The organism is Micromonospora sp. WMMD754, assembly GCF_049315235.1.
In the GTDB taxonomy this organism is placed as follows: Bacteria; Actinomycetota; Actinomycetes; order Mycobacteriales; family Micromonosporaceae; genus Micromonospora; species Micromonospora sediminicola.
On record NZ_CP186058.1, the window covers coordinates 5099307 to 5329992 of the forward strand.

At 74.3% G+C, this 230686-nt stretch carries 167 protein-coding genes and 1 pseudogene (2 of these 168 only partly in view); 84 read left to right on the forward strand and 84 right to left on the reverse strand.

The features are described from left to right. The 8 genes from ACN27B_RS24085 to ACN27B_RS24120 form a co-directional block, all read left to right on the forward strand. Positions 1-11822, forward strand: partial view of a type I polyketide synthase gene (locus tag ACN27B_RS24085; RefSeq protein ID WP_422741586.1) — the 3' portion only. It extends 2317 nt beyond the left edge of the window; 11822 of the gene's 14139 nt are visible here — the last part of the coding sequence; its start codon lies off the left edge, out of view; its stop codon occupies positions 11820-11822. Between the two features lie 44 nt (positions 11823-11866). Further along, a complete protein-coding gene (locus ACN27B_RS24090) occupies positions 11867-22864 on the forward strand; it encodes an SDR family NAD(P)-dependent oxidoreductase (protein WP_422741587.1) in 10998 nt (3665 codons plus the stop codon). Between the two features lie 33 nt (positions 22865-22897). Then, positions 22898-27871, forward strand: coding sequence for a type I polyketide synthase (locus ACN27B_RS24095; protein ID WP_422741588.1), 4974 nt, complete (start codon positions 22898-22900; stop codon positions 27869-27871). Continuing rightward, positions 27868-37275, forward strand: coding sequence for a type I polyketide synthase (locus ACN27B_RS24100; protein ID WP_422746059.1), 9408 nt, complete (start codon positions 27868-27870; stop codon positions 37273-37275). The genes ACN27B_RS24095 and ACN27B_RS24100 overlap by 4 nt, the downstream gene beginning before the upstream one ends. A gap of 49 nt (positions 37276-37324) precedes the next feature. Beyond that, positions 37325-43078, forward strand: a complete 5754-nt coding sequence (locus ACN27B_RS24105; protein WP_422746061.1) for a beta-ketoacyl synthase N-terminal-like domain-containing protein — start codon at positions 37325-37327, stop codon at positions 43076-43078. 85 nt (positions 43079-43163) lie between these two features. Continuing rightward, entirely contained in the window at positions 43164-44198 is a 1035-nt protein-coding gene (locus ACN27B_RS24110; protein ID WP_091574836.1) for an ABC transporter ATP-binding protein, read from the forward strand. After that, complete coding sequence (locus ACN27B_RS24115; protein WP_091574832.1) at positions 44195-45031, forward strand: ABC transporter permease; 837 nt, start codon at positions 44195-44197, stop codon at positions 45029-45031. The genes ACN27B_RS24110 and ACN27B_RS24115 overlap by 4 nt, the downstream gene beginning before the upstream one ends. Before the next feature lie 12 nt (positions 45032-45043). Next, positions 45044-46399, forward strand: a complete 1356-nt coding sequence (locus ACN27B_RS24120) for a glycosyltransferase (protein WP_099161130.1) — start codon at positions 45044-45046, stop codon at positions 46397-46399. 89 nt (positions 46400-46488) lie between these two features. Here ACN27B_RS24120 and ACN27B_RS24125 read toward each other — a convergent pair whose 3' ends face one another. Then, positions 46489-49299 (reverse strand): helix-turn-helix transcriptional regulator, encoded by a 2811-nt coding sequence (locus tag ACN27B_RS24125; protein WP_422741589.1) that lies wholly within the window; start codon positions 49297-49299, stop codon positions 46489-46491. 476 nt (positions 49300-49775) lie between these two features. Next, positions 49776-52532 (reverse strand): AAA family ATPase, encoded by a 2757-nt coding sequence (locus ACN27B_RS24130; protein ID WP_422741590.1) that lies wholly within the window; start codon positions 52530-52532, stop codon positions 49776-49778. Positions 52533-53755: 1223 nt separating this feature from the next. On the opposite strand from ACN27B_RS24130, the gene ACN27B_RS24135 reads away from it, so the two are divergent. Continuing rightward, the gene (locus tag ACN27B_RS24135; RefSeq protein WP_099161127.1) at positions 53756-55141 is read left to right on the forward strand and encodes an AMP-binding protein; all 1386 of its coding nucleotides are present in this window, start codon (positions 53756-53758) and stop codon (positions 55139-55141) included. A gap of 50 nt (positions 55142-55191) precedes the next feature. After that, the gene (locus tag ACN27B_RS24140; RefSeq protein ID WP_099161126.1) at positions 55192-55854 is read left to right on the forward strand and encodes a 4'-phosphopantetheinyl transferase family protein; all 663 of its coding nucleotides are present in this window, start codon (positions 55192-55194) and stop codon (positions 55852-55854) included. A gap of 9 nt (positions 55855-55863) precedes the next feature. Here the strand turns inward: ACN27B_RS24140 and ACN27B_RS24145 are convergent, their stop codons facing one another. Beyond that, entirely contained in the window at positions 55864-57273 is a 1410-nt protein-coding gene (locus ACN27B_RS24145) for an acyl-CoA synthetase (RefSeq protein ID WP_422741591.1), read from the reverse strand. Between the two features lie 353 nt (positions 57274-57626). Between ACN27B_RS24145 and ACN27B_RS24150 the strand changes: the two genes are divergently transcribed. The 4 genes from ACN27B_RS24150 to ACN27B_RS24165 all read left to right on the forward strand — a co-directional run bounded on the left by ACN27B_RS24150 (position 57627) and on the right by ACN27B_RS24165 (position 60163). Continuing rightward, positions 57627-58559 (forward strand): ABC transporter ATP-binding protein, encoded by a 933-nt coding sequence (locus tag ACN27B_RS24150; RefSeq protein WP_098744947.1) that lies wholly within the window; start codon positions 57627-57629, stop codon positions 58557-58559. Next, positions 58556-59296: an ABC transporter permease gene (locus tag ACN27B_RS24155; RefSeq protein ID WP_174528033.1), complete on the forward strand. Its 741-nt coding sequence runs from the start codon at positions 58556-58558 to the stop codon at positions 59294-59296. The genes ACN27B_RS24150 and ACN27B_RS24155 overlap by 4 nt, the downstream gene beginning before the upstream one ends. 240 nt (positions 59297-59536) lie before the next feature. Further along, on the forward strand, positions 59537-59770 hold the full coding sequence (locus ACN27B_RS24160) for a DUF5988 family protein (protein WP_253866477.1): 234 nt from the start codon (positions 59537-59539) through the stop codon (positions 59768-59770). Between the two features lie 18 nt (positions 59771-59788). Next, positions 59789-60163, forward strand: a complete 375-nt coding sequence (locus tag ACN27B_RS24165; RefSeq protein ID WP_099161122.1) for a VOC family protein — start codon at positions 59789-59791, stop codon at positions 60161-60163. Between the two features lie 69 nt (positions 60164-60232). Here the strand turns inward: ACN27B_RS24165 and ACN27B_RS24170 are convergent, their stop codons facing one another. After that, the gene (locus ACN27B_RS24170; protein WP_157779055.1) at positions 60233-61069 is read right to left on the reverse strand and encodes a glycosyltransferase family 8 protein; all 837 of its coding nucleotides are present in this window, start codon (positions 61067-61069) and stop codon (positions 60233-60235) included. Positions 61070-61237: 168 nt separating this feature from the next. On the opposite strand from ACN27B_RS24170, the gene ACN27B_RS24175 reads away from it, so the two are divergent. Together ACN27B_RS24175 and ACN27B_RS24180 are read left to right on the forward strand one after the other, a co-directional pair. After that, positions 61238-62365, forward strand: coding sequence for a CaiB/BaiF CoA transferase family protein (locus ACN27B_RS24175; RefSeq protein WP_099161120.1), 1128 nt, complete (start codon positions 61238-61240; stop codon positions 62363-62365). A gap of 176 nt (positions 62366-62541) precedes the next feature. After that, positions 62542-63588, forward strand: coding sequence for a hypothetical protein (locus ACN27B_RS24180; RefSeq protein ID WP_422741592.1), 1047 nt, complete (start codon positions 62542-62544; stop codon positions 63586-63588). Positions 63589-63598: 10 nt separating this feature from the next. On the opposite strand, the pseudogene ACN27B_RS24185 reads toward ACN27B_RS24180, so the two are convergent. Then, positions 63599-63727, reverse strand: a pseudogene (locus ACN27B_RS24185) (DNA-binding response regulator); the annotation flags it as partial. Between the two features lie 61 nt (positions 63728-63788). Here ACN27B_RS24185 and ACN27B_RS24190 point away from each other — a divergent pair. Continuing rightward, positions 63789-64730, forward strand: coding sequence for an inositol-3-phosphate synthase (locus ACN27B_RS24190; protein ID WP_099161118.1), 942 nt, complete (start codon positions 63789-63791; stop codon positions 64728-64730). 6 nt (positions 64731-64736) lie between these two features. On the opposite strand, the gene ACN27B_RS24195 is transcribed toward ACN27B_RS24190, so the two are convergent. Further along, positions 64737-65153: an ASCH domain-containing protein gene (locus tag ACN27B_RS24195; RefSeq protein WP_422741593.1), complete on the reverse strand. Its 417-nt coding sequence runs from the start codon at positions 65151-65153 to the stop codon at positions 64737-64739. A gap of 25 nt (positions 65154-65178) precedes the next feature. Further along, positions 65179-66198, reverse strand: coding sequence for an aldo/keto reductase (locus ACN27B_RS24200; RefSeq protein ID WP_422741594.1), 1020 nt, complete (start codon positions 66196-66198; stop codon positions 65179-65181). A 148-nt stretch (positions 66199-66346) separates the two neighbouring features. Here ACN27B_RS24200 and ACN27B_RS24205 point away from each other — a divergent pair, with 148 nt between their 5' ends. Further along, the gene (locus tag ACN27B_RS24205) at positions 66347-66922 is read left to right on the forward strand and encodes a TetR/AcrR family transcriptional regulator (RefSeq protein WP_422741595.1); all 576 of its coding nucleotides are present in this window, start codon (positions 66347-66349) and stop codon (positions 66920-66922) included. 10 nt (positions 66923-66932) lie between these two features. Here ACN27B_RS24205 and ACN27B_RS24210 read toward each other — a convergent pair whose 3' ends face one another. Then, complete coding sequence (locus ACN27B_RS24210; protein WP_422741596.1) at positions 66933-67811, reverse strand: alpha/beta hydrolase family protein; 879 nt, start codon at positions 67809-67811, stop codon at positions 66933-66935. A 113-nt stretch (positions 67812-67924) separates the two neighbouring features. On the opposite strand from ACN27B_RS24210, the gene ACN27B_RS24215 reads away from it, so the two are divergent. Then, positions 67925-68461 carry a GNAT family N-acetyltransferase gene (locus ACN27B_RS24215; RefSeq protein ID WP_099161114.1) on the forward strand — a complete coding sequence of 179 codons (537 nt, stop codon included), beginning with the start codon at positions 67925-67927 and terminating at the stop codon, positions 68459-68461. A 1-nt stretch (position 68462) separates the two neighbouring features. Here ACN27B_RS24215 and ACN27B_RS24220 read toward each other — a convergent pair whose 3' ends face one another. Beyond that, positions 68463-68873, reverse strand: coding sequence for an MmcQ/YjbR family DNA-binding protein (locus tag ACN27B_RS24220; protein WP_422741597.1), 411 nt, complete (start codon positions 68871-68873; stop codon positions 68463-68465). Between the two features lie 163 nt (positions 68874-69036). Between ACN27B_RS24220 and ACN27B_RS24225 the strand changes: the two genes are divergently transcribed. From ACN27B_RS24225 to ACN27B_RS24240, 4 genes are all read left to right on the forward strand, one after another. Then, entirely contained in the window at positions 69037-70152 is a 1116-nt protein-coding gene (locus tag ACN27B_RS24225) for a WD40/YVTN/BNR-like repeat-containing protein (RefSeq protein ID WP_099161112.1), read from the forward strand. Beyond that, on the forward strand, positions 70149-70445 hold the full coding sequence (locus ACN27B_RS24230) for a MoaD/ThiS family protein (protein ID WP_422741598.1): 297 nt from the start codon (positions 70149-70151) through the stop codon (positions 70443-70445). Before ACN27B_RS24225 ends, ACN27B_RS24230 begins: the two co-directional genes overlap by 4 nt. A gap of 49 nt (positions 70446-70494) precedes the next feature. Further along, positions 70495-72435: a beta-propeller domain-containing protein gene (locus tag ACN27B_RS24235; RefSeq protein WP_422741599.1), complete on the forward strand. Its 1941-nt coding sequence runs from the start codon at positions 70495-70497 to the stop codon at positions 72433-72435. A gap of 63 nt (positions 72436-72498) precedes the next feature. Beyond that, the gene (locus tag ACN27B_RS24240) at positions 72499-72924 is read left to right on the forward strand and encodes an integrase (RefSeq protein ID WP_099164595.1); all 426 of its coding nucleotides are present in this window, start codon (positions 72499-72501) and stop codon (positions 72922-72924) included. Positions 72925-72944: 20 nt separating this feature from the next. Here ACN27B_RS24240 and ACN27B_RS24245 read toward each other — a convergent pair whose 3' ends face one another. From ACN27B_RS24245 to ACN27B_RS24275, 7 genes are all read right to left on the reverse strand, one after another. Further along, complete coding sequence (locus ACN27B_RS24245) at positions 72945-73445, reverse strand: HAD domain-containing protein (protein WP_422741600.1); 501 nt, start codon at positions 73443-73445, stop codon at positions 72945-72947. A gap of 153 nt (positions 73446-73598) precedes the next feature. After that, the gene (locus tag ACN27B_RS24250) at positions 73599-73958 is read right to left on the reverse strand and encodes a hypothetical protein (protein WP_396823510.1); all 360 of its coding nucleotides are present in this window, start codon (positions 73956-73958) and stop codon (positions 73599-73601) included. A gap of 49 nt (positions 73959-74007) precedes the next feature. Continuing rightward, positions 74008-74595 (reverse strand): adenylate kinase, encoded by a 588-nt coding sequence (locus tag ACN27B_RS24255; RefSeq protein ID WP_253866474.1) that lies wholly within the window; start codon positions 74593-74595, stop codon positions 74008-74010. A 20-nt stretch (positions 74596-74615) separates the two neighbouring features. Next, positions 74616-75794, reverse strand: a complete 1179-nt coding sequence (locus ACN27B_RS24260) for an SGNH/GDSL hydrolase family protein (protein ID WP_422741601.1) — start codon at positions 75792-75794, stop codon at positions 74616-74618. A gap of 82 nt (positions 75795-75876) precedes the next feature. Further along, entirely contained in the window at positions 75877-76716 is an 840-nt protein-coding gene (locus ACN27B_RS24265; RefSeq protein ID WP_422741602.1) for a sugar phosphate isomerase/epimerase family protein, read from the reverse strand. Beyond that, the gene (locus ACN27B_RS24270) at positions 76713-77876 is read right to left on the reverse strand and encodes a dihydrodipicolinate synthase family protein (RefSeq protein WP_422741603.1); all 1164 of its coding nucleotides are present in this window, start codon (positions 77874-77876) and stop codon (positions 76713-76715) included. Before ACN27B_RS24270 ends, ACN27B_RS24265 begins: the two co-directional genes overlap by 4 nt. Continuing rightward, complete coding sequence (locus ACN27B_RS24275; protein ID WP_355518964.1) at positions 77873-79024, reverse strand: Gfo/Idh/MocA family protein; 1152 nt, start codon at positions 79022-79024, stop codon at positions 77873-77875. Before ACN27B_RS24275 ends, ACN27B_RS24270 begins: the two co-directional genes overlap by 4 nt. A gap of 136 nt (positions 79025-79160) precedes the next feature. Here ACN27B_RS24275 and ACN27B_RS24280 point away from each other — a divergent pair, with 136 nt between their 5' ends. Together ACN27B_RS24280 and ACN27B_RS24285 are read left to right on the forward strand one after the other, a co-directional pair. After that, positions 79161-80174 carry a LacI family DNA-binding transcriptional regulator gene (locus ACN27B_RS24280; RefSeq protein ID WP_422741604.1) on the forward strand — a complete coding sequence of 338 codons (1014 nt, stop codon included), beginning with the start codon at positions 79161-79163 and terminating at the stop codon, positions 80172-80174. Positions 80175-80241: 67 nt separating this feature from the next. Further along, positions 80242-80751, forward strand: a complete 510-nt coding sequence (locus ACN27B_RS24285) for a pyridoxamine 5'-phosphate oxidase family protein (RefSeq protein WP_422741605.1) — start codon at positions 80242-80244, stop codon at positions 80749-80751. A 19-nt stretch (positions 80752-80770) separates the two neighbouring features. On the opposite strand, the gene ACN27B_RS24290 is transcribed toward ACN27B_RS24285, so the two are convergent. From ACN27B_RS24290 to ACN27B_RS24300, 3 genes are all read right to left on the reverse strand, one after another. Beyond that, complete coding sequence (locus ACN27B_RS24290; protein WP_099161102.1) at positions 80771-81388, reverse strand: class I SAM-dependent methyltransferase; 618 nt, start codon at positions 81386-81388, stop codon at positions 80771-80773. A gap of 123 nt (positions 81389-81511) precedes the next feature. Continuing rightward, on the reverse strand, positions 81512-82453 hold the full coding sequence (locus tag ACN27B_RS24295; RefSeq protein ID WP_422741606.1) for a sugar phosphate isomerase/epimerase family protein: 942 nt from the start codon (positions 82451-82453) through the stop codon (positions 81512-81514). A gap of 22 nt (positions 82454-82475) precedes the next feature. After that, positions 82476-84587, reverse strand: coding sequence for a PQQ-dependent sugar dehydrogenase (locus ACN27B_RS24300; RefSeq protein WP_422741607.1), 2112 nt, complete (start codon positions 84585-84587; stop codon positions 82476-82478). A 151-nt stretch (positions 84588-84738) separates the two neighbouring features. On the opposite strand from ACN27B_RS24300, the gene ACN27B_RS24305 reads away from it, so the two are divergent. Continuing rightward, positions 84739-85149: an NUDIX hydrolase gene (locus ACN27B_RS24305; protein WP_091574725.1), complete on the forward strand. Its 411-nt coding sequence runs from the start codon at positions 84739-84741 to the stop codon at positions 85147-85149. Here the strand turns inward: ACN27B_RS24305 and ACN27B_RS24310 are convergent. The 7 genes from ACN27B_RS24310 to ACN27B_RS24340 form a co-directional block, all read right to left on the reverse strand. Further along, the gene (locus tag ACN27B_RS24310) at positions 85146-86042 is read right to left on the reverse strand and encodes an arginase family protein (RefSeq protein ID WP_422741608.1); all 897 of its coding nucleotides are present in this window, start codon (positions 86040-86042) and stop codon (positions 85146-85148) included. The genes ACN27B_RS24305 and ACN27B_RS24310 overlap by 4 nt on opposite strands. A gap of 280 nt (positions 86043-86322) precedes the next feature. After that, positions 86323-87066 carry a class I SAM-dependent methyltransferase gene (locus tag ACN27B_RS24315; protein ID WP_422741609.1) on the reverse strand — a complete coding sequence of 248 codons (744 nt, stop codon included), beginning with the start codon at positions 87064-87066 and terminating at the stop codon, positions 86323-86325. Between the two features lie 105 nt (positions 87067-87171). Beyond that, complete coding sequence (locus ACN27B_RS24320; RefSeq protein ID WP_422741610.1) at positions 87172-88071, reverse strand: hydroxymethylglutaryl-CoA lyase; 900 nt, start codon at positions 88069-88071, stop codon at positions 87172-87174. Continuing rightward, entirely contained in the window at positions 88068-88694 is a 627-nt protein-coding gene (locus tag ACN27B_RS24325) for an isochorismatase family protein (RefSeq protein WP_422741611.1), read from the reverse strand. The genes ACN27B_RS24320 and ACN27B_RS24325 overlap by 4 nt, the downstream gene beginning before the upstream one ends. Then, on the reverse strand, positions 88691-90562 hold the full coding sequence (locus tag ACN27B_RS24330; protein WP_422741612.1) for a hydantoinase B/oxoprolinase family protein: 1872 nt from the start codon (positions 90560-90562) through the stop codon (positions 88691-88693). The genes ACN27B_RS24325 and ACN27B_RS24330 overlap by 4 nt, the downstream gene beginning before the upstream one ends. A 2-nt stretch (positions 90563-90564) precedes the next feature. Continuing rightward, complete coding sequence (locus ACN27B_RS24335) at positions 90565-92640, reverse strand: hydantoinase/oxoprolinase family protein (protein WP_422741613.1); 2076 nt, start codon at positions 92638-92640, stop codon at positions 90565-90567. 9 nt (positions 92641-92649) lie between these two features. Then, positions 92650-93849, reverse strand: coding sequence for a CaiB/BaiF CoA transferase family protein (locus ACN27B_RS24340; protein ID WP_422741614.1), 1200 nt, complete (start codon positions 93847-93849; stop codon positions 92650-92652). 157 nt (positions 93850-94006) lie between these two features. Here ACN27B_RS24340 and ACN27B_RS24345 point away from each other — a divergent pair, with 157 nt between their 5' ends. Beyond that, positions 94007-94681 (forward strand): GntR family transcriptional regulator, encoded by a 675-nt coding sequence (locus tag ACN27B_RS24345; protein ID WP_355519010.1) that lies wholly within the window; start codon positions 94007-94009, stop codon positions 94679-94681. A gap of 29 nt (positions 94682-94710) precedes the next feature. Here the strand turns inward: ACN27B_RS24345 and ACN27B_RS24350 are convergent, their stop codons facing one another. The 9 genes from ACN27B_RS24350 to ACN27B_RS24390 form a co-directional block, all read right to left on the reverse strand. Next, the gene (locus ACN27B_RS24350; protein WP_422741615.1) at positions 94711-95163 is read right to left on the reverse strand and encodes a DUF4190 domain-containing protein; all 453 of its coding nucleotides are present in this window, start codon (positions 95161-95163) and stop codon (positions 94711-94713) included. After that, a complete protein-coding gene (locus tag ACN27B_RS24355) occupies positions 95160-95564 on the reverse strand; it encodes a hypothetical protein (protein ID WP_422741616.1) in 405 nt (134 codons plus the stop codon). Before ACN27B_RS24355 ends, ACN27B_RS24350 begins: the two co-directional genes overlap by 4 nt. Further along, a complete protein-coding gene (locus ACN27B_RS24360) occupies positions 95561-98035 on the reverse strand; it encodes an AAA family ATPase (RefSeq protein ID WP_422741617.1) in 2475 nt (824 codons plus the stop codon). Before ACN27B_RS24360 ends, ACN27B_RS24355 begins: the two co-directional genes overlap by 4 nt. Positions 98036-98444: 409 nt before the next feature. Beyond that, complete coding sequence (locus ACN27B_RS24365; RefSeq protein WP_422741618.1) at positions 98445-99131, reverse strand: hypothetical protein; 687 nt, start codon at positions 99129-99131, stop codon at positions 98445-98447. Positions 99132-99183: 52 nt separating this feature from the next. Continuing rightward, the gene (locus ACN27B_RS24370; protein ID WP_422741619.1) at positions 99184-99711 is read right to left on the reverse strand and encodes a DUF4352 domain-containing protein; all 528 of its coding nucleotides are present in this window, start codon (positions 99709-99711) and stop codon (positions 99184-99186) included. A 464-nt stretch (positions 99712-100175) separates the two neighbouring features. Further along, a complete protein-coding gene (locus ACN27B_RS24375) occupies positions 100176-103385 on the reverse strand; it encodes a type I restriction endonuclease subunit R (RefSeq protein WP_422741620.1) in 3210 nt (1069 codons plus the stop codon). Between the two features lie 27 nt (positions 103386-103412). After that, positions 103413-104651 (reverse strand): restriction endonuclease subunit S, encoded by a 1239-nt coding sequence (locus ACN27B_RS24380; protein ID WP_422741621.1) that lies wholly within the window; start codon positions 104649-104651, stop codon positions 103413-103415. After that, complete coding sequence (locus ACN27B_RS24385; protein ID WP_422741622.1) at positions 104648-106261, reverse strand: N-6 DNA methylase; 1614 nt, start codon at positions 106259-106261, stop codon at positions 104648-104650. The genes ACN27B_RS24380 and ACN27B_RS24385 overlap by 4 nt, the downstream gene beginning before the upstream one ends. Positions 106262-106281: 20 nt before the next feature. Next, positions 106282-108351, reverse strand: a complete 2070-nt coding sequence (locus ACN27B_RS24390; RefSeq protein ID WP_422741623.1) for an SAM-dependent DNA methyltransferase — start codon at positions 108349-108351, stop codon at positions 106282-106284. Between the two features lie 194 nt (positions 108352-108545). Between ACN27B_RS24390 and ACN27B_RS24395 the strand changes: the two genes are divergently transcribed. The 6 genes from ACN27B_RS24395 to ACN27B_RS24420 all read left to right on the forward strand — a co-directional run bounded on the left by ACN27B_RS24395 (position 108546) and on the right by ACN27B_RS24420 (position 113586). After that, a complete protein-coding gene (locus ACN27B_RS24395; RefSeq protein ID WP_422741624.1) occupies positions 108546-109070 on the forward strand; it encodes a hypothetical protein in 525 nt (174 codons plus the stop codon). Between the two features lie 478 nt (positions 109071-109548). Next, positions 109549-110682 (forward strand): hypothetical protein, encoded by a 1134-nt coding sequence (locus tag ACN27B_RS24400; protein ID WP_422741625.1) that lies wholly within the window; start codon positions 109549-109551, stop codon positions 110680-110682. Between the two features lie 31 nt (positions 110683-110713). Then, entirely contained in the window at positions 110714-111358 is a 645-nt protein-coding gene (locus ACN27B_RS24405; protein WP_422741626.1) for a DUF6308 family protein, read from the forward strand. Between the two features lie 192 nt (positions 111359-111550). Beyond that, positions 111551-111799: a hypothetical protein gene (locus ACN27B_RS24410; protein WP_357628075.1), complete on the forward strand. Its 249-nt coding sequence runs from the start codon at positions 111551-111553 to the stop codon at positions 111797-111799. 90 nt (positions 111800-111889) lie between these two features. Next, the gene (locus tag ACN27B_RS24415) at positions 111890-112783 is read left to right on the forward strand and encodes a phospholipase D-like domain-containing protein (RefSeq protein ID WP_422741627.1); all 894 of its coding nucleotides are present in this window, start codon (positions 111890-111892) and stop codon (positions 112781-112783) included. A gap of 77 nt (positions 112784-112860) precedes the next feature. Continuing rightward, on the forward strand, positions 112861-113586 hold the full coding sequence (locus ACN27B_RS24420; protein ID WP_422746063.1) for a CBS domain-containing protein: 726 nt from the start codon (positions 112861-112863) through the stop codon (positions 113584-113586). Between the two features lie 105 nt (positions 113587-113691). Here ACN27B_RS24420 and ACN27B_RS24425 read toward each other — a convergent pair whose 3' ends face one another. Then, on the reverse strand, positions 113692-114174 hold the full coding sequence (locus ACN27B_RS24425; RefSeq protein ID WP_422741628.1) for a hypothetical protein: 483 nt from the start codon (positions 114172-114174) through the stop codon (positions 113692-113694). Between the two features lie 139 nt (positions 114175-114313). Between ACN27B_RS24425 and ACN27B_RS24430 the strand changes: the two genes are divergently transcribed. From ACN27B_RS24430 to ACN27B_RS24450, 5 genes are all read left to right on the forward strand, one after another. Continuing rightward, entirely contained in the window at positions 114314-114904 is a 591-nt protein-coding gene (locus tag ACN27B_RS24430) for a DUF7019 family protein (protein WP_422741629.1), read from the forward strand. 9 nt (positions 114905-114913) lie between these two features. After that, a complete protein-coding gene (locus tag ACN27B_RS24435) occupies positions 114914-118372 on the forward strand; it encodes a protein kinase domain-containing protein (protein ID WP_422741630.1) in 3459 nt (1152 codons plus the stop codon). Positions 118373-118378: 6 nt separating this feature from the next. Then, positions 118379-118993 carry a hypothetical protein gene (locus ACN27B_RS24440; RefSeq protein ID WP_422741631.1) on the forward strand — a complete coding sequence of 205 codons (615 nt, stop codon included), beginning with the start codon at positions 118379-118381 and terminating at the stop codon, positions 118991-118993. A gap of 117 nt (positions 118994-119110) precedes the next feature. Next, positions 119111-125041 (forward strand): DUF4011 domain-containing protein, encoded by a 5931-nt coding sequence (locus ACN27B_RS24445; protein ID WP_422741632.1) that lies wholly within the window; start codon positions 119111-119113, stop codon positions 125039-125041. Positions 125042-125203: 162 nt separating this feature from the next. Then, entirely contained in the window at positions 125204-125902 is a 699-nt protein-coding gene (locus tag ACN27B_RS24450; RefSeq protein ID WP_099164593.1) for a hypothetical protein, read from the forward strand. Positions 125903-125948: 46 nt separating this feature from the next. Here the strand turns inward: ACN27B_RS24450 and ACN27B_RS24455 are convergent, their stop codons facing one another. From ACN27B_RS24455 to ACN27B_RS24475, 5 genes are all read right to left on the reverse strand, one after another. After that, positions 125949-126197: a DUF4926 domain-containing protein gene (locus ACN27B_RS24455; protein WP_216642337.1), complete on the reverse strand. Its 249-nt coding sequence runs from the start codon at positions 126195-126197 to the stop codon at positions 125949-125951. Positions 126198-126667: 470 nt separating this feature from the next. Beyond that, on the reverse strand, positions 126668-127141 hold the full coding sequence (locus tag ACN27B_RS24460; protein WP_422741633.1) for a hypothetical protein: 474 nt from the start codon (positions 127139-127141) through the stop codon (positions 126668-126670). A 13-nt stretch (positions 127142-127154) separates the two neighbouring features. Beyond that, positions 127155-128456, reverse strand: a complete 1302-nt coding sequence (locus ACN27B_RS24465; protein WP_422741634.1) for a hypothetical protein — start codon at positions 128454-128456, stop codon at positions 127155-127157. Further along, on the reverse strand, positions 128453-128773 hold the full coding sequence (locus ACN27B_RS24470) for a type VII secretion target (RefSeq protein ID WP_422741635.1): 321 nt from the start codon (positions 128771-128773) through the stop codon (positions 128453-128455). Before ACN27B_RS24470 ends, ACN27B_RS24465 begins: the two co-directional genes overlap by 4 nt. Then, the gene (locus tag ACN27B_RS24475; protein WP_099161061.1) at positions 128760-129161 is read right to left on the reverse strand and encodes a YbaB/EbfC family nucleoid-associated protein; all 402 of its coding nucleotides are present in this window, start codon (positions 129159-129161) and stop codon (positions 128760-128762) included. The genes ACN27B_RS24470 and ACN27B_RS24475 overlap by 14 nt, the downstream gene beginning before the upstream one ends. Positions 129162-129325: 164 nt before the next feature. Here ACN27B_RS24475 and ACN27B_RS24480 point away from each other — a divergent pair, with 164 nt between their 5' ends. Genes ACN27B_RS24480 through ACN27B_RS24500 form a run of 5 tightly spaced genes read left to right on the forward strand, consistent with a single transcriptional unit; the run spans position 129326 to position 131883 of the window. Continuing rightward, complete coding sequence (locus tag ACN27B_RS24480; protein ID WP_422741636.1) at positions 129326-130147, forward strand: hypothetical protein; 822 nt, start codon at positions 129326-129328, stop codon at positions 130145-130147. A gap of 19 nt (positions 130148-130166) precedes the next feature. Beyond that, positions 130167-130493, forward strand: coding sequence for a hypothetical protein (locus ACN27B_RS24485; protein ID WP_099161059.1), 327 nt, complete (start codon positions 130167-130169; stop codon positions 130491-130493). A gap of 1 nt (position 130494) precedes the next feature. Then, a complete protein-coding gene (locus ACN27B_RS24490; RefSeq protein WP_422741637.1) occupies positions 130495-130989 on the forward strand; it encodes a hypothetical protein in 495 nt (164 codons plus the stop codon). A gap of 28 nt (positions 130990-131017) precedes the next feature. Next, entirely contained in the window at positions 131018-131467 is a 450-nt protein-coding gene (locus tag ACN27B_RS24495) for an EndoU domain-containing protein (RefSeq protein ID WP_157779051.1), read from the forward strand. Between the two features lie 2 nt (positions 131468-131469). Beyond that, entirely contained in the window at positions 131470-131883 is a 414-nt protein-coding gene (locus tag ACN27B_RS24500) for a hypothetical protein (protein WP_099161056.1), read from the forward strand. On the opposite strand, the gene ACN27B_RS24505 is transcribed toward ACN27B_RS24500, so the two are convergent. Further along, complete coding sequence (locus tag ACN27B_RS24505; protein WP_422741638.1) at positions 131811-132473, reverse strand: pyridoxal-dependent decarboxylase; 663 nt, start codon at positions 132471-132473, stop codon at positions 131811-131813. The two genes, ACN27B_RS24500 and ACN27B_RS24505, sit on opposite strands and share 73 nt — an antisense overlap. Before the next feature lie 185 nt (positions 132474-132658). Here ACN27B_RS24505 and ACN27B_RS24510 point away from each other — a divergent pair, with 185 nt between their 5' ends. Further along, on the forward strand, positions 132659-133588 hold the full coding sequence (locus ACN27B_RS24510; protein ID WP_422741639.1) for a hypothetical protein: 930 nt from the start codon (positions 132659-132661) through the stop codon (positions 133586-133588). On the opposite strand, the gene ACN27B_RS24515 is transcribed toward ACN27B_RS24510, so the two are convergent. Continuing rightward, positions 133557-135539, reverse strand: coding sequence for an AfsR/SARP family transcriptional regulator (locus tag ACN27B_RS24515; protein ID WP_422741640.1), 1983 nt, complete (start codon positions 135537-135539; stop codon positions 133557-133559). The genes ACN27B_RS24510 and ACN27B_RS24515 overlap by 32 nt on opposite strands. A gap of 73 nt (positions 135540-135612) precedes the next feature. On the opposite strand from ACN27B_RS24515, the gene ACN27B_RS24520 reads away from it, so the two are divergent. After that, a complete protein-coding gene (locus ACN27B_RS24520; RefSeq protein WP_422741641.1) occupies positions 135613-136491 on the forward strand; it encodes an alpha/beta fold hydrolase in 879 nt (292 codons plus the stop codon). Between the two features lie 41 nt (positions 136492-136532). On the opposite strand, the gene ACN27B_RS24525 is transcribed toward ACN27B_RS24520, so the two are convergent. Both ACN27B_RS24525 and ACN27B_RS24530 read right to left on the reverse strand, forming a co-directional pair. Next, complete coding sequence (locus ACN27B_RS24525; protein WP_422741642.1) at positions 136533-137504, reverse strand: transmembrane transport protein; 972 nt, start codon at positions 137502-137504, stop codon at positions 136533-136535. Then, complete coding sequence (locus tag ACN27B_RS24530) at positions 137501-138349, reverse strand: ABC transporter ATP-binding protein (RefSeq protein WP_396823474.1); 849 nt, start codon at positions 138347-138349, stop codon at positions 137501-137503. Before ACN27B_RS24530 ends, ACN27B_RS24525 begins: the two co-directional genes overlap by 4 nt. A gap of 119 nt (positions 138350-138468) precedes the next feature. Between ACN27B_RS24530 and ACN27B_RS24535 the strand changes: the two genes are divergently transcribed. The 6 genes from ACN27B_RS24535 (at position 138469) to ACN27B_RS24560 (ending at position 145697) form a co-directional block, all read left to right on the forward strand. Continuing rightward, on the forward strand, positions 138469-139590 hold the full coding sequence (locus tag ACN27B_RS24535) for a sensor histidine kinase (protein WP_422741643.1): 1122 nt from the start codon (positions 138469-138471) through the stop codon (positions 139588-139590). Next, the gene (locus ACN27B_RS24540) at positions 139587-140234 is read left to right on the forward strand and encodes a response regulator (RefSeq protein ID WP_099161049.1); all 648 of its coding nucleotides are present in this window, start codon (positions 139587-139589) and stop codon (positions 140232-140234) included. The genes ACN27B_RS24535 and ACN27B_RS24540 overlap by 4 nt, the downstream gene beginning before the upstream one ends. A gap of 69 nt (positions 140235-140303) precedes the next feature. Next, positions 140304-141275, forward strand: coding sequence for an ATP-binding cassette domain-containing protein (locus tag ACN27B_RS24545; protein WP_422741644.1), 972 nt, complete (start codon positions 140304-140306; stop codon positions 141273-141275). Then, complete coding sequence (locus ACN27B_RS24550; RefSeq protein WP_253866460.1) at positions 141272-142099, forward strand: ABC transporter permease; 828 nt, start codon at positions 141272-141274, stop codon at positions 142097-142099. Before ACN27B_RS24545 ends, ACN27B_RS24550 begins: the two co-directional genes overlap by 4 nt. Before the next feature lie 2 nt (positions 142100-142101). Continuing rightward, the gene (locus ACN27B_RS24555) at positions 142102-144873 is read left to right on the forward strand and encodes a DEAD/DEAH box helicase (RefSeq protein WP_422741645.1); all 2772 of its coding nucleotides are present in this window, start codon (positions 142102-142104) and stop codon (positions 144871-144873) included. Next, on the forward strand, positions 144870-145697 hold the full coding sequence (locus tag ACN27B_RS24560) for an SWIM zinc finger family protein (RefSeq protein WP_422741646.1): 828 nt from the start codon (positions 144870-144872) through the stop codon (positions 145695-145697). Before ACN27B_RS24555 ends, ACN27B_RS24560 begins: the two co-directional genes overlap by 4 nt. A 10-nt stretch (positions 145698-145707) precedes the next feature. Here ACN27B_RS24560 and helR read toward each other — a convergent pair whose 3' ends face one another. Beyond that, positions 145708-147858: an RNA polymerase recycling motor ATPase HelR gene (gene helR, locus ACN27B_RS24565; protein WP_422741647.1), complete on the reverse strand. Its 2151-nt coding sequence runs from the start codon at positions 147856-147858 to the stop codon at positions 145708-145710. A 274-nt stretch (positions 147859-148132) separates the two neighbouring features. On the opposite strand from helR, the gene ACN27B_RS24570 reads away from it, so the two are divergent. Both ACN27B_RS24570 and ACN27B_RS24575 read left to right on the forward strand, forming a co-directional pair. Then, a complete protein-coding gene (locus ACN27B_RS24570) occupies positions 148133-148903 on the forward strand; it encodes a TetR/AcrR family transcriptional regulator (protein ID WP_099161045.1) in 771 nt (256 codons plus the stop codon). Positions 148904-148912: 9 nt separating this feature from the next. Then, on the forward strand, positions 148913-149224 hold the full coding sequence (locus ACN27B_RS24575) for an NIPSNAP family protein (protein WP_396759600.1): 312 nt from the start codon (positions 148913-148915) through the stop codon (positions 149222-149224). 13 nt (positions 149225-149237) lie between these two features. On the opposite strand, the gene ACN27B_RS24580 is transcribed toward ACN27B_RS24575, so the two are convergent. The 3 genes from ACN27B_RS24580 to ACN27B_RS24590 all read right to left on the reverse strand — a co-directional run bounded on the left by ACN27B_RS24580 (position 149238) and on the right by ACN27B_RS24590 (position 154224). Further along, positions 149238-149594, reverse strand: coding sequence for a CU044_2847 family protein (locus tag ACN27B_RS24580; RefSeq protein WP_099161043.1), 357 nt, complete (start codon positions 149592-149594; stop codon positions 149238-149240). Continuing rightward, positions 149582-153130: a trypsin-like peptidase domain-containing protein gene (locus ACN27B_RS24585; RefSeq protein ID WP_422741648.1), complete on the reverse strand. Its 3549-nt coding sequence runs from the start codon at positions 153128-153130 to the stop codon at positions 149582-149584. Before ACN27B_RS24585 ends, ACN27B_RS24580 begins: the two co-directional genes overlap by 13 nt. A gap of 95 nt (positions 153131-153225) precedes the next feature. Then, on the reverse strand, positions 153226-154224 hold the full coding sequence (locus tag ACN27B_RS24590; protein WP_422741649.1) for a helix-turn-helix transcriptional regulator: 999 nt from the start codon (positions 154222-154224) through the stop codon (positions 153226-153228). Positions 154225-154314: 90 nt separating this feature from the next. On the opposite strand from ACN27B_RS24590, the gene ACN27B_RS24595 reads away from it, so the two are divergent. Both ACN27B_RS24595 and ACN27B_RS24600 read left to right on the forward strand, forming a co-directional pair. Beyond that, the gene (locus tag ACN27B_RS24595; protein WP_099161040.1) at positions 154315-154899 is read left to right on the forward strand and encodes a DinB family protein; all 585 of its coding nucleotides are present in this window, start codon (positions 154315-154317) and stop codon (positions 154897-154899) included. 39 nt (positions 154900-154938) lie between these two features. Further along, complete coding sequence (locus ACN27B_RS24600; RefSeq protein ID WP_422741650.1) at positions 154939-156036, forward strand: winged helix DNA-binding domain-containing protein; 1098 nt, start codon at positions 154939-154941, stop codon at positions 156034-156036. Between the two features lie 7 nt (positions 156037-156043). Here ACN27B_RS24600 and ACN27B_RS24605 read toward each other — a convergent pair whose 3' ends face one another. Next, positions 156044-157249, reverse strand: coding sequence for a MalY/PatB family protein (locus ACN27B_RS24605; RefSeq protein WP_099161038.1), 1206 nt, complete (start codon positions 157247-157249; stop codon positions 156044-156046). Positions 157250-157282: 33 nt separating this feature from the next. On the opposite strand from ACN27B_RS24605, the gene ACN27B_RS24610 reads away from it, so the two are divergent. Continuing rightward, positions 157283-157870, forward strand: coding sequence for a GNAT family N-acetyltransferase (locus ACN27B_RS24610; RefSeq protein WP_099161037.1), 588 nt, complete (start codon positions 157283-157285; stop codon positions 157868-157870). Here the strand turns inward: ACN27B_RS24610 and ACN27B_RS24615 are convergent. Genes ACN27B_RS24615 through ACN27B_RS24630 form a run of 4 tightly spaced genes read right to left on the reverse strand, consistent with a single transcriptional unit; the run spans position 157857 to position 161913 of the window. Then, entirely contained in the window at positions 157857-158873 is a 1017-nt protein-coding gene (locus tag ACN27B_RS24615; RefSeq protein WP_157779050.1) for a PQQ-binding-like beta-propeller repeat protein, read from the reverse strand. The two genes, ACN27B_RS24610 and ACN27B_RS24615, sit on opposite strands and share 14 nt — an antisense overlap. Next, positions 158858-159679: an MOSC domain-containing protein gene (locus ACN27B_RS24620; protein WP_422741651.1), complete on the reverse strand. Its 822-nt coding sequence runs from the start codon at positions 159677-159679 to the stop codon at positions 158858-158860. Before ACN27B_RS24620 ends, ACN27B_RS24615 begins: the two co-directional genes overlap by 16 nt. A 9-nt stretch (positions 159680-159688) precedes the next feature. Beyond that, positions 159689-161317, reverse strand: a complete 1629-nt coding sequence (locus tag ACN27B_RS24625; RefSeq protein WP_099161034.1) for an isovaleryl-CoA dehydrogenase — start codon at positions 161315-161317, stop codon at positions 159689-159691. Then, a complete protein-coding gene (locus ACN27B_RS24630; RefSeq protein ID WP_099161033.1) occupies positions 161314-161913 on the reverse strand; it encodes a TetR/AcrR family transcriptional regulator in 600 nt (199 codons plus the stop codon). Before ACN27B_RS24630 ends, ACN27B_RS24625 begins: the two co-directional genes overlap by 4 nt. Before the next feature lie 142 nt (positions 161914-162055). Between ACN27B_RS24630 and ACN27B_RS24635 the strand changes: the two genes are divergently transcribed. The 6 genes from ACN27B_RS24635 to ACN27B_RS24660 are packed head-to-tail and all read left to right on the forward strand — an operon-like array spanning position 162056 to position 169262. Next, positions 162056-163594 (forward strand): ABC transporter substrate-binding protein, encoded by a 1539-nt coding sequence (locus ACN27B_RS24635; RefSeq protein WP_099161032.1) that lies wholly within the window; start codon positions 162056-162058, stop codon positions 163592-163594. After that, entirely contained in the window at positions 163594-164538 is a 945-nt protein-coding gene (locus ACN27B_RS24640; RefSeq protein WP_091574562.1) for an ABC transporter permease, read from the forward strand. The genes ACN27B_RS24635 and ACN27B_RS24640 overlap by 1 nt, the downstream gene beginning before the upstream one ends. Continuing rightward, positions 164535-165416 carry an ABC transporter permease gene (locus ACN27B_RS24645; RefSeq protein ID WP_422741652.1) on the forward strand — a complete coding sequence of 294 codons (882 nt, stop codon included), beginning with the start codon at positions 164535-164537 and terminating at the stop codon, positions 165414-165416. Before ACN27B_RS24640 ends, ACN27B_RS24645 begins: the two co-directional genes overlap by 4 nt. Next, positions 165413-166447, forward strand: coding sequence for an ABC transporter ATP-binding protein (locus ACN27B_RS24650; protein ID WP_422741653.1), 1035 nt, complete (start codon positions 165413-165415; stop codon positions 166445-166447). The genes ACN27B_RS24645 and ACN27B_RS24650 overlap by 4 nt, the downstream gene beginning before the upstream one ends. Then, positions 166444-167460, forward strand: a complete 1017-nt coding sequence (locus ACN27B_RS24655) for an ABC transporter ATP-binding protein (RefSeq protein ID WP_099161029.1) — start codon at positions 166444-166446, stop codon at positions 167458-167460. The genes ACN27B_RS24650 and ACN27B_RS24655 overlap by 4 nt, the downstream gene beginning before the upstream one ends. An 11-nt stretch (positions 167461-167471) precedes the next feature. After that, a complete protein-coding gene (locus ACN27B_RS24660) occupies positions 167472-169262 on the forward strand; it encodes a gamma-glutamyltransferase family protein (RefSeq protein WP_422741654.1) in 1791 nt (596 codons plus the stop codon). A 155-nt stretch (positions 169263-169417) separates the two neighbouring features. Here ACN27B_RS24660 and ACN27B_RS24665 read toward each other — a convergent pair whose 3' ends face one another. Then, entirely contained in the window at positions 169418-170047 is a 630-nt protein-coding gene (locus tag ACN27B_RS24665; protein ID WP_099161027.1) for a class I SAM-dependent methyltransferase, read from the reverse strand. 73 nt (positions 170048-170120) lie between these two features. Continuing rightward, complete coding sequence (sthA, locus tag ACN27B_RS24670; protein WP_422741655.1) at positions 170121-171524, reverse strand: Si-specific NAD(P)(+) transhydrogenase; 1404 nt, start codon at positions 171522-171524, stop codon at positions 170121-170123. A gap of 83 nt (positions 171525-171607) precedes the next feature. On the opposite strand from sthA, the gene ACN27B_RS24675 reads away from it, so the two are divergent. Continuing rightward, a complete protein-coding gene (locus ACN27B_RS24675) occupies positions 171608-173080 on the forward strand; it encodes a M1 family metallopeptidase (protein ID WP_422741656.1) in 1473 nt (490 codons plus the stop codon). Positions 173081-173128: 48 nt separating this feature from the next. Here ACN27B_RS24675 and ACN27B_RS24680 read toward each other — a convergent pair whose 3' ends face one another. Beyond that, complete coding sequence (locus ACN27B_RS24680) at positions 173129-174502, reverse strand: glycosyl hydrolase family 18 protein (protein ID WP_422741657.1); 1374 nt, start codon at positions 174500-174502, stop codon at positions 173129-173131. Between the two features lie 137 nt (positions 174503-174639). Between ACN27B_RS24680 and ACN27B_RS24685 the strand changes: the two genes are divergently transcribed. Next, positions 174640-175875: an ROK family transcriptional regulator gene (locus tag ACN27B_RS24685; RefSeq protein WP_355519148.1), complete on the forward strand. Its 1236-nt coding sequence runs from the start codon at positions 174640-174642 to the stop codon at positions 175873-175875. A 116-nt stretch (positions 175876-175991) separates the two neighbouring features. Here ACN27B_RS24685 and ACN27B_RS24690 read toward each other — a convergent pair whose 3' ends face one another. From ACN27B_RS24690 to ACN27B_RS24760, 15 genes are all read right to left on the reverse strand, one after another. Further along, entirely contained in the window at positions 175992-177881 is a 1890-nt protein-coding gene (locus ACN27B_RS24690) for a ricin-type beta-trefoil lectin domain protein (RefSeq protein WP_422741658.1), read from the reverse strand. 153 nt (positions 177882-178034) lie between these two features. Then, positions 178035-179444, reverse strand: a complete 1410-nt coding sequence (locus tag ACN27B_RS24695; protein ID WP_422741659.1) for a GH1 family beta-glucosidase — start codon at positions 179442-179444, stop codon at positions 178035-178037. Between the two features lie 36 nt (positions 179445-179480). Next, complete coding sequence (locus tag ACN27B_RS24700) at positions 179481-180488, reverse strand: ABC transporter ATP-binding protein (protein ID WP_099161021.1); 1008 nt, start codon at positions 180486-180488, stop codon at positions 179481-179483. Beyond that, a complete protein-coding gene (locus ACN27B_RS24705) occupies positions 180485-181537 on the reverse strand; it encodes an ABC transporter permease (RefSeq protein WP_422741660.1) in 1053 nt (350 codons plus the stop codon). The genes ACN27B_RS24700 and ACN27B_RS24705 overlap by 4 nt, the downstream gene beginning before the upstream one ends. Positions 181538-181540: 3 nt before the next feature. Then, entirely contained in the window at positions 181541-182518 is a 978-nt protein-coding gene (locus ACN27B_RS24710; RefSeq protein ID WP_099161019.1) for an ABC transporter permease, read from the reverse strand. Further along, positions 182515-183606 (reverse strand): ABC transporter ATP-binding protein, encoded by a 1092-nt coding sequence (locus tag ACN27B_RS24715; RefSeq protein WP_422741661.1) that lies wholly within the window; start codon positions 183604-183606, stop codon positions 182515-182517. Before ACN27B_RS24715 ends, ACN27B_RS24710 begins: the two co-directional genes overlap by 4 nt. Positions 183607-183690: 84 nt before the next feature. Further along, complete coding sequence (locus ACN27B_RS24720; RefSeq protein WP_099161017.1) at positions 183691-185370, reverse strand: ABC transporter substrate-binding protein; 1680 nt, start codon at positions 185368-185370, stop codon at positions 183691-183693. Positions 185371-185491: 121 nt separating this feature from the next. Further along, complete coding sequence (locus tag ACN27B_RS24725; protein WP_091574512.1) at positions 185492-186493, reverse strand: LacI family DNA-binding transcriptional regulator; 1002 nt, start codon at positions 186491-186493, stop codon at positions 185492-185494. 231 nt (positions 186494-186724) lie between these two features. Then, the gene (locus ACN27B_RS24730) at positions 186725-187495 is read right to left on the reverse strand and encodes an FkbM family methyltransferase (protein ID WP_422741662.1); all 771 of its coding nucleotides are present in this window, start codon (positions 187493-187495) and stop codon (positions 186725-186727) included. 693 nt (positions 187496-188188) lie between these two features. Continuing rightward, positions 188189-188569 (reverse strand): YccF domain-containing protein, encoded by a 381-nt coding sequence (locus ACN27B_RS24735; RefSeq protein ID WP_098744876.1) that lies wholly within the window; start codon positions 188567-188569, stop codon positions 188189-188191. Between the two features lie 98 nt (positions 188570-188667). Next, entirely contained in the window at positions 188668-191463 is a 2796-nt protein-coding gene (locus tag ACN27B_RS24740) for a hypothetical protein (protein ID WP_422741663.1), read from the reverse strand. After that, positions 191460-192575 (reverse strand): ATP-binding protein, encoded by a 1116-nt coding sequence (locus ACN27B_RS24745; protein ID WP_098744873.1) that lies wholly within the window; start codon positions 192573-192575, stop codon positions 191460-191462. The genes ACN27B_RS24740 and ACN27B_RS24745 overlap by 4 nt, the downstream gene beginning before the upstream one ends. Positions 192576-192588: 13 nt before the next feature. Next, entirely contained in the window at positions 192589-193914 is a 1326-nt protein-coding gene (locus ACN27B_RS24750) for a VWA domain-containing protein (RefSeq protein WP_422741664.1), read from the reverse strand. After that, positions 193911-195308: a hypothetical protein gene (locus ACN27B_RS24755; protein WP_422741665.1), complete on the reverse strand. Its 1398-nt coding sequence runs from the start codon at positions 195306-195308 to the stop codon at positions 193911-193913. The genes ACN27B_RS24750 and ACN27B_RS24755 overlap by 4 nt, the downstream gene beginning before the upstream one ends. Then, positions 195308-195778, reverse strand: a complete 471-nt coding sequence (locus tag ACN27B_RS24760; RefSeq protein ID WP_172967982.1) for a hypothetical protein — start codon at positions 195776-195778, stop codon at positions 195308-195310. The genes ACN27B_RS24755 and ACN27B_RS24760 overlap by 1 nt, the downstream gene beginning before the upstream one ends. A gap of 256 nt (positions 195779-196034) precedes the next feature. On the opposite strand from ACN27B_RS24760, the gene ACN27B_RS24765 reads away from it, so the two are divergent. Genes ACN27B_RS24765 through ACN27B_RS24785 form a run of 5 tightly spaced genes read left to right on the forward strand, consistent with a single transcriptional unit; the run spans position 196035 to position 200218 of the window. Further along, a complete protein-coding gene (locus ACN27B_RS24765; protein ID WP_253866455.1) occupies positions 196035-197129 on the forward strand; it encodes an FUSC family protein in 1095 nt (364 codons plus the stop codon). A 49-nt stretch (positions 197130-197178) separates the two neighbouring features. Further along, positions 197179-198288: a M24 family metallopeptidase gene (locus ACN27B_RS24770; RefSeq protein ID WP_422741666.1), complete on the forward strand. Its 1110-nt coding sequence runs from the start codon at positions 197179-197181 to the stop codon at positions 198286-198288. Further along, entirely contained in the window at positions 198285-199427 is a 1143-nt protein-coding gene (locus tag ACN27B_RS24775) for an acyl-CoA dehydrogenase family protein (RefSeq protein ID WP_099161009.1), read from the forward strand. The genes ACN27B_RS24770 and ACN27B_RS24775 overlap by 4 nt, the downstream gene beginning before the upstream one ends. Before the next feature lie 9 nt (positions 199428-199436). Next, a complete protein-coding gene (locus ACN27B_RS24780; RefSeq protein WP_091574488.1) occupies positions 199437-199652 on the forward strand; it encodes a DUF433 domain-containing protein in 216 nt (71 codons plus the stop codon). A 59-nt stretch (positions 199653-199711) separates the two neighbouring features. After that, positions 199712-200218 carry an Lrp/AsnC family transcriptional regulator gene (locus ACN27B_RS24785; RefSeq protein ID WP_099161008.1) on the forward strand — a complete coding sequence of 169 codons (507 nt, stop codon included), beginning with the start codon at positions 199712-199714 and terminating at the stop codon, positions 200216-200218. Here the strand turns inward: ACN27B_RS24785 and ACN27B_RS24790 are convergent. After that, positions 200148-200762 (reverse strand): histidine phosphatase family protein, encoded by a 615-nt coding sequence (locus ACN27B_RS24790; RefSeq protein ID WP_099161007.1) that lies wholly within the window; start codon positions 200760-200762, stop codon positions 200148-200150. The genes ACN27B_RS24785 and ACN27B_RS24790 overlap by 71 nt on opposite strands. Before the next feature lie 156 nt (positions 200763-200918). On the opposite strand from ACN27B_RS24790, the gene ACN27B_RS24795 reads away from it, so the two are divergent. Next, the gene (locus tag ACN27B_RS24795; RefSeq protein WP_098744865.1) at positions 200919-201113 is read left to right on the forward strand and encodes a CsbD family protein; all 195 of its coding nucleotides are present in this window, start codon (positions 200919-200921) and stop codon (positions 201111-201113) included. A gap of 61 nt (positions 201114-201174) precedes the next feature. On the opposite strand, the gene ACN27B_RS24800 is transcribed toward ACN27B_RS24795, so the two are convergent. After that, complete coding sequence (locus tag ACN27B_RS24800; RefSeq protein ID WP_091574483.1) at positions 201175-202581, reverse strand: KamA family radical SAM protein; 1407 nt, start codon at positions 202579-202581, stop codon at positions 201175-201177. Positions 202582-202737: 156 nt separating this feature from the next. On the opposite strand from ACN27B_RS24800, the gene ACN27B_RS24805 reads away from it, so the two are divergent. The 6 genes from ACN27B_RS24805 (at position 202738) to ACN27B_RS24830 (ending at position 209522) form a co-directional block, all read left to right on the forward strand. Continuing rightward, positions 202738-203787 (forward strand): zinc-binding alcohol dehydrogenase, encoded by a 1050-nt coding sequence (locus ACN27B_RS24805; protein WP_172967981.1) that lies wholly within the window; start codon positions 202738-202740, stop codon positions 203785-203787. A 4-nt stretch (positions 203788-203791) separates the two neighbouring features. Beyond that, a complete protein-coding gene (locus ACN27B_RS24810) occupies positions 203792-205372 on the forward strand; it encodes an amidohydrolase (protein ID WP_422741667.1) in 1581 nt (526 codons plus the stop codon). Continuing rightward, positions 205369-206928: a lysine 5,6-aminomutase subunit alpha gene (locus ACN27B_RS24815; protein ID WP_422741668.1), complete on the forward strand. Its 1560-nt coding sequence runs from the start codon at positions 205369-205371 to the stop codon at positions 206926-206928. The genes ACN27B_RS24810 and ACN27B_RS24815 overlap by 4 nt, the downstream gene beginning before the upstream one ends. Then, positions 206928-207680 (forward strand): OAM dimerization domain-containing protein, encoded by a 753-nt coding sequence (locus tag ACN27B_RS24820; protein ID WP_422741669.1) that lies wholly within the window; start codon positions 206928-206930, stop codon positions 207678-207680. The genes ACN27B_RS24815 and ACN27B_RS24820 overlap by 1 nt, the downstream gene beginning before the upstream one ends. Next, the gene (locus ACN27B_RS24825; RefSeq protein WP_172967784.1) at positions 207677-208075 is read left to right on the forward strand and encodes a hotdog domain-containing protein; all 399 of its coding nucleotides are present in this window, start codon (positions 207677-207679) and stop codon (positions 208073-208075) included. Before ACN27B_RS24820 ends, ACN27B_RS24825 begins: the two co-directional genes overlap by 4 nt. Before the next feature lie 112 nt (positions 208076-208187). Next, positions 208188-209522: a glutamate mutase L gene (locus ACN27B_RS24830; protein ID WP_422741670.1), complete on the forward strand. Its 1335-nt coding sequence runs from the start codon at positions 208188-208190 to the stop codon at positions 209520-209522. Positions 209523-209933: 411 nt separating this feature from the next. On the opposite strand, the gene ACN27B_RS24835 is transcribed toward ACN27B_RS24830, so the two are convergent. The 3 genes from ACN27B_RS24835 to ACN27B_RS24845 all read right to left on the reverse strand — a co-directional run bounded on the left by ACN27B_RS24835 (position 209934) and on the right by ACN27B_RS24845 (position 214892). Continuing rightward, positions 209934-210716 (reverse strand): ABC transporter permease, encoded by a 783-nt coding sequence (locus tag ACN27B_RS24835; RefSeq protein WP_245666399.1) that lies wholly within the window; start codon positions 210714-210716, stop codon positions 209934-209936. Beyond that, positions 210713-211690, reverse strand: coding sequence for an ATP-binding cassette domain-containing protein (locus tag ACN27B_RS24840; RefSeq protein WP_099161002.1), 978 nt, complete (start codon positions 211688-211690; stop codon positions 210713-210715). The genes ACN27B_RS24835 and ACN27B_RS24840 overlap by 4 nt, the downstream gene beginning before the upstream one ends. A 67-nt stretch (positions 211691-211757) precedes the next feature. Continuing rightward, positions 211758-214892 carry an ATP-binding protein gene (locus ACN27B_RS24845; protein WP_422741671.1) on the reverse strand — a complete coding sequence of 1045 codons (3135 nt, stop codon included), beginning with the start codon at positions 214890-214892 and terminating at the stop codon, positions 211758-211760. 171 nt (positions 214893-215063) lie between these two features. On the opposite strand from ACN27B_RS24845, the gene lnt reads away from it, so the two are divergent. From lnt to ACN27B_RS24860, 3 genes are read left to right on the forward strand one after another with little or no spacing between them, the layout of a single operon-like run. After that, entirely contained in the window at positions 215064-216599 is a 1536-nt protein-coding gene (gene lnt / locus ACN27B_RS24850) for an apolipoprotein N-acyltransferase (RefSeq protein ID WP_422746066.1), read from the forward strand. Positions 216600-216625: 26 nt separating this feature from the next. Continuing rightward, entirely contained in the window at positions 216626-217417 is a 792-nt protein-coding gene (locus tag ACN27B_RS24855; protein WP_422741672.1) for a polyprenol monophosphomannose synthase, read from the forward strand. A gap of 55 nt (positions 217418-217472) precedes the next feature. Next, entirely contained in the window at positions 217473-217988 is a 516-nt protein-coding gene (locus ACN27B_RS24860) for an FxsA family protein (RefSeq protein ID WP_099160999.1), read from the forward strand. A 71-nt stretch (positions 217989-218059) separates the two neighbouring features. On the opposite strand, the gene ACN27B_RS24865 is transcribed toward ACN27B_RS24860, so the two are convergent. Further along, complete coding sequence (locus tag ACN27B_RS24865) at positions 218060-218401, reverse strand: RNA polymerase-binding protein RbpA (protein ID WP_046564157.1); 342 nt, start codon at positions 218399-218401, stop codon at positions 218060-218062. Between the two features lie 224 nt (positions 218402-218625). Between ACN27B_RS24865 and ACN27B_RS24870 the strand changes: the two genes are divergently transcribed. Beyond that, positions 218626-220107, forward strand: coding sequence for a peptide MFS transporter (locus tag ACN27B_RS24870; RefSeq protein WP_099164588.1), 1482 nt, complete (start codon positions 218626-218628; stop codon positions 220105-220107). A 7-nt stretch (positions 220108-220114) separates the two neighbouring features. On the opposite strand, the gene ACN27B_RS24875 is transcribed toward ACN27B_RS24870, so the two are convergent. Genes ACN27B_RS24875 through ACN27B_RS24885 form a run of 3 tightly spaced genes read right to left on the reverse strand, consistent with a single transcriptional unit; the run spans position 220115 to position 223268 of the window. Continuing rightward, a complete protein-coding gene (locus tag ACN27B_RS24875) occupies positions 220115-220705 on the reverse strand; it encodes a pyridoxamine 5'-phosphate oxidase family protein (protein ID WP_422741673.1) in 591 nt (196 codons plus the stop codon). Between the two features lie 58 nt (positions 220706-220763). Continuing rightward, positions 220764-221903 (reverse strand): hypothetical protein, encoded by a 1140-nt coding sequence (locus tag ACN27B_RS24880; RefSeq protein WP_422741674.1) that lies wholly within the window; start codon positions 221901-221903, stop codon positions 220764-220766. 12 nt (positions 221904-221915) lie between these two features. Then, the gene (locus ACN27B_RS24885) at positions 221916-223268 is read right to left on the reverse strand and encodes an MFS transporter (RefSeq protein ID WP_422741675.1); all 1353 of its coding nucleotides are present in this window, start codon (positions 223266-223268) and stop codon (positions 221916-221918) included. A 70-nt stretch (positions 223269-223338) separates the two neighbouring features. Between ACN27B_RS24885 and ACN27B_RS24890 the strand changes: the two genes are divergently transcribed. Genes ACN27B_RS24890 through ACN27B_RS24905 form a run of 4 tightly spaced genes read left to right on the forward strand, consistent with a single transcriptional unit; the run spans position 223339 to position 226696 of the window. Continuing rightward, on the forward strand, positions 223339-223989 hold the full coding sequence (locus ACN27B_RS24890; protein ID WP_422741676.1) for a TetR/AcrR family transcriptional regulator: 651 nt from the start codon (positions 223339-223341) through the stop codon (positions 223987-223989). Positions 223990-224044: 55 nt separating this feature from the next. After that, positions 224045-225355: a flavin-containing monooxygenase gene (locus ACN27B_RS24895; protein WP_422741677.1), complete on the forward strand. Its 1311-nt coding sequence runs from the start codon at positions 224045-224047 to the stop codon at positions 225353-225355. Continuing rightward, on the forward strand, positions 225352-226176 hold the full coding sequence (locus ACN27B_RS24900; RefSeq protein ID WP_422741678.1) for an SDR family NAD(P)-dependent oxidoreductase: 825 nt from the start codon (positions 225352-225354) through the stop codon (positions 226174-226176). The genes ACN27B_RS24895 and ACN27B_RS24900 overlap by 4 nt, the downstream gene beginning before the upstream one ends. Before the next feature lie 10 nt (positions 226177-226186). Then, on the forward strand, positions 226187-226696 hold the full coding sequence (locus ACN27B_RS24905) for an NUDIX hydrolase (protein WP_422741679.1): 510 nt from the start codon (positions 226187-226189) through the stop codon (positions 226694-226696). A 7-nt stretch (positions 226697-226703) separates the two neighbouring features. Here the strand turns inward: ACN27B_RS24905 and ACN27B_RS24910 are convergent, their stop codons facing one another. From ACN27B_RS24910 to ACN27B_RS24920, 3 genes are all read right to left on the reverse strand, one after another. Then, on the reverse strand, positions 226704-227729 hold the full coding sequence (locus ACN27B_RS24910) for a LacI family DNA-binding transcriptional regulator (RefSeq protein ID WP_357961307.1): 1026 nt from the start codon (positions 227727-227729) through the stop codon (positions 226704-226706). After that, the gene (locus tag ACN27B_RS24915; protein WP_422741680.1) at positions 227726-230146 is read right to left on the reverse strand and encodes a glycoside hydrolase family 3 C-terminal domain-containing protein; all 2421 of its coding nucleotides are present in this window, start codon (positions 230144-230146) and stop codon (positions 227726-227728) included. The genes ACN27B_RS24910 and ACN27B_RS24915 overlap by 4 nt, the downstream gene beginning before the upstream one ends. A 233-nt stretch (positions 230147-230379) precedes the next feature. After that, positions 230380-230686 carry the 3' end of an ROK family transcriptional regulator gene (locus ACN27B_RS24920; protein WP_099160992.1) on the reverse strand. Its footprint extends 911 nt past the window's final position, so only the last 307 of its 1218 coding nucleotides appear in the window; the start codon falls outside the window, past its right edge; it ends in the stop codon at positions 230380-230382.

A 230686-nucleotide genomic window follows, 5' to 3' on the forward strand; every position in this document is an offset into this window, starting at 1 on the left:
GGTTCCGCGCCGTCCTGGACCGGCTGACGTTCGCCGCCCCGACGCTGCCGGTCGTGTCGAACGTGACCGGCGACCTGGCCGACCCGGACGAGATCCGCACCCCCGAGCACTGGGTGCGGCACGTCCGCGAGGCGGTCCGCCACGCCGACGGGGTCCGCGCGCTGCGCGCCACCGGCGTCGACACGTTCCTGGAGATCGGGCCGCGCGCGGTGCTCACCCCGCTGACCGCCGACATCCTGCCCGACGAGCCGGTCCGCGCCGTCGCCGTCCAGCGCGGCGACCGCGCCGAACCCGAGGCGCTGCTGGCCGCCCTGGCCGACCTGCACGTCCACGGCCACCCCGTCGCCTGGCCCACCTGGTTCACCGGGGCCGGCGCCCGCCGGACCGACCTGCCCACGTACGCCTTCCACCGCCACCGCTACTGGGCCGGCGACGGCAGCGTCCCGCCCGCGCCGCCCGCCGAGGGCGCCGACGGCGACTTCTGGACCGCCGTGGAGCGCGGCGACCTGCCCGCCGTGGCGTCCCACCTGGCCGTGCAGGACGACCCGGAGGCGGTGGCCGCGCTCGCCCCGGCCGTACCGGTGCTCTCCTCCTGGCGGCGGGCCCGGCACCGCGACGCCGCGCTGGACGGCTGGTCGTACCGGGTGGTCTGGGAGCCGGTGCACCCCACCCCGGCGCCGGCCCTGACCGGCCGGTGGCTGGTCGTCGCGCTCGACGACCCCGCGCCGTGGGCCGCCCCGCTGGCCCGGGCCGGCGCCGACGTCGACCTGCTCACCGTGCCCGCCGACGCCGACCGGGCCGCCCTGGCCGACCTGCTGCGCGGCCACCCCGAGCCGGGCTGGCGCGGGGTGCTCTGCGTCCTGCCCGCCCCGGACGCGCCGCGACCCGACGCGCCCGCCGTACCGGCCGGGACGGCGCTGCTGCTCACGCTCACCCAGGCGCTCGCCGACACCGGCCGGTCGGGCCGGCTGTGGTGCCTGACCCGGGGCGCGGTCACGGTCGGCGGCGGGGAACCGCTCACCGACCCGTACGCGGCCGCCGTCTGGGGACTCGGCCGGGTCGTCGCGCTGGAACAGCCCGACCGCTGGGGCGGACTGGTCGACCTGCCTGCCGGCGACACCCCGGACCGGGCCAGTGCCGACGCGCTGCTCGCGGTGCTCGCCGACGGCGGCCACGACGAGGTCGCCGTCCGGGCGCACGGCACCTTCGGCCGCCGGCTGGTCCCCGCCGCCCCGCCCGCCGGACCCGGCTGGCGGCCCACCGGCACGGTGCTGGTCACCGGCGGCACCGGCGCGCTCGGGCGGCAGGTCTGTCGCTGGCTGCTCGACGCCGGCGCGACCGACGTCGTGCTCGCCTCCCGGCGCGGCCCGGACGCGCCCGGCGCCGCCGACCTGGTCGCCGAGCTGCCCGGGGCGCGGGCGGTCCGCTGCGACGTCACCGACACCGCCGCGGTCGCCGCGCTGGTCGCCGACCTGCCCGCGCTGACCGCCGTGGTGCACGCCGCCGGCACCGTCGACGACGGCATCCTCGACGGCCTCGACCTGCCCCGCACGCAGGCGGTGCTGGACGCCAAGGTCCGCGCCGCCCGGGCGCTGCACGACGCCACCGCCGGCCGGGACCTCGACGCGTTCGTGCTCTTCTCCTCGCTCGCCGGCGTGATCGGCAGCGCCGGGCAGGGCAACTACGCGGCGGCCAACGCGTTCGTGGACGCGTTCGCCACCTGGCGCCACGACCTCGGGCTGCCCGCCACCGCGGTCGCCTGGGGCGCCTGGGCCGCCGAGGGCATGGCCGCCGCCAGCGCCGACCTCACCGCGCGGCTGGTCCGGGGCGGCGTGCACCCGCTCCCCGCCGAGCAGGCCGCCGCCGCGCTCGGCCGGATCGTCGGCGCCGGAGCGGCGGTCACCGTCGCCGACGTCGACTGGGGACGCCTCGCCGCCACCCGGGGCCGGCCCGCGCCGCTGCTCACCGGGCTGCCCGGCGTGCCGGCCGGACCCGCCGTGGTGACCCCGGCCGTGGTGGTGGGCCGGTCCCTGTCGCAGCTCACCGAACTGGTCCGGGCCCAGGTCGCGTTGGTGCTCGGCCACCCGGCCGGCCGGCCGCTGCCCGACCGCACGTTCCGCGACCTCGGCTTCGACTCGCTCACCGCGGTCGAGCTGCGCAACCGGCTCGCCGCCGAGACCGGCGCGACCCTGCCCGCCACGCTCGTCTTCGACCACCCCACGGTCGCCGAACTCGCCGCCCACCTGCACGGCCTCACCGCCGACCCGACCGGCGGCGCGGTCGTCGCCGCCGACGCCGACCGGCACCGCGAGCCGGTGGCCATCGTGGCGATGAGCTGCCGCTTCCCCGGCGGCGTCGCCACCCCCGAACAGCTGTGGGACCTGGTGGCCGGCGGCACCGACGCGCTGTCGCCGATGCCGCAGGAACGCGGCTGGAACGTCGCCGAGCTGTACCACCCGGACCCGGAGCACCTCGGCACCAGCTACGTGCGCGAGGGCGGCTTCCTGACCGGCGCCGGGGAGTTCGACCCGGCGTTCTTCGGCATCAGCCCGCGCGAGGCGGTGGCCATGGACCCCCAGCAGCGGCTGCTGCTGGAGACCGCCTGGGAGGCGTTCGAACGCGCCCGCCTCGACCCGGCCGGGCTGCGCGGCAGCCGCACCGGCGTCTACGTCGGCACCAACGGGCAGGACTACGGCTCGCTGCTGCTGGCCGCCGGCGACGGCGACGAGAACTACCTCGCCACCGGCGTCTCCGCCAGCGTCATCTCCGGGCGGCTCGCGTACACCTTCGGGCTGCACGGCCCGGCCGTCACGGTCGACACGGCCTGCTCCGCGTCGCTCGTCGCGCTGCACCTCGCCGCGCAGGCGTTGCAGGCGGGGGAGTGCGACCTGGCCCTCGCGGGCGGCGCCACCGTGATGGCCACCCCCGGCATCTTCGTCGGCTTCTCCCGCCAGCGCGGCCTCGCCGCCGACGGCCGGTGCAAGCCGTTCGCCGGCGCCGCCGACGGCACCGGCTGGGGCGAGGGCGTCGGCCTGCTGGTGCTGCAACGGCTCTCCGACGCCCGCCGCGACGGCAACCCCGTCCTCGCCGTGGTGCGCGGCAGCGCGGTCAACTCCGACGGCGCGTCCAACGGGCTGACCGCGCCCAACGGGCCGGCCCAGCAACGGGTCATCCGGCAGGCGCTGGCCAACGCCGGACTCGCCCCCGACCAGGTCGACGCGGTCGAGGCGCACGGCACCGGCACCACGCTCGGCGACCCGATCGAGGCGCAGGCGCTGATCGCCACCTACGGCCGGGACCGCGACGCCGACCGGCCACTGTGGCTCGGCTCGGTCAAGTCGAACCTCGGCCACACCCAGGCCGCCGCCGGCGTCGCCGGCGTGATCAAGATGGTCCTCGCCATGCGGGCCGGCGTGCTGCCGCCCACCCTGCACGTGGACGAGCCCACCCCGCACGTCGACTGGTCCGCCGGCACGGTCGCGCTGCTCACCGAGGCCCGGCCCTGGCCGGCCGGCGACCGGCCCCGGCGCGCCGCCGTCTCCTCGTTCGGCATCAGCGGCACCAACGTGCACACCGTCCTGGAACAGGCGCCGCCGGAGGAGCCCGCGCCGCGCGACGCCGTACCCGCCGGGGAACTGCCCTGGACGCTGTCCGGACGCGGCGCCGCCGCGCTCGCCGCCCGGGCCCGCGACCTGCGTGCCCACCTGGAGACCGTGCCCGACGCCGCGCTGCCCGACCTGGCGTGGTCGCTCGCGACCACCCGGACCGCCCACGAACACCGCGCGGTCGTGCTCGCCGCCGGCCGCCACGACCTGGCCGCCGCGCTGGACGCGCTCGCCGCCGGCCGTCCCGCGCCGCACACCGTCACCCGCGCCCCGGGTACGGGCGGCGACGTGGTCTTCGTCTTCCCCGGCCAGGGTTCGCAGTGGGTGGGCATGGCCGCCGACCTGCTCGCCACCGCCCCGGTGTTCGCCGAGGCGTTCACCGCGTGCGAGCAGGCGCTGCGCCCCCACCTCGACTGGTCCCCGGTCGACGTGATCCGGGGTGCGCCGGACGCGCCGTCGCTGGAGCGGGTGGACGTGGTGCAGCCGACGCTGTTCGCGGTCGGGGTGTCCCTGGCCGCGTTGTGGCGCTCCTACGGCGTGCATCCGTCGGCGGTGGTCGGTCACTCGCAGGGTGAGATCGCCGCCGCGTACGTGGCCGGCGGGCTCAGCCTGGACGACGCCGCCGCCGTGGTGGCGCTGCGCAGCCGGGTCATCGCCGAGATCGCCGGCGACGGCGGCATGGTGTCCGTGGCGACCACCGCCGACGAGGCCACCGAGACGATCGGCCGGTGGGACGGGCGGGTCGCGCTCGCCGCGGTCAACGGGCCGACGTCGGTGGTGGTCTCCGGCGACGCCGCCGCGCTGGACGAGCTGATGGCGCACTACCAGGGTCGCGACGTGCGGGTACGGCGGGTGCCGGTGGACTACGCCTCCCACTCCGCGCACGTCGAACCGCTGCGCGAGCGACTGCGTGACCTGCTCGCCGGCCTGCGCCCGCGCACCGGCGACATCAGGTTCCGGTCCACCGTGACCGGTGACTGGACGGACACCGCCGGCCTCGACGCCGACTACTGGTACCGCAACCTGCGGCAGACCGTCGGCTTCGACGCGGCGATCCGCGACCTGGCCGCCACCGGCCACCAGACCTTCGTCGAGGTCAGCGCCCACCCGGTGCTCACCATGGCGATGCAGGAGAGCGTCGAGGCGGCCGCCGCCGACCCGACCGCGGTCACCGTCACCGGCACGCTGCGCCGCGACGAGGGCGACCTCGCCCGGTTCCACCGGGCGCTCGCCGAGGCGTACGCCGGTGGGGTCGCGGTCGACTGGCGACCCGCCTTCGCCGGCCGCGCCGCCCACCGCCTCGACCTGCCCACCTACCCGTTCCAGCGGCAGCTCTACTGGCCGCGCCCGGCCGCCGTCCCGGTGGCCGCCGCCCCGGCCGAGCCGGACGAGGTCGACGCCCGGTTCTGGGCCGCCGTCGAGGCCGAGGACCCGGCCGCGGTCGGCGCCGAGCTGGCCGACACCGCCGACGTGCCCGCCGACGCGCTCGCCGCGCTGCTGCCGGCGCTGGCCGCGTGGCGACGCCGCCACCGCGACCAGGCCACCGTCGACTCCTGGCGCTACCGCGACGGCTGGCTGCCGGTCACCCCCGACGCCGTCGACCGGCCGACACTCGACGGTGACTGGTGGCTGGTCACCGGCCCCGGCGACGTCGGCGTCGACGCGGCGGACGTCGTCGCGGACGCGTTGCGCCGACACGGCGCCACCGTCGTCCCGCTCGCCCTGACCGACGAGCGCACCGACCGGGACGCGCTCACCGCCCGGCTGCGCGACCGGCACGCCGACGCCCCACCCGCCGCCGTGGTCTCCCTGCTCGCGCTGGACGAGACGCCGCTGCCCGCCCACCGGCACGTGCCGGCCGGCTACGCCGGCACCGTCACCCTCACCCAGGCCCTCGGCGACGCCGGGATCCGCGCGCCGCTGTGGACGCTCACCCGGGGTGCGGTCTCCACCGGACCCACCGACCCGCTGCCGCACCCCACCCAGCAGCTCGCCTGGGGGTTCGGCCGGATCGCCGCGCTGGAACACCCCGACCGCTGGGGCGGCCTGGTCGACCTGCCCGACACCGTCGACGACCGCACCGCCACCCGGCTGGCCCGGGTCCTCGCCGGCGCCGACGGGGAGGACCAGGTCGCGTTGCGCCCCACCGGCGCGTACGGCCGGCGGCTGCTGCGTGCACCGCTCGGCGACACCCCCGCCCCGCGCGAGTTCCGGCCCACCGGCACCGCGCTGGTCACCGGAGGCACCGGCGCGCTGGGCGGGCACGTGGCCCGCTGGCTCGCCGCCCACGGCGCCGACCACCTGGTGCTGCTCAGCCGGCGCGGCCGCGACGGCGACGGCGTCGACGAGCTGGAGGCCGAGCTGACCGCGCTGGGCGCCCGGGTCACCGTGGCCGCCTGCGACGCCGCCGACCGGGACGGGCTCGCCGCCGTGCTCGCCGGACTGCCCGCCGAGCACCCGCTCACCACCGTCGTGCACACCGCCGCCGTGCTCGACGACGCGGTCATCGGCGCGCTCACCCTCGACCGGATCGACCACGCGCTCGGCGCCAAGGTCACCGCCGCGGTCAACCTGCACGAGCTGACCCGCGACCACGACCTCGACGCGTTCGTGCTGTTCTCCGCGATGGCCGGCACCGTCGGCAGCTCCGGCGTCGGCAACTACGCCCCCGGCAACGCCTACCTCAACGCGCTCGCCGAGCACCGGCGCGGCCTCGGCCTGCCGGCCACCTCGATCGCCTGGGGCGCCTGGGGCGGCGGCGGGATGGCCGACGGGGAGTTCGGCCGGATGCTGCACCGCCACGGCGCGCCCGAGATGCACCCCCGCCTCGCGATCGCCGCGCTGCACCAGGCGCTCGCGCACGACGAGACGTACCTGACCGTGTCCAACATCGCCTGGGACCGGTTCCGGGTCGCGCTCACCGCCACCCGCCCGGCCCCGCTGATCGCCGAGATCCCCGAGGCGCGGCAGCTCGCCGCCGACCGGGAGCCGGACGAGACGGCCGAGGCCGCGCCGGCCGGCGCGTTCGCCCGGATGGCGTCCGACGAGCGCCGGGAGGCGCTGCTCGACCTGGTCCGCGACCAGGCGGCCACCGTCCTCAAGTACGCCGGCGGCGAGGCCGTCGACCCGCACCACGCGTTCCGCGACCTCGGCTTCGACTCGGTCACCGCGGTCGAGCTGCGCAACCGGCTCGCCACCGCCACCGGCCTGCGGCTGCCCGTCACGCTGGTCTTCGACTACCCGACCGCCACCGTGCTGGCCCGGCACCTGCACACCGAACTCGGCGGCGTCGCCGAGGCCGGCCCGGCCGCCGGACCGACCCCGCTCGCCGACGACGAGCCGGTCGCGATCGTCGCCATGTCCTGCCGGTTCCCCGGCGGCGTCACCGACCCGGAGCGGTTCTGGCAGCTGCTGCACGCCGGCCGCGACGCGGTCTCGGACCTGCCCGGCGACCGCGGCTGGGACCTCGACGGGCTCTACGACCCCGACCCCTACTCCGCCGGCACCTCCTACGTCCGCACCGGCGCGTTCCTCTACGACGTGGCCGACTTCGACGCCGGTTTCTTCGGCATCTCACCCCGCGAGGCCGTCGCCATGGACCCGCAGCAGCGCCTGTTGCTGGAGACCTCGTGGGAGGCGATCGAGCGGGCAGGGGTTGATCCGGGTGGCTTGCGGGGTTCACGAACAGGGGTGTTCGTCGGCACCAACGGCCAGGACTATGGGGCCCTGTTGATGGTGTCCGCGGACGAGGTCGAAGGGTTCGCGAGCACCGGGAACGCGGCGAGCGTGGTCTCGGGGCGGGTGGCGTACGTGTTGGGGTTGGAAGGACCGGCGGTCTCGGTGGACACGGCGTGTTCGTCGTCCCTGGTCGCGCTGCACCTCGCGGCGGCGGCGCTGCAACGCGGCGAGTGCGACCTGGCCCTCGCCGGCGGCGTGACCGTGATGGCCACCCCCGGGCTGTTCGTCGAGTTCTCCCGCCAACGCGGCCTCGCCCCCGACGGCCGGTGCAAGGCGTTCGCCGCCGCCGCCGACGGCACCGGCTGGGGAGAGGGAGCCGGGATGCTGCTGGTCGAGCGCCTCTCCGACGCCCGCCGCAACGGCCACCCGATCCTCGCCGTGCTGCGCGGCAGCGCGGTCAACCAGGACGGCGCGTCCAACGGGCTCACCGCACCGAACGGGCCGTCGCAGCAACGCGTGATCCGGGCGGCCCTCGCCGCCGCGCGACTGTCCCCGGCCGACGTGGACGTGGTGGAGGCGCACGGCACCGGCACCACGCTCGGCGACCCGATCGAGGCGCAGGCGCTCATCGCCACGTACGGGCAGGGCCGCGCCGACGTCGAACCCCTGCTGCTCGGTTCGGTGAAGTCGAACATCGGCCACACCCAGGCCGCCGCCGGCGTCGCCGGGGTGATCAAGATGGTCCTCGCCATGCGGGCCGGCGTGGTCCCGCCCACCCTGCACGTGGACGCGCCGTCGCCGCACATCGACTGGTCGGCCGGCGCGGTCGAGCTGGTCACCGAGAACCGGGCCTGGCCCGCCGCCGGACCGCGCCGGGCCGCCGTCTCGTCGTTCGGCATCTCCGGCACCAACGCGCACGTCATCCTCGAACTCCCCGACGCGACGCCCACCGGCGCGGACACCGCCCGGCCGGGGCTGCCCGCCGGCGCGGACGACGCACGGCCCGGGCTGCTCGACGGCGCGCTCGCCTGGCCGCTGTCGGCGCGGACCCGCGACGGGGTGGCCCGGCAGGCCGGGCGGCTCGCCCGGCACCTGCGCGCCCACCCGGCCGACCCGGCGGCGGTCGCCTGGTCCCTGGCGACCACCCGGTCGGCGTTCGACCACCGCGCCGCGGTGGTCGGGTCCTCGGTCGAGGACCTGCTGTCCGGGCTGGACGCGCTGGCCGCCGGCACGCCGTCGCCGGCCGTGGTGACGGGCACGGTGGCGGGGCGCGGCGCCGGCCCGGTGTTCGTGTTCCCGGGGCAGGGCGCGCAGTCGGCGCGGATGGCTGCCGGTCTGGTGGGTCGGACGCCGGTGTTCGACGCGGCGCTGTCCGAGTGTCAGGTGGCGTTGGCCCCCTATCTGGACGTGGACCTCGTGTCGGTGTTGACCGGCGACGACGAGTCGTGGTTGGACCGGGTCGAGGTGGTGCAGCCGGTGCTGTGGGCCGTGGGCGTCGCCCTCGCGGCGGTGTGGCGGCACGTCGGGGTCACCCCGCAGGCGGTGATCGGTCACTCGCAGGGGGAGATCGGCGCGGCGTGTGTCGCGGGGATCCTGTCCCTCGATGACGCGGCGAAGACGGTGGCGTTGCGGTCGCGGGCGCTCGTCACGCTGCGGGGGACCGGGACGATGGCGTCGGTGGACCTGCCCGCCGACGAGGTGACGGCGCGGCTGGAGGCCGACCGCGCGACAGGCGGTGCTGTCGGACCCGACGCGGTGGCACCGGGTGACACCGACGGCCCGGGTCGGTTCTCCGGCGTGGGGGTCGCGGCGGTGAACGGTCCGTCGACGGTGGTGGTGTCCGGTCCGCCGCAGGCGGTCGCCGACTTCGTGGACGCGTGTCAGGCCGACGGTGTCCGGGCGAGGTTGATCCCGGTCGACTACGCCTCCCACTCCTCTGCGGTCGAAGAGGTCGCCCAGCGGTTGCGTACCGACCTGGCCGACGTGACGCCGCAGCAAGGCCACACCCGACTGGTGTCCACGTTGACCGGCGACTGGGTGGACCCGTCGACCATGACGGCCGATTACTGGTACGACAACCTGCGGCAGACCGTCCGCTTCGACACCGCCGTGCGGACCGCGATCGACGCGGGGCACAGCACGTTCGTGGAGATCTCCCCGCATCCGGTGCTGGCCATGCCGGTCACCGCGATCCTCGACGACACCGCCACCACCGGCCACGTGCTGTCCACGCTGCGTCGAGGCGACGACGACCCGACCCGGCTGCTGACCAACCTGGCCACCGCGCACACCGTCGGCCTGCCCGTCGACCTCACCCGCGTCCTGCCCGAGACGACCGCCGTCGACCTGCCCACCTACGCCTTCGACCGGGCCCGCTACTGGCCCCGCACCCGCACCGTCGACGCCGCCGACGTCCCGACCGGGGCCGACGCCGCGTTCTGGGCCGCCGTCGACAACGAGGACCTCGCCGCCCTGGCCGACCTCACCGCGCAGGACGCCACCGAGTCCCTCGACCGCCTCGGGGCCGCGCTGCCGCTGCTCGCCGACTGGCGACGCCGCCAACGCGACCGGTCCACCCTCGACGACCTGCGCTACCGGGCCGTCTGGCAGCCGTACGCCGGGGTTCCGGTCGCGTTCCTCACCGGCGCCTGGTGGGTCGTGGCGGACCCGGACGGCGTCGCCGAGGCGGAGACGGCCGTGGCCGAACTGACCCGGCGCGGCGCGGACGCCCGGCTGGTCCTGCTGCCCGAGGACGCCACCGACCGCGCCGCCGTCGCCGCCCGGCTCACCGCCGCCGCCGGCCCGGTCGACGGGGTGCTGTCCCTGCTCGCCCTCGCCGACACGCCGGTCGACGCCCCGGTGCCGCCGTTCCTGGCCCGGTCGCTGGCCCTGCTCCAGGCGCTCGGCGACCTGGACGTGCCCGCGCCGCTGTGGTGCGTCACCCGGGGCGCCGCCGGCACCACCCGCGACGGCGGCGTCGGCCGGGCCGAGCAGGCGCTGCTCTGGGGCCTCGGCCGGGTCGCCGCCCTGGAACACCCGCAGCGGTGGGGCGGCCTGGTCGATGTGCCGGCCACCCTCGACGACCACGGCTGGGACCTGCTCTGCGCCGCGCTGTCCGCCCCGGACGGTGAGGACCAACTCGCCGTCGACGGCGTCACCCTGCTGGTCCGCCGCCTCGTCCGGGCCCCCGGCGGCGGTGCCGACCCGGCGGACGGGCATCCCGGCACCACGCTCGTCACCGGCGGCACCGGCGCGCTGGGCGGGCAGGTCGCGCGCTGGTTCGCCGACCGGGGCGCGGCCCACCTGCTGCTGGTCAGCCGGCGCGGCGCCGACGCGCCGGGCGCGGCCGACCTGGTCCGCGACCTCACCGACCGGGGCGCCCGGGTCACCGTCGCCGCCTGCGACGTGGCCGACCGGGCCGCGCTGGCCAAGCTCCTCGACGACGTGCCGGCCGACGCGCCGCTGACCACTGTGGTGCACGCCGCCGGTGTTCTCGACGACGGGGTGCTCGACGGCCTCACCGCCGACCGGATCGCCGACGTGCTGCGGCCCAAGGCGCTCGGCGCGCTGCACCTGCACGAGCTGACCGCCGAGAAGGACCTGCGGGCGTTCGTGCTCTTCTCCGCGCTGCCCGGGCAGCTCGGCGCCGCCGGCCAGGGCAGCTACGCCGCCGCCAACGCCTACCTGGACGCGCTGGCCGAGCAGCGGCACCGGCAGGGCCTGCCGGCCACCTCCGTCGCCTGGGGGCCCTGGGCCACCGGCGGCATGGCCGACGCCGACCCCGCCGTGGCCGAGCGTCGCCGGCGCAGCGGCGTCACCCGGCTCGACGCCGACCTCGCCCTCACCGCGCTCGCCGGCTGCCTCACCGGCCGCGAGCCGGTCACCCTGGTCGCCGGCGTCGACTGGGCCCGGTACGTGCCCGGCTTCACCGCGGTGCGGCCCAGCCCGCTGCTCACCGGGATCCCCGAGGCGCGCCGCGCCGCCGCCGAGCGCGCCGAGGAGGGCGGCCCGACCGCCGACTCGCTCGCCGCGCTGCTCGCCGGGCAGACCGACGCCGAGCGGCGCCGGACGTTGCTGGACCTGGTCCGCGGGCAGGCCGCGGCGGTGCTCGGACACGCCTCCGACGCCGCCGTCGAACCGGACCGGGCGTTCCGGGACCTCGGCTTCGACTCGCTGACCGCGGTGGAACTGCGCAACCGGCTCACCGCCGCCACCGGCGTACGGCTGCCCGCCACCGTCGTGTTCGACTACCCGACCGCCGCGCTGCTCGCCGAGTACGTCCGCGCCGCCGTCGTCGACGGGGGAGTGGCCACCGCGACGCCGGTCTTCGGCGAGCTGGAACGGCTGGAGGCCGCGCTGGCCGGCGCCGCGCCCGACCGGGGCGCCCGGCTGCGGATCACCGAACGACTGCGCACGCTGCTGGCCTCGCTCAACGAGGTGGACGCCCCGGCCGACGGCGACGGTGTCGCCGGCAAGCTCCAGGACGCCACCCCGGACGAGGTCTTCGACTTCATCGACCGCGAGCTGGGGGTGTCCTGACGTGACCGGTGCCGGTTCGGGTCGACACAGGGGATGGGCGGACCATGGCTGACGAGGCGAAGCTTCTCGACTACCTGAAGCGGGTCACCGCCGACCTGCACCAGGTGCGGCAGCGGCTGCGCGAGGTGGAGGCCGGTGAGCAGGAACCGGTCGCCATCGTCGGCATGAGCTGCCGCTTCCCCGGTGGGATCGACACTCCGGAGCGGCTGTGGGAGGTGGTCGCCGCCGGCCGGGACGTGCTCACCGAGTTCCCCACCGACCGGGGCTGGGACCTCGGCGCGCTGCACGACGGCGACCCGGAGCAGGACGGCACCTCGTACGCGCGCCGGGGCGGCTTCGTCACCGACCTCGCCGAGTTCGACCCGGGCTTCTTCGCCATCTCGCCCCGCGAGGCGCTGGCGATGGACCCGCAGCAGCGGTGGCTGCTGGAGACCACCTGGGAGGTCTTCGAGCGGGCCGGCATCGACCCGCACACGCTGCGCGGCAGCCGCACCGGCGTCTTCGCCGGCAGCACCGGGCAGGACTACGGCACGGTGCTGATGAGCGCCGCCGCGCAGGGCCTCGAGGGCCACCTGATGACCGGCAACGCCGGCAGCGTGGTGTCCGGCCGGCTCGCCTACACGTTCGGCCTGGAAGGGCCGGCGGTCACCGTCGACACCGCCTGCTCCTCGTCGCTGGTCGCGATGCACCTGGCCGGGCAGGCGCTGCGGCAGCGCGAGTGCACGCTCGCCGTGGTCGCCGGCGTCACCGCCATGTGCACCCCCGGCGCGTTCGTCGAGTTCTCCCGCCAGGGCGGCCTGGCCGCCGACGGGCGGTGCAAGGCGTTCGCCGAGGCCGCCGACGGCACCGGCTGGTCCGAGGGCGTCGGCGTGCTGCTGCTGGAACGCCTGAGCGACGCCCGCCGCAACGGCCGCCGGATCCTCGCCGTGCTGCGCGGCAGCGCGGTCAATCAGGACGGCGCGTCGAACGGGCTCAGCGCCCCGAACGGGCCGGCCCAGCAGCGGGTGATCCAGCAGGCACTGTCGAACGCGGGCCTCGCCGCCGGCGGCGTGGACGTGGTGGAGGCGCACGGCACCGGCACCCGGCTCGGCGACCCGATCGAGGCGCAGGCGCTGCTGGCCACGTACGGGCAGGACCGGGGCGACGCGGCGCCGCTGCTGCTCGGCTCGGTCAAGTCGAACCTCGGGCACACCCAGGCCGCCGCCGGCGTCGCCGGCGTGATCAAGATGGTGCAGGCGATGGCGCACGGCGTGGTGCCGCCCACGCTGCACGTGGACGCGCCGACCTCGCAGGTCGACTGGGACGCCGGCGCGGTCACGCTGGTCACCGAGGCCACCGCGTGGCCGGCGGTGGACCGGCCGCGCCGCTCGGCGATCTCCTCGTTCGGCGTCTCCGGCACCAACGCCCACACCATCCTCGAACAGGCCCCGCCGGACGAACCCGGCCCGGCCGACGCCGCGCCGGCGGCCACCCGACCGGTCGTACCGGTGGTCGTCTCCGCCCGCGACGACGCCGCGCTGGCCGCCCAGGCCGGCCGGTGGGCCGACCGGATCGCCGCCGACCCCGACCTCACCGCGCCCGACGTGGCCTTCTCGTCGGTCACCGCCCGGGCCGCGCTCGACCGGCGGGCCGTGCTCCCCGCGACCGGCCGGGACGACCTGCTGGCCGCGCTGCGCGCACTCGCCGCCGGCACGCCGCAGGCCGGCACCGTGACCGGGCAGGCCACCGACCGGCAGGGCGTCGCCGTGCTCTTCTCCGGTCAGGGCGCGCAGCGCGCCGGCATGGGCCGGGACCTGTACGCGGCGTTCCCGGTGTTCGCCGCCGCGCTCGACGAGGTGTGCGGTCACCTCGACCCGTTGCTGCCGCGACCGCTGAAGCCGGTGCTGTTCGGCGACGGCGACCTGCTGGACCGCACCGAGTTCACCCAGGCCGGCCTGTTCGCGGTCGAGGTGGCCCTGTTCCGCCTGGTCGAGTCGTTCGGGGTGACCCCGGACGCCGTCGGTGGCCACTCGATCGGTGAGATCACCGCCGCGCACGTCGCCGGGGTGCTGTCGCTGCCGGACGCCGCCGCGCTGGTCGCGGCCCGGGGCCGGTTGATGCAGGCGCTTCCCGAGGGCGGCGGGATGCTCGCGGTCGCCGCGCCGGAGTCCGAGGTGGCCGCGTCGGTCGCGGCCCGGACGGACGTGGGGATCGCGGCGGTCAACGGCCCGGCGTCGGTCGTGGTCTCCGGCCCGGTCGACGCGCTGACCGCGCTGGAGCACACCTGGCGCGACCGGGGCGTCCGGGTCCGCCGGCTCACCGTGTCGCACGCGTTCCACAGCCCGCTGATGGAACCGATGCTCGCCGACTTCCGCACCGTCCTGGACGGGTTGACGTTCGCCGCGCCGACCCTCCTGGTCGTGTCCAACGTGACCGGTGCGGTCGCGGACCCGGCGGAGCTGACCACCGTCGACTACTGGGTGCGGCACGTCCGCGAGGCGGTCCGGTACGCCGACGGGATCACCGCCCTGCGCGACGCCGGGGTGGACACGTTCCTGGAGATCGGCCCGCAGAGCGTGCTCACCGCGCTCACCGCCGAGATCCTGCCCGCTGACGACGCCGTGCTCGCCGTGGCCGTCCAGCGCCGCGACCGGGATGAGACCGCCGCGCTGCTGGCCGGCCTGGCCGAGCTGCACGCGCACGGCGTCCCCGTCGACTGGTCGCCGTGGTTCACCGGCACCGGCGTCACCCGGGTCGACCTGCCCACCTACGCGTTCCAGCACCAGCGCTACTGGCCGGAGGCCGGCGGCGGCTGGACCGGCGACGTCACCGCGGTCGGTCTGCGGCCCGCCCGTCACCCCCTGCTCGGCGCCGCCGTCGGCGTCGCCCACGCCGAGGGTTTCCTGTTCACCGGCCGACTGTCGAGGCGCACCCACCCGTGGATCGCCGACCACGTCGTCTTCGACACCGTGCTGCTGCCCGGCACCGGCTTCGTCGAACTCGCCCTGCAGGCCGGCGCGCACGTCGGCGCCGACCACGTCCGCGAGCTGACCCTCGAAGCGCCGCTGATCCTGCCCGAGACCGGCGGCGTGGACATCCAGCTCTGGATCGGCCCGGCCGACGAGACCGGCTGCCGCTCGGTCTCCCTGCATTCGACGCCCGACGACGAGCACGCCGACCGGGACCCCGCCGACGGCGACCACCGGGCCTGGACCCGCAACGCCAGCGGCGTCCTCGCCGACGGCCCGGCCAGACCGGGCGTGCCCGGCTGGTCCGACCTGGCCACCTGGCCGCCGCCGGACGCCACCGAGGTGCCCACCGACCGGCTCTACCCGCACCTCGCCGCCCAGGGCTACGACTACGGCCCGTCCTTCATCGCGCTGCGTACCGCCTGGCGGCGCGGCGACGACCTCTTCGCCGACCTGGCGCTGCCCGAGACGCCGGCCGGCGAGGCCGGCGGGTACGGCGTGCACCCGGCACTGCTCGACGCCGCCCTGCACACACTCGGCCTCACCAGCGCCGCCGGCGACCCCACCGGTCCCGGCCTGCCCCCCGGCCACGGCCGGCTGCCGTTCTCCTGGAACGACATCGCGCTGCACGCCGCCGGGGCCGCCGCCGCCCGGGTGCGGGTGCGGCACACCGGCGCCGACAGCGTCTCCCTGCTCCTCGCCGACGTCACCGGCGCCCCGATCGCCTCGGTCGGCTCGCTCGTGCTGCGCCCGGTCACCGCCGACCAGCTCCGCACCGCCGGCGGCGGCGGACCCGAGTCGCTGTACCGGGTGGACTGGACGCCGCTCGCCCTGCCCGCCGCGCCGTCGACCGCCGCCTGGGCGGTCCTCGACACCGACACCGCGCTCGCCGACGCGGTCGCCGCCACCGGGACCGCCGTCACCGCGTACCCCGGTCTCGCGGCCCTGACCACCGCGCTGGACGAGGGCGCGGACGCGCCCGGCGTGCTGGTCGCGCCGTTCCTCGACCCGCCGGGCGGGCGCGACGTGCCTCGGTGGGTCGCCGAGGTGACCCACCGGGCGCTCGACCTGCTGCAACGGTTTCTCGCCGACGACCGCTACGACGCCACCCGCCTGGTCGTGCTCACCCGCGGCGCGGTCGCCACCGACGCCGACGCCGACCTCACCGACCTGGCCGGCGCCGCCGTCATCGGCCTGCTGCGCTCCGCCCAGTCGGAGAACCCCGGCCGCTTCGTGCTCGTCGACACCGACGACCCGGCCGGCGCGGCCGGCGCGCTCGTGGCGGCGCTGGACACCGACGAACCGCAGGTCGTCGTCCGGGCCGGCGTCGCCTCCGGCGCCCGGCTGGCCCGGGTGCCCGCGCCCGCCGACCCGACCGGCACGCCGTTCCACGCCGACGGGACGGTGCTGGTCACCGGCGCCACCGGCACGCTCGGCCAGCTGATGAGCCGGCACCTGGTGACCCGCCACGGCGTGCGGCACCTGCTGCTCACCAGCCGGCGCGGCCGCGACGCCGCCGGCATCGGTGAGCTGTGCGCCGAGCTGACCGCGCTCGGCGCCACCGTCACGGTCGCCGCCTGCGACGTCGCCGACCGGGACGCGGTCGCCGCGCTGCTCGCCGACCTCCCCGCCGACCACCCGCTCACCGCCGTGGTCCACGCCGCCGGGGTACGCGACGACGGCGTCATCTCCTCGCTCACCCCGGACCGCGTCGACGGGGTGCTGCGCCCGAAGGTCGACGCCGCCTGGCACCTGCACGAGCTGACCGCCGACCTCGACCTCACCGCGTTCGTGTCGTACTCCTCGCTCGCCGCCACCGCCGGCGGCCCGGGCCAGGGTAACTACGCCGCCGCGAACGCGTTCCTCGACGGGCTCGCCCACCACCGCCGCGCCCGGGGACTGGCCGCGCTCACCCTGGCCTGGGGCCTCTGGGCCGACCGCAGCGGCATGACCACCGAACTGGACGACGTCCACCTCAACCGGATCTCCCGCTCCGGCGTGTCCGCGATGGAGGCGGAGGAGGGCCTCGCGCTCTTCGACGCCGCCTGCCGCGTGCCGGCCGCCGCGCTGGTGCCGGCCCGCCTCGACCTGGCCGCCATGCGGGCCCAGTTCGCCGGCGCCGTCCCGCCGCTGTACCGGGCGCTGATCCGGGTCGGCCGGGGCGCCGCCGCGCCGGCCACCGGCGCGTCCCTGGTGCAGCAGCTCGCCGCGCTCGGCGACACCGACCGCCGTACCGCGCTCGTGGAGATCGTCCGGGGGCAGGCCGCCGCCGTGCTCGGCTACCCCGACCCGGCCGCCGTCGACCCGCGCCGGGCGTTCAGCGACCTCGGCTTCGACTCGCTCACCGCCGTCGAGATGCGCAACCGGCTCGGCAACGCGTTCGGACTGCGGCTGCCCGCCACGCTCGTCTTCGACCACCCGAGCCCGCACGACCTCGCCGCGCACCTGGACAGCGAGATCGCCGGCACCCCCGTCCCGGCCCGGCCGGCCGCCGCGCCGGTCGCCGTCGCCGACGACGAACCGCTGGCCATCATCGGGATGGCCTGCCGGCTGCCCGGCGGTGTGGCCAACCCCGACGACCTGTGGCGGCTGGTCGCCGACGGGGTCGACGCCGTCACCGACCTGCCCGGCGACCGGGGCTGGGACCTGGACACGCTGTACAGCCCCGACCCGGACGCCACCGGCACGTTCTACGCCCGCGGCGGCGGCTTCCTCGCCGACGTCGACCGCTTCGACCCCGGCTTCTTCGGCATCAGCCCGCGCGAGGCCCTGGCGATGGACCCGCAGCAGCGGCTGCTGCTGGAAACCACCTGGGAGACGTTCGAGTCCGCCGGCATCGACCCGACCTCGGTACGCGGCAGCAGCACCGGCGTGTTCGTCGGCACCAGCGGGCAGGACTACGGCTCGCTGCTCGCCTTCGCCCCGGAGGAAACCTCCGGATACGCGCTCACCGGCATGACCAGCAGCGTCATCTCCGGCCGGGTCGCCTACACGTACGGCCTGGAGGGCCCGGCGGTGTCGCTCGACACGGCCTGCTCCTCCTCCCTCGTCGCGCTGCACTGGGCCGGTCAGGCGCTGCGCCGGGGCGAGTGCGACCTTGCTCTCGCGGGCGGCGTCATCGTGATGGCCACCCCCACCGCGTTCGTCGAGTTCTCCCGGCAGCGCGGCCTGGCCGCCGACGGCCGGTGCAAGTCGTTCGCCGCCGCCGCCGACGGCACCGGCTGGTCCGAAGGTGTCGGCCTGCTGCTCGTGCAGCGCCTGTCCGACGCCCGCCGGCAGGGCCGTCACGTGCTCGCCGTGGTCCGCGGCAGCGCGGTCAACTCCGACGGCGCGTCCAACGGGCTCACCGCCCCCAACGGACCGTCGCAGCAGCGGGTCATCCGGGCGGCCCTGGCCGCCGCGCGGCTCGGCCCGGCCGACGTGGACGTGGTGGAGGCGCACGGCACCGGCACCACGCTGGGCGACCCGATCGAGGCGCAGGCGCTGCTCGCCACCTACGGGCAGGACCGGCCCGAGGACCGGCCGCTGCTGCTCGGCTCGATCAAGTCGAACATCGGGCACGCCCAGGCCGCCGCCGGCGTCGCCGGCGTGATCAAGATGGTGCAGGCCATGCGGCACGGCACCGTCCCGCGCACGCTGCACGTGGACGCACCGTCCCCGCACATCGACTGGGACGCCGGCGCGGTCGAGCTGGTCACCGAGGCGCGCCCGTGGCCGTCGGCGTCGCGCCCGCGCCGGGCCGCCGTGTCGTCGTTCGGCATCTCCGGCACCAACGCCCACGTCATCGTCGAACAGGGCGACGAGCCCGCCGCCGCGGCCCCGACCGCCGCCGGCCTGCTGGACGCCGCCGCGACGGTGTGGCCGGTGTCCGCGCGCTCGCGTGCCGCGCTGGCCGGGCAGGCCGCCCGCCTGGCCGGATACGTCCGGTCGCGCGGCGAGGTGGACCCGGCCGCCGTGGCGTGGTCCCTGGTGGCCACCCGGTCGGCGTTCGACCACCGGGGCGCGGTGGTCGGGTCCTCGGTCGAGGAGTTGCTGTCCGGCCTGGACGCGCTGGCCGACGGGTCGCCGTCACCGCACCTGGTCACCGGCACCGCGTCCGCAGCCGGTCCGGTGTTCGTGTTCCCCGGTCAGGGTGCGCAGTCGGCGCGGATGGCGGCCGGTCTGGTGGGTCGGACGCCGGTGTTCGACGCCGCGCTCGCCGACTGTCAGGCGGCGTTGGCGCCGTTCCTGGACGTCGACCTGCCGTCGGTGTTGACCGGTGAGGACGAGTCGTGGCTTGAGCGGGTCGAGGTGGTGCAGCCGGTGCTGTGGGCCGTCGGGGTCGCGCTCGCGGCGGTGTGGCGGCATGTCGGGGTCACCCCGCAGGTGGTGATCGGGCATTCGCAGGGGGAGATCGGCGCGGCGTGTGTGGCGGGGATCCTGTCGCTGGAGGACGCGGCGCGGACGGTGGCGTTGCGGTCGCGGGCGCTCGTCGCGCTGCGGGGGACCGGGACGATGGCGTCGGTGGACCTGCCCGCCGACGAGGTGACCGCCCGCCTCGGTGTCGCAGCCGGGACGGCCGGCGGCGTCGACGGGGCCACGGCCGACTCCGCCGGCTCCGGTGCTGCCGACAACCGGTTCGCGGGTGTCGGGATCGCGGCGGTGAACGGCCCGTCCACGGTGGTGGTGTCCGGTCCGCCGCAGGCCGTGGCCGACTTCGTCCAGGCGTGTCAGGCCGATGAGATCCGGGCGCGGTTGATCCCGGTGGACTACGCCTCGCACTCCGCCGCCGTGGAGGACGTCGCCCAGCAACTGCGCGCCGACCTGGCCGACGTGACGCCGCAGCAAGGCCACACCCGTCTGGTGTCGACGTTGACCGGGGACTGGGTGGACCCGGCCACCATGACGGCCGACTACTGGTACGACAACCTGCGCCGCACCGTCCGCTTCGACACGGCCGTGCGGACCGCGATCGGCGCCGGGCACAGCACGTTCGTGGAGATCAGTCCGCATCCGGTGCTGGCGATGCCGGTCGCCGCGATCCTCGACGACACCGCCACCACCGGCCACGTGCTGTCGAGCCTGCGCCGCGGTGACGACGACCCGACCCGGCTGCTGACCAACCTGGCCACCGCCCACACCGTCGGCCTGCCCGTCGACCTCACCCGCGTCCTGCCCGAGACGACCACCGTCGACCTGCCCACCTACGCCTTCGAGCAGCACCGGTTCTGGCTCGACCCGCCCGCGCACCGGGCGCACGACGTCGCCTCCGCCGGCCTCCAGGACGCCGGGCACCCGTTGCTCAGCGCCGCCGTCACGTTCCCCGACAGCGAACGGATGGTCTTCACCGGCCGGCTGTCCGTGCGTACCCACCCGTGGCTCGGCGAGCACCGGGTGATGGACGCGATCCTGCTGCCCGGCACCGCCTTCGTCGAACTGGCCGCCCACGCCGGCGAGCAGGCCGGCGCGCCGGTGGTCGAGGAACTCACCCTGCTCGCCCCGCTCGTGCTGCCCGAACTGGGCTCGCTGCAGATCCAGCTCACCGTCGGCGACCGCGACGACGCCGGCCGCCGACCGGTGCAACTGCATTCCCGCCCCTACCGGGACGGGTCCGACGAGATCCTCGCCGACGTGGCCTGGACCTGCCACGCCACCGGCCAGCTCGCCCCGCGCGCCGCCGTCGCGCCCGCGTTCGACCTCGGCGTGTGGCCGCCGCCCGGCGCCACCGAGGTCGACTCCGACGCCTTCTACGCCGGCATCGAGTCGACGGTGTTCGGCTACGGGCCGGCCTTCCGGGGCCTGCGCGCCGCCTGGACCCGCGGCGACGAGGTGTTCGCCGAGGTGGCGCTCCCCGCCGACCACCACGCCGAGGCCGGCCGGTTCGGCATCCACCCGGCGCTGCTCGACGGCGCGCTCCAGGCCATGTCCATCGGCGGTTTCCTCGGCCGGATGGGCGACGGCGCCGACGCCACCGTCCCCCGCCTGCCGTTCGCCTGGACCGGCGTCACGCTGCTCGCCGCCGGCGCCACCGCGCTCCGGGTCCGCGTCGCCTCCGCCGGCGACGTCGGCGTCACCTTCCAGGTCGCCGACGCCACCGGCGCGCCGGTCCTGCACGCCGAATCGCTGATCATGCGCCGGGTCACCGGGGACGCGCTCGGCGCCGCCCGCTCCGGCCGGCACGAGTCGCTGTTCCGGCTGGACTGGCCGGCGCTGGCCGTGCCCGCCGCGCCGACGCCCGCCGCCGGCCGCTGGGTGGTCCTCGGCGACGACCTCGCGCTCAGCGCCGCCGGGGAGGCGGCCGGCGCCCGGACCCGCACCGACCTCGCCCCCGAGTCCTTCGCCGACCTGCTCACCGGCGGCGAGGCCGCCCCCGAGGTGGTCGTCGTGCCGGTCGCCGCGCTCGGCGACGGCACCGGCGCCGAGCTGGCCGCACAGGCCCGCGCCACCACCCACCGCGTGCTGGACCTGGCGCGGGCGTGGCTCGCCGACGACCGGTTCGCCGACACCCGACTCGTCCTGGTCACCCGCGACGCGGTGGCCACCGGGGAGCAGGCCGAGGTCAACCTGCGGCAGGCCCCCGCCTGGGGGCTGATCCGCACCGCCCAGGTCGAACACCCCGGCCGCCTGCACCTGCTCGACCTGGACGCCGACCCGGCCAGCGCCGCGCTGCTCGCCGCCGCGATCGGCACCGGCGAGCCGCAGCTCGCCGTGCACGCCGGTCAGGTACGCACGCCGCGCCTGGCCCGCGTACCGGCCGGACTGGAACCGCTGCCCGGCGGCGTCGACCCGGACGGCACGGTGCTCGTCACCGGCGGCACCGGCGTGCTGGGCCGGCTGCTGGCCCGCCACCTGGCCACCACCCACGGGATGCGGCACCTGCTGCTCGCCGGCCGGCGCGGCGCGACCGCCGACGGCGTCGCCGAGCTGGTCGCCGAGCTGGCCGAGGCCGGCACCGAGGTCACCGTCGCCGCCTGCGACGCCGCCGACCCCGACGCGCTCGCCGCGCTGCTCGACGGCATCCCCGCCGCGCATCCGCTCACCGCCGTGGTGCACGCCGCCGGCGTGCTCGACGACGGCGTGCTGGAGTCGCTCACCCCGGACCGGGTCGACGCGGTCGCCGTACCCAAGATCGACGCGGCGTGGCATCTGCACCGGCTCGCCGCGGGCCGGGACCTCGGCGCGTTCGTGCTCTTCTCCTCGGCCGCCGGCACGCTGGGCAGCGCCGGTCAGGCCAACTACGGCGCCGCGAACGCGTTCCTCGACGCGCTCGCCGCGCACCGGCGGGCCCAGGGGCTGCCCGGCATCTCGCTGGCCTGGGGACTGTGGGAGCAGGCCAGCGGCATGACCGGTCACCTCGCCGACGCCGACGTGCGCCGGATGGCCGAGCAGGGCGCCGGCGGGCTCCCCACCGAGCAGGCGCTGCACCTGTTCGACGCGGCCTGGCGGCTGGACGCGGCCGCCGTCGTACCCATGCGCCTGGACGTGGCGGCGCTGCGCGCGCAGGCCGAGTCCGGCGCGCTCGCCCCGCTGCTGCGCGGCCTGGTCCGGGTGCCGCTGCGCCGCTCGGTCGACGCCGGCGCCGCCGCGACCGGCGGCGTGCCGCTCGCCCAGCGGCTCGCCGGCCTGTCCGACGACGAGCGGCGCCGGGTGCTCCTCGACGTGGTCCGGGCCAACGTCGCCGCCGTGCTCGGTCACACCGGACCGGAGGCCGTCGACCCGGGCCGGCTCTTCACCGACCTGGGCTTCGACTCGCTCACCGCGGTCGACCTGCGCAACCGGCTCAACACCCTGTCCGGGCTGCGGCTGCCCGCCACGCTGGTCTTCGACTACCCGACGCCGCAGGCGCTGGCCGGGAAACTGGCCGGCGAGATCGCCGCCGACGCCGCCCCCTCCACCCAGCCGCTGTTCCAGGGCATCGACGCGGTGGAGTCGCTGCTCACCACGCTCGCCCTCGACCCGGAGACCCGGGACCGGTTCACCACCCGGATGCGGGACCTGCTCGCCAAGGCCACCGACCTCGCCGGCCCGGCCGCCGAACCGGACCGGCCCGACCTCGACGCGGCCAGCGACGACGAGATCTTCGACTTCATCAGCAAAGAGTTTGGAATCTCCTGACATGACCGAACCGCGGATCGAGGCAGGGACGCGATGAGCGACGACGACAAGCTGCGGTACTTCCTCAAGCGGGTGACCGCCGACCTGCACGACACGAAGCGCAAGCTGCAGACCGTCGAGGCGCGGGACGCCGAACCGCTCGCCATCGTGTCGATGAGCTGCCGGTTCCCCGGCGGCGTCCGGTCCCCGGAGGACCTGTGGGACCTGGTCGCCGGCGGCCGGGACGCGCTCACCGAGTTCCCCGACGACCGGGGTTGGGACCTCGACGCGCTCTACGACCCCGACCCGGACAAGCCGGGCAAGAGCTACACCCGGGTCGGCGGGTTCCTCGACGCCGCCGGTGACTTCGACCCGGCCCTGTTCGGCATCTCGCCCCGCGAGGCCCTCGCCATGGACCCGCAGCAGCGGCTGCTGCTGGAGACCTCGTGGGAGGCGATCGAGCGCGCCGGCATCGACCCGCTGTCGCTGCGCGGCAGCCAGACCGGCGTCTTCGTCGGCCTCAGCACGTCCAACTACGGCATGGGCCTGCCGCACGTGCCCGACGGCGTCGACATGTACCTCGGCACCGGCAACACCACGAGCGTCGCCTCCGGCCGGATCTCGTTCACCCTCGGCCTCAACGGGCCCGCCGTCACCGTCGACACCGCCTGCTCGTCCTCCCTGGTCGCGCTGCACCTGGCCGGGCAGGCGCTGCGCCGCGGCGAGTGCGACCTGGCCGTCGCCGGCGGCGTCACCGTGATGGCCACCCCCGGCGTCTTCGTGGTCTTCTCCCGCCAGCGCGGCATGTCCGTCGACGGGCGGTGCCGGGCGTTCGCGGCCGGCGCCGACGGCACCGGCTGGGGCGAGGGTGGCGGCGTGGTCGTGGTGGAACGACTCGCCGACGCCGAACGCCTCGGCCACCCGATCCTCGCCGTGATCCGGGGCAGCGCCCTGAACCAGGACGGCGCCTCCAACGGTCTCACCGCCCCCAACGGGCCCTCCCAGCAGCGGGTGATCCGGGCCGCGCTGGCCAACGCGCGGCTCGGCGCGGCCGACGTCGACCTGGTCGAGGCGCACGGCACCGGCACCACGCTCGGCGACCCGATCGAGGCGCAGGCGCTCATCGCCACGTACGGGCAGGACCGTCCCGCCGACCGGCCGCTGCTGCTGGGCTCGGTGAAGTCGAACATCGGCCACACCCAGAGCGCCGCCGGCGTCGCCGGGCTGGTCAAGATGGTGATGGCGCTGCGGCACGGCACGCTGCCGGCGACGCTGCACGTGGACGAGCCGTCGCCGCACGTGGACTGGTCCGCCGGCGCGGTGGAGCTGATCACCGAGAACCGGCAGTGGCCGGAGCTGGGCCGCCCCCGCCGGGGCGGCGTCTCCTCGTTCGGCGTCAGCGGCACCAATGCCCACGTCATCGTCGAGGAGTACCGCCCGGCCCCCGCCGAGCCGGCCGCCGACGACAGCGCCGAGCCCGCGCCGCGCCGGCCCGGGCTGCTCGCCGCCGCGCCCACCGTCTGGCCGGTCTCCGGTCGCACCCGCGCCGCGCTCGCCGGCCAGGCCGCGCGGCTCGCCGCGCACCTGCGTGGCCGGGCGGACGTCGACCCGGCGGCGGTGGCCTGGTCCCTCGCGACCACCCGCGCCACGCTCGACCAGCGCGCCGCCGTCGTCGGCGCGGCGCCGGCCGAGCTGCTGGCCGGCCTGGACGCCCTCGCCGCCGGCCTGCCGGCGGGCAACCTCGTCACCGGCACGGCGACCGCCGCCGGCGCCGGCCCGGTGTTCGTCTTCCCCGGTCAGGGCGCCCAGTCCGCCCGGATGGCCGCCGGTCTGGTCGGCCGGTGCCCGGTCCTCGACGCGACGCTGGCCGAGTGCCAGGCGGCGCTGGCCCCCCACCTGGACGTCGACCTCGTGTCGGTGCTGACCGGCGACGACGAGTCCTGGCTGGACCGGGTCGAGGTGGTGCAGCCGGTGCTCTGGGCCGTCGGGGTCGCCCTCGCCGCCGTGTGGCGCGCGGCCGGTGTGCTGCCCGACGCCGTCATCGGTCACTCCCAGGGCGAGATCGCCGCCGCCTGCGTCGCCGGCATCCTCTCCCTCGACGACGCGGCCCGCGCGGTGGCCCTGCGGTCCCGGGCGCTCGCCGCGCTGCGGGGGACCGGGACGATGGCGTCGGTCGACCTGCCCGCCGACGAGGTGACCGCCCGTCTGCCCGGGTTCGACGGGGTCGGGGTCGCGGCGGTGAACGGTCCGTCGACGGTGGTGGTGTCCGGTCCGCCGCAGGCGGTCGCCGATTTCGTGGCGGCCTGTCAGGCCGAGGAGGTGCGGGCGCGGTTGATTCCGGTGGACTACGCGTCGCATTCCGCGGCCGTGGAGGACGTCGCCCAGCGGTTGCGCGCCGACCTGGCCGACGTCGCCCCGCAGCAAGGCCACACCCGTCTGGTGTCGACGTTGACCGGGGACTGGGTGGACCCGTCGACCATGACGGCGGACTACTGGTACGACAACCTGCGCCGCACGGTCCGCTTCGACACCGCGGTGCGGACCGCGATCGGCGCGGGGCACAGCACGTTCGTGGAGATCTCCCCGCATCCGGTGCTGGCGATGCCGGTCACCGCGATCCTCGACGACACCGCCACCACCGGCCACGTGCTGTCGAGCCTGCGTCGCGGTGACGACGACCCGACCCGGCTGCTGACCAACCTGGCCACCGCCCACACCGTCGGCCTGCCCGTCGACCTCACCCGCGTCCTGCCCGAGACGACCACCGTCGACCTGCCCAGCTACGCCTTCGACCACCAGCGGTTCTGGCTCGACGGCAGCGGCGCACCCGACCTCGCGGCCCTGCCGCCCGACCAGAGCACCGGGCCGGACGACAGCGGCTTCTGGGCGGCCGTGGAACGCGACGACCTGCCCGCCCTCGCCGAGGTGGTCGCCGGCGAGGACACCCCCGCCGGGACGGCGCTCGACGCGCTCGCCCCGGCGTTGCCCCTGCTGCACCGCTGGCGCCGGCAGCGCCGCCGCCAGTCCGACATCGACAGCTGGCGCTACCAGGACACGTGGAAGCCGCTCACCGGCATCACCAACCGCGGCATGGCCGGCACCTGGCTGGTCGTGCTGCCCACCGGCGACATCGTCGAACCGTGGCAGGACGCGAGCGTGGCGGCGATCGCCGCCGCCGGCGCCACCGTCGTCCCGGTGCCGGTCAGCACCACCGACGCCGACCGCGACCTGCTCGCCAAACTGCTGCGCGAGGCGATCACCACCGGCGCCGACGACACACCGGCCGAGGTGACCGGAGTGGTGTCGCTGCTCGCGTTCGACGAGCTGGTCCACCCGATGCACCCGTCCGTACCCGGTGGCTTCGCCGCCACCGTCGCGCTGGTCCAGGCGCTCGGCGACATCGGCCTCGCCGCCCCCCTGTGGGCGGTCACCTCCGGCGCCGTCTCGGTCGGCCGGGCCGACCTGCTCCGCTCGCCCGGTCAGGCCATGGTCTGGGGCTTCGGCCGGGTCGCCGCACTGGAACACCCGCAGCGCTGGGGCGGCCTGGTCGACCTGCCCGAGGCGATCGACGAGCGCAGCGCCGGCCTGCTGGTCGCGGCGCTCACCGCCGCCGGCGAGGAGGACCAGATCGCGGTACGCCCCGCCGGCCTGCTCGGCCGCCGGCTCACCCGGGTCCCGCTCGGCGACAGCCGACCCGCGCACCCGTGGCAGCCCTCCGGCACCGCCCTGGTCACCGGCGGCACCGGCGCCCTCGGCGGACACGCCGCCCGCTGGCTGGCCCGCAGCGGCGTGGAGAACATCGTCGTGGCCAGCCGGCGCGGCCCGGCCGCACCCGGCGCCGCGCAGCTCGTCGAGGAGCTGACCGCGCTCGGCGCCACCGCCAGCGTGGTCGCCTGCGACGCCGCCGACCGGGACGCCCTGGCCGCGCTGATCGACGACATCCCCGCCGACCGTCCGCTGCGGGTGGTGGTGCACGCCAGCGCGGTGCTGGACGACGCGCTCATCAACGAGCTGCGCGTCGACCAGATCGAACGGGTCCTCGCCGCCAAGGTCGACGTCGCCTATCACCTGCACGAACTGACCCTCGACCTCGACCTCGCCGCGTTCGTCATGTTCTCCTCCTTCGCCGGCTCGGTGGGCAGCTCCGGCGTCGGCAACTACGCCCCCAGCAACGCGTTCCTCGACGCGCTCGCCCAGCACCGGCGCGGCCTCGGCCTCCCCGGCACCTCCATCGCCTGGGGCGCCTGGGCCGGCGGCGGCATGGCCGAAGGGCCGTTCGGTGAGCTGCTGCACCGGCACGGCGTACCCGAGATGCCGCCGGAGGCCGCGATCGCCGCGCTGCACCAGGCCGTCGACCACGGCGAGGCGTTCCTCACCGTCGCCGACATCGCCTGGGAGCGGTTCTCCGTCGCGTTCACCGCCACCCGGCCCGGACCGCTGATCAACGACCTGCCCGACGTCCGCCGGTTGCGCGCCGCCGAACGCGTCACCGGCGGCGAGACCCCCGACGGCCCGGAGTCGCTGCACGACCGGCTCGCCGGGCTGCCCGCCGCCGACCGGATGGCCGTGCTGCTGGCCCTCGTCCGGGGACAGGTCGCGGCCGTGCTCAACTACCCGTCCGGGGAGTCGGTGGACGAGCACCGGGCGTTCCGCGAACTGGGCTTCGACTCGGTCACCGCGGTCGAGCTGCGCAACCGGCTCGGCCTGGCCACCGGGGTGGCGCTGCCGGTCACCCTGGTCTTCGACTACCCGACGCCGACCACGCTCGCCGAGTACCTCTACGCCGAGGTCGCCCAGGACGACGTGGCCACCCCCACCGCGCTGCTCGACGACCTCGACCGGATCGCCGACGGGCTCGACGTGGTGGCCCGCGACGAGGCCGCCCGGGTCCGCGCCACCGTTCGCCTCCAGGCCATGCTCACCCGTCTCGGGCAGGGCGGCGGCGGCGACGACCTCGGCCGGCACCTCGGCGACGCCACCGACGACGAGCTGTTCGCCATGGTGGACCGCGACCTCGGTCTGTCCTGACCGCACCGGCTCACTCCCCGTCCCCTGCGAGGAAGCGGCACCCGATGGCCAATGAAGACAAGCTCCGCGACTACCTCAAGCGGGTCATGGCGGACCTGCACGACACCCGCCGCCGGCTCAGCGAGGCCCAGTCCCAGGAACTGGAGCCGGTGGCGATCGTCGCGATGAGCTGCCGGTTGCCCGGTGGCGTCCGCGACCCGCGGGACCTGTGGGAGCTGCTGCGCGACGGCCGGGACGCGGTCGCGCCGTTCCCCGACGACCGGGGGTGGGACCTCGACCGGCTCTACCACCCCGACCCCGACCACCCCGGCACCTCGTACGCCCGGGAGGGCGGCTTCCTCGACGGCGCCGGGGACTTCGACGCGGCGTTCTTCGGCATCAGCCCGCGCGAGGCGCTCACCATGGACCCGCAGCAACGGCTGCTGCTGGAGACCGCGTGGGAGGCCGTCGAGTCCGCCGGGATCGACCCGGCCACGCTGCGGGGCAGCCGCACCGGGGTGTTCGTCGGCACCAACGGACAGGACTACGGCACCCTGCTGATGATGTCCCCGGACGCCGACGAGGGGCACTCGATGACCGGCGGGGCGGCGGCCGTCGCCTCCGGCCGGGTGTCGTACACGCTCGGCCTGGAGGGGCCGGCCGTCTCCATCGACACCGCCTGCTCCTCCTCCCTGGTCGCGCTGCACCTCGCCGCGCAGGCGCTGCGGGCGGGGGAGTGCGAGCTGGCGCTCGCGGGTGGCGTCACCGTGATGGCCACGCCCGGCCTCTACATCGGATCGAGCCGGCAACGGGCCCTGTCCCCGGACGGGCGGTGCCGCTCCTTCGCCGCCTCCGCCGACGGGGCCGGATTCTCCGAGGGCGTCGGCTGGCTGCTGGTGGAACGGCTCTCCGACGCCCGCCGCAACGGCCACCCGGTGCTCGCGGTGCTGCGCGGCAGCGCGGTCAACCAGGACGGCGCGTCCAACGGGCTCACCGCCCCCAACGGCCCGTCCCAGCAGCGCGTCATCAGCCAGGCGCTCACCGCCGCCCGGCTCGCCACCGCCGACGTCGACGTCATCGAGGCGCACGGCACCGGCACCAACCTGGGCGACCCGATCGAGGCGCAGGCGCTGCTGGCCACGTACGGGCAGGACCGCGGCGACGCCGGGCCGGCGCTGCTCGGCTCGGTGAAGTCCAACATCGGGCACGCCCAGGCCGCCGCGGGGGTCGCCGGGGTGATCAAGATGGTGCTCGCCATCCGGCACGGCCTGGTGCCGGCGACACTGCACGTGGACGAGCCGTCCCCGCACATCGACTGGTCCGCCGGCGCGCTGGAGCTGGTCACCGAGGCCCGCCCCTGGCCGGACCGGGACCGCCCGCGCCGCGCCGCCGTCTCCTCGTTCGGCATCTCCGGCACCAACGCCCACGTCATCGTCGAGCAGGCCCCGGACGAGCTCGCCCCCGCCGCCGACCCGCCGACCCCGGGGCTGGTGGCCGCCGACGTCACCGCCTGGCCGCTCGCCGCCCGCACCCGCGCCGCGCTCGCCGGGCAGGCCGCCCGGCTGGCCGCGCACCTGCGCGCCGCCCCGGCCGACCCGGCGGCGGTCGCCTGGTCCCTGGCGACCACCCGGACCGCGTTCGAGCAGCGGGCCACCGTGGTCGGCGCGTCCGCCGAGGATCTGCTGTCCGGGTTGGACGCGCTGGCCGCCGGCACGCCGTCGCCGACGGTGGTGACGGGTACGGCGTCGCGGACGGCCGGTCCGGTGTTCGTGTTTCCGGGTCAGGGCGCCCAGTCGGCGCGGATGGCTGCCGGTCTGGTGGGTCGGACGCCGGTGTTCGACGCCACGCTCGCCGAGTGCCAGGCGGCGTTGTCGCCGTTCCTGGACGTCGACCTGCCGTCGGTGCTGACCGGGGACGACGAGTCCTGGCTGGACCGGGTCGAGGTCGTGCAGCCGGTGCTGTGGGCCGTCGGCGTCGCCCTCGCGGCGGTGTGGCGGCATGTGGGAGTGGTGCCGCAGGCGGTGATCGGGCACTCGCAGGGTGAGATCGGCGCGGCCTGTGTGGCGGGGATTCTGTCTGTGGAGGACGCGGCGCGGACGGTGGCGTTGCGGTCGCGGGCCCTGTCGGTGCTGCGCGGCACAGGGACGATGGCGTCGGTCGACCTGCCCGCCGACGAGGTGACAACCCGTCTCGACGGGATCGCCGGCGTCGGAATCGCGGCGGTCAACGGCCCGTCCACGGTGGTGGTCTCCGGCCCGCCGCAGGCCGTGGCCGACTTCGTGGACGCCTGTCAGGCCGACGAGATCCGGGCCCGGTTGATCCCGGTCGACTACGCGTCGCACTCGGCGGCCGTCGAGGACGTCGCCCAGCAGCTTCGCGCGGACCTGGCCGACATCACGCCGCAGCCCGGCCATACCCGTCTGGTGTCCACCCTGACCGGCGACTGGGTCGACCCGGTCTCCATGGAGGCCGACTACTGGTACGACAACCTGCGGCAGACCGTCCGGTTCGACACGGCGGTGCGGACCGCGATCGGCGCCGGGCACACGATCTTCGTGGAGATCTCGCCGCATCCGGTGCTGACGATGCCGGTCACCGCGATCCTGGACGACACCGCCACCACCGGCCACGTGCTGTCCACGCTGCGCCGGGGCGACGACGACCCGACCCGGCTGCTGACCAACCTCGCCACCGCGCACACCGTCGGCCTGCCCGTCGACCTCACCCGCGTGCTCGCCGAGACGACCACCGTCGACCTGCCCACCTACGCCTTCGACCACCAGCGGTACTGGCCCGCACCGCCGCGCTTCGTCACCGACCGCGACGGCGAACCCGACCCCGACCGCTGGCACTACCGGATCACCTGGACACCCCGGCCCGACCTGCCGCTCACCCGCCTCGGCGGGACCTGGCTGCTGCCCGTACCCGCCGACCTGACCGACGCCCCGCTCGTCACCGACGTGCTCGCCGCGCTCGGCAACGTCGGCGCCGACGCCGTACCCGTGCCCGTCGACCCGGCGGACGACCCGGCCGCGCTCGCCGAGCGGCTGCGCGCCGCGCTGCCCGACGGCGGACCCTCCGCCGTGCTCTCCCTGCTCGGCCTCGACGGGCGTCCCCACCCCGACCACCCGGCCACCACGCTCGGTGTCACCGGCACCGCCCACCTGGTCCAGGCGCTCGGCGCGCTCGGCGTCGAGGCGCCGCTGTGGTGCGCCACCCGCCGCGCCGTCACCACCGGCGACGCCGACCCCGCCCCGGAGCCGGCCGCCGCCGCCGTGTGGGGCCTCGGCCGGGCCGTCGCCCTGGAACACCCCGCCCGCTGGCGCGGCCTGGTCGACCTGCCCGACCGGCTCGACGCGCGCGCCGCCGCCCTCCTCGGCGCGGTGCTCGGCGCCGACGACGGCGAGGACCAGATCGCCGTCCGCGACACCGGCGTGCACGTCCGCCGGCTCACCCGGCTCACCCACCCGGCCGACCACGACGTCCGCCTGCGCGACACCGTGCTGATCACCGGCGGCACCGGCGGCCTCGGCGGGCACCTGGCCCGCTGGGCCGCCCGCGCCGGCGCCGCGCACGTGCTGCTGGCCAGCCGCCGCGGCCCCGACGCCCCCGGCGCCGGCGACCTCACCGCCGAGCTGACCGACCTCGGGGTACGCGTCACCGTCGCCCGGTGCGACGTCACCGACCGCGACCAGCTCGCCGCGCTGCTCGCCGACCTGCCCGACGACGCCCCGCTGCGCGCCGTGCTGCACACCGCCGCCGTCCTCGACGACGGCATCGTGGACACCGTCACCCCGGCCCGCCTGCACACCGTCGCCGCGCCCAAGAGCGCCGCCGCCGACCACCTCGACGCGCTCACCCGCGACCACGAGCTGGACGCGTTCGTGCTCTTCTCCTCCGTCGCCGGCACCACCGGCAACGCCGGCCAGGGCGCGTACGGCGCGGCCAACGCCCACCTCGACGCGCTCGCCCACCGGCGGCGGGCCGACGGCCTCCCGGCGCTCGCCGTCGCCTGGGGCGCCTGGGACGGCGCCGGCCTGCCCGCCGACAACGAGCGCGCCCAGCAGCGGCTGCGGCGCGGCGGCATGGTGGCCATGGACCCCGAGCTCGCCGTCGCGGCACTGACCCGGGCGCTGGGCGGCGACGACGCCGCCACGATGGTCGCCGACGTCGACTGGACCCGCTTCGCCCCGGCGTTCACGCTCGTCCGCCCCAGCCCGCTGCTCGGCGACCTGCCGGAGGTCCACGAGGCGCTGCGACCCCCGCAGACGCCGGCCGCCACCGAACCGGCCGGTGAACCCGGCTCGGCGCTGGCCCGGCAGCTCGCCGGCCGCTCCGCCGCCGAACGGACCGAGACGCTGCGCGACCTGGTCCGCCAGTGCGCCGCCGGCGCGCTCGGCTACCGCTCCGCCGACGACGTTCCGGTCAACCGGCCCTTCCGCGACCTCGGCCTGGACTCGCTGACCGCCGTCGACCTGCGCAACCTCCTCGCCACCGCCACCGACCTGCGGCTGCCCGCCACGCTCGCGTTCGACTACCCGAACCCGGCCGTGCTCGCCGGGCACCTCGACGAACTGCTCACCGGCGCCGGCGCGGCGGTGACCGGCCCGGCAGCCGTGGCCACCCCCGACGAGCCGCTCGCCGTCGTCGCGATGAGCTGCCGCTTCCCCGGCGGCGCCGACGACCCGGAGCGGCTGTGGCAACTGCTCGCCGCCGGCGGCGACGCCATCGGCGACTTTCCCACCGACCGGGGCTGGGACCTCGACCGGCTCTTCGACGCCGACCCCGCCGTCGAGGGCACCAGCTACGCCCGGCAGGGCGGCTTCCTGCCCGACGTGGCCGACTTCGACCCCGGCTTCTTCGGCATCAGCCCCCGCGAGGCGCTCGCCATGGACCCGCAGCAGCGGCTGCTGCTGGAGACCTCGTGGGAGGCGATCGAGCGGGCCGGCATCGACCCGCAGGCGCTGCGCGGCAGCCCCACCGGCGTCTTCGTCGGCACCAACTACCAGGACTACCGCAACCTCATGCTCACCGCCGAGGGCGCCGAGGGACACCTGATGACCGGCAACGCCGGCAGCGTCCTGTCCGGCCGGGTGTCGTACACGCTCGGGCTGGAGGGACCGGCCGTGTCGGTGGACACCGCCTGCTCGTCGTCGCTGGTCGCGCTGCACTGGGCCGGGCAGGCGCTGCGCGCCGCCGAGTGCTCCCTGGCGCTCGTCGCCGGCGTCACCGTGATGGCCACCCCCGGCGTGTTCGTCGGGTTCAGCCGCCAGCGCGGCCTCGCCCCGGACTGCCGGGTCAAGGCGTTCGCCGCCGGCGCCGACGGCACCAGCTGGGGCGAGGGCGTCGGCGTGCTGCTCGTCGAGCGGCTCAGCGACGCCCGCCGCAACGGCCACCCGGTGCTCGCGGTGATCCGGGGCAGCGCGGTCAACCAGGACGGCGCCTCCAACGGCCTCACCGCCCCCAACGGGCCGGCCCAGCAGCGGGTCATCCGGGCCGCGCTGGCCAACGCCCGCCTCGACGCCGGTGACGTCGACGCGGTGGAGGCGCACGGCACCGGCACCCGGCTCGGCGACCCGATCGAGGCGCAGGCGCTGCTCGCCACGTACGGGCAGGGCCGACCCGAGGACCGGCCGCTGCTGCTCGGCTCGATCAAGTCGAACATCGGCCACACCCAGGCCGCCGCCGGTGTCGCCGGCGTGATCAAGATGATCCTCGCGCTGCGCCACGGCTACCTGCCGCCGACGCTGCACGTGGACGCGCCCAGCGACCAGGTGGACTGGAGCACCGGCGCGGTCGACCTGCTCACCGAGGGCCGGCCGTGGCCGCTGACCGGCCGCCCGCGCCGCGCCGCCGTCTCCTCGTTCGGCATCAGCGGCACCAACGCCCACACCATCCTCGAACAGGCCCCCGAGCCGCCCGTCCCGGCCGGCGAACCGGCGCACCCGCCGGTGGTGCCGGTCCTGCTCTCCGCCCGCACCGCCGGGTCGCTGGCCGCCCAGGCGCAGCCGTGGGCCGACCGGCTCACCGGTCCGCAGGCCCCACCGCTGGTCGACGTCGGCTGGACCTCCGCCGTGTCCCGGGCCGCGCTGGAGCACCGCGCGGTGGTGCTCGCCACCGACCGGCGCACGCTGCGCGCCGGGCTGCGCGCGCTGCGCCGGGGCGACGACTCACCGGCGCTGGTGACCGGTGCGGTGACCGCCCGGCCCCGGGTCGCGTACCTGTTCTCCGGGCAGGGCGCGCAGCGGCCCGGCATGGGTCGCGAGCTGGCCGCCGCGTACCCGGCCTACGCCGACGCGCTGACCGAGGTGTGCGCCGCGCTCGACCCGCACCTGTCCCGGCCGCTGCGCCCGCTGCTCGACGCCGACCCCGGCACCCCCGAGGCGGCGCTGCTGGACCGCACCGAGTTCACCCAGCCGGCCCTGTTCGCCGTGGAGGTGGCGCTGTTCCGGCTGCTCACCGCCTGGGGGCTGCGCCCCGACGCGGTCGCCGGGCACTCCATCGGCGAGTTCGCCGCCGCGTACGCCGCCGGGGTGCTCACCCTCGCCGACGCCGCCGAGCTGGTCGCCACCCGGGGCCGGCTGATGCAGGCGCTGCCCGACGGCGGGGCCATGCTCGCCGTCGCCGCCGGCGAGGACGCAGTCCGCCCCACGCTCGGCGCCGGGGTCGCGCTCGCCGCCGTCAACGGCCCCGCCGCCGTGGTCGTCGCCGGCGAGACCGACGCCGTCGACCGGGTCGCCGCCGAGTGGACCGCCCGAGGGGTACGCACCCGCAAGCTCGCCGTCAGCCACGCCTTCCACAGCCCGCTGATGGAGCCGGTGCTCGACGAGCTGGCCGCGCTCGCCGCCCGCCTGCCGCACCACGCGCCGACCGTGCCGCTGGTCTCCACCGTCACCGGCGCGCCGGTCGACGTGGCGGCGGTCGGCGCGCCCGGCTACTGGGCCCGGCACGCCCGCGACACGGTCCGCTTCGCCGACGCGGTCACCGCGCTGCGCGCGCACGGCTGCACCGCCTACCTGGAGGTGGGCCCGGACGGGGTGCTCACCCCGGCGGCCCAGGGCGTGCTGGCCGACGCCGGGCCGGTCCCGCCGGTCCTGCCCACGCTGCGCCGGGACCGGCCGGAACCGCTGACCCTGCTGCGCGCCGTGGCCGCACTGCACGTGCACGGCGTCGCCCCGGACTGGCCGGCGCTCTACGCCGGGGTCGACCCGCAGCCGGCCGACCTGCCCACCCACGTGTTCGACCGGCAGCGCTTCTGGCCGCAGCCGCCGGCCTGGCTGACCGCGCCGGCCGACGTCGACACCGCTGTGGAACGCCGGTTCTGGGCGGCGGTCGACGCCGAGGACCTGGACGGTCTGCTCACCGAGCTGGACGTCGCCGCGGAACAGCCGTTCGACGCCGTGCTGCCGGCGCTGTCGGCCTGGCGGCGCCGCGGCCGGGAACGGTCCCTGGTGGACGGCAGCCGCTACCGGGTCCGGTGGGAACCGGTCGACGTCGACGCCGGCACCCCGCCCGCCGGCCGCTGGCTGGTGCTGCTGCCCGCCGACCGGGCCACCGACCCGGACCTGACCGCCCTGGCCGGCGCGCTCGGCCCGGCGGCCACCACCGCGGCGGTCGACACCGCCGCCGCGTCCGACGAGCTGGCCACCCGGCTGGCCGACCTGGTCGCCGCCGCGACCGGCGACGGCCCGTCGCACGTGCTGTCCCTGCTCGGCCTGGACGAGACGTCGCACACCGACCACCCGGCGCTGCCGCGCGGGCTGGCCGCCACCGTCCACCTGCTCCAGGCGCTGACCGACCTCGACGCGCCGGCCCGGCTCTGGTGCGCCACCCGGGGCGCGGTCGGCGTCGGGGGCGGCGACACCCCGGACCGGCCCCGGCAGGCGGCGCTGTGGGGCCTCGGCCGGGTCGCCGCGCTGGAACAGCCCGCCCGCTGGGCCGGCCTGGTCGACCTGCCCGCCACCGTCGACGACGACACCGCCCGACGGACCGCCGCCCTGCTGGCCACCACCACCGAGGACCAGGTGGCGGTGCGCGCCGACGGGGCGTACGCCCGGCGGCTCGACACCGCCGTGACCGACGGCGAGCCCACGCCGTGGCAGCCGCGCGGCACCGTCCTGATCACCGGCGGCACCGGCGCGCTCGGCGGGCACGTGGCCCGCTGGGCCGCCGACGCGGGCGCCGAGCGGATCGTGCTGACCAGCCGGCGCGGCGCCGACACCCCCGGCGCCGACGCGCTCCTGGCCGAGCTGGCCGACTCCGGCGTCGAGTGCCGGGTGGCCCGGTGCGACGCCGCCGACCGGACCGCCATGACCGACCTCGTGGCCGACCTGCGCCGGGACGGGCCGCCGCTGCGCGCGGTGGTGCACGCCGCCGGGGTCAGCGAGGTGGTCCCGCTGGCCGAGACCACGCTGGAGGACCTGGCGTACGTGATCGGCCCGAAACTGGCCGGCGCGGAACTGCTCGACGAGCTGCTCGACGGCGTCGAGCTGGACGCGTTCGTGCTCTTCTCCTCCATCGCCGCCACCTGGGGCAGCGGCGGTCAGGGCGCGTACGCCGCCGGCAACGCCCACCTGGACGCCCTCGCGCAGCGGCGCCGGGCGCGCGGCCTGCCCGCCACCTCGGTGGCCTGGGGGCCGTGGACCGAGTCCGGGATGTTCGACGACGACGCGCCGGAACAGCTGCGCCGACGCGGCCTGCGGGTGCTGCCGCCCGGGCCGGCGATGGCCGGGCTGCGGCACGCGCTCGCCGCCGGCGACACCTGCGTGACGGTCGCCGACGTCGACTGGGCCACGTTCCACCCGCTGTTCACCGCGCTGCGACCCAGTCCGCTGCTGGCCGACCTGCCGGCCGTGCGGGCGCTCGCCGCCGCACCGGAACCGGCCGCGAACGCCGGCCCGGAGGGCGCGGACCGGCTCGCCGAGCTGCGCGCGCTGCCCGCCGCCGACCGGCGCGACGCGCTGCTGGACCTGGTCCGCACCGACGCGGCGAAGGTCCTCGGCCACCCCTCGGTCGACGCGGTCGACCCGGAGCGGGGCTTCCTCGACCTCGGCTTCGACTCGCTCACCGCGGTGGAGCTGCGCAACCTGCTCACCGCCGCGACCGGCCGGGAGCTGCCCACCACCGTGGTCTTCGACTACCCGACCCCGGCCGGCCTCGCCGACCACCTGGACGCCGAGCTGTTCCCCGACGGCGGCGACCCGGCCGGCGGCGACCCAGCCGACGAGGAGACCGTGCGCCGGGTGCTCGCGGCGATCCCGCTGGACCGGCTGCGGCAGGCGGGGCTGCTCGACCCGCTGCTGCGCCTCGGCCAGGACACCGCCGCGCCGGCCCCGGACGCGACGCCGGACGCCCCCGCCGCCGAGATCCGCGACCTCGACGTCGCCGGACTGGTGCGGATGGCCCTCGAAGGATCCGACTCGTGACCCGGCCGGCGGCAGGGAGGCCCCGATGAGCGTCTCGCTGGACGAGGTGGTGGGCGCGTTGCGCGCGTCCCTGCTGGACAACCAGAAACTCCGGCAGCAGAACCAGCAACTCACCGACCGCCTCACCGAACCCGTGGCGATCATCGGGATGAGCTGCCGGTTCCCCGGTGGCGTGCGCTCGCCCGACCAGCTCTGGGAGCTGGTCGACGCCGGCCGCGACGCGATGGCCCCGTTCCCCGCCGACCGGGGCTGGGACCTCGACGCGCTCTACGACACCGACCCGACCAGCCGCGGCACCTCCTACGTCCGCGACGGCGGCTTCCTGCCCGACGCCGGCCACTTCGACCCGGCGTTCTTCGGCATCAGCCCCCGCGAGGCCCTCGCCATGGACCCGCAGCAGCGGCTCCTGCTGGAGACCGCCTGGGAGGCGTTCGAGTCCGCCGGCGTCGACCCGACCGGGCTGCGTGGCGCGCCCACCGGCGTCTACGCGGCCACCAGCAGCCAGGGCGACTACGCGGCGCTGCTCACCGGCGTCGGCGGCGGCGTCGAGGGCTACCTCGGCACCGGCAGCGCCGCCGCCGTGGCCAGCGGCCGGATCGCGTACGCGCTGGGCCTGGAAGGGCCGGCGATCACCGTGGACACCGCCTGCTCGTCGTCCCTGGTCGCGCTGCATCTGGCCTGCCAGGCGCTGCGGCTGGGGGAGTGCACCCTCGCGCTGGCCGGCGGGGTGTCCGTGATGGCCACCCCGACCGTGTTCGTCGAGTTCTCCCGCCAGCGCGGCCTGTCCACCGACGGGCGGTGCAAGTCGTTCGCCGCCGCCGCCGACGGCACCGGCTGGTCCGAGGGCGTCGGCGTGCTGCTCCTGGAACGGCTCTCCGAGGCCCGCCGCCACGGCCACCCCGTGCTCGCCGTGGTGCGCGGCAGCGCGGTCAACCAGGACGGCGCCAGCAGCGGACTCACCGCGCCCAACGGGCCCGCCCAACGCCGGGTCATCCGGGCCGCGCTGGCCAACGCCGGGCTCACCGCCGCCGAGGTGGACGTGGTGGAGGCACACGGCACCGGCACCACGCTCGGCGACCCGATCGAGGCGCAGGCGCTGCTGGCCACGTACGGGCAGGACCGGGCCGCCCCGCTGCTGCTCGGCTCGGTCAAGTCGAACATCGGCCACACCCAGGCCGCCGCCGGCGTCGCCGGCATCATCAAGATGGTCCTCGCCATGCGGCACGGCCGGCTCCCGGCCACCCTGCACGTCGACCGGCCCACCCCGCACGTCGACTGGTCCGCCGGCGCGGTGGAGCTGCTCACCGACCCGCGCCCGTGGCCGGCCACCGACCGGCCCCGCCGCGCCGGCGTCTCCGCGTTCGGCGTCAGCGGCACCAACGCCCACGCGGTCCTGGAACAGGCGCCCCCGGACGCGCCGGCGACACCGGCCGTCGCCGGACCGGGAGGCCCCGCCACCCACGTCGACCGGGTCCGCCCCGACGGCGCCCGCACCGCGCCGCCCGCGCCGTGGCTGGTGTCCGCCCGCTCCGCGCCGGCCCTCGCCGGGCAGGCCCGGCGACTGCTGGACCACCTCGCCGCCCACCCCGACCTGCGCCCGGCCGACGTGGCGTACTCGCTGCTCACCACCCGGGCGGCGCTGCCGCACCGGGCCGCGGTCACCGGCGACGACGCGGCGGCGCTGCGCGCCGGCCTGCGGGCGGTCGCCGAGGACCGGCCCGCCCCCGGCGTGGTGCGCGGCGTGGCCCGGCCGGCCGGCAAGCTCGCCGTCCTCTTCCCCGGCCAGGGCGCCCAGCGGCCCGGGATGGGCGCCGACCTGCACCGCAGGTTCCCGGTCTTCGCCGCCGCGTTCGACGAGGTGGCCGCCGAACTCGACCGGCACCTGAACCGCCCGCTGCGCGAGGTGGTCTTCGCCGGCCCGGACACCCCCGAGGCGACGCTGCTCGACCGCACCGAGTTCACCCAACCCGCGCTCTTCGCCTACCAGGTCGCCGCGTACCGGCTGGTCACCGCGTGGGGCGTGCGCCCGGCCCACCTGCTCGGCCACTCGGTCGGCGAGCTGGCCGCCGCGCACGTCGCCGGCGTGCTGTCGCTGCCGGACGCGGCCACCCTGGTCGCCGCCCGGGCCCGGCTCATGCAGGCGCTGCCGGCCGGCGGGGCGATGCTCGCGGTCCGCGCGTCCGCCGCCGAGGTGGCGCCGCTGCTCGACCACCGGGTGGCCCTGGCCGCGGTGAACGGTCCCGAGTCGGTGGTGCTCTCCGGCGACGAGGACGCGGTACTCGCCGCCGGCGAACAGCTCGCCGCGCGCGGCCGGCGGACCCGCCGGTTGCGGGTCGGCCACGCCTTCCACTCCGCCCGGATGGACGACGTGCTGGCCGAGTTCCGGGTGGTCGCGGAGAAGCTCACCTGGCACCCGCCGACCGTGCCGATCGTCTCCGACCGCACCGGCGAACCGCTCACCGCCGCGCAGGCCACCGACCCCGGCTACTGGGTGCAGCACGTCCGGGACACCGTACGGTTCCAGCCCGCCGTGGCCACCCTGGCCGCCGCCGGGACCGGCACCTACCTGGACCTCGGCCCGGACGCGGCGCTCACCGCCCTGGCCCGCGAGTGCCTGCCCGACGTCGAGCCGGCCGCGTTCGTGCCGGCGGCCCGCCGCGAGCTGTCCGAACCGGCCGCCCTGCTCGCCGCGGTCGCCGCCGTGGACCTGCGCGGCGCCGGCGTACGCTGGCCGGCGCTGTTCGCCGACACCGACGCCACCCGGGTCGACCTGCCCACGTACGCGTTCCAGCACGAGCGGTTCTGGCCCGACCCGATCCGGTTCGACCTGGCGCCGCGCCCCGCCGACCCGGCCGACGGCGAGTTCTGGGCCGCCGCCGACCGGGGTGACCCGGCCGCGCTGGCCGCCCTGCTCGGGCTCGACGACGACGCCGCCGGCGCGCTCGACGAGCTGCTGCCCGCGCTGACCGGCTACCGCGACCGCCGCCGTCGCGCGGCCACCCTCGACGGACTGCGTTACCGGATCGGCTGGACCCCGGTCGACCCGCCGACCGGCCTCTCCCCGGGCGGGCCGTGCCTGGTCGTCGGCCCACCCGGCGACCTGCTGACGGCGGTGACCGAGGCGGTACGCGCCGAGGGCCTCGACCCGGTGCCGGTGCCGTCCGGCGCCGACCCGGGCGCCGCGCTGCGCGACCGGCTCGCCGAGGTCACACCGACCCGGGTGGTCCTCCTGGCCATTCCGTCCGGCGCTGCCGGGGAGAGCGCCACCCCGCCCGGCCCTGCCGGCGACGGTGCCACTCCGACCGGCGCTGCCGGCGGCGGCGCCACCTCGGCCGGCGCTGCCGGCGGCGGCGCCACCTCGGCCGGCGCTGCCGGCGGCGGCGCCACCTCGGCCGGCGCTGCCGGCGACGGCGCCACGACCACGGCACCCGGCACGGACGCCCTCGCCGGCACGATCGCCGTGGTGCGGGCGCTCGCCGAGGCCGGCGTCACCGCTCCGCTGTGGTGCGTCACCCGGGGCGCGGTCGCCACCGGCGCCGGTGACCCGGCGCCCGACCCCGCCGCCGCGACCGTCTGGGGCCTCGGCCGGGTGCTGGCGCTGGAACACCCCCGCCTCTGGGGCGGCCTGCTCGACCTGCCCGCCGGGACCGAGGCGACCGCTGCCGACCCGGCCCCGGCCACCCCAGGCTCCGATCTCGCCCTGCTGGCCCGGGTGGTCGCCGGTGACGGCGCCGAGGACCAGCTCGCCGTGCGAGCCGGTGGGCTGCGCGCCCGGCGCCTGGAACGCGCCCCGGCCGCCCCCGAGCGGCCCTGGCGGCCGGGCGGCGCGGTGCTCGTGCACGGCGACGCCCCGGTCCGTCGCCCGCACCTGCTGCGCCGGCTCGCCGGCGCGGGCGCGACCCACCTGTTGCTGGTCGGTCCGGCGGTGCCCGACACCGACGCGCCGACCGGGGTCGACGTGACCGTCGTGGACGGCGTCGAGGCGCTGCCCGCCGCGCTGGAGCGGCTGGCCGCGGCCGGCACGCCGGTGCGTACCGTGCTGCACGTGGCCGACGCCGGCGGGGCCGGCGAGCCGGTCGCGGCGGCCGACCCGCGCCGGGTGGCCGACCGGGTCGGCGCGCAGCTGGCCGCGGTGGCCCGGCTCGACGCCGCGTGCGCCGGCCACGCGGTCGACGAGTTCCTGGTCTTCGTCTCCACGGCCGCCACCTGGGGCGGCGGTGGCGCGGCGGTGGCCGCGGCCACCGGCGCCGGGCTCGCCGCGCTGGCCGCCCGCCGCCGCGCCGGGGGTCGGCCGGCCACGACGGTGGCCTGGGCGCCGTGGAGCGGCGAGACCGCCGACCCGGAGCAGCTGCGCCGGCGGGGTGTCCGCCCGCTGGACCCGGAGACCGCGCTCGACGCGTTGGCCCGCGTCGCCGCCGGCCGGAACGGCGAGCCCGACACCGACGGTGGCGGCGACCTGCTCACCGCCGGCGGGAACGCCTCCCTCGTCAGCGACGGCGGGCGGGACGAGATCGCCGTCGCCGACATCGACTGGCCCGCGTTCGTGCCCGCGTTCACCGCGGTGCGGCCGGCCCCGCTGCTGCGTGGCGTACCCGACGCCGTCGCCGGGACGGACGCGGCCGCGCCCGCCGCCGGACCGTCCGACCCGGCGCGGGCGTTGCGGGACCGGTTGGCCGCCGTGCCCGCCGGCGACCGGCTGCCGATCCTGCTGGACCTGGTCCGGGCGCAGGCGGCCACCGTGCTCGGGCACGCCGGGCCGGGCGCGGTCGAGCCGGACCGCGACTTCCTGGAACTGGGCTTCGACTCGCTGACCGCGCTCGAGCTGCGCGACGCGCTGCGCCAGGAGACCGGCGTGGAGCTGTCCGCCACGCTGCTCTTCGACCACCCCACCCCGGACGCGCTGGCCGGGCACCTGCTCGGCCTCATCCTCGGCGACGGGGCCGGCGCCGCGCCCGCCGACGCCGCCACCCCGGAGGGGGCCGGTGGCCTGCTCGGCGGGCTGTTCCGCCAGCCCAAGGCGCGCGCCGACGCCGCCGGCTACGCCGAACTGCTGGTCAAGCTGGCCCAGTTCCGGCCCAGCTTCACCTCCCCGGCCGAGCTGACCCGCCCGGCCGGGATCCTGCGTCTCGCCGAGGGTCCCGCCACCCCCGTCGTCTGCTGCTGCACGATGTCGTTGCTGTCCGGGGCGCACGAGTACGCCCGCCTGGCCGCCGGCATGCGCGGCCGGCGCAACGTGTGGGCGTTGCCCAACCCCGGCTTCGGGGTCGGCGAGGAACTGCCCGCCGACCTCGACGCGCTGCTGCGGGTGCACGCGGACACCGTGCTGCGCGCCGTCGGCCCGGGCAAGTTCGTGCTGGCCGGGCACTCCGGCGGCGCGATGGTGGCCAACCTGCTCGCCGCCGAGCTGGACCGGCAGGGCCGCGCCCCGGCCGCGGTGGTGCTGATGGACACCTACCCGCCCGGCAGCGAGGTGCTCGGCGGCTGGACGTCGCAGCTGCTCGACGGGATGGTCGAGCGGGACAGCGCGTACACCCCGATGGACGACCACCGGGCCACCGCCTGGGCCGGCTACCTGCCGCTGTTCCTCGACTGGCGGCCCGCGCCGATGTCCGCCGCCACGTTGCTGGTGCGGGCCAGCGAGCCGCTGGGGGAGTGGACCGGGGAACCGGACGGATGGCGGTCGGTGTGGCCGTACCCGCACGAGACGCGGGACGCGGCCGGTGACCACTTCACGATGGTCGGCGAGCGCGGCCCGGAACTCGCCGTGACCGTGGACGGCTGGCTCGCGGAACGGGGTCTGTGACACCGCCCCTTGGGCTGCCCCTAACGCCCCCTATCGCGGGGGCCGACAACTGTCTTACCAGGAACCAGGACGGGAGCATGACGACGTGGACGAGGCAGTGGTGGTCGACGGGCTGGTCAAGAGATACCGGCCCGACATGCCGCCGGCGGTGGACGGACTGAGTTTCTCCGTCGCCGCCGGCGAGGTCTTCGGTCTGCTCGGGCCGAACGGCGCCGGCAAGACCACGACGATCGGGGTGCTGACGACCCGGGTGCGCGCCACCTCGGGCCGCGCCCTGGTCTGCGGCGCGGACGTGTCCCGTGCGCCCGCCGTGGCCCGGCAGTTGCTGGCGGTGGTGCCGCAGCGGGTCAACCTGGACCGGTCACTGACCGTCCGGCAGAACCTGCTGTTCCACTCCGCGTACCACCGGGTGTCCCGGTCCCGCCGGTCGGCGCGGGCCGACGAACTGCTGGAGCAGATGGGCCTGACGGCGTTCGCCACCGCCCGCACCGACTTCCTCTCCGGCGGCCTGGCCCAACGCACCATGATCGCCCGGGCGTTGATGCACGCCCCACGGGTGCTCTTCCTCGACGAGCCCTCCGCCGGCCTCGACCCGCAGTCGCGGCTGTTCGTGCACGAGCGGATCGCCGAGCTGAAGCGCTCCGGCGTCACCGTCGTGGTGACCACGCACGACATGGAGGAGGCGGAGAAGCTCTGCGACCGGGTCGGCATCGTCGACCACGGCAAGCTGCTCACCCTGGACACCCCGGCCGCGCTGACCCGGACCCTGCCCGGCAGCAGCACCCTGACCCTGGTGGTCGCGCCGGGCGCGCCGGTCGAGGCGGTGCAGGCCGCGCTGGCCGACGTACCGGACGTGGAGCGGGTGGAACGGCTGCGCGCCGGCGGCGCCGCGGAGCTGCCGATGTTCCCCGGCATGCCGCCGATGCCGCTGCCCGACGCGCCCGCCGACCCGGACGCGCCGCTGTCGTTCCGCGTCTACACCGCCGGAGCCCCGGCCAACGCCGTGCCGATGGCGTTGAAGGTCCTCACCGACCTCGGCTGCGAGGTCCGCGACCTCAGCGTCGGCCAGCCCAGCCTGGAGGACGTCTTCATCCACCTGACCGGAAGGGAACTTCGGTGACCGTCACCGCCCCCGCCGTCCCGGCCCCGTCGGCCGCCGTCGCACCCCCGCCGGTACGCCTGCGCGACCAGCTCACCACCTTCCGGGCGGTGCTCTGGCGGGACATGTTCGTCACCAGCCGCGAGGTGGGCGCGTTCCTGGCCCAGGTCTTCCTCCAGCCGCTGTTCATGCTGCTCATCTTCGGCAAGGTGCTCAAGGACCTCGGGTACGCCAGCGACGACTTCGCCAACGTGCTGCTGCCCGGCGTGATCGCGCTCAACGCGTTCCTGATCGGCCTGGAGAACACCGCACTGCCGATGGTGATGGACTTCTCCTTCACCCGCGAGATCGAGGACCGCCTGCTGTCGCCGATGGCGATCCCGCTGGTCGCGTTCGAGAAGATCGTCTTCGGGGCGATCCGGGGCCTCGTCGCCGGGCTGGTGCTGATCCCGGTCGGCATGCTGATCCTCGGCGTCACGTGGCCGCTGTCCACGCTGCTGCCGATCGTGGGCGTGCTGGCGGCCGGTGCGCTGGTCGGTGCCGCCATGGGCCTGACCTTCGGCACGCTCGTCCCGCCGCAACGGATCCAGATCATGTTCACGGTCACGCTGACGCCGCTGATGTTCACCGGCGCCACCCAGTTCCCGCTGCGCGCGTTGGACTCGCTGCCCTGGTTCCAGGTGGTCTGCGCGATCAACCCGCTGACCTACGTGAGTGAGGCGACCCGCTCACTGGTCGCCCCGCCGGGCGTCCAGTCGGTGCCGCTCTGGCTGGACCTGCTCGTGCTCGCCGTGGTGTTCGTGGTCTTCACCGCCGTCGGCATCCGCGGCTTCATGCGCCGGGCGATGGACTAGGGGTCGGCCGCGATGACCCCCGACGACGGACCGCTGCTGCTGGTCAGCTCCGGCAGCGCGGGGTTGTTCAACCCGCTGCTCACCCTGGCCGGCGAGCTGAAGCGCCGGGCCGTGCGGCCGGTCCGGTTCGCCTGCACCGACGAGCGGCGGGCCGAGATCGAGGCCCTGCCCGGCGACGGCGACCTGCGTTTCGTCTCCCTCGGGCCGCCCCGGGTGGAGGTCCGCCCGGAGCACTGGGACGACGAGACGCACCGCCGGATGTCCACCGGCTCGCGGGTGGTGAACTTCGCCAGCTACGTCGACGCCTCGACCGACTTCGACCACCTGCACGAGCTGTACGAGCGGTGCCTGGCGGTCGTCGACGAGGTGCGCCCGGCCTTGGCGGTGGTGGACTCGTTCGCCTCGTTCGGCATGGACGCGGCCACCACCCGGGGCGTGCCCTACGTCATCAGCGTCACGGTGCCGCCGTCGAACTTCCTCCAGGACAGCCTGCCGCCGTCGTACCCGATGTCGTTGTCCGGGCTGCCGCTGGCGATGAACCCGAGCCAACGGGCGGCGAACGACAGCTACCGGGCCGCGTTGCTGGCCACGCTCACCGAACCGGAGCGGCTCGCCCGCAGCACCGCCGCCGCGCGGCGGCGGACCGAGGCCGGGATCCGCAACGCCGAGCTGCGTCCCTCGCAGTACGCCGAGACGGCCCGGGCGCTGCTGGCCTACACCGTGTTCGGCCTGGAGTACCCGTTCGACACGGCGCCGGCGAACCTGCGCACGGTGGGCTCGATGGTCCCCCGGGACATCGTGCCCAGCGCGGACGGCGCCGAGCTGCGCGCCTGGCTCGACGCGCACGAGTCCGTCGTCTACGTCGGCTTCGGCACGATCATGCGTCCGACCGCCGCCCAGGTGGCCGCGCTGGTCGAGGTGGCCGCCCGCCTCGGCCCCGAGCACCAGGTGCTGTGGAAACTGCCCGCCGCCCGGCACCCGCTGCTGCCCCCGGCCGGCGAGCTGCCCGCCAACCTGCGCGTCGAGTCGTGGCTGCCGTCGCAGGTGGAGGTGCTGGCGCACCCGCACGTGCGGGTGTTCTTCAACCACGCCGCCGCCAACGCGATCCACGAGGCGGCCTGGTTCGGCGTGCCGCAGCTGGTGATGCCGTTCTGGTTCGACTGCTACGACGGCGCGGTGCGGGTGGTCGACGCCGGGATCGCGCTGGCGGTCGAGCACGAGGACCCGCTCGACGTCGACGACGTCGTGGACAAGCTGGGCCGGCTGCTGTCCGACCCGTCCTTCCGCGATCGGGCGGCGCGGTGGCGCGACTGCCTGCGCCGGGCGGGCGGCGTGACCGCCGCCGCCGACCTCGTGCTGAGCTTGTAAGGAAGGGCCCCCTCTTAACGCATTCGGTAGAGGAAGGGCCCCTTCTTAACACCCGGGTGTTAAGAAGGGGCCCTTCCTTGTGGCAGGTTTCAGGAGGCCGCGGGCTGGATCTCCTCGCCCAGCGGCTCCGCGAACGCCACCAGCCGGGCCGGTAGGTCGGAACGGCGCTTGACGTCGAGCTTGCGGTAGACCCGGGTCAGGTGCTGTTCCACGGTGCTCACCGTGATGAACAGCTTGCTGGAGATCTGCCGGTTGGTGTGGCCCTGCGCGGCCAGCGCCGCCACCCGGCGTTCGGCCTCGCTCAGCCCGTCCTCCGGCTCCGGCGTCTCGGCCGGCGGCCCGGCCGGCACGCCGCCGGGCTCGCGCCGGACCAGTCGCTGGGCCAGCACCGACGCGCCGCAGTCCTGGGCCAGCTGGTACGCCCGGCGGACCAGCAGTCGGGCCTGCGCCGAGTCGCCCGCCCGCTGCAGCGTCTGCCCGGTGTCGCCGAGCGCGCGGACCAGCTCCAGCCGGTCGCCGCAGCCCTGCAACAGGTTCACCGCCTCGGAGAGCAGCTTGCGTCGGTGGTCCGGCGCGGTGGTGCCGGCGAGCAGCCGCAGCGTACGACCCCGGGTGCGGTCGTCCACCCCGTGCGGCACCCGCAGCTGTTCCTGCAGCAGTTGGGTGGCGTGCGCCTTGTTGCCCACGGCCAGCTGCACCCGGGCCAGCTCCAGCCGCCAGGGCACCAGACCGGCCACGTCGACGCCCCAGGCCCGCATCAGCTCGCCGCAGCGGCGCAGGTCGGCGGTGGCCGCGTGGGCCCGGCCGAGCGCCAGGTGGTGGCGTGCCCGCGCGGCCAGGTAGTGCAGGCCGAGCGGCGTGCGGAAGGCGCCGGCGGGCAGGCTCTGCGCCAGCCACCGTTCGGCCTCGGCGTGCCGCCCGGACTCGGTGGCGCAGGCGACGAGCGTGGCGAGCGGACCGGTGAGGGCGACGCCCCACGCGGCCGGCGGCAGGTCGTCCAGGGCGGCGCGGGCCTGCTGCTCGGCGACGGTCAGATCACCCAGGCGCAGCGCCGCCTCGGCGCGCAGGGCGCGCAGCACCGCCCGCCAGAGCGGGGCGTGCCGCACGGCCGGCCGGTCCAGCAGCGCGGCCGACCAGGCGGCGACCCGGTCCGCGCGGCCGGCCCAGAGCAGCGCCAGCAACGGTGCGGTCAGCAACGGGAGCATGCCGTCCTCGCCGTGGTGGCGGTGCAGCAACTGCTCGGCGCCGGCGACCGGGTCGTGGTCGCCGGTCGGGGTCAGCGCCGCGCCGAGCAGGGACAGCGCCTGCACCGGCGACGAGCCGCCGGCCAGCAGGGACGCTCGGGGCGCGCCGGCCGCCTCCCGCACGGCGGTCAGGTGGTCCGGGTGGGAGAGCCCCAGCAGCAGGTGCATCGCCCGACGACGGCTCGCGGTGGCCGCGTGGGCCTGCTCGTCGTCCCCGCCGCACCCGGTGATCGCCTCGTCGGCTTCCTCGACCCGCCCCTGCCACAGCAGGTAGGGCACGGTGGACAGGGCGGCGCCCGCGGGCCAGCCGTCGGCCCGGGCGGCGCCGACGAGCTGGTCGAGCTGGCCGCTCACGGTCAACGGGTTGATCTGCCACCGGGCGCGGACCACCATCGCGGTGGTGGCGACCCGCTGCTCGTCGTCCACGTCGGCCCGCCCGACGAGGCGCAGGCAGCCGGCGGCGACGTCGGGCCGACCGACCGCGAGGGCCTGGGCGGCGGCGTCGTGCAGCACCGGCACCGTCCAGCCGGCCTCCGCCCAGCCCGCGGCGACGAGGTGCTCGGCCACGGCGTACGGCTCGACGCCGTGCTCGTGCAGCACCTCGGCCGCCCGCTGGTGCAGCTCACGCCGCTCGTCGACGGACAGGTCGGCCAGGATGGAGCGCCGGATCCGGGGGTGGCGCAACCGGTCCTCGTCCAGCAGGCCGGTGGTGCGCAGCACCCGGACCATCGGGCTGACCGACTCGGGCACCACGTCGAGCAGGTGGCCGAGCAGATCCGCCGGGCCCGGCCGGTCCAGCACCGCCATCGCCTGCGCGACCCGGCGTACCCCCGGTTCGTGCCGGTACAGGCAGCCGAGCACGGCCTGGTCGAACACGTCGCCGAGGGTCGGATCCGACGGTGGTTCCTCGCCCGCCTCGGCCCGGGGCCGCTCCTCGATCAGCGCCCGGGTGAGCAGCGGGTTCCCGCCGGTCATCCGCAGGCACCGCTCGGCGGTCTCCCGCGCGGCCGGCTCCACCCCGTCGTCGACCAGCCGCGTGATCGCCTCGACGGTCAACGGCGGAAGGGAGATCCGGGTGAAGTGTGGCTGGCTGAACAGCTCGGCCCGGAAGTGCGGGTGCGGTGGTCGCAGCGTCCGGGCCTCGGCCAGCACCACCATGATCGGGGTGTGTCGCAGCCGGCGGGCGACGTAGAGCAGGCAGTGCAGCGACGCCGGGTCGGCGTGGTGGACGTCGTCGACGGTGAGCACGAGCGGTCCCGCCTCGGCGAGGTCGAGCAGTGTGCTGAACAGGCCGTGCAGCACGGGCGCGGAGATCCGGTCGGCGCCGACGGGCCCGTCCGGACCGTCGTGCCCGGGCGCCGGCGGGGCGTCGCGCAGCAGGCGTTCCACCCGCACACCTGTCTCGGGGGCGAGCCGCGCCCCCTGCAGGAGTTGGCCGAGCACCCCCAGGTGCAGCTCCTGTTCGGCCCGGGACGCGGCCGCGCTCAGCACCCGGCCCCCGGCGGTGGCCGCCCAGTCGCCGAACGACTCCAGCACGCTCGTCTTGCCGCTGCCCACCGCGCCGGTGACGAGTGAGACGTGCCCCCTCCGCTGCCGATCGCAGTTCCGGAAGGTGTCGCGCAGCAGGTCGAGCTGTTCTTCTCGCTGTACCAGCACGTGTCCTGTCAGCCCTTCTCGTCCGCGGACGCCGCGACGGGGTCACCGTCGCCGACGCGCCGTTCCACCCGGTGCCGTCGGCGGCCCCCTCACCACACCTGTCGATGGAGCGGGACAGGGGTGAGGCGCACCGGGCCGCCGGCCGGGTGGACCTGGAAATCCTCCCCACCGGAGCGCGTCGTCGGACGCGTGATCCGGTTGCTGGCGAGTCTGGCACCGCCCCTGGCGTGCGACAACGGGTCCGGGACCCCACCGTTTCTTCGGTAAACCTGCGGTGCCGACGGGCGGGTAGGGGTTGCGCCCCTGACCGGAAGGGGGACGTCAGCCGGCCGGGTGTCGAGCAGGTTTCGCCACGATGGACAACCGGTGACGCCGATCGAGGACATCCGATCACACCATGGCCCGGCCACGCATGCCGAACGGCCGTCCGGGTCGGACGGTCGGGCAGGCCGGACCGAAACGGGCGGCCGACCGGGTCAGCGGTCGAAGCGGAGGCGGGCGGCCAGCTCGCTGCGGGAGTGGACGTCGAGCTTGCGGTAGATCCGGGTCAGCCGCTGCTCGATGGCGCTGACGGTGAGGAACATCCGTTCCGCGATCTCCCGGTTGGTGTGCCCCTGCGCGGCCAGCGCGGCCACCCGTGACTCGGCGTCGCTGAGCCCGGTGAGCAGCAGCCCGGTGTCGGCGTCCGGGTCGGCCGCGGCGGTCCGGCCGGCCGCGACCGCCGGGCGCAGCGCGGGGATCCCGCAATCCTCGGCGAGGTCCCGCGCGGCCCGCGAGGTGCTGCGCGCCTGGCGCAGGTCTCCGGCCTGCTGCTGGGCCTGGCCGAGGTCGCCGAGGGCGTGCGCCAACTCCACCCGGGCGCCGCACTGGCGCAGCAGCCGCACGGCGCCACGCAGGTAGCGGATCCGGTCCGGCCCCTCGGACGCGGTGCCGAGCACCCGGAGCGCGATGCCCCGCCACCGCAGGTCGGTCGGTCGGAGCCGGTCCAGTTCCTCCCGCACCAGCTTCTCGGCCTGCTGCCGGCGGCCCAGTTGCAGCAGTGCCCGGGCCGACTCGGTGCGCCAGGGGACCAGCGGCGCGAGGTCGAGCCGCCACGACGTCATCAACTGCCCGCACAGCTGGAAGTCGGCCAGGGCCGCCTCGGGACTGCCGGCGGCGATCGCGTGCAGCCCGCGGGCGTGCAGGTAGTGCAGCCCGAACGGCGTCTCGAACAGCGCCGGCGGCACCGGTGTACGCAGGCAGGCCGCCGCCTCCTCCCACTCCTCGAGGCGGGTCAGCGTCCAGAGTCGAACGGCCAGGGGGGCGCCGATCGCGACTCCCCAGCCCTTCGGCGACAACCGGTTGAGCGCCGAGTCGGCCAACTCGCGCGCCCGGTGCAGGTCGCCGCGCCGACCGGCCACCGTGGCGGCGACCGCGGTGAGCAGGGCCCGCGGTGTGCGGTGCCGGCGGGCGGAGGCGATCCGGTCCAGCCGGTCGCACCACTCGTCGGCCAGGTCCAGCCGGTCGGCGTAGATCATGGCGATCACCGCGCAGACGGCGCTCCACATGCTCGGTTCGTCGTCCAGGCTGAGCGTGGCGAGGGTGCGTTCGGCGTCCTCCAGGGCGTCGAGGTCGCCGCGCTCCAGCACCGTGCGGAGCAGCAGGACGCCGCGCAGCCGGTGCCGGACCCGGGCCAGCGCGAGCGGGTCCCGGGTCGGGACCGGCCAGGCGGGGGCGTCGACCGGCGCCCCCGGGTAGAGGGTCGCCATCCACCCGCGCATGATCATGAGGTCCACGGCCGTGTGGGTGTCGAGGCTGTCGGCGCGTTCGCCGAGGTGGTGGATGAGCTCCACGGCCCGGTCGGGCTGACCGTGCCAGAGCAGGTACTGGATCGGGCCGGCGGCCTGCCGGCTGCCCAGGTGCCCGGCGCGGACCGCGGTGGCGACGCCGTGCAGGTGCGGGACGGCGGCCTGGGGGTCCAGACGCCACTCGGCCCGGGCCAGGGCGGAGCGGATCCGCGCGCGCAGGCACTCGTCGGGGCAGTCCCGGTTGGCCCGACGCAGGTACCGCCGGGCGGTGTCCACGTCGCCGTCGGTCAGTGCCTGTTCGCCGGCGTCGAGCAGGGTCTGGGCCATCCACGGCTCGGTCAGCTCGTCGGTGGTGAGCAGGTGCGGCGCCACCCGTGTCGGCGGGGCGCCGTCGTCGTGCAGCAGCTGCGCGGCGGCCCGGTGCAGGCGGGCCCGTTCCTCCACGGTCATGCCGTCGAGCACCGCCCGGCGCACCGTCGGGTGCCGGAGCCCGTCGGCGGTGACGAGGCCGGCGCTGGTGGACGGGTCGACCGCGGACAGGTTCGGCTCGGTGGGCAGGTCGAGCAGGTGGGGCAGGAGCGGGCCGTGCAGCGGCTCCTCGGTCACCGCGAGCACCCGGGCGGTCTTCAGCACCAGGAGTTCGCAGCGGTAGAGGCAGCTCAGCACCGCCTCCCGGAACGCCTCGCCGGGAACCGGGGCGTCGGCGCCGGCCGGGTGGTCGTCGGCCAGGGCGTGCACCAGCAGCGGGTTGCCGCCGCTGATCCGGTACGCCTCGTCGGCGACGCGCCGCGCCACCGGCACCCCGAGCCGCTCGGCCAGGATCCGGAACGTCCCGTCCGCGGAGAGCAGGGGCAGCCGAATGCGGTGCAGCCGGGCGGGCTGGAGCAGTTCGGCGTACGCGGTGGGGTGCCACGCCCGGGTACGCGGTGCCTCGGTCAGCACGATCAGCACGGGCAGGCCGGTGACCCGTCGGGCCAGGTGGTCCAGGCAGCGCAGGGACGGCACGTCGGCGTGCTGGACGTCGTCGACGGCGATCAGCGTGGGGGTTCGGGTGGCGAGGTCCAGCAGTTCGCCGCCGATGGCGGCGGTGAGCGGGGCGAGCGCCTCCTCGTCGCTCGTCTCGCTCCACCGCAGCACCGCGCGGTCGAGCAATCGGCCCACCCGCTCCCGGTCGGTCTCGTCCCACGTGGCCCGCCGCACGAGCTGGCGGATCACCTCCAGCGGCACCGTCCGCTCGCTGCGCGAGGCGCTGGCGCCGAGGTAGGCGACCCCGGTCTCGGCGCACCGGCGGGCGAGGGACTGCAGGAGGGCGGTCTTGCCGACGCCCACCGGCCCGGTGACCACGGTGATCACATCCGAGGTGTCGGCGGGGCCGTCGGCGCGGTGCAGATCGGCGAGCCGATCGGTCAGGACGTCGAACTGCCGGTCCCGTTCGGCCATCGTCATCGGGTGGGCCTCCGCCCGGCCCCGGCCTGCGGGCGGGCCGCCCGCCGTGGTCTCCGGTGACACCCGTTACAGTCAGAGACCCACAAATCCTTGACCCATTCCAATCGGCGAATACCGACAACGGTGGCACGGCGCGGGGATTTCATCGAACGTCGTGCCTGGTCTCGTGCGCCGAGAATCCGCCGCCACCTGCGGTGTCGCAATTCGGGGCGGAACGACGCGGGCCGCCTCTATCGATCCCGATTCATGGAGTGGAGTATGTCAGCCCGGCAATTGGGCGGCAAGTCGAAGGATGTAAAGGATGAGCAAACATGGCCTCGCCCGGCGGGGTGCGGGTGGGCGCCCCTGACAGCGGAAAGTCATCCGACTAATCCGGAACGTTACCTCGACGGTGCCGCCGGCCGGTTGGTGACGTTTTCCGCGCTTGCCGGCAATGGGGGGAGTGGGGGTGTGGCGCCGGGTGGCGGCGACGGCGCGACAGCGTGGGCCCGGGCGCGCCCACCCGGCGGGGAGAGCGTTCTCCCTGCTCACTCGGGCCTGGTGGAGGACATCGGAGGGACGGCTGGGCGAGCCGGGCGGGCCCGGGCGGCTCGGGCGGCGCCGCTGTCGGGGTGCCGCCGCCCGGCGGGAGGGGTGGGGTGGGCGTCGCCGCGGCGGCCGCATTGGCGGATTGCCCGCTCCGATGCTTCCCGGGGCGATTCCCGGCGGTGCCCGGCCAGTTTCCGACCCTCGTCCCACTTGCCCGTTTCAGTCCGTCTGGAAGCCCTTTGGCGCAACTTGTTGTTAAAGAAGAAATTCGCCGTACGGCCGGTCGGGCGAAACGCAGTCCGGCGGATCGCAAACTGCGCAAGAATGGAACCCGGAATCGCAATTGCCGGTGCGTGACCGAGGCGCCGGCAGTGCCGACGCACGATTCGGCATCTCCGATTTCGGAGCCGGCGACGCCGTTGGCAATCAATGCGAATCGATTTCATCCGATGTGGTCGTCCGCCTTCCCACCTGCCGGTCCGCCCCCCGGTCGCGGCCGGCCGGGACGGGTGCCCGAGGCGGTGGTAGGGGTTGTCTGCCGCCAGCCGTACGCCTAATTTCGGACTGTCCGCCGTGGTCGGCGGACGCAATCCGCCGCACCGACGGGGAGAGCGGCCACGGGCCGTGCGCGTCCGGGACGTGAAGGGTTCGTGCGTGATCTGCCAACCACCACCGAGACACCGGGGTCAGGTCGGATGACGCTCCTGCCCGGGCTGCGGGGGTCCGGGGCGGACCGCTCCGACGCGCTCCGGGTCGCCGGCCGGACCCTCTCCGCCGAGGACCTGCTCGGCTGCGCGAACGCGGTCGCCGACCGGATCCGGGGCGCCCGCGCGGTGGCCGTCGAGGCCCGGCCCAGCCTGGAGTCCATGGTGTCGATGGTGGGCGCGGTGCAGGCCGGCGTGCCGCTGGTACCGCTGCCGCCCGGCGCCGACGCCGACGAACGCCGCCGGATCCTGCGGGAGTCCCGCGCCGACGTGCTGCTCGGCGGCGCCGTCGGCGGTGAACTGCCGGTGGTCCCGGTGGACCTGCGGAAGCGGTCCTGGGCCACGCACCCCGAGCCGGGCCCGGCCAGCGACGCGGTGATCCTCTACACCGGAGGCGTGAGCGGGCCCTCCCGCGGCGTCCGCATCTCCCACCGGGCCATCGCGGCCGACCTCGACCTGCTCGCCGCCGCCTGGCGGTGGAGCGCCGAGGACGTCCTGGTCCAGGGCGCGCCGCTGTTCCGCGCGTACGGGCTGGTCGTCGGCCTGTTGGGCGCGCTGCGGGTGGGCAGCCGCTTCGTCCACCTGGACCGGCACGCCGCGGCCGGCCCGACCGGCACCATCTACCTCGCGGTGCCCCGGCAGTGGGCGCACATCGCCCGGGACGTGTCCCGGGCCCGGACGCTGTCCGCAGCGCGCATGCTCGTCTCCGGCGACGCGCCGCTCGCCCCGGCCGTGGGGGAGCGGCTGCGGCTGCTCACCTCGCACCGTCCCGTGGAGGGATACGGCACCACGGAGACCCTGGTCGTGCTCACCGGGCCGGCCGGCGCCGCCGGCCGCCCGCTGCCCGGGGTGCAGACCCGGGTGCTCAGCCGCGACGGCCGGCCGGTGCCCGCCGACGGCGACTCGGTGGGCGAGCTGAGCATCCGGAGCCCCACGCTCTTCAGCGGCTACCTCGACCGGCCCGGCTCCCCGCCGCCCGCCGGCGGCTGGCACCCCACCGGGGACCTGGCCACCGTGGACCCGGCCGGCGGGCACCGCGTCCTCGGCCGCGGCGGCGCCGACGTGGTCCGCTGCGGTGACCGGCGGGTGGCCGCCCGCCAGGTCGAGGAGGTGCTGCTCACCCACCCCGGGGTGTACGACGTGGCGGTGGTCGGCGCCCCGCACCGCACCCGCGGGGAACAGGTCGTCGCGTACGTCGTGGCGGCGGCCGGGTTGACCGCGCAGGCGCTCATCGACCACGTCGGCCGGCTGCTGTCGGCGGCGGCCCGCCCGCGCCGGGTCCACTTCGTCGACGAGCTCCCGCGCAGCGCGCTGGGGCGGGTGCGCAAGTCGTTGCTCATCCGCCGCAGCGGTCCCGCCCCCGTACCCGACCCCTAACGACGGGCCACGGGCGGGCCGTGCCGACCCCGGCCGCCTAGCCTGCTGGCGTGATCGAACGGATCCTGCCGCCGGCCGTGGTGGTGGAGGAGTGCTTCAGCGACCCCGCCGGGCTGCGCCCGCACCCGGACGAGGAGCCGGTCGTCGCCGACGCGGTGCCGAAGCGCCGCCAGGAGTTCACCACGGTCCGGCACTGCGCCCGCCGGGCACTGGCCCGACTCGGCGTGCCGCCGGCGGCGATCCTGCCCGGCGCCCGGGGCGCGCCCGGTTGGCCGGCCGGCGTCGTCGGCAGCATGACCCACTGCGACGGCTACCGGGGCGCCGCCCTGGCCCGGGCCGGGGCGGTCGGCAGCCTGGGAGTGGACGCCGAGCCGCACGCGCCGCTGCCGGAGGGGGTGCTGGACGCGGTGGCCCGGCCCGCCGAACGCGCCCGGACCGCCGCGCTGCGCGCCGCGCGCCCCGAGGTCTGCTGGGACCGCCTGCTGTTCAGCGCGAAGGAGTCCGTCTACAAGGCCTGGTTCCCGCTGACCGGGCGCTTCCTGGACTTCGCCGAGGCGGATATCGCCGTCGACGCGGACGGGACGTTCACCGCCCGGCTGCTCGTGCCCGGTCCACGGGTCGGCGGCACGGAGCTGACCGCGTTCGACGGCCGGTTCCTGGTCGACCGGGGGCTGGTGCTCACCGCCGTCACGGTGCCGGCGTCGGGCGCCTGACCCGGCCCCTCACTCCCGCGCGAGCCGGCTCTTCTGCACCTTGCCCATGGCGTTGCGGGGCAGCGCGTCGACCAGCCGCACCTGCCGGGGACGCTTGTGCGCGGACAGCTGCCGTGCCACGAAGTCGATCAGCTCCGCCTCGCCCAGCCCGTCACCGACCACGTACGCGGTGACCTGCTGACCCAGGTCCGGGTGGGGCGTGCCGACGACCGCCGCCTCGCGTACCCCCGGGTGGGCGAGCAACGCGTCCTCCACCTCGCCCGCGCCGATCCGGTACCCGCCGCTCTTGATCAGGTCGGTGGCGGCCCGGCCGACGATCCGGTGCCACCCGTCGGGGCCGACGGTGGCCACGTCGCCGGTGCGGAACCAGCCGTCCGGGGTGCGGCTGGCCGCGTCGGCGTCCGGCCGGCGCAGGTAGCCGTCGAAGAGGGTGTCGCCGTGTACCTGGAGTTCGCCCATCGCCGCGCCATCGGCCGGCAGCGGGTCGCCGTGCTCGTCGACCACCCGGGTGCGCACGCCCGGCAGCGGCACGCCCACCGTGCCCGGCCGCCGGGGCCCGTCCGCCCGGGCGCTCACGGTGATCAGCGTCTCGGTCATCCCGTACCGCTCCACCGGCCGATGCCCGGTCAACCCGGCGAGGGCGGCGAAGACCGGCTCGGGCAGCGCGGCGCTGCCCGACACCAGCAGCCGGGCGCCGCGCAGGGCCCGGGCCGCCGCGGGCTGCGCCGCGATCCGCGACCAGATCGTGGGTACGCCGAAGCAGAGCGATCCGGCCGCCGCCGCGTACCGGTCGGGGCGGGGCCGCCCGACGTGGTGCAGGCGGCTGCCGATGCGCAGCGGCCCCAGCACGCCGAGCACCAGCCCGTGCACGTGGAACAGTGGCAGGCCGTGCGCCAGCAGGTCGTCCGGCGTCCACGCCCAGGCGTCGGCGAGCCCGTCCATGCAGGCGGCCACCGCGCGGCGGGACAGCACGGCGCCCTTCGGTGCGCCGGTGGTGCCGCTGGTGTAGAGGATCAGCGCGGTGGCCGCCGGGTCCGGCTCGGTGTGCCGGGTGTCGGAGCGCCGTCGCAGGTCGACCGGCACCGGCGGCGGCGCGGTCGCGCCGTCGACGGGGGGCGCGTCCGGCGGCGTGAGCAGCACCTCGGCGCCGGAGTCGCGCAGGATGTGGTCCCGCTCCACCGGCCCGGCGTCCGGCGGCACCGGCACCACCGCCGCGCCGGCCAGCAGCCCGCCGACCACGCCGACCACGGTTTCCAGGCTCGCCGTGGCGGGCACCGCGACCCGGCGCGCGCCGCGCAGGTCGTCGGCGACCGCGGCGGCGGCCCGTCGCAGCTCTACCCAGGACGTCGCCCGGCCATCCACCCGGACCGCGTCGGGACGCTCGTCGGTGGTCCCGTCGAGCCAGCTCAGCAGCGGCACGGACGCCCCTTTCGCGCTTGTCGGCGCCGGGTCGCCGGTGTCGTCCCGGTGACGGGGACGGCCGGCGCCGTCGTCCGGACGCCCGACCGTAACCGCCCCGCCGGAGGACGGGCCACCCCTACCGTCGCGCCGTCGGCCGGCGCCCGGCGGCCGACACGCCGGGTGACCGTCCGACACCCCTGGTGGACGGTCGACACCCCCCCCATTCATCGGCCGAAGGGTTGAACCACGCCTCGGTTGCCCGGATGATGGGCGGCGTCGACCCGCGGTGCGGGCCGGCCCGTTCCCGCACCCGACGCCGCGACACCTCAAGGGCCCGGCGGCACCCCGCACGCGACGGAGGACCCCGCCAGATGCCGGTCATCGAGGTCGAGCACCTGCACAAGAGATACGGCGACACGGTGGCCGTCGACGACGTCTCGTTCACCGTGGAGCAGGGCGAGATCTTCGGGGTGCTCGGCCGCAACGGCGCCGGGAAGACCACCACCGTGGAGTGCGTGCAGGGCCTGCGCCGCGCCGACCGCGGCACGGTGCGGGTGCTCGGCCTCGACCCGGTCCGGGACCGCACCGAGGTGCGCCAGCGGGTCGGCGCCCAGTTGCAGGAGAGCCAGCTCCCCGACAAGCTGCGCGTACGCGAGGCGCTGGACCTCTACCGGTCCTTCTACCGCAACCGGGCCGACATCGACGAGCTGCTGGCCGACCTGGGGCTGGCCGAGCAGCGCGACACGGCGTTCCACAAGCTCTCCGGCGGCCAGAAGCAACGCCTCTCGGTGGCGCTGGCACTGGTCGGCCGACCCGAGATCGCCATCCTCGACGAGCTGACCACCGGGCTGGACCCGAAGGGCCGGCGGGACACCTGGGACCTGGTCGAGCGGATCCGCGACCGGGGCGTGACGGTCGTGCTGGTCACCCACTTCATGGCCGAGGCCGAGCGGCTGTGCGACCGGCTCGCGGTCATCGACGCCGGCCGGGTGGTCGCCATCGACACGCCGTCCGGTCTGATGTCGCGGGTGGACGGCGAGACCCGGGTGCACTTCCGCCCGGTCGACCGGCTCGACGACGCGGTGCTCACCGCCCTGCCCGAGGTCACCTCGGTGCGCCGGGACGGCGACGAGGTCACCGTCACCGGTCCCGAGGAGGTCCTCCAGGCGGTGTTGTCGGCGCTGGCCGAGCGGAAGATCCGCTACGCCGGCCTGCGGGTCGACCAGCCCACCCTGGACGACGCCTTCGTCTCCCTCACCGGTCACGCCGGCGCCCCGCCGGCGCTCGACGGAAGGTCATCGTGAACGCCCTGTCCAAGCTCGTCGCCGTCGAGGCCAAGCTGTTCCTGCGCGAGCCGGTCTCGCTGTTCTTCGTCTTCGCGTTGCCGCTGGGCCTGATGCTGGTCTTCGGGCTGCCGCAGCGCGGGGCGCAGCCGGAGGCGGCCACCGGGCAGCACGGCGAGCTGACCTTCCTGCCGTCCATCGCGCTGTCCCTGACCATCGGGATGCTCGCGCTGTTCACGCTGCCGATGGCGTTGGGCATCTACCGCGAGCGCAAGGTGCTGCGTCGGCTGGCCACCACGCCGGTCAGCCCGGCGCTGCTGCTCGTCGCGCAGGTGGTGGTCAACCTGGTCATGGGCGTGGCCGGCGCGGTGGTCACCGCCCTCGGCGTCCGTCTGCTGCTGGACCAGCCGGCGCCGGCCAACGTGCCCGGCTTCGTGCTGGCGTTCCTGCTCGGGGTCGCCTGCCTGTTCGCGATCGGCCTGCTCATCGCGGCGCTCGCCCCGTCGGCGCGGGCGGCTCAGTCGATCGGGCCGACGCTGTTCTTCCCGCTGCTCTTCCTGGCCGGGGCCTGGCTGCCCCGCGACCAGATGCCCACGGTGCTGGCCCGCATCGGCGAGTACTCACCGCTGGGTGCCACCGTGGACACCATCTCCGCCGCGTGGGCGGGGCAGACCCCCGCCGTGTCGCAACTGCTCGTGCTGGCCGGCACCGCCGTCGTGGGCTGTCTGCTCGCCACCCGCCTGTTCCGCTGGGAATAGGGCCGCCGCCGCTCCGCTAGGGGGTGGCTAAGGGTTCTTCAGAAGTGTGAGCTGGATTACGTTCTGACTCGAGGGATCGTCTCCGGAACTGTCGGACCGCCAATTCCCGGCGTACGTCGAAAACGGCGACGGTCCGCTCGGAGAATGCGCGCGGCAATTGCGGCGCGCGCATGGCGAGGCGGAACGACGAGCGACGGAGGTCGTGTCATGACAGCTTCTTCCGATCCCGCCGGAGGGTCGGTGACGGCCCGTCAGATTGGCGCCGAGGCGAGCGGCATCGTCGAGGCGGTGCTGGAGGGCGGGCCGGCGACGCTGCCGGCCGAGCTGCGCAGCCACCGGGTGTCCCCGGTGGAATCCAAGATCAAGGTACGGCACTACGGGGGCTACGAGCACTTCGAGCGGGATCCCGGCGGCGCCGTGGACGGCACGCCCGCGGTGTTCCGCTGGACCGGCCGTACCCGTATCGCGGAGTGAACGAGAGGCGGTAGCGCGATGGGCGTCGGGGATCCGCGCAACGGTGCGCACCTGACGGTGACCGACGTGGCCACGGTGACCGCGTTCTACGCGGAGGTCTTCGAGGCCGTGCCGGTGCAGCGGGAGTGTCTGCTGGACGGCCGCGTCCTGCACGCCGAACTGGTGGTCGACGGGCACCGACTGACGGTGAGCGAGTGGGGTGACCCGCCGGTCGACCCGGGCGGGGCGGGCGGCCCGCTGCCGCTCACCCCGGCCGACCCGCACCTGCTCGTGCAGCGGGCGTTGGCCGCCGGCGCGACGCTGGAGCCGGCCAACGGCGGCCCGCCGGCGGGCGTGGTGTTCCGGGACCCGGCCGGCCTGCGCTGGGCGGTGCCCGGGGCGAACCCCGGATAGGCGCCCGACGACGACCGGACGGCCCCGCCACCGACGAGGTGGCGGGGCCGTCGCGTGCGGCCGACCCGCTCAGCGGCGCAGCGTCGAGCCCAGGCCGCCACCGCTGCGCCGACGGTGCTGCCAGTAGAGGTCCCGCCGCGCGCCCTTCGGGAAGCCGGGCTGCCAGGGCTTGACCGGACCGGCCATGTGCAGGACCGCCGAGTCGCTCAGCTTGCCGCCGAACTCCGGCTCCCGCCGCCACGCCATCAGGTCGTTCCACCGGTGCGGCAGGCGCAGCCAGTTGTCGAACACGGCGAAGTTGAGCGCGTCCTGGTCCGGGTAGCGGGACTCGTGCGCGTGCCGGCGCAGGTAGTCCAGCGACACCTCGGTCACCTCGCACTCCTTCCACCGTCGCACGTCGATCAGCAGCACGCCGGAGTTGAAGTAGTGCCCGTGCGGGTCGAGATGGTCGTACCCGGCCAGGCCGGGGATCCCGCCCATGTCCAGCAGCCGGCGGTTGAACGGGTCGCGTACCCCGCCGAGCGGCACGCCGCCCATGTCCACCTCGAACAGCGGCTTCAGGCTGTTCACGCAGAGCGTGTCGCAGTCCAGGTAGAGCACCCGCCCCACGTCGGCCGGCAGCTCCGCGGGGACCAGCAGCCGCAGGTACATCGCCGGGGACAGGTACGCCATCAGCGGGTCGCTGCCCTTGGACAGGTTCACCCGGGACGCGTCCACCCGCAGGAACTCCACCGTCGCGTGTGGACCGGCGATCCGGGTGAGGGTGGCCCGGGCGCCGGCCGGCACGTCGTCGGCGGCGACCAGCCAGTACCGGAGCTCCTCGCCCGGGTTCGACTCGGCGACGGTCGACATCACGACCGCGGCGTGCGCCGCGTACGCGTTGTCAAAGGTCAGGGTGAGGTCCACGCGTGCTCTCCTTCGCGTCGATGCGTGAGCGCGACTTTCGAGAACGTAACTGCGGAATTGACGGCCCGGCAAGGAACGTCAATGTCCTCAGGGGGTGCGAAAGGCAACCCCTGAATTCGCCCCTCACTTTCCGGTGTGCCATCGTGGGCCGGCGAGAAGGGAGACGGCATGCCGGGTCCGTTGCACGGGGTGCTCGTCGCCGACTTCTCCCGGATCCTGGCCGGCCCGTACGCGACCATGCTCCTGGCCGACCTCGGCGCGGACGTGGTCAAGGTGGAGTCGCCGCACGGCGACGACACCCGGAACTGGCGTCCGCCGCTGCGCGACGACGTCTCCACCTACTACCTCGCGGTCAACCGCAACAAGCGCTCGGTGGTCCTCGACCTGACCGACCCCGACGACCTGGTGCTGGCGCACCGCCTGGCCGACCGGGCCGACGTGCTGATCCAGAACTTCCGCCCCGGCGCGCTGCGCCGCTTCGGCCTCGACCACGACACGGCCACCGCGCGCAACGCCCGCCTGGTCTACGCCTCGATCAGCGGCTTCGGCGCCGCCGGGGGCGCCGACCTGCCCGGGTACGACCTCATGGCGCAGGCCGCCGCCGGGCTGATGAGCCTCACCGGCGCCGCCGACGGCCCGCCGGTCAAGGCCGGCGTCGCGGTCCTCGACGTGATCACCGGGCTGCACGCGGCCCTCGGGATCCTGGCCGCGCTGCGCCACCGGGAGTCGACCGGACGCGGGCAGCACGTCACCGTGGACCTGCTCTCCTCGGCGCTGTCCGGGCTGGTCAACCACGCGAGCGCGCACGTCGCCGGGGGAGTGGTGCCGCACCGGATGGGCAACGCGCACCCGAGCATCGTGCCGTACGAGCCGCTGCCCACCGCCGACGGCGAGCTGGTGGTGATCGCCGCCAACGACGGCCAGTTCCGTACCCTCTGCCGGGTCCTCGGCGTGCCGGAGCTGGCGACGGACCCGCGGTTCCGGGGCAACGCCGACCGCACCGCGCACCGCGACGAGCTGCGCCCGTTGCTGGTGGCGGCGCTGTCCCGGCGGGGCAGCGCGCACTGGTTCGGCGAGCTGCGCGCGGCGGGCGTGCCGTGCAGCCCGATCAACTCGGTCGCCGAGGGGGTGGCGCTGGCCGAAGAGCTCGGGCTGGACCCGGTGGTGACGGTCGGCGGGGTGCCGGGGATCCGCCACCCGATCGGCCTGTCCGACACCCCGCCCCGCTACCACCTGCCACCACCCGGGTTGGACGCGCACGGCGCGGAGCTGCGCGCCTGGCTGTCCGGCGACTGACCGGTGACGCCCAGGTTCCGGCCGTGGGCCTCCGGCCGGCCGTCGGGGCGGCACGCCGGGTGCCGGACCGACTACGCTCGCGTCATGTCCGTCGATGCCGGCCCGGCCGCCCCGCATGCCGTCCGGTTCGCGCACCCGGGCCCGGTGGTCCGACCGGGCGCGGGGTGGACGCGGCCGTGACGGTGATCGACCAGGGGGTCTGGGACCGCTGGTACGACGACGACCGGGAGGGTCCGGGGATCACGATCCTGCTCGCCGACGCGGGACCGGTGACGGCGTTGCTGCCGGTGGTCCGCGAGGTGGTGGACCGCTCCCTCCTCGCCCCGCCGGAGGGGGTGGAGGACCCGGCGGACATCGACGAGGTCGTGCCGACGCCGGACGGCGTCTGCCTCGGCGCCGTCGACGGCGCGGAGCTGCGCCCCCGGCTCGAACCGATCGCCGCCGAGCTGGGCCGCCGGGGCGTCGCAGGCGCCCTCCTGCCCTATCCCGTCCCGGACGCGCCACCGCCGGCATTCTGGTGGCACGCCGACATCGTGCAGTGTCGGCTCGCCGTCGATCCCGCCCCGGAACGCGGGCTGCGCGAGGGCCTAACGGCCGCGCTGTCCTGGCTCGCCGTGACCGACTGGTCCACGGTGGAGGTGAGTATCGGCGCGGTTCCCTGGTCCCGGGCCACCGCCGACCTCGTCCTCGATCTGGTGCCGGCCGGCCTGGCCGTGTCGCCGCGGCATCCCGCCCAGATCCTGGTGGCCGACGGCCGGCGGTTCCGCCTGGTCAGGTTCGTGCCGGAGACCGGCCATCTGGTGTTCGCGACCGGCGCCGCCGACCACCTCGGGCCGGACGTGACCGACGCGACCGCGCGGATCGTCCGGGCCCTGGAGGTCGGGGCTCCCTGGTCCCGGTACGGCTTCGCGCGTCGCGCCCGGGGCCTGCTCGACCTGGGTGGGCCGTGGCACCGGCCGGAGGACCGGCCCGGCGTGCTGCCGACCGCCGTCGACGAGCGGACGTTCGAGGAGCGGGGTGTCCTCGACGTGTTCGGCGCGCAACTGGTGCCCCGGTCGTGGGGGTTGTCGTGGCCGGCGGACCGGTGGTCGGTGCGGGCCGTCGGCGACAAGGACCTGGTCGTCGCCCGTGACCCGGGGCCGTGGTGGGCGTCGCCGCGCCCCGACCCGCAGGCGCGCGCCCGGGGTCGCGCCGACGTCGCCACCCACCTGCCGCCGGACTGAACCCGTCCGCTCACCGGCGTTCCGGCGTCACCAGACCCGTCTCGTGGGCGGTGATGACCAGTTGGGCCCGGTCCCGAGCGGTGCGCTTGGCCAGCAGGCGTCCGATGTGCGTCTTGACGGTGCCGACGGTCACGTTCAGCCATGGTTGACCGCGCGACGACGGTCCGACGCCGTCCCGCCGCGCCGGGTAGCCTCACGCGATGAGTGAACGGGTGACGGTCGCCGTGGTCGGTGTCGGGAACAACACCTCGGCCCTCGTGCAGGGCATCAACCTGCACCGCGTGACCGGCCGCCTGGTCGGTGTCCACCGTCCTGAGGTCGCCGGCTTCGGGGTGGGGGACGTCGGGATCGTCGCGGCGTTCGCGATGTCCGAGGCGCGGGTGGGCACGGACCTGCACGAGGCGATCTTCGCGCCGCCCAACAACTTTCCCCGCCTCGACGCGGAACTCCCGCCGTCCGGCGTCCGGGTCCAACGGGGTCTCGTCGACGCGACGGAGGTCGAGCGGGTGGCCGGGGCGTTGGGCGGCGCCGAGGTCCTGCTCTACTCGGCGCCGAGCGGCCGGCCGGGCACCGCCCGCGCCTACGCCGAGGCGGCCCTGCGGGCGGGGGTGGCGTTCGTCAACACCACCTCCGACCCCGTCGCCCGTGATCCCGAGCTGCTCGACCGTTTCGCCGCCGCCGGCCTGCCCCTGGTCGGTGACGACCTGGCCAGTCAGTTCGGCACCTCCGTGGTGCACGCCGCGCTGCTGCGGCTGCTGGCGGAGCGCGGGCTCACCCTGGTCAGCTCCTACCAGGTCAACCTCGGTGGCACGGAGGACTTCCGCAACCTGGTGCAGAACGCGAACACCAAAGAGCAGTCGAAGCTCAACGCGTTGGGTTCCGACCGGGTGGAGATGGCGCCGCTGGGGTATCTGCCGCACCTCGGCTCCCGGAAGGTCGCGCATCTCAACCTCGAGGCGCGGGGCTGGGGGGAGACGGCGGTCAGTCTGGACGTGCGGCTGACGGTGGACGATCCCAGCGGGGCCGCCGGGGTGAACATCGACCTGGTCCGGATGGCGGCGGCCGCCCGGCGCTCGGGCCGCGGCGGTCAGCTCGCGGAGGCCGCGTCACTGCTCAAGTCCCCGCCCGGAACGCCGATCTGAGTCGTGTCACCGCGGCTCGACCAACCGGAACCGCTCCAGCACGGCCGGCGTGTCGTCGTCCACGGTGAACCCGGGGTCGCCGAGCCAGCCCCGATAGTCGGTGCCGTGCCAGTACGCCTCGTGCCCGGCCCGCCACTGCGCGACCGACAGGTACCCCTCACCCTCGGCGCGGGTGTGGTCGAGGTCCACGTCGCCGAGTCGGGCGACGCGGACCTCGACCAGTTCGATCACGGCCACCGGCCGGCCGGCGGAGTCGACCACCGCGTGCCGGGTGCCGGGCGACGGCAGCGGCTCGCCCTCGATCTCGTAGTCCTGGAGCAGCCCGGTGGTGCTGGTCTTGCTCCCATCGAGCACCGCGGCGACCAGCCGTTCGCGCAGCGGGCCCGGGAAGGCGAACTCGTACGGGGGCAGCGCGTCGTCCACGGCGGCAGCCTAGCCGGGCGCGACGTCAGCGGCGGCGCAGTGCCGGGTCGAGCAGGGCCGGCGGGGTGTCGTTCTTCTCGTGCGGCGCCAGGTCGACGCCGGGGGCGACGATCGTGTCGATCGCGTCGAGCACGTCCGGGGTGAGCACGGTGTCCGCGGCGGCCAGTTGCGCGCGCAGGTGCTCGGTCGTCCGGGGACCGATGAGCGCGCCGGTCACCGCCGGGTGCGCGGTGACGAAGCCGAGGGCGAGCTGGATCAGCGTGAGGCCCGCCTCGTCGGCGACCGTGGCCAGCCGTTCCACGGCGTCCATCCGGGCCCGGTTGGCCGGGACTGCGGGGTCGAAGCGCTGCGGCATGAACGTGGACCGGTGGGTGGCGATCTCCCGGTCGGCCCGGATCGCGCCGGAGAGCCAGCCGGAGGCCAGCGGGCTCCAGACCAGCACGCCGAGCCCGTACCGCTGGGTCACCGGCAGGACGTGCGCCTCGATCCCGCGTTGCAGGATCGAGTAGCTGGGCTGCTCGGTGACGTATCGGCCGAGGTGGTGCTCGCGGGCCGTCCACTGCGCCTCGACCAGGCGGTGCGCCGGATAGGTGGAGGTGCCGAAGTAGCGGATCTTGCCGGCCTGACGCAGGTCGGTCAGCGCCGACAGGGTCTCCTCGTCGTCGGTGCTCGGGTCCCAGCGGTGGATCTGGTAGAGGTCAACGTGGTCGACGCCGAGCCGGCGCAGGCTGTCCTCCAGCGCGGTGACCAGCCAGCGCCGCGAACCGCCGCGGCGGTTGCGGTCCTCGCCCATCGGCAGGGCCGCCTTGGTCGCCAGCACCACGTCGTCGCGCCGTCCGGCGAGGGCCCGCCCGACCATCTCCTCGGAGAGTCCGTTGCCGTAGACGTCGGCGGTGTCGACGAGGTTGACGCCGGCGTCGAGCGCGGCGCCGACCAGCGCGTCGGCCTCCGCCTGCGTGGTGCCCCCGATCGGGCCGATGTTCATGGTGCCGAGCGCGAGCGTGCTGACCTGCACGCCGGTGCGGCCGAGGGTGCGGTACTGCATGGTGTTCCCTTCCGGCGGCCACGGTGGTTCGTGGCCCTGCCTGGGTGGTTCGGCCTCCCGCCTGGCATCATGGCTAGGCGGAACGTTGCTCCGGTAACGATACGGAACGCTGTTCCGCTTTGCCAACCCCGAGGAGAGGACGGACGGTGTGACCGACACCACCGGCCAGGCCCGACGGCGGTCCGACGCCCGCCGCAACGAGCAGGCCCTGCTCGACGCCGCCGCCGCGGTCTTCGTCGCGTCCGGCGTCGAGGCCCCGGTCCGTGACATCGCCGCCGCGGCCGGCGTCGGCGTCGGCACCGTCTACCGGCACTTCCCGACCCGGGCCGACCTGGTCGTGGCGGTCTACCGGCACCAGGTCGAGGCGTGCGCCGAGGCCGGGCCGACCTGCCTCGCCGAGGCGCAGAGCCCGCACGCCGCGCTGACCGGGTGGATCGACCGGTTCGTCGACCTGCTGGTCACCAAGCACGGCCTGGCCGCCGCGCTGCGCGCCGACAGCGCCCAATTCGAGGCGTTGCACACCTACTTCGTCGACCGGCTGGTGCCCGTCTGCGCCGGCCTGCTCGACGCCGCCGCGACGGCCGGCGAGATCCGCGCGGACGTGAACGCCTACCAGCTGCTCCGCGCGGTCGGGAACCTGTGCGTCGGCGCGGACAGCGACCCCCGCTACGACGCGCGCCGGGTGGTCGGCCTGCTCCTGGACGGGCTGCGGGTCCGCGAGTGAGCCGTCGGGCTCAGCCGGCCGGGGACAGCCGCCGGTCGAGCCAGTCGAGCAGGACCGCCTCGTACTGCGGGCTCACGCTGCCCGGGTCGTCGCCCCCGCCCAGGGTGGGCGCGTGGTCACAGCCGGCCAGCCGGGCCACGGTCAGCTCCGCGTCCCGGGCCTCCCGTCGCCACACCGCGAGGCTCGCCTCGATCGGGGTCCACGCGTCGGTCTGGCCATAGCAGAGCAGCACCGGGCAGGTCAGCCGGGCGAGGACCGGGGCCGGGTCGAAGTCCATGTCGGCCCACGTGCCGGGCGTCTCGGGCAACTCGTCGGGCAGGAACGCCAGCGGGAACCAGGGCCGTCGCACGGCGGCGTCCAGCTCCGCCTGCGCCACCGACCGGGGCACGTCGCCGCGCAGGAAGCCCTCGGCGACCTCGCGCAGCCGGGTCAGCTCGGCCACGTCGGCCGGGCCGTAGCCGTGCCGGCGCAACTGCTCGGCGGTGCCGTAGCGCATCTGCGCGGCCGGACTGACCCCGCTGCACCCGACCAGGACCAGGAAGTCCACCGGGTCGCGGGTGGCGGTCACCGCCGCCGCCCACGCGCCCTGGCTGAACCCCCAGATGCCAACCGGGGCCGCTCCGACGTGCCGGCGCATCTCCGCCAGGGCGGCCGCCGCGTCCTCGGCCTGGTCGGCCAGCGGCACGTCGTGCCCGTCGACGCGGGGACGGCGGTCGTAGCGCAGCACCGCGACGCCGGCCGGGGGCAGCAGCCGGGCCAGGTGCGCGTAGAGGAAATAGGACCGCTGGTCGGCGTGCGAGCCGTGCAGCACCACCAGGCCGCCCCGGACCGGCCCGGCCGGCAGGTCGAGCACGGCCGGCAGGCCGAGAGCTCCGACGGTCGCCTCCATGCCGGGCAGTCAACCACGCCGCGCCGGTCCCGGCCGCCCCGTGCCGCCGGGTGCGTCGCACCGCGGCCTGCGTACGCTGGCCCGGTACGCCGCCGCGACCGTGGAGACCAGCGATGACCAGCCCCGCACCCCGTGCCGTCCGGGTCGCCGGACCCGCCGACGTCGCCGCGCTCGTCGACCTGATCGAGTCGGCCTACCGCGGCGAGCGCGCCCGGGCGGGCTGGACCCACGAGGCGGACCTGCTCGACGGGCAGCGCACCGACCCGGAGATGGTGTCCGCCGCGGTGACCGCCCCGGACGGCGTGGTCCTGGTCCTGACCGAGCAGGACGCCCCGGTCGCCTGCTGTCAGCTGGAACGCCGTGACGACCACGTCTACTTCGGCATGTTCGCGGTGTCGCCGGGACGGCAGGGCGGCGGGCTGGGCCGGGAGCTGCTGGCCGAGGCGGAGCGGTACGCCCGGGAGCAGTGGCACGCCGGCGAGATGCGGATGACCGTCATCGTCCAGCGCGACGACCTGATCGCCTGGTACGAGCGGCGCGGCTACACCCGCACCGGCGAGCGGAGCCCGTTCCCCTACGGCGACGAGCGTTTCGGCCTGCCGCGCCGGCCGGACCTGGCGTTCGAGACGCTGCGCAAGAAGCTCGGCTGACTCACCCCGGCCGGTCGACGAGCGCGACCAGCTTCCTCGGCGCCAGCACGCAGTAGCTCTCGGTGAGCAGTTCGGCGACCTCGGTCCAGTCGGTCGCGTCGTCGAGCGCCATCCCGACCACGTCGGCGCCCCAGCCGGGTGAGTAGAAGGGCAGGCCGGCCGCCAGCAGCCCGGCGATCTCGTCGCCGGGAGAGCGGAACGTCAGCACGCAGAGCGGATCGTCACCCGTCACGGCCCGGTCGGCGGCCGTCTGGTGGTCGGGGCCGACGGTGCGCACGTGGGCGAACGTGCGCGACCGGATCCGCCAGCGGGTGCCCACCCAGGCCGGCTCCTCGTAGGTTTCCGGCAGGCCGAGGCAGACCGGCCGCAGGCGGTCGAGGTATGCGGACGGTACGTCTCCGGGGCCGCTCATGCGCGCAGGTTAACGGCCCCCACCGACAGACCGGACGGCCGGCGCGGCGGCCTTGCCGCCGCCCGTCCGCACGCCGATTGTCGTACCCGGGGAGTACGACAGCGATGAGTTTCGGCACGGCGCACGGTCAGACCCTGGAGAACGGTCGAACGGAGGCGAAGACGTGACCACCACACGGGTACTTGTCGGCACGCGCAAGGGCGCGTTCATCCTGACGTCGGACGGTCGGCGCGACGACTGGACGGTGGACGGCCCCCACTTCGGTGGCTGGGAGATCTACCATCTGACCGGCTCGCCGGTCGAGCCGGACCGGCTCTACGCGTCCCAGTCCGGCGGCTGGTTCGGGCAGCTGATCCAGCGCTCGGACGACGGCGGCCGGTCCTGGAACACGGTCGGCAACGACTTCGCCTACAGCGGCGAGGTCGGGCAGCACCTCTGGTTCGACGGCACTCCCCGGCCGTGGGAGTTCAAGCGGATCTGGCATCTCGAACCCTCCCGTCACGACCCCGAGACGGTCTACGCCGGCGGCGAGGACGCCGCCCTCTACGTCTCCACCGACGGCGGGCAGAAGTGGTCGGAGCTGACCGCCCTGCGCCAGCACCCGACCGGCCCCTCCTGGCAGCCGGGCGCGGGCGGGATGTGCCTGCACACGATCCTACTCGACCCGGCCGACCGCGACCGGATCTACGTCGCGATCTCCGCCGCGGGCGCGTTCCGCAGCGACGACGGCGGCGCGAGCTGGCTGCCGATCAACAAGGGCCTGCGCTCGGGGGAGATCCCCGACGGCGACGCCGAGGTCGGCCACTGCGTGCACCGCCTCGCCCAGCACCCGTCCCGGCCGGACACGCTGTTCATGCAGAAGCACTGGGACGTCATGCGCACCGACGACGCCGGCGCGAGCTGGCGCGAGGTCAGCGGCGACCTGCCCACGGACTTCGGCTTCCCGATCGCGGTGCACGCCCACGAGCCGGAGACGATCTACGTGGTGCCGATCACCAGCGACTCGCTGCACTACCCGCCGGAGGGCAAGCTGCGCGTCTACCGCAGCCGCACCGGCGGCGAGCACTGGGAGCCGTTGACCGAGGGCCTGCCGCAGTCGCACTGCTACGTCAACGTGCTGCGTGACGCCATGGCGGTCGACACCCTCGACCCGTGCGGGATCTACTTCGGCACCACCGGTGGTCAGGTCTACCACTCGGCCGACGCCGGTGACACCTGGGCGCCGATCGTGCGGGACCTGCCGGCGGTGCTCTCCGTCGAGGTCCAGGTGCTGCCGTGATCCGGGTGGTGCTGCCCGCCCACCTGAAGAACCTGGCGCACGTCACCGGCGAGGTACGCCTCGAGGTGGCCGGCCCGCCCACCCAGCGGGAGGTGCTGGACGCGCTGGAGACCGCGTACCCGATGCTGCTGGGCACGATCCGCGACCGGCACAGCGGCGAGCGTCGTCCGTTCGTCCGCTTCTACGCCTGCGAGCTGGACCTGTCCCACGAGCCGCCGGACGCGCCGCTGCCCGAGGAGGTGGTCGCCGGCAAGGAGCCGTTCATCGTGCTCGGCGCGATGGCCGGCGGCTGAACCGCGCCGGCGCGGGAACCGCGCCCGGTGTGGCGACGTCTGACGAGTCATGACCTGTGGGAGAACCCGAGCCATCGGATGGGCGGTGGTCGCCGCGCTGACCCTCGCCGGCTGCACCGGGCCCGCGCCCGCTCCGCCCCCGCCGCGGGACCGGGTGCTGCCGGCCGGCGGGCTGCGGCTGGTCGCCTTCGACTCCTGTGCCGAGGCGCTGCGGCAGCTCCGCACCGCGGCGAAGGCCGTGGTCGGCCCGTGGGGCCTCGACCCGTTCGGCCGTGCGGTGCCGATGGCCGCGGCGGAGCGGGCCGACGGGGCCGTGACGAAGCAGGCCCCGGCGGCGGGCGCGGGCGGCTACTCGGGCACCACCGTGCACGAGGCCGGCGTGGACGAGCCGGACCTGGTCAAGACCGACGGACGACGCATCGTCACGCTCGGGCGCGGTGTGCTGTCCGTGGTCGACCCGGTGAGCCGCCGGCTGACCGGCCGGCTCGTTCTCGACCGCACCACCGAACGGTTCGCCCGCGCCGACGGCGATCTGCTGCTGCACGGCGACCGCGCGCTCGTGCTGCTGCGCGCCCCGTGGGTCACCAAGCCGGCCGTGGACCGGGCGCGTCCTGGCCCGGCCGAGGTGGGTCGGCCGCGCCTGGTGCTGGTCGACCTGGCCGGCGCGCCGAGGATCGTCGCCGAGTACCGGATCGACGGCAGCCTGGTCGACGCGCGGCAGGTCGGCGCGACCGCCCGCGTCGTGATCCGGTCGACGCCGCGACTGACGTTCCCGCAGCCGCGCAAGGGCACCGACGCGCAGCGCACCGCCGCCAACCGCGCCGTCGTCGACCGGGCCACGATCGACGACTGGCTGCCCCGGTACGAGGTCCGCGAGGGCGGCCGCACCACCACCGGGCAGGTCGGCTGCGACCGGGTCAGCCGGCCGCCCCGGTTCTCCGGGGCCTCCTTGGTGACCGTGCTCAGCTTCGACCTCGGCGCGGACGCCCTCGGCACGGGCGATCCGGTGACAGTGGTCGCCGACGGTGACACCGTCTACGGCACCGGCCCGCGCCTCTACGTGGTCAACGACCAGCGCTGGCGGGCGCGCGACGGCGGGTCCGGGTCGACCGGCACGGAGATCTTCCAGTTCGACACCTCCGCGGGCACCCCGCGCTACGTCGCCGCCGGCTCCGTGCCGGGCTTCTTGATCAACCAGTACGCCCTGTCGGAGTGGAACGGTCACCTGCGGGTGGCGACCACCACCGGCGATGTCTGGGGCGGCGGTAGCCGCTCCGAGTCGGGCGTGTACGTGCTGCGCGCCGACGGTCCGGCGTTGACCCGGGTCGGCCAGGTCACCGGGCTGGGCCGGGGCGAGCGGATCCACTCCGTCCGGTTCCTCGGTGACACCGGTTACGTGGTGACGTTCCGGCAGGTCGATCCGCTGTACACGGTGGACCTGCGCGATCCGGCCGCGCCCCGGGTGACCGGCGAGTTGAAGATCACCGGCTACTCGTCGTACCTGCACCCGGCCGGGGACGGTCGGCTGCTGGGGGTCGGGCAGGAGGCGTCCGCCCGGGGTCAGGTCCAGGGCACGCAGGTGTCCCTCTTCGACGTGGCCGACCCGACCCATTCGTCCCGGATCGCCCAGCACCACGTCGCGGGGGGCTGGTCCGAGGTGGAGTCCGACCCGCACGCCTTCCTCTACTGGGCGCCGGAGCGCCTGGTGGCCGTCCCGGTGGGCCGACCCGGCGTGGCGACCGACCGGGCCGGCGCCGAGGGCGGCAAGGGCCGGCCGAGCCACGGCGTGCTGGTGCTACGGGTCACCGACACCGGGTTCACCGTGGCCGGCACGGTCGAGCATCCGACGTCCCTGCGCGACGGCGGGGAGTGGACGCCGATCCGCCGGTCGCTGGTGGTCGACGGGGTGTTGTGGACGGTGTCCGACGCCGGGTTGAAGGCGACCGCCCTGTCCGGCATGACGCCGCTGGCCTGGGTGCCGACGGACTGACCCGGGTCGGCCGCCCGGGTAATCGAGTGGTCCGGCCCGGACGCGCCGGGCAGCATGGCCTCCATGCGTAGGCGACTGCGGCGGTTGTGGATCGACGGGCGGATGTTCACCTGGCGTGCGGAGATCCGGCACGTGCCGGGCAGCGGTGACTGCCACCGGTGCATCCGGCTGCGGGTGTGGGGCGCCGGCAAGACCGGCGAGGCGCTCCAGGCCGATCTGTTGTCCACCGCCTGGGGCACACCGTGGTCCGCGTGCGCGACCGACGGCGCCTACCCGACGCCGGCCGACGTGCGCGCCGTCGTCGGTTACGCCCTGCGCAACGGCTGGCGGCCCGACCGTCGTGGCGGCACGTTCGTGCTCGCCGAGCGGGAACACGCCTCCCGGTTCCGGTGGCCCGACTTCCTGCTCACCGACCGGCTTCGCGGCCTCGGCGGAGGCGATCCCACACGGCGCGTCGCAGAGGCGCAGCCCGCCCCGGCGGCCGGTTGACCGGCGGCGGCCGGCCCCGGTCAGGCGACCGGGACGGGCGCGTCCAGCCAACGGCGCACCATCGCCAGGTCCGCCTCGGTCAGCCCGGTGGACGGGTCGACCCGGTGGGCCAGTGCCCGTGCCCGGTGGTGGCGTGCGATCCACCGTCGGTCCGCGTCGGTGATCTCGTCGTCGAGCCACACGAACGGCCGTCCGGCCGCCCACCGTACGAGGTGGGTGGTCTTCCAGTGCGGCCAACCGACCGGCTGCTCGTCGTCGTCCGGCCACGTCACGACGGGGAGCGCCGGGAGGCCGAGCCGGGGCGCGAGGACCTCGTTCGCGTCGTGCAGCCAGGTGGTCGCCCAGACCAGGCGGCAGCCCAGCGCCGTCAACCGGTCCCCGTCGTCGGGGTCGAGCCGGTGCAGGAGCGGGTTGCCGTGGTCCGGTCCCGTCGGCGTCAGGGGCCGGTCGCCCGGCCGGTCGGCGAACGGGATGAGGGTGCCGTCGACGTCCAGGAAGAGAAGGCAGCGTCCCGGATCCACTCCGGAACCGTACCGTCGCGGTGAGAACGAGTGGTCACCTGAGACCGATATACCGCTGAGTCATGATTATGACCCAGCGGTATATCGGTGCTAAGTGCTGGTGCCCCGACGCGTCATCACGGACAGTGACACGGTTGCCCCGAGCGGAGCGATCTAGCGCACGTGGCGCAGCGCGGCGTCCACGGTGTCCTCGGGCGTGCTGTTGAAGGCGATCGCTGCGCCCGGGGCGTGTCGCCGGATCAGGTTGACGACCCGCTCGAAGAAGCCGAGCAGCGGCTCGTGCTTGCGGATGCCGCCGCCGACCACCACGCAGGCGTACTCCGTGCGGGTCAGCGCCGCCACGATCGTCTGCTCGCCGTCCGCGTCGGCCGCCGTCAGGCACAGGTCCGCCTCGATCCCGTGCTCCGCGAACCGGGCGTGGCCGCGTGCGATCGCGGCCAGGACCGGCTCCGGGTCCCAGTCCGGGAAGCGGGTGGGGTCGAGACCGATGACGAGCACCGGGCCGTGTGCCATGCGTCCTCCTCCGGCCGAGGGGTCCGGCGCCACCCGGATCCTGCCCTCATCACACACCGTCGAGCGGCGCCCGACCAGCCCGACCGATCCGACCAGCCCGTCCGGCGGCGGAGGCGGGCAGGCCGGCCACCCAGCGGTCCAGGGCCGCCGGGTCGCGGAACAGCAGCACCGGCGGCCCGGCCGGGTCGGCGTGCCAGGCACGCATCCGTCGCCGGGCACGGCCGAACGCGGCGACGTGCCACACCAGGACCGAGTCGCGGGACACCACGCTGCGCAGCGACTCCCGGTTGCCGTTGCAGATCTCCTCCCCGCTGACCAGGCGGCGGGCGGTGCGGCGCAGCAGCCGCCAGAAGGAGAGCCGGCGCGGGTAGTCCAGGCCGACGACCAGGTCGGCGCGGGCCAGCACGACGTCCCGCCAGCCGTGGTACGCCCCGTCGAGGATCCAGCGGTCGCGCCGGCAGACCGCCTCGATCCGGCGGCGCTGCTCGTCGACCGGCACCTCCACCCAGCCGGGCTGCCACAGCAGGTCGTCCACCGGGCACCACGGCAGGTCGAGGCGCTCGGCCAGCCGCTGCGCCAGTGTCGACTTGCCGGCGCCGTAGACCCCGTAGACGAGGATGCGAGCCGGTGTCGTCACCGCCGCAGCCTACGTCGTCGTCACCGTCGCGCGTCGGCGGCGAACGGACCGCCGGGGCCGAACGCCAGCGCGGCGAAGCGCTCGCCGATGCGGCGGTCCGCGACCGGGTCGGGGTGCAGCTCGTCGGGCAGGGGCAGCTCGGCGAAGTCCGCCTCGCCGTAGAGGTTCAGCCCGTCCAGGTAGTGCAGGTGCGGGTCCTCGGTGGCCCGGGTCGCGACGATCCGGGCCAGTTCGGCGCGGATGACCCGCAGGGTGAGCTTGCCGGCGGCCTGTTCGGCCGGGTCACCGGTGGCGCGGAACCGCAACGTGCCGGTGCTGAGGTCGGCGGCGCCCGGGCCGGGGGTGTCCTCCTGGATCGGGCAGAGGATGGACGACACGACGAGCAGCGGGGTGTCCGGGTGCCCGTCGCGCAGCGTGTCGAGGAAGCCGTGCACCGCGGGGGTGAACGCGCGCAACCGCATCACGTCGCTGTTCACCAGGTTGATGCCGATCTTCACGCTGATCAGGTCCGCCGGGGTGTCCCGCATGGCCCGGGCGGTGAACGGGTCGAGCAGCGCGCTGCCGCTGAACCCGAGGTTGACCAGTTCCACCCCGGCCAGGCCGGCGGCGATCGCCGGCCAGGTGCCGGTCGGGCTCTCCGCGTCCGAGCCGTGGCTGATCGAGCTGCCGTGGTGCAGCCACACCCGCCGGCCCCGGTCGCCGACGGTCTCCACCGGCGCGTCGGTGCGCAGCGCCACCAACTCGGTGATCTCGCGCTGCGGCAGCCAGATCTCGACGTCCTTGTCGGTGGCGGGCAGGTCGGTGAAGCGGACGGTGCCGACCGGACCGGGCTCGGTGGTCGCCGTGCCGGTGGTCAGGTCGATGGTGAGCACCTTGCCGCCGTCGGCCGTGGCCTGCCCGGTCAGGCGCCCGTCGACCAGCAGGTCGTAGCGGCCGTCGGGACGCGGCGGGGTGCCGCGGTAGACCATCTTGGTGGGGAGCACGTCCAGCTCCACGGCGGTGGCGCGGCTGCGGAACACCAGCCGTACGCCGGAGGGCATCGCCTCGGCCATCGCCACCTGCGGGTCGGTGTTGCGGGCCCGGGCCGGCGCGGGCAGCCGGTGCGGCAGGACGCCCTGCGCGGTGCGTTCCAGGTCGAGTGCCCCGCGCAGCAGGTCGGTGGTGATGGGCGTGGTGATCCAGGGGTGGGCGGACGTCATGATCAGATCCTGCCCCGTTCCGGGCCCCGCGGCCACCTGATTCGTCCGACAGGCCCGACTCGTGCCGCCGGCGGCGACGGCCTCAGTCGGCCAGCACCAGCTCGACGTAGCGCTCGGCCATGGTCGCGAGGACCCGGTCCGGGTCGGTCGCCCACACCTCGGCGTTGAAGATCTCCACCTCGGTGTCGCCGGTGTACCCGGCGGCCTCCACGGCCCGCCGCAGCGGTGGGAAGTCGATGTGCCCGTCGCCCATCATGCCGCGTCCGAGCAGCACGTCGGCCGGCAGCGGGGTGAGGAAGTCGCACACCTGGAAGCTCGCGATGCGGCGCCCGGCGCGGGCGATCTGCCGCCACACGTCCGGGTCCCACCAGACGTGGAACGTGTCCACCACGACGCCGACCTGCTCGACGGGGAACGCCTCGGCCAGGTCGAGCGCCTGCCCGAGCGTGGACAGCACCGCCCGGTCGGCGCAGTACATCGGGTGCAGAGGCTCCAACGCGAGGCGTACCCCGCGCTCGCCCGCGTAGGGGGCCAGCTCGACCAGGGCGTCGGCGACCCGCTGCCGGGCGCCGGACAGGTCGCGGGAGCGCGGCGGCAGGCCGCCGACGACCAGGACCAGGCAGTCGGTGCCGAGCCCGGCCGCCTCGTCGATGGCGCGCCGGTTGTCCGCCAGCGCCTCGGCCCGGGCGGCATCGCCGTCGGCGGTGAGGAAACCACCCCGGCACAGCGACGACACCCGCAGCCCGGCGTCGGCGACGAGCGTCGCGGCGGCCGGTACGCCGATCTCGGCGACCGGTTCGCGCCACAGCCCGATGGCCGGGATGCCGGCGCGGACGCAGCCGTCGACCGCCTCCCGCACCGACCAGCGTCGCGTGGTGCGCTGGTTGAGCGACAGCTTCGCCAGCCGCGGGTCGGCGGTCATCCGGCCACGCCCGCGACGTCGAGGTACGCGCGCATCCGCCGCGCGGCCAGCTCCGGGTCGAGCAGCAGTCCGGCGCTGTCGGCCAGCCGGAACGCCTCGACCAGGTGCGGGACGCCGCGCCCGCCGTGCAGGCCGCCGACCATGGTGAAGCCGGGTTGCAGGCCGTTCAGCCAGGACAGGAGCGCGATGCCGGTCTTGTAGTAGCGGGTGGGCGGGGCGAACACGTGCCGGGACAACGGCACGGTCGGGTCGAGGATCGCCCGGAAGCCGGCCGGGTCGCCGGCGTCGAGCCGTTGCAGCGCGGCCGACGCGGCCGGGGCGATGGCCGCGAACGCGCCCAGCAGGGCGTGACTGGACCGCGCGCCGTCGCCCTCGATCAGCTCCGGGTAGTGGTAGTCGTCGCCGGTGTAGACCTTCACCGTCGGCGGCAGCAGCTCGCGCAGCCGCACCTCCCGGCCGGCGTCCAGCAGCGACACCTTCACCCCGTCGACGACGTCGGCGTGGGCGTGCACCAGCGCGACGAACGTCCTGGTGGCCTCGTCCAGGTCGGTCGAGCCCCAGTAGCCGGCCAGGGCGGGGTCGAACATGTCGCCGAGCCAGTGCAGCACCACCGGCGCGCCGGCCTCGCGCAGCACCCGCTCGTAGACGTGCACGTAGTCGTCCGGTCCGGTGGCGAGCGCGGCGAGCTGACGGCTGGCCATCACCACCGCGACCGCACCGCACTCCTGCACGTACCCGACCTGTTCGGCGTACGCGGCGACGACCTCGTCGAGCGTGTCGGGCACGCCGGGCAGCTGGTCGGTGGCGGCCCCGGCGACGATCCGTCCGCCGCACGCGGCGGCCTCGGCGGCGCTGCGCCGGATCAGCTCGCGGGTGGCCGCCCAGTCCAGCCCCATCCCGCGCTGCGCGGTGTCCATCGCCTCGGCCACGCCGAGCCCCCACGACCACAGGTCGCGCCGTACGGCGAGGGTGGCGTCCCAGTCCAGTCGCGCGGGAGCGTCCGGGGCGTTGTCGGCGTACGGGTCGGCGACCACGTGCGCCGCCGCGTACGCGATCCGGCTGGCCGGCGGTCCGTCCGGCCGCTGCCAGCCGGCCGGTTCCCGCAGCGTGCGCGACTCGGTGCCGCCACCGGGCCGGGGCAGGGTGATCCGCGCGGTCACCGGGCGATCTCCTCGACGGTGATCCGCCGGCCCTCCCGGGCGGAGCGCAGGCCGGCCTCGGCGAGTTGCACCCCGCGGGCGCCGGCCATGAAGTCCCACGGGAACGGTTCGTCGTCGACGACGTGCCGCAGGAACGACTCCCACTGCACCTTGAACCCGTTGTCGTAGTCGGCGTTGTCCGGCACGGTCTGCCACTGGGCGCGGAACGGTTCGGTGACCGGCAGGTCCGGGTTCCACACCGGCATCGGGGTGGCGCCGCGGTGCTGGATGCGGCACTCGCGCAGCCCGGCCACCGCGCTGCCGTGCGTGCCGTCGACCTGGAACTCGACCAGCTCGTCCCGGTACACCCGGACCGCCCACGAGGAGTTGATCTGCGCGACGATGCCGCCGGCCAGTTCGAAGATCCCGTACGCGGCGTCGTCGGCGGTGGCCCGGTAGGTGACCCCGTTCTCGTCCACCCGTTCGGGCACGTGCGTGGCGGTGACGGCGGTGACGGCGGTGACCGGGCCGAAGATCTGCTCCAGCACGTAGTGCCAGTGCGGGAACATGTCGACGGTGATCCCGCCGCCGTCCTCGGCGCGGTAGTTCCAGCTGGGTCGCTGCGCGTCCTGCCAGTCGCCCTCGAACACCCAGTAGCCGAACTCCCCGCGCACGGACAGGATCCGGCCGAAGAAACCGCCGTCGACCAGCCGCTTGAGCTTGCGCAGCCCGGGCAGGAACAGCTTGTCCTGCACCACGCCGTTCTTCACGCCCCGTGCCGCGGCGAGCCGGGCCAGCTCCAGCGACCCGGTCAGCCCCTCGGCGAGCGGCTTCTCGGTGTAGACGTGCCTGCCGGCCTCGATCGCCGCCCGGATCGCCTTCTCCCGCTGGGCGGTCACCTGCGCGTCGAAGTAGATCCGGTGGGCGTCGTCGGCGAGCGCCGCGTCCAGGTCGGTGGTGTACGAGTCCAGCCCGTGCCGGGCGGCGATCTCGGCGAGCCGGGCCTCGTTGCGGCCCACCAGGGTCAGCTCCGGCCAGATGCGGCTGCCGTCGCGGGCGGGCAGGCCGCCCTGCTCGCGGATGGCGAGCAGGGATCGGACGAGGTGCTGTCGGTAGCCCATTCGTCCGGTCACGCCGTTGAGGATGATCCCGATGGACGTGCGCTCCACGTGTGTCCTCCCGAGGTGGTCGGCCAGAAGCCTGAATGCGCTTTCAGTAAGCGCTTTCAGGATGTTACGGTAGCCACGCTCCGACAGCCGGGTCAAGACGTTCCGTAGGGGGATATCGATGCAACCACGGACGCACGTGACCCTGGAAGACGTGGCCAGAGCCGCCGACGTCTCGCTGGCCACGGCCTCCCGGGCGCTCAACGGCATGCGCGTCACCCCGCAGCTGCGCGACCGCGTCCTGGCCGCCGCCGCGCAGCTCGCCTACACCCCGAACGCGCACGCCCGGGCGCTGGCCGGCGCCTCCCACCGCACCGTCGGCGTCATCTGCCACGACGTCACCGACCCCTACTTCGCCGCCGTCGCCGGCGGCGTCATGCGCGTCGCCGGCGCCAACGACCTGCTGGTCATGCTGGCCAGCACGTTCCGCGACCCGGAGCGCGAGATCGCCTACGTGTCGATGCTGCGCGCCGAGCGCGCCCCGGCCATCCTGCTCATCGGCTCCGGCTTCGAGGACACCCGCTGGGAGCGGGCCATGGAGGCCGAGCTGAAGCCCTACCTCGACGGCGGGGGCCGGGTCGCGGTGGTCAGCCGCCACCGCAGCCTCAAGGTCGACAGCGTGCTCCCGGAGAACCGGGCCGGCGCCGCCGCCATGGCCCGCACACTGCTGGAGCTGGGCCACCGTCGCTTCGCCGTGCTGTCCGGCCCGCGCGCGCTCACCACCGTCATCGACCGTCTCGGCGGCTTCCGCGACGAGCTGGCCGCCGCCGGCGTGACGCTCGACCCGGCCGCCGTGGTCGAGGGGCCGTTCACCCGCGACGGCGGCTACCAGGCGATGACCGAGCTGCTCACCCACGGACTGGACGCCACCTGCGTGTTCGCGTTGACCGACGTGATGGCCGTCGGCGCGTACGCGGCACTGCGCGACCACGGCCTGTCCGTGCCCGGCGACGTGTCCGTCGCCGGCTTCGACGACATCCCGATCGTCCGCGACCTGACCCCGCCGCTGACCACCGTGGCGCTGCCGCTGCAACAGCTCGGCGAGAAGGCGATGGAGATGGCGCTCACCGAGAACACCGGCCGCCGCCGACGGATCGTGCGCATGGACGGCGAGGTGGTCGTGCGAGCCAGTACCGCCAAGCTCGGCGCGTGACCCCCCGGCGCCGGCCCACCCGGGGATGAGCGGCCCGGTAGGGTGCCGCCATGATCGAGGACACGTCGTGCCGGTGACGAACCCGTGGCTGGCCGGGCCGACACCCACCGGGAAGCTGGACCGGGACCGGCTCGAGGAGCGCATCCGCAACCTGCTGTCGTCGCAGAACATGTGCGTGCTCGCCACCACCGGTCCGGACGGGCCGCTGGCCACCCCGGTGCGCTACTACCCGCTCGACTTCGCGCTGATGTTCACCGCCGCGCCGCGCTCACCGAAGATGCGCAACATCGCCGCCGACCCGCGCGTGTCCGTGGGCGTCTTCGCGCCCCTGGTCGGGCTGGCCAGCAGCCGCGGCGCGCAGGTCTTCGGCACCGCCCGGGTGCTCGCCCCCGACCACCCCGACCACGCACACCACTGGTCGGCGTTCCGCTGGCAGAACGAGCACGTCGAGCGCGGCCGCCCCCTGTCCGAGCCGCCCCGGGAGACGCTCGTCGTGGTCGAGGCCGACCGGATCGTCTACACCGAGCACTGGCTGCGCCGCGACGGCTACGCCCCGCGCCAGCACTGGCGCCGCTGACCCCGCCCGGCGAGATCCGTCACGACGCCGGGGAGCGCACGGTGCGCAGGAGGTTGCCGGCCAGGCGCAACTCACCGGACTCGACCCGGGCCAGCACGTCGATCGGCGCGACAGTGGTCCCCGTCCAGGTCGGCTCGGGAAACGCCGCGCGCAGGGTGTCGGCGGCCAGGCCGAAGTCCTGGCCGGCCTCCGGCGACACCGCCAGCACGAACACGGTGCCGCCCGGCGCGGTCAGGCGCGGCAGGAGCGCCAGGTAGTCGCCGACCGCGGCCCCGCGGCGGTCCAGCGTGTGCAGCAGCCCGGAGTCGAACACCGAGTCGTACGGCGTGTCCGGCACCGGGATCCGGGTGGCGTCGCACACCTCGAAGCGCACCGGCAGACCCGCCTCGGCGGCCTTGGCCCGGGCCAGGTCGATCGCCACCGGGGAGAGGTCGACACCGGTCACGTCGAGGCCCCGCCGGGCCAACGCCAGAGCCAGCTCACCGGTGCCGCAGCCGACGTCGAGCACGCGGGGGCCGCGTACCCCGGTGTCGAGGACCGCGGCGAGCGCCGGCTGCGGCCCGCCGATCTCCCAGGGCGGGCGCCGGGTGTCGCGGTAGAGACGGTCGTAGTGGACCTCGTCCGGCTCGTCGGTCATCGCGTATCCCCTCGGTCGGTGCGTGACCCACCCGAGCGTGCCACGTCCGGCGGCGGCCGGGGGCCCCACCACGCGCGACGCCGGGGCCGGCGGTGGGCCGGCCCCGGCATCACCGGGCGTGCGTCAGTAGGTCAGCCGGCGCAGGTAGCGGTAGCCGACGGCGGCGGTCTGCTGCGGCGTCACGTCCGGGGTGTCGTTCTCCACGATGTACTCCAGCACCTGGTGCCGGCGGAAGATGCGGGCGAAGTCGATCATCCCGGTGCCCAGGTCGGCCATGTCGCCGGTGGCCGGGTCGCGGTCCTTGACGTGGTATTGCAGGACCCGCTGCGGCGCGCACCGGATCACGTCGAGCGCGAAGCCCTCCGGGTCCTCGACGCCCTCACCGGAGTTGATGCCGCCGGTCACCGCCCAGTAGAGGTCGATCTCCAGGTGGACCAGGCGCGGGTCGAGTTCCTCGGTCAGCACGTCCCACGGGCGTCGGCCGTTGCCGAAGTCGATGGTGAACTCGTGGGCGTGGTTGTGGTAGCCGTAGCGCAGGCCGGCCTTGCGCGCCGCGGCGGCCTCGACGTTCATCTGCTCCGCCCACCGCTTCCAGTCGTCCTCCTTGTCGGAGTTCAGGTACGGCACCACCATGAAGCGCTGGCCCAGCGTACGGGCGTTGGCGATCTTCTGTTCCAGCCCGGCGGCGTCGGCGGCGATGCCGTCGTGGCTGGAGCTGGCCTTGATGCCGATGCCGTCGAGGAACCGGCGCAGCTGCGCGGCGGTGCGGCCGAAGTAGCCCAGCGCCAGCTCCACCCGGGGGTAGCCGATCCGGGCCAGGTGGGCCAGCGTCGCGTCGTAGCCGGGTGAGCCGTTGAGCGCGTCGCGGACCGTCCAGAGCTGGATGCTGATCAGCTCCTTCGGCACGTGCCGCCGCCCGTGGTGGTGCCCGCCGGCCTGGGCGGCGGTCGCGCCGAGCCCGGTGGCCAGCCCGACGCCGGCCAGCGCCGCCAGCGAGCCGCGCAGCAGGTTGCGTCGGTCCAGGGACTGCCGCAGCGCGGCCTCTCCGTCGAATCCGTAGCACATGGCTTTCTCCTTTTCGCGGGTCCTACGCGGAGGGGACCAGGACGACCTGGTCGGTGCCGGTCAGCGGCGGCAGGCCGTCGCTGCCGGCGTCGGTGTAGCTGGCGACGAAGACGCCGGTGAGGTTGTCGGTCTCCGGGTCGTGTCCCTCCGGGACGGTGGTGGTGATCGAGCCGGTGCAGCCGCTGGCCGTGGTCTGCGGGTGCCCGTGGCTGTCGTGGCCGAGGATGTAGGTGACGGTGACCCGGGCGCAGTCCACCGGCTGGTCGTCGGTCACCCGCACCTGGAAGGTGACGGTGTCGCCGAAGGCGAACGGCTGGCCCTCGACCGGGTCGACCAGCTCGACCACCGGCGGTGCGTTGCCGACCACGACCTGCACCTCGGTCGACGCGGAGCGGCCCACCTGGTCGGTGACCGTCAGCGTCGCCCGGTAGAGGCCGTTCTCCCGGTAGGTGAACGTCGGGTTCGGCGCGCGCGAGTCGACCCGGTCGTCGTCGTCGAGGTACCACTCGTAGCGCAGCCGGTCGCCGTCGGCGTCGGTGGTGCCCGCGCTGGAGAAGGTGACGGTCAGCGGGGCGACCCCGGCGGTGGGGGTGGCGGACGCCGCCGGCACCGGCGTGTGGTTGCCGGTGAAGGCGATGTGGTCGATCCGGGCGAGCTGCGCGTCCGGGTTCTCGCTGAAGTAGCCGTCGCCGTACTCCAGCACGTAGAGCGCGCCGTCCGGGCCGAACTCCAGGTCCATCGGGTTGTCGAAGACGACCGAGGGCAGCACCGGCTCGATCCCGGTCACCGCACCCCGCTTGTCCTGCCGGAAGGCCTTGACGTAGTCGCGGGTCCACTCGTGGAACAGCGGCAGCCCGTCGTAGTACGACGGCCAGGCCACCGCGGTGCGGCCCCGGGTGGCGCGGCGGTCGAAGTCGTACGCCGGGCCGGCCATCGGGCCGATGCCCCCGTCGCCGAGTTCGGGGAACTGTGGTGAGTCGCCGTACGTGTACGCCACCTGCGGCTGCTGCACCGGGGGCAGCTTGCGCAGCCCGGTGTTGTGCGGCGAGTCGTTGACCGGCGCGGCGCAGTCGAACGGCGCCCCGGACGTTCCGGTGGCGAAGTCGTGGTCGACGTAGGGCAGCTCCGCGGTGGCGCAGTAGGGCCAGCCGAAGTTGCCGGCCCGACGGGTGGCGAGCCACTTGCCGTGCCCGGCCGGCCCGCGCGTCGGGTCGGCCTCGCGGGCGTCGGGGGAGTAGTCGGCGACGTACAGCTCACCGGTGTTCCGGTTCACCTCGATCCGGAACGGGTTGCGCACGCCCATCAGGTAGATCTCCGGGCGGGTGCCCTGGGCGCCCCGGCGGAACAGGTTGCCGTCCGGGATCGAGTACGACCCGTCGGCGCCGACCCTGATCCGCAGGATCTTGCCGCGCAGGTCGTTGGTGTTGGCCGCGGTGCGCTGCGCGTCGTACGCCGGGTTGCGGCCCGGTCGCTCGTCGATCGGCGCGTAGCCGCCGGACTCGAACGGGTTGGTGTCGTCGCCGGTGGACAGGTAGAGGTTGCCCCTGGCGTCGAAGACGATGTCGCCGCCGACGTGGCAGCAGATGCCCCGGTCGACCGGCACGTCCAGGATCCGCTGCTCGGTGCGCAGGTCGAGGGTGTCCTTCACCAGCCGGAACCGGGACAGGCGCAGCACGCCCCGGAACGGCGCGAAGTCCGCCTCGGTGCCCCAGGCCGGGGCGTCGCCCTCGTTGACGTCCGGCGTGGCCGGGTCGTCGACCGGGGTGTCCATCGGCGGCGAGTAGTAGAGGTAGACCCAGTTGTTGCCGCCCCGGCCGAAGTTCGGGTCGACGGCGACGTTCTGCAGGCCCTCCTCGTCGTGCCGGTAGACGTCGAGCGTGGCGGCGACCGTGTTGCGGCCGGTGGCGGGGTTGTGCAGCCAGACCTCGCCGGCGCGGGTCACGTGCAGCACCCGGCGGTCGGGCAGCACCGCCAGGTCCATCGGTTCGCCGGGATGGTCGTTGAGGGTCACCTTCTGGAAGGCGCTGTCCGGTGGTGGCGCGGCGGTGCCGGGGGCGGCGGTGGCGACGGTGGGGGTGGCGACGAGGGCCGTGACGGTGAGCGTGGCCACGGCGAGTGCGAGTCGTCCAGTCAACTGCCTCTCCTTGCTCGGGACGGGTCGGGCAGGTCGTGGGATGTGGCCGACGCTACAAAAGGCATGTCTATATGTCTATAGCTTTCGGTGCTTCTATCGGAACTTTCGTCCGCATCGGAGGAAAGTGGGGGAGTGTGACATCCTCGGGGCCGTGGCCTTCTACGACGTCGCCCTCGTCCTGCTCGTCGACCGGGCCGGCGCGGTGCTGATGCAGCACCGCGACGGGAACACCACCGTGTCGCCGCACCAGTGGAGCCTGCCCGGCGGGAGCATCGAGCCGGGGGAGACGCCGGAACAGGCCGCCCGCCGGGAGCTACGCGAGGAGACCGGCCTGACCGCCGGCGAGCTGCACCTGCTGTGGAGCGGCCCCCGCCCCTACGAGGAGGGCTTCGGGCACGACGTCACCGTGTACGTCTTCCGCGGCGTCACCGACGCCCGGCAGGAGGACGTGGTGCTCGGCGAGGGGCAGGCCATGGTCTTCGTGCCCCGGGACCAGGTGCTCGACCGCCCGCTGGCGATCAGCACCGCGAAGGTCCTGCCGCTGCACCTCGCGGACGCCTAGCCCCCGGTCAGCGCCCCGGCCAACGCGCGGACGAACCGGGGGAGCACCTCGTCGTCGGGCAGGTGATCGGGGTTGATCTCGGTGACCGACAACCCGACGAACCGCGGGCTCGCCACCAGCTCCGCCAGCGTCGCCGCCGCCTCGGCCAGGCTCAGCCCGAACGGCTCCGGCACGTCGGCCAGTGGCGCGTCGACGAACCGCAGCACGTCCACGTCGAAGTGCACCACGAACCCGTCCGCCGCGCCCTCCGCCACCACCCGGGCCCGACGTGCCGCCGCCCCCGGGTCGGCGTGCACCTCCTCGGCCGGCACGTAGACCAGCCCCAGCTCCGCCACCAGCTCCCGCTCGTGGTCTCCCCGGGGCAGCGAGTCCCCGTAGACCACCACCCGCTCCGGCGACAGCAGCGGCACACTCGGCCCGACCGCCGCCACCTCCGGCAGCGTCCCCGGCAGCCCGAGCAGGTGCGCCAGGCCGGTGGCGTCCAGGTTCCCGTTCGGCCGGGTCAGCGGCGTGTAGAGATCCGGCCCGCCGTCCACGTAGACCAGCGCCGGCGACAGGCCGGCCCGCGCGCACCCTGCCACCAGGCCGATCGTCACGGTGCAGTCGCCGCCGAGCACCAGCGGCGTCCGCCCCCGGCCCACCGCCGCCGCGACGCCCGCGGCCACCTCCGCGGCGACGCCGGCCACCGCGCCCGCGTTCTGACCCCGGGGGTACGCCGCATCCGGCCGCCACCGGAAGCCGCCCGTGTCGCCGGCGTCCTCCACGTCGACGGCCGAGCCCAGCAGGTCGAGCAGGCCGGCGGCGCGCAGGGCGGCCGGGGCGCGCTCGACACCGGGGGTGTGCGCGCCGGCGCTCGACGGCGCGCCGACGACCGTCCATCGGCGGGTTCCCATCCGCTCACCCTAACCGCGTCCACAGTCGACGTCCGCCCGTCCGGCGCCTGCCCCGGCCCGGCAGCTCCGCGACGGTTCGTCCGGTGCCGACCGGGGATGCCGTCGCCGGGCAGCTCCGCGACGGTGAGCCCGGTGCCGAGCGGGTGCGGCGGCCGGTCAGCTCCGCGACCGTGCGTCCGGTGCCGAACCGGCGCCGCCGCCGGGCAGCCCCGCGAGGGCTCGCCCTGCGCCGGGCGGGGTGCCGCCCACCGCCCCCTGTCGAGCTGATATCGGTAACGACTCACCCGCCGTCGCGGCGCAGAACCAGCAGGTCCAGCACGTCGATCACCGGTCCGACCTCGACCCGGGCGGCCTCGCGGAGACGCGCCGCCCCGGCGGTGTACTCGTCGTCGGTGATCAGCTGAAGCGGGGTGTGCGCCTCCCGCCGCAGGCCGGCGGCCGCCTCCCGCAGCGACGGCGCGGTGACCTGCGGAACCGGCTCGACCGCGACGGTGGTGAACCCGGCGGCGGCGAAGGCGGCTTCCACGTCGGCGATGCCGGGGTAGGAGTCGAGCACGCGGATCGCCTCCGGGAAGAAGCGGAACAGGGTGATCGCCTCGTGCCGTCCGGCGAACGCGGACCGGATCAGCACGGGTGCGCCGGGCCGCAGCACCCGGCGCAGCTCGCGCGCCGCGGCGGCCAGGTCGGGCACGTGGTGGATGACGGTGGACAGCCACACGCCGTCGAGGCTCCGGTCGGCCAGCGGGATGCTCCGGGCGTCACCCGCGACGAGTGGGGTGAACGCGCAGCGGGCGCGCATCGCCGCCGACGGCTCGACGGCGACGACCTCGACGCCGGGGAACCAGGTGGTGAGGGCGCGGGCCCAGCTGCCGGTGCCGGCGCCCAGGTCGAGCACGCGCATGCCGGGACGCGGGTCGAGGTGGCGGGTGACGGCGGCGCGCCAGGCGGTGAGGCCGTCGTCGGTGAGGTGACGGGTCGCGGCGAACGCCTCGGCGTCCGCGTCGTGGTACGCGATGCGGGCCATGCCGTCGAGCCAACTACGCGACCGTCCGGCGGGGCAAGCACTGTGGCGCACCATGCATTACGGCATGGTCGGTCGATCGTCGGTGTCGTGCTCGCCGGGCCGGGCTCAGGCGGGAAACGGCCCCGCCCGCAGCAGCGCGCCCGGCAGCCGTTTACCGAGCCGGCCCTCCAGCCAGGAGGCGGTCGAGGTGATTGTCCCCAGGTCAAGACCGGTGGGCTGCCCCATCCGGTCGAACAGGTAGACGAGGTCCTCGGTGGCGACGTTTCCGGTCGCCGCCGGCGCGAACGGGCAACCGCCTGCGCCGCCGATGCTGGCGTCGAGGGTGGTGACGCCCGCCCGGACCGCCGCGACCGCGTTGGCCACGCCGGTGTGCCGGGTGTCGTGCAGGTGCAACCGCAGTGGCGTCCGCGATTCCGTGACCTCCCGGGCGAGCGCCAACCGGTCGGTGACGTCGGACGGTACGGCCACCCCGATGGTGTCGGCGAGAGCCAGCTCGTCGGGGCCGGCGTCCCGCACCCGCGCGAGCACCTCCCGCAACCGGGACAGCGGGACCTCGCCCTCGAACGGGCATCCGAACGCCGCGCCGACGGTCACCGTCGTGAACACCCCCGCCGCGCCGGCCGTCCGCACCAGCTCGGCCGCCGTGTCGCACGCCTGCGCCGTGGTCATGCCCTGGTTGCGGCCGCAGAAGGTGTCCGTGGCCACCACGACGACGTTGATCTCGTCGACGCCCGCAGCGAGGGCCCGGTCCAGGCCGCGGCGGTTCATGACCAGGCCCGCGTACCGGACGCCCTCGTGGCGGGGGAGCGCGGCCATCAGCTCGTCCGCGTCCGCCATCTGCGGAACCCGGGCGGGGTTGACGAAGCTGGTCACCTCGACCCGTCGGGCGCCCGACCGTACCGCCCGGTCGACGAGCTCGATCTTGTCCGCGGTGGTGAGGACCGTCGCCTCGTTCTGCAGGCCGTCGCGGGGCGACACCTCCACGATGTCGATTCCGGCGGTCATCGCTCCTCCGACAGGTAGGCGACGGCGTCGGCCTCGCTGATCACCTCGGCGTACTTGGCCTGCAGGTCGGACAGGCTCGCCTCGTGCGGGCCGGCGGCGCGGTCCGCGACCGCCTCCCGGACCACCAGCGGGACGAAACCGTGCTGTATCGCGTCCACCGCGGTGGCGCGCACACAACCGCTCGTGCTGACGCCGACCAGCACGACGGTGTCGATGTGCGCCGCGCGCAGGGTGGACGCCAGGGACGTGCCGAAGAAGGCGCTGGCGTACTGCTTGACCAGGACCAGCTCGTCGTCGGCGGGGCAGACCTGCGGCATCGGTTGCCCCATCGCGCCACCGCCGTCGAAGAGCTGCCGCAGGGCGGGAACCTTCCGGACGAACAGACCTCCGTCGACACCGCTCGGCCCGTACGCGACGCGGGTGTGCAGCACGGGGATCCGGTGGCCGCGAGCCGCGGCGACGACCCGGCCGGCCGGCCGTAGGCAGTCGGTGGACGGCAGGCACAGCGGGCTGGCCGGGTCGAAGTAGGCCCGCATCAGGTCGATGACGAGCACGGCGGGACGGGCGCCGGGCGGGAGCGCACCCCCGAATCCGTCGTCGCCGGGGGCCGGCGCGGGGCTCATCGGGCGACGGGCGGCCGGGGAGCGGGCAGGCCCGTCTCCTCCAGGCACCGGTCCAGGACCGTCTCGATCGGCGGCCCCATGTCGAACGTGGGCAGGGGGTCGGGGCGTCCGTGGCGCAGCTCGGCGCGTACCTCCTCGGTGGCCGTGACGTCGACGGCGCCGGCCTCGTCGCAGACCACGCCGTAGCGACGGGCGCCCGCGGGGGTGACCAGGCCCCGGCGGACCTCGAGGCCGACCAGTTCCGGGTCGCGGGCGAGCGGGTCGCCCCACCCGCCGCCGCCCCAGGTGACGAAGTGCAGCACGTCCCCCGGGGCCACGGGCACGTCGTGCACCTTGCTGCCCAGGATCTCGGTGCCGCCGTCGGCGCGTTCGATCCACTTGCGGCCACGCGCGCCCGGCTCGCCGCCGTTGACGCCCCACGGGTACGTCAGCCAGCGGTCGTCGTGGATCGCGATCGTGCCGGCCTCCAGGAACCGGTAGGCCACGTCGACGCCGTTGCCGCCGCGGTGCAGTCCGGCGCCACCGGTGTCCGCGACGGTCTCCCAGCGTTCGACGCGCAGCGGGTAGTAGGACTCCAGGTACTCGCACGGGATGTTGACGAACGACGGCCACAGCGAGTGGCCGTCCGGGCCGTCCCCCACCGGCCGGCCCGGGATGCCGCCGAACCCGATGGAGTAGAGCTGGAACCATTCACCCTTGCGCTCACCGGGCCCGTAGGTGCCCGAGTACATGAAGTGCGGTGACGACGAGAATCCGGCGGCGTTGAGCAGCCCCGGGTTGGTCTGGCCGAGCAGGCCGCCGAACAGGTCGAAGACGCGCCCGATGCCGTGGTTTCGCGCGTTGAGGGCGGCGGGGTACGCGGGCTTCCAGAACGAGTCGTCGGGGATCGTGACGTCGACCAGCGGGTAGAAGCCGTCGTTCCAGAGGATCTGCGGGTCGGCGACGGTGATCATGTAGATGCCGAAGAACATCCGGACGAGGTTCTCGTTGATGTAGTAGTTGATCGGGCCCTGCGCCTGCGGGCTGCTGCCGGTGAAGTCCAGCAGCACCTTCTCGCCGGTGCGGGTCAGGCTGAGCTTGAGCTCGTAGGGTCCGTAGCCGAGCCCGTCGTCGCAGATGTAGTCGGTGAACGAGAGCGTCTCGCCCTCGGCGAACACCGCCTCGAGCAGCACCTTCATGGCCCGGTAGTTGCGGTCGAGGAGCTGGTCGAGCGCGGAGTCGTAGGTCTCGACCCCGAACCGGGCGCACATCTCCTGGACCCGACGGGAGGCGGTCCGGCAGGCCGCGACGATCCCGTTGAGGTCCGCGCGGTTCCAGTCGGGCTTGCGCACCTGGTTGAGGATGATCCGCAGGGCGTCCTCGGCGAGCACACCCCTGCGGTACAGCTTGAAGGGCGGGATGACCACGCCCTCCTCGAAGATGGTGCGGGCGTCGGTCGGCATCGACGCCGGGGTCTTGCCGCCGACGTCGGACATGTGCCCGAACATCGCCGCCCAGCCCACGATCCGTCCCTCGAAGAAGATGGGCAGCACCACGAGCCAGTCGTTGGCGTGGCTGATCGCGGCGCCGCAGGAGTACGGGTCCGACGTCAGCAGGACGTCGCCCTCCTCGATGTCACCGTCGAAGTTCTCCAGGAAGTCCGGGATGGACAGCCCGAACTGTCCCACCATCATCTTCCCGTCCCGGTTGGCGATCAGCGGGAACTCGTCGTGCTGCTCCCGGATTCCCGGCGACAGCGCGGTCCGGAAGAGCACCTCGTCCATCTCGTAGCGGGCGTTGCGCAGCCCGTTCTCGATCAGGTCGAGGGTGACCAGGTCGACGTCCACGCTGCGAAGGGGTCCGGTAGCGGTCTCGATGAGGCGTGCCATGGTCAGCTCTCCGTGGTGGTGTCGACGGGACGGATGAGGAGGCTGCCACTGGGATGCACGGTGGCCGTGTGGCCGGGCAGCACGAGGGTGGTGGAGTCCATCTCGGTGATGATCGCCGGGCCCGGTACGACGTCGCCCGCGCGCAGCAGGGCCCGGTCGTAGCCGCCGGCGTCGACCTCGGCGCCGTCGACCCAGATCCGGTGGTGGGCCCGCAGCGCGGCGCTCGGGTCACCGTCTCCGGGTTCGAGCTCGGGCGCGGCGACCTGCGGCCGCGGACCGTGCGCGGTGGCCCGGACGGTCACCAGTTCGTGCTCGGCGTCGAGGACGAAGGAGAACAGTCGCTGGTGATCGGCGTCGAACGCCGACCGCAGGGCGGCGAGCCCACCGCCGGTGCCGTCGAAGGCGTCGATGTCGACGGCCACGGGGATCTCGAAACCCTGGCCGTGGTAGCGCAGGTCGGCGGAGTAGACGACCCGCTGCTCCTCGGTGGGGACGCCCTGCTCGGCGAGGGTGGCGCACGCCTTGCCGGCGAGTTCGTCGAGGACGGCGCGCAGGCTGGAGTCGGTGAGTTCGCCGAAGCGGCGCACCAGCGTGCGTACCGACTCGTCGCGCAGGTTGGTCGTCGCGTCGCCGTAGGCGCACAGCACCCCGGGCGACGGCGGGATGATCACCGGCCAGGCTCCGGTCAGCCGGCCCAGGGCGTTGGCGTGCAGCGGACCGGCTCCACCGAAGGCCACCAGCGCGTAGTCGCGCGGGTCGAAGCCCTGCTGCACCGACACCAGCCGCAGCGCGCCGAACATGTTCTCGTTGACGATGTCGACGATGCCCGCCGCGGCGGCCTCCACCGACTCCAGCCCGGTGGCGTCGGCGATCGACTTCACGGCCGCCCGCGCCGCCGCCCGGTCCAGCGTGATCTCGCCCCCGGCCAGGTCGGTGGGCAGGTAGCCGAGCACGACGTTCGCGTCGGTCACCGTCGGCTGGTCGCCGCCCGCCGCGTACGCGGCCGGACCGGGGGCGGCGCCGGCGGACTGCGGGCCCACCCGCAGCGCCTGGGTCAGCGGTGGCACGTGGGCGATGGAGCCGCCTCCGGCGCCCACCGTCCGGACGTCGACGGAGGTGGCCCGGACCTTCAGGTCCCCGACGGTGGTCTCCCGGCCCACCCGCGGCGACAACCCCTGGACCAACGCGACGTCGGTGGAGGTGCCGCCCATGTCGAAGGTCAGGAAGTCCCGGTAGCCGGCCTGCTCCGCCACCCACGTCGCGCCGGTCACCCCGCCGGCGGGGCCGGACAGCAGCAGGTTCACCGGGTTGTCCGCGGCGACGGCCGCGGAGACCAGACCGCCGTCGCTGCGCAGGATGCACAGCCGTCCGGCCACCCCCGACTCGCGCAGCTGCGCCTCGAGGTTCGCCACGTAGCGCGCCACCTGCGGCTGCACGGCGGCGTTCGCGACGGTGGTGATGGTCCGCTCGTACTCGCGCAGCTCCGGCAGCACCGACGACGACAACGACACCGGTACGCCGGGAAGCTCCTCGCCGGCCAGCTCGGCCACACGACGCTCGTGCTCCGGGTTGGCGTAGGAGTTGATGAGGCTGACGCTCAACGCCTCGATGCCCTGCGTACGCAGCCGGCGCAGCTTCGCGCGGACGTCCGCCTCGTCGAGTGCGGTCACCACCGCGCCGTCGGCGCCGATCCGGCCGCGCACCTCCACGGTGTCCTCCAGGGCCGCGAGGGGCTCCGGCTTCGGCCAGATGATCCAGCCGGCGAGGCCCCCCGGCACGAACGACCGGGCGATCTGGAGCACCTGCCGGAAACCCTCGGTGGTGACCAGCCCGACCCGCGCGCCCTTGCCCTCGAGGATCGCGTTCGTGGCGACCGTGGTGCCGTGGAACACCTCGGCGATCTCCGACATGGGCACACCGGCCGCCGCGCAGGCCCGCTCGATGCCCCGCAGCACCCCGACGGACTGGTCCTCGGGGGTGGAGGAGGTCTTGGCCCGGTAGGTGTCTCCCGTCGCCTCGTCGATCAGCAGGATGTCGGTGAACGTTCCCCCCACGTCCACACCGAGCCGGTAGGTCATGGTTCCTCCTCAGATGACGCCGGCGGAACGCAGCGACGCGATCGCACCGTCGTCGAGTCCCAGCAGGTCGCGGTAGATGTCTTCGGTGTGCTCGCCGAGTTCGGGGCCGACGTGCCGGACCCGGCCCGGGCTGTCGGAGAGCTTGGGTACGACGTTGTGCATGGCGAACTCGCCCAGGTCCGGATGGGTCAGCCGGACGATCGCCTCCCGGGCGGCGAAGTGCGGGTCCGCGAACATGTCCCGGGCCCGGAAGATGCGGCCCGCCGGCACGCCGTGCCCGTGCAGCCGTTCGAGCAGCTCGTCGGAGGTGAGCGTGGAGCTCCACTCGGCGATCAGGCCGTCCAGTTGCTCCATCCACCGCCCGCGGGCGCCGTGCGTGGCGTACCTCTCGTCCGTGGCCAGCTCGGCCCGGCCCATCGCCTCGGCGAGGCGGCGGAACACCGTGTCCTGGTTCGCCGCGATCAGCACCATCTCGCCGTCGGCGGTCGGGTAGACGTTGCTCGGGGACACGTTCGGCAGCGTGGTCCCGGTCCGCTCCCGCTGGTAGCCGGCGATCTGGTACTCGGGGATCAGCGACTCCATCATCGCCAGCACTGCCTCGTAGATGGCCGAGTCGACCACCTGGCCCCGACCGGTGCGTCCGCGCTGGTGCAACGCCACCAGGGTGCCCAGGCAGGCGAACGTCGCCGCGAGGGAGTCGCCCAGGGAGACGCCGGCTCGGGCCGGGGGACGGTCGGGGTCGCCCGTCACGTACCGGATCCCGCCCATCGCCTCACCGATCGAGCCGTATCCGGCGCGGGAGGAGTAGGGGCCGGTCTGGCCGAAGCCGGTCACCCGGGTGACGACCAGACCGGGGTTGATCTCCCACAGGCGCTCCGGGGCCAGGCCCCACCGCTCCAACGTGCCCGGCCGGAAGTTCTCGATCAACACGTCCGCCCGGGCGACGAGCCCGCGTACCAGGTCCTGGCCCTCGTCGGTCCGCAGGTCCGCGGTCACGGACTTCTTGTTCCGCGCCACCACCGGCCACCAGAGCGACTTCCCGTACGGCTTCTCGCGTCCCCACTGCCGCATCGGGTCACCCCGACCCGGGTCCTCGACCTTGATCACCTCGGCGCCGAAGTCACCCAGGAGCTGGCCGCAGAACGGCCCCGCCAGCAGCTGGCCGAGCTCGATCACCCGGATGTCGTCAAGCGGCAATGGAGTGCTCATGGACCCCTCAATCAGCGTCTTTTGCATGCAATCATCCGGAGCTGTGACCGTCGTTACATCGGGCTGTGCGGGAAAAGTAGGCCTCAGCCGCTCGTGCTGTCAATGGCCCGCGGGCTCATTGCATACAACCTGGCGCGTTGTTACCGTGCGGAGCATCATGAGTGACCGCACCGGGCTGCGGGAGGCCGACAACGGCCACGCCGCCGACCACGCCTACCGGCTGATCCGGGACCAGATCCTGTCCGGGCAGCGGTCAGCCGGCGAGTGGCTTCGTGAAGGCGAGCTGGCCGAGTCGGTCGGGGTGAGCCGGACGCCGGTCCGCGAGGCGCTCCGGCGGCTCACCGCCGAAGGGCTGGTCCGCCACGAACGCAACCGCGGCGTACAGGTCCAGGCCTGGAGCATCCACGACCTCGACGAGATCTTCGGCCTGCGGTCCGTGCTCGAGCCCTGGGGCTGCCGACTGGCGGCCGTCACCGGCACCGTCGACGTGGCCGCGCTCGACGCGCTGGCCCACCGGATGGACGAGGTCGCGCCGGGCGGACGACCGACCGACGTGGACGAGCTCACCGAGCTGAACAACCAGTTCCACCGGATGATCCTCGAGGCGTCCGACAACAGCCGCCTGGCCGGCGTCGTCTCCTCGGTGATCCAGATGCCGCTCGTCTGGCGGACCTTCTCTCACTACAGCCCCGAGGCCCTGCGCCGCAGCCTGGCTCACCACCACGAGCTGGTGGCGGCACTCACCGCCGCCGACCCCGACTGGGCGGAATCGGTCATGCGCAGCCACGTACGGGCGGCCTGGCACTCCATCCGCCCCGGCCACGACATGTGACGTGGGGCGGCCCGTACCCGGTGCCGTCGTCAGGGCGCCGGGGTGACGGCGGTCAGGACACCGCCGAAGAACAGCATGAGGGTGAACAGGATCATCGGGCCGACGAAGACGTAGCCCAGGACGAGACCGGCGACCGCCATGCCGTGCCCCGACCGCGTGCCGTCGCGGGTCTCGCGCAGGGCCAGGTGACCGAGGACGACGGCGAGCAGGCAGGGCAGGCCGAACAGGCACCAGCCGCCGAGCACGCCGAGGATCCCGAGCACCAGCGACGCCGTCGCCATGCCCGAGGTCAGGACGGGCCGTGCCAGCGGCAGGCGTAGATCCGGATAGGGCGTGGCCGACACCGGACCATGGGCACCGGCAGGCGCGGACACCGGCGGGTAGGGCCGGGGGACGGCGGACACCGGCGGGTACGGGCCGGTGACTGCGGGGAGCGGCGGCTGCGGGCGGGTGGGGTCGACGCCGGGCTGCGGGTAGGTCATCGGTGCGGTTCCGTTCTTCCGTCGAGGTGGGTGAGCAGAGCGCTCACCTCGGTGTGCAGGCGACGCAGCTCGGCGGCCGTCGGCGCCAGCTCGTAGCAGTGGTGGTGGGCGGCGGCGGAGAGGGCCGCCCAGGCGAAGGCGACCCGGCGGGCCACGGCAGGGCCGGGCCCGAGGCGGCCGCGCAGCATCAGGTGCTTCGCCCGGCCCTGCCGGCAGGCGGCCACCACCGGACGGGTGCGCCGCCAGTAGGCGTCGATCCCGCCTTCGAGGGCGAGCCGGATCAGGCAGGCGCACGTCCGCGGCCACCAGCCGGCGGCCACCGCGGCCACGCCGAGCGGGCCGGACCCGCGCAGCATCTGGTCGGCCGCCGCCAGGCAGCGCCGGGGCGCCGGCGCGGTCACGACCGGACCTCCGCGCCGTGTCCGGGCGTGGGCGGTGGCAGCGCCGCCACCAGGTGCCGGACGTCGGAGACCAGCCCGGGCAGGTCGGACAGGTACGCCCCGTGCACGCCCCCCTTGCACGCCCGGTACGCGCCCACCGCCCGCGACCCGTGCCGGCGACTCAGGTACCCGAGGACGTCACCGCCCCGGTCGGCGTCGTCGAACAGCGCCAGCGCGACGGTGGTGGTGAGCCGCCGGGACGCGGCCACGACGGCAGCCTCGATGTCGTCGTGCGGCACACCTCGGGCCACCCGCCGCCGCCACACGATCCGGTGGCAGGCCGCCTCGATCGCCGAGCGGCACAGCTCCGCCACCACCGGCCCGCGCACCTCGGACGCGATCTCCTCGGCGCGCGCGAGGGCGTGCGCGTCGTCCAGGTAGCGGGTCACCGGATCGGAGCCGGGCCGCAGGGTCACCACCGACCGCTCCGCGCGCGTCACCTCGATGATGCGGGACCGGCCGAGGTCGAGCCGCGCGAGCGCGTCGGGCAGCCGGGTGTCGTGGGTGAAGACCACCACCTGACGCTGTTCGGCCAGTTCGGCGAGCACCCGGGCCAGCCCGTCCACCTTGGCCGGGTCCATGCTCTGCACCGGGTCGTCGACCACGATGAACCGGAACGGGCTCTCCGGCGCGCAGCCGCGCGGCAGGAACGTCGCCAGCCCGAGGGCGTGCATCTCGCCCTGGCTCATCACCCCGAGGGCGGTGCCGTTGTCCGTGCCGTCCACGCTGACCGGGATCACCACCCGCCGCCGGGTGTTCGAGCCGGCCAGGGTCATCGCGCCCAGTTCGACGTTGCTCTCCTGCCGCAGCTGCGCCCAGATCCGCTGCGAGTGCTCGGCGAACGGCGCCACCCGCTGGTTGCGCAGCTGCGCCCCGGTCGCCTTCAGCCACACCCGCGCGGCCTTCACCCGGGCGAGGGCGCGCTCCCGCTCCGGCAGCGTCCCGGCCGACGCGATCCAGGCCCGCAGCTCGCCGGCCACCGTCTGCCAGCCGGTGTCGCGCCGGCGGAGCAGCCCCTTCGCGTACGCCCGCGCGGTCTCCGCCGCGGCGAACACCGCCGGATACCGGGCGGTCAGGTGGTCGGCCAGCTCCTCCGGCCCGCCCGGCGCCAGCCGCAGCGCCGTCACCGCCGCGTGCAGGTCGTCGACCGGCACCCCGTCGGCGTCGCCGGTGGGCACGTCCAGGTCGTCGATCAGGTAGTGCGCCCGCTGCAGCAGCGCGGTCAGCCGGGACGCGGCGGCCTGGGCGGCGAGGGTCCGGTCGCGCAGCTCGACCAGGGACGCGGCCGCGCGGGTCCGCCAGTCGCCGTCGAGGCGGCCCGTCGCGCAGACCGGGCACGACCCGTCACCCCGGTCGTCGTGGTGCTCGATGGCCAGCCGGAGCAGCTCGGCGCTGCGCAGCGACGCCCGCGACCGGCCGCCGTCGTGCCGGCGCGCCTCCGCGGCGGCCTCCCGCAGCTGCCCGGCGAGGCGGGTCACCTCGTCGGCGTCGGGCAGCTGCGTGTCCGCCAGCCGCCGGCAGAGCAGCACCGCCTCGTCGACGGTGGGCTCCTCCGGCTCGTCGAGGATCGCGGTCAACGCCGCCAGGTCAGCCGCGCCTCGGGTGCGCAGCAGCGCGGCGGCCCGCCGGGCCCGGTCGTCGTCGATCCCGGCGAGGGTGCCGGCCAGGGTGGCGCGCTGTCCCCGTACCTCCTTGATGGTGGTCTCGACGGGGCGGGCGGCGGCCATCAGGCGGCGGTCGGCGTCGGTGATCGCCTCCAGGCCGAGGATCGCGGAGATGGCGTCGAAGAGCTGGCTCTGGGTGCCGGCGGCGAGCCGGCCCAGCTCGGCGGCGGTGAGGAACGGCCGGTACAGCTCCAGCGGCCGGGCCAACCCCAGCTCGGCGAGATCCCGGTGGGTGCCGTGTGCGCTGGTGATCGTCACCTCGGCGTCGCCCAGCTCCGCGTCCGACGGCCAGGAACGGACCACCCGGGTGGGCGTGGCCACCCGGTCGACCCGCAGCTCGACGGCGATCCGGCACGGGTCGCCGGCGTGCAGGTTGCGCCACCCGGTACGCCACACGCTGTTGCGGTCCGCCCAGCGCGCGCTGTCCCCGGTGAGCGCGAGTTCCACGGCCTCGGCGAAGCTGGACTTGCCGGAGCCGTTGCGTCCGACCACCACGGTCAGCCCGGGGCCGGGCTCGATGGCGAGGGTGCGCTCCGGGCCGACGCCGCGGAAACCGGTGACGGTCACCGAGGAGAGCCAGATCCGCTCCCGCGGCTCGTCCGCAGCGGTGCGCTGCGGCTCCAGGGCGGTCGGCGCGCCGGCGAGCGCCGCGGCCAGGTCGGCCTCGTCGGTCAGCGCGGCGAGGACCACCTCGGCGGTGTCATCGGGTACGCGGTCGGCGGCGAGCCGGTCGAAGATCAGCTCGACCAGGGGTTCGGTGGGGTTCATCAGGCGACCTCCGGAAAGGGCAATGGAAGGCGGATGTTCCGGGCTCGTGCCGGTTCGCCGGCGGTGGTGATGCGACGACGGTGTGCAATTTCCGTCTGTGAAGTGATCGGTGGTCAGGCCGGCAGTGCAACAGGACGAGTGGGGCTGTCCAGCCAGGTGCGGACCGGTGGAGCGCCCCGGTGACCGATCGGGTCGACCGTCGGCGCGGCGGCCGGCAGTCCGACCGGTTGGCGCGGGCGGAGTCCCGGACCGGCCCAGAACGGTTGTGTGAAGGTCATCGTCTTCTCCTCCAGGCGCGTGGTGTCCGCAGGTCGATGACTCGTCGACCCGCCCGATGGGGTGGTGGGACGTTGCCGCGGCGTCGCGCTCTGCCGGCTACATCGATCAGCCGGGCCGCGCGACGCCTTCCTCAGAACTCGGCGACGTCGGTAACGGCGGCGGTCAGCTTGTCCCCGGAGCGCTTGGTGCTCGCCATCTCCTCCTCCTGCACGGAGGCGGAGTCACCGGTCACCTCGAAGGTGTTGATGATCGGGTCCTCGGCGCCCTTCACCTGATAGGTCACCTCGTACGTCTTGGACGGGTCGAGCCCGCTGCCGGTGTAGGTCACGTCGATCCGGTAGGTGACATTGCAACCGGCGCTACCGAAGCACTGCTTGCGGAGGATCTTCACCTTGAGCGTGAAGTCGCTCTTCGCCGGCGTGTCGTAGAGCGGAGGGGCGGGGGCCGTCGACGCCGGCGGGGTCGTCGGCGCCGACGACGTGGGCGCCGTGCTGGTCGGACCGGCCGTCGTGACACTCGGCGAGGTCGACGACGCCGCGTCGGCGGCCGGCTCGGCATCGCCGTTGCTCAGCGCGGCGATCCCGATCCCGCCGCAGCACAGCGCGAGGACGAGGGCGATGCCGCCGACGATCCAGGCCAGGGCGTGGGAGCGCTTGGCGGGAATGGTCGGGCTGGGCGAGTCGGCGACCGTGGGGTTCTGCGGCTGGGCGACGAACGGGGGAACCGGGGTACCGGGCGGCGTCGGCGCCGACTGCGGCGGCATGGCGGCCTGGTCGTCAGGCTGATCGGGCGGCATGGGCTGGGTCGGGTCGGACATGACGTCTCCTCGGGGAACAGTGGGTGGGGACAGGAGAGGGACGGGTGGTGGATCAGGTGAGGGAGACGGTCACGCCGCCGGAGAACGGCGAGTCGTGCAGCTCGAGCTTGGCGAGCTTGACGTTCTTCGGGACGTCGAAGACGACCACGCCGGTGACCTGGTTGCCGGGGTTGATGTCGTTGAGGAACGTCTCGGCGTTCTTGTTGGCGTAGAGCGCGGCCGAGCCGTCGGCGGAGTACTCGGTGCCGTTGGCGCCGTACGCCTTCTGGCTGCTGCCGTCGAACATCTGCGACTCCTTGCCGATGTTCTTGACGTTGACCGTGACCAGGCAGAACTGGCCCTGCGCCTTGGCGCCGAGCATCGACGTGCCGACCTTGCTGACGCCGCACTTGGCCGACTTGACGGTGAACTCGAACTTGCCGTCCCGGGCCGGCTGGCCGATCTTCGCGGTCTTCGGCTTGTCGTCACCCTTGGCGCTCTCGGCGTCGGCCTTGCTGGTGGCGTCGTCGGTGGTGCCGGCGCCGCAGCCGAGCGCGATGAGGCCGGTGGCGAGCAGGGCGAGGGTAGCGATCTTGCGCATGCTGAAGCTCCTGTGAAAGAAGGGGATTGCTGGTCGACTTGCCGGATCGGCGCTTCGTCGACGCCCATGAATCACAACAGGAGCACTTACCTGGAGTCCAGCTACGAGACGCTAAAGCGCTGATAACCCGGGTTACCAGAAAATCGGCGCAGCGACGTCAGAGTGGGACCAGCTTTGGCATTGAGCAGCCGTGATCCCCGAGGCATGGAGATTCAGAGCTGCTTCATGCACGCCGGCGTCGTTACGCCGCCTGAGATGGCCACGTCGTCTCGCGGTGGAGGGGCCCTTCGTCACCACGTGCTACCGCCGGTCTCCAGCTTCGCACGGCCCTGTCCGGTCGACCGCGGTCCTCCGCTGCTCACGGCATGGGAGAGCGCCGACCTGCCGCAATCAGGAGGCCATGGGTCGGCGAGAGGATCCCCCAGCTGTCGGCCCACAGCCTCCTTACGTCCGAGCCGGTGTCGCTACTTTGTCGCCGATCCGGGGGACCACTCGTTGGCGAAGGTCTCCATCTGACGGATGACCAGGTCGACCGCGGCGCGCTCGTGGTCCGGCGGGTAGTCGTAGCGAGCCAGCAGTCGGCGGATGTGGCTGCGGAGCTTGGCGCGTACCGGTTCTCGAGAGAACCAGTCCACTGTGATCGACGACTGGATCGACTTCACCAGCTCCCGTGCGATCTCCGCGAGGGTGCCGACGCCCATGAGCTCCGTAGCGGCACCGTTCTGGGCGACGGCGTCGTAGAAGGCGAGTTCGGCGTGGTTGAGCGGAGGGTCGAACTGGTGGCCGCGCCGGGCGTCCGCAGACACCTGCTTGGCCAGCTCGACCAGCTCGACGATGAGCTGCGCGCTGGTCAGCTGCTGGCGCATGTAGCGGTTCATTAGGTCTTCGAGCTGAGCGGAGAAACGCTCCTGGCGAACCACGTTGTGCTTGGTGACCTCACGCATCTTGCGCTCGATCAGCCGGCGCAGCGCCGCGGCGGCCAGGTGCGGGGTCTCCGAGTCCTGCAGGCGCTGCAACGCCACCCCGTTGAGCTCGGTGATATCGAGCTTGCCGAGGCCGGCTTCCTCGTAGATGTCGGTGATGTCGGCGGCGTCAACCACCTCGGCAGCGAGCTGAGACAGGTAACGTTCCACCTCGGCCGTGTTGGGCAGGCCCTTGGCCTCCCGGTCGGCGGCCTCCTCCTTGACGATCCAGACCCGCACGTCGCGGAAGTAGTGGATATCGCGGCGCATCCGCTGGATATCACCGGCGCGTTGGGCGAAGTCCCGGCTGGTCGCGCAGAGCGTGTAGAACCGCTCCAGCCGGCCCGCCGAGTCACGGAAGCGCCGGTGCAGCGGCTTCGTGCCGGGCTCTACCTCATTGCCGGGGGTCCGTGGACTGCGCAGGAAGTTGGCGGACTTCTTCACCGCCCGGCGCCAGCGGGTCGGGTCCGTCTCGTCGTCCAGGACCTCTCGCCACTTGACCGGGGTCAGCATGGCTTCGAGGACGGAGATCTCGTTGTACACCTCACTGATCGCCCGCTCGATTTCGCGGCCGAGAGTCTGGTCCTCCTGGTCGCTGGGCGTGTACTCGGTGAGCGCCTTGCGCAGGTTCTCGGTCAGCGGGGCGTAGCCGACCAGCAGGCCGTCTTGCTTCTCCCGGAACCGGCGGTTGACCCGGGCGAGCGCCTGCATCAGGTTGGCGCCCTTCATCGGCCGGTCCATGTAGATGGTGTGGATCGGCGGTGCGTCATAGCCGGTGAGCAGCATCGAGTGCACGATCAGCAGCTCCAGCTCGTCGTCCGGGTCCTTGGCGCGGGCCTGGATGGTCTTCTGCTGCGACGGGCGCAGGTGGTGCGGGCGCAGCACCTCCTTGTCGCCGGGCACCCCATGGAAGACGATCTTCATCTTGCCCTTGTCGACGGCCGGGTCCGCCCAGTCGGGCCGCAACTCCCTGAGAGCGTCGAAGACGCGGACACAGATCTCCCGGGTCGCGCAGACCAGCATCGCCTTGCCCGGCCCGCCTAGCTGCGGCCGCATCAGCTCGCGTCGCTTCTCCCAGTGCTCGACGAGGTCCTTTGCGAGGGTCTCGACCCGGTCAGGGGCGCCGTAGACGGTGTTCATGGTGGCCGCGTACGCCTCGGCCTTGCGCCGCTCCGCGTCGTCCAGGCTGGCGGTGAGCTGCTCCACCTGCTCGTCGATGCTCTCCGGGTCGATGTCCGGCGGCAGCGACACCGGAATTATCCGCGGCTCGTGGTAGACCCGCACAGTCGCCTCGTCGTCGACGGCACGCTTGAGGTCGTACACGTCGATGTAGTCGCCGAAGACGGCGCGGGTGTTCACCTCGGCGCTGGCGATCGGGGTGCCGGTGAAGGCGATGAACGTGGCGTGCGGCAGCGCGTCGCGGAGATGCCGGGCGTAGCCGTCCAGGCTGTCGTAGTGGCTGCGGTGCGCCTCGTCGACGATCACCAGGATGTTGCGCCGATCGGAGAGGAGCGGATGTGGCCTCCCGGCGTCGCGCTCTTCCTTCGTACGCCCGAACTTCTGCAAGGTGGTGAAGATGATGCCGCCGGCGTTCCGGTTCGACAGCTTGGCGCGCAGTTCGGCGCGGGTGTCGGCCTGCTCCGGCTCCTGTCCCAGCAGCGTCTGGCTGTCGAGGAAGGTGTCGAAGAGCTGGTCGTCGAGGTCGGTGCGGTCGGTGAGCACCACGATGGTCGGGTTCTTCAGGGCGGGGTGGCGGGCGGTCAACGCCGCCGTGCACACCATCTCCTCGGACTTGCCGGAGCCCTGGGTGTGCCAGACGACGCCCGCCTTCCCGTCGCTCTGCGATGCCCGCACGATGCACTCGACGGCCCGGACGACCGCGAAGTGTTGGTGCGCCTTCGCGATCCGCTTCGCCTTCAACGTGAAGTTGACGAAGCCGCCGGTGAGCTCCAGGAAGCGCCGCTGGTGGAACAGCCCGTAGAGGGCGACGATGAGCGCCTCCGGGCCGTCGTAGTCGGGCGAGGTGGTGTCGACGCGTTCCCCCTCGTCGTTGACGTTCCACGGCGCGAAGTGCTCGTAAGGGGTGAACGGGGTGCCATACTTCGCGGTGACCCCGTCGGAGATCAAGCACAGGACGGCGTGCCGGAAGGCGAGCGGGAACTCCGCGAGGTACGCCTGAAGCTGGGCGTGCGCGCCCGTCAGCGTGGCGTTCTCGTCGGCGGCGTTCTTCAGCTCGACGATCGCGACCGGCAGACCGTTGAGGTACAGCACGATGTCGAACCGACGCCGGAAGTCGCCGTCGACGATCGTGACCTGGTTGATCGCCCGGTAGACGTTGCGGCCGGGGTCGTCCAGGGCGGCCAGGCGCACGGTGGGGGTGTGCTCCGCACCAAACGCGTCGGTGTACGTGATCGAACGGATGCCGTGGACAACCCGCTCGTGCGCCGCCCGGTTCTCGGCGAACGCCTCCCGAGAGGCCACGTCGGTGGCGGCCCGCACCGCGTCGGCGACCGCAATGGGCGGCAGGTCGGGGTTGAGGCGCTCGATCGAGGCCCGCAGGTCCTCGACCAGCACCAGATCGGCCCAAGCCTGCCGCTGCCCCGACCCGGGTGCGAAGTCCTTCCCGGCACCCGGCTCCCAGCCGAGCTCACCGAGGTGATCCAGCGCGAGCGTCTCCCAGTCCGCCTCGTTCATCCACCCGCCCGCACCCACCACAACCCCTCCCCGCGAACCGTTTACTTACCTAACCGCTTCTTCGACAACCTTCTCGGCGTCCCTGACCCGCAACCGTCCTGACATCAGTTCCGGCAGTAGGGTGTCCCGCAACTTGATGAGGGTTGTGCTCTCCGCTGTGGCAGCCGCAGCGACCTGGTGTAGCGGGATGGCCTTTCCTGCAAATTCTTTGCGTGCGGTAGGTGTTGGCAGTCGAACGCCCATGGCCTTGAAATTCTTCCTGCTCAACTCGAGGAATGTGGATCCGTTTGCCAAGCTGCGCATCTCGTCGACGCGGTCCCTCATCTCATGGAGCAACCACATCATGAGTTCTTCATCGGGTGTGACCACCACAATGAAGCCTTGGTTTACAGCCATTGGTATCTGCGGAATCGCGAATGCTCCGATAGTGGCCCGCGACGTCATGAAAATTGAGCCAGCGGGATACAATGCCGATGCGCAGTTGTCGAAGCCCGCATCCGTGATCCTCCGGCTCGTGCCGAAGAGGTATGGTGCTCCTAGCGCTGTTACATCCGACGGCGTCGCCCAAGCGATGTTGCCGTCCCAGTACTCCGGAACCTTGGTGCTTGGCGTTCCACCTCCACCTACCTGAGCGATGGAGCCGAAAGTCTCCGGCCCGGTGGAAACCCCCTCCACTGCATCGCTGAAGTGTGCGTCAGCGAGCGCCAGCGAACACTCGGCGATGCGGCCGTTGACCGCAATCTTGCCGTCGATGGCGCTCAGCAGCGTGACGATCCGCCGCTGCTCGGCGAGCGGCGGCACCCGCAGCAGTTCCGCGTCTAGAAACCGCTCGAACTGGAAGTTGCTGATTCCGGTGGATTGGTTCTCGTAGGCGCTCGCCCGGCCCGAGTAGTACATGTCCTGGAGACCGTAGTAGGCGTACTGGGGCTCGACCAGCGTGATGTCGAACCGGACGACGCGGCAAAAACTTGCCGGGATCACTGCGCCCGCAAAGTACGACAGCACCTCCTCGCCGATGAACAGCGTTCGGCCTGTCGTCTGGCCACGGGCCGCGCTGCCGCCCGAGATCTCCAGCACTACGTCGCCGGGCCGCAGGACGCGCTGGGCCAGCTTGGAACGCTTCTCCCACCGTCGCGGCACCGCGTCCACACGGCCGGTGCGCACCGAGCCGAAATCGGTGCCGCGAATGATCGACACTTGGTCGTGGTCATCGAGCGGGTTGTCGGACCCCCAGCCGCCACCTCGGGCAAATACAACCAGATCCCGGAACGGGCGCTGACTCATCCGAGCCTCCCAAGCTGCCCACGGAGTTCCTCTTCGAGGCGGCGCGACTCGTCGAAATGGGCGTACAGCTCCTTGGTCAGGCGTTCGATGCGGTCGGCAAGCGGCTCGGCGTCCGGATCTTCCTCAGCTTCGGCGGCGCCGACGTATCGGCCAGGGGTGAGGACGTGGTCGTGGGCGGCCACCTCGTCGAGCTTCGCCGAGTAGCAGAAGCCGGGCACGTCCTCGTACGTCTGGCCCTTGGTCTTGGCGGACTTTGTGCCGCGCCAGGCGTGGTAGGTGTCGGCAATCTTGGCGATGTCGTCGTCGGTGAGGACGCGCTCGGTGCGGTCGACCATGGTGCCGAGGGCGCGGGCGTCGATGAAGAGGATCTCGCCGCGCCGGTCGGTGAGCGCCTTCGCGCCTTGCGGGGTCTTGTCCTTGGTCAGGAACCACAGGCAGGCGGGGATCGCGGTGGTGCGGAACAGGTTCGGCGGGAGGGCGACCATGCAGGCCACCACGTCCGCCTCGACCATCGCACGGCGGATATCGCCTTCGCCGGACTGCTTGGATGACATCGAGCCGTTGGCGAGGACGACGCCCGCACTGCCGCGGTCGCCCAGCTTGTAGAGGATGTGCTGGAGCCAGGCGTAGTTGGCGTTGCTCTGTGGCGGCGTCCCGTAGCGCCAGCGCGGGTCGGTCTCGCGGCGCGCCCAGTCGCTCATGTTGAACGGCGGGTTGGCCATGATGAAGTCGGCCCGCCGGTCCGGGTGCTTGTCGTCGGCGAAGGTGTCGGCCCAGCGGTCGCCGATGCCGACCGGGTCCATCCCGTGGATGGCGAGGTTCATCTTCGCCAGCCGCCAGGTGCGCTCGTTGGCTTCCTGCCCGTAGACGGCGATGTCGTGGGTGTGGTCGCGGCCGGCGCGGGCCTCGACGAACTTCTTGGACTGCACGAACATGCCGCCGGATCCGCAGCACGGGTCGTAGACCCGGCCCTCGTAGGGCTCCAGCACCTCGACAAGAACCCGCACCACGCTGGATGGGGTGTAGAACTCGCCGGCGCGCTTGCCCTCGGCGCGGGCGAAGCGCTCCAGGAAGTACTCGTACGTCTCGCCGAGGACATCCTGCGCCTTCCGGTCGCCGTGGCCGGTGAAGCGGGCGTCGCTGATCAGGTCGACGAGCTCCTTCAATCGCTTCTGGTCGACGTTGTCCCGGTTGAAGATCTTCGGGAGGACGCCGGTCAGCGCGCGGTTCTCCTGCATGATCGCGTCCATGGCGTCATCGAGCAGCTCGCCGACGCCGCTGGGTGCGTTCTCCACCAGGTAGTCCCAGCGGGCGTTCTCCGGAACCCAGAAGACGTTGGCGCTGGTGTACTCGTCGCGGTCGTCGAGGAACTCGGCGCGGCGGTTCTCCGGGATGTCGGAGAGGCTGTCGGCGATCTGGCTGCGGCGCTCGGCGAACGCGTCGGAGACGTACTTGAGGAAGACCAGGCCCAGGACGAACTCCTTGTACTGCGCGGCGTCCATGGAGCCGCGCAGCTTGTCGGCGGCCTTCCACAGGATGTCCTGGATCTGCTTGGTGCTGGACATGCCGGGCAGCTCGCCCTGCCCGTTGGCACGTTTGCGTGGGGGCACTGTGTGTTCCGTTCTCTCGTTCAGGAGTTCGTACCGTACAGAGTCGTGAGGGTGCCGTCGGCGAAGCCCGTGACGGCGAGTTCGCGCAGTTCGGCCAGGAGGGCGGCCTGCCGCTGCAACAAGCGCTCGCGTTCGTCGAGGCGGCGCAGGAGCTCGTCCAGACGGGTCGCCTCGTCCGGGCGCAGGTCGGGGATGGTCACGTCGCGTAGCCTCGGCGCGTGCACAGCGCCAGGGCTGCGCGCGGTGTTTCGGGCGGTGTCGAGCAAGGCCTTCAGGACTCGCGGGGTGAGGGCGTCGCCCGGGGAGACGCGCAGGCCGCGAGCCGGGAACTCGATCACCGAGAAGCCGTCCTCGTCGAGAAAGGCACCGAACTGGGGGACCGTGGTGACAACGAGATCACCCGGTTCGGTGAGGCTGATGTGCGGATATTCAGCGGCGAGCGTGAGCCGGTCCATCCAGCGCCTGGACGACTGCGCGACGACCTCCGCGGCGCTGATGACTCGGTGGTGACCCTGCGGCCCGACGTGCTCTGGGGATAGACGGTGCCCCGGAAGGGTGCGGACTCGGCGCGCGGTACGTAGCGCGCCGAGGGGGATCTCCTTCGCACGACTTCCGTCGCGTTGCGCCGCCCCGGTGCTCAGAGGGCCGTGCTCCTTTGCATACCGGATGGCCTCGTGTTCCGCGTCGGTGAGGCGGCCCTCGATTTCCCCGATCAGCGCGGGGCGGTCGGTAGCCAGCCGGGCGCGCATGGTGACCGAGGCCGGGCCCGGCGTTCGTAGCGCCGCACCGCGGCGCAGATCGAGGGCGTCGAGCGGGACCACCCAGCCGGTCCGCGGGTCGTGGCCGTCGCGCCGGTAGCCCTCGGCCCGCCACAGCAAGATGTCCTCGGCCGTGGTCTCCGCGACGCGCTGATCGAGCGCGGCTCCGCTGACGTCGGCGAGTAGCAGGCGGCCCTGGGCGGCGGGAACCGGGTCGCGGGTGAGCAGCCACAGGGCAGTGGAGTGTCCGGGGCGAGCCGGGAAGACGCCGCCGGGCAGTCGTACCACCGCCTCGACGAGGCCGCTGGTCAGCAGGTCGGCCCGCTTGGTGATCGCACCGGTGTCGCGCAGGGCGTCGACCAGGCTCGTGGCGGGGCCGACCACGACAGCGGTGCAGCCGGAGCCGAGCCGATCGGCGATATCGCTGATCTTGTTGAGGTCCTCGGCCGGGTCGCGCTGCTCGGTCGGCTGGTAGGGCAGCCGGGTCACGACCACGTCGACATCGGCGAACTCGTCGTTCAGCTCGTCCGGAACCACCTCGATGTTGAACTCAGGGACACCGGCCAGTAGCAGCCGGCGACGGATCAGGCGGGCCAGGGCAGGATTCGGCTGAGCGGCGTTGAAACTGAGCGCCTCCGGCTCATGGTCGGTCAACACTGCGGCGAGGAGGTCGCCCGAGCCCGCGTACGGGTCACCGACCGTGATCCGGCGGCGGTCGCGTAGCCGGCCCGGCACGTCGGCGGCCAGGCGGATCAGGGTGACCAGGTGGGGGGTGAGTGCATCGGCACCCAGCGCCGGCCAACCGAAGCGGGCACAGTTGCCGAGCAGGAACTGGTACGCCCGGTTCGCCTCGTAGGCACCCTCGATCAGCTGCTCGACCATCCGCGGAAGATCGGCCAGGCCGGGCGCTTCCTGCAGGTCGGAGAGGAGGAACTCGTCCTCCGGGTCGAACCGGCGGGCCGCCTTGATCGGATCAGCCGGCAGGACGTGGCCGGACATCTCGCGCAGACAAAGAGCCGCGCCCAGGGAGAGCACCAGGCGGCGGCCGCCATGCTCACGGGCGTACGCGGTGAGGGTGTGCAAAGCGCGCTCGGCGCGCAAGGTCTCCGGGGCAGCGTTGCCCAGCTTGCGGTCCAGCAGCCAGGTGAGGACCGCGTCGGCGGGGAAGAGCAACTGACCGCCAGCGCCGGGCACCGGGGCGGGGAAGTCGGGGTACCGGCGCCGCCAAGTCGTCACCACGGGGCGCTCGACCTGCGCCAACTGGGCGATCTCGCCCGACGACATGGACTCGGACATCATGCTCTTCACCTCCTCCTGGTCGAAGGGCTCCACTGTAGTGATGCGTCTCTCGATGTCGAGGGGCCGATCATGATAACCCGCCTTATCAACCGGTCGTTGGCCCCGGAGATCCCTGTGCGCTTACCTGGCCCAGATGCAGAACGAGGTCTCGCTGAGCGGCAAGAGCAGTAAGACCAAGACCGGTATCAAGATCAAGATCACCAAGATCGGACGGCAGGGCTGACACTGTGCAGTACTTCGTGGGCACCTACGGGCGGACCGACCACTCGTGGCTCGAAGAGCACCCCGAGTTGGAACGACACTTCGAGGAAGATCCTCAGGACTGGCTCGCCGTCTTCCCCTATGGGGTGGCGTTGCGCGACGTCGAGTTGATCAAGGCGGTGGTCGAGCCGAAGACCTTGGGAGAGGTGCGTCGGTCTCCGCTTGCGGTTCCGCTGGTCAAGGCCGTGTACAACGAGCGGGCGGCCGTGGACGACGAGCCCCCGTTCGACGACCTGGACGACGACGTCCCGTTCGACTGGTATGACGATCTCGGCCTCTTCTGGCGGCCGGATCCCCGGTTGCGTACGGCGGAGCTGGCGCCTGCCAGCCTGCTCGCCGATTTCGGCCGGGAGGACCGCGCATACGGCATGGACTACGAGCCGGCTACCTGGTTGCCGCTGGACGACCAGGAGGCGATCGAGGCGGCGCTGCGGGAGATGGGTCATGCGATCGTCTACGACGACACCATCCTGAACCGCTATCTGGCGTGAGCCGGTCAGAGCCCGCGGCCGGGCCGCCATTCGGGCCCAGCCCTTGGCCAGGCTGCGCCTCAAGACCGTCCGGATGGCCGAGTGTGGGGGCAGCCGTGTCGCCTTTAGGTTCGAGTTGATCTCCATGAACGATGACATCACTTTGCCCCGGCACCCGGCCCGTCGCGAGCCCTGCCCCGAGCCGCAGTTGAGTACGCCCGTGGCCTCTCGTCGTCCGCCCGCCGACCCGATGCGCCGCTACACCAAATCAAGCGGTTGCTCGCCGTGCACGGCTGCCCGCCGGATGCCGCTGAGGAGGCGATCCGGCGGGTGCTTCTTCAGACTGAAACCTTTGCCGAAGAGCGGTCAGCATAGGCGCTAGGCTGACCGCTCTCAGCCATCGTCGAGAGGCCCCCCATGTCATCCGGTGCGTCAGCCCCAGCGGAAGGCGTTAACGGCGCCGGCATCCCGTCCCTGAATGGTTTCGGTGGTGACGTTCATGACTGACCTGCGCGAAGTGGTTGGCCAGTGCGTGGAACGGCAGCGTCGTTATCGGCAGCGCGGCCAGCGTATGAATGAGCAGAACACCAAGGCTGCGTTGATCAGTCCGGTGATCATGGCGCTCGGTTGGGACCTCCACGATCCCGACGAGGTACACCACGAGTACAGGCGGAGTCAGCACGAGAATCCGGTTGACTACGCCTTGCTTTTGCTGCGTACCCCCCGACTGTTCATCGAGGCCAAGGCGTTGGGTGAGAACCTCGACGATCCGCGGTGGGCGAACCAGACCATCGGCTACGCCACCATGGCGGGTGTCGAATGGGTAGCGCTGACCAACGGCGCGGAGTGGCGCGTCTTCAACGCGCATGCCCCTGTTCCGATCGAGCAGAAGCTTTTCAGGGCGGTGCGACTGGAGGACGACGTTGACGCCGCAGTCGACCTGTTGGCGCTTCTCAGCAGGGAAAACATGCGCGAGAACCGCATCGAGGAGTTGTGGAAGGGCTTCTTCGTCGATCGGCAGGTCCATGCCGAGTTGATGAACCTCTTCACGGCGCCGGTACCTGCCCCCGAAATGGTCCACCTGCTCGACGGCCGGATGCCGAAGCTGAGTCGTGAGGAGATCCACCAGAGTCTGGTCCGGGTGCGGGCCACATTCGACTTCCCGATGGCGGCGCTGGCTGGGCCGGCAGACAGCCGACGCAATGCTGAGGGCATTGACGAGTCGACCCGACGGCTGTCCGTACCGGCACCGGTGCCATTCGCTCTGCCTACACCTCGTCCGGCGCGTCAGCAGACCAAGGTTACCGCCGATGAGCGCAGGTTGAAGTTGCCGGACCTCTTGGCATCGGGCCGGCTGGTGCCGGGCACCGTCCTCACGGCTCGCTACCTCGGGGAGCAACACACAGCGGAACTCCTTGCCGACGGGCGGGTCCGGTATCGCGGGAACGTCTTCAACTCGCCGTCAGGGGCCGGCGAGGCGGTGAAGATCGCAATCCATGGACCCGGCATCACTGGCGCCCGCAAAGCCACCGATGGACTGGACTTCTGGCAGGCGGAGGACGCGTTGGCGGGTGACCACGTCACGCTCAAGGAGATTCGCCGGCGCGTTGCTCTGGGGCGTGTCCATGAGTGAGGGGTGGCGGAGCCTCTCAGAACTGATTGCCGTGCTCGACGACGAGCAGTCGCGGACCGACCTGCAGCGGTACTTCGCTGTCGGTCCGCTGGCGTTCAGCGGAAGCCAGTTCGAGGTGTTGGGCGGTGGTCCGCGCGTCCAGTATCGGGACGTGGTGACGGCGGATGACCTCATCGCCGTCGAGATGCTGAACGTTCGTGTTCCACCCATGGTTGCCCTGGACCTGCTGCAGGGCAGTCTGGGTGAGCGAATCAGTGATGTGTTGCGCGAGTTGCCAACGGCGCTGGACCTCAGCGATGCGAGGGCCAAGCCACTCATCGACAGCGGCGGGCCGGCAGAACGAGCTTGGAAGATGTTGGTCGGCTGCAGCGGCGTGAACAAGACCATCGCAAGCAAGATACTGGCCCGTAAGCGGCCGAGGTTGGTCCCGGTCTACGACAACGTGGTGGCGTGTGTGTTGCGTGGTCGCCCGGGGTTCTGGCTGTGGCTACACGAGGCCCTCCGCGCCGAAGACTTCCTCCTCGCCCGTCGGCTGCAGGAGCTTCGAGTCGCAGCCGGCATCGCATCCCAGGTCTCCGAGATTCGGGTACTGGACGTGATCATCTGGATGCGACATGTGGGCGGGCATCGACGTAAGAGCTGTCTCGGAATGACGATCCCCGGTCGATCGGGGTAGGTGGTGACTGAGCCCGTCCGACGGAGACGACGCCTACACGGTGAAGTCCGTCGATGTAAGTAGGATGGGAAGGCCGTCGAGCACCTCGTCGCGGCGTTCTGCCGCGAAGCACCGCCGGGCAGCCCTGCAGATCATGGTGGCGTTGCGGCGCCGGCAGGCGGACCGGGCGCAGGCGGCGAACGGCGAGCGCCGGTGACCGGGCGCTGGGTCATCCACCTGCCGGTGACCGCTGCCGACCTGCCCGCCGCGCAGCGCCTCGCCCGGGTCGTCGCCCGGTGGACCGGAATGCTGCCGCAGGCCGACCCGGGGGAGACGACCGTGTCCGCCGAGGACGACCAGAACGTACGCCATCGGGTCTTCTGCGACCTGCTCATGCCCGGAGGCCGGCGTTGCCTACTCCGGGCCGACCATGACGGCTCCTGCTCCCGCCGCCTCCGCTGATGTGGAGCAGCAAAGAACAGACTGCTCACTGTGGACTTGTGGGCCGGTCGAGGGCCAAGATGCGGTGTGCGCTTCCTATCGACGTCAGTCATGCAGACGATCTGCGAGAAGGCCGAGGGCAGGAAGATCAAGGCTGCCGTCGCCTACGCCGGTGATGGGGCGGCCGATTTGCTGCCCGCCAAGGCGGGGGATCTCATCGTCGTCAACGGCAGCAGGAACGCCCTCGCCAGCGGCGCTACCTCGGCTCGGCTGCTGCGGCAGTGGTACGAGCAGGACGTTGTGCTCTATGCCCACGAGACTCTCCACGCGAAGGTCTTCGTCGTCGGACGTACCGCGTTCGTGGGATCGGCCAACCTGTCGCGGCGCGCGCACAACGACGGAACGATCGAGGCGGCGATCCAGACCAGCGACCCGCTGGTCTGCGCCGACGCTCGTCGGTTCGTCGACGAGATGGCGGCAGGAGCCACCAGGGTCGACGAGACCTGGCTCGACTGGGCTGCGTCGGTGCCCGTCAGCGCAGGCGGCACGGTGCTGTGGAATCCCGACCCTCCATTCCTCCCGGACATGCCTTACGACATCTGGATAGGGCCCGAGGTGGCCGTCGACTACACCGACGAGGAGGAAGCATTGGCTGCCGAGGGCCGGCGCATACATCGCGCAAGCGGCGGCCGGTACCAGACCATCACCCTCAGGGAGGACATCGACGAGCAGGCCCGCCTCGAACAGCCGGACATGGTCGTGATCATTCGCAGTAATCACATCCGACTCGCCCGGTTCCTCGGCAGGCGCCGGCGCAGGCAAGCAGCCATGGGGTTCTATCGCACCGACAGCCAGGGCGTCCGCCGGACGCTGAGGGAGGTCGCCGGTGTTCTGGACATGACCCCCGCCAGCCTTCGCGAGGATTGGATCCGGCTCGACCCGTCCCAGCGGGAGCTACTCGTCGACCTGTTCGAGTTGCCGAAGCTTCCTGTCCGCTCGTCCTGATCGAGGGTGTGAGCTGCCGGAGCGGGTAGCGGGCTCCCGCTGCTGAAAACGGGACTGTGGCAGGATCACGGGCCGTGATGATCACTACGGCGGGTTCCCGGTTCCTCGCGGCGTTCAACGACATCGAAAAGCACATCCGAGGCACCCTGCGCGCAAGCAACGGCGACGGCTTCGCGCAGTTGGCCAGGGAGTACGCCGACAGGAAGCGGCTGCCGGCGCACCACCGGAGCGCCTTACTGGCGTTCGCGGCACTGCGGAACGCGATCAGTCACGAACGCTACTACGGCGGTCGCCCCATCGCCGAGCCCGTCGAGGCGGTCGTGCAGGAGATCGAGCTGCTGCGGCGGCAACTCCTCGAGCCACCGCGCGCGTTGACCGCCCTCGGCTCCGCCAGGGTCTGCGTGATACAACCCGACGACGTCATCGGCGCCGCCCTGGACCACGTCCGAACACTGGGCTACTCGCAACTGCCGGTCTACGACGGCGACAGCTACGTCGGCGTGCTCACCACCAACGCCATCGCGCGGTGGCTCGCCGACCAGTTGATCAAGAACACGGGGATTGCCGAGGAGGAGCCGGTCAGCCATGTGCTGAAGTTTGCCGAGCCCGGGGAGGAGGCTGTCCTGGTCCCGAGGTCGATCACTGCGGTGGAGGCGATCGACCGGCTCAGCCGAGAGCGGCAGGCCGGCCATCTGGCCACCGCCCTCATCGTCACCGAGCGAGGCCGAAGGTCCGACACGCCGCTTCGACTGATCACTCCCTACGACCTGCCGGCGCTCACCGCTGCGCTCGCCATCGTCTGATCCGAGAGGCCAGACGATGGCGAGGCTGGTCAGGGTCCTTCCGAAACAGACTTGGTGGCATCCGGCTGGAGGAGCTGTCAGGGGTGATGCCCATCCCGTCGTCGCTCAGGCAGCCACTGAGCCGAGGCCGACGCCGTCGAGCAGGTTGATCAGCTCGTCGTCGCGAGTCACCTCGTAGCCCCGCTCGCGTAGCTCCGCGATCAGCGCCGCCTCCCGGTCGACCGGCACCTCCAGGTACTCACCGTCGTGGACCGTCAGCGCGACCTCTCCGTACCGCTCCTGCAGGTCCTTCGGCAGCACGTCGAGCGCCCGCCTCGCCACCATCGAGGGCCAGCTCATCTCCACCACCGCGCCGAGCGAGGCGATGTCGAACGGCTCGTCGTCGGGGTGGTCGTCCTCGTCGTAGCACTCCGGGCCGGCCGGGTTCTCCAGGTGGGTCATCGGCACCCGACGGGCTTCGCCCCACGTACGCGCGGCGGCGAGCGCCCGGATCTCCGCGGCCTCCCCGGTGGCGGTGTCGGCGTCGACGAAGGCGAGGGTGTCGTGGTTGGTGGCGTGGCCGTAGACCAGGCGGTGCTGCGTCGTCATGGCGCCCATCCTGCACGAATGGTCCGACAAACCAAGATCGGCCCGCACGGACACCGATCATCGTCGATCGTGGGTCAGCAACGTGTGCATGCGCCACGTAGGGTGGGCTTCGGACGTCTCCCCGTAACCGGAGTGCATCTTGAGCCTGAAGTACTACCTCTACCTGTCGCATCTCAAGATCGGGCTCCTGGCCGCGCAGGTCGCCTCCTCCGCGCAGCACGAGACCGAACTCGCCGTGGACCTGAAGGTCGTCCGCTACAGCCGCAAGGCGGTGCTGCCCGAGCGTCACGACCTCGACAAGCTGGAGAAGGTCATCCGGCATCTGCAGGACGCCGACCAGATCGGCGCCGCGTACGAGGAGCGCCCCTACGTCCAGGCCTGCCTGGAGATGCGCTGGCAGGTCTTCCCGACCGCCGGCATCGTGGTCTTCGCGGGGACGCTCGACGACCAGGTCATCGTCCTCGGCGGGTCGGCGTCGCACGTGGTCGGTGGCGGTGACGCGGAACCGGTGGGGTCGGTCCCGCCGTACCTGTTCCGCAAGCTCCGGGACCTGCGGGGCGACCCGGGTGAGTTCGACGACGAGCGTTTCCACGAGTCGTTGGCGCAGATCGGGGCCGTCCTGCCGGGGCCGGCGCAGCGGGTCGAGTTCGTCGCGAAGCGGCTGGCCGAGAAGCCGGGTCCGGACGGCACGCTGCTGGGCAGCCCGATCTACGTGGCGCTCGTCGACTAGGGCCTCGGCGTGGACGCGGGGCAGGTCATCCGGTGGCGGCCGGGGGAGACCGTCCTCGACACGTTCCGCATCGAGGAGGTCGTCGGGACCGGCGGTACGGGTTTCGTCTACCGCGCCCATCACCTCGCCTGGGGCGTCGACCTGGCGGTGAAGACACCGCGCCCCGACCTGGCCTCGGCGCCCGGCATCCTCGATCTGCTCGCGCAGGAGGCGCAGGCCTGGACCGATCTCGACCCGCACCCGAACGTGGTCGGCTGCAACTACGTGCAGCGCGTCGGCGCGTACCCGGTGATCTTCGCGGAGTGGGTCGCGGGCGGTGACCTGACCGCGGCGGTCCGGGAGGGGCGGTGCCGGGACCTGCCGCAGGCCCTCGACGTGGGGATCCAGATGCTGCGCGGCATCGGGCACGCCCACGCGGCGGGTCTGGTGCACCAGGACGTCAAGCCCTCGAACGTCATGTACGACGGCGAGACGGCGAGGGTCACCGACTTCGGCACGGCCAAGGCGAAGGCGTCGGTCTCCTCGCCCCCGCAGGGTGACGACGAGACCGGGTACGCGACGCTGGGCGGCTTCACCCCGCAGTACTGCTCCCCGGAACAGGTCGACCCGGAGGGCCGGATCGGCCGGGCCAGCGACATGTGGTCCTGGGCGTTGACGGTGATCGAGGTGCTGCACGGGCGGCGGCTCTGGCAGTGGGGCCACGAGGGTGCGGACGCGCTGGCGGCGCTGCGCGACGATCTCCCGCCGGCGCTGCGCGACCTGCTGGCGGGCTGCCTCGACCACGATCCCCGCTCGCGGGTCGGCGACACCGCGCAGGCGGAGGCCGTCCTCCTGGACGTGTACGCCGACGGGACCGGAAGCCCTTACCCGCACCCCGACGAGGTCCCGCCGTCGCTGCGCGCGGACGGTCTGTCCAACAAGGCGTTGTCGCTGTGGGACCTCGGTGAACGGGACCGGGCGGTCGAGTTGTTCGAGCGGGCCAAGGCGATCGACCCGAACAACGTCCGCGCCGTCTACAACCACGGGCTGATCAGGTGGGGCAACGGCGTGATCACCGACGAGACCCTGCTGTCGGAGCTGCGCGCCACCGGCGACTCCTGGGAGGCGGACCACCTGGCCGCGATGGTGCACCTGGAACGCGGTGACGGTGTCTCCGCCGCGCGCCACCTGGCCGAGGCGGACCGCAAGCATCCGGGCTCGCCCGAGATCGCGGCCGCGCGCGAACGCTGCGCCCGGCTGGAGCCGAGGGGCACCCTCGAGGTGTTCGGGCGCACGTCCGGCACGGTCGTGGCGATGGCCTGCGACCACGACGCGACGCACGTGGTGGTGGCCGAGGAGTCGGGGTGGGTGCGGATCTGGGACGCGTTCACCGGCCGGGTCGTCGGCGAACTCGCCGACTCCGGTGTGCCTCCCGTCGACGTCGCCATCGACCACGCCGGCGCCCGGGTCCTCGTCTGCTACCGGGATGGCGTGGTCGAGGCGTGGCGTCTCGCCGACGGAGCCGCCGAGCTCGACGGCCGGTGGGAGGGCGGGACGGCCGTGGCACTCAGCCCCGAGGGCGGCTTCGCGGCCGTGGGCACGGCCGACGGTCGCGTCCTCGTGCTTCGCGCCGGCACCTGGGAGACGGTGGCCGACATCCGGCCCCACGAGGGCAGGGTCACCCGGGTGGTCCTCGGCCCGGACGCCGAGGTGTTCGTCTCCGCCTCGCTGGGGCGTGCCCACTCGGGCGTCGACCACCGGGTGGAGCAGTGGTGGCCGCTGCGCCGCACCCGGATGCGCGGCCTGGAGATACCCCCCGACGAGGTGGGGCCCGACGACCAGAAGGTCGCCCTGGCAGCGGACGGCTCCACCGTCCTGAGGTGCGGCTTCCGCTCCCTCATGGCAGTGGACATGCGGGTCTGGGACGGGCCGCGACGGTGGGAGATCCCCTGGCTGATGGGCTACGACCTGCTCGGCGTCTCGGGCCGGGCGGGCTGGGCCCTGGTCGACCCCGGGACCGGCGACCTCCAGGTCCTCGAACTGGCCAACCGCCGCTGCGTCCGCACCTTCGGCAAGGACTGGGAGCGGGGTGCGCACCGCGACGCCGCCGCGTTCAGCGGCGACTGCGGCTACGCCGTCGTCGCCGAGTCGGCGGGCTATCCCCTCGACCAGACCTCGCTGTCCCGGCTGCCCATGCCGCTCAGCGGACATCTCGCCCCGTGGTCGTACGCGCCGCCCCGCCCGGTCGGTGTCCTCGCCCACGAGGAGAGCGCGTTCGAACAGGTCATGGACCGTATCGAAGCGCTGATCGAGTCGAGGGAGCGACGGCTGGCGGCCGATGCGATCCGTGAGGCCAGGGCGATTCCCGGCTACCACCGCCACCCTCGCCTGCGCCGTGCCTCCCGAGCCGCCGGCCGGGACCTGCGGCGCACCGGGCTGGCCGGCGTCTGGGTGCAGCAGGAGCTGACCGACATCATGCTCACCCGCGGCACCTACGACGTCAGCGAGGACGGGCGACTGTTCGCCTTCCCCGCCAACGTCGACGAGGTGGAGGTCTTCGACCTGGAGACGGTCGAGAAGGCGGGTTCGGTGGCCCGGCGACGGAACCCCGCCACCACGCTGCGCTTCGCCAGGGGTGAACGCGATCTGGTCATTCTCTACTCGGACGGGCAGGTCGCCTGCCACGACACCGCGACGCTCGAGCCGCGGTTCCGGGTCGCCGGCGCGCTGCCCCGCGACGAGGGGAACACGACGCTCGACCTCTCCGGCGACCTGCTGACCGTCGGATTCGGGTACGGCCTGGCGACGGTGTGGTCGTTGGAGGCCGCCGCCTGCGTCGCGACGGTCCGCACCGGGCCCGGCACGATCGACGGAGTCACGGCCGACGAGGAGTCCCAGCTGATCGCCGTGCACCTGCGAACAGGCGACACGAACACGGTCGAGGTCCGGTCGATGGACACCGGACAGCCGGTGCAGACCTTTCCGCACGTCGACGCGCACACGGAGATCCGCTTCGCCGCCGGTGTGCTGCTGATGGCCGGGATGACCCGCCTGGCCGCGTGGCGACCGGGCGACCGGCGCCCGCGGTACGAGCTCCAGTGGGTCAAGCACAGTTCCTCGGCCACCCTGTCCTTCACCGGCGGCCGGCGCCTCGCCGCCATCGCCGGTCAGCAGGGCTTCGTCGTCTGGAACGCGGCGACCGGAGACCTGGTGTTCGACGGGCGGGCCGTCGACGACCCCGAGCACCCCGTGTACGGGATCGACACCGTGGCGGTGTCCGCCGACGGAACGTTCGCCGTCGCGGGGGACCCGGGCGAGCAGACCGTCGACGTCTGGGACCTTCGGGCGGGACGCCGGATCCGCACGCTGCACGGTCACCTCGTCCGGGTGAACACGGTACGCGCCGACAGCTCCTTCAGCACCGTCGTCACCGGCGACTTTCAGGGCAACGTCCGCATCTGGGGCCTCGACTGGGACTACGGGGAGTGATCGAGCATGTTCGAACGCCGCCGCCGGCACGACGACCTGCGCGCGAGGTTCCTGGCCAACCGGGACCGGGTCCGGTCCTGGCGGGAGGCGTGGGAGATCCCCGAGGTGGTGTGGACCGACGAGTTCAGCGAGATCCCCTCACCCTGGATCGTGCTGGAGAAGGACCGGGAGAGCTGGCTCAGGATCCACGCGCCCGTGATGGACACCTACCACTGGATGTTTCTCGGGCGTCCGTTGACTCCTGGAGTCCGGGAGGTCCGGGTCCGGTGGCAGTTCGGGGCGGGGCACCGGTTCGAGGAACTCGACCTGACGATCGTGAGCGTGTGTGACCCGGCGTACCTGGCCGAGAAGCTGACCCTGGCGGTTCACCAGGCCGGGTTGAAGGGCTGGCGGGACGAGGACGCGCAGCCGGTCTACCAGTGGCTCGTCGAGGGCGTCGGCATGACGCCCCTCGGCAACGCCGTACGGGGCAACAAGCGGTCGGGATTCGTCCTGATGAGGTTCAGCCGTTTCCCTGACACCGACGGCAACGTGATCGTGCAACTGACCGCGGTCGAGACCGACCGCGCGCTGGACGGCTCACCGCTCGACGCCGACGGGGTCTCCGTACCCGAGCGGTAGACATGGCGCACCTCCTGCCCGAGCGGTACGACAGCCAAGATCGGCCGGGGGAGTCGCCGCCGACCGGCCGACCGCTAGGCTGGGCGCTTCCCGGCCTCGCCACCTGGAGTAACGCCCATGTCCGACAGCGTCTTCGCGCAGTTCACCGCCGACGACGACCAGCTCGCCGTCGCGTTGCTCGTCCAGCCGGCGATCAACGCCGCCCTGGTGCACAACCGGGTGCCGCTGGTCCGGCACCTCACGCTGACCAACCGTGGCGCCGAGCCGCTGACGGACGTGACGGTGACGCTGGACCTGCTCGGCCCCGACGGTGCCATGACCGAGCCGTGGACGCGTACCCTCGGCAGCCCGCTGCGGCCGGGGGCGAGCACCGGCTGGGACGACTTCCGGGACGTCACCCCCGACCGCGCGCTGCTCCACCGCACGGACGAGGCGTTCCCGGTCGACTACCGCCTGACCGTCGAGGCGAACGGCACACCGCTGAGCCTCAACGCCCCGTCACGCGTGCTCGCGCACAACGAGTGGTTCAACAGCCCGGCCCTCTACGACAGCCTGGCCGCCTTCGTGCAGCCGAACACCCGGGCGGTGGAGGCGGTGCTGCGGTCGGCGGCGCGGCTCCTGCTGGCGCGTACCGGCTCCGGGTCGTTGCAGGGCTACCAGGACGGCGCGGAGCGGGCGGCGCTCATCGCCGGCGCGGTCTACGAGGCGCTGCGCGGGCTCGACATCCACTACCAGACGCTGCCGGCGTCGTTCGAGAACAGCGGTCAGAAGGTCCGGACGACGGCGGCCGTGCTGGACGGGCGGCTCGGCAACTGCCTCGACCTGTCGGTGACCTACGCCGCCTGCCTGGAGGCGGCCGGCCTGCACCCGCTCGTCTTCATCGCGACGGGACACGCGTTCGGCGGCTTCCTGCTGGAGGAGGAGCGGCTCAGCGCCGCCTCGGTCACCGAGACGAACCTGCTGATCTCGATGGTGGACTCCGGCCGTGCCGTGCCGGTCGAGCTGACCCGCGTCGGACCCGGTGCGCAGACCGCGACGTTCACCGAGGCGGTGCGGGTCGGGCTCGGCCACTTCCGCGGTGAGGGGCACCGGTTGCAGGGCGTGGTCGACGTCCACCTGGCCCACCGCTCCGGCATCCGGCCGCTGCCGTCGACCGACGAGGTGGTCGCGCCGGTCGACGCCGCCCCGGCGACCGACCCGACCACCGAGGCGTCGCTGGACCTGCCGGCCGGGGTGGCCGCCGCCAAGCTGCGCCAACTCGCCGACGACGGCGAGGAGGTGCCGCAGCCCTCCGACGGCTCGCCGGCGCGGATCCAGCAGTGGCGCAAGTCCCTGCTCGACCTGAGCCTGCGCAACCCGCTGCTCAACCTGCCCAAGCGGGGCCGCGGCCTGGACCTGCACGTGCCGGCCGGCGCCCTGGCCCTGCTCGACGACCTCATCCACGACGGTCGTCAGGTGCAGGTCATCCCGCAGGACGACATCAGCCACGTCCACGAGCTGGCCGGCGCGCGCCGGGCGCAGGACCTGGACGCCGACATCCTCACCCGGGAACTTCGCACCGACCGGCGGGTCTACGGCGCGGTCACCGAGGCGCGCTACAAGACCGCCATGCGGGCGATCCAGCGCGAGGCGCGCACCATGGAGCAGGAGACCGGCAGCAACTACCTCTACCTGACCATCGGCACGCTCGTGCACCCCCGGGCGACCGGGGGAGAGGCGTACGCCCCGTTGTTCCTGCTGCCGGTGCGCATCGAGGGCGGCACCGGCCGCCGCCCGTACGCGATGGTCATCGACGGCGCCGAGGTGGCCAGCCCGAACCACTGCCTCATCGAGTGGCTGCGGGTCAAGCACGGCGTGCGGATCCCGGAGCTGGAACAGCCGATCCGCGACGAGCACGGGATCGACGTGGCCAAGACTCTCGCGGCGATCAACGCCGGGCTGGTCGACAACCGGCTGAACTACCGCATCGACGAGACCGCCAGCCTGCGGCTGCTGCAGTTCTCCACCTTCCAGATGTGGCGGGACCTCGGTGAGCACTGGCCCCGGTTCCTGGAGAACCCGGTGGTCCGGCACCTGGTCGAGTCCTCCGGGGCGACGTTCGACGACCCGGCGCGGCCGGAGGACCACGGTGCGGAAGCCGTCGACGAGGCGGAACTGCACCTGCCCATCCCCGCCGACGGCTCGCAGATGCAGGCCATCGTGATGGCCGAGCGCGGCCAGTCCTTCGTGCTCGAAGGGCCGCCCGGCACCGGCAAGTCGCAGACCATCACCAACATGATCGCCCGAGCGGTCGCCGCCGGCCGGTCCGTGCTCTTCGTCGCCGAGAAGCAGGCGGCGTTGGAGGTGGTCAAGCGGCGGCTCCGGCAGGTCGGCCTCGGGCCGTTCGCGCTCGACCTGCACGGGCGCAAGCAGTCCCTCAACGCGATCCGCCAGCAGCTGCGCGACGCCCTGGACCAGTACGACGCGGGTGACGGCGGCACCTGGACCGCCGTCGAGACCGCCTACCGGACGCGGCTCGCGCCGCTGGCCGAGTACCCGGCGCAGGTCCACGCCGCCAACCCCGTCGGCATGTCGCTCTGGTCGGCGTACGAGCAGGTGCTCGCGTACGGGGACGGGCCGGTCGCGCCGATCCCGGTGAGCTACCTGCACGCGCCCGACGAGACGCGGGCGCACGTGGAGCGGACGCTGCGGGAGTTCCCGGCCGCCGCCCGCTCCGCGCGGATCCGACCCGAACACCCCTGGTCGCTCAGCGGTTGCCGCACCCTCGACGGGCTGCACGGCGCCGCCCTCACCGAGATCGCCGCCGACCTGGAACGCGTCCGCGCCGACCTCGCCGCCCACCCCGAGCTGTCCACGCTGCTGCGGACGCTGCCCACCCCGGAGGCGGTCGGCGAGCTGCTGGCCGGCGCCTGGCTCGCCGTACGCGGGATGCTGCCGGACCGGGAGACCACAGCGCGGGCCGGCGACCGGCGCTGGGACGAGGCGGTGACCCGGTTCCAGGCCGAGGTGGCCGGTTTCCACCAGGGCTTCGCCGGCGAGCTGGCCACCTTCCGACCGGACGTGTACGCCCGCCCCGAGCTGGCCGCCTGGCACGCCGAGGCGCAGGAGGCGGCGAAGAAGGTCTTCGGCAAGCGCAAGCGGCGACAGGCCGTCGTCGACCGGCTGGCGGTGCACCTGGTCGCCGGCGCGACGCTCGACGCCGAGCAGATCGAGGTGACCACCGGGCGGCTGGTCGCCGCGCAGACGCAGGCCGCGGCGCTGCACCGGCAGGCGGGCGCGCTGGGTGGCCTGCACCTGCCCGGGTGGCTGCCCACCGACCCGGACGCGCCGCGGCGGCTCGCCGAGTCGGTCGAGGCGACCCGCGTCGGGCGGGCGCTGCTGGCCCGCCACCCGCAGGCGTGGGAGCTGTTCCGGCGCGGTGTCACCGACGCCGACGCCGCCCTGCTCGACCGGGTCGTCGCCCGCTGGCGGGCCTGGCGCGGGGTGCTGCGGTCCGGGGAGCCGGAACTGGCCCTCTGGGCCGCCGGCGCGCACTGGGTCGACGCCTGGCAGCGCGACGGCGCGACCTGGCTGCACGAGCTACGGACCGAGGAGCTCTTTCCGCTGCGCCGCTGGGCGACCGCGCTCGGCCACGCCGACGTGCTCGCCTCCGCCGGCCTCACCGACTACCGCGACCGACTGCTGCGGGCCGAGGTGGCCGGACAGTTCGCCGAGGAGGCCTACCGGCGGGGCGCCGCCACCGCCTCCCTCGCCGAGCGGGCGCGGGCCGGCGGCCTGCAGTACTTCGACCCGGAGCTGCACGACGACGAGATCGCCCAGTTCGAGACCGCCGCCGGCGAGCTGCGGTCGGCACTGCCCGAGCGCCTGCCGTCGGTGCTGGTCGCCCGCCGCCCCTTCAGCCCGACCGACCGGCGCGGACGCTTCGCCGACTTCGCCGCCGAGCTGCGCCGCAAGCGCGGCGGCCGCTCCTTCCGGGAGTTGTTCGAGCTGTACCCGGACGTCGTTCTGGCGCTGACGCCGTGCGTGCTGGTCAGTCCCGCATCGGCGGCGAACTTCCTGGCCCCGGGGAGTCGGCGGTTCGACCTGGTCGTCTTCGACGAGGCGTCGCAGATCCGGGTCGCCGAGGCGGTCGGCGCGATGGGACGCGGCCGCGCCGCGGTGATCGTCGGCGACTCCCGGCAGATGCCGCCGAGCAGCATCATGCAGGCCAGCCACACCGTCGACGAGGTCCCCGACGGCGATGCGCCGGTGCTGGAGGACCTGGAGAGCATCCTCAGCGAAGCCGTCGAGTGCGGGCTGCCGCAGCGGTGGCTGTCCTGGCACTACCGCAGCCACGACGAGTCGCTGATCGCGTTCTCCAACCGCTACTACTACGACAACAAGCTCTCCAGCCTCCCGTCACCCGGCGCCAGCAGCTCCGCCGGCATCACCTGGCGGCGGGTCGACGGCCGGTACGACCGCGGCGGGACCCGAACCAACGAGGTCGAGGCGCGGGCCGTCCTGGCCGACATCACCCGGCGCCTGCACGACCCGGCCACCGCCGGGCAGTCGATCGGCGTGGTCACCTTCAACATCCAGCAGCGGGATCTCATCCTCAACCTGTTGGAGGACAGCGGCGACCCGATCGTGCGGGAACACCTCTCCGGCGCCGTCACCGAACCGATCTTCGTGAAGAACCTGGAGAACGTGCAGGGTGACGAGCGGGACGTCGTCCTGTTCTCGCTGGCCTTCTCCACCAACCCGGAGACCGGGCAGCTCCCGCTGAATTTCGGCCCGCTCAGCCAGGTCGGCGGCGAGCGGCGGCTCAACGTCGCGATCACCCGGGCCCGCCGGCAGGTCGTGCTCTACTCCTCGTTCGACCCGTCCGACATCGACCTGTCCCGCACCTCCGCCGTCGGCACCCAGCACCTGCGGGCATACTGCGAGATGGCGGCGGCCGGCCCCGACCGGCTGGGTGACCTGGCCACCGACCGGGCGGAGCGACGCAACCGCATCCGCGACGAGGTCGCCGACGCGCTGCGCGAACGCGGTCACGAGGTGCGCACCGCGCACGGCCTGTCCGACTTCACGGTGGACATCGCCGTACGCCGGCCCGGATCGCCGCGGTGGCAGGTGGCGGTCATGCTGGACGGCCCCGAGTGGAGCGCCCGCCCCACGGTGGCCGACCGGGACTCGGCGCCGGCGCTGCTGCGGCAGATCATGGGCTGGTCGGCGGTGGTCCGGTTCTGGCTGCCGGCGTGGCTCCGCGACCGGGCGACGCTGCTCGACCGGGTCGACGAGGCCGTCTCCCGCGCCGACGAGCCCGAGCCCATGCCCGTCCCGGCTCTCGGCGAGGTCGAGGTGCCGTCGCCCCGCCTGCCCGCCGCGTCGGAGTCGGGCGTGGAGGAGAACGGCGAGCCGTTCGCGCCGGCGCCGGTGACGAGCCTCGTCACCGCACCGGGCCCCGCCGTCACGACCGCGTCGCCGGCGGCCGCCGGCACCGTCGAGGTCCGGCCCTTCGTCCCGTACGCCCCGACGCCGCTCGGCGACCAGGGCGACCTCGACCTGCTCACCAGCGACCAACGGGTACGCGGGCTGGTCCGCGAGGCGCTGCGGGAGATCATCGCGGTCGAGGGGCCGGTCGAACAGCACCGCCTCGCCCGCTTGGCGCTGGCCCGGTTCGGCTTCCTGCGTACCCGGGAGGACCGGCGGCTCGCCGTCCTCGCGCTCGTCGACGCCCGCCGGTGGTACGACCACCCGACGGTCGGACGCTACGCGTGGCCCGAGGGGACGGATCCGCGGAGCTGGCAGGCGTACCGGGTCACCCAGCTCAGCAACGACCGCGCGTTCGAGGAGGTGCCGCCCGAGGAGGTGGCGAACGCGTTCGTCCACGTCCTGCAGGGCGTGCCGAGCCTCGACGAGGACCGGCTGCTGCGCGTCGGCCTGGAGCGCCTCGGCTACCGGCGGCGCACCGAGAAGATCGACCGCCTGCTGCGGTACGGCTTGCACGTCGCGGTGACCAGCGGCCGGGTCCGCTTCGACGAGGAGCGGCGCCTCACCCTGAGCTGACGCATCCTTGCCGTCGAACGGACGATGATCGCTTCGTCCAGCAGGTCGACGGCGGTGACTGTTCAGCGTCCACTTTCTGCAGATCAACGATCTGGCGCAAGGTCCACTTCGCTGATCGAATAGAGGCTCGGTCGGAACTGATGGTCGAAGGAGTTCTTCATAATGGCGACAGATGCCCTCGACGGACCGGTTACCGAGGAGGCCGTACCTGGGCAGCGAGTCCTCGCCCTGTTGGACAAGGCCATCGCCATCCAGAGCCCACTGGTGGCCAAGAACATCGCCCGGGCCCGCCAACGGAACCCCGAGGCCACGCCTGAACAGGTGATCCGAAACCTGGAACGGATGTACATCAGCGCACTGACCGGGACGGGTGCGGCGGTGGGCGGAGCGGCGGCCGCGCCCGGCGTCGGCACCGGCGTCGCCCTGGCGCTCTCGGCCGGCGAGGCTCTCTCCTCCCTCGAACTGAGCGCCCTCTTCGCGCTCTCGATCGCCGAAGTCCACGGAGTCCGCATCGACGAGATCGAACGTCGCCGCACGATCGTCATGGGAATCATGCTCGGCGGTTCCGGCTCCGCCACCATCAGCAAGGTCGCCGAGCGCACCGGGCAGCACTGGGGACGCCAGATCGTCGCAAAGGTGCCCGGCGAGACGTTGAAGCAGATCAACAAGGTCCTGGGGAAGCACTTCGTCACCAAGTACGGGACCAAGCAGGGAATCATCGTTCTCGGCCGAGTGGCGCCGTTCGGTATCGGCGCGTTGATCGGTGGTGGCGCGAACGCCGCTCTCGCCACCCTGGCGGTACGCGCCGGTCGCCGCGCGTTCGGACCGCCCCCGCCCACCTGGCCCATGACCGACGGGTAGCTCCTGCGTCGTCAGCCGCCATCCACTCGGTCCCGCCAGTGCATGGCTAACTGGCGAAGAGCATCCGTTGCGGGTGCTGTCCGAGGTCGGCAGCCTCGGCCTGTCGGATCTTGTCCGGGGTGAGAGCCACGCTGCTGAGCATCCGGCCGTCCTCGTCGGTGAACTCCACCTCGTACGCGAACTCGGGCCGGTGAAACACGTGCACGATGGTACCGACCGCCCCGGCGGGCAGGTTCTCCTCCGGAACGGCGGCCCTGAGTTCGACCGGGTCGTACAGCTCCACGGGTGTGCTCACTTCGGCGGGAACGAGATGGTGATGATCAGCGAAGGGCGGTCGCGCCGGCTTCCACTACGTCACCAGTCGATAGTTCGGGATGTCTCGACCGCGTTCCTCGTCGGGTGTGTCGATCGGCCGTGCCGCCACACCGGCGGGAACTGGCGCACGGGACACGTGGATGCCCTCGAGACAGGTGTCGCACCAGAACGAGACGTAGCCATATCCGGCAGCCGGGGGACCCGTGAACACCATACGTAGAGTGCGGTGGTCGCAGGTGGGGCAGGGTAGATCGGACGAAGCGGGTAGGGCGCGGTACACGACGTCATAGGCGGCGAGCCACTCGTCAAAGGCGGCCATCAAACCCATCTCCGGCCTGACCGGACCCTTTCGTGCTCCAGTGCGTGCGCTAGTCCTTCTCGCCTCAGCACCGATCCGGCCGGTGGTTCCGGGCCAAACCCCCGCCGGGCATCCAGTGGAGTGAGCGGACTTCAGGCCTTCAGATGGGCCAGATAGCCTTGCCAGGCAGGGCGATCGACCGCATCGGGCGAGGTGCCCGGTGGAAACCAGGTGAGCCCCAGATTGGGATCCCAGGCAGCAACCAGAGAGTCGAGACCTCCGACCAACGCCACTGGCCACAGTCGTGCGGCGGAGAGTTGCTCGAAGACCTTGCGGGCCTCGGTTAGTTGGATGTCGCGGTTCCTGCCGGTGTATCCGAAGTCCCACATGATTTCGTAGGCATCCAGGAGAGACTGTTCCTCAGGAACATCGGATGGATAGGCGAGGTAGTTGAGGGCCACCTCACCGCCGACTTCCCGACTCGGATCGCATTGGGCGGGACGGCTGAGATAGATCGCATTTTCGGGCCCGACTGAGGTCTTCATGCCGACGGTTGAGGCGATCCGGTCAGCGACCCTGCCAAGTGGTTTCTGCGTATGGATGAATATGTGTTCCAACGTAGACATGTGAGCACCGTGATCATTCAGGAAGTGTGAGTATTCGATTGTCGCCCAGAACGATGCGAACCTGACCAGGCAGGGCGCTGCCGTGCTGGTGATGCTGCCCAAGCGCTCGGGCGAAGCCCCGCCGCGCATCCTCCTCACCCAGACCCACCGCGCGGCCGTCGATGACCAGGTCGCCGCCTCCGGTCTGAGCCACCTGCTTGCCTGCTGTCAAGATGTTACGGCGAACCGATTCGCTACTGGAGACTTCGAGCGTCTTGAACTCGGTGACGACCCCCGGATCACCCGGCCCGGACCGCACCATTGCGTCTGGATTCTTGAGCTTGTATACACCGTCGTTCCGCTCTCTGGGGTGGACCATGTCGCCCTCGTCGCCGAGGCGGTCGGCGATGGCGCGCTCCTTCTCCTCGAACAGGCCGCGGGGGTCGTCCACTCCCGGACGGAAGTCAACCCCGAGCGGCCCGTGTTGCTTGCCCGGGTCGAAATCGAGAGATCGAGGCCCAGAACCGCCCTCACGCGGGTCGGACGGGCCATTCCCCGAACCTTCCGGCGGGCGGCGGGGGATGAGCCGTCCGAGCGCCTCCTTCAGCTTCTCGATCAGGTCGCCGAGCCGTCGCACCTCCGGCATCAACCGCCGCAGGCTGGCCAACAACCCCCGCACCAGCCGTGCGATCCGCGCTCCCCACGACGCCACCGTCGTGGTCACCTGCTCGACGACCAGCGGCGTCGCGAGCCCGGCCGTGGCGACCAGTTCGGTCGCGTACACGATCAGGCGGGACACACAGGCGGCGACGGCGTCGCGGACCAGCAGTCGCACGGCCGCGACCAGGCCGGCGGCGCCCTCGGTGACCGCGGCCATCGCCTCGGCGCCCTGCGCCAGCCCGGTGATCGCCTGTTGCTGCTCGCCGGCCCAGCGGCGGTAGCCGGTGGCGGCGGTCCCGGTCCAACCGGCGACCTCGGTGCGGACGGCGTGCGCCAGCTCGGCGGCGTCCTCGCGCAACGACGCGGCGACGTTGCGCCAGGTCTGGGCGTGCGCGGTGATGGCGGCCGGGTCGCCGGCGAGCCAGTCCAGGGCCTCGCTGAGCGGCCGGACGTGCTCGATGAGCCAGGCGATGCCGTACTGCAGGAGCGCGCCGGCCGGGTCGGACACCAGAGCGAGCGCGTCCAGGCCGGCGCTGACCACGCCGAGGCCGCCGTCGATCCAGCTGCCGGTGCGGACGCCCTGGGCGATGAGTTCGATGTCCTCGCAGATCCACACGCCGGCCCAGGCGCTGGGGCCGGCGTCCGTCGCGGTGGCGACCAGCGGGTTGGTGGTCACCGCCGCTGCCGCACCCGGTCCAGCAGGTGGGCGGCGTGGGTGTCGGAGGCGCGGTAGCGCTCGGCGCCGGCGCGGACCTTGTCGGCGGTGTCGCGGACCGAGGCGGCGGCGGTGCCGATGCCGTCGGTCAGGGTGCGCTGGAGGCCGTCGAGCAAAAGCGGCATGATCGCGCAGAGCTGCCCGTACGCGTCGGCGCTCAACCGGACCTGCTGGCCGGCGCCGCGCGCGGTGTCGATGCGGTCGGCGCAGCGATGCAGGTGGCCGGCGTGGGCGGTCAGGTCGTCCGGGTCGACCTGGAGGCCCTCACCGCCCGGCATCCGGCGCGCCAGCGTCGGGGTCGAGCCGTCGCCGGTGGCTCTCGACGATCGCGCGTGCGGCCGGGTCGTCCTCGCCGAGGGCCTGCGTGGTCGCCTCGGTGAGGTGTCGCAGCAGGTCGGTGCGGGCCGCCCGGGCGGTGGCCAGGATCTGTCGGGCGGTGTGGGCGGCGGAGTGCTGCCGGGTGCGCTCGTCCAGCCGGAGGTCGGCCAGCGACCCGGACGGGTCGACGGTGACCTCGACCAGGCCGTCGGCGCTGCGGGCGGTGCCGGTCAGCGCCTGCGTGCGCGCGGACAGGTCACGGGCGCGGGTCGCCCGGTCGGCGAGGGACGACTCCCACTCGTCGAGCCGTCGTGCCGCCGCGTCCAGCGCGGCCTCGTCCGCCCACATGACAACCCTCCTCGGAGGACAGGGGTGACCGACACGGTAGCAACCCGTCGCGCTGCGTGTGGGCCCCGTGGCATCGCGGTGACAGGTGAACTCCCTTGTGGAGGGACATCCCGTCGCGCCGGCCGTTGCTAGGGTCTGGTTGACCGTGACGGGGAGGCAACGGCATGACACAGGACGCCACGGCCGACGACTACGCGGCGCGCGTCTCCGGCTACCGCGAAGAGCTGTCGACCCTGCGCGCCGGTGAGTATCACGCCGGCGTCACCGCCGAGGCGCGAGGCCTCGCCGCCGACGGTCAGGTCGAGGTGACGGCGGAGGACGGGCGGCTGCGCTCCGTGGATCTGGCGGCGCCGTTGATGCGGCTGTCCGAGGACGAGTTGGGCCGCCTGGTCGAGCAGGCGGTGAACGACGCGCTGACGGCGTCCCGCGGCAGCCTGGCGAGCAGCGAAGCGGCACCCGATCTGCCCGCGCTGGCCGGAAGCCTCGGGGCCGTCCTCGCCGAGAGCGAGTTGGCGATGCGCCGTCTCCACAGCGCGATCGCCGAGGCCGTCGCCAAGGCCGGTCCGGCGACCGGGCTCGGCGGGGACCTTCCGGCGAACGGGTCGGCGGACCTCCTGCACCAGGTCATGGACGTGCTCAGCGCGGCGCCCGGCGGGACGGCCGACGCCAACGGGGCCGAGCGGTGGAGCGGGTCCGATGACGCCGGCAACGTGCGCGCGGAGGTCGACGGCGCGGCTCGGCTGACTCGCCTGGAGGTCACCCGCCCGCTCCGCCAGCTGACCTCGGTGGAGCTCGGAGAGTCGTTGGTGCTCGCCGTCAACCGCGCGTTGGAGCAGATTCCCCAGGCCGCAGCGCCGGAGGGGATCGGCTCGGCCGCGCTCGACGCGCGGCTGCGCGAGCTTCAGGAGGCCAGCGTCCGCCAGATGTCCGCGCTCACCGGCGCGCTGACCGGCGTGATGCAGACCATCCGGGAACCGGGACGATGACCGACGGCGGGGAGCGCTGATGGCCCGTGAGATCGATATCGATCCCGAATCGATCATCGGTGCGGGCGACGACATCGTCGCCTCGGCGCAGCGCATGCGTGCCGCGCTGTCCGCGTTCGACGCCGAGCTGGCGGCCTTCGGCACCCCGTGGGGCAACGACGACCTCGGCTCGCTCATCGGGATGGTCTACGAGACGATCCGCGACCTGGCGCTGGAGAGCTACGACGCGAACCTCGTCGAGATCGAGGACATCGGGAAGCTGAGCCGGGTGATGGGCCTCAACTACCAGGAGACCGAACGCATGATCACCGAGAGCCTCGGCCGCTTCCGTGAGGTGCTCGGCTGACATGGGGATGACCCTGCCCGGAGAACTGGTGTCCCTGCTCGGCATGCTCGGCTACACCTGGCCCGAGGCCGACGAGACGAAGCTGCTGGAGATGGGCCAGGCGTGGCTCGCCTTCCCGGACCGGCTCCGGACGCCGGTGGCCGACGCCGACCGGTCGGCGCAGCAGATGTGGACCCGGAACCGCGACGACGCCATCGAACGTTTCCAGACGAGCTGGCAGGCCGCCGACTCGGCGAAGACCAATCTGGACGACGGGGCCTCCGCGGCAGCGCTCATCGGAACGGGGCTCATGGTGTGCGCCGGGATCGTCCTCGCGTTGAAGATCAATGTGATCGTGCAGCTGACGCTCCTGGCCATTCAGATCGCGCAGGCGGTCGCCACGGCGGCGGTCACGTTCGGGGCCTCTCTGCTGGAGATCCCGATCTTCAAACTCATCACCGGCGTCCTCATCGACCAGCTGCTGAACTTGGCCACCGAAGCGGTGCTCGGTGGGTAAGCGGGGAAAAGCCGGTCTCTTCACGCCGGTGGAGAAGTGGCTCCGGGCCCGGGTACGGCACCGCCGCTACGCGCACATCTTCCGCGGCCACGTGAACACCAACGCCACTCCGCCCCGGGGCACCGGCTTCCACCACCGGTTCATGGGGGAGAACCCGCCGGGTGCCCGGGTCCGCGTCGACGCCGACGGCCGCGAGATGATTCTCGAACGGCACGCCGACGGCACGTACCGCGCCCGCGTCGACGTGCAGGACGACGGCGGCGTCTGGCGCCAGAAGCGCGGTTCGAGCACCTTCTTCCCGGACAACTGGACACCGCAGCGGGTCGACGAGACGATCGAAGGCGCGTTCCGGTCCGGCGGCCCGCACCCGGACGACCCCAACAAGTGGCAGGGGAGGGCGAACGGGCTGCTCGTCGAGGGCTTCTACAATCCCGGTGGCACGACGTGGTACTCGGCTTGGCCGGTGGGGGGACGCTAGCTGTGGGTGACATCCAGTTCGGGCGCAATCAGAACGGCGCGCCCACCATGACCAGCGGTGACGCGCGTTTCCGCCCCTTCGCCTCCCAGCTCGTCAGCGACATCCAGACCTACGCCCCGGACTGCATCGAGCTGCTGCAGTGCATCGACGACGTGATGTCCGGGCGCTCGGACTACGAGGAGTACGAGGGCAACTCCGCCGTGGTGCGCTGCACGCCGACCGGTGTCAACGTGGACAGCCTCGGCCCGGTGCCGTCGGGAGCGTCGTACACGGTCGACGAGGCCCGCACGGTGATCCTCGCCTACTTCGACTTCCTCGCACCCTCGTCGGAGGAGAAGAAGCGTCACCTCGCGACCTGGGAGCGGGAGCACGGCGGTCCGTTCCCCGGGCGGCAGCTGCTGGGCCTGACCAGCTGACGCCGCTCGCCGAGGCCGAGCAGCCGCAGCGACCGGTCGACGGTGGCGTGCCGTTCGGCGCCGGCGAGCACCCGGACCGGCGGCGCGCCGACGAGCCCACGGCGTTCCACGTCCCAGCCGGCGTCGGCGAGCACCTGGTGCCGGGCGGCGGCGAGGCCGGCGGTGTTGGCCGCCTGCCCGCCGGTGACGAAGCCGACCGACGCGGTCGCCGGGATGCCGAGCAGGTCCTTGAGCCAGCCGCCGGCGGCCGTCTCGGCGGCGACGGCGGCCGGCGAGGTGACCGGGTTGAACGCGATCTGGTCCCAGCCGGCGGCGAGCATGTCGGCGGCGGTCGCGGCGGGCGAGGCGCCGCCGACCACGAAGCCGAAGTAGCGCGGCCCGGCGGTGGCGACGAGACCGGGCTCGGCGGCGGCGACCAGGTCGGCGAGCACCCGCTCGGGCGGGGTCGGCGCGGCCGGCAGCGCAACGGCGAACGCGCGGGTCAGCGCGGCCTGGTCGACCGGTGGTGCGACCGGTCGGTCCGGCAGCGACCGGCGGTAGTCGGCCGCGTGGTCGGCGGCCCGGCGGAACAGGTCCCTCAGCTCGTCCATCGCCGCACCCTAGCGCCGTTGCCGGAAGGCCGGGTGCCGCCGGCGCCGACGGGCGGTGGTGGCACTCGGAGTGAGTGCTGAGTGACGTCCGTGACCGCTGGCTCACCCGTCGACTCCTGGGATTGTGTGGACTGGACGGACCGTCGGTGGCTTTCCCGCCGACGAGGTGGCGCCCGGGAGGACCGATGAGCCTGCGGAGACTGCTGGACAGCACCCCCGCCCGCCTCGCCCGCCAGAGTTCCGACCTGCTTCAGCTCGTCGTCCTCGCCGGCACGGCGCTCGTGACGGTGTACGGCGTCGGGACCACGTGGCTCGTCGCGCTGCGCCTCCCACCGGCGACCCTCGCCGTCCTCGCGGCGCTTCTGTTCGCCGCCTCGGTGGCGACCTACTACGTGCGCTGCGTCTACCGCCCGCCGGACTTCCTGATCGAGGAACTGGACGGGTCGTTGGTCGTCACCCGGGTCAGGGGCGACGACGGTCGGGACCACCACCGCTACGCCTACACGCGGCGGCAACGGGTCCGGGCCACCCGGCAGATCCGTCTGGTGGGCGTCCGGTCCCACTGGAGTGGACAGAACCGGGTGGTCGAGGAGGCGACGTCGCTGTTCCCGGAGCACCGCCTGCTCGACGGCGCCGTGGCCGAGGAGGACGGGCGGGTCTACCGATGGTTGTACCTGCTCGGTCCGCTCGCCCGGGGTCGTCGGGTGAGCGTCGGGATCAGGCAGGTGTTCGAGGACGTGTACGCGCCCATGAAGCCCTACTACCGGGAGAGCTGCGAGGAGCGCCGGGTCCGGAAGCTGTCCGTGCGGGTGCAGTTCGACCGTGTGGACGCGCCCGCCGAGGCGTGGCAGGTGGTGTGGCGGAGAACCCGGTCGGGTTCCAGTCGCCAGGAGGTGGCCCGCACGCCCTGCGAGCCCCGCGGCGACTGCGTCACGGGAAAGGTCGTCTACGAGGTGACCCTGCGGCGACCGGATCCCGACTGCGCCTACGGCATCTGGTGGCGGTGGCCGGACGACCCGCCCCGGCGGCGCCCGGCCTCGGGCCCGGCGGGCGCGGCGACCCGGCGGGCCGGGGTCGACGGAGTCACCCTGGCTCCTCCGACAGGGCGGCGGTGAGCCGGTCCAGGTGCGCGGCGACCGGTCCGACGGTGAGCATCCCGCTGCCGGCGCCGGCCAGCTCGCCCGCGGCCGGGGCGAGCGCGGCCCGAGCCCGCCGCATCGCGTCCCGGTCGCCGAGCGTCACGGCGGCCCGGCCGGTGAGGCACCACATCGCCTCCAGCAGCAGGTCGCGGGGCGGTTCCGGGGTCCGGCGCAGCGCGCCGGCCGCCTCGTCGCGCCGCCCGGCGGCGAGCAGCACCAGCGGGCGGGCCCACGGCGCGTACGGGCCCCAGTCGGTGTCGTCGGGGAAGTCGGCGGGCAGGTCGTGCCACACCCGCAGGCAGAGCAGCGCCAGCGGCAGCAGTCCCCGTTCCACGCCGGGCATTCCGCAGCCGGCCAGCGCGGTCGCCCACGACCGGTACACCGCCTCCGCCTCCGGGTACGCGGCGCCGGTGGCGGCGGTCCGCATGGCCCGGTAGCCGCCCGTGAACACGCCGACGAGCGGGCTCTCGTGCCGGGCGGCGAGCCGGTCCGCCGCGTCGGCGTGCGCGTCGGCGGTGGTGAAGTCGGCGAGCGCGCCGCGCGCCTGCACCCGGATCAGGTGGCCGAGGATCTCGACCGGGGCCAGGCCGTGCCGGGCGGCCAGCGTGACCAGTTCCGCGCCGATCGTGTCCCGCTCGGCGGCCAGCCCGGCGCGGTGGAACGTCTGCATGAACACGCCGTTGAGCGCCTGCGCCAGCAGGGCCGGGTCGGCCAGGCGCCGGGCGATCGCCTCCGCCTCCCGGGCCGCCGCGGGCGCGCGCGCCGACCCGCCACCCCGCGACTCGACCGCCACGGTGGCGAGCAGCCGGGCCCGGGTGGCCTCCGGCGCGTCCGGGGCCAGGCCGGCCAGCGCCCGCTCGGCCGCCGCGACCACCCGCGCCGCCTGCTCCGGGTCGTCCGACCGGGTCCAGATCGCGGGCACGTCGTACCCGCCGATCACCCGCGCGGTGAACTCCGGGTCGCCCAGGTGCTCGGCGGCGGTGATGGCCGCCTCTCGCTGGTCCCGGGCCGCCTCCAGGCCGCCCGCCCCGGTCACCGCGAGGCTGCGCAGCAGGCCGACGGTGGACTCGATCCGGGCCCGCGCGCCGGGCACCACGCTGCGCTCGTACGCGGCGGCGGTCTCCGCCCAGACCCGCGCGGGCCCGGCCGGATCCGGGTCGACCTGGCGCAGCAGGTCGGTCTCCAACCGGCGCAGGCGCGGCCCCGGGTCGAGGCCGAGCTGCTCGCGCAGCAGCTCGCGGGCCCGGCGCAGCACGGCCAGCGCGTCGGCCTGCCGCCCGGCCCGGTAGAGGGCCAGCGCCAGCAGCCGCCAGCCGTCCTCCCGCCACGGGTGCTCGGCCACGTGCGCGTCGAGGTCCGGTACGGCGTCGGCGGCCCGGTCGAGCGTCAGCAGCGCCTCGGCGCGCCGTTCCACCGCGGTCAGCCGCACCTGGTCCAGCCGGAAACGTTCGGCGCGCGCCCACGGCCGGTCCACGTCGGCGTACCCGGGCCCGCGCCACCAGCTCAGCGCCTCGTCGAGGCGGTCGAGCGTGGCCCGGGGGAGCGCGTCGGCGGCGGCGTTCACCGTGTCCTCGAACCGCCAGGCGTCCACCGCGTCGGGGGCGGCACGCAGCGCGTACCCGGGTCCCCCGGTGACCAGCAGCCGGGCCGGCTCGCGGGGCGCCCGCCGCGGCTCCAGGCCCCGGCGCAGCGCGGCCACGAACGTGCGGACCGCGCCCACCGCGCCCGGTGGCGGGTCGTCCCACAGGTCGTCGACGAGGTGGTCGACCGGCACCACCCGGCCCCGGGCGACGACCAGCCGGGCCAGCACGGCGCGGTGCCGGGGACCCTTCAGGTCGACCGGTCCACCGGCGTCGTCCCAGGCCGTCACCGGCCCCAGCACACCGAAGCCGACCTGCACCGACGCCCCCTTCCCGACCTGGGTCACCGTACCGCGCTCATCGGTTGCTCATCCGGCGCCGCCACGCTGGGCCGGTACGACGAAGGAGAGAGGCACCGAGATGACCACCGCAATCGCAGGATTCGACTACCAGCGCGTCACCGTCGCCGAGGGCGTGGCGTTGAACGTCGCCGTGGGCGGCTCCGGCAGCCCGGTCGTGCTGCTGCACGGCTTCCCGCAGACCCACCTGATGTGGCGGCACGTCGCCGCCGACCTGGCCGCCGAGCACACCGTGATCTGCCCGGACCTGCGCGGCTACGGCGCCAGCGACAAGCCGGCCGCGCGAGGCGAGGACACGTACGCCAAGCGGACCATGGCCGCCGACGTGGTGGCCCTGGCCCGCGCGCTCGGCCACGACCGGTTCGCGTTGGCCGGGCACGACCGGGGCGCCCTGGTCGCGGTGCGCGCCGGCCTGGACCACCCGGACGTGGTCACCCACCTGGCGTCGCTGGACGTGCTGCCCACCCTCGACATGTGGGACGTGCTGCACGGCGCGTCCGCGTCGGTGGCGTTCCACCTCTACCTGATGGCCCAGCCGCCGGGCCTGCCCGAGCAGATGATCGCGGCCAGCGCGGACGCGTTCTTCGGCCACTTCCTCGACGCCTGGGGCGGCGACCCGGCGGCGATGCCGGCCGACGTGCGCGCCGAGTACCTGCGGGCCTCCCGCGAGGCGGTCGACTCGATCGTGGCCGACTACCGGGCCTCGGCCGGGATCGACGTGGCGCACGACCGGGCGGACCGGGACGCCGGCCGGCGGCTGACCATGCCGGTCACCGTGATCCAGCAGGACTGGGGCGCGGCGCTCGGCTACGACGCCGAGGCGGTGTGGCGGGCCTGGGCGCCGCACCTGGAGCACCGCACCACCACGGCCGGGCACTTCCTGGCCGAGTCGGCCCCGGACGAGGTCGTCGCGGCGCTGCGGGCGCTGCTGAAGCGGTAGGCACGGCGGTGCGGGCGCCGCGTGGCGCCCGCATCGTCCGCTCAGCCGGCGCGTCGCCGCACCTGCCACCGGCCGAGCGCCGCCAGCAGGCCGGCCGCGCCGAGGTAGAGCGCCAGCTCGATCCACTGGAACGGCCAGAACCGCCGGTTGGGCTGGTAGGCCAGGTCCACGTGCAGGTCGAGTGCGCCGAGGCACACGGCGGTGTCGCCGAACGTGCCGGTGGCGCCGGTGCGGGGCGGGTCGCGGAAGCAGGCCCCGAACGCGGCGTCGGAGAGCTGCCGCCCGTCGGCGGTGCGCAGCGGGCTGATGTCGGTGACCCAGGCGCCCGGCACGTCGAGCCCGCCGACGACCGGGCCGCCGGTGATGCTGCCCAGGTTCCGGGCCCGGTTGACCGCGTCGGCGGTCATCGGCACGGTGACCCGCTCCGGCGGCAGGTAGTGCGGGCGCAGCAGGTTCGGCACCGCGAGCTGCACGGCGATGACCACCAGGAACACCACCGCCATCGCCGGGAGGGTGCGGCGCAGCAGCAGCCCGGTGACCGCGCCGAGGACGAGGGCGAACACCGCGTACCCGACCGGCGCGAGGCCGCGCGCGCCGAACAGCACGGTGCTGAACCGGTCGCCGGCCACCCGGTCCACCGGGGCGGCCGCCCAGGTGAGCGCCGCGCTGAGCGCCCCGGCGACGAGCGCGGCGGCCAGCCCGGCGACCGCCAGCTTGACGGTGAGCCAGCGGGTGCGCGGCACGCTCTGGTTCCACACCAGCCGGTGGGTGCCGGTCTCCAGCTCCCGGGCGACCAGCGGCGCGCCCCAGAACGCGCCGAGCAGCGCCGGCACCAGCGCGAACCCGCCGGCGAGGAAGAGCATCGTCTGGGCGTACCGGTCGGGTAGCCGGGCCGGGTCGGGGACGGCACGGACGTCCGCGCCGAGGCGCAGCAGCCCGGCGCCGGCGAGGGCCAGCAGGAGCAGGCCGGCGAGGGCCGGGAGGCGGAACTGGCGCAGCGTGAACCGGATCATCGGGTCACCGCCGCGCCCGCCGGGTGGGCGGCCCGGGACAGGTACGCCAGGGCCAGCTCCTCCAGCGGCACCGGCGCGCCGCCGCGTACGGCCGGGCCCCGGACCACGACGCGGCCGGGTTCGGCCCAGACCACCTCGGCCCCGGCGGGCGCGGCGGCGGGGTCGTCGACCCGGTGGTGCGTGGCGAGCAGGTCGGTGACCGGGCCGGCCACCTGCACCCGCCCGTCGCAGAGCACGACCAGGTGGTCGCAGACCTGCGCCACGTCACCCAGCAGGTGCGAGGAGAGCACGGCGGTGGCGCCGAGTTCCCGCACGAAGTCGACCAGACCGCGCAGGAAGTCGCGGCGCGCCAGCGGGTCCAGCGCGGCGGCCGGCTCGTCGAGGACGACCAGCTCGGGGCGTTTCGCGGCGGCGATCGTCAGCGCGAGCTGCGCGCGCTGGCCGCCGGAGAGCCGGCCCGCCTTCTGCCCCGGGTCCAGGCCGGCCTCGGTGATCCGCCGGCGGGCCAGCGCGGCGTCCCAGGACGGGTTCAGCCAGGCACCCATCCGCAGGTGTTCGGCGACGGTCAGGGAGGCGTACACGGGGGTGTCCTGGGCGACGAAGCCGACCCGGGCCAGGTGCGCGGCGTCCGCCGCCGGCGGCGAGCCGAGCACCGACAGCGTGCCCGAGGTCGGCGTGATCAGGCCGCAGGCCAGTTGCAGCAGGGTGGACTTGCCGGCGCCGTTGGGGCCGACCAGGCCGACCACGTGTCCGCGCGGGACGCTCAGGTCGCAGTCGGCCAGCGCGGTGCGGCGGCCGTACCGTTTGGTCAGCCGCTCGGCGTGCAGGACGGGTGGTGGGTTCATGCGGCTCATCCTGGGCACGGCGGGGGCGGCCGGCATCGGTCCGGAGCAGGGTCCCGGCCCGCCGGTGACCCTCCTTTCGGCCGGTTCGTGGCGGCCGGCGATCTCCTACCGTGCTGGGCATGGGTGTGCGACGGGTGGCGGCCACGACGGGGCTCGCGGTGGCGTTGGTCGCCGCGATCGGTGTCCAGGCGGTGGCGATCGCCGCGAGTTGGGGCCTGCGGTACTGGCTCGTCGGCGGCGCCGCCGCCGTCGTGGTCGGCGCGCTGGCTCTGGTCCGCCGTCGGCAGCCGGCGTGGACGGCGGCGGCCGGACTGGCGGTGACCGGGCTGGCCGTCGCCTCGGCCCGGCTGTTCGAGCTGCCGACCGAGCCCGGCCCGGCGCTGGCGCTGGCGTCGGCGGTCCTGGTCGGCACGGCGGTGCGCGTGCTCGCGCCGGCGCCCGCCGCCGTGGTCGCCGGGGCCGGGCTGGCGGTGGTCGTCGGCGCGTGGCTCGCGATGCGGTCCGGCGCGGGCGGGTCCGGCGTGGTCGCGGTGTACTCGCTGGCCTGGCTCGTCGGCGTCGCGGCCGGGCTCGCGGCTCGGCTGCGGGACGAGCGGGCCCGGGCCGCGGCCGAGCGGGTACGCCGGGACGAACGGCGGGAGCTGGCCCGGGAGCTGCACGACGTGGTGGCCCACCACGTGACCGGCATGGTGGTGCAGGCGCAGGCCGCGAACCTGGTCGCCCGGCGGGACGCGGCGCGGGCGACCGAGTCGCTGGCCGGCATCGAGTCCGCCGGCGGCGAGGCGCTGCGGGCCATGCGCCGCCTGGTCGGGCTGCTGCGCGACACCGAGGACGGACCGCCCGCCTCGGCCGGGCCGGAGCGGGTCGAGGCGCTGGTCGACCGCTTCGGCCGGCAGGGGCCGCCGGTGCGGCTGCGCCTGCCCGACCCGGAGCCGTCCTGGCCGCCGGAGATCACCAGCAGTGTCTACCGAGTGGTCCGGGAGGCCCTGACGAACGTGGCCCGGCACGCCCCGCACGCGCGGACGGTGACCGTCACAGTGGACGAGGAGCCCGCCGGCGTCGTGGTCGAGGTGACCGACGACGGGCCGCCGGCGCCGGCGGCCCACCGGGGCGGCTACGGGCTCATCGGCATGCGGGAGCGGGTCGAGGCGCTGGGCGGCACGCTGCGCGCCGGCCCCGGCCCGGCCGGCGGCTGGTCGGTGCGGGCCGTCCTGCCGCCGCGCGACGGGCGGTCCGCGTGACCATCCGGGTGCTGCTCGCCGACGACCAGGCGATGATCCGGGGTGGGCTGCGGCTGATCCTGGAGGACCAGCCGGACATCGTCGTGGTCGCCGAGGCCGCCGACGGCGTGGACGCGATCGCGCAGGCTCGCCGGCTGCGTCCCGACGTGTGCCTGGTGGACATCCGGATGCCCAGGCTGGACGGTCTCCAGGTGACCCGGGCCCTGGCCGGGCCGGGTGTGGTCGACCCGCTGCGGGTGGTCGTGGTGACCACGTTCGACCTCGACGAGTACGTCTACGGCGCGCTGCGCGGCGGCGCGGCCGGGTTCCTGCTCAAGGACGCCGGTCCGGCGCTGCTGGTCGAGGCGGTCCGCGCCGCCCACCAGGGCGACGCGCTGGTGTCGCCGTCGGTGACGGTGCGGCTGCTGCGGCACCTGGCCCCGCCCGCGCCGAAACCCGACGCGCGGCTGCCGGCGCTGTCCGCCCGGGAGGTGGAGGTGGTGCGGGAGATCGCCCGTGGGCGGACCAACCTGGAGATCGGCGCCGAGCTGTTCATCTCGCTGAGCACGGTCAAGAGCCACGTGTCGACGGTGCAGACCAAGCTCGGTCTGCGCAACCGCACCGAGATCGCGGTGTGGGCCTGGGAGCACCGCGTCGTCGAGTGACCGGCACCGCTGGCGGACGCACTACCGTACGTTGTACGTTAGTGCGGCTGTCGACGGAGGGGGCACACGGTGGAGCACGCCATCATCACGGAGGGCCTGCGCAAGCGGTACGGCGACACGGCCGCGCTGGACGGGTTCGACCTGCGGGTGCCGCCCGGCACGGTCTGCGGGCTGCTGGGCCCCAACGGCGCCGGCAAGACCACGGCGGTGCGGACCCTGGCGACCCTGCTGCGCGTCGAGGCCGGGCGGGCCGAGGTCGCCGGCTTCGACGTGGCCCGCCGGCCCGACCAGGTGCGCTACCGCATCGGCCTGGTCGGGCAGCACCCGGCCGTGGACGAGGCGCTCACCGGCCGGCAGAACCTGGTGATCTTCGGCCGGCTGTTCCACCTCGGCCGGGCCCGGGCCCGCGCCCGCGCCGCCGAGCTGCTGGACCGGTTCGGGCTCACCGACGCCGCCGACCGACCGGTCCGCACCTACTCCGGCGGCATGCGCCGTCGCCTCGACCTGGCCGCCGGCATGATCCTCGCGCCGTCGGTGCTCTTCCTCGACGAGCCGACCACCGGGCTGGACCCGCGCGGGCGCAACGAGGTGTGGGAGGCGGTCCGGGACCTGGTCCGGGCCGGCACCACAGTGCTGCTCACCACGCAGTACCTCGACGAGGCCGACCAGCTCGCCGACCGCATCTGCGTGCTCGACGCCGGGCGGGTCGTCGCCGAGGGCACCCCGGACGCGCTCAAGTCCCGCCTCGGCGGCGACCGGATCGACCTGGTCGTCCGCGACGCCGGCGACCTCGCCACCGCCGCCGAGCGGCTGCGCCGGGTGGCCACCGCCGAGCCGGACGTCGACCCCGACCGGCGCGCCGTCAGCGCCCAGGTCGACGACCGGGCCGGCGCGCTGACCGAGGTGCTGCGGGCGCTCGACGCCGACGGGGTGAGCGTGGCCGACGTGACGCTGCGCCGCCCCACCCTCGACGAGGTCTTCCTCCGGCTCACCGGCCGGCCCGCGTCGGAGCCCGACCAGACCGAGGAGGTGCCCGCGTGAGCAGCGCGACCCTGCCCGCCGGCGGCGACCTGCGCCCGGGACGGCCGTCCCTGGCCGGCGACAGCCTGACGCTGACCCTGCGCGCCCTGGCGCAGTGGCGCCGCGACCCCGGCCCGCTGCTCGGCGCGCTGGCCTTCAACGTGCTCATCCTGCTGATGTTCGCCTACCTGTTCGGCGGCGCGCTCCAGGTGCCCGGCGGCGGTGACTACCGGGAGTTCCTGTTGCCCGGCATGTTCGCCATGACCATGCTGTTCGGCATCAGCCAGACCACCGTGGCGGTCTCCGCCGACGCCGAACGCGGGGTCACCGACCGGCTCCGCTCGATGCCGGTGTCCCGGCTGGCCCCGCTGGTCGGGCGGGCCGCCGCCGACATGCTGTTCGCGGTGGTGACCCTCGGCGTCATGCTGCTCGCCGGCCTGGCCGTCGGCTGGCGGGCACACGGCGGGCCCGGGGACACGCTCGCCGCGCTCGGGCTCGTCCTGCTGCTGCGCTTCGCGCTGGCCTGGGTGGGCATCTACCTCGGCCTGGTGACGAAGGGGCCGGGCGCGGTCACCGCCGTGCAGACCCTGGAGTTCCCGCTCGGCTTCCTGTCCAGCGCGTTCGTGGCGCCGTCCACCATGCCCGGCTGGCTCGGCGCGGTCGCCGAGTGGAACCCGCTGTCGGCGACCGTGGGCGCCACCCGCGCGCTGTTCGGCAACCCCGGCTGGGGCGGCGACTCGTGGGTGACCGCGCACCACCCGCTGCTGGCGGTGCTCTGGCCGCTGGCCCTGATCGCCGTGTTCCTGCCGCTGTCGCTGCGGCGCTACCGCGCGCTGGGCGGCTGAACGTGACGGTGACTCCGCAGGCGGACCTCGGGCGGTGCGGGATCGTCCTCCTGCCGGCCGACCCGCCCCGCGCCGGCACGCTCGCCTGCTACGACCCGGGCGGCGACGCGCTGCCGCAGGCGTACGACGCGCTGGGGGAGCGGCGGGAGCTGACCCTCGCGCTGCCGCTGGACGGCCCGGTGGAGGCCTGGCACGTGCCGGTCGTCGCGGTGCCGGTGGGCGCGGCGCTGTCCCGGCTGGTCGCGCCGCGCCCCGACGGGGACGCCACGCCCGCCGCCGCGTTCTGGTGCGCGGCGGCGCGCACCGGCCTGCACCTGGTCGCCCGGGGCCGGCTGCTGCCCGGCGTGTCCCCGGACGGCCACGACGCCTGGCGGGTGGGCCCGTTCGACGCCGCCGACGTCGAACGGATCCGCGCGCTCGCCGCCGCGATGCCGGCCGCGGCCCGCGCCGCGCCGGTCGACCCGGACGCGGAGAAGCTCCTGCTGCCCGACGCGGAGGCCCTGGTCCGGGCGTTCCTCGACGCGGTCGCCGACACGCTCGCGCGGACCCCGGACGGCGCCGGCCGGTTCGCCGGGCCGGAACCGGTCGGGTCGGCCGAGCTGCGCGACTGGGCGCGGGAGCTCTCCGCCGGGGTGGACACCGGCCTGCGCGCGGCGCTGCGCCTGGCCGGGCCGGCCGGCCCGGACGGCGCGCTCACCGCCGTCGTGCGCATGCGCAGCCTCGCCGATCCCACGCTGGTGGTCGACGCGGCGGCGCTCTGGGCCGGCGACGACCACCCGCTCGGGGAGACCGCCACGGTCGAGGCGATGCGCGCGGTACGCCGGGCGGCGGCGGTGTGGACGCCGCTGCAGCGGCTGCTCGACCGGGCCGACCCGGTCACGCTGCCGCTGCTCGACGAGGACGTCGCCGACCTGCTCGACGGCGCCGGGGCGCACCTCGACGCGGCCGGCGTCGACGTCGCGTGGCCGGACGCGCTGCACCGCGACCTGCGCGCCCGGGCGCTGGTCACGACACCGCCACAGCCGCCCGTGGACGTGGCCGGGCACCTCCGGTCGGCCGCGCCGATGCCGCTGAGCTGGCAGCTCACGCTGGCCGGCGAGCCGCTGACCGACGCCGAGACGGCGCAGGTGGCCACCGGACGGCCGGTCCGCCGGCTGCGCGGCCGGTGGGTGGCGGTCCCGCCGGAGCTGGCCCGCCGGGCCCGGGACCGCTCGCTGCCGCCGCTGCGTGGCTACGACGCGCTGGCCGCCGCGCTGATCGGCAGCACGGAGGTGGCGGGGGAGCGGGTCGAGGTGGTGGCCGACGGCTGGCTGGACGCGCTGCGGAACCGGATCGCCGAGCCCGACGGCGGCGACGAGCCGCTGGCCGCGCCGCCCGGACTGGCCGGCACGCTGCGCGCCTACCAGCTGCGCGGGCTGCGCTGGCTGGACCGGATGACCGCGCTCGGCCTCGGCGGCTGCCTCGCCGACGACATGGGCCTCGGCAAGACCGTCACGGTGGTCGCCCTGCACCTGCGTCGGCGCTCCGGGCCGACCCTGGTGGTCTGCCCCGCCTCCGTGCTCGGCAACTGGGAGCGGGAGATCCGACGGTTCGCCCCGGGCGTGCCGGTGCGCCGGTTCCACGGCGCCGCGCGCACCCTCGACGGGGTCGCCGACGGGTTCGTGGTGACCAGCTACGGCACCCTGCGGCGGGACGCCGCGACGCTGGCCGCACGACGGTGGGACCTGGTCGTCGCCGACGAGGCCCAGTACGTCAAGAACCGGCTCAGCGACACCGCGGGCGCGCTGCGCGAGATCCCGGCCGAGTCCCGGGTCGCGCTCACCGGCACACCGGTGGAGAACGACCTACCGGACCTGTGGGCGCTGCTCGACTGGACCACCCCGGGCCTGCTCGGCGCCGCCGGGGCGTTCCGCGCCCGCTGGGCGCGCCCGATCGGGACCGACCGCGACCCGGCCGCGCTGGACCGGCTCTCCCGCCTGGTCCGCCCGTTCCTGCTGCGGCGGCGCAAGTCCGACCCCGGCATCGCGCCGGAGCTGCCGCCGAGGACCGTGACCGACCATCCGGTGCCGCTCACCGACGAGCAGGCGACGCTCTACCGGCGGGTGGTCGGGGAGGTGATGGCGGAGATCCGGGCAGCCAGCAGCCTCGCCCGCCGGGGCCGGGTGCTCAAGCTGCTCGTCGCGCTCAAGCAGGTGTGCAACCACCCCGCGCACTACCTGGGCGAGGTCGACGGCCCGCTCACCGGGCGCTCGGAGAAGCTGCAACTCCTCGACGACCTGCTGGGGACCGTCCTGGCCGGGGACGGCGCGGTGCTGGTCTTCACCCAGTACGTGCGGATGGCCCGGCTGCTGGAACGGCACCTCGCCGCGCGGGGCGTGCCCGCGCAGTTGCTGCACGGCGGCACCCCGGTCGCCGGGCGGGAGGAGATGGTGCGCCGCTTCCAGGCCGGCGACGTCCCGGTGTTCCTGCTCTCGCTGCGGGCGGCCGGCACCGGCCTGAACCTGACCCGGGCCGACCACGTGGTGCACTACGACAGGTGGTGGAACCCGGCGGTGGAGGAACAGGCGACCGACCGCGCCCACCGCATCGGGCAGACCCGCCCGGTGCAGGTGCACCGGCTGATCGCCCAGGGCACGCTGGAGGAGCGGATCGCCGCCCTGCTGGAGTCCAAGCGGGAACTCGCCGACGCGGTGCTCACCGGCGGCGAGACCGCCCTGACCGAGCTGTCCGACGCCGACCTGTTCCGGCTGGTGCGGCTGGAGGAGACGGCATGAGCGGCGAGGACGAGCCGGCCCGCAGCTTCCCCGCGTTCGGGCCCGGGCGGCGCATCGGCCGCCGGTTCGCCGACACCTGGTGGGGCAACGCGTGGATCGAGTCGATGGAGCACGCCGCGCTCGATCCGGCGCAGCTCGCCCGGGGTCGGCGGTACGCCTTCGCCGGCCAGGTCGGACCGATCACGGTCAGCCCGGGCCGGATCGGCGCGGCGGTCCACGACGGCGACCCGGAGCACCCGTACGACACGGTGGTGCGGCTGCGTGCCCTCACCGACGCCCAGTGGGACCGCCTGCTGGACGCGGTGGCCGCCCGTGCCGGGCACATCGCCGCGCTGCTCGACCGGGACATGCCGCACGACCTGGTGGACACCGCCGACACCGTCGGGGTGCGGCTGCTGCCCGGGCACGGCGACCTGGACCCGGAGTGCGACTGCCCGTCCTGGGACCACCCCTGCCGGCACGCCGCCGCGCTGTCCTACCAGGCGGCCTGGCTGCTGGACCGGGACCCGTTCGTGCTGCTGCTGGCCCGGGGCCGGGCCGAGCCGGACCTGGTCGAGGAGTTGCGCGGCCGCAACGCCCGCCGGACCGTCACCGCCGCCGGCCCGGACGGGGCCCCCGGCGTGCCGGCCGCGCAGGCGTACGCGGCCGGGCCCGCCGCCCTGCCCGGCCCGCCGGCGGCGGTGACCGGCCCGCCGCTCGACCTCGCGCCGCTGCTGGCCGGGCACGACGCGCCCGGGGTCGACGCCGCCGCGCTGGCGACCCTGGCCGCCGACGCCGCGCGACGGGCCCGCCGGCTGCTCGCCGGTGACCCGGCGGACCCGTGACCGGTCGTCCTCAGCCGGTGAGCACGACCAGCTCGCGGGTGGCGCGGGTCATCGCCACGTAGCGGTCCACCGCCCCCTCGACGCCGTCGCCGAACGCCGCCGGGTCGACCAGCACCACCAGGTCGAACTCCAGCCCCTTGGCCAGCTCCGGGCTCAGCGACCGGACCCGGTCCCCGGCCGGGAAGGTCGGGTCGCCGATGACGCAGGCGGTCCCCTCGGCGTGCCCGGCGAGCCAGCCGTCGACCACCGCCCGCAGCTGCGACCGGGCGCCGTGGCGCACCGGCACGTCGCCGTCTCGGATGGACGTCGGCACGTTCGCGTCCGGGAGCACGGCCCGGATGACCGGCTCGGCCTCCGCCATCACCTGCGCCGGGGTGCGGTAGTTGACGGTCAGCGTGGCCAGTTCGATCCGGTCGAACCCGACCCGTTCCAGCCGGTCCCGCCACGACTCGGCGAACCCGTGCCGGGCCTGGGCGCGGTCCCCGACGACGGTGAAGCTGCGCGACGGGCAGCGGGACAGCAGCATCTGCCACTCGGCGTCGGTCAGCTCCTGCGCCTCGTCCACCACGACGTGCGCGAACGGACCGGCCAGCAGGTCCGGGTCGACGACGGTCAACGCGCTCTCGTCGACCAGGCTGGTCCGCATGTCCTCGCCGCGCAGCATGGTCATCAGGCCCTCGCCGTCGTCGTAGGCGTGCGTGGCGATCAGCGCGTCGACGACCGTGTCCATCTGCTCCCGCTGCGCGGCGAGGACGGCCTCGTCGCGTCGTCGCCGCCGGGACGCCTCCGGGTCGCCGACCCGCCGCCGGGCCGCGTCCAGCAGCGGCAGGTCGGCCACCGTCCACGCGCGGGCGTCGGCGCGCCGCAGCGCCCGGATCTCCTCCACGTCCAGCCACGGCGCGCACCGGCGCAGGTAGGCGGGCACCGACCAGAGGTCCGCGACCACGTCGGTCGGGTCGAGCAATGGCCACGCCCGGCCGAACGCGGTGACCAGTTCCCGGTTGGTCGCCAGCGACCGGCGCAGCACGGCCTCCGGCTCGTCGCCGTCATACTTCTCCAGCAGGATCGTGACCAGTTCCGCCCACACCTCGTCGCGCGCCTCGTTGTGCGGGGCGCCGGGCCCGGCCGCCTCGAACGCCCGCGCCCAGTCGTCGGCGGTCAGCCGCAGGTCGCCGTCCTCGGTGGCGACCGTCGTCCCGGTCGTGGGCGGTTCCTCGTAGAACCGCACCGCCGCGTCGACCGCCCGCACCAGGTCCGCCGACGACTTCAGCCGGGCCACCTCAGGGTCGGTCTCAGCGGCCGCCGTCGCGCCCTCCGGCACCAGGTCGCGCAGCGTGCAGATCTGCACCTCCTCCTCGCCGAGGCTGGGCAGCACGTCGGAGACGTAGGCCAGGTACGGCTGGTGCGGGCCCACCACCAGCACCCCGCCCCGGCGCTCGCCGAGCCGGGGGTCGGCGTGCAGCAGGTACGCGGTGCGGTGCAGCGCCACCACCGTCTTGCCGGTGCCCGGCCCGCCGTCGACGACCAGCGCGCCCCGGGAGCCGGCCCGGATGATGGCGTCCTGGTCGGCCTGGATGGTGCCGAGCACGTCGCGCATCCGGGGCGAGCGGGTGGCCCCCAGGCTGGCGATGAACGCGGACTGGTCGTCGAGGGCGGCGTGGCCGGCGAGCCCGTCGGCGGTGAACACCTCGTCCCAGTAGTCGGTGATCCGGCCGCGCGTCCAGCGGTAGCGGCGGCGGCTGGCCAGGCCCATCGGGTCGGCGTGGGTGGCGCCGAAGAACGGCTCGGCGGCCGGGGAGCGCCAGTCGAGCAGCAGCCGGCCGCCGGCGCCGTCGGTGAGGCCGAGCCGCCCCACGTACACCGGCTCCGTGCCGTCCGCGGCGACCATCCGGCCGAGGCAGAGGTCCAGGCCGTAGCGGCGCAGGGTGCGCAGGCGCGCGGTCGTCCGGCGGATCTCCTGGTCCCGGTCGACGGCCTGCCGGCCCTTGCCGCCGGCGGCCCGGCGGGTGGCGTCGAGCCGGTCGGACAGCTCGGCGATCGACCGGCTCAGGTGTTCCGCGAGGGCCGCGAAGTGCCGCTCGTCCACGGCGACCAACGCCGGGTCGGCCTTCGCGCGGAGGCGGTCGGGAAGATCGAAAACGCTGGTGGTGGGCGGGTTCAACTCGTCGGCTCCGATCTGTGGCGCATCCGCCCCCGCCGGTACGCGGGCACGGTCGTACCTCCGCTCTTCGCGGCTTTTCCAATTCGTCGGGAACGTGGCTTCGGCCGGCAATTCTGCGCCACCACCCGGGGCTTGCCGCAAGACCCCGGGTGCGCTATATGTTGGTAGTGGCGGGAGATCCCGCCATTCTTTTTGCGCGAACAATTCTTGTTTCCCGTTCCCGGCCGCCGCGGCCCACGTCGCGGCACGCCCGGGCCGGTACGATGGCGACACCATGTCGAAGGAGCGCAGGCGCAAGGCCGACCCCGCCCGTAGCCTGGCCCTCCTCTGGCGCACCAGGGAGCCGGCGAGCCGGGGCGCCGGGCCCGGTCTGAGCGTCGACCGGATCGTGCGGACGGCCGTCGAGATCGCCGACGCCGAGGGCATCGACGCGCTCACCATGCGCCGGGTCAGCGAGGCGCTCGGCGTCGGCACCATGTCGGTCTACACCTACGTGCCCGGCAAGGCCGAACTGCTCGACGTCATGGTCGACGCCGTCCTCGGCGACCTGCCCCGCCCGGCCGACGTGCCCGGCGGCTGGCGCGGGCGGCTGGAACGCATCGCCCGGGACAATCTGGCGCTCTACCGCGCCCACCCGTGGCTGCTGCGCGCCGAGACCACCCGGCCGGTGCTCGGCCCGAACGTGCTCGCCAAGTACGACTACGAGCTGCACGCGGTGGCCGACATCGGGCTCGACGACGTGGAGATGGACGCGGTGCTCACGCTCGTGCTCGGGCACGCGAAGAGCGCGGCGCGGGCCGCGCTCGACGTGGTCGAGCTGGAGCGGGAGACCGGGATGACCGACGACCAGTGGTGGCAGACGCACGGGCCGTGGCTGGAGAAGTTCATGACCTCGGGCAGCTATCCGCTGGCCGCCCGGGTGGGCACGGCCGCGGGCATGGCGCACGGCGCCGCGTACGGGCCGGACCACGCGTTCGAGTTCGGTCTCCAACGGGTGCTCGACGGCATCTCGGTGGTGGTCGCCGAGCGGATCGGCGACGCCTAGGGTGGTCGCGTGATCACCTGCGTCGTGCACTACACCATCGATCCCGCCCGGATCGAGGCGTTCGAACGGTTCGCCCGCGCCTGGATGCGGCTGGTGGCGCGGCACGGCGGCGTGCACCACGGCTACTTCCTGCCCGCCGAGGGGGCGAGCGACCGGGCCGAGGCGTTGTTCAGCTTCGAGAGCCTGGCCGCGTACGAGCGCTACCGCGCCCGCTTCGGCACGGATCCGGAGTTCGTCGCGGCGGACCGGATCCGCGACGAGTCGGGTTGCGTGCTGCGCTACGAACGCACGTTCATGCGTCCGCTCCTGCCGACGGACTGAGCAGCACCGGGCATCAGGTCTCGTCCGCGCGCCCGGCCTCCGCCGGCTCCGCGCCCGGCTTCCGCCAGGTGAGGCAGACCTTCAGGTTGCCCTCGGCGGCGGTCCTGGCGATCACCGCCCCGGCCTCGGTGGTCAGCTTGACGCCGAACTCCAGCGCGATCTCGTCGGGTTGGGCGTCCATCTCGCGGAACCGGGCCAGCGCCACCGAGGCCGCGGTGCGGACGTGCCGGAGAGCGGCGCCGAACGAGGCGGTGGCGGCCTCCACCACGTCCCCGGACCGGGACACCGGCGAGATGTCGGGGCCGTCGGTGGCCACCTCCACCAGCACGAAGTCCGCTCCGTCCAGGTCGAACCGTTTCAGCTCGGACACAGATCCTCCTGATAGGCGTCCCGCGGCACGAGGGGGCGTACCGCGTCGTCGGTGTTGGGGTCGGCCAGCAGGGCGCAGAGCCGCGGCATCACGTCCGCCGCCGAATCGGTGAGCCGGGCCCGGGACCTCTCGCCCAGCCGGCGCAGCGGCGGCGGTTTCCCGGCCGCCGGCAGCACCACGCCGACCGTGGTGGTGTGGATCAACGCGAAGGCCCCGTCGGCCGCCCGCCCCAGCGGCACGGCCGCCCGCCACCCGTCGGCGTACCGGTGGGAGTCGGCGGCGCGGACGCCGTCGGGCAGCGACCAGAGGGTCAGCCGGGACGCCGTGTCACCCAGGTGGGTGATGGTGGTGTCGGTGGCGTTGAAGACGCCGGGTTGCCAGGAGAGCGCCAGGGTCGACCCGGTGGCGTCCAGCGCGATGGAGCCGTTGCGTTCCTCGTCGCGCAGGGTGAGCGCGGGGGTGACCGGGCGCCGCGAGGAAGCGTCGAGGACGGTCACCCGGGCCCGATCGCCGCCGCGGTCGCGGACCGTGGCGGCGACCGTGCGCCAGTCCGCGCTCATCGCCACGTCGCTGATGCCGTCGACCAGCACCTGGCGGGTGGCGGCGCCGGTGAGCGTGACGGCGGACAGCACGGTCCGGGTGCCGAACGCACCAGAGTCGTCGGTGGGCAGCTCGATCAGCAGGGCGTCCCGGCCGCCCGGGCCGAGCCACAGACGCCCGATCAGGCTGCGCCACGGCAGGGTGGACCGACCCAGTTCGGTGCCGGTGTCCACGTCCCACAGCACGACCGTGTTCCGTGTCCAGTCGGTTTCGCCCGGCGCGGCGCCCGACACCAGCACGGCCATCGTCCGGCCGGTCGGATCGATGCTCAGGTCGCGGATCCGCGACGCGGCGCCGAGGCCGCCCAGGACCACCGCGCTGTGCACCCGCCGCTGCCGCACGTCGTAGACGACGAGACACGTCAACACCTGACTGAGCGACGTCGGGCGGCAGGTCGGGTAGTCGGCCGGGTCGGGCTTCGGCAGCCCTTCCGCGTCCACCGGAGCGTCGGTGCGCAGGGTCGGCAGCACCGACTGAACGAAGGCCACCCGGTTGCCGTCACGGCTGACGGTCGGCTGCATGGTGGTGACGTTTCCGGCCGACAGCCGGGTGAGCGCGCCGTCGCGCCGGACCCGGTCGGTGAGGTCCCACAGCGCGGGCCGGCCGGCGGCGTCGAGGGTGACCAGCGCTCGACCGTCGCCGCTGACCTGCTGCGACAGATCGGTGCCGAACCAGTCGCCCCGGGGTGGCTCGGGCGTCGCGGCCGACGGCGTCGGTTCCGGCGCCCGGCCGACCCCGCCCTCGTAGCTCGGCACCAACGCGTCGACGCCGTCGTAGCGGTCGGGCAGCCCCAGGCCGAAATCCAGGTCCGGGTCGGTGCGCCACGCCCGCAGGGCCAGCTGGCGGGCGCCGTAGCTGTCGGTCGCGGACCGGGCGGCGGCCTTCGCGGCCAGGTCCTCGGCGGCGATCTCCGCGCGCTGCTCGGCGGTGCTGCGCCAGGTGGTCGTGACCACCCCGAGCGCCACGGCCAGCGTCACCCCGACCGCGACGACCCGCTGTCGGCGTCGTCGCCGGCTGCCGGTGACGAACCCCCGCTCGGCGACGGTCATCTGGTCGCCGTGCGTGGCCGTCCAGCGGCCGGCCTCGCGCAGGTCCGCGCCGGTCAGCCACCGCCGCGCCGTCCCGTCGCCGGACGTGCCCGCCATCCGCAGCCGGAGCAGGTCCTGCCAGATGCGGAACTCCCGGTGGCGCTCGACCAGCGCGCGCAGCCGGGCCCAGCGGCTGACCAGCGACTCGTGGGCCAGCTCCACGCCGGGCACGGTGCCGGCCGCGCGCAGCACCAGCAGCCGGGTCGTCGCCAGTCGCTGGGCGACGGCCAGCCGCGCGTCGTCCAGGTCGGCCAGGACGGCGGTACGGCGCACCGACAGGTTCGACTCCGGCAGCGGTCGGGTGAGCTGCACGAGCAGCCGTTCCGCCGCGACCCGGGCGGGTGGGTCGAGGGCCTCCCACACCCGTTCGGCGTAGTCGGCCAGCGCCCCGCGCACGCCGCCCAGCGCGTCGTACGCCTGGTGGGTGAGCGCACCCGCCCGGCGACGCTGCCACAGCTCGGTGAGGGTGAACTGCACCAGCGGCAGCGGGTTCGGCGCGTCGCGGACGTCCTCGACGATGCGGTCGACCAGGCCGGGCTCGACGCCGATCGGGCCGACCCGGGCCAGCGGTCCCTCGATCACCTCCCGCAGCTGCTCGGGGGTGAGTTCGGCGATCGTCGCTGGCAGCCAGCCGGCGGCCAGCTCCGCCATGGCCGGGTCGCGCAGGCAGGAGCCGAGGAAGGTGTCCTGCATCGCCAGCACGACCGACACCCGCGCGGCCGGCCGCAGGGCGGTGCGCAGCACCTCGACCAGCGCCCGCCGGGCCGGCGCCGGCTGGGTGAACACCTCCTCGAACTGGTCCACGACCAGCACCAGGCGGTCCACGCCGGCGGCGGCCGACACCGCCGCCAGCGCGTCGACGGGGTGCCGCGCCAGCGCGGTCGCGAGGCCCGTGGCCCGGTCGAGCCGCCCGGCGGGGCTCGGATCGGCGTCGGTGAGCCGGTCGAGCGCCAGCGCGAGCGCGAGCAACGGCGTGTCCGCGTCGCCGGGGCGCAGCACGGCGACGCCGAGGCGCGGCCGGTCACGCAGCCGGGGCAGGACCCCGGCGTGCAGCAGCGACGACTTGCCCACGCCCGACGGACCGACCAGGCAGAGCACGCGGACGCTCGTCGCCTGCTCGGCTAACCGGCGTGCCTGCTCGGTGCGGCCGAAGAACAGGTCGGCGTCCTGTTCGCCGAAGGCCCGCAGACCGCGGAACGGGTTGTCGCTCTCGGCCGACCGGGCCAGCTCGGGCCAGACCGGCAGGATCCGGTCGGTGGGCACCAGGTAGCCGATGCGCGGCGCCGCTCCGGTGACCTTCCGGACCACCATGCCCACGACGGCGTCGACCTCGGTGTCCCACACCGGCGAGCCGGAGAAGCCCCGGTCCAGGGTGGAGGGACGCCGGTCGTCGCTGAGGATCTCCACCCAGCCGGTGGCGACGCTGCCTCCGGTGCGTCCGTACACCCAGCTGCCGAGTTCCAGCCTGGGCGGGAAGCCGACCATCACGAGCTGCGCGTCGGACAGCGCGCGGTGCCGGGCGAAGGAGAGCGGCCGGGCCTGCTCGGGCGGGGGATCGAGCAGGCGGAGACCGGCGACGTCGCCGCTGTCGTCGGCCCCGACGGGCTGCCAGGCGACCACCTCGGCGCGGTGCCGGCGGCCGGGCGCGAGCAGCGGGAAGTCGACCTCGACCTCCCCGGTGAGCGACGGGACGCCGGACGGGCGGCCCAGCGCGTCGGCCACCACGTGCGCCGCGGTGAGCAGGTGCGTCGGCCCGGCGAGGAAGCCCGCACCGACCGGCGCGTCCCCTCGCCAGACGCGGACCAGCGCCGACTCGATCGGCATCTGGCGCGCCTCGCGCACGGTCACGTCGGCCCCCGCGGTCGTCCGTGGCCCGTGCCCCCGTCGGACCCGGATCCATCATGCCCTGTCCACGATCGACGGCGCGACCTCGTGCCACTCGGTCAGGGACGGACGTCGGGGGCCGCGGACGCGGCAGCGTCGGCGTAGCGCCGGGCCAGGTGCGCGAAGGCGTCCCGCAGCTCCGGTGGCCCGACCACCTCGATGTCGACGTCGTAGCGGCCGAACAGGGCGGCCAGGCCGGGCCAGGACCAGCCGCCGAGGACGAGCCGGCAGCGGTCCGGCCCCAGCTCCTCGACCAGGCCGTCACGGGTCCACCCGGACACCACCTTGGCGGGCAGGTCGAGGATCACCTCGCCCCGGCACGGCCAGTCGCCGGGTCCGGTGGCTCCCCGGAACCGGCCGGCGACGAACGCGGCCACGTCGCCGCCGGGCAGCTCCCGGGGCGTGAACCGGGGGCCGGTGGGCGTACGCGGGCTGATCCGGTCCACCCGGAACGTGCGCCAGTCGTCGCGGTCCAGGTCCCAGGCGACGAGGTACCAGCGCCCGCTCCAGGTGACCAGGTGGTGCGGTTGCACCCGGCGCGGCGGCGGGTCGTCGGCCGGCTCCGCGGCGGCGCTCCGGTAGTCGAAGCGCAGCACCTCACGGGCGTGGACGGCCGCGCTGAGCGTCATCAGCAGGCCCGGCTCGACCCGGGGCTTCGCCGCGGCGCCGGCGCGCTCCACCGCGACCACCCGCAGGGCGTCCACGCGGTGGCGCAGCCGCGGCGGCATCACCTGCCGCACCGTGGTCAGCGCCCGCGCGGCGGCCTCCTCGATGCCGGTGACCGTGGTCGCCGCGGTCTGCAACGCCACCGTGAGCGCCACCGCCTGCTCGTCGTCGAAGAGCAGCGGCGGCAGCGCCGAGCCGGCGCCCAGCCGGTAGCCGCCGTCCGGGCCCTTGGCGCTGCCGATCGGATAGCCCAGCTCGCGCAGCCGGTCCACGTCGCGGCGCACGGTCCGCGTGCTGACCCCGAGCCGGTCGGCCAGCACCCCGCCCGGCCAGTCCCGGCGGGCCTGGAGCAGGGACAGCAGGGCGAGCAGTCGGGCGGACGTCGTCGGCATGTCCCGCATTCTGCCCGCAGAAGCGGACACATCCTGACCGCTACGGCTGCGACGGTGGACCCGTACCCGATCCCGACCGGAAGGACCCCGATGACGACGACCACCGCGACCACGACCTCCACCACCCTCGACGCCGAGCGGGCCGACCTGCTCAAGGCGCTCGCCACCGCCCGGACCATGCTGACCAACACCGTGCGCGGCCTCACCGACGCCCAGGCCGGCGAGCGGCCGACGGTCAGCGCGCTCTGCCTGGGCGGCATCGTCAAGCACGTGACGTCCACCGAGGAGGCGTGGCTGCGGTTCGTGGTCGAGGGCCCCGAGGTGATGAGCTTCGCCCTGCCCGACGGGGTGACCTGGGAGGACTTCCTGGCCGGCACCGCCCGGGAGCTGCCGCGGTGGGCGATCGAGCGGGAGCGCGATTTCCGGATGCTGCCCGAGGACACGCTGCCGGCCGTCCTCGACCGGTACGCGCGGGTCGCGGCCCGCACCGAGGAGATCGTGGCCGCCCTCGACGACCTGTCGGCGACCCGGCCGGTACCCGACGCGCCCTGGAACGAGCCCGGCACGGTGATGAGCGCCCGGGCGGTGCTGATCCACGTGATCGCCGAGACCACGCAGCACGCCGGGCACGCGGACATCCTGCGCGAGACCCTCGACGGGCAGACCACCACCTGAGCCGCCCCCGCCGCGACGGAGAGGACGGACCGAACCCGCATGACCGTGCTGGACGACCGGGCGCTGAACCGGGCGACGCTGGCCCGACAGTTGCTGCTCGACCGCGCCGACCTGCCGGTCGCCGACGCGGTGGCGCACCTGTGCGGCCTGCAGGCCCAGGAGCCGCAGGAGCCGTACGTGGGGCTGTGGTCGCGGCTGCGCGACGTCGACCCGGCGGACGTGTCCGACCTGCTGGTGCGGCGCCGACTGGTGCGGACCCACCTGATGCGCCGCACCGTGCACCTGCTCACCGCCGACGACGTGCTGGCGTGGCGGTCCCGCCACGCCGGCATGCTGCGGCAGCGGGTGCTCGGGGTCTACCGCGGCGAGTTCGACGGGGTGGACCTCGACGACCTCGCCGCGGCCGGCCGGTCGGCGCTGGCCGACGGCACGCCCCGCACGACCGCCGAGGTCGTCCGGGTGCTGGCCGACCGGTGGCCGGCGGCGGACCGGCGGGCCCTGGGCGAGATGCTGATCGCCCTGGTCCCCACCGCGCAGGCGCCGCCGCGCGGGCTGTGGCGGACCACGGCCGGCGTGCGGACCGTCGCGCTCGCCGGCTGGCTGGGCCGGGAGGTCGACCCGCCCGCCCCGGAGGGCACGGACCCGGTCGGGCGGGACCTGGTCCGCCGCTACCTCGCCGCGTACGGTCCGGCCGCCTCGGCGGACCTGCGCGCCTGGTGCGGCCTCGCCGGGCTGCCCGCGGCGGTGGCCGCGGTCCGCGACGAGTTGGTGTCCTTCCGCGACGAACGCGGCCGGGTGCTGCTCGACCTCCCCGACGCGCCCCGCCCGGACCCCGACACCCCCGCGCCGGCGCGGTTCCTGCCCGCCTTCGACAACGCCGTGCTCGGCTACCACGACCGCACCCGGATCATCGACGACGCCCACCGCCTGCTGTCCGTCGGCGGGGCGCGGTTCGTGCTGCTCGACGGCCGGGTGGCGGGCACCTGGACCGTCGACGCGGGCACGGTGGCCGTCACGCCGCTGCGGCCGTTCACCCGGGCCGAACGCGCCGCCGCCGCCGAGGAGGGCCGGGCGGTCGCGTCGTTCCTCTCCGACGGGGAGAACCAGCGGGTACGCGTCGCCGCGTCGCCGCGCTGACGCCGGCTCAGCCGGCCACGGCCCGACCCATCCGGGTCACCGCCTCGGTCAGGACGGCGGGCGAGGTGGCGAAGTTGAGCCGGACGAAGCCCGTGCCACCGGTGCCGAAGACGTGCCCGGAGCTGAGCGCCACCCGGGCCCGGTCGAGGAACATCCGCGCCGGCCCGGCCAGGTCGCTGGCCACCCCGCCGGCCGGCGCGTCGGTGGGCACGCCGAGCCGGGTGCAGTCCAGCCAGGCCAGGTAGGTGCCCTCCGGCGGACGCCAGGACACGGTCGGCAGGTGGTCGGCCAGCAGCGACCCGAGCAGCGCGCGGTTGGCGTCGAGCCCGCCGAGCAACGCGTCCAGCCACGGCCCGCCGTCGCGGAACGCGGCGGTGTGCGCGAGCACCCCGAGATGGCTCGGCCCGTGGCTGACCTCCTCCGGGATCCGGGCCAGGTCGTCCGCGGCCTTCTCCCCGGCGACGGCCAGCGCCGCCTTCAGGCCGGCGAGGTTCCACGCCTTCGACGCCGAGACCAGGGCGAACGCGTCCTCGGCGCCGGCCACCGTCAGGTACGGGGTGAACCGCGCGCCGGTGAGCGCCAGCGGGGCGTGGATCTCGTCGGCGACCACCCGGACGCCGTGCCGGGCGGCCAGCTCGGCGACCGCCTCCAGCTCGTCGCGGCGGTGCACCACTCCGGTCGGGTTGTGCGGGTTGCACAGCAGGAACGCGGGCCGGCGGCCGAGGGCGCGGGCCCGGCGGAACGCCTCCTCCAGCGCGGCGTGGTCGATCCGCAGGTCGGCGCCGAGCGGCGCCTCGACCACCTGCCGCCCGGCGTGCGTGACGAACGCGTAGAACGGCGGGTAGACGGGCGGACAGACCACCACCGCGTCACCCGGATCGGTGACCAGTCGCAGCACCTCCACCGCGCCCATCATCACGTCCGGCACCAGCGTGGTCCGTCCGACCGGGAAGTCGGCCCAGTCCCAGCGCCGCGCCGCGAAACCACCGAACGCCTCCGCGTACGCGGTCCCGTACGCGTAGCCGGTGTCGCCCAGCTCGACCGCCCGGCGCAACGCGTCGGCCACCGGCGGCGCCAGCGGCACGTCCTGCTCGGCGACCCACAGCGGCAGCACGTCCGGCGGGTGCAGGCGCCACTTGACGCTGGTGCGCTGCCGGAGCTGGTCGAGCGTGAGTTGGGTGAGCGGGTTGTCGACGTCGGCGGAAACCGTCATGCGGCCCACCCTAGGCGTCCCTACGATCGGCCGATGGCCCACCCGACGTACCCGTTGCGCACGCCGCGACTGCGGCTGCGCCCGGTCACCCTCGACGACCTCGACGACGTGCACGCCTGGCAGCGTCGCCCCGACGTGGTCCGCTGGATGCTCGGGGCCGCGCCGCGTACCCGGGATGAGTCCCGGGCGTCGGTGGTCGCGATGGCGGGGGAGGACGCGCTGCGCGCGGAGGGTGACTGCCTGACGCTCGCCGTGGTGGCCGGGGACGTGGTCATCGGCGCGGTGGAGCTGGTCTGGCGCAGCCGGGCCGACCGCACCGGCGAGCTGGGGTACGTGTTCCACCCGGACCACGGCGGCCGTGGGCTGGCCACCGAGGCGGCCGGGGCGCTGCTCGACTGGGGGTTCGGCGCGTTCGGGCTGCGCCGGGTGGTGGTCCGGTGTCACGCCGACAACGAGGCGTCGGCCCGCCTGGCCGCCCGGCTGGGCATGCGGCGGGAGGCGCGGCACGTGCGCAGCTACCGGTTCCGGGGCGGATGGGCCGACCAGCTCGTGTTCGCCATCCTGGCCGAGGAGTGGCGCGCCGCGCAGGATCCGGCCGGCGGCGCCGTCACGGCGGGGTGACCGCGCTCAACTCGCCCGGCCCGGTGAGCAGCACGCCGCCGGGGGTGAGCGCGCGCACGCCGTCGAGCCGCCGCCCGGCGGTCGCCCGCCCGTGGATCTCGCCGTCGTCGTCCACCCGCACCAGGATCCCCGACCGCCGCGCCACCAGGTGACCGTTCTCCGTCCGCACCACGCCGCCGACCGGCGGGTCGCCGTCCGCGTCGAGCCGCCAGCGGGGGCGCCCGGTGCCGGCGTCGACGGCGGTCAGGCCGGCCCCGCGGTCGCGTACGCACGCCAGGTCACCGGAGACGACGGGCGCGTCGGGGCTCAGGTCGGCGTCGCCGCGGAAGAACTCGACGGCGTCGCCGGACCCGACGTGGACCCGCCAGAGAGACCGCGGGCCGCACCGCACCAGGACGTGGTCGGCGTCCAGCGTGACGAACGCCGGACGGTCGTCGGGGTCCGCGAACGGCTCGGGCAGGTCGCGGCGGAACACCTCGCCGCCGTCGTCGAGGTCGAGCACGCTCAGCTCGGGTGTACCCGGCCGGGCCAGGAGGACCCGACCTCCCGCCACCACGGGCCGCACGACGGGCACCGGGCCGGGCCGGACCCACCGGAGGTCCCCGGTCCGTCCGTCGAGCGCCCGCAGGGCGGTGTACCCACGCCACCCGCCCACAAGCATCGTGTCCCCGGCCACCACCAGGTGGCCGCTGAACGGCGGCACCGCCGCTCGCCAGAGCGCCGATCCGGCACCCAGGTCGAGGCAGGCCAGCTCGGGACGGTCCTGGGGCAGCGCCCAGCACCGCCGGTCGGTCGCGACGACCGACCGGGGCCAGGTGCCCAGGGGTACGTCCCAGCGCGGGGCACCGGTCGCGGCGTCCAATCCCACCAGCCGGGTGCCGCGCTCGTGCGCCACCACCTGTCCGGGCGCGACCGCGACACGCTGCGGGCCACGCAGGTGCGTCGGCCGGCGCCAGCGCACCCGCACGGGCCCGACCGGGCGGCGGCTCACGTCGCGTGGCACGCGTCGCCGACCCGGATCTCGCCGCCGCCCAGCGGGATCAACCGGACGCCGAACCAGGTCCTGCCGTCCTGCCGTCGGTGCCGGGCGAGCGTGCGGATCGGCTCCTTGCCGCTGGTCAGCGTCACCGGGTCGATCAGCGTGAGCTGGCAGCGGTCGCACCGTTCGGCGAACCGGAAGTCGACGGCGCCGATCCGCAGGCGGGTCCAGCGGTCCTCGACGAACGGCGCGACCGGTCCGTCCAGCACCACGGAGGGCCGGAACCGGGCCATCGGCAGCGGGTCGGGCGCCGGCTCGCCCCGCTCCAGCGCGCCCTCGACGATCCAGTCCCGCAGCCGGCGCAGCGACGGCGCCGTGGTGACCAGCAGCGGGCCGGCGTCGGAGAGGTTCAGCGGGTCCCCGGCGCGTCCACCGTGGTCGGTCGACACCGGGCGGCGGCGCGGGTCGTCCAGCCAGCCCAGCCGGACCGGCCGGCCGAGGCGGGCGGAGAGCCAGTCGTGGGCGTCGTCGCCGGCCAGCCGGACCGTGTCCAGCCGGGACACGGAGGTGGCCACCGGTGGCCCGTGTACCGGCTCGGCGACGGTCAGCGACGTGCCGTCCCGGTCGGTCAGCGTGATCGATCCGGCGTCGGGCACGGCGGTCAGGCCGAGCATCCCCGGCGCGGTACGCGCGGTCAGCGTGCCGCCGTCGGGCTGCAGGAGCACCCACCGGCGGTCGTGGCGCAACCCCCACGGCTCGACCACGGCCCGGTCGACGTCGACGCCGCCGAGGGACTTGACCGGGTAGAGGTGCACCGACGCGAGCCGCATGCCGCGACCCTAGCCGATCTTGGGGGTGGCCCGGTCGATGATCGCGGCGAGGTCGAGGCCGCCCGGCAGCGTCCCGTACGCCTGGCCGTGGTCGCCGGCGAGGCGGGAGGCGCAGAACGCATCCGCGACCGCGGGGTGGCCGTGGCGGACCAGCAGCGCGCCCTGCAGCACCAGCGCCAGCCGCTCGACCACCCGCCGGGCGCGCAGCTCCAGGTCGGTCCCGTCGGCCAGCTCGTCGCGCACCCGACGCACGGCGGCGTCGAGGCGCGCGTCCGCCCCGGCCGCGGCGGCCACCTCCGCCTCGTACGCGGCCAGCACCTGCGGTTCCCGGGTCAGCGCGCGCAGCACGTCGAGGGCGGCGACGTTGCCGGAACCCTCCCAGATGGAGTTCAGCGGCGACTCGCGGAACAGTCGCGGCATGCCGGACTCCTCGACGTAGCCGTTGCCGCCCAGGCACTCCAGCGCCTCGGCGGCGTGCCCCGGCCAGCGCTTGCACACCCAGTACTTGCCGACGGCGAGCGCGAGGCGCTTGAACGCGGTCTCGCCGTCGTCGCCGCGCGCCGACCGGTCGGTCGCGCCGGCCAGCCGGGTCATCAGCACGGTGGCGGCCTCGGACTCCACCGCCAGGTCGGCCAGGACGTTGCGCATCAGCGGCTGGTCGACCAGGTAGCGGCCGAAGGCCCGCCGGTGGGTGGCGTGGTGCACGGCCGTGGTCACGCCCTGACGCATCCCGGCCGCCGCCCCGATCACGCAGTCCAGGCGGGTCAGGTTGACCATGTCGATGATGGTGCGCACACCGCGGCCCTCGTCGCCCACCCGCCACGCCACCGCGTGCTCGTACTCGACCTCGGCGGAGGCGTTGGAGCGGTTGCCGAGCTTGTCCTTCAGGCGCATCAGCCGCATCGGGTTGCGGGCGCCGTCGGGCAGCACGCGGGGGACCAGGAAGCAGGTGAGGCCGCCGGGCGCCTGGGCGAGGGTGAGGAACAGGTCGCACATCGGCGCGGAGGTGAACCACTTGTGCCCGACGAGCCGGTAGCTGCCGTCCGGCTCGGGCCGGGCCGTGGTGGTGTTGGCGCGCACGTCCGAGCCGCCCTGCTTCTCGGTCATGGACATGCCGGCGAGCAGTCCGCGCTTGGTCTGCGGCGGGCGCAGCCCGAAGTCGTACTCGGTGGTGGTGAGCAGCGGCTCGTAGCGCGCGGCCAGCTCGGGGCTGTGCCGCAGCGCCGGCACCGCCGCGTAGGTCATCGAGATCGGGCAGCCGTGCCCGGCGTCGGGCCGCCACACGTGGAAGCGGGCGGCCCGGGCCACGTGTGCGCCCGGCCGTCCGTCGGCCCACGGGGCGGCGTGCAGGCCGTGGCCGACGGCGGTGCGCATCAGCTCGTGCCAGGACGGGTGGAACTCCACCTCGTCGACGCGGTGGCCGTACCGGTCGTGGGTGCGCAGCACCGGCGGGTGCTCGTTGGCCAGCCGGCCGTGCTCGGCGGCCTGCTCGCCGCCGGCCAGCCGGCCGAGGTCGTGCAGCTCGGCGACGGCCCAGCCGGCGCCCTCGCGGGCCACGCCCTCCAGCAGCGCCGGGTCGTCGGCGGTGTCGTGGCCGACCAGCGGGGGGACCTGGTTGACGACCTCGTGTGTTCTCACGGTGCGACTCCCAGCGCGCGGTGGAGGAAGGTGGTCAGGCCGGGGACGGTCCCGGCGCCGGCCATCCCGGCGGACAACGGGCCGACCATCGCCTCGGCCAGCGCGCCGACCAGGGCGGTCGCGGCCAGGTCGGGATCCTGCGGCGGCAGTTCCCCGCGGGCGACCCCCTCGGCGACGTGGCCGGCGAGCACCCGGGCGTACGCCCGGCGGAAGACCAGCCGCTCGGCGTCGACGGCCGGGTCGACCGGCTCGGCGAGCAGCGCGTAGGCCAGGCGCGGCGACTGCAACGCCCGGCCGCAGAACGTCTCGACCACCGCGGTGACCCGGTCGGCGACGGTCGTCTCGAGCGCGGCGGCGCGGGTGACCGCGTCGACCTCGCGCTGCGAGGCGGTGCGGAAAACCTCGGCGAACAGGTCGGCCTTGGTGGGGAAGTGGCGGTAGACGGTGCCGGTGGCCAGCGCGGCGCGGCTCGCCACGGCCGCCACGGTGCAGCCGGCGTAGCCGTGCTCGGCCATCACCTCCAGCGCGGCGGCGACGATCCGGCGGCGCGAGGCGTCCAGCCGGGCCCTGACCCGCTCGGTGCTCCGGTAGACCACGCCAAGGATTGAACCATCGTTCACTCCTTGCCGGCAAGGCCGGATCGACAAGTCAATTTGGCTGGATTCGTTTGACATCATCCCGCTCGGCGAGAAGACTCGCCGAAACTTTCTTTTGTTCGGGAAAGCGGCAGGGGGGCCAATGACCAGGAACAAACTCGGAGTGTTCGGTGCCGCACTCACCCTCGCGGTGGGTGTCCTGTCCGGATGCACCGGTGGCGAGAGCGTCGACGTCGGCGGCGGTGGGGACGCCGGCAGCGCCGGGGGCGTGCTCAACGCGGCGATCGGCGGCGAACCCGACCAGCTCGACCCGCACAAGACCTCGGCCTACTACAGCTTCCAGGTCCTGGAGAACGTCTACGACACCCTCGTCGAGCCGGACGCCGACCTGAAGATGGTGCCGTCGCTGGCCACCAAGTGGACCACCAGCGCCGACCAGCTCACCTGGACGTTCACCCTGCGCGAGGGCGCGAAGTTCTCCGACGGGTCGCCGCTGACCTCGGAGGACGTCGTCTACTCGTACGAGCGGATCATCAAGGAGAAGCTGAACACCGCGTACAAGTTCGCCACCGTCAAGTCGGTGACCGGGCCCGACCCGGCGACCGTGGTGGTGACGCTCAGCGCGCCCACGCCGAACCTGCTGGCCAACCTCGGCGGGTTCAAGGGCGTCGCGATCGTGGAGAAGTCCAACGTGGAGTCCGGCAAGGTCAAGACCGAGCCGGTCGGCAGCGGCCCGTTCAAGGTGGCCGGCTACACCTCCGGCGACAGCATCAAGCTGGTCCGCAACGACGCCTACTGGGGCGAGAAGCCGAAGCTGGACGGCGTCACGTTCACCTTCGTCAAGGACCCCACCGTGGCGTTGCAGAACCTGCGCAGCGGCCAGGTGCAGTGGACCGACAACCTGCCGCCGCAGCAGGTGAAGTCCTTGCAGGACGGCGACGACCCGGTGGTGCGGTCCGCCGCCTCCACCGACTACTGGTACGTGGCGCTCAACGAGGCCCGCAAGCCCTTCGACAACCCCGAGGTGCGGCGGGCGGTCGCGTACGCGCTGGACCGGGAGGCGATCACCAAGGCGGCCAAGTTCGGGCTGGCCACGGTCAACCAGGCGGCCATCCCGAAGGACAGCGCCTACTACTACGAGTACGCGCCGTACAGCCACGACCCGGCGAAGGCGAAGCAGATGCTCGCCCAGGCCGGCGTCGGCAACCTCACCATGGACCTGATGGTCACCAGTGAGTACCCGGAGACCGTCACCGCCGCCCAGGTCATCGCCGCCCAGCTCAAGGACGTCGGCATCACCGTCAAGATCCGTACGCTGGACTTCGCCCAGTGGCTCGACGAGCAGGCCAAGGGCAACTTCGACGGGTTCATGCTCGGCTGGCTGGGCAACGTCGACCCGGACGAGTTCTACTACGCCCAGCACCACAGCGGCGGCACGTTCAACTTCCACAAGTACCGCAACCCGGCCGTGGACAAGCTGCTCGACCAGGCCCGCACCGAGACCGACCAGGCCGCCCGCAAGCAGGCGTACGACCAGGCGGCGAAGCAGATCGTCGACGACGCCAGCTACATCTACCTCTACAACCCGGACGTCGTGCAGGGCTGGTCGAAGAAGGTCTCCGGCTACGAGGTGCGCACCGATCGGGCCATCCGGTTCCGCTCGGTCGCCCTCGCCGAGTGATGGCCCGCTTCGTCCTGCGGCGGGTGCTCCAGTCCGCGGTCGTGCTGCTCGGGGTGACCCTGGTGGTCTTCCTGCTGCTGCAACTGGTGCCGGGCGACCCGGTGCGGGTGGCGCTCGGCACCCGGTTCGACCCGCAGACGTACGAGGCGCTGCGCGCCCGCGCCGGCCTCGACCAGCCGCTGCCCGTGCAGTACGCGAGCTACCTCGGGCACGCGCTCACCGGCGACCTCGGGGTCAGCTTCCGCACCGGCCAGCCGGTCAGCCGGATCGTGCTGGAACGCCTGCCGGCGACGCTGTCCCTGGCCGTCACCGCGGTGGTGTTCGCGCTGCTGGTCGCGTTCCCGTTGGGCATCGTCGCGGCGGTGCGCAGCGGCTCCGCGGTCGACCACGCCGCCCGCGTGTTCAGCCAGTTCGGCGTCTCGGTGCCCGACTTCTGGATGGGCATCATGGGCATCCTGCTCTTCGCCGGCGTGCTCGGCTGGCTGCCGCCCTCGGGCTACGTGGCGCTGACCGACGACCCGGGCCGGTGGGCCACCCACGTGGCCCTGCCGGCGGTCACGGTCGGCCTGGTCACCGCGTCGATCCTCACCCGCTTCATCCGCTCGTCGGTGCTGGAGGTGCTCTCCGCCGACTACGTGCGCACCGCCGAGGCGAAGGGGCTGCGCAACCGGGTGGTGATCCTGCGGCACGTGCTGCGCAACGCGCTGATCCCGGTGGTCACCGTGGTCGCGGTGCAACTGGCCAGCCTGCTCGGCGGCGTCATCGTGATCGAGGTGCTGTTCGCCTGGCCGGGCATCGGCCGGCTCACCTTCGACGCCGTGCAGGCCCGCGACTATCCGGTCCTGCAGGGTGCGGTGCTGCTCGTCGCCGCGCTGTTCCTGCTGGTCAACCTGCTGGTGGACATCCTCTACGCCCGCCTCGACCCGAGGATCACGGTCAAGTGAGCGCCGGGTCGGAGAGCACCGGACGCCGGGTGCTGGAGGCGTTGCGGCGCGACCCGCTGGCCGTCGGTGGCACGGTCGTGCTGCTGGTGCTGGTCGTGGTGGGCGTGGCCGGGCCGTGGCTGGCGCCCTCGGGCGTCAACGACGTCGACGTGGACCAGATGCTGCGCCCGCCCAGCGGGGCGCACCCGTTCGGCACCGACGAGCTGGGCCGCGACGTGCTCAGCCGGGTGCTCGTCGCGGCCCGCGTCTCGCTGGAGGTCGGCGTGGTCAGCGTCGGCATCGCGCTGGTCGCCGGCGTGACGCTCGGGCTGTTCGCCGGCTACTACCGGGGCTGGCTGGACAGCGTGCTGATGCGCGCCATGGACGTGCTGTTCGCGTTCCCGGTGCTGCTGCTGGCGGTGGCCATCGTGGCGGTGCTCGGCCCCGGCCTGCTCACCGCCATGGTCGCCATCGGCGTGGTCTACACGCCCATCTTCGCCCGGATCACCCGCGCCGGCGTGCTCTCCGTGCGGGAGCAGGTCTTCGTCCGCGCCGCCGTCTCCATCGGCGCGTCCGACCTGCGGATCATGCGCCGGCACGTGCTGCCGAACATCGCCGCGCCGCTGATCGTGCAGACGTCGCTGTCGCTGGCGTTCGCGATCCTCTCCGAGGCCGCGCTCTCCTTCCTCGGCCTCGGCATCCAACCGCCGGCGCCGGCGTGGGGCCGGATGCTCTTCGACGGTCGTGGCTTCGTCACCGACGCCTGGTGGCTGGGCGTCTTCCCGGGCGCCGCGATCTTCCTGACCGTGCTCGCCTTCAACCTGGTCGGCGACGCGCTGCGGGACGTGCTCGACCCGCGCCAGCTCACCCTCGCCGAGGCCCGCAGGAGCAGCCCATGAGCGACCGCACCGAGCGACGCGAAGGCCGCGAGAGCGTGCCGAGCCAGCGCCGCGCGGGCGACCGGCCCGTGCTCTCCGTCGAGGACCTCACCGTCACCGTCGGCACCCGCCGCGGTCCGGCGCACGCCGTGGCCGGGGTGTCCTGGCAGGTCCGCGCCGGCGAGACGTTCGCGCTGGTCGGCGAGTCCGGCAGCGGCAAGAGCATGACGCTGCTCGCCGCCACCGGTCTCGCGCCGCGCGCCGCCACGGTCACCGGCCGGGTACGGCTGCTCGACAGCGAGCTGACCGCGCTGCCCGAGGACCGCCGTCGCCAGCTGCGCGGCCGGCACGTCGGCTTCGTCTTCCAGGATCCGATGACCTCGCTCAACCCGGTGCTGCCGGTGGGGCGGCAGGTCACCGAGGCGGCCGAGGCGCACCTCGGGCTGACCCGCCGGGCCGCCCGGGACCGGGCGGTGGAGCTGCTCGACCTGGTCGGCATCCCGTCGGCCGCGCAGCGCGTCGACGCCTACCCGCACCAGTTCTCCGGCGGCATGCGCCAGCGCGTCGTCATCGCCATGGCGCTGGCCTGCGAGCCGGACCTGCTCATCGCCGACGAGCCGACCACCGCGCTCGACGTGACCACCCAGGCGCAGATCGTCGAGCTGGTCGCCGACCTGCAACGGCGGCTGGGCACGGCGGTCGTCTGGGTCACCCACGACCTGGGCGTGGTCGCCGGCATCGCCGACACCGTCGCGGTCATGTACGGCGGACGGATCGTCGAGCAGGGCCCGGTCGACGCGGTCTTCGACACGCCCACCCACCCGTACACCCGGGCGCTGCTCGCGGCCCGGCCGGACCCGTCCCGCCGGGGCGAGGACCTGGTGGCCATCCCCGGCGCGCCACCGAGCCCGCTCGACCTGCCGGCCGGCTGCGCGTTCTGGCCGCGCTGCCCGGTGCGCGCCGACCCCCGGTGCGAGCACGAGCTGCCCCCGTTGACGCCCGTCGGCGACGGGCACACCGTCCGCACCTTCTATCCGGGAGAGACCCCATGACAGCCGCGGACGTGGTGGCCGAGCTGGACGACCTGGCGGTGCACTTCCCGACCCGGGCCGGTGTGGTCCGGGCGGTGGACGGCGTCACCCTGGCCGTCCGCCGGGGGGAGACGCTCGGCCTGGTCGGCGAGTCGGGCAGCGGCAAGTCCACCGCCGGCCTGGCGCTGCTGCGCCTGGTCGAGCCGACCTCCGGCCGGGTCCGGGTGGCCGGCGCGGACGTGACCCGCTGGTCCCGGCGCCGCCTGCGCGGCATGCGTCGCCACGTGGCCATGGTGTTCCAGGACCCGCAGGCGTCCCTCGACCCGCGCCGCACCGTCGGCGACAGCATCGCCGAACCGTTGACCGTGCACCGGCTGGCCGCGTCCGCCGCCGCCCGCCGGGCCCGGGTGGCCGAGCTGCTGGACCTGGTCGGCCTGCGCGCCGACACGGCCGACCGGCATCCGCACGAGCTGTCCGGCGGCCAGCGGCAGCGGGTCGGGGTGGCCCGGGCGCTGGCCGGCGAGCCGGACCTGATCGTCCTGGACGAGCCGATCGCCTCGCTGGACCTGAGCGTGCAGGCGCAGATCATGAACCTGCTGCGGCACCTGCAACGCGACCTCGGGCTGACCTACCTGTTCATCGCCCACGACCTGGCCGCCGTCGAGCACATGAGCGACCGGATCGCCGTGATGTACCTGGGTCGCATCGTCGAGACCGGCCCGCCGGAGCGGATCTACCGGCAGCCGGCGCACCCCTACACGGCGGCGTTGCTGTCGGCGGTGCCGGTGGCCGATCCCCGGGTGGAGCGGGAGCGCCGGCGCATCGTGCTCACCGGCGACATCCCCAGCCCGGTGGACCCGCCGACCGGGTGCCGCTTCCGTACCCGCTGCCCCCGGGCCCGCGACGAGTGCGCCCGCACCGACCCGGCGCTGGCCGAGGTCGGTCCCGACCACCGGGCCGCCTGCCTGTTCCCGCTCGACGGCGAGCCGGACCGCGACGGCGGCCCGGCGCGCGAAGACGTGCCGGCGGCGTAGGCTCGGCGGCGATGACCTTCACCACCCGGCCGACGCTGCGCGGCACCTTCGGCATGGTCTCCTCGACGCACTGGCTGGCCAGTCAGTCCGCCATGGGCGTGCTGGAGCGGGGCGGGAACGCCTTCGACGCGGCGGTCGCCGCCGGCTTCGTGCTGCACGTGGTCGAGCCGCACCTCAACGGCCCGGCCGGCGAGGTGCCGGCGATCCTGGCGACCGCGGACGACCCGACCCCGCGGGTGCTCTGCGGTCAGGGCCCGGCCCCGGCCGGCGCGACGGTCGCGCACTTCCGCTCGCTCGGGCTGGACCTCGTCCCCGGTTCCGGCCCGCTCGCCGCCGTGGTGCCCGGCGCGGTGGACGCGTGGCTGCTGTTGCTACGTGACCACGGCACCCGGTCCCTGGCCGAGGTGCTGGAGCCGGCGATCGGCTACGCCGCCGCCGGCCACCCGCTCGTGGGCGCGGCCGGGCAGACCGTCGAGCGGGTCCGGTCGCTGTTCAGCGAGCACTGGCCGACCTCCGCCGAGCTGTGGCTGCGGCACGGCCGGGCGCCGGCGGCGGGGGAGATGGTCACCAATCCGGCGTACGCGCTGACGCTGCGCCGCCTCGTCGACGCCGCCGGCGCGGCCGGCGCGGACCGGGAGGCGCAGATCGAGGCGGCCCGGCGGGCCTGGCGCGAGGGGTTCGTCGCCGACGCGATCGACCGGTTCAGCCGGCTGCCGTTCCGCGACTCCAGCGGCCGGTCGCACGCCGGCCTGGTCACCGGCGCCGACCTGGCCGGCTGGTCGGCGACCTGGGAGGAGCCGGTCACGCTCGACTGGCGCGGTCACACGGTGGCCAAGACCGGGTTCTGGGGCCAGGGCCCGGTGCTGCTGCAGACGCTGTCGGTGCTGGACGCGCTCGACGATCCCCGGGCGCTCGATCCGTCCACCGTGGACGGCATCCACACCCAGGCCGAGGCGCTGAAGCTCGCCTTCGCCGACCGCGAGGCCTGGTACGGCGACACCGGCGAGGCGCCGGCGGCGACGCTGCTGTCCCCGGCGTACGCCCGTGCGCGGGCCGCGCTGATCGGCGAGCGGGCCTCGACCGCGTTGCGTCCCGGCAGCCCGGCCGGCGCGCCGCCCCGACTGCCGGCACACCTGGACGCGCACGCGGCGCGGCGGGCCGGCCCGCAGGACCCGAGCACCGGCGAACCCACCGTCCGCGGCGACGGCGTGACCCGTGGCGACACCTGCCACGTCGACGTGGTCGACCGGTGGGGCAACATCATCTCGGCCACCCCGAGCGGCGGCTGGCTGCAGAGTTCGCCCACCATCCCCGAGCTGGGCTTCCCGCTGGGCAGCCGGTTGCAGATGTGCTGGCTGGAGGAGGGGCTCGCCTCGACGCTGACGCCGGGCCGGCGCCCGCGCACCACGTTGAGCCCGACCCTGGTGCTGCGCGACGGCGAGCCGGTCCTGGCCTGCGGCACGCCCGGCGGCGACCAGCAGGACCAGTGGCAGCTGCTGTTCCTGCTGCGCCACCTGGTCGGCGGGCAGGAGCTGCAGGAGGCGATCGACGCGCCGGCGTGGCACACCACCAGCCTGCCCGCGTCGTTCTACCCGCGTGAGGTGGAGCCGGGCGTGCTGGTCGTCGAGGACCGTCTCGACCCGGACGTGCTCGCGGCGCTGGGGGCCCGGGGTCACACGGTGCGCCGGTCCGACCCGTGGAGCCTGGGTCGCCTCTGCGCCGTCGCCCGTGACCCCCGGAACGGCGTCCTCTCGGCCGCCGCCAACCCGCGAGGCGCCCAGGGCTACGCCACCGGCCGCTGATCCGGCCCGGCCGCACGTGCACGTGCTCCGGCGATAGTGGAGTTGTGGCACCTGAACAAGGCCACGTGACAGACATCCGAGGCGCCACAAGTCCACGATCGGCGGAGGCCGTGATCGTGGGGCGGGGTGTCGAGGCGGTGGATCCCTGCTGGTTCTCAGGCGCCGCTGGGGCGTCGCAGGGTCAACGACTGGAACCGGTAGCCGCGACCGGTATCGACCGGATGGAAGTCCACCACGTCGAACCGCGCGGCGGCGGCGAAGCCGAGCAACTGATCGTCAGTTCGCCACGAAAAGAAGCGCGGCGGCACGTGCTGGTCATCGTCGATAGGGCCCTCGGTGCTCTCGCCACCGCCGTACACCCCGACAAAGAGAAGTCCGCCAGGACGCAGGACGGCCCGGATGGCGGCCAGGACCGTGGGTAGGTCGTGGTTGGGCACGTGCAGCAGGCAGTTCATCGCGAACACCGCGTCGAAGGAGTCGGGCGGGAAGTCCAGGTGCAGAAAGTCCATCACGTGGGCCTCGATGCCCTTGGCTCGGCAGTGCTCGACCATCACCGGTGACAGGTCGGCCGCGACGACGGGAAGGCCCTCCTTGCGGAAGAAGACGCTGTCCTGCCCGGTGCCCGCGCCGACCTCCAGCAGCCGCGCACCTGATGCCAGACGATCCCGGAACGCCTGACGCTCCGCCACCTTCCACGGTTCCTTGGTCAGCCCGTCGCGCCAGGCTGCGCGAGCGTCGTATGCCTGGCGCAGCGGGTCGAGAACCTCGTCGTATCGGACGCTCATGTCGTGATTATCCGCGCACGCAGTGGGTGCCGGCGCCGACCGCCGCGACCGTGGCCGACACCTGAGCCAAGGGTCAGCCGTCGATCCGGGTGATGTTGCGGATCTTGTTGGCCGCGTCCAGCGCCGCCACCTTGTACGCCTCGGCCAGCGTCGGGTAGTTGAACACCGCGTCGAGCAGGTAGTCGACGGTGCCGCCGCAACCCATCACGGCCTGCCCGATGTGGACGATCTCGGTGGCGCCGGTGCCGAACACGTGCACCCCGAGCAGCCGCCCGTCCTCCGGCGAGACGAGCAGCTTCAACATGCCGTACGAGTCGCCGACGATCTGCCCCCGGGCCAGTTCCCGGTAGCGGGCGATGCCGACCTCGAACGGGGTGGACGTCTCGGTCAGCTCGTCCTCGGTCCGCCCGACGAAGCTGATCTCGGGAATGGTGTAGATGCCGATCGGTTGCAGCTCCGACATGGTGCGGGACGGTTCGCCGCAGGCGTGCTGCGCGGCCAGCCGGCCCTGCTCCATCGAGGTGGACGCGAGCGCCGGGAAGCCGATCACGTCACCGACGGCGTAGATGGTGTCGACCGCGGTGCGGTAGTTGGCGTCGACCTGGATGCGGCCACGGTGGTCGGCGGTGAGACCGGCCGCCTCCAGCGCCAGGTCGTCGGTCTGCCCCTGCCGTCCGGCGGAGTACATCACCGTGTCGGCCACGATCTTCTTGCCGCTGCGCAGGACGCAGAGCGCGGCGGTGCGGTGCTTCTCCACCGCGGCCACCTCCTCGCCGAAGCGGAAGGTCACCGACAGGTCGCGCAGGTGGTACTTGAGCGACTCGACGATCTCCTCGTCGCAGAAGTCGAGCATCCGCTCGCGGCGTTCCACCACCGTCACCTTGGTGCCGAGCGCGGCGAACAGCGAGGCGTACTCCATCCCGATCACGCCGGCGCCGACCACGACCATGCTGCGGGGCACGGCCTGGAGGTTGATGACGCCGTCGGAGTCGACGATCGTCCGGTCGTCGAAGTCGACGCTCTCCGGGCGGGCCGGCCGGGTGCCGGCGGCGATGACCGCCTTGTCGAAGCTGACCCGGGTCTCCCGGCCCGAGCCGGCGTCGACCCAGACCGCGTGCGGGTCGGCGAACCGGCCCGTGCCGGTGATCATCGCGACCCGGTTGCGGGCCAGTTGGTTGCGGATGACGTCGGTCTGCCGGGTGATCACGTGCTGGGTGCGGGCGGCCAGGTCGGCGACGGTGATGTCCTCCTTGACCCGGTAGCTGCTGCCGTAGAGGTCACGCTGGCTGAGCCCGGTCAGGTAGAGGACGGCCTCGCGCAGCGTCTTGGACGGCACGGTGCCGGTGTTGATGCAGACGCCGCCGAGCATGTCGCGGCGGTCGACGATGGCGACCCGCCGGCCCAGCTTGGCCGCGGCGATCGCCGCCTTCTGTCCACTCGGTCCTGAGCCCAGCACCAGCAGGTCGTAGTCGTACACGACTGCCAGCGTCGCAGGATGTCCGGCCGGGCGCCAGCCGGCGACGCCCCCACGGAAGTGGATCACTGCCGTATGGTGCGCTGATGCGCCGCCCCGTACCCCTGATCCTGCTCCTCGGACCGCTGCTCGTCGCCGGGTGCACCACCGATTCCGCCGCCCCGGCCGCGACCCCGTCCGCCCCCGCCGCCACGCCGAGCCCGACCGTCGCCGCCGTCGACTACGCCGCCTGGGAGGCCGGGCGTTCCACCCCGGTGGCCGACCCGGTCTATCCCGCCCGGGGCACCGACGCGGTGGACGTCCTGCACTACGACCTGGCCCTGGAGTGGGCCCCGTCGACCACCACTCTCACCGGCACCGCCACCCTGCGGATCCGGCCGGTGAAGGACGCGTCGAACCTGGTCCTCGACTTCATGCCCTACCAGCTCGACGGCGTGACGCTGGACGGCGCGACGGTCCCCGGGACGGTGGCGAAGGAGAAGCTGACCGTGTCCGCCCCGGTGGTCGCGGACAAGCCGGTGACGTTGGTGGTGACCTACCACGGCCGGCCGCGGACGACGCCGATGCCGTCGCACCGCAAGGACACCGAGGCCCTGGGTCTCACCCTCACCAAGGAGGGCGGCCTCTGGACCATGCAGGAGCCGTTCGGCGCGTTCACCTGGTACCCGGCGAACGACCAGCCGTCCGACGAGGCGCTCTACGACATCCGGGTGACCGTGCCGGCGGGCTGGTCCGCGATCGCCAGCGGCACCCCCGCGGGGCAGTCCGGCACCACGTTCACCTACCGCAGCACCGATCCGGTGGCGACCTACCTGACCACGCTCGCGGTCGGGAAGTACCAGAAGCTGACCGCCACGGGCCCGCGCGGCGTGCCGCTGACCTTCTGGTACCGCAAGGGCGCCGACGACAAGCTGCTGCCGTACCTGAAGAAGTCCCCGCAGTACCTGGCGTGGCTGGAGAAGAAGTTCGGCCCGTACCCGTTCCCCTCCGGCGGCGTCGTGGTGGTGGACTCGGCGTCGGGCATGGAGACCCAGCAGATGATCACGATGGGCCGCAAGATCGAGAACACCACGGCCCGCCGCGACCGCTGGGGCAGCGACCTGCTGCACGAGTACACCCACCAGTGGTTCGGCAACTCCGTCACGCCGACCACCTGGACCGACCTGTGGTTGAACGAGGGCTGGGCGAAGTACGCCCAGGACCTCTACACCCAGGAGACGCTGAAGCTCAGCGAGGCCAGCCTGGACCGGTACCTGCGCGAGGGCGACGCCGTCCTGCGCAAGAAGCTCGGTCCGCCCGGCCGGCCCGACCCGAAGCGGTTCGCCGAGGGCAACGTCTACCTCTGCCCGGCGGCCATGCTCCGCGAGATCCACCGCGAGCTGGGCGACAAGGCGTTCTTCGCCCTGGCCCGCGCCTGGGTGCAGGACCAGCGCAACACCCAGCAGGACCGGGCGTCGTTCATCGCCTTCGTCAACAAGCAGACCGGCCGCGACTTCACCGCGCTCATCAACGCCTGGCTGGACTCGAAGACCACGCCGAAGAAGATCGCCGTCGGCTGACCTCCGCGCGCGGGGCCCCGTCGTGTCGACGGGGCCCCGCGTCGCGTCTCAGCGGCCCTGCAGCGCGCGGACGTTGTCGCCGAACGTCCAGCCCTTCGAGCCGTCCCAGTTGATCGACCAGGTCATCAGCCCCTTGAGCCGGCCCTGGTAGGTGTTCCACGCCTGGCCCACCAGGGTCGGGCTCAGGTAGCCGCCGCCGGCGCCGGTCTGCGCGGGCAGCCCCGGGACCTGCCGGTCCAGCGGCACCCGGATGGTGGTGCCCTGCACGACCAGGCCGGCGTCGAGGCAGTTGGTCTGGGCCACGAAGCCGGCCACGGTCCCGGCCGGGTACGAGTCGCCGGCGCAGCCGTACATCGAGCCGTTGTAGTACTGCATGTTCAGCCACCAGAGCCGGCCGTTGTCCGCGTACTTCTTCACGATCGGCAGGTACGCGCCCCAGATCGAGCCGTAGGTGACGCTGCCGCCGGTGACGTACGCGGTCTCCGGCGCCATGGTGAGCCCGAAGCCGGCCGGCATCTGGGCCAGGACCCCGTCGATGATCCGGATCAGGTTGGCCTGCGACGGCGAGAGCTGGGTGATGCTCCCGCTGCCGGTCAGGCCGGTCTCGATGTCGATGTCGATGCCGTCGAAGTTGTGGCGCTTGAGGATCGGCACCACGGTGGCGACGAACCGGTCGGCGACCGCGGCGGAGCTGAGGTCGATGCCGGCGGCGGCCCCGCCGATGGACAGCAGCACGGTCAGCCCGGCGGCCTTGGCCTGGCACACCTGCGCCGGGGTGGGCACCTTCACCCCGGCGTCCATGCCGTCCTCCCAGAGCACGGTGCCGTCGGCGCGGATCACCGGGAACGCCGTGGTCACCACGTTGTAGCCGTGCCCCGGGATCCGGGAGTCGGTGATCGGGATCCAGCCGAGCCCGGGGTGCACGCCGTTGGCCGCGCCGTCCCAGTTCTCCCAGTAGCCCTGCAGCACCTTGCCGGTCGGCCGGGACTTCAGCGCGCAGGTGTCACCGCCCGGCGTGGTCGGGCTGGGCGTGGCGGTCGGCGTGGGCGTGGGGGTCGGCGTCCGGGTGGGGGAGGGGGAGGCCGTGGGCGTGGGCGACGGCGGTCGCGTGGTGGGGCTGGGTGACGGGGTGCCGCCGGTGCAGGCGCCGAGATCGGTCCAGAGCGCCGGCACCGCGGCCGGGGTCCAGCCGGCGCCGACCGGCGGGGTGTGCGTCACCAGCGCCTGGTAGAGCCGTCCGCCGTAGCTGGCCCGGCTGCCGGCGGTCCAGGTGACGCCCTCGGCCCAGGCCGGCGCGTCGCACGCCACCAGCGCGCTGCGGGTGCCGGTGGGCGTGGCGCCGGCGGCGGCCGGCAGGGCGGCGGCGGCGGCGAGCAGCGCGACGCCACCGAGTAGCGCGGTCATCCCGCGTCCGAGTCGCATGACATACCTCCTCATCGATGCGCCGGAGGCTAGCAGTTAACTTTGTTAAATGTAAATGCGCAGTAGTCTGTCACCACTTGGTTCACGGCGTGAATGCAGGTCGCCGGCGGGCGGCCGGGGGAAGGACGGCGGCGGACGTGGACGCCAGACGCACCACGGTGCGCGACATGCGCCGGGCCAACCGGTCGGTCCTGCTCACCCGGATCTGGCTGGACGGCCCGCTCAGCCGGCACGAGCTGGGCCAGTCGACCGCGCTGAGCCTGGCCAGCGTGAGCAACCTGGTCGGCGAGATGATCGCCGAAGGGCTGGTCGAGGAGGCCGGTTCGGTCGAGTCCGACGGCGGCCGTCCCCGGGTGCTGCTGCGCGTCGCCCCCGGCTACGGCTACCTGGTCGGCGCCGACGTGGGCGAGACCCGGGTGCAGGTCGAGCTGTTCGACCTGGCGATGACCGCGCTGGCCAAGGCCGAGTACCCGATCGCCGCCGCCGAACCCGACCCGCGGCAGGTCGCCACGCACCTGCTGCACGGCCTCGCCGCGGTGACCGAACAGGCCGGCGTCGACCCGGCCGCGGTGCTCGGCTTCGGGGTCGCCGTGGCCGGCACGGTCGAGCGCACCGCCGACGCCGTAGTGCACGCGCAGACCCTCGGCTGGGACGGCGTCCCGCTCGGCGCGATGCTGCGCGCCGGCACGGACGTGCCGGTGCACGTCGACAACGGCGCCAAGACGCTCGGCCAGGCCGAGATGTGGTTCGGCGCCGGCCGGGGCGTGCGCCACGCGGTGGTCGCCCTGGTCGGCTCCGGCGTGGGCGCCTGCGTGGTCGCCGACGGCGTGGGCTACCGGGGCGCGCACAGCAGCGCCGGCGAGTGGGGCCACACCACCATCGTGTACGGGGGACGCCGCTGTCGGTGCGGCAACCTCGGCTGCCTCGAGGCGTACGTCGGGGCGGAGGGGGTGCTCGACCGGTTCCGCCAGGCCAACCGGGGTCGCCCGGCCGCCGGCGGCGACGAGGAGACCGCCTTCGGCGAGCTGCTGCGGGCCACCGGCCGCACCGCCGCGACGGTGATCGACGAGACGGTCGGCTACCTCGGCGCCGGGGTGGCGAACCTGGTCAACCTGTTCAACCCGGAGCGGGTGGTGCTCGGCGGCTGGGCCGGGCTGGCACTGGGCGAGCGGCACCTGCCGGCGATCCGCGAGGCCACCGCGCGGCACGCGCTGCGCCAGCCGTACGCCCAGACCTCGATCGAGCTGTGCCGGCTCGGGCCGGACGCGGTCGCGATGGGCGCGGCCACCCTGCCGATGGCCCGGCTGCTGCGCGAGGGCGGCGTGCCCCGCGAGCCGGCGGTCCGCCCGGCCCGGGTCACGCGGGGCCGCTGAGCGGCCGGGCCGGCATCGCCGCGGTGCGGCCGGGTCGGCATCGCCGCCGAGCGGCCGGGCCGGCAATCGCCGCCGAGCGGCCGGGCCGGCAATCGCCGCCGGCCCGGCCGCTCGGGTCAGGACGGCAGCGTCCACTTCTGGTTGGCGCCGCCGGTGCAGCTCCAGATCTGCGTCTTCGCGCCGTCGGCGGAGGTGTTGCCGGTGACGTCGAGGCACCTGTTCGCCTGCGGGTTGACCAGGTCCCGGCCGGCGGTCCAGGTCCACTGCTGCGCGGCGCTGCCGTTGCAGGTCCACAGCTGCACCCGGGTGCCGTCGGCGGTGCCGCCGCCGGCCACGTCCAGGCACTTGCCGAGCGCGCGCAGCGTGCCGTCGGCGGCGCGGGTCCACTGCTGGTTGGCCCCGCCGAAGCAGCCCCAGATCTGCACCGGGGTGCCGTCGGCGCTGGCGTTGTCGGTCACGTCCAGGCACTTGCCGCCGATGCCGGTGACCAGGCCGGTCGCCGACCCGCCGCCACCGGACTGCGGGCCGGACCAGGTGAACGTGGCGGTGGTGCGGGCCGGCAGCGTGTAGGTGAACGACTGCCCGCCCCACACCACGCGCACCGACTGCGCCGACGTGCCGCCGTTGTGCGCGAGCAGCGCCTTGGAGCCGTCCGGGTTGCGGTAGGCGACGTTCGGGACGGTGCCGTTGGCGGTGGAGTCGATCCGGGTCGCGCCGGGCCGGACGAACTTGGTCAGGTGCCCGGTGGTGTAGTACTCGATGGTGTAGTCGACCTGGCCGGCCCGGGCGCCGCCCTCCTGCACGGTGATCAGGCCGGTGCAGGTGCCGCAGCCGCCGTTGTGCGGGCCCATGTTCTGGTTGACCGCCAGGCTCCACTTCACCACGCTGCGGCTCCAGTTCCGCGCGTAGGTGACGATGTCGGCAATGTCCTCGTTGTGCTGGTTGGTGATCCAGGTGCCGCCGGAGTGCTCGGTGCTGAACTGCGGCACCGTCGGATACTGGCCGCGTACCTGGCTGCCGACCGCGGGGTCACCGAAGTAGCCGTGCCAGGCGATGCCGCCGAAGAGCGGGTCGGTCCGGACCGCGCTGTCGGCCAGCAGCCCGGAGCCGATGGTGTTGTAGTCGCCGTAGTTCCAGTCGTGCACCAGCACCCTGGTGGTGATCCCGGCGGCCCGGAACGCCGGGTAGACGAAGTTCTTGGTCAGCTCGGCCAGGCCGGAGGCGTTCCAGCTCATGCCGGGGTAGTCCATCGCGGTCGGGTTGCCGGCCTGGCAGCAGTTCGGCTCGTTCTGCACCGACAGGTAGTCGACGGTGACGCCGCGCGCCGCGTACGCCTGGATCGTGCGCACCAGGTACTGCGCGTAGGTGGCGTAGTGCTCCCACTTCAGCCAGCCCATCTGGTCCATCCGGCCGTTGTCCTTCATCCAGCCGGGCGCGCTCCACGGCACCACCATCACCCGCAGCGCCGGGTTGAGCTGCCGGGCCTGCGCGGTCAGCAGCTCGACGTTGGTGTCGTACCCGTTGGTGCCGAAGTCGCCGAGGTCGCAGCAGGTGTCGTCGAGCGAGACGTGGCCCGGTCGGGACAGGTCGGACGCGCCGATCGGGTTGCGCACGAAGGACAGCCCGATGCCGTCGGTGGGGCTGAACAGCTTGCGCATCACCGCGTCCCGGGTGGCCGCGCTGACCGGCCCGCCGCGCAGCAGGTACGCGGTGGTGTCGGTGATGGACGCCCCGGCGCCCTCGAACGGCTGGTACCGGGTGTTCTCGTCGACGGTGACGGTGTGCGTGGCGCCGGGGCTGGTGGCGGCGAAGGCCAGCGGGCTCTGCTGTTGCAGACCCCGGGTGACCGTCCGACCGCCGGAGTCGGAGGTGGTGGTGAGCCAGACGTCGACCCGTTCGCCGGCGGCGTGCGCGGGGGCGGCGGGGACGGCGGTGGCGAGGCCGGCGGTGAGGCAGAGCGTCAGGGCGACGCGGCCGGCGAGACGTGCGACGGTGGTGGGGGACACGGATGCTCCTTCCGGATCAATCGACATCCGCGAATGAGAAAACCGTTCGCACCGGCTTATGTCAAGACATGAAAAAAGCGGTCCGACCTGCCTCCGGACGCGTCGGGGCGGCCGCCCGGGACATCTCCCGCGCGACCGCCCGCGGTGGTCGGCTCAGCGCTGCCCGCGCACCCGCCGGACCGTGTCGCGATACCACAGCGCGCTGCGCTTCGGGGTGCGGCGCTGCGTCTCGTAGTCCACCCGCACGATGCCGAACCGCTTGTCGTACCCGTACGCCCACTCGAAGTTGTCCAGCAGCGACCAGGCGAAGTAGCCGCGCAGGTCCGCGCCCGCCTGCCGGGCCCGGGCCACCGCCCGCAGGTGCTCGGTCAGGTAGTCGACCCGGTCGTCGTCGGCCACGAAACCCTCCGCGTCCGGCTTGTCGTCGAACGCCGCCCCGTTCTCGGTGATCACCATGGGCACGCCCGGATAGTCGCGGTGCAGTCGCACCAGCAGGTCGGTGAACGACTCCGGCACGATCTCCCAGTCCATCGCCGTGCGCGGCAGGTCCCGGCGGACCACCCGGCGCACCGGCCGGCCGTCGTCGTCGCGGTCCCGACCCTGCTCGTCCACCCCGGAGTGCAGCTGCCCGAAGTAGTAGTTGACCCCGAGCACGTCGATCGGGGTGGCGATGACCTCCAGGTCGCCGTCCTGCACCGGGATCCGCACCCCCTCGGCGGCCAGGTCGGCCACCACGTCCTGCGGGTACTCCCCGCGCAGCACCGGGTCCAGGTAGAGCCGGTTGCCCAGCCCGTCCGCCGCCCGCGCGGCGTCCCGGTCGGCCGCGCTGTCGGTCGCCGGGTCGGCCGTCGACAGGTTCACGGTCAGGCCCAGCTCGATCGGCGACTGCGCCGCCGCCCGCAGCCGCCGCGTCGCCAGCCCGTGCCCGAGCAGCAGGTGGTGCGCGGCGGCGATGCCGTCGCCCAGGTTCCGTCGGCCGGGGGCGTGGTCGCCGTAGGCGTAGCCGAGCATGGCCGAGCACCACGGCTCGTTCAGCGTGGTCCAGGTGCGGACCCGGTCGCCGAGCGCGGCGAAGACCAGCTCCGCGTAGTCGGCGAACCGGTAGGCGGTGTCCCGGTTCGGCCAGCCGCCGGCGTCCTCCAGCTCCTGCGGCAGGTCCCAGTGGTAGAGCGTCACCCACGGGTCGACGCCGCGGCCGAGCAGCTCGTCCACCAGCCGGTCGTAGAAGGCCAGCCCGGCCGGGTTGGCCGGACCGCGCCCGCCCGGTTGCACCCGCGGCCAGGCCACCGAGAACCGGTAGGTGTCCAGCCCCAGGTCGGCGATGAGCGCGACGTCCTCGGGCATCCGGTGGTAGTGGTCGCAGGCCACGTCGCCGTGGTCGCCGTTGGCCACCGCCCCGGGGACCCGGCAGAAGGTGTCCCAGATCGACGGAGTGCGGCCGTCCTCGGCCACCGCCCCCTCGATCTGGTACGACGACGTCGCCACCCCCCACCGGAAGCTCGGCGGCAGCGTGTCGATCGGGTCGACCTGTTCGACGCGGGGACGGGTGAGGTCGGTGTCCATGGTTCTCCTCGCGGGTAGCGGGTGGGCTCGGGCGGGTCAGCGGGACAGGGGCGCGACGGCCGGGTGCAGCCAGCACGCGACAGCCCGGGTCGGGTCGTCGACGCCGGGCGGGCCCAGCACCGGCAGGCGTTCGTCGCACGGGTCGAAGGCCTTCGGGCAGCGGGGGTGGAACGCGCACCCCGACGGCATGGCGCGCAGGTCCGGCGGGGAGCCGGGGATGCCGGTCAGCTCCCGGCGCGGCCCGCGCAGCGCCGGGAACGAGTGCAGCAACCCCTCGGTGTACGGGTGCAGCGGCTCGGCGTACAGCCGGGCGGCGGGCGCCTCCTCCACGATCCGGCCGCCGTACATGATGGCGATCCGGTCGGAGAACTCCACCAGCAGCGACAGGTCGTGGGTGATGAACAGCACCGCGAAGCCGAGCCGGTCGCGCAGCTCGGCGAGCTGGCCGAGGATCTGCCGCTGCATCACCACGTCCAGCGCGGTGGTCGGCTCGTCCATGATGACCACCTGCGGCTCCAGCGCCAGCGCCATCGCGATCATGACGCGCTGCCGCATGCCGCCGGAGAGCTGGTGCGGGTAGCTGTCCAGCCGGTCGGCGGAGATGCCGACCAGGCGCAGCAGCTCCTTCGCGCGGGCCAGCCGGCTCGCCGCGGTGCTCTTCGGCTCGTGTGCCCGGATCACGTCGAGCAGTTGGGTGGAGACCTTGTGCACCGGGTTCAGCGAGTTCATCGCGCCCTGGAACACGATCGACGTCTCCGCCCACCGGAACTCGCGCAGCCGGGCCGGGCTGAGCGTCAGCACGTCCACCGGCGGTCCGTCGGCCGGGTGGTAGACGACCTGGCCGCCGCTGACCACGCCCGGCGGGGGGAGCAGCCGGGTCAGCCCGTACGCCAGGGTGGACTTGCCGCTGCCGCTCTCCCCGGCCAGGCCGAGCACCTCACCCCGGTGCAGCGTCAGGTCGACGTCGCGGACCGCCCGCACCGCCTCCGCGCCGACGCCGTAGTCGACGCAGAGCCCCCGGATCTCCAGCACCTTGTCGTTCATGAGGTCCCCTCTCGGGTGGTGTCCGGCACGTCGGCCGACCGTTGCATCGGCACGGGAGCCGGCCGCGGGGCCAGCACCGGCGTGAAGCCGACGCGCATCCGGACCGTCCGGCCGTCGGCGGTGCGGATCCGGGTCCGGCCGCCGGTGCGCAGGCGGGGGCTGACGAACTCGTCGATGCCGAAGTTGATCAGCGCGAGCGCGGTGCCGAGCAGCGCGATGGCCAGCCCGGCCGGCACGAACCACCACCACGCGCCCTGGGCGAGCGCCTGCTGGCCCTGCGCCCAGAACAGGATGGTGCCCCAGTTCCAGGAGCTGACCGACGAGATGCCGATGAACGCCAGGGTGATCTCCGACATCACCGCGAAGATCACGGTGCCGACGAAGCCGGAGGCGATGATCGCGGTCAGGTTGGGCAGGATCTCGAACCCGATGATCCGCCAGGTCCGCTCGCCGGTGGCCCGGGCCGCCTCGACGTAGTCGCGGCGGCGCAACGACAGCGTCTGGGCGCGCAGCACCCGGGCGCCCCACGCCCACGAGGTGAGCCCGATGATCAACGCGACCAGCAGTTCACCGGCCTGGTCGACGAGCGACGCCACGATGATGATCAGTGGCAGCGCGGGGATCACCAGGAACACGTTGGACAGCGCGGACAGGCTCTCGTCGGCCGCGCCGCCCAGGTAGCCGGCGGTCACGCCGATGAGGACGGACAGGATCGTGGCCAGCACGCCGGCGATCAGGCCCACCACGACCACGCTGCGCGCGCCGACCAGGATCTGGCTGAAGATGTCCTGCCCGAGGTGGGTGGTGCCGAACCAGTGCCGGGCCGAGGGCGCCTGGAGCACGTCGGCGCTGCGCGCGTCCGGGTCGTACGGCGCGATCCACGGCCCGATCACGGCCAGCAGCGCGTACACCCCGAGGATGGCCAGGCCGGTGGCGGCCTTGGCGTTGGCGACGAAGCGGAACCGGCGTCGTCGGGCCCGGGCCGACGGCTGCGTCATCGCCCCCTGGCCGGGGATGACCTGCTCGATGCTCGACGGGGAAAGTGTCATCGCTCAGCTCTTTCGGGTCCGCGGGTCGAGGAGCAGGTACGCGACGTCGGCGAGCAGGTTCGCCACCAGCACCGAGATGGTGATGATGAGGAAGATGCCCTGCATGAGCGGGTAGTCCTTGCTGCCGACGGCCTGGAAGAGCTGGAACCCCAGGCCCGGGTAGGAGAAGACGATCTCCACGAGCAGCGTGCCGCCGACGATGAAGCCCAGCGACAGCGCGAAGCCGGAGACGTTGGGCAGCAGCGCGTTGCGGGCGGCGTAGCTGAGCGCCACCCGGCGCTCGGAGAGGCCCTTGGCGTGCGCGACGGTGATGTAGTCCTCGCTGGAGACGGTGACCATCATGTTGCGCATGCTGAGGATCCAGCCGCTCATCGAGGAGACCAGGATGGTCGCCGCGGGCAGGATGCTGTGCTGCAGCGCGCTGGGGATGAAGTACGCGTCGAACGCCGGCACCAGGCCCGGCTCGTAGCCGCCGGAGGAGGGGAAGAAGCTGCCCGGGCCGGCGAACAGCGCGATCGCCACCAGGCCCAGCCAGAAGTAGGGGATCGAGGACAGGAACGTGGTGGCCGGCAGCAGCCCGTCGATCCACGAGCCGCGCCGCCAGCCGGCGCCCACGCCGAGCGCGGTGCCGAGCAGGAAGCTGACGATGGTGGTGACGCCGACCAGGCCGACGGTCCACGGCAGGCTGTTCCCGATCACCTCGGACACCGGCGCCGGGAAGAACGTGAACGACAGCCCCAGGTCGCCGCGCAGGAGTTGGCCCCAGTAGGCGACGTACTGCTCCCACAGGTTGCGGTCGGAGTCCAGCCCGAACAGCACCCGCAGCGAGGCGATCGCGTCGGCGCTGATCCGGCCCTGGTTGCGGGAGATCAGCGACTGCACCGGGTCGCCCGGCACCATCCGGGGGATGAAGAAGTTGAGGGTGATCGCCGCCCACGCGGTGAACAGGTAGAAGGCCACCCGTTGCAGCAGGAACCTCATCGGGTCGCCTCCTCGGCCACGCCGTTCTCCGCCGCGACGGTGGCCGGGTCGAACAGCCAGCACGCCGCCCAGTGCCCGGGACGGTCGTCGACCGGGATCGCCGGCGGCAGCTCGCTGGTGCACCGCGCCATGGCGTGCGGGCAGCGCGGGTGGAACCGGCAGCCGGCGGGCGGGTGGATCAGGCTGGGCGGCTCGCCGTGCCCGCGCTCGCCGGCCCCGGTGGCGTCGGCGCCCGCGCCGGTGATCCGTTCCGGGTCCGGCGCGGAGTCGGTCAACAACCGGGTGTACGGGTGGGCCGGCCGCTGGGTGACCGTCTCGCTGTCGCCGCCCTCGACCATTCGTCCCGCGTACATGACGATCGTCTCGTCGGCGAAGTAGCGGGCCGAGGCGATGTCGTGGGTGATGTAGAGGATGGCCAGGTCGAGCCGGTCCTTGAGGTCCTGCAACAGGTTGAGCACGCCCAGGCGGATCGACACGTCCAGCATCGACACCGGCTCGTCGGCGAGCAGCACCTCGGGGTTCGCGCCGAGCGCCCGGGCGATGGCGACGCGTTGGCGCTGGCCGCCGGACAGCTCGTGCGGGAACGCGTCGAGGTAGCGTTCCGGCGGGGCGAGGCTGACCCGGGTGAGCAGGTCGGCCAGCGCCTTTTCCAGCCCGTCCGGGCCGGTGCCCGCGTTGCCGTGGATGCGCAGCGAGCGGGTGAGGTGGTAGCGGACCGTGTGCACCGGGTTCAGCGAGGCGAACGGGTCCTGCAGGATCAGCTGCACCCGGCGCACGTAGGCGCGGAACGGGCGGCCGCCGCGGACCCGGGTCGACGTGCCGTGCAGCCGGATGTCGCCGGCGGTGCGCGGGTAGAGCTGGGCCAGCAGCCGGGCCACCGTGGACTTGCCGGAGCCGGACTCGCCGACCAGCGCGGTCACCCGCCCACGGCGCAGCGCGATGGACACGTCGTCGACGGCGTGCACCACCGTCGGGGTCCGGGAGAGGAGACTGCGCAACCGCCGGCGGACGGGGAAGTGCTTGGTCAGGCCGACGGCCTCCAGCACCACCTCGTCGACCGGCGCCGGGGCGCTCTCGGTCGTCGTCATGCCGCATTCCTGTCTGGGGTTGCCGGGTCGGGGGCGGGGCCCGCCTCCCCGGCCGGTCGTCCCGGCCGGGGAGGCGGCGCCGGGTCAGCCGGCGGCCGGCTTGAGGTGCAGCACCACGTCCAGCGCGTTGGGCTGGGTGGGCTGGAGCGCGCCGTACGGGTTCGCGTCGTCCGGCCAGCCGGTCCAGTTCTTCGTGCTGTACGCGCCGCCGATGTTGTCCGCGCCGACCGGGATCATCGGCACCTGCTCCACGAAGATCTTCTGGAGCGTGGCCAGGGCGGTGGTGCGGGTGGCGTCGTCGGTCGCGTTGGCGTACGACACCAGCGCGTCGGTGGCCTCCTTGCTCTGGAACCGACCGAAGTTGCCCGCCGGCGAGGCGGTGCCGATCGGCTTGAGCACCCGGCCGTCCATGATCGTCCGGTAGATGTCGTACGGCGTCGCGCCGCTCTCGGTCCACCGGAACGTGGCCTCGAAGTTGCCCTGCTCGACGTTGCGGAACCAGGCGTCCTGGTTGGCCTTGTCGATGGTCGCCGCGATGCCGATCTTGGACAGGTTGTCCTTCACGATCTCCAGGCTGGTCTGGTAGTCGGACCAGCCGGCCGGGTCGGTCAGCTTGATCGTGACCGGCTTGCCGCCCTTGTCCTTCAGCGTGGTGCCGTCGAGCTTGTAGCCGGCGCCGGTGAGCAGCGCCTTGGCGCCCTCGACGTCGACCTTGTGCTCCTGGCCCTTGTACTCCGCGGCGATGAAGGAGTCGCCGGCCGGGCTGGGCAGACCGGTCACGCTCTTCACCTCGGGGTGGAAGTACGCGGCCTCGGCGGTGGTGAAGATGTCCGCGCGGTCGACGACCATGTTCATCGCCTTGCGCAGCGTCGGGTCGTCGAACGGCTTCTTCGTGGTGTTCAGGTAGAGGCCGTGGATGCCCAGCACCGGCGGCGCCCACACCTTGTGGTTCTTCTGGTCCTTGGCCACGAAGACGGCCTGGTAGTTGGGGATGAAGACGAAGCTCCACTCCGACTCGCCGTTGGCCAGCGCCGTGGTCTGCGCGCTGTTGTCGGTGTACGAGGTGAAGCGCAGCTCCTTCACCTTCGGCGCGTCCTGCCAGTAGCCGCTGTCGCGCACCGTGAGCGTCGTCGTCGCCGGGGTGAACGACTTCAACGTGTACGGCCCGCTGCCGACCGGCTGCTTCACCGGGTCGGTCGTCGGGTCGCTGATCTTCTCCCAGAGGTGCTTGGGCACGATCGGCACCCGCCACAGCACCTTCTGCTGGTTGACGAACTGCGGGCTGGACATGGAGATGGTGACCTCGTTGCCGCTCGCGGTCGCGTCCGTGTACGGCACGCCCTGGTCGTTGAGCGCCGGGAACTTCTTGACCAGGTTGTAGGTGAAGGCGACGTCCTCGGCCGTGACCTTCTGCCCGTCGGACCAGGTGGCGTTGTCGCGGACGGTCACCTTGACCGACTTGTAGTCCGCCGACCACTCGGCTTTGGTGGCCAGCCAGGGCTTGAACGGCTCGGCCGGCTTGACCGGGTTCCACATCATCAGCGGCTCGTAGATCTGCCAGCGGTAGCCCAGCGACGCGGCGGCCGAGGTGGTGAGGAACGGGTTGTTGTTCTCGGCCTGCGGACCGTTGGGCATGCCGACGTTGAGCACGGTCGCGGCCTGGCCGCTCTTCTTGTTCGCGTTGGGGCTGTCGCCGCACGCGGCGACGGTGGTGGTGACCATCGCGCCGGCCAGCGCGACGGCGAGGAGTTGCCGTCTTCTCATGGAGGTCTCCCTCGGTGGTCCCGCATTCCTCGGGCGGGATGTGGTGGATGGAGGGTGTGCGGTGGTGCCACCGGCGGGCGTGCGCCCGCCGGCGTGGTCGCCGGGATTCGGCGGGGTGGGGTCAGGTGACGCGGGTGGAGGCGCGGGCGGCGAAGCCGGTCGGGATGACGGTCGGGGTGTCCGGCAGCGGCGTGCCGGTGAGGTGGGCGATGAGGAGCCGGGCGGCGGCGGCGCCCATCTCCCGCAGCGGCTGGTGCACCGAGCTGAGCGGGGGATGGGTGTGCCCGGCCAGCGGCAGGTCGTCGAAGCCGACCACCGCGACGTCCTGCGGGACGCGCCGGCCGGCGTCGCGCAGCGCCTGCAGCGCGCCGGCGGCGGAGAGGTCGTTGTGGGCGAAGACCGCGTCGAACGCCACCCCCTGGGCGAGCAGCCGCCGCACCGCCTCGCGTCCGCACTCGAAGGTGAAGTCGCCCTCCACCACCCGTTCCGGCCCGATCGGTACGCCGGCGGCGGCGTAGCCGTCGGCGAACCCGGCGAGCCGTTCGCGGGTGCAGCCGAAGCGGCGCAGGCCGGTGATGACCAGCGGTCGTCGGCGTCCGAGCGACAGCAGGTGCGCGGCGGCGGCCCGCGCGCCGTCCTCGTTGGTGGTCCGCACCGACGGGAAGCCGGGCTGGTGCCCGCGGTCGTCGATGAGGATGACCGGCAGACCGCGACGGTGCAGGTCGGTGATGTAGTCCAGGGTGCCCTCGGGCTCGACCACGAGCAGCCCGTCGAAGGACTTCGCGGAGACCTGCGAGGCGAAGCGCCGCATCGACTCGTCACCGCGGGTGCAGGTGAACAGCAGCATCCCGTAGCCCTCGGCCTCGACCGCCTCGGCCGCGCCCTGGAGCACCTCGCCCATCCAGGGCCAGGTCAGCGCCGGCACCAGCATGCCGACCACCCGGGTACGCCCGCGGGCCAGGCCGACCGCCCGGGCGCTCGGCACGTACCCGAGGTCGCTGATCACGGCCCGGACCCGGTCGGCGGTGCGGATGTGCACCTCGCCCTTGCCGTTGAGCACCCGGGAGACCGTCGTCTTGCTCACCCCGGCGCGGGTGGCGACGTCGGCGATGGTGATCGGCACGTGACGCTCCCGGGTCGCAGGGATGAGCGGGGTGTTTCGGAACCGGTTGCGGAAGCGGTTCCGTGGCAGTCAACCGAAGTGGCGCCGGTCACGTCAATAACAGCCAGGTAACAAACCATGGCTAAGTTCGACACCTGAAAAAAGTGGCCGGGCAGCGGATGTGTCGATCACGGCGATGAGCAGCATCGATGCGCCTTCGGGCTCGATCCATCCGTCCTCTGTGGATGGACCTCAGGTTCGCGCGTACACGTCGCCGGAGTTGGCGTCGTGCGGCAACGCGCGCAGGTGTGCCGCCACCTCGGCCGCCGGGCGCCAGCCGGGCAGGTCGAAGGCCATCTCGTCACCGAGCGCCACGGTGAACCGGGTGAAACCGAGCGCGGTCAGCCGGTCCAGGCAGTCGGCGGCCAGGTCCCGCGCGATGGTCGTGAACTCGAACGACAGCGCCGGCACCGGACGGCTCAGGCCGGCCAGCACCGCGTCCTCGAACCCCTCCACGTCGATCTTCACGAACGCCGGTACGCCGTACGCCCCGATCAGCGCGTCCAACGTGGTGCCGTCCACCTCGATCTCGTCGTCCCAGGTCTCGTCCCGCCAGCCGGCGGCCTGAGCGGCGGCCCGGACGAAGCCGGGGGAGGCGGTGGAGACCGTCGGGTTCGTGGAGTTGACGTGCAGCCGTACCGGCCCGGTGGCGGCTCCGCACGCGGCCTGCACCACGGTCACCGCCGGATCGTCGGCGTGAAGGGCACGCAGCGCGCGGGCGCACAGCGGCTGCGGCTCCACCGCCACCACCCGCGCGCCGAGCCGGCGGAAGCTGCCCAGTCGGTCGCCGACGTGCGCGCCGACGTCGAAGACCAGGTCACCGGCCTGGACCAGGGGCGCGTAGAACGCATCCAGCGCCGCGTCACGGGCCAGGTCGCCGTGGTAGAACTCCAGCGACCGGCGCAGGCCGGCCATCGCCGGATCCGCCTTGAGCGCCTCGACGACCCTGTCCCGACCCCCCATGTCACCGACGGTAGCCACCCCGCCGGTTCCGCGAGCCAGTTTCGGACCGCGATTCACCCCAGCCTCCTAGGACGCTCCACAGGGTGTGTCGGCATCGACCGTGACGTCGACGCGATCCGCAGCCTCTACGCACCTGGACGCCCCGGCGCCCGGACGACTCGGCTCCGCACCGAATCCGCCGCCGGGCCTGGAGGGCTTCCGCGAGGACGGCGTTGCGGTCGACCGCGGTGACGACGCCCGGCGGGCGACCGCCGGAGGCAGGGCGGAAGGGAGAGTGTGCCGGACACCGCCTGTCGAGCTGATATCGCGGACGACTCACGGTCCGGCCCCGGCCGGCGGGCCCGGCCGGGGCGGACCACTCCACTGCCGTGCTGCCGGTCTCGCCTGACGCCCCTTCGCCCAGCCCGTGGGGGCGGACCGGCCGGGCAGGCGACCGGACGCGGACCAGACACCGGACCGGGCGGTGTCTGGTGGGCATACCCTCCTGTGCCGCCCATCGTGGGGTGCGGCCGGCGTGGGAGGCGTCGAGGATCGACCGGCCGGCGACGGAGGCGTCCGAGGGCCGACCGGCCGCCAGCTGAGTCGTAGGTGATATCAGCTCGACAGGCGGCAGGAAGCCGACCGGCCGCCGGCTGAGTCGTCCGCGATATCAGCTCGACAGGCGGCGGGAAGGGGAGTCGCCGGCGGGCCGGGTCAGGGCGTCTCGACGACCTCCTGGCCGAGCGGCCACAGCGCCGCCGGGACCAGCTTGAAGTTGGCCACCCCGAACGGGATGCCGATGATCGTCACGCAGAGCGCGACGCCGGCCAGGATGTGCGACAGGGCGAGCCACCAGCCGGCCAGCACCACCCAGAGCACGTTGGCCAGGCCGGAGGGGAGACCGGCGCCCGGCTTGGACACGAGGGTGCGGCCGAACGGCCACAGCGAGTACGAGGCGAGCCGGAGCGAGGCGACGCCGAACGGGATGGTGACGACGAGCGCGAAGCAGATCAGAGCGGCGACGCCGTAGCCCAGGGCCAGGACGAAGCCGCCACCGAAGACGAGCCACAGCAGGTTCAGCAGGAAGCGGATCACCCCTCCATGGTGCCTGCGGCTCGCAAGCCGCGTCGGGACCGCCGGTCCGCGGCGGCGGCCCTCGCCCCGCGGGTCGGCGGGGCGAGGACCGGCACCGGTCAGCCCGACGTCACCAGCGCCGCGACGGCGTAGGCGGTGGCCGGATGCGTGGCGACAAGGGTGGACGCGGCGTCGACCGGCGGGGCTGCGCCGGCGGGGGAGTGCCACGGCGCGTCGCATCCGAGCAGCGCGGCCACCGCGTCCACGGCCTCCGGGTGGTCGCTCAGCAGGTCGTGCACGGCGTCGGCCTCGACGGCGGTCGTCGGCGCCGCCGGCGGCGTGGGCCCGGTGGACCACGGAGGTGTCCAGGCGTCCAGCGCGGGCAGCGTGGCGGGGAAGGTGCGTTCCGCCTCGCGGACCAGCAGCGGCACCAGTTCGGCGCCGTGCTCGCGCAGCGTGGTGACCAGGGTGGGCAGCCAGGGCAGCAGCACCGGGTCGGGCAGCCCGGCGAACGCGGCCGACATGGTCTCCACGACGAACGGCGCCAGCCCGGGCACCGGTTCGAGCGCGTGCACGAAGCCCGACAGGTACTGCGGGAACGCGGGCACCACCAGCGGGTTGGCCAGCAGCTCGGCGCAGCGTTCGCGCAGCTGCGCCAGGGGTAGCAGGCCGAGCTGGTGGTGGGCGGCCCAGAGCAGCGCCACCTTGGCCGGCGTCTCGGGATGGGCCTGGGCGACGGCCAGCTCGAGCTGGGACCGGTCGCACCCGAGGGACAGGGCGAGGCTCTCCATGCCGAACAGGAAGCCGAGCATCGCGCCGACCTGCCGGACGCCGGTCGCGTCGTCGACGAACGCGGTGGGCAGCAACGTGCAGTAGTGGGCGTACCCGGTGGTGACGAACGCCTGGCACCAGGCCGGCAGCGCGGGCGCGCTGGTGCGGTGGTGGGCGAGCAGCCGGCGGATGCGGCGCAGCACCTCGGGCGCGTCGTCCACGGTGCGTTCGGCGGCGAGCAGCTCGACCGCCCGGGTGCCGAGTTCGTCGACCAGGCGGGGGCTGTCGAGCAGGCGGATCGCGTCCTCGACGGCGGCGAGCGCGCCGGCGGCGGTGGCGTCCGGCCGACGGACCGCCCGGCGCAGCCGTTGCTCCAGCACCTGCTCGACGGTGACGCCCTCGTAGCCGAGTTCGATGAGGGCGCGCTGGTTGCGGCCGAGGGCGAGGTCCCAGCTCTCCTGGGTGGAGCGGTGGCCGAGGCGGCGCTCGCCCATGATAGGGCGGACGGCGTCGACGGGCAGCAGATGACGCAGCATCCACAGCAGGTCGGAGCAGGGTTCCAGCTCCGGGTCGGCGCGCAGGTCGAGCAGGGCCCGTTGCACGGTGCGCCGTTCCAGGTCGAGGCCGAGTGGGCGGAGCCGGTCCAGGACGTCGCGCGCCAGGGGCGGGAGGGAGTCGTATCCGACCTGGCCGATCCGGTCGCCGCCGAGCAGGATCTCGCACAGGCGGCGGACGTCGCGCCGGCCGGGCACCACGTCCTTCTCGATGCAGGTGACCGCGGCGTCGGCGAAGTCGTATGGCGTCGGTCGGGCGCGGTTGCGCAGGTTGGCCAGCAGGATCGACGTCTCGAACACGGCGATCGCGTCGGCGGTGCTGGCGAGGTAGCCGTTGCGGCGGGCGAGCCGGACGATGTCGACGCACCAGCCGCGCAGCTCCGCCTCGTCCAGCCCGTCGAGCGTGGGCGGGGCGGCGAGGAAGCCGGTGAGCCGGTCGGTGCTCGTCTCCGGCGCGGCGGTGGCGGGGGCGGTGCGGGCGCGCCGGCCCTTCTTCCCGGTCTGCTGCCCGGCCAGCCGGTACGGCGTGAGCCGGGTCCGGGCCACCGCGGTGGTCCAGTTCGCGGCGGCGATGGAGACGGTGCCCGGGGCGAGGCCGAACTGCGCCTCGATCGCCGAGTGGCTGGACGGGATGAGCCCGTAGCGCCAGCGGGTGCCGGTGCGGGGGCTGATCGCGAAGTCGGGTGCGGTGGAGTCGAGCCCGAACTGCTCGACGTGGCTGGCGGCGTGGAACGCGCCGCAGACGTAGAGGCAGTCGGCCGGGTCGGCGCCGGTGGCGGCGAGGTGCTGGCGCATCCGCGTCCACATGTGCCGCTCGCGGTCCTCGTCGCGGTCGTCGCGGGCGGACGCGGTGGGGCGCAGCCGCCGGAACAGGCTGCCGATGAGCACCATCACCTGCCGGTAGGTGTCGTGGTCGGCGTCGGCGAGCGGACGTTCGACGTACTGGTCCCACCACTCCGACCAGTGCCGCACCTTGCCGTGGTGCAGCAGGTAGGCCTCCAGTTCGGCGAACCGGGGGCGCAGGTCGCCGATCTCCACCCCGACCGCGTCGCCGTGCAGCGCGGCGTCCTCGTCGGGCGTCGCTTCCGCGTCGGCGCCGTCGGGGCGCGGGGTCCACTGGAAGACGTGGTCGGTGGAGCGGTCGACCAGCACCAGTTCCACGCCGGGGGTGTCCAGCGCGTACGCGATGGCCTGGTATTCCGCGGAGGCCTCGGTGATCGGGGCGATGACGCTCAGCGGGCTCCACTCGACGGGGAAGCCGTCGAGTTCGGTGGCGAACGCCTGCACGGCCACCGGCAGGCGGCAGTTGCGCAGCTCGTCGAGGAGGGGGCGCAGGTCCTCGCAGAGCTCCAGGTAGATCACCTTCGGCGGGCGGGCGCGTAGCCGGCGTGCCATGGCGAGTGCGGAGGCGGGGGAGTGGTGGCAGACCGGGAAGATCTCCAGCCGCTCGCGCAGCGCCCGGTCGACGTCGTCGACCATGCCGGCGAGGATTCCGGCGAGTGCGTCGGGGGAGTCGGCGAAGGCGGCGGCCGCGTCGGTGAGCTGCTCGCGCAGCGCGCCGAACAGGCCGGTCGGGGCGGGGGCGGTCACGACAGGGAGGCGATGGCCTGGCGGCCGCCGTCGAGGAAACCGGCCCAGTCGCCGCCGTCGTCGGCCTTGGCCCGGGGTTCGACCACGCCGTGCAGGTATTTGTTGAGGATGGCCAGGTCCTCCGGGCTGCGGCGGGCCAGCGAGCCCATGAGCGACCCGGCGAGGGTCTGGGCGCGCAGGGTGCGGTCGCCGAAGAACTGGCTGTGCAGGATGGCGTCCTCGAGCACGCCGATCTGCTCGGCGGTGGACAGCGCCGACTCCAGCTTCTCGTCGTCGCTGCTCGCGGCGGTCGCGGCGGCGCGCAGGTCGGCGAAGCTCTGCAGCAGGATGTCGAGCAGCGTGGGTGGCACGTCCAGCTCGATGCGGTGCCGGCGCAGCAGTTCCTCGGTGCGGAAGCGGACGATCTCGGCCTCGCTGCGCTTGTTGGTGACGACCGGGATGCGGACGAAGTTGAACCGGCGCTTGAGGGCGGAGGAGAGGTCGTTGACGCCCCGGTCGCGGCTGTTGGCGGTGGCGATGATCGAGAAGCCGGGCTTGGCGAAGACGATGTTGTCGTGGTCCAGCTCGGGGATGGAGACGTACTTCTCGGACAGGATCGAGATGAGCGCGTCCTGGACGTCGCTGGTGGAGCGGGTCAGCTCCTCGAAGCGGCCGATCACGCCCTGTTCCATCGCGGTCATGATCGGCGAGGGGATCATCGAGTCGCGGGACTGGCCGCGGGCGATGACCATGGACACGTTCCAGGAGTATTTGATGTGGTCCTCGGTGGTGCCGGCGGTGCCCTGCACGACCAGCGTGGAGTTGCGGCAGATGGCCGCGGAGAGCAGCTCGGCGAGCCAGCTCTTGCCGGTGCCGGGGTCGCCGATGAGCAGCAGGCCACGGTCGGAGGCGAGGGTGACGATGCTGCGTTCGACGAAGCTGCGGTCGCCAAACCACTTCTGCGGGATCTCCCGGTCGAGGCCGTCGGCGCGCTCGGAGCCGAGCACGAACAGGCGGACCATGCGCGGGCTCAGCCGCCAGGAGAACGGCTTCGGCCCGGTGTCGACCGATTCCAGGTAGGCCAGCTCGTCGGCGTACTTGACCTCGGCGGGGGCGCGGAGCATGTCGGACATCAGGGGTGCTCTCCTAGGTGAGGAAGTTCTTCAGCTCGGTGACGAGCTTGCGGATGTGGCCGGAGATGACGGGGGTGCCGAGGTCCTTGAAGCGCTGCCGGAACCAGGGGTTGACGCTCTGGTGGCCGGAGCTGTTGACGGAGCCGACCGGGATGAACTTCACCCCGGAGCGGTGCACCGCCTCGATGCCGTCGAACAGCGGTTGGGACCTGTCGAACTCGTAGAAGTCGGAGATCCACACCAGCACGGTGTTGCGCGGCTCGACGATCTTCGGGCGGGCCAGGGCCATGGCGACCGGGCCGTCGTTGCCGCCGCCGAGGTTGGTGCGCAGCAGCACCTCGAACGGGTCGTGCACCCAGGGGGTGAGGTCCAGCGCCCGGGTGTCGTACGCGATCAGGTGCACGTCGACCTTGGGCAGCCCGGCGAAGATGGAGGCGAGGATGGTGCAGTTGACCATGGAGTCGACCATCGAGCCGGACTGGTCGACCACCACGACGAGCCGGGCCGGGGTGGTCCGCCGGGCGGTCTGGCGGTAGTAGAGCCGGTCGACGTAGAGGCGCTCGTCGTCCGGGCTCCAGTTGGTGAGGTTCTGCCAGATCGTGCGGTCCAGGTCGAGGTTGCGGAAGACCCGCTTGGGCGGCACCGACCGGTCGACCGTGCCGACGGTGGCCTGCGCGACCTGGGTGCGCAGCACCTCGGCGACCTGGTCGACGTAGCGGCGGATCAACGACTTGGCGTTGGCCAGCGCCACCCCCGACAGGTTCGACTTGTCGCGCAGCAGCTGCTCGATCAGCGACATGCTCGGGGTGAGCCGGGCGGCCAACGTCGGGTCGGCGAGCACCTCGCGCAGCCGCATCCGGCCGACCAGGTCGCCCTCGATGCCGGCGAGGGTGGCCCCGAGGCCGGCGCCGCCGCGACGCAGCTCGCCGGCGCCGACGCCGCAGGCCTGCTCGAACCAGCCGGCGTCGGCCTGCCAGCGGGCGAGCTGCCCGGCGCTGACCTCCCCGGAGCCGGTGGCGAACACGTTGAGCAGGAGCTTGGACACCAGCGCGGCGCGGCGTACCTCGGTCTCGCCGGGCTGGAACGGCCCGGCGGTGGCCGGGGTGTCGTCGTCGGCGGTGAGCAGGCCGCGCAGTTCGTCGGCGAGCGCCGGGAAGCGCTGCACGAGGGTGTCGACGGAGACGGTGGGGTCCAGCAGCGCGGCGGGCAGGCCGAGGTCGTCGACGACGGCGACGCTCGCCGACTCCAGCCCGGGTTGCTCGTCGGGGTGGAACAGGCGGGCGAGCAGCCGCCAGTAGAGCACCTGGCGGCGGTTGGCGTGGGCGCGGTCGTCGGTCATCGGCGCAGCAACCGTCCCGCGCGTTCGCGCAGCACGGCCACGGCGTCGCCCGCCTTGGCCTCGGCCTTCGCCGTCTTCGGGTCGGTGACGCCGCACGCCCAGTCGCCGTTGTGCGCCTCGACGGTCTGCCGTTTCACGGTGGCCCGCACCGCCAGGGGTTGCAGCAGCCATCGGCCGTCGTCCCAGCGCAGCAGCGCGAGGCAGGCGGTGGAGGCGGCGACCAGCGCCGGGGTGAGCGGCCCGGCGGCCGGCAGCCGGTCGACGGCCACCGCGACCGCGCGGCCGTCGAGGTCGAAGACCAGGCCGCCGTCGTCGTGGCGGGCGGTGTAGCCCTCGACCAGGACCGGTTCGGCGATCGCGGCCGGGTGCCGGGTCAGCGGCGGGGTCGCGGCCGCGGTGGCGCCGGCCAGCAGCACCCGGGCGGCGGCGAACGGGTCGGTCGGGTCGGCGAGTTCGGCCCGCTCGTCGACCCAGCGCAGGTCACCGCCGTGGGCGGGCAGGTCGGTGACGGTCACGGCCCGCCGCTCGGCCAGGGCCTTGAGCAGGATCGGGTACGCCTCGAGCAGCCGCCAGCCGGCCGGCCCGACGATGGTGGCGACCTTCGCCGCGGCCACGGTGACCCGGACCAGGCGGACGTCACCGCCGCCGGCCGGTTCGAGCAGGGCGTGCAGCTGTGCCTGGAACGCGGTGTCGTGCTCGTGCACGTCGACGCCGAGCGGCAGCAGGCGGCCGGAGACGGTCTCCGGGGCAGCGGCCTCGGCGGCGGCGCCGGCGGCGAGCAGGACGGCCCGGGACCACAGGTCGGCCCACCGGCGGGCCGGCACCCGGGGCATGGCGGCCACCGGCGAGCCGGCGCGCAGTTCGGCGGCGAGGCCGTCCAGCAGCACCGCGAGCCGGCGCAGGCCCGGCACGGCGAGCGCGGCCTCCACCGGCGCGGCGGCACCGGAGACCAGGTCGTGGTCGGCGCTGCGCCAGCCGGCGAGGGCCAGCTCGTGCAGCCAGGCCCGGGCCCCGGCGACGGCGGGCGACAGGTCCGGCGTGAGGTCGGGCGCGGCGGCCCAGGGGGCTCGGGAGCGGCCGAGCGCCGCGTCGACCCGGTCGAGCAGCGCGTCGTGCGCCGCGCCGAGCAACGCCGCGCGGGCGCCGGCGAGGACGGCCAGGTGCGCCTCGGTCGGTGCGCCGGTGGTCGCGGCGCGGACCGCGTCGGCGGTGCGGTCGGCCAGCGGGGTGCCGGCGACCGCGCCGGCCAGCGCGGCCCAGGCGGCGGCGTCCGGCTCGCTCACCCTGGCCAGGCCGCGGGTCAGCGCGTCGTCGACGCCGTCGACCACGGCGAGCGTCTCGGCCAGCCCGGGGACCTCCCCGTCGGTGAGCCGGGCGAGGTGGGCGGCGAGCATCAGCGCACCCCCGCCGTGGCCGGGAACCAGTGCAGCTCCGGCACCGCCGTGGTGCTCGCCGGGACCTCGAGGTAGGCCAGGTGGCGCAGGAAGCGGCTGAACACCACCGCCGCCGGGCCGGGCTCGTGCCGCGCATCGGTGCGGGCCAGCAGGTCGGTGCCGCTGTCGACGCCGTCGCCGACGTCGACGCGCAGGTAGCGGGCCACCTGCGCGATCCCGTACTGCAGCACGGCCTCGTCGGCCAGCGCGTGCAGGTGCTTGCAGAGCAGGCTGCCGCGCAGCCCGCCGCAGGGCCGGTTGTTGTTGGTGCTGCAGTTGACCGTGTGGCTGCCGGCGGCGACCGAGGAGACGTAGACCCGCTCCACGTCGGAACCGCTGGACACCACCCCCTGCAGCCGGCCGTCGGCCAGCTCCACGAAGGGCACCTTGGCCAGCTTGCGCGCCCGCGCCGGCGGCGCCACCCGCAGCACGCTGCGGTGCCGCCACGAGGCGTCCGTCGCCTCCGTCATCGTTCCCGACCTCCCCGCCGGCGACCGGCTCCGGGCACGCCGGAGGGCCGTCGCCGGCCCGTGACCCGTGCCGCTGTGACGACAAGGATCATGGCCCACCGGTACGACAGGACGACGCGCGGCGCGGCGGTCCGCAACGGGACTACCGCGGCGGCTGCCGGGTAGAGGGCGGGGTGACCGCGTCCGAGCCCGCCCGCCCTTGGCGCCCGGACGGCCGGTGCCCACGGTGACCGGCGTGGCCCCGGCCGCGCGTCGTCACGCCCGGGAGGCGTACGAGCGGCTGCGCCAGTACTTCATCGTGGCCCTCCAGGCCGGGCTGGCGGCGGGCCTTGCCTGGTACGTGGCCAACACGCTGCTGCACAACCCGCAGCCGCTGTTCGCGCCCGCCGCCGCGGTCGGCACCATCGCGGCGGCGATCGGCAACCGGGTGCGCCGCACCGCCGAGCTGCTCGCCGGCGTCGTCCTCGGGGTGCTGGTCGGCGATCTGATCATCGCCCTGATCGGCTCGGGGCCGGTGCAGACCGGGCTGGTGGTCGCGGCGGCCATCTCGGTGGCGGTGATATTCCGGGGCAGCGGGGCGGTGATGGTGCAGGCCGGCAGCACCGCCGTCCTGCTGGGCAGCGTCGAGCCGACCGCGCCGGACTTGGCCGTGCCGCGTACCGCGAACGCGTTGATCGGAGGCGGCATCGCGGTGGTGGTGGCGCTGCTGCTGTTGCCGTTGAACCCGGTGCGGGTGGTGCACCGCGCCGCCGGTCCCACCCTCGACCTGTTCGCCAATCAGCTCACCGCCGCTGCGGAGGCGCTCGCCGCCGGAGACCCGGGGCGGGCGGACGCGGCGTTGCAGCGCCTGCACGCGGCCGAGGCGGAGCGGAAACAGACCACCGAGATCGTGGCCGCTGCCCGGGAGGTGGCGTCGCTGTCGCCGTGGCGGTGGCGGCGGCGGACCCAGCTGCGCCGCTACGAGCACGCCTCCGCGCATCTGGAGTTGGCGTTCACCAACAGCCGCAACATGGTGCGCCGGGTGGTCGCGCTGCTGGACGCCCGGGAGCCGGTGCCGCCGGACCTGCCGACCGCGATCGAGAGGTTCGGGCAGTCGCTGCGGCTGCTGCACCGTGACTTCCTGGCCGGCCGTAACCCGGAGATCGCCCGCGCTCGCGCGCTGGACGCCGCCGCGGCGGCCCGTCGGGCCCGCACCGGGGAACTGGGCTTTTCCGGCACGATCGTGGCGTCGCAGGTTTTCATCGTGGTCAACGAGTTGCTCCAGGCGTCCGGGCTGACCAAGATCGAGGCGGGTCGGGCGGTCGGTGACTGAGCGCCGGCCGGACTCCCACCACGGCCCGAACGACCGTTAAGCTTCGGCTGTGGGAACCGAGGAGCTGTATCCGGCCGGGCGACTGTCCGCGGCCCGGCGCGCCACCGCCGCGGCGGGCCTGGACGCGCTGCTGCTCACCCCCGGCTCCGACCTGCGCTGGCTGACCGGCTACGACGCCCGCGAGAGTGAGCGCCTCACCTGCCTGGTGCTGCCCGTCGAGGGGGAGCCCACGCTCGTGGTGCCGGTGCTGGAACGCCCCGACGCCGAGGCCGCCCCCGGCGCCGGCTTCCGCATCGTCGACCACGCCGACGGCGACGATCCGTGGCCGCTGGTCCGCGCCGCGCTGCCCGGCCCGGTGCGCGCCGTCGGGATCGCCGACCGGATGTGGGCGCAGCAGGTGCTCGCGCTGCGCGCCGCGCTGCCGGACGCGGCCCAGCGGCTCGCCTCCGAGGTGCTGCGTGAGCTGCGGATCCGCAAGTCCCCGGCCGAGGTGGCGGCGCTGGCCGAGGCGGGCGCCGCGATCGACGCCGTGCACCGGCGGATGGGGCAGTGGCTGCGCCCGGGCCGCACCGAGCGGGAGGTCGCCGCCGACATCGCCGCGGCGATCCGCGCCGCCGGGCACGCCGAGGTGGACTTCGTCATCGTGGCCGCCGGCCCGCACGGCGCCAGCCCGCACCACGGCACCTCCGACCGGCCGATCGGCGCGGGCGAGCCGGTGGTGGTCGACATCGGCGGCACCATGCCCTCGGGCTACCGCTCCGACTGCACCCGCACCTACGTCGTAGGCGGCCCCGCGCCGGCCGGGTTCGTCGAGCTCTATGCGGTGCTGCGGGACGCGCAGCGCGCCGCCGTGGCCGCCGTGCGCCCCGGGGTGACCGCCGAGGACCTGGACGCGGTCGCCCGTGACATGATCACCGCCGCCGGTTTCGGCGACGCCTTCCTGCACCGCACCGGGCACGGCATCGGCCTCGACACCCACGAGGACCCGTACGTGGTGACCGGCAACCCGCGTCCGCTGGAGGCCGGCATGGCCTTCTCGGTCGAACCCGGGATCTACCTCGCCGGGCGGTACGGCGCCCGGATCGAGGACATCGTCGTCTGCACGACGGACGGCGGGCAACGGCTCAACACCACCCCCACGGAGCTCATCGCGCTATGAACGTCGACCGGATCCTGCCCACCGACGAGGCCCACGACCTGCTGGACCTCGCCACCGAGCTCGCCGACCGGGAGCTGGCCCCGAAGGCCGCCGGTTTCGAGGAGCGCGCCGAGTTCCCCCGCGAGGTGCTGCGCACGCTGGGCCGCGCCGGCCTGCTCGGCCTGCCGTACGCGGAGGAGCACGGCGGCGCCGCCCAGCCGTACGAGGTCTACCTGCAGGTGCTGGAGATCCTCGCCGGCCGGTGGCTGGCCGTGGCCGAGGCGGTCAGCGTGCACACGCTGTCCTGCTACCCGGTGGCGCAGTTCGGCTCCGACGAGCAGCGCAAGCTGCTGCCCGACATGATCGGCGGGGAGCTGCTGGGGGCATACTGCCTCTCCGAGCCGCAGGGCGGGTCGGACGCGGCGGCGTTGACCACCCGGGCGGTCCGCGACGGCGACGCGTACGTGGTGACCGGCACCAAGGCGTGGATCACCCACGCCCGGGTCGCGGACTTCTACAACATCTTCTGCCGCACCGGCGGGCCCGGCCCGAAGGGCATCTCCTGCCTGCTGGCCGACCGGGGCACGCCGGGCATCCACCCGCAGGCCGCCGAGCGGACCATGGGCCTGCACTCCTCGCCGGTGGCGCAGATCGCCTTCGACGACGCGCGGGTGCCCGCCGAGCGGCTGATCGGTGGCGAGGGCGCCGGGTTCACCATCGCCATGTCCGCGCTGGACTCCGGCCGCCTCGGCATCGCCGCCTGCGCGGTGGGGCTGGCGCAGGCGGCCCTGGACTACGCGGTCGGCTACGCCCGGGAGCGCCGGCAGTTCGGCCACGCGATCATCGACTTCCAGGGCCTCGGGTTCAACCTGGCCGACCACGCGACCCAGATCTCCGCCGCCCGCGCGCTCATGCTCGCCGCGGCGCGGCTGCGCGACGCCGGCCGGCCGTACTCGATCGAGGCGGCGAAGGCGAAGCTGTTCGCCACCGACGTGGCGATGCGGGTGACCACCGACGCGGTGCAGGTGCTCGGCGGCGCCGGCTACGTCGCCGACCACCCGGTGGAGCGCTACATGCGCGAGGCGAAGGTGCTGCAGATCGTGGAGGGCACCAACCAGATCCAGCGGCTGGTCATCTCCCGCGCCCTGGCCAAGGGCTAACCTGTCGCGGTGACCTTCCCCCGGATCACCGTCGACCCCGACGTCATGGGGGGTGCGCCCTGCGTGCGGCAGTCGCGCGTCCCCGTGGCCACCCTGCTGGCCATGATGGCCGAGGGCATGTCCGTCACCGACATCCTCACCGATCTGCCGTTCCTCGACGAGGAGGACATGGCGGAGGTGCTCAACTACGCCGCCGACGCGGTGCGCGACCGGACGGCGCGCTGAGCGTCACGCCGGCGGGCCGGGTGCGGCGTGGGAGCGCTTTTGCGGCTAGGCTGCGCCGCGTGGAGGAGATCGACCGCGCCATCGTCGCCGCGCTGACCGGGGACGGTCGGCTGTCGTACACGGACCTGGCCGAGCGGGTGGGCCTGTCGGTGTCCGCCGTGCACCAGCGGGTCCGCCGGCTGGAGCAGCGCGGCGTGGTCAAGGGGTACGCCGCTCGGGTGTCGTTCGAGGCGTTGGACCTGCCGCTGACCGCGTTCGTGGCGATCCGGCCGTTCGACCCGTCGCAGCCCGACGACGCGCCGGAGCGGCTGGCCCACCTGCCCGAGATCGACTCCTGCTACTCGGTCGCGGGGGAGGACTTCTATCTCCTGCTGGTGCGCGTGGCCGGTCCGGCCGATCTGGAACGGCTGCTGCAGGAGATCCGCACCTCGGCCAATGTCACCACCCGCACCACCGTGGTGCTGTCCACGCCGTATGAGAACCGCCCGCCGCGGATCAGTGCCGAGCTGCCCGGTCGGGGTCGGTCCCGGTCGGCGGCGGAGCCGGCAGGTTCCAGCGCCGGATGACCCGCCGGCCGTGCTCGTGGCCGAGCACGCTGAGCGTGGCCGTGTCGAGCCGCAGCAGTCCGCCGCCCGACGGGGGCAGGCCGATCCACCGCGCCCCGAGCACCCGCAGGCTGTGCCCGTGCCCGACCAGTGCGACGCTGCCCCGTTCCAGCAGCGGGGCGACCCGGGCGAGCACCCGGTCGAGTCGGGCGCCCACCTCGGCCGGTGACTCGCCGCCGGCTCCGCCGCCGTCGGTCCAGATGCTCCAGCCCGGCCGTTCTTCTCCGATGGCGTCGCTGGTGCGGCCCTCGTAGTCGCCGTAGTTCCATTCGGCCAGGTCGGGGTCGGTGGCGTCGACGGTCAGCCCGGCCAGGTGGGCGGTGCGGGTGGCGCGCTGCCGGGGGCTGGACAGCACCCGGACGAAGCGCCGGCCGGCGAGCAGGGGAGCGAGCGCGCGGGCCTGCCGCTCACCGTCGGGGGTCAGCTCCAGGTCGGTGTACGAGGTGTGCCGGTGGCTGGCGCTCCATGTGGTCTCGCCGTGCCGGATCAGCAGTATCTCGTTCACCCGCCCAGTCAACCACGCCCGTCGGGCCGGCACCGGGAACCACTCTGACCTATTGTCCTAGGACGCCTTAGGGGATGTGCGCCGGTCAACGGCGTTTGTCGAGCCCGGCACCGGGGACGCGACAAGGGCAAGCCGCACGCTGACGAGGAGGGCGACATGAGCTTCACCGACAAGGCGAAGATGAAGGCCCAGGAGATGAGCGGCATGGCCAAGGAGCGCATCGGCGACGCCACCGACAACGAGCGGTTGCGGGCCGAGGGCGCCAGTGAGCAGAGCGCGGCACGGGCGCGTCAGGCCGGGCAGGACGTCAAGCAGGCCGGTCGCGACGTCAAGGACGCCTTCGAGAAGTGACCTGGACGCACGTCGCCCCCGCCGGCTCAGCCGGCGGGGGCGACGGTGTGCGGCGCGACGGTCAGTCGTCGCGGTGGGCGTGCCACCAGGACTGGCCCGCCTCGGGCAGGGTGTCGATCGGGTCGTAGTACGCGTAGCGCTTGTTGAGCGCCTCAAGGTCGGCGGACTCGATCGAGGTGCGGTAGTTCTTGGTCCAGTAGGAGATGCCGCGCTCACGGTCGTAGTCGGTGAGCATGTGCACCCAGCGCTTGCCGACGAACGGGACGTCGCAGACGATCCGCGGGGTGGCGTAGCCGGGCAGGTAGCCCATGATGTCGTGCTGGAGCTGCTGGGCGTGCCAGACCGGGACCCGCCAGTGCTCCGCGTTGGGGATCATGTCGCACATGTAGAAGTAGTACGGCAGGATGCCCGTCTCGCCCTGCAGCGCGAAGCACAGGTCGAGCAGGTCGGCGCTGGTGGCGTTGACGCCGCGCATGAGCACGCCCTGGTTGCGGACGTCGCGGACGCCGACGTCGAGCGCGGTCTGGGCGGCCTTGGCGACCAGCGGGGTCAGCGACTGGGCGTGGTTGACGTGGGTGTGGATGGCCAGGTTGACGCCGCGCCGGGCGGCGGTGCGGGCGACCCGTTCGAGGCCCTCGACCACGTCGGGCTGGAGCCAGTGCTGCGGCAGGCCCATGAGCGCCTTGGTGGCGAGCCGGATGTCGCGGATGGTCTCGATCTCCAGCAGGCGCATCAGGTAGGACTCGAGGTTGCGCCACGGCACGTTGGCGACGTCGCCGCCGGAGACGACCACGTCCCGGACGCCGGGGTGGGCCTTGAGGTAGGTGATGTGGGCGTCGTAGCGGTCGACCGGCTTGAGCGTGAGCTTGAGTTTGTCGACGGCGGGGGTGGAGTTGCCGACGAGGTCCATGCGGGTGCAGTGGCCGCAGTACTGCGGGCAGGTGGAGAGCAGCTCGGCGAGGACCTTGGTGGGGTAGCGGTGGGTGAGTCCCTCGGCGACCCACATGTCGTGTTCGTGGAGGCTGTCGCGGCTGGCGTAGGGGTGTGAGGGCCAGTCGGTGCGCCGGTCGGAGGCGACCGGGATCATGTAGCGGCGGACCGGGTCGGCGAGCAGCGCCTCGGTGCTCATGGGCGCGAACGGCACCATGGTGTTGAGCATCTGCGGGGGCACCAGCATGGACATGGTGGCCAGGGCCTTCTGGTCGGCCTCCAGGTCGGCGTAGAAGGTCTCGTCGACGGTGTCGCCGAGGACGGTGCGCAGCTGCTTGATGTTCTTGACGCAGTTGACGCGCTGCCACTGGGCGCTCTCCCACTGGTCGCGGGTGACGTGGCGCCAGCCGGGGAAGCGGGTCCAGTCGGGTTCGACCAGGGGTGCGCGCCGGTATTCGTAGGGCTGTCCGGCGGTGGGGACGGCGACGGGCGCGGGGCGGGACGTCGGGATGGTCTCCACCGGTTGGGTCTGGGTCACGGCCCCTCCTCGTCGTGCGGTGCGGTTGATCAGCGGGTGCGAACGCTACTGGAAAATCTGCGGTAAAGAAATTAGTCTGCCGGAAGTTTTCCCGCGACGCGAGCCCTGACCGGGGGTTCGGGCGGCTGGACATAGGGGGTCGGCGTGACGTCACCGGTGGGTCTGCACCGAGTCGTGGAACCGGCGGGGGTGCTGCCGCAGGCGGCCTGGCGGCTGGACGCCGACCCCCGGATCGCGGCGAACGAGGTGCGGATCCGGGTCGAGCGGCTGAACCTGGACGCGGCGAGTTTCCGGCAGTTGGCGGAGAAGCACGGCGGGGACGGGGAGAAGGTCCGCGCCGAGGTGCTGGAGATCATCTCGACCCGGGGGAAGATGCAGAACCCGGTGACCGGGTCGGGCGGCATGCTGATCGGCACGGTGGAGGAGGCGGGTCGCCGCTCGCCGCTGGGGTTGCGGCCGGGGGACCGGGTGGCGACGTTGGTGTCGTTGACGCTGACGCCGTTGACGATCACCGACGGCCTGGCCCGGTGGGACGGGCGCAGCGAGCAGGTGCCGTGCGACGGGTACGCGATCCTGTTCGCGCGGTCGATCGCGGCGGTGCTGCCGGCGGATCTGCACCCGGAGCTGTCGCTCGCCGTGCTGGACGTGTGCGGGGCGCCGGCGTTGACGTCGCGGGTGGTGGCCGAGCAGGTGGCGCGGCGGGCGCGGGAGGGTGATCCGCGTCCGGTGTCGGTGGCGGTGATCGGCGGGGCCGGCAAGAGCGGGTCGCTGTCGCTGGCCGCGGCGCGGCGGGCGGGCGCCGGCCGTACGGTCGGGGTGGTGCCGGTGGCGGCGGAGCGGGACGCGCTGACGGCAGCCGGGGTGGCCGACGTGGTGGCGTTGGCGGACGCCCGGGATCCGGTGGGTCTGTCGACGGCGGTGACGACGGCGTTGGGCGTGCCGGCGGACGTGACGGTGGTGTGCGTGGACGTGCCGGGGTGTGAGCACGGCGCGGTGCTGGCCACGGCGGACGGCGGTACGGTGATTTTCTTCTCGATGGCGACGAGTTTCGCGGCGGCGGCGTTGGGCGCGGAGGGCCTGGCGGCGGACGTGACGATGCTGGTGGGCAACGGGTACGTGCCGGGGCACGCGGAGTTGGCGTTGGAGTTGTTGCGCGCCGAGCCGGGGGTGCGCGGGCTGTTCGAGGCGCGGCTGGCGGCAGACTGAGGCCATGACGAACCCCTCGACGCTGTATCGCGGTGGAGTGCTGCACTGTCCGGCCGACCCGAGCGCGACGGCGCTGCTGGTGCGGGACGGGCGGATCGCCTGGTTGGGTGCGGACGCGGACGCGCCGGTGGCCGATCGGGTGGTGGACCTGGGCGGGGCGTTGGTGACGCCGGCGTTCGTGGACGCGCACGTGCACGCGACGGACACGGGTCTGGCCCTGTCGGGGTTGGATCTGTCGGCGGTGCGGTCGGCCGGTGAGCTGCTGGAGGCGGTGGCGGCGTTCGCGGCGGGGTTGCCGGGCGACGCGGTGGTGCTGGGGCACGGTTGGGACGAGTCGACGTGGGCGGCGCCGGTGGTGCCGGTGGTGCCGGACGCGGCGGCGTTGGACCGGGCGGCCGGGGGGCGGCGGGTGTACCTGTCGCAGGCGTCGATCCATTCGGCGTTGGTGTCGGCGGCGTTGCTGGCGGCGTGTCCGGATGTGGTGGCGGCGCCCGGGTACGACGCGTCGGGCTGGTTGCGGCGGGACGCGCACCATGTGGTGCGGGAGGTGGCGCTGGGGTCGGTGTCGGCGGCGCAGCGGGTGGCGGCGCAGCGGGCGGCGTTGCGGCACGCGGCGTCGTTGGGGATCGCGGCGGTGCATGAGTGCGGTGGTCCGGGGACGTCGGACGAGTCGGACTTCACGGGTCTGCTGGCGGTGTCCGGGGACGGGGTGCCGGAGGTGTACGGGTACTGGGGTGAGCTGCTGGGTGCGGCGAAGGCCCGGGACCTGGGTGCGGTGGGCGCGGGCGGGGACCTGTACGCGGACGGGGCGTTGGGGTCGCGGACGGCGCACGTGTCGGCGGCGTACCTGGACGGTGAGCCGGGGGCGTGCGGGCACGGGTACGTGACGGCGGAGCAGGTGCGTGATCATCTGGTGGACTGCGCGGCGCACGGGATGCAGGGCGGGTTCCACGCGATCGGGGACGCGGCGATCGGCACGGTGCTGGAGGGGTTCGCGGCGGCGGCGCGGACGTTGGGCACGGATCGGGTGCGGGCGGCGCGGCACCGGGTGGAGCACGCGGAGATCATGAGCAAGCGGTTGATCGCCGGGTTCGTGGAGTACGGGATCGTGGCGTCGATGCAGCCGGCGTTCGACCGGTTGTGGGGTGGCGCGGGTCGGATGTACGAGTCGCGGTTGGGTCTGGCCCGGTCGTTGGAGTCGAATCCGATGGGTGCGATGCACGGGGTCGGGGTGGCGTTGGCGTTCGGGTCGGATTCGCCGGTGACGCCGCTGGATCCGTGGGGGTCGGTGCGGGCGGCGGCGGCGCACCACAACCCGGGGCAGCGGATGAGTGTGCGGGCGGCGTTCGCGGCGCACTCGCGCGGTGGTTGGCGGGCGGTGCACCTGGACAACGAGGGTGTGTTGGCGTTGGGCGCGCCGGCGACGTTCGCGGTGTGGGACACCCCGGCGGGGGTGGAGCGGGGTCTGCCGGTGTTGCAGGCGGAGGACCCGGAGGCGCGGGGTCCGGAGGATCCGACGCCGCTGCCGGTGTGCCGGGCCACGGTGTTGCGCGGTGACGTGATCTATCAGGAAGGCAGTTCGTGACAGGGAAGCTTGGGCTGGATCCGGCGTTGGTGGCGCGGGCGCGGGAGTTGGCGCGTCGGGCCGGGCAGCCGGTGGTGGATCTGGCGCGCAGCCACACCACGGTGTCGGTGGAGCGGGCGGTGCTGCGGTTGGCCGGGGTGACCGGCGCGGACCCGGACGGCATCCCGTGGGTGAACCGTCTGGTGGACGCGGTGGTGGCCGACGTGGGGCTGGGCCACGGGGTGGCGGTGCCGGTGTTCGACGCGATGGCGCGGGAGGGCGTGTCGGACGTGACGTTGCTGGCGCAGAAGGCCGCGGCGGGGTCGGTGCGGTTCGCGCAGCCGACGCCGAAGGCGGCGACGGCTGCTCGGCGGGTCGCGCGTCGGGCGGTGGCGGCGGGGGTGCGGCAGATCGACCGGCGGCGCGCCGAGCGGGACCGTCTGGTGAAGCGGCACGGGGATCCGAAGCAGCGGCCGTGGATCTATCTGATCGTGGCGACCGGTGACATCTACGAGGACATCCCGCAGGCGCAGGCGGCGGCGCGGGCCGGCGCGGACGTGATCGCGGTGATCCGGTCGACGGGGCAGTCGCTGTTGGACTACGTGCCGGAGGGGGCGACCCGGGAGGGGTTCGCGGGCACGTACGCGACGCAGGAGAACTTCCGGCTGATGCGGGCGGCGTTGGACGAGTCGTCGCGGGAGTTGGGCCGGTACGTGCGGCTGACGAACTACGCGTCGGGGCTGTGCATGCCGGAGATGGCGACGTTGGCCGGCCTGGAGCGGCTGGACATGATGCTCAACGACTCGATGTACGGGATCCTGTTCCGTGACATCAATCCGATCCGTACGTTCGTGGACCAGCGGTTCTCGCGGCAGGTGCACGCGCGGGCGGGGATCATCATCAACACCGGTGAGGACAATTACCTGACCACCGCGGACGCGGTGGACGAGGCGCACACGGTGACGGTGTCGCAGTTGCTCAACGAGTTCTTCGCGCACGAGGCGGGGTTGTCCGACGGGTTGCTGGGGTTGGGGCACGCGTTCGAGATCAACCCGGAGGTGCCGGAGTCGTTCCGGTTGGAGTTGGCGCACGCGTTGCTGGCGCGGGAGTTGTTCCCGGACGCGCCGTTGAAGTGGATGCCGCCGACGAAGCACATGACCGGGGACGTGTTCCGGGGCAACCTGCTGGACGGGTTCTTCAACCTGGTCGGGACCATGACCGGGCAGGGCATCCTGCTGGTGGGGATGATGACCGAGGCGGTGGTGACGCCGTGGTTGTCGGACCGGGACATCGCGTTGCAGAACGTGCGGTACGTGCTGGGTGCGGCGGGCGGGTTGCACGAGGACTTCGTGCCGGCGCCGGGCGGGTTCATCCAGCAGCGGGCGCACCGGGTGCTCGGTGAGGCGGTGGACCTGCTGGAGCGCATCGGTGAGCAGTCGCTGTTGACGGCGATCGCGGAGGGCACGTTCGGGATCATGAAGCGGCCCGCGGACCGGGGCAAGGGTCTCGACGGGGTCGCGCGGCACGAGGCCGACTACTTCAACCCGGCCACCGAGATCCTGGAGCGGCAACCCTGATGAGCGAGAAGAAGATCGTGCGGCCGTACGGGGACACCACCGGTGACGGCATGGTGCAGGTGTCGTTCACGTTGCCGGTGCCGCACGACAAGCGGGCCGAGGGCGCCGCGGTGCAGTTGGCCAACAGGATGGGCATGGACCCGGCGATGCTGGTGCACGCCAAGCCCATCGGTGACGGGTTCACCTTCTTCGTGGTCTACGGGCGGGTGAACCACCTGGTGGACCTGGACCAGGTGCAGGTGGTGGAACGGGACTTCCCGCTGCTGTCGGCCAAGGAGGTCAACACGGTGGTGAAGCAGCGGATGCGGCGCAAGCTGTCGGTGGTGGGCGCCTGCATCGGCACGGACGCGCACACCGTGGGCATCGACGCGATCCTGAACGTCAAGGGCATCGCGGGGGAGAAGGGCCTGGAGTACTACCGGGAGTTGAAGGTCACCAACATGGGCGCGCAGGTCAGCGTGCCGGAGTTGGTGGAGGCGGCCCGGCAGGAGAAGGCCGACGCGGTGCTGGTGTCGCAGGTGGTGACGCAGCGCGACGCGCACCTGCACAACACGCGGGAGATGTCGGCGGCGTTCCGGGAGGCGATGCCGGCGGGGAAGCGGCCGCTGCTGATCGTCGGTGGGCCCCGGTTCGACGAGACGATGACCACCGAGCTGGGCGTCGACCGGATCTTCGGTCGCGGCACCACCCCGGGCGAGGTCGCCAGTTACCTCGTCCACGCGTTGATCACCTCCAGGAAGGCGAGCAGTTGAGCGAGCAGGATCCCCGGCTGGGGTTGACCGTCACCCACCGCCGGTACGTGCCGTACGCCCACGCGCACTACGCGGGGAACCTGGTCGACGGGGCGTACGCGTTGGGGTTGTTCGGTGACGTGGCCACGGAGGTGTGCATCCGCACCGACGGCGACGAGGGGCTGTTCGCCGGCTATTCGGACGTGCGGTTCACCGCGCCGATCCGGGCCGGTGACGTGGTGGAGGTGACGGCGCAGGTGGCCCGCGTGGGCTCGCGCAGCCGGACGCTGGAGTTGAGCTGCGCGGTGGTGTGCCGGGGCCGCCCGGACCGGGGCGAGTCGGCGGCCGAGGTGCTGGACCCTCCGATCGTCGCGGTCACCGCCACCGGCACCGTGGTCGTGCCGCCGGCCCCGTGAGCGCGAGGAGCGAGCCGGTCCTGCGAGCCCCGCAGTCGCGAACGAAGACCAGCCCCGTGAGCGCGAGGAGCGAGCCGGTCCTGCGAGCCCCGCGAGCGACGGGCGGCCGCGCGTGAACGTGGCGGTGTGCGCCGACGTCGGGTCGACGTACACGAAGGCGGCGGTGGTCGACCTCGACGGCGGTCGGCTGGTCGGCGCGGCGTCCGCGCCGACCACGGTCGGCACGGACGTGCTGCACGGCCTGGACGCCGCGGTCGGCGCGGCCACCGCGTCGGCCGGCGTGGGTGACGTGCCGTGGTACGTGTGCTCGTCGGCCGGTGGTGGGCTGCGCCTGGCGGTGATCGGCTACGAGCCCCTCGTCACGGCGCAGGCGGGCCGGCGGGTGGGTCTGTCGGCGGGTGCGAACGTGGTGCATGTGGCCGCGGGCCGGCTCGGCGCGGCCGAGGTGTCGGCGTTGCGGGCGGCCCGCCCGGACGTGGTGCTGCTGGTGGGTGGCACCGACGGCGGTGACGCCGACACCCTCACCCACAACGCGACCCGGCTGGCGCGGGCCCGCTGGCGGGTTCCGGTGGTGCTGGCCGGCAACGCCGACGTCCGCGACGACCTGCACGCCGTGCTGGTGGCGGCGGGGGTGCCGGTGACCGGCGCGGACAATGTGCTGCCCCGCATCGGGGTGCTGGCGCCCGCGCCGGCCCGGGCGGCGATCCGCGAGGTGTTCCTGCGGCACGTCATCGGCGGTAAGCGGCTGTCGCGGGGCACCCGGTTCGCGCGGCTGGTCCGCGCGGCGACGCCCGACGCGGTGCTGACCGGGGTGGAGGTCCTCGCCGACACCCTCGGCGGTGACCTGGCCGTGGTGGACGTGGGTGGCGCCACCACCGACGTGTACTCGGTGCTCACCCCCGACGAGCGCAACAGCGGCCCCGGTCAGGAGGTCGCCGGGACGCTGTGGCGGGCCCGCACCGTCGAGGGGGACCTGGGCATGCGGTGGAGCGCGCCGGGTGTGGTGCGGGCCGCCGCCGAGGAGCGGCTGCTCGACCCGGGGGAGCAGGGGCCGTTGGCCGAGGCGGCGGCGGTGCGGGCCGCCGACCCGGGGTTTCTGGCCGCCGGTGACGCCGAGCGGGCCGCCGACCGGCGCATCGCGACGCTCGCGGCGACGGTGGCGTTGCGGCGGCACGCCCGGGGCGCGGCCACCGGGGAACGCGCCGGCCGGGACCTGCGGGAGGTGCGGCTGCTCGTCGGCTCCGGCGGGGTGCTGCGCCACGCCGAGGCGGGTCATGCGGCGGCGGTGCTCGACGCGGTGCTCACCGACCACGCCGGTGGGTGGCCGTTGCCGCGCGCCGCCCGGCCGGTCGTCGACGTCGACTACGTGCTGGCCGCCGCCGGGCTGCTCGCCGACGAGCATCCGGGTGCGGCGGCGGCGGTGCTGCGGCACCACCTCGCCGGCTGACCGAGCGTCCACGGATCGAGACGCGCCGACGCGACACGCCGTGGCGCAACACACGACAGGCCGGGGTGGGTTGACAGCGGCGGGGGTCTACGCCGTACCGTCTTTGAGTCCTACTACGGGAAGCGGCTGTTGTTCGCTTCGTCCCTTCGTCCGCTGGCCGAGTGACCGGAAGGTTGCGGCGGCCAGGTCCAGCGGGCGGGGGTCGGCGGGGCGGCGCGAACCGGCCGCGGTTACCGGTGTACGGGCAGGGTGAGAGGAACGGCCAGTAGACAACGGCCAGGCGGGGGCAGCCAGTCCACGTCCGGTCGGTCCGAAGGTCGGCGCCGATCGTCCTCGCCCCACCGGCCGGGGAGGGCCTGGGAGCATCGGGGCGCGGCTTAGGCCGCGCCCCGATTTCCGTCACCGGCCGGGTCAGTGGCCGAGCCGCTGGTAGCGGCGCACCGCCGCCGGGGCGGCCACCGCGATCAGCGCCAGCGGCCAGGCGATCGCCAGCAGCAGCGCGTGCCGTGCCGGCCAGGAGTCCGCGCCGACACCCGGATTGCCGAACAGGTCCCGCACGGCCGCCACCGTCGCCGACAGCGGGTTCCACGCCGCGACCGCGCCCAGCCAGTCGGGCATCAGTTCCGGTGCGACGAACACGTTCGACAGCGCGGTCAGCGGAAACGCCAGTGGGAACACCACCACCCCGACCGTGTCGGGGTTCGGCACCAGCAGGCCCAGCAGGATCCCCACCCAGGTCAGCGCGGCGCGCAGGAGCAGGATCAGCGCCACCGCCCCGAGTGCGGCGAGCAGGCCCTCACGCCACCGCCAGCCCACCAGCAGGCCGCACACCACGAGGGTGGCCATCTCCAGGCACGCCCGCACCAGGTCCGCGCCGGCCCGCCCGGACAGCGGCGCCGAGCGGGCCATCGGCAGGGAGCGGAAACGGTCCACCACGCCGCGGCCGGCGTCGACCGCGATCGCCGAGGCGGTGGCGCCGAGGCCGTAGAGCATCGTCATGACGAACACCCCGGGCAGCAGGAACTCCCGGTAGCTGCCGTCGCCGGGCACCGCCATGCCGCTGCCGAACACGTAGCCGAACACCAGCACGAACATGATCGGCAGGGTGAAGTAGAGCACGATCTCCTCGGGGGAGCGGACCACGTGCCGCAGGTTCCGTCCGGCCATCACCCAGCCGTCGACGAGCGCCGTCACGCCGGCACCTCCGCACGCTGCCGCGCGTGCGCGGTGTGGCCGGTCAACCGCAGGAACGCCTCGTCCAGCGTGGGTCGCCGCACCAGCACGTCCTCCACCTCCACCCCGCCGTCGGTCAGCTCCCGCAGCACGGCGGTGAGCACGGCGATCCGGTCGGTGACCGGCGCGTCCACGCGGCGCAGCTCCCCGTCCACCGTCACCGCCGCCCCGGTGGCCCGTTGCAGCACCGTCGCCGCCGCCGGCACGTCCGCCGCGCGTCGCACCACCAGCTCGATGCGGTCGGCGCCGATGCGCGCCTTGAGCTGCTGCGGGGTGCCCTCGGCCACCACCCGGCCGGCGTCGAGCACGCACACCCGGTCGGCGAGCTGGTCGGCCTCCTCCAGGTACTGGGTGCACAACAGCACCGTGGTGCCGTCGGCGACCAGCTCCCGCACCGCCGTCCACAACCCGTTGCGGCTGCGCGGGTCCAACCCGGTGGTCGGCTCGTCGAGGAACAGCACCCGTGGCGGCACGACCAGGCTGGCGGCCAGGTCCAGGCGGCGGCGCATCCCACCGGAGTAGGTGCCGGCCGACCGGTCCGCCACCGCGGCCAACCCGAAACGGTCCAGCAGCTCGTCGGCGCGGCGACGGGCGGTACCCGCCGGCAGGCGCCGCAGCCGGCCGAACAGCACCAGGTTCTGCCGGCCGCTGAGCACTTCGTCGACGGCCGCGTACTGCCCGGTCAGGCTGATCGCCTCGCGTACCCGATCCGGGCGCGCGGCCACGTCGTGTCCGGCGACCCGGGCCCGGCCGCCGTCTCCGCGCAGCAGCGTGGTCAGGATCCGCACCGCCGTGGTCTTGCCCGCCCCGTTGGGGCCGAGCATCCCGCACACCGTGCCCGCCGGCACCGCCAGGTCGAACCCGTCCAGGGCGGTGGTCGGGCCGTACCGCTTGCGTAACCCCTCGGCCAGCACGGCCGTCGTCTCATCGGTCATGGCGCCAGCGTCACCGGCGCCGCTGACCGCGGGCGCACCGCGCGCTGACCGGGCGGCGGCGCCGCGGTCAGCCGGCGGCGAGCACGGCCACCGCCTGCGGCCGCGCCAGCGCGGCGCCGCGGGTGAACGCCGCCGCGAACGCCGCCGCGCCGAGGTGCGACCGGGCCGCGTCGGCGACCGGCGCAAGCACCGGGGCGTCGGCCGCGCCCGTGCCGGCCAGCAGCGCCGACACGGCCCCCAGCAGGTACGCGGCCCGTTCGGGCCCGTCGTCGGCCAGCAGCGGCCGGACCAGCCCGTCCACCGCGGCGACGACGGTCGGGACGTCCCACACCCCGACGGTGGCGGTGACGACGCGCCGGTAGTGGGCGCGGGCCGCCGCCGGGTCACCGGCGGCGTCGGCGAGCTGCCCGAGCGTCACCCGCGCCGCCAACCGGACCACCTCCGCGCCGAACCAGCCCGACGGGCACCCGGCGAGGGCCCGCTCGCACAGCGTCCGGGCACGGTCGGGGTCGCCGTCGCGGCGGGCGATCTCCCCGAGCCCCAGGTCGGCGGCGGCGACCAGTTCCGGCGCGCCGGCCGGCCCGGCCATCCGGCGCACCCGCCGGTAGTCGTCGCCCGCGCCGGTCAGGTCACCGACGAGCAGGCGACCGTCGGCGCGGGTGCGCAGCAGCTCCGCCAGGTCCAGCGTGGAGCCGAGCTGCTCGACCAGGCGCAGCGCCTCGGCCATCGGGGCGGCGGCCGCGCGGGCGTCGCCCTCCCGGTAGGCGGTCTCGGCGAGGGTGCTCAGCGCCAGGATCATGCCCCACCGCTCGTTCAGCGCCCGGAACCCGGCCAGCGCCTCGGTGAGGTCGGCGCGGGCCCGGTCGTGGTGGCCGTGCAGCAGGTGCACGGTGGCGGTGCCGAGCACGCCCAGGGCCCGGCTCCACGGGTCGGTGCCGAGCAGCCATTCCCGGCTGGCCCGGTCGGTCAGCACGGCCAGCCGGTGCGGCGGTGGCGGGCCGCTGGCCATGCCGGACAGGTAGAGCAGGAACGGATGTCGGGGCGGACGGTCGCGGTCCCACAGGATGCGGGAGGCCGTGGCGACCGCCGTGGCGTCGCCGGCGCCGGCGAGCGTGGCGACCAGCAGACACAGCGCGTACTCCTCGTCGAGGCCGGCCGGCGCCGCGGCGAGCCGGTCGACGAGCCGCCCGGCCAGCGCGGCGCCCTCGCCGCGCAGCCCCCGCAGCCACCAGTAGAACGCCAGCGCCGCCACCAGCCGCAGCGCGGCTTCGGTGTGCCCGTCGTCCACCGCCCGGCGCAGCGCCGCGTGCAGGTCGTCGCGGGCGGCGTCCAACCGGCGCAGCCAGCGGTCCTGGCCGACACCGCGCAGGCCGGCGTCGCCGGCCCGGGCCAGGTCCAGGAAGTACGCGGTGTGCGCGGCCCGCACCCGCGTGGCCTCCCCGCCGTCGGTGAGCCGCCGCGCCGCGTAGGCGCGGATGGTGTCCACCATCCGGTACCGTCCGTCGTCGGCTTCCACCAGGGACTTGTCCACCAGCCCGGTGAGCACGTCGACGACGTCGTCGCCGCCGGTCGGCCCGCACACCGCCTGCACCGCCGGCAGGTCGGCGGCGCCGACGAACACGCCCATCCGGGCGGCCAGGCGCCGCTCCGGCTCGTCCAGCAGCTCCCAGCTCCACCCCACCACCGCCTCCAGCGTGCGGTGCCGGGGCTGCGCCGTCCGGTCGCCGCGGCGCAGCAGCCGGAACCGGTCGTCCAGGCGCGCCGCCACGTGCGCCACCGGCAGGGCCCGCAACCGGGCCGCGGCCAGCTCCAGGGCCAGGGGCAGGCCGTCGAGGGTGCGGCAGATCCGCAGCACGGCCGGCGTGGTGGCCGCGTCCAGGGTGAAGCCCGGCGCGACGTCGGCGGCCCGGTCGGTGAACAGCCGCACCCCGGCGTAGGCGGCGGCCGCCTCCGGTGGCACCGGGCCGGCGGGCACCGGCAGCCCACCGACCGGGCACATCGCCTCGCCGGTGAGACCCAGCGGCTCCCGGCTGGTGGCCAGCACCCGCAGGTCGGGTGCGGCGGCGAGCAGCCGGGCGGTCAACCGGGCCGCGTCGTCGACCACGTGCTCGCAGTTGTCCAGCACGAGCAGCAGCCGCCGGTCGGTCAGCGCCGCCACCAGCCGGTCGGTGAGGTCGCGAGGGCCGCCGGGGGCGCGCAGCCCGGCGTCGCGCAGGTCCAGCGCGGCCAGCACCGCCGGCGCCACGGCCGACCCGGGCGCCACCGACGCCAACTCCACCAGGCACACGGGGGCGTCGTGGCGGCTCGCGGCGGCGACGGCCAGGCGGGTCTTGCCGGCGCCGCCCGGCCCGTGCAGGGTCACCAGACGCGCCGAGGCGAGCAGCTCACCGACCCGGCGCAGTTCCCGCTCCCGGCCGACGAAACTGGTCAGCGGAGTCGGCAGCCGCGACGGCGTGCCACCGGCGGGCGGCCCGTCGTCGCGCAGCAGGGCGGTGTGCAGGGCGACCAGCTCCGCCGACGGGTCGGCGCCCAGTTCCTCGGCGAGCACCTCCCGGGCCCGGGCGTACACGGCCAGCGCCTCGGCGCGTCGGCCGGCGCCGTGCAGGGCGCGCATCAGCTGCCCGTACAGCCGCTCCCGCAGCGGGTGCGCCGCCACCAGCGCCCGCAGTTCCGCCACCAGCGGCGGACCGGCCGGCGCGGACGCCAGCTCCGCCTCGACGCGGTCCTCGACCGCGGCGAGGCGCAGGTCCCGCAGCCGGGCCGCCTCGGCGGCCAGCACCGTGCCGGTGACGTCCGCCAGCGGCTCGCCGCGCCACAGCTGCAGCGCCTGCCGCAGCAGCGCGCCGGCGCGGCCCGGGTCGCCGGCGGCCAGCGCGACCCGGCCGGCCTCGGCCAGGCCGGCGAATTCATGCACGTCGACCTGCTGCGGGTCGACGACCAGCCGGTAGCCGGCCGGACCGAACTCGATCTCCACGCCGGGCAGCAGCCGGCGCAACCGCGACACCTGTGACTGCAGCGCGTTCGCGGCCCGCTGCGGGGGGTCGGCGTCGTAGACGCCGTCGACGAGCCGTCCCGGCGGCACCGTGCGGCCGGCGTCGAGCAGCAGCAACGCCAGCAGGGCGCGCAGCCGCTGCCCGGCGACGGGCAGCGCGGCGCCGTCGGCGGCGTACGCCTGGGTGGGGCCGAGGACACCGAACCGCATACGCCCGATTGTCGCCTGCCCCCGGTGGTCCGGCCCACACCGGCCGGGCCGGGAGACGTCGCGGCCGGGTAGCCTTCGGCCCGTGATCGTGGTGAGGTGCCGGTGACGACGCTCGACCGGGAACAGCCGCGTGCCACCGACGGGGCACGCCCGGACGCCGACGCGCGTCCCCTGCCGTTGACGCTGGCCGTGCCCGCCGCCGTGCTGGCCGGTCTGGCGCTGCTGGTCGCGTTCCCCCCGTACGGGCTGTGGCCGCTCGCGCCGGTCGGGGTGGCGTTGCTGGCCGCAGCGGCGCACCGGCGGCGGTTGCGCGCCGGCGCCGGGCTGGGCTTCCTCGCCGGGGTGGCGTTGTTCGCGCCGCTGCTGGAGTGGACCAACCTGCACACCGGCTACCTGCCGTGGGTGCTGCTGTCGCTGCTGCAGGCCGGCTACCTGGCGCTGCTGGGCGCGGCCACCGCCTGGGTGTCGCCGCTGGCCGACCGGCACCGGGCGGCGTGGCCGCTGCTCACCGGCGTGCTGTGGGTGGGGCAGGAGGCGCTGCGCGACCGCACCCCGTTCGGCGGGTTCCCGTGGGGGCGGCTGGCGTTCAGCCAGGACACCTCGCCGCTGCTGCGGCTGGCCGCGCTCGGCGGCGCGCCGCTGGTCACGTTCGCCGTCGCGCTCGCCGGCGGGATCCTGCTCACCCTGGCCTGGCGGGACTGGCGCCGCACGGCCGGGCAGTGGCGGCCGGTCGCCGGGCTCACCGCCGCGCTCGTCGCGGTCGTGGCCGCCGGCACGGCCGTCCCGACCGGGGTACGGGGGGCCGGTGACACCGTCACCGTCGCCATCGTGCAGGGCAACGTGCCCCGCCTCGGGCTGGACTTCAACGCCCAGCGGCAGGCGGTGCTCAACAACCACGTCGACGCCACCCTGAAACTGGCCGAGCAGGTCACGCAGGGCGCCCAGCGCCGCCCCGACCTGGTGGTGTGGCCGGAGAACTCCAGCGACATCGACCCGCTGCGCAACCCGGGCGCCGGCGACCGGATCTCCCAGGCCGCCGACGCCATCGGCGCGCCGATCCTGGTCGGTGCGGTGCTGCTCGGCCCCGGTCAGGGGCAGGTCCGCAACGCCGGTCTGCTGTGGCGCCCGGGCAGCGGCGCCGACCTGACCCAGCTGTACACCAAGCGGCACCCGGTGCCGTTCGCCGAGTACGTGCCGCTGCGCTCGATCGCCCGCAAGGTCAGCGCCGAGGTCGACCGGGTGCGCTCGGACTTCGTCCCGGGCACCCGCGCGGGTGTGCTGGACACCGGCGCGGTGACCCTCGGCGACGTGATCTGCTTCGAGGTGGCCTACGACGGCATCGTCCGGGACACCGTCACCGGCGGCGCGCAGCTGCTGGTGGTGCAGACCAACAACGCCACGTTCGACGTGGCCGAGGCCCGCCAGCAGCTGGCCATGGTGCGGTTGCGGGCCGTCGAGCACGGCCGGGCCGCGCTGATGGCCTCCACGGTCGGGGTGTCCGGGTTCGTTTCCCCCGACGGGCGGGTAGACGGTGCGACCGGGTTCAACACCGCCGAGGTGGTGGTGCGGCAGATGCGACTCGGGGACGGGCGTACCCCGGCCACCACGGCCGGGGTGTGGCCGGAGGTGGCGCTCGCGGCCCTCGCCGTCGCGGCGCTGGCCGGCGCGGCCGTGCTGCGCCGCCGCCGGAGGGCCACCGCCGGCTGAGGCGACGAGCGGGAGGCGGTGCGACGGTGGGCGTGGCAGCCGACAGGCGGACGGTCGGCCATCCCGGGGTGGGGCGGGTCCTGGTGGTCATCCCCACCTACAACGAGGCCGACAACGTGCGCCGCATCGTCGACCGGGTCCGCGTGGCGGCACCCGCGGTGGATGTCCTCGTCGCCGACGACAACAGCCCCGACGGCACCGGCGCGATCGCCGACACGATCGCCGGGAACGACCCCCGGGTGCACGTGTTGCACCGTCCGGGCAAGGAAGGTCTCGGCGCGGCGTATCTGGCCGGTTTCGCGTGGGCGCGGCGGCGTGGCTACGACGCGGTGGTGGAGATGGACGCCGACGGCTCGCACGCCCCGGAGGACCTGCCGGCGCTGCTGGCGGCGGCCCGCGACGCCGACGTGGTGATCGGCTCCCGGTGGACGCGGGGCGCGCGGGTGCTGAACTGGCCGTGGCGGCGGCTGCTGCTGTCGCGCGTCGGGAACCTGTACGCGCGGGTGGCGCTGGGTATGCCGGTCAGCGACGCCACCGGCGGCTACCGGGTGTACCGGACGAGCGCGCTGGACGCGATCGGCCTGGACTCGGTGCGTTCCCAGGGGTACGCGTTCCAGGTGGAGCTGTCCCGGCTGGCGCACCGCGCCGGGGTGCGCATCGTCGAGGTGCCGATCACGTTCGCCGAGCGGGAGCACGGCGACAGCAAGATGAGCCCGCTGATCGTGGCGGAGGCGTTGTGGCGGGTCACCCGGTGGGGGGTGCGGGACCGGCGGTCGGCGGCGCGGGGCCGGCCGGCGGCGTTGGCCCGGTGGCCGTGAGCGCGGGCGTGTCATGCTGGAGGGGCGTGACGACACACCGGGCGGATGAGGTGAGATGCGCCGAGGACTGAGATACCTACCACCGGCCCTGCTGCTGCTGACGCTGCTGGAGCTGGCCGTTTTCGTCCTGGTGGGCCGGGCCGTCGGGTTCGGCGCGGCGCTGCTGCTGGTGTTCGCGGCCTCGCTGCTGGGTCTGGTGCTGCTGCGCCGGGAGGGCATGCGGGCGTGGCGGGGGTTCCGGGCCGCCGCGCAGGCCGGCCAGCCGCCGGGGCCGCAGGTCACCGACGGGCTGGTGGGCCTGCTGGGTGCGCTGCTGCTGGCGCTGCCGGGTCTGGTCAGCGGCGCGGTGGGGCTGTTGCTGCTGGTGCCGCCGCTGCGTCGACTGGCCGGCGGCGGGGTGCGCCGGGCCACCGAGCGGCGGGTGTCGTCGATGGTCGCCGGTGACCTGTTCGGGCCGCGCCGGGTGCGGGTCTACCAGGGGCAGTCGCAGCCGACCCCCACGGCCTCGCCGCAGCAGCCGCCGGTGGCCGAGCCCGGCCGGGCCATCGAGGGTGAGATCGTGGACCGCTGACGCAACACCCCAGACGTGACGAAACGCCCCCGGGAGTGATTCCCGGGGGCGTTTCGGTCGTCTACGGGTGCTCAGGCGCGACCGCGGCGGGTGCGGACCTCCTGGAGCCGCTCGGCGAGGATGTCCTCCAGCTCGGCGATCGAGCGGCGCTCCAGCAGCATGTCCCAGTGGGTGCGCGGCGGCTTGGCCTTCTTCTGCTCCGGCTCGCTGCCGTCGACCAGGCGGGCGACGCTGCCGTCGAACTTGCACTCCCAGGTCGTCGGGACCTCGGCGTCGACGGCGAACGGCACCTCGAACTGGTGGCCCTTGGCGCACAGGTACTCGCGGGTCTGACGCGGCGCGAGCTCCGTGTTGCGGTCGGATTCGTAGCTGACCGCGCCCAGCCGGCTACCGCGCAGCATACGCTCGCCCATGATCGACTTCCCCTCGTCCGTGGTGCTGGTCTTCAGGTGTAACGGCCGGTCACCGCCCGCCCATTCCCCACCCACGCCGGCAGGGCCGTACGCGGGTCGGAAGCATCAAGGGTAACCGGCCATGACAGCTGCCCGGCGGGGTCGTCCCCGGCCGGGCCGAATCGGTGGAGTGTTTCGCCTGTCAACGGGGATGTTACCCACCCGCATGCGTGCCGGAGGTGACGATGACCAGTGACGCGCCGGTCGGCGCACGACCGCCCGCCGGGAAGACCTTCTTCGGTCACCCACGGGCGCTGTCCACCCTCTTCCTCACCGAGATGTGGGAGCGGTTCAGCTTCTACGGCATGCGCGCCATCCTGGTGCTCTACCTGACCGCCGCGGTCGCCGACGGTGGGCTCGGCATCGGCGAGTCCAGCGCCAACGCCGTCTACGGCACCTACAACGCGATGGTCTACCTGATGGCGCTGCCCGGCGGCTGGGTCGCCGACCGGCTCATCGGCGCGCGACGCAGCGTGCTGTGGGGCGGCGTGGTCATCGCCGCCGGCCACTACGTGATGGCGATCCCCACCGGGTGGAGCGTGTTCGCCGGCATGACGCTGATCGTGCTCGGCACCGGCCTGCTCAAGCCGAACATCTCCACCATGGTCGGCGACCTCTACGAGCGGGACTCACCCCGCCGCGACGCCGGGTTCTCCATCTTCTACATGGGCATCAACCTGGGCGCGTTCATCGCCCCGCTGATCACCGGCTTCCTCGGCGAGAAGATCAACTGGCATCTCGGGTTCGGCGCCGCCGCCATCGGCATGACCTTCGGCGTGATCCAGTACGTGGCCGGACGGCGCAACCTCGGCGACGCCGGTGCCCGGCCGGCCGACCCGCTGCTCGGGGCCGACCGGCGGCGGGCGCTGACCCGCGTCGGCGTGGCCACCGCCGTGGTGCTGGTGGTCCTGCTCGCGCTGCTGCTGACCGGCTGGTTCACCGTCGACACGGTGGTCAACCTGCTCACCGTGGTCACCGTGCTGGTGACCGTCGCCTACTTCGCGCGGATCCTCACCGACCGGGAGATCAGCGACACCGAACGCAGCCGGATGAAGGCCTACGTCTGGCTGTTCATCTTCGCCGCGTCGTTCTGGCTGATCTACGACCAGGCCGGGTCGGTGCTGAACATCTTCGCCGCCGACCGCACCGACCGGAACGTCGGCGGCTTCACCTTCCCGGCGTCCTGGTTGCAGTCGGTCAACCCGATCCTCATCATCATCGGCGCGCCGCTGGCCGCGTGGCTGTGGCTCAAGCTCGGCCACCGGGTGTCCACGCCGACGAAGTTCGCCGTCGGCCTGGTGCTCAACGGCCTGTCGTTCGTGCTGATGGCCGCCGCCGCCCAGGCCGCCGTCGGCGGCGACCTGGTCTCGCCGTGGTGGCTGGTCGCCGTGTACGCGATCCAGGTCGCCGGTGAGCTGTCGCTGAGCCCGGTGGGCCTGTCGGCCACCACGAAGCTGGCCCCGGTCAAGTACGCCAGCCAGATGCTGGGCCTGTGGTTCCTCGCCACCGCCGTCGGCGACGCCATCGGCGGTCAGGTGGCCCGGCTGGCGGACAGCTGGTCGCAGGCGACCTACTTCCTGACCTTCGGGCTGGCGTCGGTGGTGCTGGGCCTGGCCGCGGTGATGTTCACCCGCCAGATCCGGGGCCTGATGGCCGGCATCCACTGACCGCCGCTCACCCCGCCGGCACGGGCGGCAACGGCAGCGGCATGCCGGGCAGCCCGTCGATGCTGGTCGCCACGTGCTCCTTGCCGGCGAAGTAGGCGCTCAGCGACGCGTCGTCCTCCCGGGCGAACCGCCGCCCGTGCAGGTCCCGGTCGGTGTCGTAGCTCATCAACGGCACGGTGTAGCCGCAGGTGTCGCGGATCAGCTCGGCCCGCACCACGATCACCGCCCGCAGCCCGTGCGGGCTCGGGTCGATGTCCGGGAAGTGCCGCAGCAGGTCGGGCCAGCGCGGGTCGTCGCGGAACACCGGCTCGCCGCGCCCGTGCACCCGCACGATGGTCGGCGGCCCGGCGAAGGCGCACCACATCAGCGTCACCCGGCCGTTCTCCCGCAGGTGGGCGATGGTCTCGGCGTTGCTGCCGGCGAAGTCGAGGTAGGCCACGGTGTGCTCGTCGAGCACCGCCAGGCAGCCGCGCAGGCCCTTGGGGGAGAGGTTGACGGTGCCGTCGCCGGACAGCGGGGCGGTGGCCACGAAGAACATCGGTTGCGCCTCGATGAAGTCCCGCAGCCGGCCGTCGATGCGCTCGTACGTCTTTCCCATGCCCCGATCCTCCCCGGGCAGCGGGGTGTGGCGCTGTCCCGTCCCAGCCCGTGGCCGGTCAGCCGGTGCGCGTGCCGAGCCGGGCCAGGGCCGTGGCCAGGTCGCTGACCTGGTCGGCGAGCTGCCCGGCGCGCCGCTGCGCGGCGTCCCGCTCGGCCTCGGCCGCGGCCGTGCGGGAGGCCAGGTGGCCCGCCCGGGCCTCGGCGGCGCTCGCGGCCCGCCGCGCGTCGGCCAGCTCCGCGGCCAGCCCGTCCCGTTCGGCGGTACGGGCGGCGGCCTGCTCCACCGCGGCGGTCACCTCGGCGCGCAGTCGCTCCAGCGCCGCCTCGGCCTCGGCCCGGGCCGCGTCGGCGCGGTCCCGCGCCACGAGAGCCTGCCGCGCGGCGGCGGCCTCGGCGTCGGCCCGTTGCGCGGCGGCCCGGGCCGCCTGCTCGGCGTCGACGGCCCGGGCGGCGGCGGCCTGCGCGTCGGCGCGGGACCGCTCGGCCCGGTCGAGGGCCTCGGCGGCCGAGCGGATGGCCCGCTCCGCGTCGGCGCGGGCGGTGTCCCGTTCGGCGGTCAGCTCGGCGACCCGGTGCCGCTCGCCGTCGCGTTCGGCCCGCACGGTGCGCAGCTCGTGGCGGGCGGCGTCGCGGTCCCGCTCGGCCTGCACCCGCAGCGCCTGGGCGGCGCCCGTCTCGGCGCGCGCGGTGTCCCGGGCGGCCTCGGCGTCGGCGACCCGCTCGGCGGCGACGGTGGCGGCCGCCTCGGCGCGGTCGGCCCGGTCCCGGGCGGCGTCGCGTTCGGCGTACGCGGCGCGCGCGTCCTGCTGGTCGCGGGTGGCCGCCGCGGCGGCGTCCTCGGCGTCGCGGCGGGCCTCGTCGCGTTCGGCGTGCGCGGCGGCGACCTGCGCGGCCGTCTGCGCGCGCAGCTCGGCGAGCTGCCGCTCCACCCCGGCCGGGGACAGCTCGGCGTGCAACGCCTCGCTGAGCGTCTCCACGATCTGGTCGAGCCGGTCCACCGCCTCCCAGGTGCGTGCCACCTGCCCGGGCAGGCCGGGGGAGTTGCGGTGGCGCATCCGCGAGTTGCGGGCGGCCCGCTGGCAGGCGCCGTCGTTGTCCCGGCAGTAACGGAACGGGCGGCCCGCGCCGACGCGCTGCGGCACCTCCCGCCCACAGTGGGCGCAGGGGCGGGTCTCGGTGGCGGGCTCGACGTCCATCGGGGGCGAAGTCTAGTGGCCGGTCCCGGCGCGGGCCGCGCCGTCGAGGGTGTAGCGGCGTTGCACCAGCACCGCGACCACCATCACCGCGGCGGGCAGCAGACCGAAGCCCCAGCGCAGCGCGTCCAGCGCCGCCGGGGACTGGGTCACCGTCTGCCCGGCCGAGGACGCGACGAACCCGCCGGCGGCCAGGCACAACGCGTACGCGTAGGGGCCCAGCGCCGCGCCGGTGGCCTCGGTCGCGGTCCACACCCCGGTGTACGTGCCGGCCCGCTCGGCGCCGGCGGCGCGGATCACGTCGGGCAGCATGGAGAACGGCAGCAGCTGCATGCCCGCGAACGCCACCCCGAGCACGGCCACGGCGGCGACCAGCACCGGCAGCCCGGCGGGCCGCCCGACCGCCAGCACCAGCGACCCGGCGGCGAACGTGGCCTGCCCGGCGAGCAGCGCGCGTTGCTTGCCGACCCGGCGGGCCAGCGCCAGCCAGGCGGGAGTGACCAGCAGCGCCGGCGCGACGAACGCGGCCACGAGCACCGTGGTGAGCCCGGGGCGGCCCAGCTCGTACTCGGCGTAGTAGGGCACCCCGGCCAGGACCAGGTGGGTGGTGGTCGACATGGCCAGGTAGGCGCCGACCAGGGCGCGGAACTGCCGGTCCCGCAGGCTGGCCGCCAGCGTCCGCCACCCGCCGGCGCCGTGCGGGGCCGCCGGGGCGGCGGCGGTACGACGCAGCCGGTCGATCCCGACCACGCCGACCGCCATCGCGGCGAGCATCCCGGCCGCCAGCACCACGGCCATCCGCAGGTAACCGGCGCGGGTGGCGTCGTCGCCGCCGCTCAGCAGCGGCGCCAGCAGCCCGGAGACCAGGATGCCGAGGGTGAGCACCACCATCCGGAACGCCATCAGCCGGGTCCGCTCGTGGTAGCCGATCCGCAGGTCGGCCGGGGTAGCCAGGTAGGGCACCTGGTAGGCGGCGAACAGCAGGTTGCCGGCCACGAAGAACACCGCCACCCAGCCGGCGGCGGCCGCGCCGGTGAGGTCGCCGGGCGCGGCGAACAGCGCGGCGAACGCCACCGGCAACGCGCAGCCGGCCAGCAGCAGCCGTCGGCGGTGACCCCGGCGGGCCTGCTCGACGTCGCAGCGGTGCCCGATCCACGGGTGCAGCAGCACGTCGGCGATCTTCGGCAGCAGCAGGGTCAGCCCGGCCAGCCACGGTGCGACCGCGAGGACGTCGGTGAGGAAGTAGAGCAGCAGCAGCCCGGGCACGGTCACCCAGACACCCATGCCGAGCGAGCCGGCGGCGAACCCGACCAGCGGTCCGCGTGGCAGGGCGACGGCGCCGTCGCGCCGCTGGTCCAGCCCGGTCATGCCGTCTCCTGTCCCGGGGCGCGCCGCCCCAATCCAACGGATGCTGGATTGTAGGGGGAACAATGGCCGGATGACCATGCCCCGCCGGCGACCGGGCCGGCCCCGCCGCGACGACCAGCGACCGACCCACGACCTCGTGCTCGCCGCCGCGACCGCGTTGTTCGCCGAGCGCGGGTTCGACGCGGTCAGCGTCCGGGACGTGGCCGCCGCGGCCGGCGTCGACGTGGCCACGGTGGCCCACCACACCGGCACCAAGGCACAGCTCTACGACGCCTGCTTCGCCCGGGTGTTCAGCGCCGAGCGCGAGGCCCTGGAGGCGGCCGGGCAGCGCGCGGCCGAGGCCCTGACCGCCGGCCCGGACCAGGCGCTGCGGGCGCTGCACGAACTGGTCGACGTGTTCGTCGACTTCCTGGAGGACCGGCCGGAGACCACCGCGCTGTGGCTGCGCCGCTGGCTGGAGCCGCAGCGGCACGCGGAGCTGGACCGGCGTTACTCCGCGCCGCTGTACGCGCAGGTCGAGCGCCTGCTCGCCGCCGCGGCGAGGGCCGGGGCGCTGGTCGAGCCGGCACCGCACGTGACCGTGCGCAGCCTGGTCTGGGCGGTGCACGGGCACGTGGTGGCGCTCGCCGCGCGCTCCGGCTCCGCGGCGCGCGAGCGGCGTGAGTTCCGGGCGTTCGTGCACCGCCTCCTCGACGGGCTCTACCCGCCGGCCACCCCTTGACGGCGTCCCGCCCACCGGGGATTATCCAGCAGTCGTTGGATAAAAGGAGGCGGGCATGTCGGCACCACCCCGGGTCGCGGTCGTCGGCGCCGGAGCGGCCGGACTGGCCACGCTCAAGGCGCTCGGCGACGCCGGCGTGCCGGCGGTCGCGTTCGAGACCGCGGACACCCTCGGCGGCCTGTGGGTCTACGGCGCGCCCGGCTCGCCGGCGTACCGGACGCTGCACCTGAACACCAGCCGGGGGCGCACCGAGTTCGCCGACCACCCGATGCCCGGCGACTGGCCCGACTACCCCGACCACACCCGCGTCGCCGGCTACCTCGGCGACTACGCCGACCGGTTCGGCCTGCGCGACGCGGTGCGGCTGCGGCACACCGTCGACCGGGTCACCGCCGCCGGCGACGGCTGGCGGGTGCACGCCACCGGCCCGGACGGCCCGGTGACCGTCGACGTCGAGGCGGTCGTGGTCGCCAACGGGCACAACCGGGTGCCGAACCGGCCCGCGCCCTATCCCGGCGAGTGCGCCGCGCAGCAGATGCACAGCCACGACTACCGGGGACCCGAGCAGCTCGCCGGCCGGCGGGTCCTGGTGGTCGGCGGCGGCAACTCCGCCATGGACATCGCCGTCGACGCCTCGTACGCCGCCACCCGGACGTTGCTGTCGCTGCGCCGGGGCGTCTGGGTGGTGCCCAAGTATCTGCTCGGCCGCCCGTCGGACACGCTCAACGGGGCGCTGGCCCGCCGGCTGCCCTGGCGGCTGCGCCAGCGGATCAGCCAGAGCATGCTCAGCGCCACCGTCGGCCCGCCCGCCCGCTACGGGCTGCCCGCCCCGGAGCACGGCTTCCTCCAGGACCACCCGACGCTCTCCGACACGCTGCTGTCCCGGCTCACCCACGGCGACGTGCAGGCCCGTCCCGGCATCGCCCGCTTCGCCGGCGACCGGGTCGAGTTCACCGACGGCCGGGTCGACGAGGTGGACCTGGTGCTCTGGTGCACCGGCTACCGGGTGGAGGTGCCGTTCCTCGACCCGGCGCTGCTCGGCGACGGCGCCGACCGACTGCCGCTGTACCGGCACGTGTTCCACCTGGACGCCCCCGGCCTGGCGTTCGTCGGGCTCATGCAGTCCACCGGCGCGGCGTTCCCACTGGTCGAGGCGCAGGCCCGGCTCGTCGCCGCCCGGCTGGCCGGCACCTGGGCGCCGCCGGAGCCGGACCGCCAGGCCGCCGCCTGCCGCGCCGAGCTGCGCGCCGCCACCGCCCGCTGGGGACAGCGCCGGCCGCACATGCGGGTGGACTTCGACGCGTACCTGGCCGAGCTGCGCCGGGAACTGGCCGCCGGCCGCCGGCGGGCCGGAGCGGCCCGGTGAGCGCGCTCGCCGGGCGGCGGGTGCTGGTCACCGGCGCGCACGGCACGTTCGGCCGGCGCTTGGGCGCCGCGCTGACCGACGCCGGCGCGCACGTGGTCGGCCTGGACCTGCACGCCGACGCCGACGCGACGCCGCCGGTGCTCGGGGTCGACCTGACCGACGCGGCGGCGACGCCGGCCGCGGTGGCCGCCGCCGTCGACCGGCTCGGCGGGCTGGACCTGCTGCTCAACAACGCCGGCGTCGGCGGTCCCGCCCCCGCCGAGCTGGCCCCGGACGAGGTGGTGCGCCGGCAGTTGGAGGTGAACCTGCTCGCCGCCTGGCGGACCACGGCCGCGGCGATGCCGGCGCTGGAGGCCGCCCGCGGCCGGGTGATCTTCGTGGCCAGCCGGATGGCGGTGCTGCCGCTGCCCCTCGCGGCCGCGTACGGGGTGAGCAAGCGGGCCCTGGTCGCGTACGCCGACGCGCTGCGCCACGAGGTCGGCACGCACGTCGGGGTCAGCGTCGTCTACCCCAGCATGGTCGCCTCCCCGATCCACGACAGCACCGTCGCGGCCGGGCTGTCGCTGAGCGGGGTGTCCCGGCCCGAGCCGGTCGAGGGAGTGGTCGCGGCGATCCTGCGCGCCGCCGCCGCCCGGCGCGCGCCCCGCGACGTGGCCACCACCCGACGCGGCCGGGTCGAGCTGGCGCTGGCCCGGCACGCGCCGGCGCTGGCCGACCGGCTGGTGCGGCGGACCGTCGCCGGGCGCGTCGCCGCCGGTGACCTGGACGGCGCGGCGCTGGCCGCCGGGATGGTGCGGCGGCACCGCCAGGCGCGCGGGTAGCCTGCTCGCCATGCCCGTGTCGCCCTACATCGCCCGGCTGCGCCGGCACGTCGGCCACGACCTGCTCATGCTCTACGGGGTCAGCGGTGTGGTGACCGACGACGCGGGGCGGGTGCTGCTGGCCCGACGAGGGGACAACGGCCGCTGGTCGGTGCCCGCCGGCACCGTGGACCCGGGCGAGCAGCCCGCCGACGCGCTGGTGCGCGAGGTACGCGAGGAGACCGGCGTCGAGGTGGCGATCGAGCGGCTGGCCGGCGTGGCCACCCGCCCGGTGGTCTATCCCAACGGCGACGCCTGCGAATACCTCAACGTCTGGTTCCGCTGCCGGGCCGTGGGCGGGACCGCCACCGCCGACGGTGACGAGTCCCTGGCGGTGGCCTGGTTCGCCCCGGACGCGCTGCCCGACCTGGACGACTGGTCGCGGCTGCGGATCGGCACCGCGCTCGCCGACGACGCCTCGCCCTGGTACGCGGCCCCGGGCGAGCACCATCCGGCGCTGCGCCGCCCGGACAGCCTCTGACCGGTCCTCACCGACCGGGCCGGCCGCTGGTGTCGCGCACGGTCAGCCGCGGTTCCAGCAGGGTCACCTCCGGCACCGGCTCGTCGCGCAGCCGCCGCATCAGCAGCGTCACCGCCTGCCGGCCGACCTCCTCGGCGGGCACCGGCACGCCGGTCAGCCCGGACTGCTCGGCCAGCTCGTCGGGGCACACCGCGACCACCGAGACGTCCCGCGGCACCCGCCGGCCCAGCAGCGGCAACGCCGACAGCACCGGCCCGACGGCCGACTCGTTCTGCACCACCAGCCCGGTGACGTCGGGGTGGTCGGCCAGCAGCGCCTCCAGGTCCCGCCGGACCGCCGCCGGGCCCTCCTCGCAGGGCCGGGCCACCGCGTCGACGCCGAGCCGGTCGGCGGCGGCCAGCACCCCGGCCCGGGTCCGGTGGGCGAAGCCGGTGCCCCGGTCGTAGACGGCGGCCGGCGCGCCGAGCAACGCGATCCGCCGGTGCCCCGCGCCGGCCAGGTGCTCCACGCACAGCTCCCCGGCCCGCCGGAAGTCCAGGTCCACGCAGGCCAGCCCGCTGCTGTCGGTCGGGTGGCCGATCAGCACGCCGGGCAGCGCCAGCTCCCGCAGCAGCGGCACCCGGGAGTCCTCCAGCTCCACGTCCATCAGCAGGACGCCGTCGACCAGCGCGCTGCCGGCGATCCGGTGCAGCCCGGCCGGCCCCTCGTCGGCGGTCACCAGCAGCACGTCGTGGTCGTGGCGGCGGGCGGTGGTGACCACCGCGGTGGCGAACCGCATCACCACCGGCACCTGCATGCCGGTGCGCAGCGGCAGCACCAGGGCGATCACGTTGGCCCGGCGGCTGGCCAGCGCCCGCGCCCCGGCGTTGGGGTGGTAGCCCAGCGCGCGGACACTGGCCAGCACCCGGCCCCGGGTGGTCGCCGAGATGGCGCGCTTGCCGCTGAGCACGTACGACACGGTGCTGGCGGCGACCCCGGCGTGGCGGGCCACGTCGGCGATGGTGACCTGGTCACCGGCGACCCGGCCGGTCACCGGGCGGCCCCCGACCGCCCGTCGGTGGTCACCGGCGCGGCGTCGCCGCCGGTGACGGCGAGCGCGCCGACCAGCCGCACGTCCCGGGCGGACCGGCCGACCAGCACCGAGTGGACGGCGTCCTCCACCACCGTCGCGGCGCGGTTCTCGTCCCACCAGGCCAGATCGGCGGTACGCAGCCGCAGCGTCACCCGGGCCGCGCACCCCGGGTCGAGGGTGACCCGGGCGAAGTCGCGCAGCTGCCGCAGCGGCTGCTTGACCCGGGAACGACGCTGCCGGGTGTAGAGCTGCACCACCTCGGTGCCCGGGTGGCGGCCCGTGTTGGTGACCTCGACGCTCACCTCCACCTCCTCGCCGGCGTGCGCCGTGGCGGTGCTCAGCCGGAGGTCAGCGTAGTCGAACGCGGCATAGCTGAGCCCGTGCCCGAACGGGTACAGCGGCTCACCCCGGTGGTAGAGGTAGGTGGCGTCGGCGCCGATGACGTCGTAGTCGAGCAGGTCGGGCAGCTCGGCGGTGTCGGCGTACCAGGTCTGGGTGAGCCGGCCGCCCGGGTCGGCGGCGCCGAGCAGTACGTCGGCCAGCCCGTTGCCGTGTTCCTGTCCACCGTGGGCGCTCCACAGCACCGCCGGCGGTTGCTCCCGCGCCCCGCCCACCGCGTACGGGTAGCTGCTGGTCAGCACCAGCACGGTACGCGGGTTCGCCGCCCGCACGGCGCGCAGCAGGTCCTGCTGGCCGGACGGCAACGCCAGATCGGCCCGGTCCTCGGTCTCCCGCCCGTTGACCATCGGATGGTTGCCGAGCACCACCAGCGCCACGTCGGCGGCGGCGGCCAGCGCGGCGGCCTCGGCGGCGCCGTCGACGACCAGGTCGACGGTGAACCCGGCCGGGTCGCCGGTGTCGACGCGCAGGCGGCCCTCCGGGTCGACGCCGACGTGCCGGCCGGTGGCCAGGTGGTGCAGCAGCGCGCTGCCGTCGGGCCGGTGGTGCAGGCGGAACGTCTCCCGGACCACCCAGCCGCCCGGGCCCGGACGGTCGTCGACCAGCGTGCCGGAGTCCTGGGCGCCGACGTACCGGCCGTGGTGGGCCACGCGCAGCGCCACCACGCCCTGCCCCCAGTCGACCACGTCGAACTCCGTCGGTGCGCCGTCGCCGAGGACCAGCGGTGCGCCGTCGACGCACCGCACGGCCCGGTCGCCGACGCGCAACGTGATCCGGTCCGCGCCGCAGTGGGTGCGCACGTCGGGCAGCCGGCCGAGCAGCCCCCGGTACGCGCTCACCGCGTACGGCGGCGTGCCGCTGTACCAGTCGGTGAGCACGGTGTCGGCGAGCGGGCCGAGCACCGCGACCCGGGTGTCCGGCGCCAGCGGCAGCAGACCGTCGTTGCGCAGCAGCACGACCGACTGGCGGGCGGCCTCCCGGGCGAGTTCCCGGTGCGCGGGGCAGTTCACCACGTCGGCCGGCACCCCGGCGTACGGGTCGTGGCCGGGCGGGTCCAGGTCGCCCAGGCGCGTGCGCACCGACAGGATCCGCCGGACCGCGCGGTCCACGTCGGACTCGGTGACGAGCCCGCGCGCCAGGGCCTCGGTGAACCGGGCCACCGTGGGGCCGGGGTCGTCGTCGTCCTCGGTGAAGCTGTCGATCCCGGCGCGCAGCGCGGCGGCGAACCCGGTGACGTGGTCGGGCAGGTACGCCTGCACGCCGGCGATGTTGCCGACCGCGCCCGCGTCGCCGACCACCAGCACCTCGTCGTCGGCCCAGCCGCGCAACTCCCCGTCGATGAGCGGGCTCAGGTGCGCCGGCACGCCGTCGACCAGGTTGTACGACGCCATCACGGCCACCGCCGCCCCGGCGGCCAGCGGGGCGCGGAACGCCGGCAGCTCGTACTCGTGCAGCACGCGCGGCGGCAGGTCGCTGGAGGTGACCGCCCGGTCGGTCTCGTTGTTGTAGCCGAGGAAGTGCTTGAGTGTCGGCGCGGTCCGCAGCCGGGTGGGGTGGTCGCCGCGCAGCCCATGGGCGTAGGCGGTGGCCAGGCGGCCGGTCAACCACGGGTCCTCGGACCAGCCCTCCTCGTTGCGGCCCCACCGGGGGTCGCGCAGCGGGTTGACCACCGGCGCCCACACGTTGAGCCCGACCCGACCCGGGTCCGCCTGGTGTTTGGCCCGGACCTCGTCGCCGACGGCGGCGCCGACCGCCCGGATCAGGTCCGGGTTCCAGCTGGTCGCCAGTCCGATCGCCTGCGGGAAGACGGTGGCCTCGCCGAGCCAGGCCACCCCGTGCAGCGCCTCGGTGCCGGTGCGGAACGCCGGTAGGCCGAGCCGGGGGACCGGCGCCTGCCACTGGTGCAGCAGGCCGAGCTTCTCCGGCAGGGTGAGCCGGGCCAGCAGGTCGTCGGGACGGGGTGCGACGGGATCGGTCATGGCGGGCGCCTCCGGGGAAGCGTGCGGCACCCCGGTCGTCGAAGCGCTTCGACGACCGGGCCGGGAGACGGCGGCGCGCACGCGGAAAGGGGGTGGTGGTCGGGCGGCGGCGTCGGCCCGGAGCAGTGGTGAAGCGCTTCGACGACCGCCGAAAAACACGCCGGCACCGGGTTGCCCGGTCGCGGTGACGGCGTTACCCGAGGTTGGCACCCCGCGCGGGCGCGGTCAAGGGGTCAGGCGGCGGGCAGCTGCCCGGCCTCCACGGTGGCCAGTGCGGCGGTGGCACCGCCGAGGGCGCTGGCCTCCGAGCCCAGCGTGCTGGCCTCGACCCGGACCACCGGCGGCGGCGCCAGGGTGCGGTCGGCGAGTTCGGCGCGGACGGCCGGCAGCAGCCACGGCGCGAGCGCGGCCAGGTGCCCACCCAGCACGACGACCTCCGGGTCGAGCAGGTCGACCAGGACGCAGACCGCCCGCCCGAGCTGCCGGCCGACCTCGGTGAGCCCGGTCCGCACCGGGTCGTCCCCGGCGCGGGCGAGCACC

What these genes read in the sequence shown, in the direction of transcription:
- ACN27B_RS24340 (WP_422741614.1), bottom strand. Translation starts at nt 93,849, where the DNA reads ATGAGCACTCCATTGCCGCTTGACGACATCCGGGTGATCGAGCTCGGC.
- ACN27B_RS24680 (WP_422741657.1), bottom strand. Translation starts at nt 174,502, where the DNA reads ATGCGACTCGGACGCGGGATGACCGCGCTACTCGGTGGCGTCGCGCTG.
- ACN27B_RS24510 (WP_422741639.1), top strand. Translation starts at nt 132,659, where the DNA reads ATGAGCCTGCGGAGACTGCTGGACAGCACCCCCGCCCGCCTCGCCCGC.
- ACN27B_RS24150 (WP_098744947.1), top strand. Translation starts at nt 57,627, where the DNA reads ATGCCGGTCATCGAGGTCGAGCACCTGCACAAGAGATACGGCGACACG.
- ACN27B_RS24210 (WP_422741596.1), bottom strand. Translation starts at nt 67,811, where the DNA reads ATGGAGGCGACCGTCGGAGCTCTCGGCCTGCCGGCCGTGCTCGACCTG.
- ACN27B_RS24890 (WP_422741676.1), top strand. Translation starts at nt 223,339, where the DNA reads ATGACCATGCCCCGCCGGCGACCGGGCCGGCCCCGCCGCGACGACCAG.
- ACN27B_RS24520 (WP_422741641.1), top strand. Translation starts at nt 135,613, where the DNA reads ATGACCACCGCAATCGCAGGATTCGACTACCAGCGCGTCACCGTCGCC.
- ACN27B_RS24315 (WP_422741609.1), bottom strand. Translation starts at nt 87,066, where the DNA reads ATGGCCCGCATCGCGTACCACGACGCGGACGCCGAGGCGTTCGCCGCG.
- ACN27B_RS24750 (WP_422741664.1), bottom strand. Translation starts at nt 193,914, where the DNA reads ATGACCGACGACCGCGCCCACGCCAACCGCCGCCAGGTGCTCTACTGG.
- ACN27B_RS24905 (WP_422741679.1), top strand. Translation starts at nt 226,187, where the DNA reads ATGCCCGTGTCGCCCTACATCGCCCGGCTGCGCCGGCACGTCGGCCAC.
- ACN27B_RS24485 (WP_099161059.1), top strand. Translation starts at nt 130,167, where the DNA reads ATGGCCCGTGAGATCGATATCGATCCCGAATCGATCATCGGTGCGGGC.
- ACN27B_RS24560 (WP_422741646.1), top strand. Translation starts at nt 144,870, where the DNA reads ATGAGCGGCGAGGACGAGCCGGCCCGCAGCTTCCCCGCGTTCGGGCCC.
- ACN27B_RS24655 (WP_099161029.1), top strand. Translation starts at nt 166,444, where the DNA reads ATGACAGCCGCGGACGTGGTGGCCGAGCTGGACGACCTGGCGGTGCAC.
- ACN27B_RS24190 (WP_099161118.1), top strand. Translation starts at nt 63,789, where the DNA reads ATGAGTGAACGGGTGACGGTCGCCGTGGTCGGTGTCGGGAACAACACC.
- ACN27B_RS24310 (WP_422741608.1), bottom strand. Translation starts at nt 86,042, where the DNA reads ATGGGAACCCGCCGATGGACGGTCGTCGGCGCGCCGTCGAGCGCCGGC.
- ACN27B_RS24365 (WP_422741618.1), bottom strand. Translation starts at nt 99,131, where the DNA reads ATGTCCGACCCGACCCAGCCCATGCCGCCCGATCAGCCTGACGACCAG.
- ACN27B_RS24720 (WP_099161017.1), bottom strand. Translation starts at nt 185,370, where the DNA reads ATGAGAAGACGGCAACTCCTCGCCGTCGCGCTGGCCGGCGCGATGGTC.
- ACN27B_RS24420 (WP_422746063.1), top strand. Translation starts at nt 112,861, where the DNA reads ATGATCACTACGGCGGGTTCCCGGTTCCTCGCGGCGTTCAACGACATC.
- ACN27B_RS24325 (WP_422741611.1), bottom strand. Translation starts at nt 88,694, where the DNA reads ATGAGCCCCGCGCCGGCCCCCGGCGACGACGGATTCGGGGGTGCGCTC.
- ACN27B_RS24710 (WP_099161019.1), bottom strand. Translation starts at nt 182,518, where the DNA reads ATGAGGTTCCTGCTGCAACGGGTGGCCTTCTACCTGTTCACCGCGTGG.
- ACN27B_RS24845 (WP_422741671.1), bottom strand. Translation starts at nt 214,892, where the DNA reads ATGCGGTTCGGTGTCCTCGGCCCCACCCAGGCGTACGCCGCCGACGGC.
- ACN27B_RS24795 (WP_098744865.1), top strand. Translation starts at nt 200,919, where the DNA reads ATGAGCTTCACCGACAAGGCGAAGATGAAGGCCCAGGAGATGAGCGGC.
- ACN27B_RS24450 (WP_099164593.1), top strand. Translation starts at nt 125,204, where the DNA reads ATGGCGACAGATGCCCTCGACGGACCGGTTACCGAGGAGGCCGTACCT.
- ACN27B_RS24370 (WP_422741619.1), bottom strand. Translation starts at nt 99,711, where the DNA reads ATGCGCAAGATCGCTACCCTCGCCCTGCTCGCCACCGGCCTCATCGCG.
- ACN27B_RS24295 (WP_422741606.1), bottom strand. Translation starts at nt 82,453, where the DNA reads ATGTGCTACGGATTCGACGGAGAGGCCGCGCTGCGGCAGTCCCTGGAC.
- ACN27B_RS24470 (WP_422741635.1), bottom strand. Translation starts at nt 128,773, where the DNA reads ATGCCGGGCGGTGAGGGCCTCCAGGTCGACCCGGACGACCTGACCGCC.
- ACN27B_RS24345 (WP_355519010.1), top strand. Translation starts at nt 94,007, where the DNA reads ATGAGTGACCGCACCGGGCTGCGGGAGGCCGACAACGGCCACGCCGCC.
- ACN27B_RS24880 (WP_422741674.1), bottom strand. Translation starts at nt 221,903, where the DNA reads ATGGACGTCGAGCCCGCCACCGAGACCCGCCCCTGCGCCCACTGTGGG.
- ACN27B_RS24675 (WP_422741656.1), top strand. Translation starts at nt 171,608, where the DNA reads ATGCGCCGCCCCGTACCCCTGATCCTGCTCCTCGGACCGCTGCTCGTC.
- ACN27B_RS24915 (WP_422741680.1), bottom strand. Translation starts at nt 230,146, where the DNA reads ATGACCGATCCCGTCGCACCCCGTCCCGACGACCTGCTGGCCCGGCTC.
- ACN27B_RS24505 (WP_422741638.1), bottom strand. Translation starts at nt 132,473, where the DNA reads ATGGACGAGCTGAGGGACCTGTTCCGCCGGGCCGCCGACCACGCGGCC.
- ACN27B_RS24875 (WP_422741673.1), bottom strand. Translation starts at nt 220,705, where the DNA reads ATGGGAAAGACGTACGAGCGCATCGACGGCCGGCTGCGGGACTTCATC.
- ACN27B_RS24220 (WP_422741597.1), bottom strand. Translation starts at nt 68,873, where the DNA reads ATGAGCGGCCCCGGAGACGTACCGTCCGCATACCTCGACCGCCTGCGG.
- ACN27B_RS24705 (WP_422741660.1), bottom strand. Translation starts at nt 181,537, where the DNA reads ATGACACTTTCCCCGTCGAGCATCGAGCAGGTCATCCCCGGCCAGGGG.
- ACN27B_RS24135 (WP_099161127.1), top strand. Translation starts at nt 53,756, where the DNA reads ATGACGCTCCTGCCCGGGCTGCGGGGGTCCGGGGCGGACCGCTCCGAC.
- ACN27B_RS24480 (WP_422741636.1), top strand. Translation starts at nt 129,326, where the DNA reads ATGACACAGGACGCCACGGCCGACGACTACGCGGCGCGCGTCTCCGGC.
- ACN27B_RS24460 (WP_422741633.1), bottom strand. Translation starts at nt 127,141, where the DNA reads ATGTCTACGTTGGAACACATATTCATCCATACGCAGAAACCACTTGGC.
- ACN27B_RS24660 (WP_422741654.1), top strand. Translation starts at nt 167,472, where the DNA reads ATGACCTTCACCACCCGGCCGACGCTGCGCGGCACCTTCGGCATGGTC.
- ACN27B_RS24335 (WP_422741613.1), bottom strand. Translation starts at nt 92,640, where the DNA reads ATGACCTACCGGCTCGGTGTGGACGTGGGGGGAACGTTCACCGACATC.
- ACN27B_RS24525 (WP_422741642.1), bottom strand. Translation starts at nt 137,504, where the DNA reads ATGATCCGGTTCACGCTGCGCCAGTTCCGCCTCCCGGCCCTCGCCGGC.
- ACN27B_RS24165 (WP_099161122.1), top strand. Translation starts at nt 59,789, where the DNA reads ATGGGCGTCGGGGATCCGCGCAACGGTGCGCACCTGACGGTGACCGAC.
- ACN27B_RS24235 (WP_422741599.1), top strand. Translation starts at nt 70,495, where the DNA reads ATGACCTGTGGGAGAACCCGAGCCATCGGATGGGCGGTGGTCGCCGCG.
- ACN27B_RS24695 (WP_422741659.1), bottom strand. Translation starts at nt 179,444, where the DNA reads ATGGACACCGACCTCACCCGTCCCCGCGTCGAACAGGTCGACCCGATC.
- ACN27B_RS24265 (WP_422741602.1), bottom strand. Translation starts at nt 76,716, where the DNA reads ATGACCGCCGACCCGCGGCTGGCGAAGCTGTCGCTCAACCAGCGCACC.
- ACN27B_RS24635 (WP_099161032.1), top strand. Translation starts at nt 162,056, where the DNA reads ATGACCAGGAACAAACTCGGAGTGTTCGGTGCCGCACTCACCCTCGCG.
- ACN27B_RS24445 (WP_422741632.1), top strand. Translation starts at nt 119,111, where the DNA reads ATGTCCGACAGCGTCTTCGCGCAGTTCACCGCCGACGACGACCAGCTC.
- ACN27B_RS24810 (WP_422741667.1), top strand. Translation starts at nt 203,792, where the DNA reads ATGACGAACCCCTCGACGCTGTATCGCGGTGGAGTGCTGCACTGTCCG.
- ACN27B_RS24095 (WP_422741588.1), top strand. Translation starts at nt 22,898, where the DNA reads ATGAGCGACGACGACAAGCTGCGGTACTTCCTCAAGCGGGTGACCGCC.
- ACN27B_RS24840 (WP_099161002.1), bottom strand. Translation starts at nt 211,690, where the DNA reads ATGACCGATGAGACGACGGCCGTGCTGGCCGAGGGGTTACGCAAGCGG.
- ACN27B_RS24475 (WP_099161061.1), bottom strand. Translation starts at nt 129,161, where the DNA reads ATGTGGGCGGACGAGGCCGCGCTGGACGCGGCGGCACGACGGCTCGAC.
- ACN27B_RS24885 (WP_422741675.1), bottom strand. Translation starts at nt 223,268, where the DNA reads ATGACCGGGCTGGACCAGCGGCGCGACGGCGCCGTCGCCCTGCCACGC.
- ACN27B_RS24440 (WP_422741631.1), top strand. Translation starts at nt 118,379, where the DNA reads ATGTTCGAACGCCGCCGCCGGCACGACGACCTGCGCGCGAGGTTCCTG.
- ACN27B_RS24895 (WP_422741677.1), top strand. Translation starts at nt 224,045, where the DNA reads ATGTCGGCACCACCCCGGGTCGCGGTCGTCGGCGCCGGAGCGGCCGGA.
- ACN27B_RS24595 (WP_099161040.1), top strand. Translation starts at nt 154,315, where the DNA reads ATGACGACGACCACCGCGACCACGACCTCCACCACCCTCGACGCCGAG.
- ACN27B_RS24175 (WP_099161120.1), top strand. Translation starts at nt 61,238, where the DNA reads ATGCCGGGTCCGTTGCACGGGGTGCTCGTCGCCGACTTCTCCCGGATC.
- ACN27B_RS24120 (WP_099161130.1), top strand. Translation starts at nt 45,044, where the DNA reads ATGACCCCCGACGACGGACCGCTGCTGCTGGTCAGCTCCGGCAGCGCG.
- ACN27B_RS24200 (WP_422741594.1), bottom strand. Translation starts at nt 66,198, where the DNA reads ATGCAGTACCGCACCCTCGGCCGCACCGGCGTGCAGGTCAGCACGCTC.
- ACN27B_RS24820 (WP_422741669.1), top strand. Translation starts at nt 206,928, where the DNA reads ATGAGCGAGAAGAAGATCGTGCGGCCGTACGGGGACACCACCGGTGAC.
- ACN27B_RS24290 (WP_099161102.1), bottom strand. Translation starts at nt 81,388, where the DNA reads ATGACCGACGAGCCGGACGAGGTCCACTACGACCGTCTCTACCGCGAC.
- ACN27B_RS24665 (WP_099161027.1), bottom strand. Translation starts at nt 170,047, where the DNA reads ATGAGCGTCCGATACGACGAGGTTCTCGACCCGCTGCGCCAGGCATAC.
- ACN27B_RS24535 (WP_422741643.1), top strand. Translation starts at nt 138,469, where the DNA reads ATGGGTGTGCGACGGGTGGCGGCCACGACGGGGCTCGCGGTGGCGTTG.
- ACN27B_RS24620 (WP_422741651.1), bottom strand. Translation starts at nt 159,679, where the DNA reads ATGCGGCTCGCGTCGGTGCACCTCTACCCGGTCAAGTCCCTCGGCGGC.
- ACN27B_RS24730 (WP_422741662.1), bottom strand. Translation starts at nt 187,495, where the DNA reads ATGGGGGGTCGGGACAGGGTCGTCGAGGCGCTCAAGGCGGATCCGGCG.
- ACN27B_RS24330 (WP_422741612.1), bottom strand. Translation starts at nt 90,562, where the DNA reads ATGGCACGCCTCATCGAGACCGCTACCGGACCCCTTCGCAGCGTGGAC.
- ACN27B_RS24715 (WP_422741661.1), bottom strand. Translation starts at nt 183,606, where the DNA reads ATGACGACGACCGAGAGCGCCCCGGCGCCGGTCGACGAGGTGGTGCTG.
- ACN27B_RS24640 (WP_091574562.1), top strand. Translation starts at nt 163,594, where the DNA reads ATGGCCCGCTTCGTCCTGCGGCGGGTGCTCCAGTCCGCGGTCGTGCTG.
- ACN27B_RS24860 (WP_099160999.1), top strand. Translation starts at nt 217,473, where the DNA reads ATGCGCCGAGGACTGAGATACCTACCACCGGCCCTGCTGCTGCTGACG.
- ACN27B_RS24490 (WP_422741637.1), top strand. Translation starts at nt 130,495, where the DNA reads ATGGGGATGACCCTGCCCGGAGAACTGGTGTCCCTGCTCGGCATGCTC.
- ACN27B_RS24530 (WP_396823474.1), bottom strand. Translation starts at nt 138,349, where the DNA reads ATGAACCCACCACCCGTCCTGCACGCCGAGCGGCTGACCAAACGGTAC.
- ACN27B_RS24320 (WP_422741610.1), bottom strand. Translation starts at nt 88,071, where the DNA reads ATGACCGCCGGAATCGACATCGTGGAGGTGTCGCCCCGCGACGGCCTG.
- ACN27B_RS24090 (WP_422741587.1), top strand. Translation starts at nt 11,867, where the DNA reads ATGGCTGACGAGGCGAAGCTTCTCGACTACCTGAAGCGGGTCACCGCC.
- ACN27B_RS24380 (WP_422741621.1), bottom strand. Translation starts at nt 104,651, where the DNA reads ATGAGTCAGCGCCCGTTCCGGGATCTGGTTGTATTTGCCCGAGGTGGC.
- ACN27B_RS24775 (WP_099161009.1), top strand. Translation starts at nt 198,285, where the DNA reads ATGAACGTCGACCGGATCCTGCCCACCGACGAGGCCCACGACCTGCTG.
- ACN27B_RS24605 (WP_099161038.1), bottom strand. Translation starts at nt 157,249, where the DNA reads ATGACGGTTTCCGCCGACGTCGACAACCCGCTCACCCAACTCACGCTC.
- ACN27B_RS24130 (WP_422741590.1), bottom strand. Translation starts at nt 52,532, where the DNA reads ATGACGATGGCCGAACGGGACCGGCAGTTCGACGTCCTGACCGATCGG.
- ACN27B_RS24260 (WP_422741601.1), bottom strand. Translation starts at nt 75,794, where the DNA reads ATGACGTCCGCCCACCCCTGGATCACCACGCCCATCACCACCGACCTG.
- ACN27B_RS24415 (WP_422741627.1), top strand. Translation starts at nt 111,890, where the DNA reads ATGCAGACGATCTGCGAGAAGGCCGAGGGCAGGAAGATCAAGGCTGCC.
- ACN27B_RS24865 (WP_046564157.1), bottom strand. Translation starts at nt 218,401, where the DNA reads ATGGGCGAGCGTATGCTGCGCGGTAGCCGGCTGGGCGCGGTCAGCTAC.
- ACN27B_RS24425 (WP_422741628.1), bottom strand. Translation starts at nt 114,174, where the DNA reads ATGACGACGCAGCACCGCCTGGTCTACGGCCACGCCACCAACCACGAC.
- ACN27B_RS24610 (WP_099161037.1), top strand. Translation starts at nt 157,283, where the DNA reads ATGGCCCACCCGACGTACCCGTTGCGCACGCCGCGACTGCGGCTGCGC.
- ACN27B_RS24590 (WP_422741649.1), bottom strand. Translation starts at nt 154,224, where the DNA reads ATGCCGACGACGTCCGCCCGACTGCTCGCCCTGCTGTCCCTGCTCCAG.
- ACN27B_RS24700 (WP_099161021.1), bottom strand. Translation starts at nt 180,488, where the DNA reads ATGAACGACAAGGTGCTGGAGATCCGGGGGCTCTGCGTCGACTACGGC.
- ACN27B_RS24400 (WP_422741625.1), top strand. Translation starts at nt 109,549, where the DNA reads ATGACTGACCTGCGCGAAGTGGTTGGCCAGTGCGTGGAACGGCAGCGT.
- ACN27B_RS24650 (WP_422741653.1), top strand. Translation starts at nt 165,413, where the DNA reads ATGAGCGACCGCACCGAGCGACGCGAAGGCCGCGAGAGCGTGCCGAGC.
- ACN27B_RS24600 (WP_422741650.1), top strand. Translation starts at nt 154,939, where the DNA reads ATGACCGTGCTGGACGACCGGGCGCTGAACCGGGCGACGCTGGCCCGA.
- ACN27B_RS24360 (WP_422741617.1), bottom strand. Translation starts at nt 98,035, where the DNA reads ATGAACCCCACCGAACCCCTGGTCGAGCTGATCTTCGACCGGCTCGCC.
- ACN27B_RS24570 (WP_099161045.1), top strand. Translation starts at nt 148,133, where the DNA reads ATGTCGAAGGAGCGCAGGCGCAAGGCCGACCCCGCCCGTAGCCTGGCC.
- ACN27B_RS24755 (WP_422741665.1), bottom strand. Translation starts at nt 195,308, where the DNA reads ATGCTCGCCGCCCACCTCGCCCGGCTCACCGACGGGGAGGTCCCCGGG.
- ACN27B_RS24215 (WP_099161114.1), top strand. Translation starts at nt 67,925, where the DNA reads ATGACCAGCCCCGCACCCCGTGCCGTCCGGGTCGCCGGACCCGCCGAC.
- ACN27B_RS24870 (WP_099164588.1), top strand. Translation starts at nt 218,626, where the DNA reads ATGACCAGTGACGCGCCGGTCGGCGCACGACCGCCCGCCGGGAAGACC.
- ACN27B_RS24745 (WP_098744873.1), bottom strand. Translation starts at nt 192,575, where the DNA reads ATGTCCGACATGCTCCGCGCCCCCGCCGAGGTCAAGTACGCCGACGAG.
- ACN27B_RS24240 (WP_099164595.1), top strand. Translation starts at nt 72,499, where the DNA reads ATGCGTAGGCGACTGCGGCGGTTGTGGATCGACGGGCGGATGTTCACC.
- ACN27B_RS24250 (WP_396823510.1), bottom strand. Translation starts at nt 73,958, where the DNA reads ATGGCACACGGCCCGGTGCTCGTCATCGGTCTCGACCCCACCCGCTTC.
- ACN27B_RS24350 (WP_422741615.1), bottom strand. Translation starts at nt 95,163, where the DNA reads ATGACCTACCCGCAGCCCGGCGTCGACCCCACCCGCCCGCAGCCGCCG.